Annotated in this window: 232 protein-coding genes, 1 tRNA gene, 3 pseudogenes, 5 riboswitches and 1 other annotated feature (1 of these 242 cut by a window edge); of the genes and pseudogenes, 203 read left to right on the top strand and 33 right to left on the bottom strand. The window is 38.9% G+C overall.

Annotated features, from left to right (window positions below; translation table 11 throughout):
- Nucleotides 1-16: 16 nt before the first annotated feature.
- The gene (locus I585_RS03235) at nucleotides 17-484 is read right to left on the bottom strand and encodes a TspO/MBR family protein (protein WP_010739602.1); all 468 of its coding nucleotides are present in this window, start codon (nucleotides 482-484) and stop codon (nucleotides 17-19) included.
- A 252-nt stretch (nucleotides 485-736) separates the two neighbouring features.
- On the opposite strand from I585_RS03235, the gene I585_RS03230 reads away from it, so the two are divergent.
- The 6 genes from I585_RS03230 to I585_RS03205 all read left to right on the top strand — a co-directional run bounded on the left by I585_RS03230 (nucleotide 737) and on the right by I585_RS03205 (nucleotide 4,719).
- The gene (locus I585_RS03230; RefSeq protein ID WP_010739601.1) at nucleotides 737-1,006 is read left to right on the top strand and encodes an IreB family regulatory phosphoprotein; all 270 of its coding nucleotides are present in this window, start codon (nucleotides 737-739) and stop codon (nucleotides 1,004-1,006) included.
- Nucleotides 1,003-1,431, top strand: a complete 429-nt coding sequence (ruvX, locus tag I585_RS03225; RefSeq protein WP_010739600.1) for a Holliday junction resolvase RuvX — start codon at nucleotides 1,003-1,005, stop codon at nucleotides 1,429-1,431. The genes I585_RS03230 and ruvX overlap by 4 nt, the downstream gene beginning before the upstream one ends.
- Before the next feature lie 16 nt (nucleotides 1,432-1,447).
- A complete protein-coding gene (locus I585_RS03220) occupies nucleotides 1,448-1,765 on the top strand; it encodes a DUF1292 domain-containing protein (protein WP_010739599.1) in 318 nt (105 codons plus the stop codon).
- Between the two features lie 170 nt (nucleotides 1,766-1,935).
- A complete protein-coding gene (locus I585_RS03215) occupies nucleotides 1,936-3,039 on the top strand; it encodes a lactate oxidase (RefSeq protein ID WP_010739598.1) in 1,104 nt (367 codons plus the stop codon).
- Nucleotides 3,040-3,223: 184 nt separating this feature from the next.
- Complete coding sequence (locus tag I585_RS03210) at nucleotides 3,224-4,060, top strand: transporter substrate-binding domain-containing protein (protein WP_034708622.1); 837 nt, start codon at nucleotides 3,224-3,226, stop codon at nucleotides 4,058-4,060.
- On the top strand, nucleotides 4,060-4,719 hold the full coding sequence (locus tag I585_RS03205; RefSeq protein ID WP_010739596.1) for an amino acid ABC transporter permease: 660 nt from the start codon (nucleotides 4,060-4,062) through the stop codon (nucleotides 4,717-4,719). Before I585_RS03210 ends, I585_RS03205 begins: the two co-directional genes overlap by 1 nt.
- 45 nt (nucleotides 4,720-4,764) lie before the next feature.
- Here I585_RS03205 and I585_RS03200 read toward each other — a convergent pair whose 3' ends face one another.
- Nucleotides 4,765-5,331 (bottom strand): TetR/AcrR family transcriptional regulator, encoded by a 567-nt coding sequence (locus tag I585_RS03200; RefSeq protein ID WP_010739595.1) that lies wholly within the window; start codon nucleotides 5,329-5,331, stop codon nucleotides 4,765-4,767.
- A 116-nt stretch (nucleotides 5,332-5,447) separates the two neighbouring features.
- On the opposite strand from I585_RS03200, the gene I585_RS03195 reads away from it, so the two are divergent.
- The 8 genes from I585_RS03195 to I585_RS03160 all read left to right on the top strand — a co-directional run bounded on the left by I585_RS03195 (nucleotide 5,448) and on the right by I585_RS03160 (nucleotide 14,630).
- Nucleotides 5,448-6,368, top strand: coding sequence for an SDR family oxidoreductase (locus tag I585_RS03195; protein ID WP_010739594.1), 921 nt, complete (start codon nucleotides 5,448-5,450; stop codon nucleotides 6,366-6,368).
- A gap of 132 nt (nucleotides 6,369-6,500) precedes the next feature.
- Nucleotides 6,501-7,178: a response regulator transcription factor gene (locus I585_RS03190; protein ID WP_010739593.1), complete on the top strand. Its 678-nt coding sequence runs from the start codon at nucleotides 6,501-6,503 to the stop codon at nucleotides 7,176-7,178.
- Between the two features lie 7 nt (nucleotides 7,179-7,185).
- Nucleotides 7,186-8,091: a sensor histidine kinase gene (locus tag I585_RS03185; protein WP_010739592.1), complete on the top strand. Its 906-nt coding sequence runs from the start codon at nucleotides 7,186-7,188 to the stop codon at nucleotides 8,089-8,091.
- Between the two features lie 80 nt (nucleotides 8,092-8,171).
- Nucleotides 8,172-8,864: an ABC transporter ATP-binding protein gene (locus tag I585_RS03180; RefSeq protein WP_010739591.1), complete on the top strand. Its 693-nt coding sequence runs from the start codon at nucleotides 8,172-8,174 to the stop codon at nucleotides 8,862-8,864.
- On the top strand, nucleotides 8,861-10,525 hold the full coding sequence (locus tag I585_RS03175) for an ABC transporter permease (protein ID WP_010739590.1): 1,665 nt from the start codon (nucleotides 8,861-8,863) through the stop codon (nucleotides 10,523-10,525). The genes I585_RS03180 and I585_RS03175 overlap by 4 nt, the downstream gene beginning before the upstream one ends.
- A 15-nt stretch (nucleotides 10,526-10,540) precedes the next feature.
- Nucleotides 10,541-11,335, top strand: a complete 795-nt coding sequence (locus I585_RS23600) for an ABC transporter permease (protein ID WP_010739589.1) — start codon at nucleotides 10,541-10,543, stop codon at nucleotides 11,333-11,335.
- Between the two features lie 531 nt (nucleotides 11,336-11,866).
- Nucleotides 11,867-13,324, top strand: a complete 1,458-nt coding sequence (locus tag I585_RS03165; RefSeq protein ID WP_081631758.1) for an amidase — start codon at nucleotides 11,867-11,869, stop codon at nucleotides 13,322-13,324.
- Between the two features lie 115 nt (nucleotides 13,325-13,439).
- Nucleotides 13,440-14,630 carry an amidohydrolase family protein gene (locus I585_RS03160; RefSeq protein WP_010739586.1) on the top strand — a complete coding sequence of 397 codons (1,191 nt, stop codon included), beginning with the start codon at nucleotides 13,440-13,442 and terminating at the stop codon, nucleotides 14,628-14,630.
- A 44-nt stretch (nucleotides 14,631-14,674) separates the two neighbouring features.
- On the opposite strand, the gene rnhC is transcribed toward I585_RS03160, so the two are convergent.
- The gene (rnhC, locus tag I585_RS03155; RefSeq protein WP_010739585.1) at nucleotides 14,675-15,577 is read right to left on the bottom strand and encodes a ribonuclease HIII; all 903 of its coding nucleotides are present in this window, start codon (nucleotides 15,575-15,577) and stop codon (nucleotides 14,675-14,677) included.
- A gap of 134 nt (nucleotides 15,578-15,711) precedes the next feature.
- Here rnhC and zapA point away from each other — a divergent pair, with 134 nt between their 5' ends.
- The 11 genes from zapA (at nucleotide 15,712) to I585_RS03100 (ending at nucleotide 26,975) form a co-directional block, all read left to right on the top strand.
- Complete coding sequence (gene zapA, locus I585_RS03150; protein WP_010739584.1) at nucleotides 15,712-16,146, top strand: cell division protein ZapA; 435 nt, start codon at nucleotides 15,712-15,714, stop codon at nucleotides 16,144-16,146.
- A 12-nt stretch (nucleotides 16,147-16,158) separates the two neighbouring features.
- Complete coding sequence (locus tag I585_RS03145; protein ID WP_010739583.1) at nucleotides 16,159-16,707, top strand: CvpA family protein; 549 nt, start codon at nucleotides 16,159-16,161, stop codon at nucleotides 16,705-16,707.
- A 62-nt stretch (nucleotides 16,708-16,769) separates the two neighbouring features.
- Nucleotides 16,770-19,130 carry an endonuclease MutS2 gene (locus I585_RS03140; RefSeq protein ID WP_010739582.1) on the top strand — a complete coding sequence of 787 codons (2,361 nt, stop codon included), beginning with the start codon at nucleotides 16,770-16,772 and terminating at the stop codon, nucleotides 19,128-19,130.
- A 113-nt stretch (nucleotides 19,131-19,243) separates the two neighbouring features.
- Nucleotides 19,244-19,558, top strand: a complete 315-nt coding sequence (trxA, locus tag I585_RS03135) for a thioredoxin (RefSeq protein WP_010739581.1) — start codon at nucleotides 19,244-19,246, stop codon at nucleotides 19,556-19,558.
- A gap of 120 nt (nucleotides 19,559-19,678) precedes the next feature.
- A complete protein-coding gene (gene uvrC, locus I585_RS03130) occupies nucleotides 19,679-21,454 on the top strand; it encodes an excinuclease ABC subunit UvrC (protein WP_034708310.1) in 1,776 nt (591 codons plus the stop codon).
- A gap of 86 nt (nucleotides 21,455-21,540) precedes the next feature.
- On the top strand, nucleotides 21,541-21,747 hold the full coding sequence (locus tag I585_RS03125) for a helix-turn-helix transcriptional regulator (protein ID WP_034708308.1): 207 nt from the start codon (nucleotides 21,541-21,543) through the stop codon (nucleotides 21,745-21,747).
- Nucleotides 21,747-22,211 carry a hypothetical protein gene (locus tag I585_RS03120; protein ID WP_010739578.1) on the top strand — a complete coding sequence of 155 codons (465 nt, stop codon included), beginning with the start codon at nucleotides 21,747-21,749 and terminating at the stop codon, nucleotides 22,209-22,211. The genes I585_RS03125 and I585_RS03120 overlap by 1 nt, the downstream gene beginning before the upstream one ends.
- An 11-nt stretch (nucleotides 22,212-22,222) precedes the next feature.
- Nucleotides 22,223-23,122: an ABC transporter ATP-binding protein gene (locus I585_RS03115; RefSeq protein WP_010739577.1), complete on the top strand. Its 900-nt coding sequence runs from the start codon at nucleotides 22,223-22,225 to the stop codon at nucleotides 23,120-23,122.
- Nucleotides 23,115-24,374, top strand: coding sequence for an ABC transporter permease (locus I585_RS03110; RefSeq protein WP_010739576.1), 1,260 nt, complete (start codon nucleotides 23,115-23,117; stop codon nucleotides 24,372-24,374). Before I585_RS03115 ends, I585_RS03110 begins: the two co-directional genes overlap by 8 nt.
- A 134-nt stretch (nucleotides 24,375-24,508) precedes the next feature.
- On the top strand, nucleotides 24,509-25,324 hold the full coding sequence (locus tag I585_RS03105) for an aldo/keto reductase (RefSeq protein WP_010739575.1): 816 nt from the start codon (nucleotides 24,509-24,511) through the stop codon (nucleotides 25,322-25,324).
- 202 nt (nucleotides 25,325-25,526) lie between these two features.
- A complete protein-coding gene (locus I585_RS03100) occupies nucleotides 25,527-26,975 on the top strand; it encodes an alanine/glycine:cation symporter family protein (protein ID WP_010739574.1) in 1,449 nt (482 codons plus the stop codon).
- Between the two features lie 61 nt (nucleotides 26,976-27,036).
- Here the strand turns inward: I585_RS03100 and I585_RS03095 are convergent, their stop codons facing one another.
- The 3 genes from I585_RS03095 to I585_RS03085 form a co-directional block, all read right to left on the bottom strand.
- Nucleotides 27,037-28,308: an ABC transporter permease gene (locus tag I585_RS03095; RefSeq protein WP_010739573.1), complete on the bottom strand. Its 1,272-nt coding sequence runs from the start codon at nucleotides 28,306-28,308 to the stop codon at nucleotides 27,037-27,039.
- 1 nt (nucleotide 28,309) lies between these two features.
- Nucleotides 28,310-28,987, bottom strand: a complete 678-nt coding sequence (locus tag I585_RS03090) for an ABC transporter ATP-binding protein (protein ID WP_010739572.1) — start codon at nucleotides 28,985-28,987, stop codon at nucleotides 28,310-28,312.
- A gap of 197 nt (nucleotides 28,988-29,184) precedes the next feature.
- On the bottom strand, nucleotides 29,185-29,910 hold the full coding sequence (locus I585_RS03085) for a gamma-glutamyl-gamma-aminobutyrate hydrolase family protein (RefSeq protein ID WP_010739571.1): 726 nt from the start codon (nucleotides 29,908-29,910) through the stop codon (nucleotides 29,185-29,187).
- A gap of 217 nt (nucleotides 29,911-30,127) precedes the next feature.
- Nucleotides 30,128-30,175: a sequence feature (sodium ion sensor (DUF1646 type); this cis-regulatory element may regulate processes involved in with the transportation of sodium ions), on the top strand.
- Nucleotides 30,176-30,223: 48 nt separating this feature from the next.
- On the opposite strand from I585_RS03085, the gene I585_RS03080 reads away from it, so the two are divergent.
- The 10 genes from I585_RS03080 (at nucleotide 30,224) to I585_RS03035 (ending at nucleotide 40,257) form a co-directional block, all read left to right on the top strand.
- Nucleotides 30,224-30,544 (top strand): hypothetical protein, encoded by a 321-nt coding sequence (locus I585_RS03080; RefSeq protein ID WP_010739570.1) that lies wholly within the window; start codon nucleotides 30,224-30,226, stop codon nucleotides 30,542-30,544.
- Nucleotides 30,534-32,495, top strand: a complete 1,962-nt coding sequence (locus I585_RS03075; protein ID WP_010739569.1) for a V-type ATP synthase subunit I — start codon at nucleotides 30,534-30,536, stop codon at nucleotides 32,493-32,495. The genes I585_RS03080 and I585_RS03075 overlap by 11 nt, the downstream gene beginning before the upstream one ends.
- A gap of 18 nt (nucleotides 32,496-32,513) precedes the next feature.
- Nucleotides 32,514-32,984, top strand: coding sequence for a V-type ATP synthase subunit K (locus I585_RS03070; RefSeq protein WP_010739568.1), 471 nt, complete (start codon nucleotides 32,514-32,516; stop codon nucleotides 32,982-32,984).
- An 11-nt stretch (nucleotides 32,985-32,995) separates the two neighbouring features.
- Nucleotides 32,996-33,580: a hypothetical protein gene (locus tag I585_RS03065; protein WP_010739567.1), complete on the top strand. Its 585-nt coding sequence runs from the start codon at nucleotides 32,996-32,998 to the stop codon at nucleotides 33,578-33,580.
- Nucleotides 33,581-33,767: 187 nt separating this feature from the next.
- Complete coding sequence (locus tag I585_RS03060) at nucleotides 33,768-34,763, top strand: V-type ATPase subunit (protein ID WP_010739566.1); 996 nt, start codon at nucleotides 33,768-33,770, stop codon at nucleotides 34,761-34,763.
- Nucleotides 34,753-35,064, top strand: coding sequence for a V-type ATP synthase subunit F (locus I585_RS03055; protein WP_010739565.1), 312 nt, complete (start codon nucleotides 34,753-34,755; stop codon nucleotides 35,062-35,064). The genes I585_RS03060 and I585_RS03055 overlap by 11 nt, the downstream gene beginning before the upstream one ends.
- Nucleotides 35,065-35,077: 13 nt before the next feature.
- Nucleotides 35,078-36,859, top strand: coding sequence for a V-type ATP synthase subunit A (locus I585_RS03050; RefSeq protein WP_010739564.1), 1,782 nt, complete (start codon nucleotides 35,078-35,080; stop codon nucleotides 36,857-36,859).
- Nucleotides 36,852-38,228: a V-type ATP synthase subunit B gene (locus I585_RS03045; protein ID WP_010739563.1), complete on the top strand. Its 1,377-nt coding sequence runs from the start codon at nucleotides 36,852-36,854 to the stop codon at nucleotides 38,226-38,228. The genes I585_RS03050 and I585_RS03045 overlap by 8 nt, the downstream gene beginning before the upstream one ends.
- Nucleotides 38,229-38,232: 4 nt before the next feature.
- Nucleotides 38,233-38,865 carry a V-type ATP synthase subunit D gene (locus tag I585_RS03040; protein ID WP_010739562.1) on the top strand — a complete coding sequence of 211 codons (633 nt, stop codon included), beginning with the start codon at nucleotides 38,233-38,235 and terminating at the stop codon, nucleotides 38,863-38,865.
- Between the two features lie 33 nt (nucleotides 38,866-38,898).
- Nucleotides 38,899-40,257, top strand: coding sequence for a TrkH family potassium uptake protein (locus I585_RS03035; protein ID WP_010739561.1), 1,359 nt, complete (start codon nucleotides 38,899-38,901; stop codon nucleotides 40,255-40,257).
- A 47-nt stretch (nucleotides 40,258-40,304) separates the two neighbouring features.
- On the opposite strand, the gene I585_RS03030 is transcribed toward I585_RS03035, so the two are convergent.
- Nucleotides 40,305-42,311: an oxidoreductase gene (locus I585_RS03030; protein WP_208855723.1), complete on the bottom strand. Its 2,007-nt coding sequence runs from the start codon at nucleotides 42,309-42,311 to the stop codon at nucleotides 40,305-40,307.
- 164 nt (nucleotides 42,312-42,475) lie between these two features.
- Here I585_RS03030 and I585_RS03025 point away from each other — a divergent pair, with 164 nt between their 5' ends.
- Nucleotides 42,476-43,432, top strand: coding sequence for a helix-turn-helix transcriptional regulator (locus I585_RS03025; RefSeq protein ID WP_010739559.1), 957 nt, complete (start codon nucleotides 42,476-42,478; stop codon nucleotides 43,430-43,432).
- A 34-nt stretch (nucleotides 43,433-43,466) separates the two neighbouring features.
- Here the strand turns inward: I585_RS03025 and gloA are convergent, their stop codons facing one another.
- Nucleotides 43,467-43,835 (bottom strand): lactoylglutathione lyase, encoded by a 369-nt coding sequence (gloA, locus tag I585_RS03020; protein ID WP_010739558.1) that lies wholly within the window; start codon nucleotides 43,833-43,835, stop codon nucleotides 43,467-43,469.
- A gap of 137 nt (nucleotides 43,836-43,972) precedes the next feature.
- On the opposite strand from gloA, the gene I585_RS03015 reads away from it, so the two are divergent.
- Nucleotides 43,973-44,416 carry an NUDIX hydrolase gene (locus I585_RS03015; protein WP_010739557.1) on the top strand — a complete coding sequence of 148 codons (444 nt, stop codon included), beginning with the start codon at nucleotides 43,973-43,975 and terminating at the stop codon, nucleotides 44,414-44,416.
- Between the two features lie 21 nt (nucleotides 44,417-44,437).
- Here I585_RS03015 and I585_RS03010 read toward each other — a convergent pair whose 3' ends face one another.
- Together I585_RS03010 and I585_RS03005 are read right to left on the bottom strand one after the other, a co-directional pair.
- Nucleotides 44,438-45,787 carry an HD domain-containing protein gene (locus tag I585_RS03010; RefSeq protein WP_010739556.1) on the bottom strand — a complete coding sequence of 450 codons (1,350 nt, stop codon included), beginning with the start codon at nucleotides 45,785-45,787 and terminating at the stop codon, nucleotides 44,438-44,440.
- The gene (locus I585_RS03005) at nucleotides 45,777-46,586 is read right to left on the bottom strand and encodes a lipoate--protein ligase family protein (RefSeq protein ID WP_010739555.1); all 810 of its coding nucleotides are present in this window, start codon (nucleotides 46,584-46,586) and stop codon (nucleotides 45,777-45,779) included. Before I585_RS03005 ends, I585_RS03010 begins: the two co-directional genes overlap by 11 nt.
- A gap of 143 nt (nucleotides 46,587-46,729) precedes the next feature.
- On the opposite strand from I585_RS03005, the gene I585_RS03000 reads away from it, so the two are divergent.
- The 3 genes from I585_RS03000 to I585_RS02990 all read left to right on the top strand — a co-directional run bounded on the left by I585_RS03000 (nucleotide 46,730) and on the right by I585_RS02990 (nucleotide 49,217).
- The gene (locus I585_RS03000; RefSeq protein WP_010739554.1) at nucleotides 46,730-47,164 is read left to right on the top strand and encodes a YwiB family protein; all 435 of its coding nucleotides are present in this window, start codon (nucleotides 46,730-46,732) and stop codon (nucleotides 47,162-47,164) included.
- Between the two features lie 73 nt (nucleotides 47,165-47,237).
- Nucleotides 47,238-47,849 carry a DNA-directed RNA polymerase subunit delta gene (gene rpoE, locus I585_RS02995; RefSeq protein WP_010739553.1) on the top strand — a complete coding sequence of 204 codons (612 nt, stop codon included), beginning with the start codon at nucleotides 47,238-47,240 and terminating at the stop codon, nucleotides 47,847-47,849.
- Between the two features lie 108 nt (nucleotides 47,850-47,957).
- Nucleotides 47,958-49,217: a cytochrome P450 gene (locus I585_RS02990; RefSeq protein WP_010739552.1), complete on the top strand. Its 1,260-nt coding sequence runs from the start codon at nucleotides 47,958-47,960 to the stop codon at nucleotides 49,215-49,217.
- Between the two features lie 231 nt (nucleotides 49,218-49,448).
- On the opposite strand, the gene I585_RS02985 is transcribed toward I585_RS02990, so the two are convergent.
- Nucleotides 49,449-49,520: transfer RNA gene (locus tag I585_RS02985), tRNA-Arg, on the bottom strand.
- A 52-nt stretch (nucleotides 49,521-49,572) separates the two neighbouring features.
- Here I585_RS02985 and rpoN point away from each other — a divergent pair.
- The 7 genes from rpoN to I585_RS02950 all read left to right on the top strand — a co-directional run bounded on the left by rpoN (nucleotide 49,573) and on the right by I585_RS02950 (nucleotide 57,717).
- Complete coding sequence (gene rpoN / locus I585_RS02980; RefSeq protein ID WP_010739551.1) at nucleotides 49,573-50,874, top strand: RNA polymerase factor sigma-54; 1,302 nt, start codon at nucleotides 49,573-49,575, stop codon at nucleotides 50,872-50,874.
- Nucleotides 50,875-51,050: 176 nt separating this feature from the next.
- Entirely contained in the window at nucleotides 51,051-52,094 is a 1,044-nt protein-coding gene (locus I585_RS02975) for a sugar-binding transcriptional regulator (RefSeq protein WP_010739550.1), read from the top strand.
- 36 nt (nucleotides 52,095-52,130) lie between these two features.
- Nucleotides 52,131-53,132, top strand: coding sequence for a type I glyceraldehyde-3-phosphate dehydrogenase (gene gap / locus I585_RS02970; RefSeq protein WP_010739549.1), 1,002 nt, complete (start codon nucleotides 52,131-52,133; stop codon nucleotides 53,130-53,132).
- Between the two features lie 149 nt (nucleotides 53,133-53,281).
- Entirely contained in the window at nucleotides 53,282-54,472 is a 1,191-nt protein-coding gene (locus I585_RS02965; protein WP_010739548.1) for a phosphoglycerate kinase, read from the top strand.
- A 56-nt stretch (nucleotides 54,473-54,528) separates the two neighbouring features.
- The gene (gene tpiA / locus I585_RS02960) at nucleotides 54,529-55,284 is read left to right on the top strand and encodes a triose-phosphate isomerase (RefSeq protein WP_010739547.1); all 756 of its coding nucleotides are present in this window, start codon (nucleotides 54,529-54,531) and stop codon (nucleotides 55,282-55,284) included.
- Between the two features lie 115 nt (nucleotides 55,285-55,399).
- Complete coding sequence (gene eno, locus I585_RS02955; protein WP_010739546.1) at nucleotides 55,400-56,713, top strand: phosphopyruvate hydratase; 1,314 nt, start codon at nucleotides 55,400-55,402, stop codon at nucleotides 56,711-56,713.
- Nucleotides 56,714-57,012: 299 nt separating this feature from the next.
- Nucleotides 57,013-57,717: a hypothetical protein gene (locus I585_RS02950; RefSeq protein WP_010739545.1), complete on the top strand. Its 705-nt coding sequence runs from the start codon at nucleotides 57,013-57,015 to the stop codon at nucleotides 57,715-57,717.
- A 65-nt stretch (nucleotides 57,718-57,782) separates the two neighbouring features.
- Here I585_RS02950 and I585_RS02945 read toward each other — a convergent pair whose 3' ends face one another.
- Entirely contained in the window at nucleotides 57,783-59,402 is a 1,620-nt protein-coding gene (locus tag I585_RS02945) for a SulP family inorganic anion transporter (protein WP_010739544.1), read from the bottom strand.
- Between the two features lie 230 nt (nucleotides 59,403-59,632).
- Here I585_RS02945 and I585_RS02940 point away from each other — a divergent pair, with 230 nt between their 5' ends.
- The 11 genes and pseudogenes from I585_RS02940 to I585_RS02890 all read left to right on the top strand — a co-directional run bounded on the left by I585_RS02940 (nucleotide 59,633) and on the right by I585_RS02890 (nucleotide 72,864).
- Nucleotides 59,633-60,082, top strand: a complete 450-nt coding sequence (locus I585_RS02940) for a YueI family protein (RefSeq protein WP_010739543.1) — start codon at nucleotides 59,633-59,635, stop codon at nucleotides 60,080-60,082.
- 190 nt (nucleotides 60,083-60,272) lie between these two features.
- On the top strand, nucleotides 60,273-61,883 hold the full coding sequence (locus tag I585_RS02935) for a CTP synthase (protein ID WP_010739542.1): 1,611 nt from the start codon (nucleotides 60,273-60,275) through the stop codon (nucleotides 61,881-61,883).
- 181 nt (nucleotides 61,884-62,064) lie between these two features.
- Nucleotides 62,065-62,934, top strand: coding sequence for a class II fructose-bisphosphate aldolase (locus I585_RS02930; RefSeq protein WP_010739541.1), 870 nt, complete (start codon nucleotides 62,065-62,067; stop codon nucleotides 62,932-62,934).
- Between the two features lie 312 nt (nucleotides 62,935-63,246).
- Nucleotides 63,247-64,518: a UDP-N-acetylglucosamine 1-carboxyvinyltransferase gene (locus I585_RS02925; RefSeq protein WP_010739540.1), complete on the top strand. Its 1,272-nt coding sequence runs from the start codon at nucleotides 63,247-63,249 to the stop codon at nucleotides 64,516-64,518.
- Entirely contained in the window at nucleotides 64,518-65,813 is a 1,296-nt protein-coding gene (gene rho, locus I585_RS02920; RefSeq protein WP_010739539.1) for a transcription termination factor Rho, read from the top strand. The genes I585_RS02925 and rho overlap by 1 nt, the downstream gene beginning before the upstream one ends.
- Before the next feature lie 99 nt (nucleotides 65,814-65,912).
- A complete protein-coding gene (locus I585_RS02915; protein WP_010739538.1) occupies nucleotides 65,913-66,176 on the top strand; it encodes a type B 50S ribosomal protein L31 in 264 nt (87 codons plus the stop codon).
- 170 nt (nucleotides 66,177-66,346) lie between these two features.
- Complete coding sequence (locus tag I585_RS02910; protein WP_010739537.1) at nucleotides 66,347-67,444, top strand: YncE family protein; 1,098 nt, start codon at nucleotides 66,347-66,349, stop codon at nucleotides 67,442-67,444.
- Between the two features lie 171 nt (nucleotides 67,445-67,615).
- On the top strand, nucleotides 67,616-69,229 hold the full coding sequence (locus I585_RS02905) for a PTS transporter subunit EIIC (RefSeq protein ID WP_034708303.1): 1,614 nt from the start codon (nucleotides 67,616-67,618) through the stop codon (nucleotides 69,227-69,229).
- A 1-nt stretch (nucleotide 69,230) separates the two neighbouring features.
- On the top strand, nucleotides 69,231-70,562 hold the full coding sequence (locus tag I585_RS02900; protein WP_010739535.1) for a 6-phospho-alpha-glucosidase: 1,332 nt from the start codon (nucleotides 69,231-69,233) through the stop codon (nucleotides 70,560-70,562).
- Between the two features lie 82 nt (nucleotides 70,563-70,644).
- A pseudogene (locus I585_RS02895) lies at nucleotides 70,645-71,491 on the top strand (NADP(+)-dependent, decarboxylating phosphogluconate dehydrogenase).
- On the top strand, nucleotides 71,488-72,864 hold the full coding sequence (locus I585_RS02890) for a gluconokinase (RefSeq protein ID WP_010739532.1): 1,377 nt from the start codon (nucleotides 71,488-71,490) through the stop codon (nucleotides 72,862-72,864). Before I585_RS02895 ends, I585_RS02890 begins: the two are co-directional and overlap by 4 nt.
- Here I585_RS02890 and I585_RS02885 read toward each other — a convergent pair whose 3' ends face one another.
- Nucleotides 72,865-73,587 (bottom strand): MurR/RpiR family transcriptional regulator, encoded by a 723-nt coding sequence (locus I585_RS02885; RefSeq protein ID WP_010739531.1) that lies wholly within the window; start codon nucleotides 73,585-73,587, stop codon nucleotides 72,865-72,867.
- A gap of 121 nt (nucleotides 73,588-73,708) precedes the next feature.
- Between I585_RS02885 and I585_RS02880 the strand changes: the two genes are divergently transcribed.
- From I585_RS02880 to I585_RS02855, 6 genes are all read left to right on the top strand, one after another.
- Entirely contained in the window at nucleotides 73,709-74,176 is a 468-nt protein-coding gene (locus I585_RS02880; RefSeq protein WP_010739530.1) for a PTS sugar transporter subunit IIA, read from the top strand.
- Nucleotides 74,177-74,333: 157 nt separating this feature from the next.
- Complete coding sequence (locus I585_RS02875; RefSeq protein WP_010739529.1) at nucleotides 74,334-74,669, top strand: hypothetical protein; 336 nt, start codon at nucleotides 74,334-74,336, stop codon at nucleotides 74,667-74,669.
- 154 nt (nucleotides 74,670-74,823) lie between these two features.
- Nucleotides 74,824-75,666 (top strand): sialate O-acetylesterase, encoded by an 843-nt coding sequence (locus I585_RS02870; RefSeq protein ID WP_010739528.1) that lies wholly within the window; start codon nucleotides 74,824-74,826, stop codon nucleotides 75,664-75,666.
- 17 nt (nucleotides 75,667-75,683) lie between these two features.
- Nucleotides 75,684-76,205 carry a PadR family transcriptional regulator gene (locus I585_RS02865; protein ID WP_010739527.1) on the top strand — a complete coding sequence of 174 codons (522 nt, stop codon included), beginning with the start codon at nucleotides 75,684-75,686 and terminating at the stop codon, nucleotides 76,203-76,205.
- Between the two features lie 124 nt (nucleotides 76,206-76,329).
- Nucleotides 76,330-77,703 carry a GNAT family N-acetyltransferase gene (locus I585_RS22835; protein WP_010739526.1) on the top strand — a complete coding sequence of 458 codons (1,374 nt, stop codon included), beginning with the start codon at nucleotides 76,330-76,332 and terminating at the stop codon, nucleotides 77,701-77,703.
- Nucleotides 77,696-78,631 (top strand): phosphotransferase family protein, encoded by a 936-nt coding sequence (locus I585_RS02855; protein ID WP_010739525.1) that lies wholly within the window; start codon nucleotides 77,696-77,698, stop codon nucleotides 78,629-78,631. Before I585_RS22835 ends, I585_RS02855 begins: the two co-directional genes overlap by 8 nt.
- 100 nt (nucleotides 78,632-78,731) lie before the next feature.
- On the opposite strand, the gene I585_RS02845 is transcribed toward I585_RS02855, so the two are convergent.
- Nucleotides 78,732-79,970, bottom strand: a complete 1,239-nt coding sequence (locus tag I585_RS02845; protein ID WP_010739524.1) for an MFS transporter — start codon at nucleotides 79,968-79,970, stop codon at nucleotides 78,732-78,734.
- A 94-nt stretch (nucleotides 79,971-80,064) separates the two neighbouring features.
- Between I585_RS02845 and I585_RS02840 the strand changes: the two genes are divergently transcribed.
- Entirely contained in the window at nucleotides 80,065-80,970 is a 906-nt protein-coding gene (locus tag I585_RS02840; protein ID WP_010739523.1) for a helix-turn-helix transcriptional regulator, read from the top strand.
- Nucleotides 80,971-81,029: 59 nt separating this feature from the next.
- Here I585_RS02840 and I585_RS02835 read toward each other — a convergent pair whose 3' ends face one another.
- Together I585_RS02835 and I585_RS02830 are read right to left on the bottom strand one after the other, a co-directional pair.
- Nucleotides 81,030-81,719 carry a DUF1003 domain-containing protein gene (locus I585_RS02835; RefSeq protein WP_010739522.1) on the bottom strand — a complete coding sequence of 230 codons (690 nt, stop codon included), beginning with the start codon at nucleotides 81,717-81,719 and terminating at the stop codon, nucleotides 81,030-81,032.
- Between the two features lie 117 nt (nucleotides 81,720-81,836).
- The gene (locus tag I585_RS02830; RefSeq protein ID WP_010739521.1) at nucleotides 81,837-82,538 is read right to left on the bottom strand and encodes an SDR family NAD(P)-dependent oxidoreductase; all 702 of its coding nucleotides are present in this window, start codon (nucleotides 82,536-82,538) and stop codon (nucleotides 81,837-81,839) included.
- Between the two features lie 151 nt (nucleotides 82,539-82,689).
- Here I585_RS02830 and I585_RS02825 point away from each other — a divergent pair, with 151 nt between their 5' ends.
- The 11 genes from I585_RS02825 (at nucleotide 82,690) to grdD (ending at nucleotide 92,444) form a co-directional block, all read left to right on the top strand.
- Nucleotides 82,690-83,100, top strand: coding sequence for a MarR family winged helix-turn-helix transcriptional regulator (locus tag I585_RS02825; RefSeq protein WP_010739520.1), 411 nt, complete (start codon nucleotides 82,690-82,692; stop codon nucleotides 83,098-83,100).
- A gap of 225 nt (nucleotides 83,101-83,325) precedes the next feature.
- Nucleotides 83,326-83,709, top strand: a complete 384-nt coding sequence (locus tag I585_RS02820) for a hypothetical protein (protein WP_010739519.1) — start codon at nucleotides 83,326-83,328, stop codon at nucleotides 83,707-83,709.
- A gap of 40 nt (nucleotides 83,710-83,749) precedes the next feature.
- Entirely contained in the window at nucleotides 83,750-84,280 is a 531-nt protein-coding gene (locus tag I585_RS02815) for a DUF2922 domain-containing protein (protein ID WP_010739518.1), read from the top strand.
- A gap of 267 nt (nucleotides 84,281-84,547) precedes the next feature.
- Nucleotides 84,548-84,653: riboswitch (glycine riboswitch) on the top strand.
- Nucleotides 84,654-84,825: 172 nt separating this feature from the next.
- Nucleotides 84,826-85,212 (top strand): GrdX family protein, encoded by a 387-nt coding sequence (locus I585_RS02810; protein ID WP_010739517.1) that lies wholly within the window; start codon nucleotides 84,826-84,828, stop codon nucleotides 85,210-85,212.
- 40 nt (nucleotides 85,213-85,252) lie between these two features.
- On the top strand, nucleotides 85,253-86,539 hold the full coding sequence (locus tag I585_RS02805) for a glycine/sarcosine/betaine reductase component B subunit (RefSeq protein WP_010739516.1): 1,287 nt from the start codon (nucleotides 85,253-85,255) through the stop codon (nucleotides 86,537-86,539).
- A 23-nt stretch (nucleotides 86,540-86,562) separates the two neighbouring features.
- Nucleotides 86,563-87,036: a glycine/sarcosine/betaine reductase complex selenoprotein A gene (gene grdA / locus I585_RS02795; RefSeq protein ID WP_081631749.1), complete on the top strand. Its 474-nt coding sequence runs from the start codon at nucleotides 86,563-86,565 to the stop codon at nucleotides 87,034-87,036.
- 18 nt (nucleotides 87,037-87,054) lie between these two features.
- Nucleotides 87,055-88,356, top strand: a complete 1,302-nt coding sequence (gene grdB, locus I585_RS02790; protein WP_081631748.1) for a glycine reductase complex selenoprotein B — start codon at nucleotides 87,055-87,057, stop codon at nucleotides 88,354-88,356.
- Between the two features lie 84 nt (nucleotides 88,357-88,440).
- Entirely contained in the window at nucleotides 88,441-89,409 is a 969-nt protein-coding gene (locus tag I585_RS02780) for an NAD(P)/FAD-dependent oxidoreductase (protein ID WP_010739511.1), read from the top strand.
- Nucleotides 89,406-89,729 carry a thioredoxin TrxA gene (gene trxA / locus I585_RS02775; RefSeq protein ID WP_010739510.1) on the top strand — a complete coding sequence of 108 codons (324 nt, stop codon included), beginning with the start codon at nucleotides 89,406-89,408 and terminating at the stop codon, nucleotides 89,727-89,729. Before I585_RS02780 ends, trxA (I585_RS02775) begins: the two co-directional genes overlap by 4 nt.
- An 11-nt stretch (nucleotides 89,730-89,740) precedes the next feature.
- On the top strand, nucleotides 89,741-91,276 hold the full coding sequence (grdC, locus tag I585_RS02770; RefSeq protein WP_010739509.1) for a glycine/sarcosine/betaine reductase complex component C subunit beta: 1,536 nt from the start codon (nucleotides 89,741-89,743) through the stop codon (nucleotides 91,274-91,276).
- Between the two features lie 10 nt (nucleotides 91,277-91,286).
- Nucleotides 91,287-92,444 (top strand): glycine/sarcosine/betaine reductase complex component C subunit alpha, encoded by a 1,158-nt coding sequence (gene grdD / locus I585_RS02765; protein ID WP_010739508.1) that lies wholly within the window; start codon nucleotides 91,287-91,289, stop codon nucleotides 92,442-92,444.
- 45 nt (nucleotides 92,445-92,489) lie between these two features.
- On the opposite strand, the gene I585_RS02760 is transcribed toward grdD, so the two are convergent.
- Complete coding sequence (locus I585_RS02760; RefSeq protein ID WP_010739507.1) at nucleotides 92,490-92,936, bottom strand: hypothetical protein; 447 nt, start codon at nucleotides 92,934-92,936, stop codon at nucleotides 92,490-92,492.
- 169 nt (nucleotides 92,937-93,105) lie between these two features.
- Here I585_RS02760 and I585_RS02755 point away from each other — a divergent pair, with 169 nt between their 5' ends.
- The 4 genes from I585_RS02755 to I585_RS02740 all read left to right on the top strand — a co-directional run bounded on the left by I585_RS02755 (nucleotide 93,106) and on the right by I585_RS02740 (nucleotide 97,097).
- Nucleotides 93,106-95,376: an ATP-binding cassette domain-containing protein gene (locus I585_RS02755; protein ID WP_010739506.1), complete on the top strand. Its 2,271-nt coding sequence runs from the start codon at nucleotides 93,106-93,108 to the stop codon at nucleotides 95,374-95,376.
- A gap of 215 nt (nucleotides 95,377-95,591) precedes the next feature.
- Nucleotides 95,592-95,867, top strand: coding sequence for a hypothetical protein (locus I585_RS02750; protein ID WP_010739505.1), 276 nt, complete (start codon nucleotides 95,592-95,594; stop codon nucleotides 95,865-95,867).
- Nucleotides 95,848-96,066, top strand: coding sequence for a hypothetical protein (locus I585_RS02745; protein WP_010739504.1), 219 nt, complete (start codon nucleotides 95,848-95,850; stop codon nucleotides 96,064-96,066). Before I585_RS02750 ends, I585_RS02745 begins: the two co-directional genes overlap by 20 nt.
- A gap of 164 nt (nucleotides 96,067-96,230) precedes the next feature.
- The gene (locus tag I585_RS02740; protein ID WP_010739503.1) at nucleotides 96,231-97,097 is read left to right on the top strand and encodes an arginase family protein; all 867 of its coding nucleotides are present in this window, start codon (nucleotides 96,231-96,233) and stop codon (nucleotides 97,095-97,097) included.
- A gap of 52 nt (nucleotides 97,098-97,149) precedes the next feature.
- On the opposite strand, the gene I585_RS02735 is transcribed toward I585_RS02740, so the two are convergent.
- On the bottom strand, nucleotides 97,150-97,911 hold the full coding sequence (locus tag I585_RS02735; RefSeq protein WP_010739502.1) for a DeoR/GlpR family DNA-binding transcription regulator: 762 nt from the start codon (nucleotides 97,909-97,911) through the stop codon (nucleotides 97,150-97,152).
- Between the two features lie 213 nt (nucleotides 97,912-98,124).
- Here I585_RS02735 and I585_RS02730 point away from each other — a divergent pair, with 213 nt between their 5' ends.
- The 8 genes from I585_RS02730 (at nucleotide 98,125) to I585_RS02695 (ending at nucleotide 106,532) form a co-directional block, all read left to right on the top strand.
- Entirely contained in the window at nucleotides 98,125-99,483 is a 1,359-nt protein-coding gene (locus tag I585_RS02730; protein WP_010739501.1) for a Na+/H+ antiporter NhaC family protein, read from the top strand.
- A gap of 25 nt (nucleotides 99,484-99,508) precedes the next feature.
- Nucleotides 99,509-100,489, top strand: a complete 981-nt coding sequence (locus tag I585_RS02725) for an NAD(P)-dependent oxidoreductase (RefSeq protein ID WP_010739500.1) — start codon at nucleotides 99,509-99,511, stop codon at nucleotides 100,487-100,489.
- On the top strand, nucleotides 100,486-101,949 hold the full coding sequence (locus I585_RS02720; protein WP_010739499.1) for an FGGY-family carbohydrate kinase: 1,464 nt from the start codon (nucleotides 100,486-100,488) through the stop codon (nucleotides 101,947-101,949). Before I585_RS02725 ends, I585_RS02720 begins: the two co-directional genes overlap by 4 nt.
- A gap of 2 nt (nucleotides 101,950-101,951) precedes the next feature.
- Nucleotides 101,952-102,605: an L-fuculose-phosphate aldolase gene (locus tag I585_RS02715; RefSeq protein ID WP_010739498.1), complete on the top strand. Its 654-nt coding sequence runs from the start codon at nucleotides 101,952-101,954 to the stop codon at nucleotides 102,603-102,605.
- Between the two features lie 105 nt (nucleotides 102,606-102,710).
- Nucleotides 102,711-103,880, top strand: a complete 1,170-nt coding sequence (locus I585_RS02710) for an iron-containing alcohol dehydrogenase (RefSeq protein WP_010739497.1) — start codon at nucleotides 102,711-102,713, stop codon at nucleotides 103,878-103,880.
- Nucleotides 103,881-103,902: 22 nt separating this feature from the next.
- Nucleotides 103,903-105,123 carry an S-methyl-5-thioribose kinase gene (mtnK, locus tag I585_RS02705; protein WP_010739496.1) on the top strand — a complete coding sequence of 407 codons (1,221 nt, stop codon included), beginning with the start codon at nucleotides 103,903-103,905 and terminating at the stop codon, nucleotides 105,121-105,123.
- Nucleotides 105,124-106,179, top strand: coding sequence for an S-methyl-5-thioribose-1-phosphate isomerase (locus I585_RS02700; protein WP_010739495.1), 1,056 nt, complete (start codon nucleotides 105,124-105,126; stop codon nucleotides 106,177-106,179). It begins immediately after the preceding gene.
- A gap of 14 nt (nucleotides 106,180-106,193) precedes the next feature.
- Nucleotides 106,194-106,532, top strand: coding sequence for a carboxymuconolactone decarboxylase family protein (locus I585_RS02695; RefSeq protein ID WP_010739494.1), 339 nt, complete (start codon nucleotides 106,194-106,196; stop codon nucleotides 106,530-106,532).
- A gap of 171 nt (nucleotides 106,533-106,703) precedes the next feature.
- Here I585_RS02695 and I585_RS02690 read toward each other — a convergent pair whose 3' ends face one another.
- Together I585_RS02690 and I585_RS02685 are read right to left on the bottom strand one after the other, a co-directional pair.
- The gene (locus tag I585_RS02690) at nucleotides 106,704-107,141 is read right to left on the bottom strand and encodes a VOC family protein (RefSeq protein WP_010739493.1); all 438 of its coding nucleotides are present in this window, start codon (nucleotides 107,139-107,141) and stop codon (nucleotides 106,704-106,706) included.
- A gap of 29 nt (nucleotides 107,142-107,170) precedes the next feature.
- Nucleotides 107,171-107,899, bottom strand: a complete 729-nt coding sequence (locus tag I585_RS02685) for a DUF2087 domain-containing protein (protein WP_010739492.1) — start codon at nucleotides 107,897-107,899, stop codon at nucleotides 107,171-107,173.
- A 154-nt stretch (nucleotides 107,900-108,053) separates the two neighbouring features.
- Between I585_RS02685 and I585_RS02680 the strand changes: the two genes are divergently transcribed.
- Nucleotides 108,054-108,965 (top strand): DUF2268 domain-containing putative Zn-dependent protease, encoded by a 912-nt coding sequence (locus tag I585_RS02680; protein ID WP_010739491.1) that lies wholly within the window; start codon nucleotides 108,054-108,056, stop codon nucleotides 108,963-108,965.
- Nucleotides 108,966-109,026: 61 nt separating this feature from the next.
- Nucleotides 109,027-109,118, top strand: a riboswitch (TPP riboswitch).
- Between the two features lie 159 nt (nucleotides 109,119-109,277).
- Nucleotides 109,278-109,934, top strand: a complete 657-nt coding sequence (gene tenA, locus I585_RS02675; RefSeq protein ID WP_010739490.1) for a thiaminase II — start codon at nucleotides 109,278-109,280, stop codon at nucleotides 109,932-109,934.
- A gap of 51 nt (nucleotides 109,935-109,985) precedes the next feature.
- Here tenA and I585_RS02670 read toward each other — a convergent pair whose 3' ends face one another.
- Nucleotides 109,986-110,945, bottom strand: coding sequence for an IS30 family transposase (locus I585_RS02670; protein ID WP_002330482.1), 960 nt, complete (start codon nucleotides 110,943-110,945; stop codon nucleotides 109,986-109,988).
- Between the two features lie 176 nt (nucleotides 110,946-111,121).
- Here I585_RS02670 and ilvB point away from each other — a divergent pair, with 176 nt between their 5' ends.
- From ilvB to I585_RS02655, 3 genes are read left to right on the top strand one after another with little or no spacing between them, the layout of a single operon-like run.
- Nucleotides 111,122-112,801, top strand: a complete 1,680-nt coding sequence (ilvB, locus tag I585_RS02665) for a biosynthetic-type acetolactate synthase large subunit (RefSeq protein ID WP_010739489.1) — start codon at nucleotides 111,122-111,124, stop codon at nucleotides 112,799-112,801.
- Entirely contained in the window at nucleotides 112,794-113,294 is a 501-nt protein-coding gene (gene ilvN / locus I585_RS02660) for an acetolactate synthase small subunit (protein WP_010739488.1), read from the top strand. The genes ilvB and ilvN overlap by 8 nt, the downstream gene beginning before the upstream one ends.
- A 10-nt stretch (nucleotides 113,295-113,304) precedes the next feature.
- On the top strand, nucleotides 113,305-113,889 hold the full coding sequence (locus tag I585_RS02655; protein ID WP_034708288.1) for a TetR/AcrR family transcriptional regulator: 585 nt from the start codon (nucleotides 113,305-113,307) through the stop codon (nucleotides 113,887-113,889).
- Between the two features lie 59 nt (nucleotides 113,890-113,948).
- On the opposite strand, the gene I585_RS02650 is transcribed toward I585_RS02655, so the two are convergent.
- Together I585_RS02650 and I585_RS02645 are read right to left on the bottom strand one after the other, a co-directional pair.
- A complete protein-coding gene (locus I585_RS02650) occupies nucleotides 113,949-114,401 on the bottom strand; it encodes a precorrin-2 dehydrogenase/sirohydrochlorin ferrochelatase family protein (protein ID WP_010739486.1) in 453 nt (150 codons plus the stop codon).
- A 30-nt stretch (nucleotides 114,402-114,431) separates the two neighbouring features.
- Nucleotides 114,432-115,943 (bottom strand): amino acid permease, encoded by a 1,512-nt coding sequence (locus I585_RS02645; RefSeq protein WP_010739485.1) that lies wholly within the window; start codon nucleotides 115,941-115,943, stop codon nucleotides 114,432-114,434.
- Between the two features lie 388 nt (nucleotides 115,944-116,331).
- A riboswitch (cobalamin riboswitch) is annotated at nucleotides 116,332-116,526 on the top strand.
- Between the two features lie 114 nt (nucleotides 116,527-116,640).
- Here I585_RS02645 and I585_RS02635 point away from each other — a divergent pair.
- The 34 genes from I585_RS02635 to I585_RS02470 all read left to right on the top strand — a co-directional run bounded on the left by I585_RS02635 (nucleotide 116,641) and on the right by I585_RS02470 (nucleotide 146,806).
- Nucleotides 116,641-117,141 (top strand): ECF transporter S component, encoded by a 501-nt coding sequence (locus I585_RS02635; RefSeq protein ID WP_034708286.1) that lies wholly within the window; start codon nucleotides 116,641-116,643, stop codon nucleotides 117,139-117,141.
- Between the two features lie 21 nt (nucleotides 117,142-117,162).
- Nucleotides 117,163-118,233: a threonine-phosphate decarboxylase CobD gene (gene cobD, locus I585_RS02630; RefSeq protein ID WP_010739482.1), complete on the top strand. Its 1,071-nt coding sequence runs from the start codon at nucleotides 117,163-117,165 to the stop codon at nucleotides 118,231-118,233.
- Complete coding sequence (locus tag I585_RS02625) at nucleotides 118,224-119,204, top strand: GHMP family kinase ATP-binding protein (protein ID WP_010739481.1); 981 nt, start codon at nucleotides 118,224-118,226, stop codon at nucleotides 119,202-119,204. The genes cobD and I585_RS02625 overlap by 10 nt, the downstream gene beginning before the upstream one ends.
- Nucleotides 119,095-120,450: a cobyrinic acid a,c-diamide synthase CobB gene (locus I585_RS02620; protein ID WP_034708284.1), complete on the top strand. Its 1,356-nt coding sequence runs from the start codon at nucleotides 119,095-119,097 to the stop codon at nucleotides 120,448-120,450. The genes I585_RS02625 and I585_RS02620 overlap by 110 nt, the downstream gene beginning before the upstream one ends.
- A complete protein-coding gene (gene cbiB, locus I585_RS02615; protein ID WP_010739479.1) occupies nucleotides 120,447-121,403 on the top strand; it encodes an adenosylcobinamide-phosphate synthase CbiB in 957 nt (318 codons plus the stop codon). The genes I585_RS02620 and cbiB overlap by 4 nt, the downstream gene beginning before the upstream one ends.
- Nucleotides 121,404-121,417: 14 nt before the next feature.
- On the top strand, nucleotides 121,418-122,068 hold the full coding sequence (locus I585_RS02610) for a cobalt-precorrin-8 methylmutase (RefSeq protein ID WP_010739478.1): 651 nt from the start codon (nucleotides 121,418-121,420) through the stop codon (nucleotides 122,066-122,068).
- A complete protein-coding gene (gene cbiD, locus I585_RS02605) occupies nucleotides 122,068-123,189 on the top strand; it encodes a cobalt-precorrin-5B (C(1))-methyltransferase CbiD (protein ID WP_010739477.1) in 1,122 nt (373 codons plus the stop codon). Before I585_RS02610 ends, cbiD begins: the two co-directional genes overlap by 1 nt.
- Nucleotides 123,186-123,797: a precorrin-6y C5,15-methyltransferase (decarboxylating) subunit CbiE gene (cbiE, locus tag I585_RS02600; RefSeq protein WP_010739476.1), complete on the top strand. Its 612-nt coding sequence runs from the start codon at nucleotides 123,186-123,188 to the stop codon at nucleotides 123,795-123,797. The genes cbiD and cbiE overlap by 4 nt, the downstream gene beginning before the upstream one ends.
- Nucleotides 123,787-124,341 carry a decarboxylating cobalt-precorrin-6B (C(15))-methyltransferase gene (locus I585_RS02595; protein WP_010739475.1) on the top strand — a complete coding sequence of 185 codons (555 nt, stop codon included), beginning with the start codon at nucleotides 123,787-123,789 and terminating at the stop codon, nucleotides 124,339-124,341. The genes cbiE and I585_RS02595 overlap by 11 nt, the downstream gene beginning before the upstream one ends.
- A 4-nt stretch (nucleotides 124,342-124,345) precedes the next feature.
- A complete protein-coding gene (locus I585_RS02590; protein WP_010739474.1) occupies nucleotides 124,346-125,113 on the top strand; it encodes a cobalt-precorrin-4 methyltransferase in 768 nt (255 codons plus the stop codon).
- Complete coding sequence (locus I585_RS02585) at nucleotides 125,106-126,158, top strand: cobalt-precorrin 5A hydrolase (protein ID WP_010739473.1); 1,053 nt, start codon at nucleotides 125,106-125,108, stop codon at nucleotides 126,156-126,158. The genes I585_RS02590 and I585_RS02585 overlap by 8 nt, the downstream gene beginning before the upstream one ends.
- Nucleotides 126,143-126,868, top strand: coding sequence for a precorrin-3B C(17)-methyltransferase (cobJ, locus tag I585_RS02580; RefSeq protein ID WP_010739472.1), 726 nt, complete (start codon nucleotides 126,143-126,145; stop codon nucleotides 126,866-126,868). The genes I585_RS02585 and cobJ overlap by 16 nt, the downstream gene beginning before the upstream one ends.
- Nucleotides 126,865-127,608 (top strand): precorrin-6A reductase, encoded by a 744-nt coding sequence (gene cobK / locus I585_RS02575; protein ID WP_010739471.1) that lies wholly within the window; start codon nucleotides 126,865-126,867, stop codon nucleotides 127,606-127,608. Before cobJ ends, cobK begins: the two co-directional genes overlap by 4 nt.
- A gap of 1 nt (nucleotide 127,609) precedes the next feature.
- Complete coding sequence (cobA, locus tag I585_RS02570) at nucleotides 127,610-129,040, top strand: uroporphyrinogen-III C-methyltransferase (protein WP_010739470.1); 1,431 nt, start codon at nucleotides 127,610-127,612, stop codon at nucleotides 129,038-129,040.
- Nucleotides 129,037-129,819, top strand: coding sequence for a sirohydrochlorin cobaltochelatase (locus tag I585_RS02565; protein ID WP_010739469.1), 783 nt, complete (start codon nucleotides 129,037-129,039; stop codon nucleotides 129,817-129,819). The genes cobA and I585_RS02565 overlap by 4 nt, the downstream gene beginning before the upstream one ends.
- Nucleotides 129,812-130,525: a cobalt-factor II C(20)-methyltransferase gene (locus tag I585_RS23495; protein WP_010739468.1), complete on the top strand. Its 714-nt coding sequence runs from the start codon at nucleotides 129,812-129,814 to the stop codon at nucleotides 130,523-130,525. Before I585_RS02565 ends, I585_RS23495 begins: the two co-directional genes overlap by 8 nt.
- A 3-nt stretch (nucleotides 130,526-130,528) precedes the next feature.
- Nucleotides 130,529-131,278 carry an energy-coupling factor ABC transporter permease gene (locus I585_RS23490; RefSeq protein WP_010739467.1) on the top strand — a complete coding sequence of 250 codons (750 nt, stop codon included), beginning with the start codon at nucleotides 130,529-130,531 and terminating at the stop codon, nucleotides 131,276-131,278.
- The gene (locus I585_RS02550) at nucleotides 131,265-131,564 is read left to right on the top strand and encodes an energy-coupling factor ABC transporter substrate-binding protein (protein WP_010739466.1); all 300 of its coding nucleotides are present in this window, start codon (nucleotides 131,265-131,267) and stop codon (nucleotides 131,562-131,564) included. The genes I585_RS23490 and I585_RS02550 overlap by 14 nt, the downstream gene beginning before the upstream one ends.
- Nucleotides 131,551-132,228 (top strand): cobalt ECF transporter T component CbiQ, encoded by a 678-nt coding sequence (gene cbiQ, locus I585_RS02545; protein ID WP_010739465.1) that lies wholly within the window; start codon nucleotides 131,551-131,553, stop codon nucleotides 132,226-132,228. The genes I585_RS02550 and cbiQ overlap by 14 nt, the downstream gene beginning before the upstream one ends.
- Before the next feature lie 25 nt (nucleotides 132,229-132,253).
- A complete protein-coding gene (locus tag I585_RS02540; protein WP_010739464.1) occupies nucleotides 132,254-133,057 on the top strand; it encodes an ATP-binding cassette domain-containing protein in 804 nt (267 codons plus the stop codon).
- A gap of 5 nt (nucleotides 133,058-133,062) precedes the next feature.
- On the top strand, nucleotides 133,063-134,547 hold the full coding sequence (locus I585_RS02535) for a cobyric acid synthase (RefSeq protein WP_034708278.1): 1,485 nt from the start codon (nucleotides 133,063-133,065) through the stop codon (nucleotides 134,545-134,547).
- Between the two features lie 15 nt (nucleotides 134,548-134,562).
- Nucleotides 134,563-135,129 (top strand): cob(I)yrinic acid a,c-diamide adenosyltransferase, encoded by a 567-nt coding sequence (locus I585_RS02530; RefSeq protein ID WP_010739462.1) that lies wholly within the window; start codon nucleotides 134,563-134,565, stop codon nucleotides 135,127-135,129.
- A gap of 38 nt (nucleotides 135,130-135,167) precedes the next feature.
- Complete coding sequence (hemC, locus tag I585_RS02525) at nucleotides 135,168-136,112, top strand: hydroxymethylbilane synthase (protein ID WP_010739461.1); 945 nt, start codon at nucleotides 135,168-135,170, stop codon at nucleotides 136,110-136,112.
- A gap of 10 nt (nucleotides 136,113-136,122) precedes the next feature.
- Nucleotides 136,123-136,815, top strand: a complete 693-nt coding sequence (locus tag I585_RS02520) for a uroporphyrinogen-III synthase (protein WP_010739460.1) — start codon at nucleotides 136,123-136,125, stop codon at nucleotides 136,813-136,815.
- Nucleotides 136,816-136,821: 6 nt separating this feature from the next.
- Complete coding sequence (locus tag I585_RS02515) at nucleotides 136,822-137,556, top strand: hypothetical protein (protein WP_010739459.1); 735 nt, start codon at nucleotides 136,822-136,824, stop codon at nucleotides 137,554-137,556.
- Between the two features lie 6 nt (nucleotides 137,557-137,562).
- On the top strand, nucleotides 137,563-138,150 hold the full coding sequence (cobU, locus tag I585_RS02510) for a bifunctional adenosylcobinamide kinase/adenosylcobinamide-phosphate guanylyltransferase (protein ID WP_010739458.1): 588 nt from the start codon (nucleotides 137,563-137,565) through the stop codon (nucleotides 138,148-138,150).
- Entirely contained in the window at nucleotides 138,147-138,908 is a 762-nt protein-coding gene (cobS, locus tag I585_RS02505) for an adenosylcobinamide-GDP ribazoletransferase (protein WP_010739457.1), read from the top strand. Before cobU ends, cobS begins: the two co-directional genes overlap by 4 nt.
- Nucleotides 138,905-139,477 (top strand): histidine phosphatase family protein, encoded by a 573-nt coding sequence (locus tag I585_RS02500; RefSeq protein ID WP_010739456.1) that lies wholly within the window; start codon nucleotides 138,905-138,907, stop codon nucleotides 139,475-139,477. The genes cobS and I585_RS02500 overlap by 4 nt, the downstream gene beginning before the upstream one ends.
- A gap of 178 nt (nucleotides 139,478-139,655) precedes the next feature.
- Nucleotides 139,656-140,804: a radical SAM family heme chaperone HemW gene (gene hemW / locus I585_RS02495; RefSeq protein ID WP_010739455.1), complete on the top strand. Its 1,149-nt coding sequence runs from the start codon at nucleotides 139,656-139,658 to the stop codon at nucleotides 140,802-140,804.
- A 121-nt stretch (nucleotides 140,805-140,925) separates the two neighbouring features.
- Nucleotides 140,926-141,966, top strand: a complete 1,041-nt coding sequence (gene hrcA, locus I585_RS02490) for a heat-inducible transcriptional repressor HrcA (protein WP_010739454.1) — start codon at nucleotides 140,926-140,928, stop codon at nucleotides 141,964-141,966.
- A gap of 33 nt (nucleotides 141,967-141,999) precedes the next feature.
- Nucleotides 142,000-142,536: a nucleotide exchange factor GrpE gene (gene grpE, locus I585_RS02485; protein ID WP_010739453.1), complete on the top strand. Its 537-nt coding sequence runs from the start codon at nucleotides 142,000-142,002 to the stop codon at nucleotides 142,534-142,536.
- Nucleotides 142,537-142,584: 48 nt separating this feature from the next.
- Complete coding sequence (gene dnaK, locus I585_RS02480; RefSeq protein WP_010739452.1) at nucleotides 142,585-144,414, top strand: molecular chaperone DnaK; 1,830 nt, start codon at nucleotides 142,585-142,587, stop codon at nucleotides 144,412-144,414.
- A gap of 149 nt (nucleotides 144,415-144,563) precedes the next feature.
- The gene (dnaJ, locus tag I585_RS02475) at nucleotides 144,564-145,727 is read left to right on the top strand and encodes a molecular chaperone DnaJ (protein ID WP_010739451.1); all 1,164 of its coding nucleotides are present in this window, start codon (nucleotides 144,564-144,566) and stop codon (nucleotides 145,725-145,727) included.
- Nucleotides 145,728-145,816: 89 nt separating this feature from the next.
- Nucleotides 145,817-146,806 carry a plasmid pRiA4b ORF-3 family protein gene (locus I585_RS02470; protein ID WP_010739450.1) on the top strand — a complete coding sequence of 330 codons (990 nt, stop codon included), beginning with the start codon at nucleotides 145,817-145,819 and terminating at the stop codon, nucleotides 146,804-146,806.
- A 72-nt stretch (nucleotides 146,807-146,878) separates the two neighbouring features.
- On the opposite strand, the gene I585_RS02465 is transcribed toward I585_RS02470, so the two are convergent.
- The 3 genes from I585_RS02465 to I585_RS02455 all read right to left on the bottom strand — a co-directional run bounded on the left by I585_RS02465 (nucleotide 146,879) and on the right by I585_RS02455 (nucleotide 151,286).
- Complete coding sequence (locus I585_RS02465; RefSeq protein WP_010739449.1) at nucleotides 146,879-147,619, bottom strand: hypothetical protein; 741 nt, start codon at nucleotides 147,617-147,619, stop codon at nucleotides 146,879-146,881.
- 360 nt (nucleotides 147,620-147,979) lie between these two features.
- On the bottom strand, nucleotides 147,980-150,559 hold the full coding sequence (mprF, locus tag I585_RS02460; RefSeq protein WP_010739448.1) for a bifunctional lysylphosphatidylglycerol flippase/synthetase MprF: 2,580 nt from the start codon (nucleotides 150,557-150,559) through the stop codon (nucleotides 147,980-147,982).
- Between the two features lie 4 nt (nucleotides 150,560-150,563).
- Nucleotides 150,564-151,286 carry an alpha/beta fold hydrolase gene (locus I585_RS02455; protein WP_010739447.1) on the bottom strand — a complete coding sequence of 241 codons (723 nt, stop codon included), beginning with the start codon at nucleotides 151,284-151,286 and terminating at the stop codon, nucleotides 150,564-150,566.
- A gap of 184 nt (nucleotides 151,287-151,470) precedes the next feature.
- Between I585_RS02455 and I585_RS02450 the strand changes: the two genes are divergently transcribed.
- The 12 genes from I585_RS02450 to I585_RS02395 all read left to right on the top strand — a co-directional run bounded on the left by I585_RS02450 (nucleotide 151,471) and on the right by I585_RS02395 (nucleotide 163,020).
- Nucleotides 151,471-152,106 carry a lysozyme family protein gene (locus I585_RS02450; RefSeq protein ID WP_010739446.1) on the top strand — a complete coding sequence of 212 codons (636 nt, stop codon included), beginning with the start codon at nucleotides 151,471-151,473 and terminating at the stop codon, nucleotides 152,104-152,106.
- A 148-nt stretch (nucleotides 152,107-152,254) separates the two neighbouring features.
- Entirely contained in the window at nucleotides 152,255-154,075 is a 1,821-nt protein-coding gene (dnaG, locus tag I585_RS02445; RefSeq protein ID WP_034708274.1) for a DNA primase, read from the top strand.
- Between the two features lie 22 nt (nucleotides 154,076-154,097).
- Nucleotides 154,098-155,207 (top strand): RNA polymerase sigma factor RpoD, encoded by a 1,110-nt coding sequence (gene rpoD / locus I585_RS02440; protein ID WP_010739444.1) that lies wholly within the window; start codon nucleotides 154,098-154,100, stop codon nucleotides 155,205-155,207.
- Nucleotides 155,208-155,399: 192 nt separating this feature from the next.
- Complete coding sequence (locus I585_RS02435) at nucleotides 155,400-157,085, top strand: cell division site-positioning protein MapZ family protein (protein ID WP_010739443.1); 1,686 nt, start codon at nucleotides 155,400-155,402, stop codon at nucleotides 157,083-157,085.
- 180 nt (nucleotides 157,086-157,265) lie between these two features.
- Entirely contained in the window at nucleotides 157,266-158,123 is an 858-nt protein-coding gene (locus tag I585_RS02430; protein ID WP_010739442.1) for a CvfB family protein, read from the top strand.
- Nucleotides 158,124-158,236: 113 nt separating this feature from the next.
- Nucleotides 158,237-158,692 (top strand): ferric iron uptake transcriptional regulator, encoded by a 456-nt coding sequence (fur, locus tag I585_RS02425; RefSeq protein ID WP_010739441.1) that lies wholly within the window; start codon nucleotides 158,237-158,239, stop codon nucleotides 158,690-158,692.
- A 112-nt stretch (nucleotides 158,693-158,804) separates the two neighbouring features.
- A complete protein-coding gene (gene xerD, locus I585_RS02420; RefSeq protein WP_010739440.1) occupies nucleotides 158,805-159,695 on the top strand; it encodes a site-specific tyrosine recombinase XerD in 891 nt (296 codons plus the stop codon).
- Between the two features lie 15 nt (nucleotides 159,696-159,710).
- On the top strand, nucleotides 159,711-160,076 hold the full coding sequence (locus tag I585_RS02415) for a GNAT family N-acetyltransferase (protein ID WP_010739439.1): 366 nt from the start codon (nucleotides 159,711-159,713) through the stop codon (nucleotides 160,074-160,076).
- A gap of 1 nt (nucleotide 160,077) precedes the next feature.
- Nucleotides 160,078-160,824 (top strand): segregation/condensation protein A, encoded by a 747-nt coding sequence (locus I585_RS02410; RefSeq protein ID WP_010739438.1) that lies wholly within the window; start codon nucleotides 160,078-160,080, stop codon nucleotides 160,822-160,824.
- Nucleotides 160,821-161,402 (top strand): SMC-Scp complex subunit ScpB, encoded by a 582-nt coding sequence (scpB, locus tag I585_RS02405; protein WP_010739437.1) that lies wholly within the window; start codon nucleotides 160,821-160,823, stop codon nucleotides 161,400-161,402. Before I585_RS02410 ends, scpB begins: the two co-directional genes overlap by 4 nt.
- Nucleotides 161,403-162,119 carry a pseudouridine synthase gene (locus tag I585_RS02400; protein WP_010739436.1) on the top strand — a complete coding sequence of 239 codons (717 nt, stop codon included), beginning with the start codon at nucleotides 161,403-161,405 and terminating at the stop codon, nucleotides 162,117-162,119.
- 68 nt (nucleotides 162,120-162,187) lie between these two features.
- Nucleotides 162,188-162,306: riboswitch (FMN riboswitch) on the top strand.
- Between the two features lie 120 nt (nucleotides 162,307-162,426).
- The gene (locus tag I585_RS02395) at nucleotides 162,427-163,020 is read left to right on the top strand and encodes an ECF transporter S component (RefSeq protein ID WP_010739435.1); all 594 of its coding nucleotides are present in this window, start codon (nucleotides 162,427-162,429) and stop codon (nucleotides 163,018-163,020) included.
- Between the two features lie 54 nt (nucleotides 163,021-163,074).
- Here the strand turns inward: I585_RS02395 and I585_RS02390 are convergent, their stop codons facing one another.
- A complete protein-coding gene (locus tag I585_RS02390) occupies nucleotides 163,075-163,287 on the bottom strand; it encodes a ferredoxin (RefSeq protein WP_010739434.1) in 213 nt (70 codons plus the stop codon).
- Between the two features lie 28 nt (nucleotides 163,288-163,315).
- Here I585_RS02390 and I585_RS02385 point away from each other — a divergent pair, with 28 nt between their 5' ends.
- The 11 genes from I585_RS02385 to I585_RS02335 all read left to right on the top strand — a co-directional run bounded on the left by I585_RS02385 (nucleotide 163,316) and on the right by I585_RS02335 (nucleotide 174,602).
- Nucleotides 163,316-164,302 carry a helix-turn-helix domain-containing protein gene (locus tag I585_RS02385; protein ID WP_010739433.1) on the top strand — a complete coding sequence of 329 codons (987 nt, stop codon included), beginning with the start codon at nucleotides 163,316-163,318 and terminating at the stop codon, nucleotides 164,300-164,302.
- Nucleotides 164,293-165,684, top strand: a complete 1,392-nt coding sequence (locus I585_RS02380) for a RecQ family ATP-dependent DNA helicase (RefSeq protein ID WP_010739432.1) — start codon at nucleotides 164,293-164,295, stop codon at nucleotides 165,682-165,684. Before I585_RS02385 ends, I585_RS02380 begins: the two co-directional genes overlap by 10 nt.
- A 68-nt stretch (nucleotides 165,685-165,752) precedes the next feature.
- The gene (locus I585_RS02375; protein WP_010739431.1) at nucleotides 165,753-166,391 is read left to right on the top strand and encodes a LysM peptidoglycan-binding domain-containing protein; all 639 of its coding nucleotides are present in this window, start codon (nucleotides 165,753-165,755) and stop codon (nucleotides 166,389-166,391) included.
- Nucleotides 166,392-166,452: 61 nt separating this feature from the next.
- The gene (gene cmk / locus I585_RS02370; RefSeq protein ID WP_010739430.1) at nucleotides 166,453-167,124 is read left to right on the top strand and encodes a (d)CMP kinase; all 672 of its coding nucleotides are present in this window, start codon (nucleotides 166,453-166,455) and stop codon (nucleotides 167,122-167,124) included.
- A gap of 146 nt (nucleotides 167,125-167,270) precedes the next feature.
- Entirely contained in the window at nucleotides 167,271-168,491 is a 1,221-nt protein-coding gene (gene rpsA, locus I585_RS02365; protein ID WP_010739429.1) for a 30S ribosomal protein S1, read from the top strand.
- 359 nt (nucleotides 168,492-168,850) lie between these two features.
- Entirely contained in the window at nucleotides 168,851-170,161 is a 1,311-nt protein-coding gene (der, locus tag I585_RS02360; protein ID WP_010739428.1) for a ribosome biogenesis GTPase Der, read from the top strand.
- A gap of 228 nt (nucleotides 170,162-170,389) precedes the next feature.
- Nucleotides 170,390-170,665: an HU family DNA-binding protein gene (locus tag I585_RS02355; protein WP_010739427.1), complete on the top strand. Its 276-nt coding sequence runs from the start codon at nucleotides 170,390-170,392 to the stop codon at nucleotides 170,663-170,665.
- Between the two features lie 202 nt (nucleotides 170,666-170,867).
- A complete protein-coding gene (locus I585_RS02350; RefSeq protein WP_010739426.1) occupies nucleotides 170,868-171,593 on the top strand; it encodes a hypothetical protein in 726 nt (241 codons plus the stop codon).
- A 149-nt stretch (nucleotides 171,594-171,742) separates the two neighbouring features.
- The gene (locus I585_RS02345) at nucleotides 171,743-172,795 is read left to right on the top strand and encodes a hypothetical protein (protein WP_010739425.1); all 1,053 of its coding nucleotides are present in this window, start codon (nucleotides 171,743-171,745) and stop codon (nucleotides 172,793-172,795) included.
- Nucleotides 172,796-174,043: a tetratricopeptide repeat protein gene (locus I585_RS02340; RefSeq protein WP_010739424.1), complete on the top strand. Its 1,248-nt coding sequence runs from the start codon at nucleotides 172,796-172,798 to the stop codon at nucleotides 174,041-174,043. It abuts the gene before it with no gap.
- 13 nt (nucleotides 174,044-174,056) lie between these two features.
- Entirely contained in the window at nucleotides 174,057-174,602 is a 546-nt protein-coding gene (locus I585_RS02335; RefSeq protein WP_010739423.1) for a YpiB family protein, read from the top strand.
- A 43-nt stretch (nucleotides 174,603-174,645) separates the two neighbouring features.
- On the opposite strand, the gene I585_RS02330 is transcribed toward I585_RS02335, so the two are convergent.
- Complete coding sequence (locus I585_RS02330; RefSeq protein ID WP_010739422.1) at nucleotides 174,646-175,536, bottom strand: YitT family protein; 891 nt, start codon at nucleotides 175,534-175,536, stop codon at nucleotides 174,646-174,648.
- Between the two features lie 233 nt (nucleotides 175,537-175,769).
- On the opposite strand from I585_RS02330, the gene I585_RS02325 reads away from it, so the two are divergent.
- The 14 genes from I585_RS02325 to I585_RS02260 all read left to right on the top strand — a co-directional run bounded on the left by I585_RS02325 (nucleotide 175,770) and on the right by I585_RS02260 (nucleotide 187,551).
- On the top strand, nucleotides 175,770-176,120 hold the full coding sequence (locus tag I585_RS02325) for a nucleotide pyrophosphohydrolase (protein ID WP_010739421.1): 351 nt from the start codon (nucleotides 175,770-175,772) through the stop codon (nucleotides 176,118-176,120).
- Nucleotides 176,117-177,334 (top strand): CCA tRNA nucleotidyltransferase, encoded by a 1,218-nt coding sequence (locus I585_RS02320; protein WP_010739420.1) that lies wholly within the window; start codon nucleotides 176,117-176,119, stop codon nucleotides 177,332-177,334. Before I585_RS02325 ends, I585_RS02320 begins: the two co-directional genes overlap by 4 nt.
- On the top strand, nucleotides 177,331-177,693 hold the full coding sequence (locus tag I585_RS02315; protein ID WP_010739419.1) for a thioesterase family protein: 363 nt from the start codon (nucleotides 177,331-177,333) through the stop codon (nucleotides 177,691-177,693). Before I585_RS02320 ends, I585_RS02315 begins: the two co-directional genes overlap by 4 nt.
- Nucleotides 177,694-177,765: 72 nt before the next feature.
- Nucleotides 177,766-178,218: an apurinic/apyrimidinic endonuclease family protein gene (locus I585_RS02310; protein ID WP_010739418.1), complete on the top strand. Its 453-nt coding sequence runs from the start codon at nucleotides 177,766-177,768 to the stop codon at nucleotides 178,216-178,218.
- Between the two features lie 181 nt (nucleotides 178,219-178,399).
- Nucleotides 178,400-178,981, top strand: coding sequence for a MarR family winged helix-turn-helix transcriptional regulator (locus tag I585_RS02305; protein WP_010739417.1), 582 nt, complete (start codon nucleotides 178,400-178,402; stop codon nucleotides 178,979-178,981).
- Nucleotides 178,982-179,061: 80 nt separating this feature from the next.
- Nucleotides 179,062-180,936 carry an ABC-F family ATP-binding cassette domain-containing protein gene (locus I585_RS02300; RefSeq protein WP_010739416.1) on the top strand — a complete coding sequence of 625 codons (1,875 nt, stop codon included), beginning with the start codon at nucleotides 179,062-179,064 and terminating at the stop codon, nucleotides 180,934-180,936.
- 86 nt (nucleotides 180,937-181,022) lie between these two features.
- Nucleotides 181,023-181,517, top strand: a complete 495-nt coding sequence (locus I585_RS02295; protein ID WP_010739415.1) for a dihydrofolate reductase — start codon at nucleotides 181,023-181,025, stop codon at nucleotides 181,515-181,517.
- Between the two features lie 110 nt (nucleotides 181,518-181,627).
- Complete coding sequence (locus tag I585_RS02290; RefSeq protein ID WP_010739414.1) at nucleotides 181,628-182,467, top strand: DegV family protein; 840 nt, start codon at nucleotides 181,628-181,630, stop codon at nucleotides 182,465-182,467.
- A 50-nt stretch (nucleotides 182,468-182,517) separates the two neighbouring features.
- Nucleotides 182,518-183,369 (top strand): SGNH/GDSL hydrolase family protein, encoded by an 852-nt coding sequence (locus I585_RS02285; RefSeq protein WP_010739413.1) that lies wholly within the window; start codon nucleotides 182,518-182,520, stop codon nucleotides 183,367-183,369.
- Entirely contained in the window at nucleotides 183,369-184,034 is a 666-nt protein-coding gene (locus I585_RS02280) for a YpmS family protein (RefSeq protein WP_010739412.1), read from the top strand. The genes I585_RS02285 and I585_RS02280 overlap by 1 nt, the downstream gene beginning before the upstream one ends.
- Before the next feature lie 35 nt (nucleotides 184,035-184,069).
- The gene (locus I585_RS02275) at nucleotides 184,070-184,291 is read left to right on the top strand and encodes a YozE family protein (RefSeq protein ID WP_034708599.1); all 222 of its coding nucleotides are present in this window, start codon (nucleotides 184,070-184,072) and stop codon (nucleotides 184,289-184,291) included.
- Between the two features lie 82 nt (nucleotides 184,292-184,373).
- Entirely contained in the window at nucleotides 184,374-185,795 is a 1,422-nt protein-coding gene (locus I585_RS02270) for a S41 family peptidase (protein ID WP_010739410.1), read from the top strand.
- Nucleotides 185,796-185,837: 42 nt separating this feature from the next.
- Nucleotides 185,838-186,386 carry a signal peptidase I gene (lepB, locus tag I585_RS02265; RefSeq protein WP_010739409.1) on the top strand — a complete coding sequence of 183 codons (549 nt, stop codon included), beginning with the start codon at nucleotides 185,838-185,840 and terminating at the stop codon, nucleotides 186,384-186,386.
- A 151-nt stretch (nucleotides 186,387-186,537) separates the two neighbouring features.
- Nucleotides 186,538-187,551, top strand: a complete 1,014-nt coding sequence (locus I585_RS02260; protein WP_010739408.1) for a C45 family autoproteolytic acyltransferase/hydrolase — start codon at nucleotides 186,538-186,540, stop codon at nucleotides 187,549-187,551.
- A 786-nt stretch (nucleotides 187,552-188,337) separates the two neighbouring features.
- On the opposite strand, the gene I585_RS02255 is transcribed toward I585_RS02260, so the two are convergent.
- Nucleotides 188,338-189,528, bottom strand: a complete 1,191-nt coding sequence (locus I585_RS02255) for an IS256 family transposase (RefSeq protein WP_010739124.1) — start codon at nucleotides 189,526-189,528, stop codon at nucleotides 188,338-188,340.
- Nucleotides 189,529-189,783: 255 nt separating this feature from the next.
- Nucleotides 189,784-190,773: an IS30 family transposase gene (locus I585_RS02250; protein ID WP_002287934.1), complete on the bottom strand. Its 990-nt coding sequence runs from the start codon at nucleotides 190,771-190,773 to the stop codon at nucleotides 189,784-189,786.
- 334 nt (nucleotides 190,774-191,107) lie between these two features.
- On the opposite strand from I585_RS02250, the gene fss3 reads away from it, so the two are divergent.
- The 26 genes from fss3 to I585_RS02125 all read left to right on the top strand — a co-directional run bounded on the left by fss3 (nucleotide 191,108) and on the right by I585_RS02125 (nucleotide 217,404).
- Complete coding sequence (gene fss3, locus I585_RS02245) at nucleotides 191,108-194,326, top strand: fibrinogen-binding MSCRAMM adhesin Fss3 (RefSeq protein ID WP_010739407.1); 3,219 nt, start codon at nucleotides 191,108-191,110, stop codon at nucleotides 194,324-194,326.
- Between the two features lie 112 nt (nucleotides 194,327-194,438).
- Nucleotides 194,439-194,753 carry a YdcP family protein gene (locus tag I585_RS02240; RefSeq protein ID WP_010739406.1) on the top strand — a complete coding sequence of 105 codons (315 nt, stop codon included), beginning with the start codon at nucleotides 194,439-194,441 and terminating at the stop codon, nucleotides 194,751-194,753.
- Between the two features lie 12 nt (nucleotides 194,754-194,765).
- Nucleotides 194,766-195,140: a YdcP family protein gene (locus I585_RS02235; RefSeq protein ID WP_010739405.1), complete on the top strand. Its 375-nt coding sequence runs from the start codon at nucleotides 194,766-194,768 to the stop codon at nucleotides 195,138-195,140.
- Nucleotides 195,141-195,494: a damage-inducible protein J gene (locus I585_RS02230; RefSeq protein ID WP_099050632.1), complete on the top strand. Its 354-nt coding sequence runs from the start codon at nucleotides 195,141-195,143 to the stop codon at nucleotides 195,492-195,494.
- 69 nt (nucleotides 195,495-195,563) lie between these two features.
- A complete protein-coding gene (locus I585_RS02225) occupies nucleotides 195,564-196,916 on the top strand; it encodes an FtsK/SpoIIIE domain-containing protein (RefSeq protein ID WP_034708597.1) in 1,353 nt (450 codons plus the stop codon).
- Between the two features lie 237 nt (nucleotides 196,917-197,153).
- On the top strand, nucleotides 197,154-197,801 hold the full coding sequence (locus I585_RS02220) for an ArsR/SmtB family transcription factor (RefSeq protein WP_010718217.1): 648 nt from the start codon (nucleotides 197,154-197,156) through the stop codon (nucleotides 197,799-197,801).
- Nucleotides 197,802-198,031: 230 nt separating this feature from the next.
- On the top strand, nucleotides 198,032-198,958 hold the full coding sequence (gene trxB, locus I585_RS02215; RefSeq protein WP_025480321.1) for a thioredoxin-disulfide reductase: 927 nt from the start codon (nucleotides 198,032-198,034) through the stop codon (nucleotides 198,956-198,958).
- Nucleotides 198,959-198,971: 13 nt separating this feature from the next.
- Nucleotides 198,972-199,280 carry a thioredoxin gene (gene trxA, locus I585_RS02210; RefSeq protein WP_010718215.1) on the top strand — a complete coding sequence of 103 codons (309 nt, stop codon included), beginning with the start codon at nucleotides 198,972-198,974 and terminating at the stop codon, nucleotides 199,278-199,280.
- A gap of 112 nt (nucleotides 199,281-199,392) precedes the next feature.
- The gene (dcm, locus tag I585_RS02205; RefSeq protein ID WP_010739402.1) at nucleotides 199,393-200,535 is read left to right on the top strand and encodes a DNA (cytosine-5-)-methyltransferase; all 1,143 of its coding nucleotides are present in this window, start codon (nucleotides 199,393-199,395) and stop codon (nucleotides 200,533-200,535) included.
- Entirely contained in the window at nucleotides 200,525-200,815 is a 291-nt protein-coding gene (locus I585_RS02200) for a hypothetical protein (protein ID WP_010739401.1), read from the top strand. The genes dcm and I585_RS02200 overlap by 11 nt, the downstream gene beginning before the upstream one ends.
- 258 nt (nucleotides 200,816-201,073) lie before the next feature.
- Nucleotides 201,074-202,258 (top strand): MobT family relaxase, encoded by a 1,185-nt coding sequence (gene mobT / locus I585_RS02195; protein WP_010739400.1) that lies wholly within the window; start codon nucleotides 201,074-201,076, stop codon nucleotides 202,256-202,258.
- Between the two features lie 14 nt (nucleotides 202,259-202,272).
- Nucleotides 202,273-202,392 (top strand): DUF3789 domain-containing protein, encoded by a 120-nt coding sequence (locus I585_RS22825; protein WP_010739399.1) that lies wholly within the window; start codon nucleotides 202,273-202,275, stop codon nucleotides 202,390-202,392.
- 4 nt (nucleotides 202,393-202,396) lie between these two features.
- Nucleotides 202,397-202,618, top strand: a complete 222-nt coding sequence (locus I585_RS02190) for a hypothetical protein (RefSeq protein ID WP_002298822.1) — start codon at nucleotides 202,397-202,399, stop codon at nucleotides 202,616-202,618.
- An 11-nt stretch (nucleotides 202,619-202,629) separates the two neighbouring features.
- The gene (locus I585_RS02185; RefSeq protein ID WP_010739398.1) at nucleotides 202,630-203,133 is read left to right on the top strand and encodes an antirestriction protein ArdA; all 504 of its coding nucleotides are present in this window, start codon (nucleotides 202,630-202,632) and stop codon (nucleotides 203,131-203,133) included.
- Between the two features lie 85 nt (nucleotides 203,134-203,218).
- Nucleotides 203,219-204,175, top strand: a complete 957-nt coding sequence (locus tag I585_RS23485; RefSeq protein ID WP_010739397.1) for a hypothetical protein — start codon at nucleotides 203,219-203,221, stop codon at nucleotides 204,173-204,175.
- Complete coding sequence (locus I585_RS02175) at nucleotides 204,172-204,639, top strand: ABC-three component system middle component 2 (RefSeq protein WP_010739396.1); 468 nt, start codon at nucleotides 204,172-204,174, stop codon at nucleotides 204,637-204,639. Before I585_RS23485 ends, I585_RS02175 begins: the two co-directional genes overlap by 4 nt.
- Complete coding sequence (locus I585_RS22815; protein ID WP_010739395.1) at nucleotides 204,636-206,522, top strand: hypothetical protein; 1,887 nt, start codon at nucleotides 204,636-204,638, stop codon at nucleotides 206,520-206,522. Before I585_RS02175 ends, I585_RS22815 begins: the two co-directional genes overlap by 4 nt.
- A gap of 57 nt (nucleotides 206,523-206,579) precedes the next feature.
- A complete protein-coding gene (locus I585_RS02165) occupies nucleotides 206,580-206,969 on the top strand; it encodes a conjugal transfer protein (protein ID WP_010739394.1) in 390 nt (129 codons plus the stop codon).
- Nucleotides 206,956-209,403 (top strand): conjugal transfer ATPase TcpF, encoded by a 2,448-nt coding sequence (gene tcpF, locus I585_RS02160; protein WP_010739393.1) that lies wholly within the window; start codon nucleotides 206,956-206,958, stop codon nucleotides 209,401-209,403. Before I585_RS02165 ends, tcpF begins: the two co-directional genes overlap by 14 nt.
- Before the next feature lie 4 nt (nucleotides 209,404-209,407).
- Entirely contained in the window at nucleotides 209,408-211,531 is a 2,124-nt protein-coding gene (locus I585_RS02155) for a CD3337/EF1877 family mobilome membrane protein (RefSeq protein ID WP_010739392.1), read from the top strand.
- On the top strand, nucleotides 211,528-212,532 hold the full coding sequence (locus I585_RS02150) for a bifunctional lytic transglycosylase/C40 family peptidase (RefSeq protein ID WP_010739391.1): 1,005 nt from the start codon (nucleotides 211,528-211,530) through the stop codon (nucleotides 212,530-212,532). The genes I585_RS02155 and I585_RS02150 overlap by 4 nt, the downstream gene beginning before the upstream one ends.
- 18 nt (nucleotides 212,533-212,550) lie before the next feature.
- Nucleotides 212,551-213,462, top strand: a complete 912-nt coding sequence (locus tag I585_RS02145) for a conjugal transfer protein (protein WP_010739390.1) — start codon at nucleotides 212,551-212,553, stop codon at nucleotides 213,460-213,462.
- Nucleotides 213,463-213,804: 342 nt separating this feature from the next.
- A complete protein-coding gene (istA, locus tag I585_RS02140; protein WP_010739389.1) occupies nucleotides 213,805-215,043 on the top strand; it encodes an IS21 family transposase in 1,239 nt (412 codons plus the stop codon).
- A complete protein-coding gene (gene istB / locus I585_RS02135) occupies nucleotides 215,033-215,773 on the top strand; it encodes an IS21-like element helper ATPase IstB (RefSeq protein WP_010739388.1) in 741 nt (246 codons plus the stop codon). The genes istA and istB overlap by 11 nt, the downstream gene beginning before the upstream one ends.
- Before the next feature lie 361 nt (nucleotides 215,774-216,134).
- Nucleotides 216,135-217,172: an alpha/beta hydrolase gene (locus tag I585_RS02130; RefSeq protein WP_010739387.1), complete on the top strand. Its 1,038-nt coding sequence runs from the start codon at nucleotides 216,135-216,137 to the stop codon at nucleotides 217,170-217,172.
- 16 nt (nucleotides 217,173-217,188) lie between these two features.
- Nucleotides 217,189-217,404 carry a hypothetical protein gene (locus I585_RS02125; RefSeq protein ID WP_010739386.1) on the top strand — a complete coding sequence of 72 codons (216 nt, stop codon included), beginning with the start codon at nucleotides 217,189-217,191 and terminating at the stop codon, nucleotides 217,402-217,404.
- 22 nt (nucleotides 217,405-217,426) lie between these two features.
- On the opposite strand, the gene I585_RS02120 is transcribed toward I585_RS02125, so the two are convergent.
- Nucleotides 217,427-218,107, bottom strand: coding sequence for an IS6 family transposase (locus tag I585_RS02120; RefSeq protein WP_010739385.1), 681 nt, complete (start codon nucleotides 218,105-218,107; stop codon nucleotides 217,427-217,429).
- Nucleotides 218,108-218,182: 75 nt separating this feature from the next.
- Here I585_RS02120 and I585_RS22810 point away from each other — a divergent pair.
- The 4 genes and pseudogenes from I585_RS22810 to I585_RS02105 form a co-directional block, all read left to right on the top strand.
- Nucleotides 218,183-218,416: pseudogene (locus I585_RS22810) on the top strand (NAD(P)/FAD-dependent oxidoreductase); the annotation flags it as partial.
- A gap of 15 nt (nucleotides 218,417-218,431) precedes the next feature.
- Entirely contained in the window at nucleotides 218,432-218,740 is a 309-nt protein-coding gene (gene trxA / locus I585_RS02115; RefSeq protein WP_002341372.1) for a thioredoxin, read from the top strand.
- 329 nt (nucleotides 218,741-219,069) lie between these two features.
- A complete protein-coding gene (locus I585_RS02110; RefSeq protein ID WP_002341373.1) occupies nucleotides 219,070-219,492 on the top strand; it encodes a cupin domain-containing protein in 423 nt (140 codons plus the stop codon).
- Between the two features lie 431 nt (nucleotides 219,493-219,923).
- Complete coding sequence (locus tag I585_RS02105; protein ID WP_016249933.1) at nucleotides 219,924-220,604, top strand: IS6-like element IS1216 family transposase; 681 nt, start codon at nucleotides 219,924-219,926, stop codon at nucleotides 220,602-220,604.
- Between the two features lie 100 nt (nucleotides 220,605-220,704).
- Here the strand turns inward: I585_RS02105 and I585_RS02100 are convergent, their stop codons facing one another.
- On the bottom strand, nucleotides 220,705-221,265 hold the full coding sequence (locus I585_RS02100) for a TetR/AcrR family transcriptional regulator (protein WP_010739382.1): 561 nt from the start codon (nucleotides 221,263-221,265) through the stop codon (nucleotides 220,705-220,707).
- Nucleotides 221,266-221,449: 184 nt separating this feature from the next.
- On the opposite strand from I585_RS02100, the gene I585_RS02095 reads away from it, so the two are divergent.
- The 5 genes from I585_RS02095 to I585_RS23170 all read left to right on the top strand — a co-directional run bounded on the left by I585_RS02095 (nucleotide 221,450) and on the right by I585_RS23170 (nucleotide 228,009).
- A complete protein-coding gene (locus tag I585_RS02095; protein WP_010739381.1) occupies nucleotides 221,450-222,388 on the top strand; it encodes an ABC transporter ATP-binding protein in 939 nt (312 codons plus the stop codon).
- Nucleotides 222,375-223,268, top strand: a complete 894-nt coding sequence (locus I585_RS02090; RefSeq protein ID WP_010739380.1) for an ABC transporter ATP-binding protein — start codon at nucleotides 222,375-222,377, stop codon at nucleotides 223,266-223,268. The genes I585_RS02095 and I585_RS02090 overlap by 14 nt, the downstream gene beginning before the upstream one ends.
- Nucleotides 223,269-224,738: an ABC transporter permease subunit gene (locus tag I585_RS02085; protein WP_010739379.1), complete on the top strand. Its 1,470-nt coding sequence runs from the start codon at nucleotides 223,269-223,271 to the stop codon at nucleotides 224,736-224,738.
- A 666-nt stretch (nucleotides 224,739-225,404) separates the two neighbouring features.
- Nucleotides 225,405-225,513: riboswitch (NiCo riboswitch) on the top strand.
- Between the two features lie 130 nt (nucleotides 225,514-225,643).
- The gene (locus I585_RS02080; RefSeq protein ID WP_010739378.1) at nucleotides 225,644-227,503 is read left to right on the top strand and encodes a heavy metal translocating P-type ATPase; all 1,860 of its coding nucleotides are present in this window, start codon (nucleotides 225,644-225,646) and stop codon (nucleotides 227,501-227,503) included.
- Between the two features lie 368 nt (nucleotides 227,504-227,871).
- On the top strand, nucleotides 227,872-228,009 hold the full coding sequence (locus I585_RS23170; RefSeq protein ID WP_010739377.1) for a hypothetical protein: 138 nt from the start codon (nucleotides 227,872-227,874) through the stop codon (nucleotides 228,007-228,009).
- Between the two features lie 33 nt (nucleotides 228,010-228,042).
- On the opposite strand, the gene I585_RS02075 is transcribed toward I585_RS23170, so the two are convergent.
- Complete coding sequence (locus I585_RS02075; protein WP_010739385.1) at nucleotides 228,043-228,723, bottom strand: IS6 family transposase; 681 nt, start codon at nucleotides 228,721-228,723, stop codon at nucleotides 228,043-228,045.
- Between the two features lie 64 nt (nucleotides 228,724-228,787).
- Between I585_RS02075 and I585_RS23965 the strand changes: the two are divergent.
- The 4 genes and pseudogenes from I585_RS23965 to I585_RS23960 all read left to right on the top strand — a co-directional run.
- Nucleotides 228,788-229,179: pseudogene (locus tag I585_RS23965) on the top strand (MFS transporter); the annotation flags it as partial.
- Nucleotides 229,180-229,735: 556 nt separating this feature from the next.
- A complete protein-coding gene (locus tag I585_RS02065) occupies nucleotides 229,736-230,164 on the top strand; it encodes an RNA polymerase sigma factor (protein WP_010723147.1) in 429 nt (142 codons plus the stop codon).
- Nucleotides 230,151-230,393: a helix-turn-helix domain-containing protein gene (locus I585_RS02060; protein WP_002335627.1), complete on the top strand. Its 243-nt coding sequence runs from the start codon at nucleotides 230,151-230,153 to the stop codon at nucleotides 230,391-230,393. The genes I585_RS02065 and I585_RS02060 overlap by 14 nt, the downstream gene beginning before the upstream one ends.
- 259 nt (nucleotides 230,394-230,652) lie before the next feature.
- Nucleotides 230,653-230,686, top strand: the 5' portion of a protein-coding gene (locus I585_RS23960) for a hypothetical protein (RefSeq protein ID WP_010739374.1). It continues 329 nt past the right edge of the window; 34 of the gene's 363 nt are visible here — the first part of the coding sequence; it begins with the start codon at nucleotides 230,653-230,655; its stop codon lies beyond the right edge, outside the window.

Genomic DNA, 230,686 nt, shown 5'->3' with positions numbered 1-230,686 from the left:
GATGTCTTTAAATTTTCTAATTTAAAAAGGCCAAACCAAATGAAAGATAAGTGGCATAAATAATCCAAATTAGATATGGGACAAAACAAATTACTGCTCCCATCGATATGTTGCGGAATTCTCGAACGCTGAAAATGATACTAATCAATAGTAACAAGCTGATAAATGAAGCAATCCAAAAGTGAGACCCACCAAAGAAAATAATACTCCAAATAAAGTTAAGGATCAGTTGGATAGCAAAGAGAAGATAGGCCCGCGTTTTATTTCGAGCTTCCTTGCTGTCGAGAACTAAAAATAGTGCTAGACCAATCAACGCATATAGCACTATCCAGATAGGACCTACAATATTCCCTGGGGGTGCTAAGAAGGGCTTATTTAACTGAGCGTAGATAGTGGGAATATCGCCAGCAAAAAATCCGGAGATGGAACCGATTAGTTCTACACCAATAATACACGCGAGTAACTTCAAAAATTTATTTAACATATTACGACCTCCTTTGTTTTTTATAGGTTAGAATTTCATTCTGAAGTACCTGTTACTTATTAAGTATAACGAGCATTATCCTTAAAAGAAAAAAAGATGCTTGAGAAAAGCAACATATTCTTAGTGAAAGCATGTTATAATAATTCGGAAGATTTTCTAAAGCCAAGAGATTGGCAACTTGCAAAATTTGTAAGTTTTGTCTTCTTTTAGTAAAATGTAATTGTTGATAATTTCAAGGAGAGGTGTGAGAAAATGGGATACACAGATGAAACAGTCCGTTTTGATTTTGATGACAATCGTAAGAAAGAGATTAGCGAAACACTGACGATTGTCTATAATGCTTTAGCTGAAAAAGGCTATAACCCGATTAACCAAATCGTCGGCTATTTATTATCAGGCGATCCTGCGTATATTCCTCGTTATCAAGATGCCCGAAACTTGATTCGTCGTCACGAACGCGATGAAGTCATGGAAGTTTTGGTAAAATACTATTTGAAAGATCATGGTATTGATATTCGATGAGAGTAATGGGACTAGATGTCGGCTCAAAAACTGTTGGGATCGCTGTAAGTGATCCATTTGGTTGGACAGCGCAAGGCGTCGAGATTATCCGAATCGACGAAGAACAAGGGGAGTTTGGCTTTGAACGCTTAGGAGAGCTTGTCAAAGAGTACCAAGTTACTAAGTTTGTAGTGGGACTTCCTAAAAATATGAATAATTCGATCGGACCACGGGCGGAAGCATCTATGGCTTATGGCGAAAAAATCAAAGCACTTTTTGATTTGCCAGTCGATTTTCAAGATGAACGGTTAACCACCGTACAGGCTGAACGAATGTTAGTAGAGCAAGCGGACGTATCACGTTCGAAAAGAAAAAAAGTTATCGATAAACTTGCAGCAGTCATGATCTTACAAAATTATCTTGACCGCACCAGCAACAAACTTTAGAAAAGAGGAATAAATTATGGCACATGAACACACACATGACCACGATCACGAGCATGATCATGAGGAACACGAAGTGATTACTTTAGTAGATGACGAAGGAAATGAAACGCTATACGAAATTCTTTTGACAATTGATGGTCAAGAAGAATTTAAACGCAACTATGTACTGCTTTATCCAGCAGGTGCACCTGAAGATGAGGACGTTGAATTACAGGCCTATGCATACGTTGAAAATGAAGACGGCAGCGAAGGCGAATTGCAACAAATCGAAACAGATGCTGAATGGGATATGATTGAAGAAGTCTTCAACACCTTTATGACTGAAGAAGAATAGAAATTTTTAAAAGCGGGGCCTTGTAATTAAGGTTCCGTTTTTTTTCGGAATTATGCTAAATATTTATGATTTATCATTAAAAATACCGTGCAAACAAATCGTTTGTCACCTGTCGACAGTAAGCGTAACATTATTTTTGTAAACGTTATCAAATTAAAGGTGGGATTTAGATGGAAATGATTTATCAGGCGAGTACAGCGGAAGGTGCCATCGATTTTATTAATATGTACGATTTAGAGGAAGCTGCAAAGGAGGTCATCCCAAAAGGCGGGTATGGTTATATCAGCAGCGGTGCGGGAGATATCTTTACGTATCGAGAAAATGAAAAGGCTTTTAATCATAAACTGATCATTCCTCATGTTTTGCGAGATGTAGAATTGCCAGACACAACAACAAAATTTGCAGGAGAACAGTTGAGTGCGCCGATCATTATGGCACCGGTGGCCGCTCATGGGTTAGCGAACGTAGCTGCCGAGAGAGCATCAGCAAAAGGAGTTGCACGTTTCGGAACAATTTACACGGCCAGTTCGTATGCCTCATGCACACTAGAGGAAATTCGCGAGGCCGGAGGAGCGAACACTCCACAATGGTTTCAATTCTATATGAGTAAGGATAATGGAATTAATCGTGATATTTTAGATATGGCCAAACGAAACGGCGCAGAGGCAATTGTCCTAACAGCTGATGCAACGGTTGGGGGTAATCGTGAGACGGATCGTCGGAATAATTTTACTTTTCCGCTGGCAATGCCGATCGTTCAAGCATATCAATCTGGTATCGGACAAACAATGGATACTGTTTATGGCTCATCGAAACAAAAATTGAGTCCAAAGGATGTTGAATTCATTGCCAGTTATTCAGATTTACCTGTTTATGTAAAAGGGGTCCAGTCGGAAGAGGATGTAGAGAGAGCTTTGGGGTCTGGCGCTTCAGGATTATGGGTTTCAAATCATGGAGGTCGTCAATTAGATGGAGGCCCAGCTTCTTTTGATTCGCTGGAATATGTTGCGGAAGCTGCGGCAGGAAGAGCTCCGATTGTTTTTGATAGCGGTGTGCGCCGTGGCCAGCATATTTTCAAAGCTCTCGCTTCTGGTGCAGATCTTGTCGCGATTGGGCGTCCAGCAATTTATGGATTGGCATTAGGCGGCGCTACAGGTGTTCAACAAGTCTTTGATTTTTTCAAAAAAGAATTGGAAATGGTGATGCAGTTGGCGGGGGCACAGACAGTAAATGATATTAAGAAAATTACTTTACGAGAAAACAGATATTTATAATTCTTTTATAGAAACTTTCCCACAAAATATCTATCGTTATTTTACTGTTGTTCTAACACACATTTATCTTTGATGAAATCTGTAATAATAACTGTTTTTCATAGGCAAGTTTTTACGCGTTGATGTTCTTTTATGGTATAAATAAATCGATGTTTATAAATCATATTGAATGGAGACGATAGTGTTGAAAAAATGGTTGGTAGGTTTAGCACTTGTTACAGCAGGAGTTATTTTGACAGCTTGTGGAAGCGGTCAATCCAGTGAGGATGATAGCTGGACAAAAGTAAAAGATCAAAAAGAGTTAACGGTGGCAACGTCAGGAACACTTTTTCCTTCATCTTATTATAATGATGAGAATAAGTTGGTTGGTTATGATGTGGATGTTGCAAAAGCAGTCGCTAAAAAATTAGATTTGAAGATCAATTTTAAAGAATATAATGTCGATGGACAAGTAACTGCGGTCAATCGTGGCGAGGCGGATTTTGCGGCAAATGATTTTGGAATGACTAAAGAGCGCGGTAAGAAATTTTCATTGTCCTCACCAATCAAACACTCTTTTGACAGTATGATCGTAAGAAAAAGCGATGACTCAGGAATTCATTCCTTGAAAGATTTGAAAGGTAAGAAGGCAGCAGGTGAGCCGAATACCAGCTATATGAAATTAGCCGAAAAGTACGGAGCAAAAGCTGTGACTTATGATAATGCTACAAACGATCAATACTTGACCGATGTAGCAAATGGACGTACAGATGTAATTCTTAATGATTATTATTTACAAAAGATGTCCATAGGTGCTTTACCAGATATTCCTGTTAAAATTTTGGAAGATGTTTATTTCAATGCGAACTCTACTGGCTTCCTGTTCGCTAAAAAGAATCAAGCCTTAAAAGCTAAAATCGATGATGCTTTGACTACGTTAAAAAAAGATGGGACGCTCAAGAAAATCTCAAATCAATACTTTGGTACGGATGTTTCGGTAAAACCAAAACAAGAAGTAACTGAGAAAGTTTCAGCGGAGTAATGTTTATTCCAACGATTGATTTGCCATTAATGGTGGAGTCGATTCCTTTTCTCTTGAGCGGATTGGGCTATACATTAGGAATCAGTCTGGCTGCATTTTTCTTTGGCAATTTGCTCGGAATAGTCATGACAGTGCTGGGATTTATTCCATGGCTGCCCGTTAAAATTTTCGTTCGTTTCTATTTATCTTTTTTGCGTGGAACCCCAGCGCTAGTACTATTGTTTCTGCTATATTTTGGATTACCTATTCAACTGAATGCGGTAGTAGCGGCGATCATTTGTTTTAGTTTGACTAGTAGCGCTTTTATTGGAGAGATATACCGCGGGTCAATTGCAGGGGTTGATGCGGGACAATGGGATGCGGCGTACGCTTTAGGCAACCGGTTCTTTCCAACGATGCGAACAATCATTTTGCCGCAAGCAATCCGTATCTCAATCCCAGCGCTGAGCAATGTAGCGATGGATCTTCTCAAGGGAACTTCCTTAGCGGCAATGATCACGGTGCCAGATATTTTTCAAAAAGCGAAAATCATTGGTGGACGAACCTTTGATTATTTATCGATGTACATCTTAGTCGCATTAATTTACTGGCTGCTTTGTATCGGCATTGGGCATATTCAACATCGTCTAGAAAAATCCTTTCAAAAAAAATACGTGTAAAAAAGCCAAGGGGTTACGATTATTGTCGTGAATCCTTGGCTTTTTTTAGTTTTTAATCGCATCTAGAACTAACTGCGCAATCAATTCGTAAGGATATTCCTTTTCATCGTAGAGACCTTCTTTGATATTCAATCCATGGCGGTGCATCACATTAAAAACTGTAGCCATTAGTAAATTGACTGGTAATTTTTTTAAATATCCGACCTCAATCGCTTCGTTCAATAGGTCAGTAACGATCGTATTATTATCATAAAGATGATCTCCCGAAATATTCAACATCTTGATTTGTTCAATTAGGGTCAAACCATCTGGATGTTGAATCGAGTAGTCAAAGACTGAATGAACATAATTGTCGATCCTTGTTTTGATTGGAATACTCTGGTCATTTAAGGATTCTATATCTCCCATTGATTTTATCTGATCAAGTTCTCGCTGATAGGCGCTCAAAAGTAAGTCATTTTTATTTTTGAAATATAGATAGACATTGGATTGCGCGATGCCTACGATTTTCGCTACCTTCACTGTGGAAACGGCAGCCGCACCTTCATTCAGGATAATTTTGACAGTAGCATCTAATATTTTTACGATTTTTGTATTATCTTTCTTTTTCATAACAATAGTATAAAACGAATTTTACAGTATTTCAAGATTGACAAAGATAATTCTATCTTTTATAATTCTTTTAAAGATATGTCTATCTTTTTTAAAACAGAAAGAAGGAACGATTTATGAAAATCGCAATGCTAGGTTCACTTGGAAATATTAACAGTTATGTCATTCCTGAATTGATCAAATTAGGCCATGAGGTTACTGTGGTCACCTCGACAGATAAACGAGTCTCCCAAATTGAAGCATTGGGGGCAATACCAGCAGTCGGAACAATGACGGATATCACATTTTTAACTGAGATATTCACTGGAATGGACGTCGTTTATTTAATGATTTCTGGCGCGGGTGCTGGGGTTGATTTAAATCGAGAGATGCAGAGACAAGCAATAATATTCAGAGAAGCAATTACCGATGCAAATGTTCATAAGATTGTTCAATTAAGCAGTGTAGGGGCTGACGCCGGTCCCGAGGCGGGTTCGTTACATGCCTACCATTATTTGGAAGACGAACTCAAAAAAATGACTAACGTTGACATTGCATTTGTCAGACCGGTTGGATTTTACAACAATCTATACAGCAACCTAAATAGTATTAAGAATGAACATGCGATTTATTCCAATATACCAGCAGATGTTAAGCAAAAGTATGTCGCTCCAAGTGATATTGCAACAGTTGTTTTGCCTTTAATCTTGGATACGCCAAAAGGAGTCAGCGTTCGATTTGCTGTCAGTGATACATTTTCGCTGAAAGATTTCATCGATGAACTAGCTAGAGTCACGAAGATTTCAGATTTGCATTTTATCGAAATTACAGATGAACAGATGAAACAGGGAATGTTAGCCAACCATGTACCCGAAGCCATCGTTGAGGCGTTTGTAAAAACTAGTAAATATCAAAAAAGTTCTGCGGACATTTATGCTGCCCTCAATGAAGACAACACAACTGTTGGCACAGTAAAGCTTGCAGATTTTGTTCAACAATACGCACAAGCGATTGAAAATACTCAAGAGAATCATCGGTCATCGATGATTGTTGACTAATAACAACTGTTCGAAGGCAAGATCCTAAATGGGTCTTGCCTTTTTGTTCATCATGAAACCGATCGAACATTGATAAATGGCTTAAGAAACAGGATAATAAAAGCTATAAACAAAAAAGGCGAGGACTATAGGATGAAAAAGAAAATCATTTTGATCGAAGATGACGAAAATCTTCGCAGAGGAATTTCCTTTTACTTGGAACAGGAAGGCTATCAAGTTTTGATAAACAGTCGTGTATCAGGAGCAATTGAGTTGATCAAAGATACATCACCAGATTTGATTATTTTAGATGTGACTCTTCCTGACGGTAACGGTTTTGAACTTTGTAAAAAAATTCGGACATTTTCTACTGCTCCAATCTTTTTCTTGACGGCGCATGATTTAGAGTCTGATATTCTGACTGGATTGTCGATTGGTGGAGATGATTATTTGACCAAGCCATTTTCTTTGGCAATTTTGAAAGCAAAGGTCGCATTAATAGTTAAAAAGCAAATTGATCGCGCGAAAACAATTGAACTGCTTCCTTTTGTTTTAAATTTGGATACGCATCGATTGTTTAAAAATGATCAGGAAATCCCAATGAGTTCGACAGAATTTCGTTTGATTAATTATTTAATGAAGAATGCAGGAGTTGTATTAGAAAAAGAGCTGCTGCTGGAAACGTTATGGGATGATCAAGGGAAGTTTGTTGATGAAAACGCGTTATCGGTAAATATTCGCAGAATCCGCTTGAAGATCGAAGATGATCCAAAAAATCCGCAATACATCGAGACTGTTCGAGGTGTAGGATATACCTGGAAAAAGGAGTGAATGTAGAATGTTTTTATATGCTCTCACCATTCTATTCTTTTTAGTGATACTGATTTTATTTTTATTTCAAATGCGAAAGCAGCACGAGGAAGAATTATCCAATATCGAAGAAGTTTTGGACGCTGTTTTGAAAGGCGATCATCCAGAAAATGCAACAATTTATCAAGAGGGGCAAGAAAGTAAATTGATCTTTAAAACGCTAAGGATCGCAGAAATAAATCAACAGTACCAAGAAACAGCGAAACGTGAAAAGAATCGAGTGCAGGAATTGATGGTTGATGCTGCACATCAAATGCGAACACCGATTACCAGTATGGTCATGTTTGCGGAACTATTACAAAGTGATCAGCTAACTGCAAGTGAATCGCAAGAGTTTCTAGCTCGCTTGTCCTTCGACTCCAATCGTTTAAACTGGCTGGTAGAAGAATTTTTGCATATGTCAAAGTTTGAAACGGAATCGATGCAATTAACTATAGTAAATCAAAAAATCAATGAGACGATTCAACAGGCAATTCATCAAAACAGTGAAAAAGAGTATCAAAAAAAACGTTTCATCGTTAACGAAAATGATTATGAGCTTCCTCACGATGTCAAATGGACTCGTGAGGCAATCAGCAATGTACTAGAAAATGCATTGAAATACGCTTATGAAGATTCAAAAATTGAGCTATCGATTGATCGTTTGATTTCATATACTAGAATATCCATCAAAAATCGAGGCAAAACGATCTCTAGAGAAGAGTTGCCCAATCTTTTTTCAAAATATTATCGCGGATCGCAGTATCGGAATACAATAGAAGGATTTGGTATTGGACTGTATCTGACAAAATTGATTTGTGAAGCGCAGGGAGGATATGTATTGGCTGATTCACAGTCCGAAGTGACTACGATCTCGCTATTCTTACAGAATTGACAGATTTATTGTCGAAGACTGACATTCTGCTGTAAGAGTCCCTTGCTATATTGAGAGTATGAAGAAGGGAGGTTGTTGGTATGAACGTAGTAAAAACGAGTCATCTAACAAAAACTTATGGTGAAGGGGAAAACCAAGTTCATGCAGTTGATAATGTCAATTTGGTGATCGAGGACAAAGAGTTTGTAACGATTGTTGGTACCTCGGGATCAGGAAAGAGTACATTGTTGAATCTATTGGGAGGCTTGGATCGACCAACGACAGGGAAAATTGAAGTTTCAGGAAAGCAATTAGAAAATTTAAGCGAAGAGGAACTGACGATTTTTAGAAGAAGAAATGTCGGATTTGTTTTCCAACAGTATAATCTAGTACCGATTTTAAGTGTGTACGAGAACATCGTTTTGCCGATTCAATTAGATGGGAATACAGTCGATGAAGAGTTTGTCGAAGAAGTCATTGGAACGTTAGGGTTAAAAGGAAGAGAAAACAGCTTGCCCGCAATGCTCTCAGGCGGACAACAGCAGCGGGTTGCGATTGCCAGAGCATTGGCTGCAAAACCGGCAATCATACTTGCAGATGAACCCACAGGAAATTTAGATAGTAAAAGCAGCCAAGATGTTCTGGGTTTGTTAAAGCAATCGGCAAAAAAGTTTAATCAAACAGTCATAATGATTACTCATAATGATCAGATTGCACAATTGGCCGATCGAGTTATTCGTATTGAAGATGGAAAATTATTTGATATACGTGTAACAGGCGGTGATTGGTCATGAAAGAACAACGGCAGGCGATTCACAATTTATGGATAAACAGTTTTAGGAATAATCGGAGACGAAATCTTTTTGTTATCTTAGCACTTGCATTGACCACCTTGTTGATTACATCGGTCATTGGATTAGGGATGAGTTTTATTGAAGCTAGTAATAAGCAAACCGTCCAAAGAGTGGGAACAGTAGCTGATGCAAATCTCAATGATCTGACAAAAAGGCAGGTTCAACTTTTAAAAAAAGATCCTTCTATCGAAATAATCGGAACACAGCAGACGGTTGGTGCGGTTGATAGTCAGCGATTAAAGAATAAAAAAGTTCAAATGGCATTACATTGGTATAGCAAGGACGAATGGAACGGACTTAGAAAAGAAGCCATCAATAATTTTACTGGCAAGTTCCCAGAGAAGGATAACGAGCTGATGGCACCGCTGGCTGCGTTAAAAGAGCTGGGAATAACGCAACCGAAAATTGGTCAAAAAATTTCTTTGCCGTGTCAGATAGATGGCAAAATGTATCAAAAGGAATTTGTTTTATCAGGATATTATAAAGAATATGTGATTGCGCGTGTAGTTGATTTTAGTTATGTTTTAGTTTCAAAGTCGTTTGCCGACAAGTATGGGACAGCAGTCAACAGCAAAACCTATTCGATTAAATATAAAGACAGCAACAATCTTGGAAAACAAAACAAGGCTCTCGCAAAAAAATTAAAGCTGACCGAAATGCAAGAAATAAAAACGACGTTGAGAGAATCCTCGCAAAGTGCAACGTCAGTTATTATCGGAGTAGGGATGTTTTTGGCGATCATTCTAATCTCTGGAGGTTTGCTGATCTATAATGTTCTGTACATTTCAATTGCCAATGATATTCGTTTTTATGGATTATTAAAGGCCTTGGGTACCACAAAGAAACAGCTCAGGAAAATTATCTTTAATCAATCATTGCTTTTATCTGCTGTTGGTATTCCTTCTGGATTAATTATTGGATTTGCTATTTCGCACGTTTTGATTCCTGTAGTCATGAAGGCAACGAATTTTTCAGAAGCCGTAGTGGTTTCGACACGACCACTGATTTATCTGGGTGCGGGATTATTCGCATTGTTAGTGATGCTCTTAAGCTCGATTAAACCAGCAAATTACGCAGCCAGGGTCTCACCAGTATCAGCCATCAATTTTACAGAGTCAAAAGTGAGAAAAGGTGATGTTCGCTCACGCAATGGCGGTAAATTATATTTAATGGCTTGGAGAAACATCTTTCGTGATAGAAAACGTGCATTAGTAGTTATCATTTCCATGACATTAGGGATTACTTCTTTTGTAGCGGTCAATTCAATTGTTAAGAGTATGGATTTTGAGAAATTCGTACTAAGCGAAATGGATTATGATATTGTGATCAGCCCAAGCTACACTCAATTCGAGAAAGACTCATCTGAATCAAAAATGTTGGAAAAGCAGCATGTAAGTCAACGTTTAGCCCAGCTGGCAAAGGAAAACGATAATATTACCTCAGCAAAATTATATTTTTCAGCGCCTGTTTCGGTCACTTATGACAAGCAAAAATTTTCGAATTATATTCGGTCCTATAATCAATTTTTCAAGTATTCCAAGATTAACGAGAAGCAGATTGATCCGAATAATTTTAACGGTGAAGTAATCAGCATTGATTAAGATGAATTAGAAAAGTTGCTCACAAAAAAAGACCAAAAATCGTTTGATAAACCAGCATTTGAGAACGGAAAGATTGCTTTTGTGCAATCTGATCAACCAAAAGATTTTGCAAATGTTTCGGATTTACAATTTACTACTAGCGACAAGCAGAAGCATCAAATCAAAATCGGTGGTTTTATCCCCAATGACTATTTGGAATTTCAGACTCGCGGAGCACCACCGATGTTTGTATCAAAGCAGTATCTAGACAAAATTGCACCGGATGCAGGAATTTGGAATGCTTATTTCAATTTGAAAGATAAGAATGCTGATCGAGTCTCTGAACAGTTCCAACAATTTATTGATGAACAATCGGTCTATAAAATAATGACAAAATTAGAAATGAAAAAACGAGCGGTTGAAGAAATCAGTACCATGAGAATGCTAGGGAATACTTTGGCTCTAATTTTGGCATTGATCGGGTTATTAAATTTCGTCAATATTATCACCACGAGTATTTTAGCCAGAAAACAAGAATTGGCGACCTTAGAAAGCATCGGTATGACTCGCAAGCAAACGAATAAGGTGTTGATGTTTGAGGGTGGGTATTATGCACTGATTGTTAGCGGGTTAGTAATGACTTTTGGATTAGGTGTCACGTACATTCTATTTTCAATCGTTAAAAAGTCAGCAACTTATGCTAGTTTTAATTTTCCCATAGTAGAAATCGGAATATCCTTAATATTAATGCTCGCAATCTGTCTTTTAACACCTTATCTGGTAATGAGATCATCTAGTAAACACAGTTTAGCTGAGCGAATCAAAGAATAATTCTTTTTTCTTGATTTCCAGTTAGTTTTAGGTAAAATATGAAATTAACTCAGCTGAGTTGTTAAACTATAAGTAAGAATAAAAGATTGGATGTGTAATCTATGGGACATTTGCCACCTTTAAAATTTTCTTTGAACGATAGTGTACAATTTAGAATTGCGAATGATATTTTGACTGGCGTAATTGAGTTTGCAGATTTTGCTCATTCTCCTAGAAGAGCGTACCATTCTTACAGTATTTTTGTTGAGGAGCGCGGTTGTTCTTTTGCTCATGTCCCAGAGTATGACGTTTTGGAAAAAAATTAATATAAGAGTAGTAGAGCCTGATGAAGGGATCGTTGAGATCTGATTCATCGGGTTTTTTATTCTTTTTAGATGTATCTAATATAACCTCTTAATCTGTATAAAACAGAATAATTTATTGACGATAATTATCATTGTGTTAGAGTTCTTTTTTATAATTGGAGTCAGTTGCTAGTATTCTCAAAGGGAATTTGTGATAATGAATAAAAATATGGAAGAGGTGTTGATGTTGAAAGACGGGGTTTATTGGGCTGAGAAATTACGAAATAAAGAAATAAGTTTTCAAGAATTACTGGAAGCTTTTGAAGAAAAGGCACGAAAACAAAATCCAATGTTAAATGCTTTCGTTACTATGATGGATCAAGATGCACTCGCAGAATATCAAAAACAAGAAGATTTATTGAACCGTCCTTTCGCGGGTCTGCCGATCCCGTTAAAAATGTTAGGACAAGAAAAAAAGAATTGGTTGAGTACTTCGGGGTCTAAATTATTTTTGGAGCACCGTGCCAGTCGTAACAGTAACTTTACTAATCGACTAATAACAAACGGTTTGATTCCATTCGCTCAAACCAATGCACCAGAATTTGGATTTAAAAATGTTACGGATGCACAAATATATGGTCCGGCAAAAAATCCTTGGAACCTTGATTATTTTTCCGGCGGATCTAGTGGTGGTGCTGCCAGCGCTGTAGCTTCAGGAATTGTTCCAATAGCGGGAGCAAGCGATGGCGGCGGCTCAATTCGAATTCCAGCATCGTTTTGCGGACTAATCGGTTTGAAACCGACTCGGGGAGCAATGCCTGTAGGGCCGAGCGGTTGGCGGGGCTGGCAAGGAGCGGCGATTGATTTTGCCTTGACCGTCTCAATGCGTGATACGGAGAGACTCTTTTATGGGATGCGAGGCATTGATAGTGCGGCACCGTATCAGGCCCCAAAAACAGAATGGCAGCATACTAAGGCCGCTCAACAAGAGAAATTGAAAATAGCAGTAATCATTGATTCTCCAATTAATTCAAAAGTTACTCCGGAAGCAATCAAGGCAGTGGAGAAGGCGTGCGACTTTTTATCAGAGCAGGGACATCAAGTAGAATTGATTTCTTATCCAGTTGATGGAAAAGCACTGATAGCTAGTTACTATTTAATGAATGGTGCGGAAACTGCTGCGATGTTTGCGGGAATAGAACAGGGACTAAACAGACCTGTAGAAAAGAACGATATGGAGTTAATGACATGGGGAATCTATCAATATGGTAAAAAAGTTCCAGCCAGCCATTTTGTCAACGCATTAAATCTCTGGGATCAAGCAGCTTTTAAAATGGAAACCTTGCTTACAGAGTATGATTTGTTGCTGACGCCAACCGCAGCAGCAACTGCTCCTAAGATAAATGATGATTTACAAAGTGATGAAATCCGTGATGCTTTGGAAGCTTCCGCATTATTATCAGAAAACGAACTGCTTCATTTGATTGATCAAATGTTTGAACGAAGTTTGCAGATTACGCCATACACGCAGTTGGCTAATTTGACGGGCCAGCCAGCCATTAGCTTACCAACATATCTTGCAAAGACAGGTCTGCCGCTAGGAATTCAGTTTACAGCGGCACGTGGAAGAGAAGACTTGCTCCTGCAAATAGGAAAATTATTTGAAAAAAGTTATGGGTTCAAACTGCCAGAGTATTATCAATAAAATATGAATAATCTTTACTAAAAGAACCATAAAAATTGACTATCAATTTTTATGGTTCTTTTGGTACACTTGAAGGAGTAAATGAAAACGTTTCGATAAGAGGGAGAGTAGGAAAATGATTTTATTGAGGGCACAGAGAGTAATCCTTGGTGACGGAAAAACCATCATTGAGAATGGTGGGGTCGTATACGCTAAGGACACGATTTTAGCTGTAGGAAATGCGGAGGAACTATTTAAGGAGTTCCCACAGGCAGAGATTCGTGATTATGGTGATGGAACAATTTTGCCGGGGTTAATGGATGCCCATATCCATCTGGGCTATTATTGGACACAACCCGATTTACATCGGTACAACGATTTTATGATTGCATATTACGCACAAAAACAGGCGGAAACATGTCTTGCAAAAGGAGTGACAACGATTCGTGATTGCTGCGGACCTCGATTTCTTTTGGAAACGCTGCGGCTAGCTGCAGAAAAAGGGTTTGTTAGGGCACCGAGAATTCTGCATACGGATCGCGGCATCTGTATTACTGGGGGGCATGGTCATGAGGATGGAATTGAAGAAGTTGATGGTGTAGAAAATATACGTCACACAGTTCGTCGACAAAAGAAAGACGGTGCTGATTGGATCAAACTATTAACGACTAATCGCGATGATATTTGTGAGTTCACTCAAGAGGAGTTGAACGCAGGCGTAGAGGAGACTCATCGTCTCGGAATGAAGTGTGTTGTACATTCGGGAACTCAACCAGGGATTCAAATGTGCATCGATGCTGGTTTTGATACAATTGAGCATGGTAACTTCTTAACAGTAGAACAAGGAGAACAAATGGCGAAAAATCATCAATCTTGGACGCCGACGATGTTTGCGTATCATTTCCTAGCTGAATACAATCAAAAAGTTCAAGAAGTTGGAATAGATCATTCCAATCAATCTACCGAAACCTATTCCCATCATTTAGATTTCTTTGAAAGTTCTGTTGAAGCTTATTCGCAAAACTTCAAAGCAATTTATGATAAAGGTGTAACTATTTTGGCGGGAACAGACATGGTTATGCTAGAAGCACCAAGTGTACCAATAGTGGAAGAATTAGAATTGATGGTGCGTTATGGACTAACACCAGTTGAAGCAATCCAAACTGCGACACAAAATCCTGCTAAGGTCTTTGAGTTATCGGAAGTTACTGGGGAGTTAAAAGCGGGATTGCAAGCGGATATTTTGATTGTCGAGGGTGACGCGACTAAAAATATTGAAGCATTGCGTGATGTTAAGCAGGTTTTCTTAGCCGGCGTGGAAATATAGACAAACTCCCCACCATGATGACCATTTTGGTGGGGAGTTATTGGTTAAACCATTTTTTGTGCTTTCTCAGTATTAGCAAAGTGTAGTTTGACATATTTCTTTAATAAGTCGATTCCACCTTGACGGAGTAATTTTGCTGCAAGCTCATCAGAGGGTTTGCCTGCACCAGAAGGAACTTTCCTCCCTAGTTCCAGAGAAGCTTTATCCAGTTCTTCAAGAAAACTTGCTCGACTGATAATTGAAGCTGCTGCAACAGAAAGATGGTATTGTTCTCCTTTGGTAACGAAATAAATTTTCTCTTCAACCCATTGCGGTTCTTGTTTAACATACTTCATGTAATTAGCTTCTGAAGTGAATTGATCGATCAAAATCGCATCTGGTTTCGTTGGAGCAATTTGTTCTAACAATAAACGGATCGCTTGGTTATGCAGAGCGACTTTCATGCGAACAGCATTATACTTCGGCTGAATCTCATTGTACTTCTCTGGGTTAACAACCAGCAACCGATAAGGAATTAGTTCTTTGATCGTGATTGACATTTTACGGATTTGATCGTCTGTCAGCATCTTCGAATCCTTTACACCAAGCTGTTTTAACACGGCAAGCTGTTCTTTGTCCGCATAGGCCGCGCAGACACATAGCGGACCAAAGTAGCTGCCATTACCAACTTCATCGCTACCGAGAACGGAAAGCGAGGCAAAGTTTTTGGGTAAATTGCTGCTTTTTTTTGCGGGCGAACCAGTTGCATTTCCCCAGCGAGCGGCTTCTTGTTCCGCATTGTTTCCCTGAAACAAAACCTTGCCTGAAGTATAGGCCGTTATGCTTATGCCATTTTTTTTGGCGGAAAAATCACTGTAAGGAACCTTTTTGTTTAATAAATAATCTGTATAGTAGGTTTTCAGTTTTTGAATCTCGCTTTTGGATAGTTTTAATACAGCTGAACTCATAATTTTTTCTCTTTTCTTTAAGTTAATTCGCGATAATTGATGAAAGTTGTACATATGATGGGTTTTAGCATATAATATATTAGTATTTTTGTTACCAGAACATTAAAAAAATCGATTTAGGAAGGTTGATCAGTATGGCGCAAAATCGCTATAAGGCAATCGTTGCCGGTCAGACTTATACTATCATTGGACAAGAATCCAAGCAACATATGGATATGGTTACTGCTTTAGTCAATGAACAGTTAAATGAAATTATGTCTTTATCGCCTGGAATCACACAAGAAAAGGCTGCGATGTTGTTGGCAATTAATGCAGTCTCAGATCAATTAAAAAGACAAGAGGCGCTAATGCAGTTAGAAAAAAAGCAATTCACACTTGATGGGCAGGCTGCTCACAATTTAGAATTAGAGAATCGCATAAAGAAAATTGAAGCAATTGAAGCCGAAGCAAAAGAAATCATGCGAAAAAACGGAAAAGAAAATGTTCCGATTCGGAATCATGTAGAAGCGCAACAAATCGTCAACGAAAACCGTAAACGTGAGATTCAAAAAAGAGCGGCAAATAAATAAGTGAGGGATACTATGTTGACATTGGTAATTTTATTTGCACTATTGCTATCTTTTTATGTGGGTTATCGACGTGGTGCGGCCTATCAGATAGTATTTTCGATCGGGTATCTAGTATCATTTATCGTTGCGAGAATGTTTTATCAAAGATTGGGCTCGCAATTAGATTTATTTGTACCATACCCATCCGTTACAAGCGAGTCTAAAATGGTCTACTACTCTGTTGAGCAAGCTTTTAATCTGGACAAGGCTTTTTATGCAGGCGTAGCTTTTGTTATGATCTTAGTAGTTGGCTGGCTGGCAACACACATCATCGCAATATTTTTCAAAGATTTACTATTTAAAGTAATAATTCCGCAATATGATGGGATTGTCGCTGGTATTTTACAATTAATCATATGTTATGTTGTCATCTTTTTGCTTTTAAAACTGGTTAGCTTTGTACCCATGGCAGTGGTTCAAAATCAGTTGAGCAATAGTTGGCCTGCACGTTTTGTGATTGAGCATTCTCTATTTTTAAGTTCTCAGTTTAACAATTTATGGGTTACAAAAATTATTGGATAAAGTAAAAAAACCGGGACGCTGTTTGACAGGTTTCGGTTTATTTATGTATAGAAGGTGAAAAAATGAATGAACGCATTCTAAAAACTTTAGAGTTTGAAGAAGTAAAAAAAATGATTTATCAATATTTAACAACCGAACAGGGGGAAGAAGAGCTTCGCCAATTGGTTCCTTCTAGCGATCGGAAAACCGTTCAGTCATGGCTTGAGGAAACCGAGGATGGGATGAAGGTTCAGCGTCTGCGCGGCGGCTTGCCAATCCCCAAATTAAATAATATTAAGGCGCATATGAAACGAATTGAAATTGGCGCAAATTTGAATGGTTTAGAACTTGCAGAAGTTTCTAGAGTGCTTTCGACGACTAGTGAGTTAGTCCGCTTTATTGATGATTTAAAAGATAGTGAGTTGGATTTTCTGCGAATCTATTTTTGGGAAGACCAGTTAACAACACTGCCCGAGTTAAGCGGAAAATTACGTAGATCGGTGGAGGAAGATGGTCGTATACGCGATGAAGCTTCTTTAGAATTACGCACAATTCGTAGTCAAATTCGACGAAGCGAGCAAACGATTCGTGAACAATTGGATGGTTTGATACGAGGCAAGAATGCAAAATATCTAAGTGATACATTAATTACGATGCGAAATGATCGCTACGTAATTCCTGTGAAACAAGAATATCGCGGTGTCTTTGGCGGAGTAGTGCATGATCAAAGCGCTTCTGGACAAACCTTATTTATGGAGCCGAAACAAATCGTTGAACTAAATAATCGGCTGCGTCAACAGCAGATTGCTGAACGAACGGAGATTGAGCGGATTTTAGCAGAATTATCAGCTGAACTGGTGGCTCCTCGCAAAGATATTTTACACAACGCTTATGTATTGGGGCGTTTTGATTTAATGAATGCAAAAGCACGCTTTTCAAAAGCCTTGAAAGCAATTGTGCCAGTGATCAATCAGGAAAATCATGTGTACTTCAAGCAGGCTCGCCATCCATTATTGGATCAAGAAAAAGCGGTAGCAAATGATCTTATGATTGGTCAAGATTTTCAGGCGGTTGTTATTACCGGACCGAATACTGGTGGTAAAACTATTTCCTTGAAAACACTAGGGCTTTTACAATTGATGGGACAAGCAGGCCTACCGCTGCCTGTCGCTGAAGAGAGCGAAATGGGAATCTTTGATGAGGTTTTCGCAGATATCGGGGATGAGCAGTCTATCGAACAAAGCTTATCAACATTCTCTTCTCATATGACTAATATTGTCTCAATCTTAGATAAAATCGATGAGCACAGTCTAGTTCTATTTGATGAACTTGGTGCTGGGACCGATCCGCAAGAGGGTGCGGCACTAGCGATTGCGATTTTGGATGCAGTTGGGGCGAAGTCTTCATATGTCATGGCAACAACCCATTATCCTGAATTAAAGATATACGGTTATAATCGGTCTAATACGATTAATGCCAGCATGGAATTTGATGTAGATACGTTAAGTCCAACCTATCGTTTATTAATCGGGGTTCCAGGACGCAGTAATGCTTTTGAAATCTCTCGACGACTCGGTCTGGATTCAATGGTGATAGAAAATGCTAAGCAGATCATCGATGAAGAAAGTCAAGATTTGAATGAAATGATTTCCGATCTGGAAAATCAACGAAAGGCAACAGAGACAGAGTATTTAGAGATACGCCATTATGTGGCTGAATCAGAAAAACTGTATCGCGATTTAAAAAATGCCTATAGTTACTTTTTCGATGAACGGGAAAATGAAATTGAAAAAGCTCGTAAAGAAGCCAACAAAATTGTTGGCGAGGCGGAAGAAAATGCCGAAAAAATCATCAAAGAAATCCGTCAAATGCAACTAGATGGACAGGGAAATGTGAAGGAACATCAATTAATTGATGCGAAAACACAATTAGCTGATTTAAAACAAGACGAACATCTGAAGAAAAACAAGGTATTGCAAAAAGCAAAGGCTAAAAAGGTATTTAAGCAAAATGATGAAGTCATCGTAGAAACGTATGGTCAACGTGGGACTTTAATTCAAAAAGTTGGCGACAACGAATGGCAAGTTCAATTAGGTATATTGAAGATGACCGTTTCGGAAGAGGATATGACACTGACTACACCAATTGAAGAGCCAAAACAACGAGTGATCACTGGTGTACAGCGAGGAGCTAGCGCTCGTGTGAAACCAGAACTAGACTTACGTGGCAAACGTTATGAAGAGGCGCTTGCTGAAGTTGACCAATATATCGATGCAGCGTTACTCGCAAACTTTGCACAAGTTCGAATTATTCATGGTAAAGGGACAGGCGCATTGCGCAAAGGTATCACTGATTATTTGAAAAATAATCGCAATGTCAAAAGTTTTGAATTTGCTCCTGCAAATCAAGGCGGTAGCGGTGCAACAGTGGTAACTTTTAAATAGTTTACAAGTGTAAGCAGAAGAGTGGCGTAGAGAAAGCGACCGTGATATACTACTTTTAGTAAGAAAAAAGGATGTTTAATTCAAAGCATCCGAGTTATATAGGAGGAATTCAAATGTCACAAGTAGTTACTGATAAAACTTTTAATGATGAAACAGATAACGGTCTTGTTTTGATCGACTTTTGGGCAACTTGGTGTGGTCCTTGTCGGATGCAAGCTCCGATCTTAGAACAACTATCCGAGGAGTATGACGAAGATGAATTCAGAGTCGTAAAAATGGATGTGGATGAAAATCCAGAAACGCCAGCATCTTTCGGTATCATGAGCATTCCAACACTCGTTTTGAAAAAAGACGGACAAGTTGTTGATAAAGTTATTGGTGTTCATACTAAAGACCAATTAAACGAGCTTATCCAAGCTCACATGTAAGATCTTGAGCTGGACTTTATGTCCAGCTTTTTTGTCAGTTTAACTTTATTTGTTCTAGCTAGGAAGATAATTATTGATTTTAAAGTTAGCTGTGATTTCAAGTTTGAAGGGAAACAACTTATGAACGAGCGAATCAAAAACAAATTAGCACTTTTACCAGATCAACCGGGCTGTTACCTAATGAAGGATAAAAATGGCACGATTATTTATGTTGGTAAAGCCAAAATTTTAAAAAATAGGGTACGATCTTACTTTACTGGGAGTCATAATACGAAGACAGAGCGATTAGTCAGTGAAATCGTGGATTTTGAATATATCGTGACGGAATCCAACATTGAAGCATTGCTGCTTGAGATAAACTTGATCAAAAAAAATGATCCTAAGTATAATATCATGTTGAAGGATGACAAGACCTATCCATTTCTTAAGATTACGAATGAAAAGTATCCACGCTTAATGATTACAAGAAAAGTTTTAAAAGATAAAGCTCATTACTTTGGGCCATATCCTGATGTGAACGCTGCTAATGAAACCAAAAAACTGCTGGATCGATTGTTTCCGTTGCGGAAGTGCAAACCATCACAAAAAACGCCGTGTCTTTATTATCATTTAGGACAATGTCTATGTCCTTATGCTTTTCATGTTGATCCACAGGTCTATAAAGACATGGTGGAAGAGATCAAGCGATTTTTAAATGGTGGGCATACCGAGATTCAAAGACAGCTGAAAGAAAAAATGAATCAGGCCGCCGCAGATATGGAATTTGAAAAGGCGGCGGAGTATCGTGATCAAATCAAGGCGATTGAAACAGTCATGACAAAACAGAAGATGACTAACACTGATTTGATCGATCGCGATATTTTTGGTTATGCGACAGATAAAGGTTGGATGTGTGTCCAAGTCTTTTTTGTACGTCAAGGAAAGTTGATTGAACGAGATGTGTCGATGTTTCCATTCTATAATGATGCGCAAGAAGATTTTTTGACCTATATTGGACAGTTTTACCAAGAAAATGAACATTTTATCCCTAAAGAAGTTTTGATTCCTGATAATATTGATAAGCCTAGTGTCGAAGCGATGTTAGAAACAAAAGTTCTACAGCCGCAACGTGGTGAAAAGAAAAAGCTTGTTAAATTAGCTGGAAAAAATGCCCATGTTGCTTTAAATGAGAAATTTGATTTAATAGGTCGTAGTGAAGCGCGAACGATTGGTGCGGTAGAAAAGTTAGGGGATGCTATGAATATCCCTGCACCGATTCGGATCGAAGCATTTGATAATTCTAATATTATGGGAACTGACCCAGTATCTGCGATGGTTGTATTCATTGATGGAAAGCCGGCGAAGAAGGAATACCGTAAATATAAAATAAAGACTGTCAAAGGTCCGGACGACTATGCTTCAATGCGTGAAGTTATTTATCGCCGATATTCTCGGGTATTAAAGGAAGGATTGCCCTTCCCAGATTTGATTGTGATCGATGGTGGGAAAGGTCAAGTCGATGTTGCAAGGGACGTATTAGCGAATCAACTTGGAATCGATATTCCGATAGCCGGTTTGGCGAAGGATGATAAACATAAAACGAGCGAGTTACTTTATGGACCTGAGTTAAATGTTGTTCCGTTAGAACGCAATTCACAAGAATTTTTCTTGTTGCAGCGGATTCAAGATGAGGTCCATCGTTTTGCGATTACATTTCATCGTCAGTTACGGAGTAAAAATAGTTTTGCTTCGAAGTTGGATAATATTGAGGGCTTAGGACCAAAACGTAAAAAAATGTTGCTGAAGGAATTTAAGTCATTGAAGAATATTCAAGCAGCATCGATTGAAGAATTGCAAAAAGTTGGATTGCCAAAAACGGTGGCAGAAAGCACACATAATCAGTTGAAGAAAAAATAATGTATAGCACCCTTTACATAAATTGTAAAGGGTGCTATACTTTTTTTGTAAATGTAAAGGGCACTATACATAAAAGAGGTGATCGTTTGCAAAATCGAATTCAAAAATTACGTAAAGAACGTAAGCTGACCCAAAGCGAATTGGCAAATGACTTGGAAGTGACACGTCAAACAATTATTTCATTGGAGAGTGGACGCTACAATGCTTCGTTGATCCTCGCTCACAAAATTGCTCGTCTTTTTGATTTGACGATTGAGGATATTTTTATTTTTGATGATGAGGAGGAAGAGTGATGGAGAAACTTTCGAAAGCGGATCGCGATTATCGTGAGAAGTTGAAAAAAAAGAATAGAAACTGTTTAGTATCAATAGTATTTTTGCTCATATGTGCAGGAATTCTTTTCGTTGGTACAAATTGGTATGATTTAAAAATAGATGACCATGCGTTAGGTTTCTTGACAGGATTCTTCAGCTCAATTTGTTTAGCATTTATTGTTGTCGTTTTTAGGAATCATCGTATTATGAATAATCCAAAATTATTAAAGGCTCAACGAATCGCTCGAATGGATGAACGCAATCTGGAAATTGCAAGTAAGACGATACAATTTTCCGCTTATATGATGGTTATTGTATTGGTGATTTTAAGTACCGTCGGTAGTTTTATTTCAAGAATTCTGATGCTAACCGCAACTGGTTTGCTTTATGTATTTCTAATTAGTTTTTTAATTAGTTATTTATATTACAAAAGGAAATTATAAGGAGTGAGAAGATGTTACAGGTTGAAAAATTAAGTAAGAGTTTCGGTTCGTACAAAGCCTTGGATGATATGACTTTTACGATTGAAGATGGGAAAATTTTAGGGTTGATTGGTCAAAATGGTGCAGGTAAAACGACAACGTTTCGATTAATCTTAGACTTCTTATCGAAAGATTCAGGCAGTGTCTTATGGGATGGACATACACTCTCAGGTAAGGACTATAATACGATTGGCTATCTACCGGAAGAAAGAGGGTTGTATCCGAAGGTAACAATCGAGAATCAATTGCTTTTCTTTGCTTCTTTACGAGGAAAGAGTAAACAAGAAATCGCACCGAAAATCGATGAGTGGATGGAGAAATTCCAAGTCAAAGGAAAGAAAACAGATAAAGTGAAATCACTTTCTAAAGGGAATCAACAAAAGGTTCAATTAATATCTACATTGATTCACGAACCGAAGCTGGTTATTTTGGATGAACCATTCAGTGGGTTAGATCCGGTCAATGCGGAGTTGTTAAAAAACGGAATTATTGAGTTAAAGGAGAAAGGGTCGTGTGTCATTTTTTCTAGCCACAACATGGATAATGTTGAGAAGATCTGCGATCATTTAATAATGTTGCGAAATGGCGAAACGGTTTTGAATGGCAAGGTCCACGAAATTCGTGAATCATTTGGCCGCAGTAAATTGTATTTAGATTCGCATTTGACGAAACAAGAATTAGAAGCCTTTGCTGGTGTCCATACAGTGACTCAAAAAGAGGACGGCAGCTTCGATATCACCTTGGAAGATCCAGCTGCAGGACAAGAAATATTTGTTCAAGCTACCAAAGATGGCTACATTCCGATGTTCAATCAACAACCGCCAACACTAGAAGAAATCTTCAAATGGAAAGCAGGTGCTGTAAATGAGTAAAATGGGTATTATTATTAAGGATGTATATAAAAAGAATGTAAAATCTACAGCATTTTTGATCATGATTTTAGCACCATTTTTACTTATGGGGATTTTCTACTTGTCACAACATTTCTTCGGTGATGCAAATGATATCAATAAAATTGGTATTGTAAGTGATCAACCAGCAGTAGCAGAACAGTTAGCTAAAACTAAAAATAAGGACTATAGCTTTAAAGTGGTCGCTAGTGATAAGAAGGCCCAAAAGCAGTTAGAAGATAAAAAGATTGATGCCTATTTGGATTTAAAAATGGGTGAAGAACAAGTTTCAGGTAAATTATATAGTAAAGCCTCTTTAGGAACTTCAACGGAAACTCAATTACAGCAAATTCTGAGTTCAATGCAAGCAACTATTCGTGCTAATCAGTTGAATCTAACTCCAGCACAAGTTCAAAAAGTCATGGAGCCGGCAAAATTTGAATCAACTAAAGTAACCTTTGAGAAGGGAAAAATGGAGAGTGACGACGGAGATTCGGGCACTCAGTTTATTCTAAGCTTTTTGACAACAATAATCATGTTTGTATTTATTATCAGCTACTCTTCAATCATCGCACAAGAGATTGCGTCGGAAAAAGGAACGCGAATCATGGAAGTATTGCTTTCAAGTATGAAAGCTAAGACTCATTATTATGGGAAATTATTGGGTGTCTTGCTAGTGGCACTGACTCAATTATTGATTTATGGAGTTGCATTGGTCTTCGGTTATCGACAATTCAAAGATATGCCGATGGTAAAAGACCTCATTAATAATGTATCGATTAAGACTTTATTAGGTAGTAGTGCACTGGTTATTATCGCTTTCATGTTAGTGGGATTATTTTTATATGCAGTACTTTCAGCATTGTGCGGCTCTTTGGTCAGCAAACCGGAAGATACAGCTAAAGCGATTCAGCCAGTAATGTACTTGTCTATGATTGGATACATGTTGGGCTTAATTTTAGGAACTTCTGATCCGACAAATGTGATTATCAAAGTCACTTCGTACATCCCTTTCTTATCGTCATATAGTATGCCATTGCGTCTAGCGTCAAATACGGCAGCACTTTCTAGTGCATTCGTATCATTAGGAATTCTAGTACTGTTTACGATTTTATTAACAGTTTTCTCAGCTCAACTATATAAATCCAATGTTTTGGTATATAGCGAAGGCGGAACCTTCAGTGCCTTAAAACAATCGATTTCTATTATGCAAAATGATCGTAAAAAGAAATAAATAAATCAGTTGTTCTCGAAATCAAGATCTCCTATAACGAAATTGTCGGATATACTGTCAAGATATTCGATGATTTAGTAGAATTAGTATATAGTTGAAGAACTAGGATCACTATTATACGAGGAGGAACGTTGATGGAGAAGAATAAGCGACTTGCAAATGGTATTGAGATGCCTCGATTAGGATTGGGTGTTTGGCGTGTAGAAGAAGTAGATGCGACCAATTCTGTTCGTTGGGCCATCGAAAACGATTATCATTTGATTGATACCGCGTCGGTCTACAAGAATGAAAAGGGTGTAGGTGAAGGGATCCGTCAATCTGGTGTCGAACGAGAAGAATTATTCGTAACGACAAAACTTTGGAATGCGGATCAAGGTTATGATTCTACTCATCAAGCTTTTAATGAAAGTCTTAAACGCTTAGGTTTGGATTATGTCGATCTTTACTTGATTCATTGGCCAGTTGCAGGCAAGTTCAGTGACTCTTGGCGAGCGATGGAGGAAATTTATGAGAGCGGCCGCGCAAAAGCGATCGGCGTTTCGAATTTCCAACAGCATCATATTGAAGAATTAATGAACGCAGCCAAGATTAAACCAATGGTTAATCAGATTGAATTGCATCCTACGTTGACTCAAGTTGATTTACGTACCTACTTGGCTAGTGAGGGCATTGCAGTTGAAGCATGGTCACCTCTGGGGCAAGGAAAAATCCTACAAAATCCGACACTCGTTGAAATAGGCAAGAGTCACAAAAAATCCGCAGCGCAAGTAATCATTCGCTGGCATTTACAAAGTGATATCATCGTGATTCCGAAATCTGTTCATGAAGAACGGATCAAAGAAAATATTAATGTATTTGATTTTGAATTAAGTGTTGAAGAAATGGAAAAAATTAATCGTTTAAATATCAATGAACGATTAGGTGCTGATCCGGATAATTTTGATTTTTAACTAATTGTTAGCTATTTAAACATTATAACTAAAACACATGAGACCCATCTTTTGTTGGTTTTTCATGTGTTTTTTTGTATTTCACAATGTTGAAATGATCACTTTTCCAGTAGGCAAAAACAATATGTAGATTTTTTTTTATTTGAAAGGAAGTTTGTGAAAACGTTTTATGGTAAAATAGCAAGAAAATGGGAGGGTTTTGATGGGTGATTATTTAACGAAAATTAATTCTATGATTTGGGGCGCCCCAATGATTGTCTTAATTCTAGGAATTGGCATTATTTTAACTGTTGGCTGTCGGATGATTCAAATTCGTCGCTTACCTCTAGCACTTAAGTATATGGTGAAAAATGAAGAGGGCGGACAAGGGGATGTCACAAGCTTTCAAGCGTTGTGTACGGCCTTATCAGCGACCATTGGTACTGGAAATATTGTCGGGGTTGCAACAGCAATTGTTGCTGGGGGACCAGGTGCATTATTTTGGTTGGAACTTGCAGGATTATTGGGGATGGCAACAAAATATGCTGAAGGGTTATTGGCAGTCAAATATCGTACATTTGATGACCATGGCAAAGCTCTAGGCGGACCATTCTATTACATTGAAAACGGGTTAGGACATAAATGGAAATGGTTGGCGAAAATGTTTGCTTTCTTTGGAGCCATTGCTGGTCTAATTGGAATTGGTACAATCGCGCAGATCAATGGGATTACATCGGCAGCAGAAACCTTTTTTGATCCGGAAAAAGTAAACACAATTACTCTCTTTGGAAACGAATATTCTTGGGCAGTCATTATTACGGGAGTTGTGGTCACGATTCTTGTAGCAATTGTTCTAATTGGCGGGGTACAGCGAATAGCTCGCGTATCTGAAATTATCGTGCCGTTAATGATCGTTATCTATGTAGGCTTATGCTTGTTCATGATCATAATTAATATTTCAAAATTGCCAAGTGTAATTGTAGAAATCGTGCAAAGTGCTTTTGGTTTGCGTGCTGTTTCAGGCGGAGCAATGGGGGCGATGATGATTGCCATGCAAAAAGGAGTGGCTCGAGGGATTTTCTCAAATGAATCCGGATTGGGTAGTGCTCCGATTGCAGCCGCTGCTGCGCAATCGAAAGAACCAGTGCGTCAGGGTTTAGTATCTATGACAGGTACTTTTATTGATACTTTAGTCGTTTGTAATATGACAGGAATGGCAATTATTTTAACTAGGGCTTGGAAAACAGGACTGGAAGGTTCTGCCGTTACGATCTATGCATTTTCGGAAGCTTTACCTCTTTCTCAAACAGTCGCTTCGCTTCTACTAATGATTTGTTTAGCGTTCTTTGCTTTTACAACAATTTTAGGATGGAACTATTATTCAGAGCGCTGCTTAAGTTATTTGACTGGTGGAAATACAAAATTTTCATCTGCCTTCCGTTTCGTTTATATTTTTGCCGTTTTTATCGGGCCTTACCTAACTGTTTCGGCTGTTTGGACGATTGCTGACATTTTTAATGGTCTGATGGCATTTCCTAATATTATTGCTTTAATCTTATTGAGTCCGGTTGTTATCAAAGAAACAAAATCTTATTTCGCTCGATTATCAGCGAGTGAAACAGATGATTTGTCCTCAGTTCCACTGGCAGATACATCTTTTGATGATGAATAAAATGAACATCTAAATTGAAAAGAGCCGCTGCAAAAGGATAAACTTTGCAGCGGCTCTTTTTCTATTCATAACGTAATGCGTCAATTGGATCCAATCGAGCAGCACGATTTGCTGGGAAAGTCCCCGCCAGAAATGCGATTAGCATGATAACAACTAAAATGATCAGCATTGATGGCCAAGAGAACTGCAATAAGGTTAGCCCAGTTAAGCCATCTAGAAATGAAGTCATAGCAAAATCATTTAGAAAATGACCAGCAACGATTGCTCCAGCTATCCCTGTCACACCGCCCCAGAAACCAATCAATAGGGCCTCGACACTAAAGGTTAGAAAGACCTTGAACCGTCCCATTCCCATCGCCTTCATTAGGCCGATTTCTCGAGTACGATCTTGAACGGACATGTATAAGGTGTTGATAATTCCAAAACTCGCAGCCAATAATGCAATTGCACCGAATAGAGTTAGGACTCCTGTGATGGCATTGATTACTTGGCGAATCATACCTATTTCATCTTCGACCGTCATAGCGCTGAATCCGTTCTTAGTCAAACGTTCTTTCAGTTGATCAATTTGTTTATCTGATAAGTTTTTATCCATCGTAGCAAAAAGGGTTCCATATTTATTTTTCATATTTTCAGGCATTCCTTTTTCATTCACGCTGACAATTTTATCAGATAAAGCCTTACTCATAATGGACTGTCCTTGTTGAATGAGACTGACATTACGAACACCTACGATTGTTGCCTCCACGATTTCTTGTTCGCCGGTCGCTTGGCTGCTTATAGAAACGTTTATTTTTTTGTTAAGAGCAGACTTAGCGTTTTTAAAACCTAAAGCTTTCATATATTCCGGTGCTATGTTGATTTCATAGTTCTCGCCAGAGTTGCTAACTTCCCGTCCTGCTTCTAAATCAATCGAAATATCGCTAACACTAACTGCAGACAACAAATATTTTTCTCCATCATTTCGTTGGACATAATCTGTTGCTAAGAAATGGAAAGGTTCAACTTTGGTTATTCCTTTCGTATCCTTGATTTTATCAAGGTCTTTTGCAGTTAAATAGTCTGCATCTGCCCCAGATGCTTTATCAGGATCATACTTCTGCGGTTCATCACTACCAGACCTCATTTGAGATTCAGGAAAAACCATCAATTGATCTTCACCACCGACACCATTAATTTGCCGATCGATATAGTCATTAACGCCATTATTGACTCCAGTTGTCAAAGAAATTGTAAAGGCTCCGATAAAAATAGCAATTACGGTCAGAACTGTCCGCCCTTTGTTGCGCCACAGATTCGAACTTGCAGATTTTATGATATCAAATAATTTCATATTAAATGCCCTCCAATAGAAGACCATCTTTTATATGAATCTGCCGATCGCATCGAGCTGCCAATTCCGGGTCATGCGTTACGATAATCAAAGTAATGCCTTTTTTATGATTCAAGTTGAACAATAATTTTTCGATTTTCTCCCCAGTTGCAGAGTCTAAATTTCCTGTCGGTTCATCTGCGAAGATAATTTCTGGTTGATTAACGATTGCTCGTGCAATACAAACTCTTTGTTTTTGTCCACCAGATAAATCATTTGCTTTATTGTTCGCTTTATCGCTCAGTTCGACGGCCTCCAAAGCTTCTAAGGCCATTTGCTTTCTTTGTCTGTTAGTAATACCAGCAATTTTTAAAGGTAATAAGACATTTGATAAAACAGTATCTTTCGGATTGATGAAGAATTGCTGGAATACAAATCCAAATGTTTCATTCCGCATTTTGTTTAACGCACTATTTTTAATTTGTCGTGTATCTTGATTCAGTAAGGCTATTTTTCCAGAACTTGGTCGGTCTAATAGCGCCAAAATATGCATCAAAGTTGATTTGCCAGATCCACTTTTTCCAATGATCGCGATAGATTCACCTTTCTTAATCGTAAAACTAACCCCTTTTAATGCTTCAAAGGTCGCTTGGCCGGAGCCATAAACCTTTTTCACATCTTTTACTTCAATTGCATTCATTATTTTCCTCCTTTTAGCGAAAAGCTATGGATTGATTTTCCCATAACTAGAAAATAATGAAATGGTACTAAAGTAGGATTTATAGTTAAAAAACATATTTTGTTTTGTGTATTTTGACCTAAAAATATTCAGAACTAGAAAAAGACCATCTCGATTTTTGAGTTTGGTCTTTACACTGTTTTCTATTTTGGTTAAAACTACTCGAATTCATTCACGAAATAATCAAATAGACTTTGTTCTTTTGGATCATTTTTACGGGTTAATTCAGGATGCCATTGCACACCGAGAATTTTTGTATTTGTTTCGCGGCTTTCGATAGCTTCAATGATGCCATCATGCGCCCATGCGATAGGTACGAGACTCTCAGCTAACTCTTTGATGGCTTGATGGTGATAGGAATTCACTTGTTCACGTTCACCAAACAGCGGAGCTAATGAAGAATCTGCTTTGACAGTAATCGAATGCAAACCAAAGTCCGGAACGGTAGGGAACATGTCATGTTTTACTTCCCAATCGGGATATTGGGATAAATCTTGATACAAAGTACCACCTAAAGTAACATTCAACAGCTGTGTGCCACGGCAAATTGTAAAGATCGGCTTGCCTTGCTTGATAGCCTCTTTAATTAATGCCATCTCAAAAGAGTCGCGAGCAATGCTTGTCGGACCCAATTTTGGATGAGGTTCTTCTCCATAAAGAAAAGGTGTAACATCCTGACCGCCGGCTAACAATAATTTATCGATTGATGCAATGTAATCACTAGCAAGTTCAGGATCACTAATGGGTAATAAAATAGGAACTCCTCCCGCTTGGTGAACGCCATCAATAAATCCTTGAGGACTGTAAGTAAATTGTTGATCAAAAAAATCTTGATTATTCTGATAGTGTTGGTTTGCTGCAATGCCAATAATATTTTTTTTCATGTTCGACCACTCCTTATATCTTTTGATACCATAGTCAAAACTTAAAAAGCAAGTAATTCGTTCTTTAAATTTTCTTATATTATTTTTTGTGAGAACCTACTATAATAAGGGATCATTTTAATCTATAAGGATAGGAATTTTTTGTGCTTTTTATTGAAAAATAGTTACGGGTATTCCTTTTTTTGATATACTGTAGTTGTTGAATAAATACAAAAAAGGTTGGGCGTAAGCTTCAAGGATCGTGTTCTTCAAGGGGTGAGAAGAACGACCTTAGGAGTTTTGCGCTCTTTTTGTATTGTAAAGGAGGGTTTGTGTGCTAGAAGCTTTAGAGAAAATAAAATCTGCTGAGGAACAAATTGAAAGAGTCAAAGAACGACTCGTGGCCGAATTGGCTGCATATGAGGCAGAAAAAAAACAATTGCTGCAAGCAAAAAGAGAGAAATTGAAAATAGATTTCTCTAATAAGTTATCTGAAAGAGAGCGAGTTTTGGCTCGTGAGTTAGAAGATGATGAACGTGATTTAACTACAAGTGCAGAAGATGCGATTAGAAAAATGGAAGAAAATTACCAAGGAAAAAAAGAACAGACGATTGAACAAATTATTGAAAGGGTGATCTCAGAATATGGCAGTTAGTAAAATGAGCAAGCTGACGCTGATCGCCCAGCAAGGACATAGCGAACAAATTCTATCTGCGATCCAAGGATTTCAAGGAGTCGAAATTCGAGATCTTTTCCAACAAACAGTCAGCAATGAATGGGTGGAGAAATATTTTAATGAAGTCGATCCTTTACCCAGTCAAGATACACTTGCAAAAATTGATCAACAGTTAGAGCAAATAACTCATGCTATTCGATTTGTCGAGCATCATGGAAGTAGTCGAGAGAAGGGGCTTCATCTCAAACGACAACATGCAACCCTTAGATCATTAGAGGGAAATTTTGACGAAGCAGCTTTACTGTCAGAACTAGAAAGCATTCAAGAATTGGAGCGACTTTTTTCAGAAGCAAATGCGAAACAACAAGAACTGCAGACTCAAGAAAGCCTTCTACAAAAATGGCAAGCGTTAGATTTTTTACCAAAAGAGTATTCATTACATTCAACGAAATGTTTTCTAGGAACGGCGGATGCAAGTATTTGGGACTCATTTGAGCAGCAACTAAAGAATGAACAGATTCATTATGAAATTATTTATAGCGATGATCATATTGTCAATTTTGTTCTGTTATATTTACGTGCTGTACAGGGAACTGTTCAAGAACTAGTTCGACAATTTAGTATAGTCGCATTTATTTATAACCGAGTTCAACTACCTAAAGCAGAATTGACAAGGATTCAACGAGAGAATCTTGAACTAGTTGAGGAACAAAAAAGATTAGCTCAACTGATTGGTCAGAAAAAAATTGTGATTGAGGAGTTGGAAACGGCCGAAGAGGTATTGCTAGCACGCAAAAATCGTTGGCTGATTCACAATCATTTTATTAAAGATGATAAAGTCTTTTTGATCCAAGGTTGGCTAGAAACTGAAACCTACAATGACTTTGAATCATTTATGGGTAATTTGATTGGTAAAGAGAATCTTTATTTGGAAATTGAAGAACCCACAGATATTGAAATTAATGAAGAAATTCCAACAAAATTAAAGAATAATGCGATAGTCAAGCCTTTTGAGATGTTGACGGAAATGTATAGTTTGCCGAAGTATCATGAGGTTGATCCGACACCTTGGTTTATGCCTTTTTACTTTGTCTTTTTCGGGATGATGGTGGCAGATGCGGGTTATGGTGCATTGATGCTGATAGCGACTACAATTGCTTTACGTTCAATATTGCCGCGAGGAATGGAACGGTTTATGCATTTTTTCCAAATTTTAGCGGTACCTACCATTTTGTGGGGATTGATTTACAATTCGTTCTTTGGCTTTTCGCTGGGGTACAAACCAATTCTTTCAACTAGCGAAGATGTGATCAGTATTCTGATATTATCAATCATCTTTGGGGTAATTCAGATTTTTATCGGGTTGGGATTAGCAGCCAAAGAAAACATCAAAGCCAAAAATTATTTAGGGGCTATCTCAGATGGATTTGCTTGGCAAGGAATTATGGTTGGAGCGATTGTAGGCGGATTAGGAAAAATGATTCTAAATAGTCAGCCGTTATTTCTAATTGGTGTAACTTTGGCAGTAGTAAGTGCGCTAATGATCGTCTTCACACCAATGCTTCAAGCAAAATCAAAAATCAAAGGATTAGCCACGGGTGCTTACAATCTATACGGAATCACTAGCTATATTGGCGATTTAGTTAGTTACACACGTCTGATGGCATTAGGAATCTCTGGAGGTAGTATTGCGGCAGCGTTCAATATGTTAGTGGGCTACATGCCTCCAATTGCACGTTTTAGTGTCGGAATATTATTGATGGTAGCTTTACATGGATTAAACATCTTTTTATCACTATTATCGGCCTATGTTCATGGCGCTCGGTTACAGTATGTAGAGTTTTTCGGTAAATTTTATGAAGGTGGCGGACGTGCGTTTCGTCCTTTAAAGACAGAAGAAAAATATGTAAATATTAAACAAGAAAAATAATTGGAGGGATTTTAGACAATGATGGAGTATTTGATTAACAATAGCGGTGGTATTATTTTTGCGATTTTGGGAATGGCAACAGCAACTATTTTTTCTGGGATTGGTTCCTCAAAAGGTGTAGGTATGACTGGTGAGGCAGCGGCCGCACTGACGACAAGTCAACCTGAAAAATTTGGTCAGGCTTTGATTTTGCAGTTATTACCAGGTACACAAGGGTTGTATGGTTTCGTTATTGCATTCTTGATCTTCACTAATCTGACTAATGATTTGACTGTAGTTCAAGGATTGGGTTACTTGGGAGCTTCATTACCAATTGCCTTTACAGGATTGTTTTCAGGGATTGCCCAAGGTAAAGTAGCAGCGGCCGGTATTCAAATTTTGGCGAAAAAACCAGAGCATTCAACAAAGGGAATCATTTATGCTGCCATGGTTGAAACTTATGCAATCTTAGGTTTCGTTATCTCATTCTTGTTAGTAGGACAAGTGTAAGGAGTTTTTTGATGGAAGCAATCGAAAAGATAGTCGAGCAGTTAAACCAGCAAGCCGATCTGGAGCAGCATCAGCTAAAAGAAAAAGAAACGGCACGAATTGACCAAGAATTCCAAGCAGAAATAGTGGAAATAGATGCTGAACACCAAAAGCGTTTGGAGAAAAATTTACAGAATTTAGAGAATAACTATAAGCAGGCGACTAATCGACAACATGTTGCCCAAAAACAGATGATCTTAAATCAAAAGCAAGCTATTCTAGAGCGTGTTTTTGTTGAAGCGGTAGCTCAGATGGAAAGTTGGTCTGTGAAAGAGCAACAAAAGTTTGCTCATAATGCATTGGCGAAAATGGACCTGCAAGGTGAGTTAGTTTTTATTTCTGGAGAAAAGTCAAAGTCGATATTTACTGATGAATGGCTGATTGAGCAGAATCAACGGCTTGCTTATCGACTAGTTATGGGAAAAAATTCTGTTGCTGATCAAGCTGGCTTCGTTTTGGACAAAGATGGCGTACAGTATAACTTTCTTTATCAAAGCTTGGTGAGAGAAATTCAGCAAAGAGATAGTTTCCAAGTCGCTCAAACACTTTTTGAGTAAATTTTAATTGGAAATAGTCTGTTGCTAATAGAATAATGCGGATTGGAATGTCAATCCTGCTTTTCTTGTCATTTAAGGACAGAAAAGTCTTTTAGCCAAGAGATATCTAACGAAACGATAAACACAGTAAGAATCAAACTATTTTATTGAAAAATTAGCCTATTAACTACGAATTAGGAGGCATTGAATGAAACAATCTAGTTATCATGAATTGAATCCGCTGGTTCGTTTGAAAGAATTGGAACTGTTAACGCCCGATCTACTGGAACGAATGCTGAAGGCTGAAGATTTGGCAGATGTTGAAACTTTGTTTAGAGGCACAATTTATGGCGAGTATTTGACAGAGGAGTTTTCTGAGAGTTTTGAAGAGGCTTTAGGTCATGCGCAAGAGGATTTACTGAAGGAGTTAGTAGAGATCGTTCCTGATCCGAAGGTGGTCTGGATCTACACAATGCGTTTTACTTTCCATAATCTTAAAGCCCTGATTAAAGCTGAGTTATTAGACCAAAATTTTGATGAGCTCTTCATTTACGATGGTTTTTATTCATTAGAACAAATCAAAACGGCCATTCGAACGGGCCAGGCAAGTGGATTACCAAGTTTTTTACTTGAAAGTATCCAAGAAGTTCGTGAACATTTTGAAGAATCCAACAGTTTACAAGGAATTGATATTATCTTGGATCGGAAGTACTTGTACAGCCAACGGAAAATTGCGGATTCGATTGATGAATCAGAGTTGACCAAAGAAGTCGTCAGCTTTATCGATTTTACAAATATTTTAATGGTAGCACGAGGAATCAAGCAAAAGAGAAGTCGAAATTTCATGTCGACGGCGTTGTCTAGTCATGGCAGCATTCTTAAAGAAGAGCTGCTGGATTGTGTAGAGGGCGACCTTGAGCAATTTACGAATTACTTGAAAATGACCTCGTACGGTGAAATGATGGAAACAATTATTCAAAATAATGTAATTAATTTGAGCCAGTTAGAACGTCTTTGTGATGATTATTTGACTAGCTTTTACGAAACGGCTCAAACACAGGCGTTCGGACCGTTACCAGTATTGGCTTTGTTAAATGCGAAGGCCATTGAAATAAAGAATCTACGGTTAATTATCACAGGTAAGAGAGTCGGCTTGTCGGAGGAACAAATAAAAGAGAGGATGCGTGAGACTTATGGCACATAAAATCGGTGCGATTGGTGATAAAGACTCAGTCTTACCATTTAAACTTTTTGACTTCGATACTCGAATAACAAAGGATAAACAAATCATTCGGCAACAAATTGATGAGATGGCGAAGAATGAGTACGGCATCATTTATATTACTGAAGAGTTTGCTCAGCTTGTTCCCGACACTATCAAACGCTATGAAGAAAAGATGATTCCGGCGATTGTGCTGATTCCTAATCATGAGGGAACATTAGGGATCGGCAAGTCCATGATCCAAGGACAAGTCGAACGAGCGGTCGGACAGAATATTTTATAAAGGAGCTAATGACTTGCAAGAAGGTAGAATAATAAAAGTTTCTGGTCCACTAGTGCTGGCAGAAAAAATGGAGCAAGCAGCCATTCAAGATATTTGTTATGTAGGTGACCTTGGGGTTATCGGCGAAATCATTGAAATGCGTGGTGACGTAGCATCCATTCAAGTATATGAAGAAACTGCGGGAATTGGACCAGGCGAACCAGTAAAAACAACCGGAGAAGCACTTTCCGTAGAATTAGGACCGGGAATCGTCTCTCAAATGTTTGATGGTATCCAACGTCCGTTAAATACATTCAAAGAACAAACCAATAGCAATTTTTTGAGTCGCGGGGTACAAATACCTGCTTTAGATCATGAAAAGAAATGGTGGTTCGAAGCGGCTATCGAAGAAGGCACTGCTGTATCAGCAGGCGATGTAGTTGGTACTGTTCAAGAAACAAAGATCATTACACATAAAATCATGGTACCAAATGGGATTAGGGGCACATTAAGAAAAATCTCATCAGGTGAATTTACGATCGATGAGCCCGTATATGTGATTGAGACATCAAGCGGTCCTCAAGAATTTTCGATGTTACAAAAATGGCCTGTTCGTCGAGGACGTCCAGTGTCAGAAAAACTGAATCCAGAAGCTCCAATGATTACTGGACAGCGGGTAATTGATACCTTTTTCCCAGTAGTAAAGGGTGGAGCCGCCGCAGTACCGGGGCCGTTCGGGGCTGGAAAAACCGTTGTTCAGCATCAAATTGCTAAATGGGCCGATGTTGACTTAGTTGTCTACGTTGGTTGTGGAGAACGCGGCAACGAAATGACGGATGTTCTGAATGAATTTCCAGAACTAATTGATCCGAAAACAGGCGAATCATTAATGAATCGGACAATTTTAATTGCCAATACATCAAATATGCCGGTAGCAGCTCGTGAAGCGTCGATTTATACGGGGATCACGATTGCAGAATATTTCCGCGATATGGGATATAACATCGCTATCATGGCTGACTCAACTTCGCGTTGGGCGGAAGCACTACGGGAAATGAGCGGACGTTTGGAAGAAATGCCTGGAGATGAAGGTTATCCAGCATATCTTGGAAGCCGTTTGGCAGAGTACTATGAACGTGCTGGTCGGGTCATTGCCTTAGGAAGTGATCGCAGAGAAGGATCAATCACGGCTATCAGTGCGGTTTCACCTTCTGGAGGAGACAATTCCGAACCCGTTACACAAAATACACTGCGTGTAGTAAAAGTATTCTGGGGATTGAGTGCCACTTTGGCACAACAACGCCATTTCCCTTCGATTGACTGGTTACAAAGCTATTCGTTGTATTCTTCGGAGGTCGGCAAGTATTTAGATAATGACTTGCAGGCGGACTGGTCAAAAATGGTCGCAGAAGGTATGCGTATGCTGCAAAAGGAATCTGAGCTTAATGAAATTGTGCGTTTAGTAGGGATTGATTCTTTATCAGAAAAGGATCGTCTTACGCTAGAGGTTTCTAAATCAATGCGAGAGGACTATCTACAACAAAATGCATTTGATGATGTTGATACGTTCAGCTCAAGAGAAAAACAATTTAAGATGATGCAAAATATTTTGACTTTCAATACTGAAGGTCAAAGAGCATTAGAGTTAGGTACGTACTTGAAAGAAATCATGGATGGAACGGTTGCCTTACGTGACCAAATCGCTCGCAGCAAGTATATACCGGAAACACAATTAGAAAAATTAGATCAAATCAATGCAGATATTGTTGCACAGATCCAATTGATTATTGCTGAAGGAGGGATGACCGATGATTAAGGAATATCGTACGATCAATGAAGTGGTCGGCCCTTTGATGGCGATCGATAAAGTTGAAGGAATCAAATATGAGGAACTGCTTGAGATTCGTTTGAACAACGGCGAACTTCGTCGTGGTCAAGTATTAGAAGTGCATGAAGACAAAGCGCTGGTTCAGATTTTTGAAGGAACCAGCGGGATCAATTTAAAAGAATCGACTGCTCGTTTTCTCGGACATCCTTTAGAACTTGGCGTTTCTGAAGATATGGTTGGTCGTGTATTTGATGGGCTTGGTCGTCCTAAAGATGGTGGTCCAGAAATCTTGGCAGAAAAAAATGTTGATATTAACGGGGAAGTAATCAATCCTGTTTCTCGAGATTATCCGGATGAGTTTATTCAAACGGGTATTTCCGCGATTGATCATTTAAATACTTTGGTTCGGGGACAAAAATTACCAGTGTTCTCAGGTTTTGGCTTGCCACATAAAGAGTTGGCGGCACAGATTGCTCGTCAAGCGACAGTGCTAAACAAGGATGATGATTTCGCAGTAGTTTTTGCTGGAATCGGGATTACCTTTGAAGAAGCAGAGTTCTTCATGGAAGACTTCCGCCAGACAGGTGCGATCGATCGCTCTGTTGTCTTTATGAACTTGGCGAATGATCCAGCGATTGAACGGATTGCAACACCTCGAATGGCTTTGACAGCGGCTGAATATTTGGCTTATGAAAAAGGTATGCACGTGCTGGTCATTATGACGGACATGACGAACTATTGTGAAGCTTTACGTGAAATATCGGCAGCTCGTCGTGAAGTGCCTGGACGTCGAGGATATCCCGGCTATCTATACACCAATTTGGCAACTTTATATGAGCGTGCAGGTCGGATCCGCGGCTTGAAAGGTTCGGTAACACAGATTCCGATTCTTACGATGCCCGAGGATGATAAGACTCATCCAATTCCCGATTTGACAGGTTATATTACGGAAGGGCAGATTATTTTATCTCGAGAATTAGATAAAAACGGCATTCAGCCGCCAATCGATGTTTTGCCTTCGTTATCCCGTTTAAAAGATAAAGGGACTGGTGAAGGGAAGACTCGAAAAGACCATGCGCCAACGATGAATCAATTGTTTGCGGCTTATGCACAAGGAAAACAGGCCAAAGAATTAGCAGTGGTGTTAGGCGATTCTGCGTTATCCGATGTTGATAAAATTTATGCACAATTCGCGGAGCGATTTGAAGAAGAATATGTCAATCAAGGATTTTATGAAAATCGTTCTATCGAAGAAACCTTAGATCTCGGTTGGGAGCTCTTAGCGATGCTGCCGCGGACTGAGTTAAAACGGATCAAAGATGATATGTTGGATGAATATTTAACAGAGGGAGTTTGATCCTATGGTGAAATTAAATGTGAACCCTACGCGGATGGAACTAACTCGTCTAAAAAAACAATTAACAACAGCAAGTAGGGGACACAAGCTATTAAAAGATAAGCAAGATGAGTTAATGCGTCGTTTCATTTTGTTAGTAAAAAAGAATAATGTGATGCGCGCCGAGGTAGAGGAAGAATTGCAGCAGGCGATGAAGAATTTCTCGGTGGCGGATGCGCTCTTAAATGATAAGTATATTGAGGAATTATTAGCTGTTCCTAAAGAACGAGTAACACTTGATGTGATTGAAAAGGACGTCATGAGTGTAAAAGTACCTGTCATGAATTTTCAACATGGAAAAGATTTAGCTGATGGACCGTTGGAATATGGTTTTCTAAATTCTAATGACGAACTAGATCAAAGTATTCAAAAGTTTACCAAAGTTTTGCCAAAACTTTTGGAACTAACTGAGATCGAAAAGACCTGTCAGCTGATGGCAAAAGAAATCGAAAAGACACGGCGTCGGGTTAACGCGTTGGAATATATGACGATTCCACAGCTGGAAGAGACAATTTACTTCATCCAAATGAAGCTGGAAGAAAATGAACGTGCGGAAGTAACACGCATGATTAAAGTTAAAAATATGGGTACTACTTGAGAAAGTAGTACCTTTTTTTGAAGGTAGGAAAAGATGACTAAAAAGAAACGCTGGCCGTTTAGAATTTATCCAATTCAATTTATCGCGTTAGGTTTTGGCGGAATTATTTTGCTGGGAGGTTTGCTGCTTACTTTGCCTGTGTTTACACGAACTGGCGAGGGAACTCCATTTATCGATGCATTATTTACGGCAACGTCGGCGACCTGTGTAACAGGCTTAACGACATTGACGACAAGTGAGCACTGGAACATAGGTGGTCAGTTGATTATTTTAGTTTTGATTGAAGTCGGCGGGCTGGGATTTATGATGATGCCGTTCATATTTTTTGCAATTATGAAGAAAAAGGTGGGACTGCTGACACGCATTATTTTGCAGGAGTCTTTAAATCTTGATAGTTTGTCAGGTGTTATGCGGCTCATGTATTATATTTTTCGTTTTGCATTAGGGTTTCAATTATTGGGAGCAGTTCTGCTTGCTTTTGATTTTATTCCGACTTACGGTGTTGTAAAAGGTCTTTGGTATTCGATTTTCCATTCGATCTCGGCTTTTTGCAATGCTGGTTTTGATTTGTTTGGTGATAGCCTGGTTGGCTTTCAAGACAATGCCTATGTACTGTTGGTAATTTCAAGTCTGATTATTGCCGGAGGGTTAGGTTTTATTGTTTGGCAGGATCTGATGAATTATAAGAAGACGAGAAAACTGAGTTTGCATAGTAAGCTGGCTTTGACCGTCTCTCTTAGCTTATTGGTTGTCGGGACGCTTGTTTTTTATGTATCCGAATCTGGCGGGCGCTATATTGTAGCGGGCTCGTCGCCAATAGATCGTTTTGCAAATATGCTTTTTATGTCGGTAACGGCGCGAACGGCTGGATATTTTTCTGTTGATTACGGAAATGTTAGTCAAGCCGGGATTCTTTTTACGATTGTGCTAATGTTTATTGGCGGAACGCCGGGCTCGACTGCTGGTGGACTAAAAACGACCACATTTGGTGTTTTACTAGTCCAAACAATTTCTATGTTGAAGGGAAGAGAACATGCTGAGGCTTTTCGGAGGACGATTCGTCCATCGGTAGTATCTCGGGCGCTCACTTTGTTCTTTATTACTTTGAGTTTATGTATTGGTGTGACGATGTTAATGTCTGTAACTGAGATCTTGCCGCGTTTTCGTGGAATAGAATACCTTTTATTTGAGACATTCTCAGCCTTTGGTACTGTCGGGCTGACGATGGGATTGACTCCAAGTTTGAGTATTATGGGAAAACTATTGATCATTGGCTTAATGTATATTGGCAGAGTTGGTATCCTGACTGTTGGATTCTCGCTAACAATGCGTTTGACCAAAGGAAATAGTGGTCACTATAAACTTCCTGAAGAAAGTGTCATGATCGGATAAACTAAATAGGCGCTCGTTGGAAAAATTCCAATGAGCGCCATTTTTATTTAAATTGTTCGCGCAACCTCAAAGCCATCCCAAATAGCCGCTCGAATATTTCGCACTTTGGCGCTATCACCTAGCCGATAGACGTAAGGGGACTCATAACGAAGCTCTTCAAAAAGCGTACCTTTTGCACGATAACCGACAGCAATAATGATATTATCAGCGGCGATCGTTTGTTCATTTTCGCCTACAGTGATTTTCAGACCATCTGAAGTAATTTCTTTCGCCTGTGTATTTGTAAGAATCTCTACATTATGGAAAGCTAATAGATCTCGTAACATCCATTCGTTCATAGGAGGTAGTGGGCTGCCTGATTTAAGAATGTCAGGTAAGGCCTCAACGATAGATACTTTTTTGCCTTGTAATGCTAAATGCAGAGCTAATTCACAACCAACCAAGCCGCCGCCAATGATGGTGCATTGCTGACCTAGAGAAACTTGATTCTTCAAAACCTCATCTGCCAAATGAACGGGTTTATTTTCACTGCCAGAAAGTTTTAGTTGAATCGGTGTCGAACCTTCGGCTACAAAAATCGCGTCAGGTTTCAAATCACGAATTTTTTCTTTTGTTGCTTCCTCATTTAAATGTACGTCAACATTCAGTTTCTGCATTTGATGTTTGTACCATTCGACTAAATCTAAATCATCATGCTTAAAGGCAGGGATTCCTCCTACCAACAAAGATCCGCCAACACTCTCTCTTGCTTCAAATAGAGTGACTTGATGCCCGCGAAGAGCACTTACTCTGGCCGCCTCCAGGCCTGCCGGGCCGCCACCAACGACCAGAATATTTTTCTGTTTGACCGCTGGTTCGATTCTGACAAAGTTTTCTCGACCACATTGCGGATTTACTGCACAGGAACCGCGGCCTCCCTCAAGTAATCGACCAAAGCAGCCGTCATGACAACCTAAGCAGGGACGAATGTCTGCCAAATCGTCAATCATTACTTTGTTGACGTACTCAGGGTCAGTCAACAATTGCCGACCAATTCCTACAGCATCGATTTTTCCATTCTGCAAAGCTTCAACTGCCATGTCAGGATTTTCCATCCGACCTGCAACAACGACGGGCACATTTGTTACCTTTTTTAATCGCTCTGAAAGCGGCAAGTACATGCCCTTTTCAAAATACATAGGCGGATGTGCCCAATACCAGGCATCGTAGGTTCCTGCGTCAGCATCGAAACCATCATAGCCAGCTTCTTGTAAGATTTTTGCGGCCTCCAATGATTCTTCGACATCGCGACCTAATTCTGTAAATTCTTCACCGGGAACGGCCCCTTGTCTTAACTGTTTAATGTAACTCTTGATGCTGAAACGTAAAATGACCGGAAAATCCTTGCCGCAACGCTGTTTAATAGCCTTTAAGATTTCGATTGGAAAGGTCAAACGGCCGCGCAGATCACCGCCGTATTTATCTTCCCGCTGATTGAATAAAGTCATGGTGAAGCAATCCAATAAGTATCCTTCGTGCATGGCATGGATTTCAACACCATCGAAGCCGACTTTTTGAGCGATGTGGGCCGATTCTGCAAATCCACGAACGATTGCCTCGACTTCTTCCGTTGTTAATGCTCGGCATTCTTCATCAATCCAGCGGTTCATGACTTTTGAAGGAGCGACAAAATCCGTATCTTTTAATGCTGTCGGCAGGGCGCTCCTTCCTAGACCAGCCGTTAGTTGCATAAAAATTTTAGTACCATAGGGATGAACTTTATCTGTGATTTCTTTACCGATTTTTTCATAAACACTTTCATTTGTCACGGGACTTGGGAAAAAGGCATCATTGTGTTTTTCGATCGCACTTTCTACCCAATTGGCACCAGTTATAATTAAGCCTACACCGCCGCGAGCCCGCTCTTCAAAGTAATCAACTGCGTCGGGTGTGTAGCTATTGGTTTCATCCGTCTGTGCTAAAGTTCCCATAGGTGCCATACAGAATTTGTTCTTAATCTCGACATGACCAATGTTGAATGGTTCAAATAATGGTTTATACTTTTGCTTCATCATGTTTCTCCCTTCATTGATTGATAAGCCTGCGTCTATTTGTTACACTAATCACAAAAGGATATTGACTAATGCCTATATTCTTATTCTAAGTATTTTCTTGGTTGCTGAATTGAATAATTACGCAGACTCTTTGTTGTTTTTACGAATGATTTGGAGGTTTCTAGATGAGAAAGTCATTATCGTTAGAATTCACCGATCCGCAAGAGTATATTGAGAACTTAGATCACGTCAATTTTAGTTATTCGCTTTTTTCTGAAGAAGAAGTTGCTATGCACTATTCTAGAATTCATGTTGTAAATGATTTAGTCATGACGTTTAGCGATCATGAGGAGTCCACCGGTTTCTTTACAAATGAACGTCGTGATCAAAAATATTTTGGGTTAAGATTTATTCGTTCCGGGCAAGAATGTCATTCTTTTAACTACCAAAGTATTTTCCTGGATAAGGACGAATGTTTGTTTTTTGATTTATCAGGCAAGGGTGGGTATCAGCGCTTATCTCGTGTTGAAGGGATCAATTTATTATTTCCATATAAAATGTTGGCAGCGAAACTTCCCAACATGGAAGATTTCTGTATGAAATTAAATTGCCGCCAGGGATTAGGCAAGATTATGTTTGATTACACGTTTTCGATTGAAGAACAATTGAGCGGACTTTCAGAAGACGATCGTGTACTGATTATTGACAATTATTTAGAGGTGCTTTGTCAATGGTTAATTCAAAGTGAAGACAAGTTTCCTAATCGGCATAATACAAAGGTATTTGCTCAAATTCAAGATTATATCAGCCACCATCTGTCCAACGAAACACTGAATTTATCCTTAGTCGCCACTGAATTTAATCTTTCTCAACGAAGCATTCAAAAATTGTTTGAGGAGCAAGGATTGACCTTCAGCAAGTATCTTACCAATGAACGATTACGCCATGCGGCTCAAGATTTAGTAAATAGTCATTTAACAGTTACAGAAATAGCGTTAAAATGGGCATTTTGCGATACGTCATATTTCTGCCGGAAATTTAAAATAAAATTCGGTCGAACGCCATCAATCTATATGAAAGAGTATCGAAGCAGCTTATGCGGCGAGAGCATACAGCGAATCTCCTGCCCATTAAAGAAATAAAAAGGAGTCAGCCCACGATTGGGCTGACTCTTTTTTAGCGAATCACTTCGATTTTATAACCATCTGGATCAGTGATGAAATAGTACGAAGGATCAGTGCCTGGCAGGCCCTTCATATCTGTAACATTGAACCCTTTTGCTTTTTGATCCTCATGAAGTTTTTCAATATCTTCTGAACGAATCGCGATATGCCCGTAGCCATCACCTAAATCATAAGCAGCATGATCATAGTTGTAAGTTAATTCCAACTCATAATCATCACCGGGTAAAGTTAAGTAGACTAAAGTAAATTTTGAATCTGGAAAATCACGACGACGTGATTCTTCAAAACCGAATGCTTCCTGATAAAATTTTACTGATGCCGCTAGATCTTTTACGCGAACGCAAGTGTGTGCCATTTTCATAAATTAGTATCCTCCTATTAACTGATAAAAATATCATAACATAAATCATGAATTTGCCAGCAATTATGCTCAACGGTTGTTTATGAGTTTTTTTTAATGTAAACTAACCAGTAAATACATTTTGCAGGAGGGCACCAATGATCCCAGTGTTTGGCGTAAAAGAGGCCGAAAATAATTATCAAGCACGTTATGCAGCTTACGCAATTTTAATGAATGAAGAAGGAAAAATTGCACTTGTACAAGCTCCTAATGGCGCTTTCTTTTTACCTGGTGGAGAAATCGAAGGGAATGAAACGAAAGAAGAGGCGATAGAGCGCGAAATGCTTGAAGAATTAGGCTTTGAAGTAGTCTTGTCAGATTATTTAGGACAAGCAGATGAATACTTCTATTCACGTCATCGAGCAACTTTCTTTTACAATCCAGGCTATTTTTATTCTACGAAAAGCTGGAAAAAAATATCTGCACCGTTGGAAGAGGGAAACAGCAGCAGCTGGGAATCACCAACCAAGGCAATTGAATTATTGAAACGCGGCAGTCATAAATGGGCAGTAGAAGAATGGCTAAATAAAAAAACTTTCTGAGCGATCAGAAAGTTTTTTTATTTATTCAACGAGAGCGCCGTTGTGAATATGTTTAGCGAAAGCCTGATAATAATCATCGAAAAGATCCGAATTTTTGCTATCCTGTTGCGTCATTTCCTTAGGATAGTAAAAGCGAACATCACCTTGTCCTTGACCAGTCAGGGCAGAGACTAATTGGCTGGCTTTCGATAGTTCAATCAATGAACCATCTTTTTGCATCAGCTCGATTTGTGTTCGGTGACTGCCTTTCTCTGGATGATAAAGATCATACGGCAAATCGTAGCTAGAATTGATTGCTGTATAGTAACGTGGATTAAAACCTGCTTTTTCAACTAATGATTTCAATTCAATCAACAGCGGATTCTCACTAGAATCGACTGTGATGGATTTTAAAGGTTTTCGATTTAAAAAGCGGTAAGCTAAATCACTTAGGATCAAATCTTTTTCCTCAATCCACTGAGCGAAATAGGTGTTTAGTACACCGTCATCCAATTTTAAATAATCCTCTAATGAAAAGTCCTCATTTAAAAAAGGAATCAAAAATTGTGAATGCAGGGTAAAAATGTCTGCATTCTCTTGATACAATTCATGGGCACGATCCAATAAATGCTCCAATAGTACTTCCATTGCACGAGAAACCTGGTGGAAATAAACTTGGACATACATTTGATAGCGGCTAACGATGTAATCTTCTACGGCGTGCATTCCGTTCATGGAAAAAGCAATTCCACCTTCGTAAGGACGAATGACCCGCAGGATACGTGTTAAATCAAAAGTGCCGTATTCAGTACCAGTATAATAGGCGTCGCGTAACAAGTAATCCATTCGGTCAGCATCGATTTGGCTGGAGATCATTTGGACAACCTGCGGATTTTCATAAGTTTTTGTGATGACACTAGCGACTTTTTCAGGAAATCCTTCTTCAACATTGTTGAGAATTTGAAAGACCTCAGTTTCCGGTGAAGTGATGATTGCCACAGTCAAAGCTTCGTGATCCGTGTGGAAAATATGCTCAAATGTATGTGAATAAGGACCGTGACCAACATCATGCAATAAAGCAGCACATAAAGCGACTAAGCGATGTGAGTCATCCCAACCGTCTTTTCCGTATTTTTCTTGTGAGTAATTCCGTTGAAAAATATCACAGATTCGGCGAGTAATATCATAAACACCCAGTGAATGAGAAAAACGGCTATGTTCTGCTCCGTGAAAGGTATATGAAGTAGTACCGAGTTGTTTGATTCGGCGCAAACGTTGAACTTCTTTTGAATTAATCAGATCCAAAATCACCTGATGTTGAACATGGATATAATTATGAACTGGATCGCGAAAAACTTTTTCCAGCGGTAGCATTTGATATTTATAGGTCATTGAGTACCTCCTGAATAATCGAGTTGCGTTGCTGCATGTTTTTGATACGTTGTTGATATTCTTCTAGTTGGTAGAAGTTTGATAGAAAGGCTGTCTGATCATTATGCGGCATTACTTGTAATAACTCTTTTTTGACGGAATCGATTGATACATCAAATGAAGTGACAGCATCCAACGTTGTCATACTAGCCGGATTGACAGGCGGATAATCGACGCCAAATTGATCTCGCAGCCCGCTTTGATAATAAGCACGAACGATCTTTCCACGTAAATTTTGATCACCATTGACGCTAAGATACATCATAATTGCCACGCCGTCTTTAACACGTCGTTGAGCAATACCGGCAATTTTTTTCCCATTGATCGAAAGGTCATATTTTCCTGGACAATAGGAATCGGCAACTTCTCCGACTTCGAGCCCCATTTTACCAAAACGAGTTTGCTCCAGCCAATCCACCATGGCTTGATAGCCGTCATCAATCGACAACGCAGAAATCGTTTGTTTAGGGAGAATCAGAGAAATATTTAAAACGCCAGCATCGCTGATTACACCTAAACCACCAGCGTTACGTAAAAGCAGACGATAATCTTCTTTTTGAACTGTTTTTAGCGCATCACCAAAATAGGTGACACGGCTATCTTTCATTCCCAAAATCAATGTCTTCGGCAACTGCCAAAAATGAATGATTGGCTGATCTTGTTCGCCGCTGAATTCTGTCAATACATCCGTCAAAGCAAAGGGATTGTACAAATCATTATCCGGTAGCTGGCCTTGATCAAAAAGCATTGATTTTTTCATCGAATCTTCCTCTCGTTCCTTGTTTTCTTTCCTATTATAAACAAAAAAACGGAAAGTAAGTAATTAAGTCGCTCAAAAAGCAGAAGTAGTTGACAAAAAAAATAAAACCGATAAAAATAAATAATGGAAGGAGTGGAAGTTCTGTGGATATAAAAGAAGGCATTCCCGCAAAAATTAACGTTCAAACGAAAGTCACTCAAAATAATGAGACAGAAGACTTCGTATTTGATCTCCCAGGTCAGGTAATCAAGATGGGAGATACGCTGTACATTCGCTACAAAGAAATTCAACCTGATGGTCAAGAGGTACCGGTTACCGTAAAGGTTACATCTGATTCTCAAGTTCAATTGATTCGTTCAGGTGAGGCGCGTATGCGAATGCGTTTTGCTTATCGTGAGAAGATGGAAACGAGCTATAAGACACCGTTTGGCATGTTCATTATTACCACCTATGCGAAAAATATGCATATTAGTTTAAAAGACCGCCCATTTTCAGGTATCATTACGATCGATTATTCCTTGCATATGAAAGACGAAAAAGTCGGCGAATATCAGATGGTCTTAGAATTTACTACCTAAGGACAAGAAAGGTTTGCTTTTTGGCTTTTGATTTTGTATGATAAGGAGTAGACTTTGAAAGGACGTGTCATACTTGGAACTTAGTATTTTTGATGGTTTTAACAAAGATGAATTGTCAATGATTGAAGTGGCACACGCAATTCTGGAAGAACGCGCAGAGGTAATGGATTTTTCGGATTTAGTCAATCAAATCCAAAACTATCTTGGCAAATCAGACAGTGAGATTCGTGATGCATTAGCACAATTTTATACCGATTTGAATATTGATGGAAGTTTTATTTCTCTAGGCGATAATCGCTGGGGATTACGTTCATGGTACGCGATTGATTCAATCGATGAAGAAGTGAACCATGGCTTAGAAGATGATGAAGAAGACAAACCGCGTCGTAAGAAACGCAAGAAAGTTAATGCCTTCATTAATGGTGATGACGATGCAATCGACTATAACGACGATGATCCTGAAGATACAGACTTGTTAGCTGACGATGAAGAAGATGAAATCGATGACGATGACGACGATGATGATGACGAAATCGCAGCATACAACTCTGACTTACAAGAGATCGGCGCTGATGCCAATGAGGACGATGAGGAAGATGTCCCAGGCGGAATCGAAGATGATCTAAGCGTGATCGATGATGACGACGATGAATTTGATGATGATGACGAAGAAGAAGAAAAATAGATCAATTGGATCTATTTTTTTTTGCCTTTTTTCACAAGCGCTTCATTTTGTTCTTTTTCAAAAAACACGATAGTATAAATTTAACAGATAAATAGAAAGGGGATTACTATGAAAAAGGTACCAGAAATAAAAATTAAATTAACCGATGTTACGGAACGCTTGGATGAAGGTTATCTATTGCTTTCCGAATTACGCAAAGAGGCGGATGCGCCAGTAGTAAAAGCACGTTTGTTAAACAAAGAGGTAATTGCCGTTTATGGAGAAGAGGCGGCCAAGAAATTTTATGATCCGAGAAATTTTAAACGAGAGGGTGCCATGCCGAAAATCGTTTTGAAAACATTGTTTGGAGAAGATGGTGTTCAAACCTTGGATGGCAAAGCACATGAATATAGAAAAACTATTTTTATGGATCTGATGACTCCAAAAAGGATGGAAGAGTATCATCGTATTTTGGATAATAACTTGTCGCATAAACTGAATCAGCAACAAGGCGAGTTCGAATTATTCGATTTGGCTAAAGATGTTTTGTTCCGTTCGATTTGTGAATGGGCAGGCATTGATCTATCCAAAATGACCCGAGCGGAGATCGACCGCGTAGCCGAATACCAAATCTCTATGATCAGTTCAGCCGTAACAAATCCTGCGACACACATTAAAGGAATCGAAAATCGCAAGAAATCAGAAAAATGGGCCCAAAAGCTGATCGAAGATGCTCGAACAAATCCGGTTGCCGGCAAAGAGGATGTTGCTCTTTACGCTTTTGCCAATGCAACAGACGATCAAGGCGAACTGCTTCCAATTGATGTTGCCGCAGTTGAATTACTGAATGTGATTCGTCCGACTGTTGCATTGACTGTTTGGATTGCTTTAATGGGACATGCTTTATTCAGCCGTCCCGATATTTATCAACGGCTGCGCGCAGAGTTTGATAAGCTGCAGGATTCATTTATCCAAGAAATGCGCCGTTATTATCCATTCTTCCCAATGTTGCCGGCCTTTGCAAAACAAGATGTGGAAATTGATGGTTATATGATCCCTAAAGATAGCTGGGTAGTTTTAGATCTATATGGAACCAATCACGATGAACGAACGATCGAATCACCAGAAATTTTCCGAATCACTCGTTTTATAGGTAAGGAAAAACATATTTCTTATGATGAAGAATATGAAATGATCGCCCAAGGCGGTGGAAAGTTTAAAGCAATGCATCGCTGTGCTGGTGAATGGATCACGTTGCACACCTTACGTGTTTTTTCTGATCAATTAGTTAATAAGTATGAGTTTTCAATTCCTGAACAAGATTGGGCGATTCCAATGAATCAATTTCCAACATTTCCAAAGGACAAGGCTGTACTCTACAAAAAATAATTAATAGTAACTTTATCAAATCAATTAACCTCTCTAAGCGGGACATAAGTCCAATTTAGAGAGGTTAATAGTTATTATTATTGAGTTATATCGTTCTTCACGATTGAATCAAAATTGATAAGTGTCCTTTAAAAAAGTATAATGAACCTCATAGGGATCAAATTTATTTGATACTTTTTCAAGTTAACAAAAAAACACTTCTCAAAAAAAGAGAAGTGTCGTAAAAAAATATGCGCCCTGAGGGAATCGAACCCCCGTCTCAAGAACCGGAATCTTACGTGATATCCACTACACTAAGGGCGCGAGCACGTTTATTAGTTTAGCATATAATTTTAAAAAAACAAGGGGAAAGTATATGAAGTTTCAACAAGGTTATTCGCAAAAGCAGCAGCAAACCCAAAAACTGGCGATGACGCAAGAATTGCAGCAGGCTATTCAAATCTTACAATTTAATACTGAAGAGCTGCAGGACTACGTTGAAACGGTCTCTTTAGAGAATCCGCTGTTTGAAGTGATAGCGCCAAAAATTCAAAGTGATTTGATGCAGATGCATAGCGGAACGGTCAAAGAGGAATCGTTTATCCAAATCGCAGATCATCCGGTCTCTTTATTTGAGCATTTAATCAATCAGATTCATTTGAATTATCGAGATACCTTCATTCGAGAAATCATGCTGGTTTTAGTGGAGTATGTCGATGTAAATGGCTATCTAAAGGTCGACGAAGAAAAAATCAAAGAAGAACTAAAGGCAACGGATATTCAATACTTGGATGCATTAACGCTTTTACAACAATTAGACCCTCCAGGTGTTGCGGCAAGAGATCTGCAAGAATGTTTGATGTTGCAGACCGAACAGGATGATTACGCTCCAGAACTGGCTTATCTTCTATTAGAAGAATCATTTGAGGCAATCGCGAAAAGAAAATTTGAACAGATCGCAAAAAATTATCAAATTAGTCTGGCGCAAGTTCAGCAGATTCTAGATTATATTCGTACATTGAATCCATTTCCAGGCGCGAGCTTTGGTGGACAGGATTCGAATTTCATCATCCCAGATCTCACACTAGTGAGACGAGAAGGGGAGTTAGTTGTGCTGTCGAATAAGCGCGGACAACTACGGCTGAATTTCCAAGAGAACTACTTCAATCGACTGAAAAAGCAGGCGGATGAAGAAACAAAAGTTTATCTAAAGGAAAAACTGCAGCAATTTGAATGGTTGAGCAAAACACTTGGTCAACGAAAAGATACCATTTTAGAAGTTGGAAAAATCATTGTTCAAGAGCAAGCGGCATTCTTTGAAGAAAAAAAGGGTGCTCTAAAACCACTGATGTTAAAAGATATCGCGAAACAATTAGAAGTCCACGAATCAACCATTAGTCGGGCAGTCAATGGGAAATATATTGAAACTGACTTTGGTGTTTTCGAACTACGCGGCTTTTTCGTTAATAAGGTCAATGATGAAGACACCTCTGCCGATGAAGTCAAACAATTGATTGCTTCATTAGTTGAAGAAGAAGATAAACGCAAACCGTTATCGGATCAAAAAATTGTTGAACTGCTTGCAGAAAAAGAACAAAAAATATCTCGACGGACTGTTGCGAAGTATCGCGATGCACTAAATATTCCCAGTTCATCGAAAAGAAAACGTTTCGATTAAGCCAAGTAAAAATTCTTGGCTTTTTCCTTGCGTAGCAGGCTTAAAACTGTTACACTTTGTCATGTAAGAAATCTGCAAATTTCAAATGATTGATTTGGCTTTCTTGCATTTTTTTTAAAATTCATGGGTCGCTAAAAGTCTATGAGGGACTACTTAAGTCCAACGGAGGAATTCCTTTGTTAAGTGAACTAAGAGTACTTGAAGCAATCGCCCCTGATGTGTTAGAGGTTGTCAAAAAGAGATATCGCATAATGCAAAATATCTTCTGGATGCAGCCGATTGGTCGAAGAAACTTAGCTGATTCATTGGGTCTTACAGAACGTGTTTTACGTGGTGAGACGGATTATCTTAGAGATCAGCGTTTGATTGACGCAACAAAGAGTGGGATGTTATTAACTGAAAAAGGCGAAGGGCTCTTGCAACATCTGGAACTTTTGATGGAGCAGTTCACTGGCATGGATCAGTTGGAGAAACAACTTGCTTCACTTTTTGAAATCGAACGTTGTTTGATCGTTTCTGGTAACAGTGACGAGCAGGAAAAAGTAATCGGTGAGTTTGGCGAGTTAGTTGATGAGGCTTTACAACGGCAACTACCAGAGGGTCGAAATATTATTGCAGTCATGGGCGGTACGACGATGGCGGAAGTCGCAAGACACGTCAGCCCGTTGGAAACAACAAAACGTCATAACCTTTTTGTTCCTGCAAGAGGCGGAATTGGTGAAGCAGTATCCATTCAAGCGAATTCGGTAAGTGCTTTGATGGCCGCCAATGCTCATGGAGAACACCGAGCATTATATGTTCCGGAACAATTAAGTGAAGAAGCCTACCACACGTTACTGAAAGAACCTTCAATCAGAACTGTGTTGGCGATGATCAAAGAGGCCAATTGTGTTGTTCACAGTATTGGTCGAGCTGTCCATATGGCAGCCAGACGAAAAATGTCGGAAGATGAGATTGTTCGTTTGAAACAAAAAAATGCAGTTGCAGAATCCTTTGGTTACTTTTTCGACGAACATGGAGCAATCGTTCATAAAGTGCCACGCATCGGATTATCTTTAGAAGATATCCAAAAGATGCCAACGGTTCTAGCAGTCGCGGGTGGCAAGAGCAAAGTCAAAGCCATTACCGCGTATATGAAAAATGCTCCAAAACAAACGTGGCTCATCACTGATGAAGCCGCCGCAAATGAGATTTTAAAAGGGAAATCCCCTTTAAAATAAATATATTTTTTTGATTCCATAAGGAGGAAATCTTAAATGACAGTAAAAGTTGGAATTAACGGATTTGGACGTATCGGACGCTTAGCATTCCGCCGTATCCAGGATGTAGCAGGATTGGAAGTTGTGGCAATCAACGACTTAACAGACGCTAAAATGTTGGCTCACTTGTTAAAATATGATACAACTCAAGGTCGCTTTAACGGAACTGTTGAAGTTCATGAAGGTTCATTCAACGTAAACGGCAAAGAAGTTAAAGTTCTTGCTAACCGCAACCCTGAAGAATTACCATGGGGAGAACTAGGAGTAGATATCGTATTAGAATGTACTGGATTCTTCACTTCAAAATCTGCTGCTGAAAAACATTTAACAGCTGGTGCTAAACGTGTTGTTATCTCAGCTCCTGGTGGTAACGATGTTCCAACAATCGTTTACAACACTAACCACGAAACTTTAACTGGTGACGAAACAGTTATCTCTGGTGCTTCTTGTACTACTAACTGTTTAGCTCCTATGGCTAAAACTTTAAATGACGAATTTGGTGTTGTTGAAGGATTAATGACAACTATCCATGCTTACACAGGTGACCAAATGACTCTTGATGGACCTCATCCTAAAGGTGACTTCCGTCGTGCGCGTGCTGCTGCAGCAAACATCGTGCCTAACTCAACTGGTGCTGCTAAAGCTATCGGTTTAGTTATCCCTGATTTGAACGGTAAATTAGACGGAGCTGCTCAACGTGTTCCTGTTGCAACTGGTTCATTAACTGAATTAGTTACTGTTCTTAACAAAAAAGTTACTGTTGATGAAGTAAATGCAGCTATGAAAGCAGCAGAAACTGAATCATTCGGTTACAACACTGACGAAATCGTTTCTTCAGATATCGTAGGCATGACTTACGGTTCATTATTTGACGAAACTCAAACTAAAGTAATGACAGTTGGCGAACAACAATTAGTTAAAACTGTTGCTTGGTATGATAACGAAATGTCATACACAGCTCAATTAGTTCGTACTTTAGAATACTTCGCTAAACTTTAAGATTTAGTTTAAACGAAAATGACATTGTCTGAACAAGGCGGGGAAGCAACGCGCTTCTCCGTTTTTTTCGTAAGTTTATCATTCGCTCTTTTTGCGAAAAGAGTTGTATAATAAAGGAATACAAAAAAATTATTTGGAGGTTTTCTTTCATGGCAAAAATGACAGTTAAGGATCTTGACTTGAAAGACAAGAAAGTTTTAGTTCGTGTGGACTTCAACGTTCCTGTTAAAGATGGCGTGATTACTGATGACACTCGTATTAAAGCGGCGTTACCAACAATCAACTACATTTTAGAACAAGGCGGCAAAGCAATTTTGTTCTCTCACCTAGGACGTGTGAAAACAGAAGAAGACAAAGCAGGCAAATCATTAAAACCTGTTGCTGAACGTTTAAGCGAATTATTAGGTAAGAACGTAACGTTTGTACCTGAAACTCGTGGTTCTGAATTAGAAGCAGCAATCGCAGACATGAAAGACGGCGACGTAGTTGTATTTGAAAACACTCGTTATGAAGATATCGACGGTAAAAAAGAAAGCGGCAATGACGCTGAACTTGGTAAATACTGGGCTTCATTAGGCGATGTATTCGTCAATGACGCTTTTGGTACTGCTCACCGTGCTCACGCTTCTAACGTAGGTATTGCTTCTACTGGAATTCCAACTGTAGCTGGATTCTTGATGGAAAAAGAAATCAAATTCATCGGCGAAGCTGTTGAAGAACCTAAACGTCCTATGATCGCGATCTTAGGCGGCGCGAAAGTTTCTGACAAAATCGGCGTAATTAAAAACTTAATTCCTAAAGCGGACAAAATCTTGATCGGCGGCGGAATGACTTATACATTCTACAAAGCTAAAGGCATGGAAATCGGCAATTCATTAGTAGAAGCTGATAAAGTGGAATTAGCGAAAGAATTAATCGAAGCAGCAGGCGACAAATTAGTCTTACCAGTTGATTCAATCACAGCGGCTGAATTTTCAAATGACGTTCCAACGGAAGAACATACTGGTGATGTTCCTACAGGACAAATGGGTCTTGATATTGGACCAGAATCAATCGCTTTGTTTGCTCAAACATTAGAAGGCGCAAAAACAGTTGTATGGAACGGACCTATGGGTGTGTTCGAAATGAGTAACTTTGCTCGTGGAACAATTGGTGTTTGTGAAGCAATCGCAAACTTGAAAGATGCTACAACAATCATCGGTGGCGGTGATTCTGCAGCAGCAGCTGAACAACTTGGCTTCGCTGACAAGTTCACTCACATTTCAACAGGCGGCGGCGCAAGTCTTGAATTACTTGAAGGCAAAGAATTACCTGGTCTTGCAGCAATCAACGATAAATAATTCGAAAAGTGTCGCACTTGTGACACTAGACAGATAATGAAAAGGAGTTTTTTTAAATGCGTAAACCAATTATTGCTGGTAACTGGAAAATGAATTTAACTGCTTCAGAAGCTAAAGACTTTGCAGAAGCAGTAAAAAACAACATTCCTGCAAACGATAAAGTAGATTCAGTAATCGGATCACCTGCTTTATTCTTACAAGAATTAGTTGAAGCAGCAAAAGGCACTGACTTAAAAATCTCTGCTCAAAACTGTTATTGGGAAAATGCTGGAGCATTCACTGGTGAAACTTCACCTGCTGCTTTAGCTGATCTTGGTGTGGACTATGTAATCATCGGCCATTCAGAACGCCGTGAATACTTCCACGAAACAGACGAAGAAATCAACAAAAAAGCTAAAGCAATCTTTGCTAACGGCATGTTGCCAATTCTTTGCTGTGGTGAATCTTTAGAAACCTATGAAGCTGGTAAAACATCTGAATGGATCGAAGGACAAATCAAAGCTGGTTTAGCTGATCTTTCTGCTGAACAAGTTTCAAGCATGGTTATTGCTTATGAACCAATCTGGGCAATCGGTACTGGTAAATCTGCTGATGCACAAATCGCTGATGAAATTTGCGGCGTTGTTCGTTCAACAGTTGAAGGTATCTATGGCAAAGAAGTTTCTGAAGCTGTTCGTATCCAATACGGTGGTTCTGTTAAACCAGAAAACATCACTGAATACATGGCTAAAGAAAACGTTGACGGTGCTTTAGTCGGCGGAGCTAGTCTAGAAGCTGATTCATTCTTAGCTTTATTAGAAGGCGCAAAATAATTTTTTTAAGAAAATTGCAGCTTTTGTTTGCAACTGCTCGTGATTTTCACTAATATTGGTTATAAGGGTTTTTAACCCCTATTTACAAAAACAAAACTTAAAGGAGAGACAAAACATGTCAATTATCTCAGACGTTTACGCACGCGAAGTCCTAGACTCACGTGGTAACCCAACAATCGAAGTAGAAGTTTATACAGAAGACGGCGCATTCGGCCGCGGTATGGTTCCTTCAGGTGCTTCAACTGGTGAATACGAAGCCGTTGAATTACGTGATGGCGACAAAGCTCGTTACGGCGGTAAAGGTGTTACTAAAGCAGTTGATAATGTAAACAACATCATCGCTGAAGCTATCATTGGCTACGATGTACGTGACCAAGCTGCAATCGATGCTGCTATGATCGAATTAGATGGCACTCCTAACAAAGGTAAATTAGGTGCGAACGCTATTCTTGGTGTTTCTATTGCCGTTGCTCGTGCAGCTGCTGACTTCTTAGAAATCCCATTGTACAACTACCTTGGCGGATTCAATACAAAAGTTTTGCCTACTCCTATGATGAATATCATCAACGGTGGATCACATGCTGATAACTCTATCGACTTCCAAGAATTTATGATCATGCCTGTTGGCGCTCCTACATTCAAAGAAGCTTTACGTTATGGAGCAGAAGTATTCCACGCTTTAGCTTCAATCTTAAAAGCTAAAGGTTTAGCAACTTCAGTTGGTGACGAAGGCGGATTCGCTCCTAACCTTGGTTCTAACGAAGAAGGTTTCGAAGTAATCATCGAAGCTATCGAAAAAGCAGGCTATGTACCTGGTAAAGACATCGTTCTTGCTATGGATGCTGCTTCTTCAGAATTCTACGATAAAGAAAAAGGTGTTTACGTTTTAGCTGACTCAGGCGAAGGCGAAAAAACAACTGAAGAAATGATCGCATTCTACGAATCATTAGTTGCTAAATACCCAATCATCTCAATCGAAGACGGCCTAGACGAAAACGACTGGGAAGGTACTAAGAAATTAACTGAAGCTTTAGGCGATAAAGTTCAATTAGTTGGTGACGATTTATTCGTTACAAACACTGAAAAATTAGCTAAAGCAATTGATATGGGCGTTGCTAACTCAATCCTTATCAAAGTTAACCAAATCGGTACTTTAACTGAAACATTCAATGCTATCGAAATGGCTAAAGAAGCTGGCTACACTGCAGTTGTATCTCACCGTTCAGGTGAAACAGAAGATTCAACAATCTCTGATATCGCTGTTGCAACAAATGCTGGTCAAATCAAAACTGGTTCTCTTTCACGTACTGACCGTATTGCTAAATACAATCAATTATTACGTATCGAAGACCAATTGGGTGATGTTGCAGAATACAAAGGAATCAAATCTTTCTACAACTTAAAAAACAACCCATTCATCGCTAAATAATTAGCTTTGAACAACGGATAAACGATTAAGGCTGTGGTGCTTTTGCACCACAGCTTTTTTATATATATTTATGATAAAAAAATTAAGCGAGGAAATACGCATAAAGGGACAAACTCCTTTGGTTTATTCTCTTTCTTAGTTTTTCTCTACTGATCAATCTCGTTAAGAATATATTTCTTAACGAGATTTCTTTTGTTATAATTGAATTATTAAGAATAATTTGGATAATACAAATAATCTATTAGCTGATGTGAAAAGAGATAGGGTATCTATTTTTATACTAAATTTTGGAGGGATTTATGAAAAAGATTGTTGGATTAGCGGTTGTTACAGCGAGTATTTTTTTGTTGGCGGGGTGTAATACAGATAAAGAGCAAAAGAGAGAGTCTAGTATTTCAGAGTCCTCTTCTGAAGAAAAAAAGAAACTTGAAATTATTAGTTTCAAAACGTTTGAAACCGATGAACTAGGCAAAGCAATTATCACTGGTACGACTGATCCAAATGCGACAGTTTCTGTGGATGATAAAAAAGAAACCGCGGATGAGCATGGTCTGTTTCGCATCGAGTACCAATTGACCGAACCAAAAACCAAAGAACTGACATTGACTTCGAAAGTGAACGGCGAAGAGGCGGAAAAGAAGATTAAGATAGAACCGTCTAAGAGTTATTTGCGTACCGAAGAATCCTCAACATCCAGTGAAGTGGCGGTACCACAACCGTATAGTGAAACGAATCAGTCGGCAGCGCCGGCAACTCCGGAGGCATCAGCTGAACAGCCTCAAAAGGATGATCAGGTTGGTAAGGTGTTGGTAAGTCCTAGTGGAGCAGCTGTCACGGTTCTTCGCGTCTTGCCAAACGGTGAACGAGTGATCAGCGAAGAAACTTCTCAAGCGGATCTGAATAACGATGGAATCTTGACTTTTGAAGAGTTGTCTCAGGCTGAAAATGATTTAAATAAGCAAACAGAAGAAATGAGACGTAAACAGCTAGAAGAAATGGAATAGTGACGGATTAAATTATTCAGAAATAAAGAGCTGCGAGAAAATTTCTTGCAGCTCTTTTGAACGTTTTAGTATGCTTGATGCAATGCATGAAGTGCATGTGCAACAGTGGGGTGCTGGATGGGACAATGAGCTTGCTTATCCCATAATTGCTGGAATTGTTTTTCAACCTCAGGCTGCATCGAAGTGAAAATCAATTTTTGATTGTTTAACGCAGCAACTGAGAAATAATCGGCAAAGGTGTCTCGCGCAGTTAAATCGATACTTGGAACACCGCGCAGTGAAAAGATGATGCCTTCTTTGTCGATGGCCAGATCAAGTTCCCTTTTCAACTGATTCGCCGACATGAAGAACAACGGACCGGTGATGTAGATGACTGCCCAATCAGAGCCAGCCTCAGAATGCGGCAGATCCATTCTTGTCCAATCAATCTCTTCGGTGATAATAGAAATACGGGCGCTTTTTGCGATAAAGAAAATACAGCCGCAGATGACACCGATCACGATTGCGATGCTCAAATCGAAAATGATCGTGCTCAGCATGGTTACAACGAATAGAAGAATCGCTGTACGATTTTTCTGCTTAATCATCGTTTTAATAGTCGTCCATTCGTGCATTCGCCAGCTTGTAATAAGCAGAACGCTGGCAAGAGCGGCCATTGGGATCTGTGACATGATTGGTGCAAAAATAATCATCGATAGAAATAGGAAGAGTGCATGGAAAATTCCGGCCAACCGTGTTTGCGCACCCGATTTTATTGCCACACTGGTTCTTGCGATCGCGGCTGTTGCCGGGATACCGCCAAAGAAGGGCAGAATCATATTTCCGATTCCTTGAGCGATCAATTCTTGATTGCTGTCGAGATCTTTTCCGGTCATGCGTCCGGCAGAAGCTCCGCAGAGTAAGCTTTCTATCATACCCAGCATTGCGATGCTAACCGCAGGTAAGAATAATTGCTTTACTAACGAGAGATTAAGGGTTGCTAGATGAAGACGTTCGCTAGTTAGTAGTGATGTTGGAATTTTGCCAACTTTTGCGACTGGCAGATTAAATATAATAGAAGCAAAAGTTGCTAGAATAATAGCGACCAGTGAAGCAGGTAAGATCTGATTCCATTTTTTTGGATAAAAGATCAGCAATAGTAAAACGATTATACCTAAAATCAAGGTAGGCAGATCTGGTGAAAAACCGGATCGGTAGCTGATCAGTTTTGCTAAAGCACTATCACCGCTTGATGATGTACCGAAAAAGTTGTCGATCTGTCCTAAAGCAATGATGATGGCGATACCGGAAGTAAACCCGGTAATAACCGGTGACGGGATGAAGGAAGTGAGACTTCCAAGCTTAAATAATCCGGCTATCAGTAAAATGATACCTGCGATGAAGGTGGCGACTAAAACACCTGCTAACCCTTGCGAGGCGATAATCCCAGTTAAGATGGCAGCCATTGCACCAGTCGGACCAGAAATCTGATAAAATCCGCCTGAAAGAGTGCCAATAACGAGACCTGCAATAATAGCCGTAATCATTCCGGCCGCAGCGTCGGCTCCGCTGGAAACACCAAAAGCCAAAGCTAAGGGCAGTGCTACCGCAGCAACAGTCAGACCTGACAATAAATCCTTTTGGAGTTTTCCCTTAGAGTAATGGCGAAACTCCTGTTGTAACAAATTCATATAACGCTTGATCACAAAACACTCCTTTTTGAAAATACGACAAAAGCCCGTAAGTAAACGGGCTTTTGCCAAACATTTTAAAACCATCTTTAACTATAAAAGAGTAACGATAAAAGTACAATGGTTTTCTTATGTTTTCTAGTCAACATTTAGTTTTTGATTACTTTTAGCAGAGATTCAGCATTTTTCTGACGATTTTGATATACTGGAGCCAAAGGAAATTTATTTATGGGGAAGTGAGAGAGATGGTAAAAGATGAATTGCAGCAACATTTAGATAAGGGACGTTTTGGCGCGGCACGGATTAATCCCGATGAACAGCGTAAATATTTAGGCACGTTTCGCGAACGTTGTTTTGTGAGTATGACGGTAAGAGAAATGAAGAATCAACAGGATCGCGACCATTTGATTACGGAGATTCAAAAATATCCAGAAGGCAAATTATTGATCAATGGTGCTGTCGATGAAAAGGTGCAGAAAGACTTTATTGCACTAGCTTCTAAAAATTCCGCCGATTTTACCATCGTGAATGACGCGACGGTCGATTCAGAAGATAGTATTGGCGTATTATTGGTGACGGACCATGCGGTGAATGAAGAGATCATTGATATAGAAGAGAAATATCCGCCGACAGCTTCGAAGGATGAAGAAGGCTCGAAGAAAAAGAAAAGCCTGTTTGGCAGATTATTTGATTAAAAGAAAATTAAGTAACTAATAATTACAGTTGACATTTTTCTCAAGTGTCGGTATTATACTGCTTGGGCACCCTTTTAGTAAGGGTCAAGTGTTTAGTGAATTCATAGCTCCCTATTCAAATTGGATAGGGAGCTTTCTTTGTTTTTTCTAGACGTTTCCTGCAAATTAGTATGAAGGAGTTTTTTCATTTATGACAAAGTATATTTTTGTAACTGGCGGCGTAGTTTCATCAATCGGCAAGGGGATCGTGGCAGCATCATTAGGTCGTTTGCTTAAAAATAGAGGATTAAAAGTAACTATTCAAAAATTTGATCCTTACATCAATGTCGATCCAGGTACGATGAGTCCTTACCAACACGGAGAAGTTTTTGTAACGGATGATGGTGCTGAAACGGACTTGGACTTGGGTCACTATGAACGTTTTATCGACATCAACTTGAATCAATACTCCAACGTAACGACAGGAAAAATCTATTCAGAAGTTATTCGCAAAGAACGTAAAGGCGAATACTTAGGTGCGACAGTCCAAGTTATCCCGCACATCACAAATGAGATCAAATCAAAAATCATGCGTGCTGCGAAGATGACGGATTCAGATGTTATCATCACTGAAGTTGGCGGAACAGTTGGGGATATTGAATCATTGCCATTCCTAGAAGCTTTGCGTCAAATGAAAGCGGAAGTTGGCGCGGATAATGTGATGTACATTCATACCACATTGATTCCATTCTTGAAAGCTGCCGGCGAAATGAAAACTAAACCAACACAACACAGTGTAAAAGAACTACGCGGTTTAGGGATCCAACCAAATATTTTAGTCGTTCGTACGGAACAACCCGTATCACAAGGAACGAAAAATAAATTGGCGCAATTCTGTGACGTTGCACCAGAAGCAGTAATTGAATCTCGCGACGTTGAAACCCTTTATTCCATTCCGTTAGCGTTACAAGCACAAGGGATGGATCAAATTGTTTGTGATCATTTGAAATTGGATGTACCGGTTGCCGACATGACTGAATGGCGTGCGCTTGAAGAAAAAGTCTTGAACCTTAAGAAGAAAGTAAAAATCGCTTTAGTTGGGAAATATGTAGAGTTGCCAGATGCATACATCTCTGTTGTGGAAGCATTGAAACATTCTGGTTTCGCATTTGATTCAGATATTGAAATAGAGTGGATTCAATCACAAGATGTGACTCGTGAAAATGTAGCAGAAGTATTAAGCGATGCAGACGGTATCCTTGTTCCTGGCGGTTTCGGTGATCGTGGGATCGAAGGGAAAATCGAAGCAATCCGCTATGCGCGTGAAAACGATGTACCATTTTTAGGAATCTGCTTAGGTATGCAAATGGCCTGCGTGGAGTTTGCCCGTAATGTGGCTGGCCTTGAAGATGCGAATTCAGCAGAAACAGTGCCAGATACAGCAAACAACATTATCGACTTGATGGCTGATCAAGAAAATGTTGAAAACTTAGGCGGAACATTGCGTCTTGGTTTATATCCATGTAAATTGAAAAAAGGCAGCAAAACGGCTGCGGCTTATGGCAATGAAGAGGTGATCCAAGAACGTCACCGTCATCGTTATGAATTCAATAACCAATACCGTCAATTATTTGAAGATCAAGGACTAGTTTTCTCAGGAATTTCGCCTGATAACCGTCTAGTTGAAATCGTGGAGATTCCAGAAAATAAATTCTTTGTTGGCTGCCAATTCCATCCAGAATTAATTTCTCGTCCAAATCGTCCGCAACCGTTGATCAAGGCTTTTGTTGGTGCGTCATTGGAAAGTAAAGAAGCAAAATAGTAAATTTGACTGAAAGGTGTTCGCGCCTTTCAGTTTTTTTTACAAAAAAAGCAAAAAAGTTGAAATGTAAAGGTTTTATTGAAAGGTTGGGAGTAGCAAAGATGTAAAAACTTTGATAGAATTAACTCGTTAGTTAAGCACAGCTTAACCAAATAGTAAAAAACCTTAGGAGGAATTTTTTATGCCAGTAGTATCAGGAGCAGAATTCTTATCAGCAGCACGTAAAGGCGGATATGCAGTTGGTGGATTCAACACAAACAACTTAGAATGGACGCAAGCGATTTTAAAAGCTGCAGAAGCTAAAAAAGCACCAGTTCTTATCCAAACTTCAATGGGCGCTGCAAAATACATGGGCGGATACAAAGTTGCTAAAGACATCATCACTGATTTAGTTGACTCAATGGGTATCACTGTACCAGTTGCTATCCACTTAGACCATGGTGATTATGAAGCTGCTTTAGAATGTATCGAAGTTGGCTACACTTCAATCATGTTTGATGGTTCTCATCTTCCATTTGAAGAAAACTTGAAATTGGCTAAAGACGTTGTTGAAAAAGCTCACGCTAAAGGTATCTCTGTAGAATGTGAAGTTGGTTCAATCGGCGGCGAAGAAGACGGAATCATCGGTGCTGGCGAATTAGCTGACATTGACGAATGTGTCCAAATGGTTGCTACAGGTATTGATTACCTAGCATGCGGAATCGGTAACATTCACGGCGTATACCCTGAAAACTGGAAAGGTCTAGCATTCGACCACTTACAAGCTATCGCTGATGCTGTAGGTTCTGATGTTCCTTTAGTATTACACGGTGGATCAGGTATTCCTCAAGAACAAATCCAAAAAGCTATCACAATGGGTGTTTCTAAAGTTAACGTTAACACTGAATTCCAATTATCATTTGCTAAAGCAACTCGTGAATATATCGAAGCTGGCAAAGATAAAGAAGGAAAAGGCTTTGACCCTCGTAAATTGTTAGCACCAGGTGTTGCTGCAATCGTTAAAGATGCTGAAGAACATATTGACTGGTTCGGTTCAGCAAACAAAGCTTAATTTGTTTTTCTAGTCTCGGAGCATTTGCTTCGAGGCTTTTTTTTCTTTAAAAAGGGAGATTTTACAAAATCCTTTTGAAAATTTGGCCGATCACTTTTACAGGTAGAGGACTCTTTGAAATGCCGAAAATGACGCTGAAACGAAGAAAAAGGAACCGAATAACCGCTGCGCTATAAACAAAACTTACTTGATCTTGAAAGACCTATTTATTTTCTATTGAGTTTTAGGAATGCTTCCTTTTTATGCAAGCAATAATATGCTAGAATGGATATTGGTCTATAAACTTAAAAATAATTAATTAGGTGAAAATAAATGAAAAAAATCGAAATTCATGGTGGAAAACCATTATCAGGTAATATTACAATTAGCGGCGCGAAAAACAGCGCGGTCGCATTGATCCCAGCAGCAATCATGGCAGACTCGCCGGTAACATTAGAAGGCGTTCCAGATATTCAAGATGTTCATTCATTGATCGAGATTTTAGAAATCATGGGTGCGGAAGTTTCTTTTGCGGATAATCGGATGGTCATTGATCCAAGCAACATTGTGTCGATCCCAATGCCAAGTGGAAAAATCAATTCATTACGCGCTTCGTACTATTTTATGGGCGCATTAGTTGGAAAATTCGGTGAAGCAGTCGTTGGTTTGCCAGGAGGATGTTTCTTAGGCCCTCGTCCGATTGATCTTCATATCAAAGGTTTCGAGAGCCTAGGCGCAGAGGTTTCAAACGAACATGGAGTCATTTATTTACGTACAGAGGAAGAAGGTCTGAAAGGCGATCGCATCTTTATGGATGTGGTTTCTATTGGTGCGACCATTAATGTTATGCTGGCGGCCGTTAAAGCTAAAGGCAAGACAATCATTGAAAACGCAGCAAGAGAGCCTGAGATCATTGATGTTGCTACGCTATTAAACAATATGGGCGCAAAAATCCGTGGTGCTGGTACAGATGAAATTCGTATCGAAGGTGTAGAAGAATTACATGGCTGTGTCCATTCAATCATTCCAGACCGGATCGAAGCTGGTACTTATTTAGCATTGGCTGCGGCGATGGGCGAAGGTGTGACAGTTCATAATGTTATTTACGAACACATTGAGAGCTTTATCGCGAAGCTGGAAGAAATCGGTGTAGAAATGAACATTTCAGAAGACAGCATCGAAGTATTACCCTCTAAAAATCTGAAAGCGGTGGATGTGACAACATCACCTTATCCAGGCTTTGCGACTGATTTGCAGCAGCCGTTAACGCCTTTATTGCTGAAAGCGGAAGGCACAGCTGAAATCATCGATACGATTTATTCAAAACGAGTGAATCATATCCCAGAATTAGTGCGAATGGGGGCAGCAGCTCGCGTGGAAGGGAATTTGATCGTATTAAACGGGTCAAATCATTTACACGGTGCCGAAGTAGTCGCTTCTGATTTGCGTGCAGGGGCTTGTTTAGTTATTGCTGGATTAATGGCAGAAGGCAAAACAACGATTTTTAATGTGGAATACATTTTACGCGGTTACGATCATATTATTGAGAAACTAACGGCTCTTGGTGCTACTATCGAAATGATCGACGAGGAAGAGGCGGAATAATGAGCGATTATTTAACAATGGCGGAACTCGAAAATAAGACGCTGAAAGAGATTTATGCATATGCGAAGGATTTCAAGATCCCTTATTATAGTCAAATGAACAAAAAAGAATTATCTTTAGCTGTCATTCGAGCACAGGCAGAAAAACAAGGCTTCTTTTACATGGAAGGAGTCTTGGATATTGTGGGACAAGACGGCTACGGCTTCTTGCGCCCAATTAATTATGGATCAAGTGCGGAAGATATCTATATCTCTTCTTCACAGATCCGCCGTTTCGGTTTGCGAAATGGGGACAAGGTGGCTGGGAAGGCCCGTCCGCCAAAAGAATCAGAACGTTACTATGGCTTGATGCATGTGGAAAGTGTCAATGGTAAAGATCCGGAAGAGGCCAAAGAACGCCCGCATTTTCCAGCATTAACAGCTCTATATCCAGATAAACAGCTCGTTCTGGAAACAACATCTGGTCGTTTGTCTACGCGAATGATCGATATCTTCTCACCAGTCGGATTTGGTCAACGTGGCTTGATCGTTGCTCCTCCTAAGGCTGGTAAAACCACCATCCTTAAGGAAATCGCCAATGGTATCACTGACAATTATCCCGATGTCGAACTGATCGTATTATTAATCGATGAACGCCCTGAAGAAGTCACTGACTTAGAGCGCAGTGTTAAAGGTGACGTTGTTTATTCGACATTTGATCAGCAACCGCAAAATCACACACGTGTATCAGAGCTGGTACTAGAGCGTGCAATGCGTTTAGTCGAGGACAAACGCGATGTGGTCATTTTAATGGACAGTATCACACGGTTGGCTCGGGCCTACAATCTGGTTGTACCGCCAAGTGGTCGAACATTAAGCGGCGGGATCGATCCTGCAGCACTTTATAAACCTAAGAAATTCTTCGGTGCGGCTCGTAATATTGAAGAAGGTGGCAGTCTGACGATTTTGGCGACGGCTCTAGTTGACACTGGTAGTCGGATGGATGATGTAATCTATGAAGAATTCAAGGGAACAGGGAACTTAGAATTACAATTGTCTCGTGAATTATCAGAACGTCGGGTATTCCCAGCAATCGACATCAAGAAATCTGGGACTCGTAAAGAAGAATTACTGATGTCCCCAACACGTCTTGAAGAAATCTTCAAACTCCGGAATAATATGACAGGAGACTCGTTGGAGTATACTTCACAATTTGTGAATTTCCTGAAAAAGACAAAGAATAACGATGATGTTTTCAAAGCTTTCAAGGATGTTTCCTTCGGCGGAAAAACACCGCGCAGAAATCAAAAAAGATAATTGCATTGTCGAATCATTCATGATAGTATATTCATGTTGCAAATTGCAAAAATAACTCTGAACCAGCAAATGATTCAGGGCAAAGGAGCGAAAAAAACTATGAAACAAGGAATTCATCCAGAATATCATCCAGTAGTATTTATGGACTCAACAACAGGTTTCAAATTCTTGTCAGGTTCTACAAAATCTTCACAAGAAACTGTTGAATGGGAAGACGGAAATACTTACCCAGTAATCCGTGTCGAAGTTACTTCAGACTCTCATCCATTCTACACTGGACGTCAAAAATTCACGCAAGCAGATGGACGTGTGGACCGTTTCAACAAAAAATACGGTATCAAAGACACAAACGCTGCGGAATAATCAAAATTCTGTTCAAACAGACTTTAACGAGTTTCCTATTATGGGAGGCTCGTTTTTTGTTAGCCATTATAAGGTCGCTTTAATTGTCGTTCTTAGAGATTTCTGCTATGGTTTTGTTAGTAAAATAAAGTGGAAGAAATAAAAAAATCTGATAGCTGGGAGTTCTGGCAATGTACAAGAAAAGATATGGACTAGTCTTTTTACTGACTTTTTTTTTCATTTTTCCGTTACAGGCAAAGGCGGATAATCAGGGGCTGACGGTCGATCAGCAGCAGAAGAAACTGGAGCCGTATGGTCATTTTTATCGAGCGGCTTTTTCGGATAAGTCTGAAGAGGATGATCTTGGAATGTACAAAATTCCGGGCCTGTACGAAGCGCAGACACTTAGTTTGAAAACGAATGATGTTTCAGATAGTCGAACGATGACGCCGCAGGGAATTGCGTTGACGGAGAAATATATTTTGATTTCGGCATACAGTCACGATCACGCGCATCATTCGGTAATCTACATGCTGGATCGTCAAACACATCAGTTTATAAAGACAGTCGTGTTGCCAGGACATCCGCATCTTGGTGGAATCACGTATGATCCGGACCATAAGCGTGTGTGGGTAACAACAGGAGAGCTTGTTGCGGGTCTTTCATCGATTGATTTGAAGGAAATGGAAGCCTATCAGATGGGAAATCAGCGGATCATTTCTTATCATCAGCAGATTTCTTTAAAAGAGGTTTCTCATGCATCCGCATTGACCTATACATCTGGTGTCTTGGTCGTCGGGTATTTTACGCTGAATGAATACGGACGGATGGCGACCTATCGCCTAAATGATCAAGGGGAACTATCGATCGCTTCACAGGAAAAAGTTTCTAGCTTTGACCAAGGCAAGCAGAAAAAAGCTGGATTAACGCCGGTTCCATCTTCGCAATTTGCCCGTTCACTGGGGTCATGGAAAACCTTGGATATGATTCAAGGAGTAACCTTTTACAAGGATTATTTACTGATGTCGCAATCATGGGGGCCGGATCGTCCCGGCAAAATTTACTTTTTCGATCTTGATAAAGTCGATCATTTTTTCTCGATAAAGGATGCCGCATTTGAGATTGATACTCCGCCGTATATCGAACAAATTTCGGTGGATAACAACCAGCTATTTGCCGTTTTTGAGGGCGGCGCATGGCCTTATCGATCAAGAAATCCAGTATTAGTGGACCATGTCATTCAACTAAGTATTGATGACTTACTTTCAGATAAGGATCAATCAAAATAAAAGGAATATACTATAACGGGTTTTCTACTGACTATAGGAAGCTCGTTTTTTTGTCTTATTGATGAAACGTGTTTCAGATCGTGAAACGAGTTGAGTTGTAAGCGGTATCTATATATTTTTGGAAATGCGCCCCGTATACTGAACACATCATAAAAAGAAGGAGATAAAATGATGAAAGCGAAAATCATGGATAGCATGCAAAAATTTTCGAAGGCAATGTTTGTTCCTGTGCTGATCTTGCCAATAGCCGGTATTTTGATCGCGATTGGAAACGTTTTTACCAATCCGCGGCTGATCGAGACGTTCGGCTTTTTAGATAATCCGATCACGATGGGTTTTGGTAGTATTTTGTCTGCGGCACTGCTGCCGGTCTTAACAAATCTAGGCGTCATTTTCTGTGTCGGAATTGCTTTAGGTTTGGCAAATAAGAAAAAGGCTGAAGCGGCGTTTACCGCTTTACTAGGATATTTAGTTTTCTTATATGCGATGAATAAATTTATGGAGCTAAGAGACATGCTGGTGGCTCCGGATCAGTTACAAGGTTCGGGTCAAGCATTGGTCTTGGGTGTTCAAGTATTGGACATGGGTGTTTTTCTAGGAATTATTCTTGGTGTTGTTGTGGCACTGATTCATAATCGGTTCATTGATACGACATTCAACAATGCTTTTCAAGTCTACGGCGGTGCGCGCTTTGTCTTTATCGTTTTGATCCCTGTACTAGTGCTGGCAGCCATCGCGCTTTCATTTATCTGGCCGGTTATTCAACAAGGGATAGACGGTTTAGGCGGTGTTATACAGAAGACCGGAAATTTTGGAATCTTCCTTTATGGTTCATTGGAACGGTTGCTGATTCCAACTGGATTACATCATTTGATCTATACACCGTTTCTATATACCTCACTTGGTGGAGTGGCGGAAGTTGGCGGACAAGTATTTGAAGGTGCACGAAATATTTACTTCGCGGAAATCGCCGATCCTGCTGTAAAGGTCCTATCACAAAGTGTGATCTGGGACGCACGAGGAATCTCAAAAATGTTTGGTTTAATCGGTGCCTGTTTAGCGATGTATCAAACCGCTAAACCAGAAAACAAATTCAAAGTAAAAGCGATCTTGATCCCAGCGGTAGTGACTTCCTTTGTGGCTGGCGTGACTGAACCGATCGAATTTTCATTTATGTTTGTGGCACCGGCATTATTTGTCATTCATTCTGCCTTAAGCGGATTGAGTATGGTGGCATTGAACATTCTTGGTTCGCGAGCGATCGGTCCTAATGGCTTTATCGACTTTCTGCTCTATAACATTCCATTAGGGACAGAGAAAACACGTTGGCCGATTTACCTTTTAGTCGGAATTGCCTTCTTCTTTATCTATTACTTTATTTTCCGGTTCTTGATCGTCAAATTTAACTTCAAGACAGTTGGACGAGAAGATAGTGATCAAGAAACGAAGCTGTATTCGAAAAAAGAGTATAACGAGAAAAAAGATTCTGTACCAGATGGTGGTATACTGACTGCCTCAACGTCAGAGGATGAAGTATCAGGCAGAATCGTCGAGGGTCTAGGTGGCGCCGAAAATATCAAAACGATCGATAATTGCTATACGCGTTTACGTTTGAAGCTGGCAGATCCAGCTTTAGTGGATGAAGGGCTGCTGAAAAACCAGACTCAAGCAAAAGGTGTTATCAGCAATGGAGAAAATGTGCATGTGGTCTATGGATTGACCGTACCGCAAGTGCGGGAGAAACTTGAAAAATATTTAGGTAGAGATAGTGGAGGAGACGAATAGTATGAAGAAATTTTCAGTAGTAATTGCCGGCGGCGGGAGTACGTTTACTCCAGGGATCGTCATGATGATGTTGGATAATTTGGAACGTTTTCCATTAAAAACATTGAAATTATACGATAACGATGGTGATCGTCAAGGAATTTTAGGGGAAGCCTTAGAGATTCTATTAAAGGAACAGGCACCGGAGATCGACTTTTCATATACGACTGATCCAGCGGCTGCATTTACGGATGTTGATTTTTGTATGGCCCATATTCGTGTCGGAAAGTATGCGATGCGTGAAAAGGATGAAAAAGTTCCGTTACGTCACGGGGTCTTCGGTCAAGAAACCTGCGGACCGGGCGGAATCGCCTATGGCATGCGCAGTATTACAGGTATGCTGGAGATCATCGATTACATGGAAAAATATTCACCTGAATGTTGGATGTTGAATTATTCGAATCCAGCAGCGATCGTGGCTGAGGCTTGCCGTGTCTTGCGTCCAGATTCTAAAGTGTTAAATATTTGCGATATGCCTGTTGGTACATTGCGTCGGATGTCACAGATCGTAGGGAAAAAACCAGAAGAATTAGAGGTGCGTTACTTCGGCTTGAATCATTTCGGCTGGTGGACCAGCGTCAAAGACAAAGAAGGTCATGAATATATCAATCAAATTCGCGACTATGTTTCTGAACATGGCTACTTGACTCAAATCGAAGTAGATACTCAGCATACAGATCCAAGCTGGCAGGAGACACATAAGAAGGCGAAAGATATTCTAGCGGTAACCCCCGAATACTTGCCTAACACTTACTTGAAGTATTACTTATATCCTGATTATGTCTTCGAACACATGAAGGATCATCCTGAATTTACACGAGCAAATGAAGTGATGCAGGGGCGGGAGAAAAACGTCTTTGATCATGCCCGTCAAATTATCGCGAATGGCTCAGCGGAGGGGATCGCTTTTGACATTGATGCCCACGCGACCTTTATTGTAGATTTAGCACGCGCTATTGCTTTCAATACCCATGAACGCATGGTAATGATCGTTGAAAATAATGGTGCGATCGCTAATTTTCCTGATGATGCGATGGTTGAAGTTCCATGTATCGTCGGAACGGATGGGCCAGAAGCTTTGACTCAAGGTCAAATACCCGCCTTCCAACAAGCCTTGATGTTCCAGCAGGTCACTGTCGAGAAATTAGTTGTTGAAGCGTATGTAGAAAACAGTTATCAAAAGATGTGGCAAGCATTGACCTTATCTAAAACAGTTCCAAGTGCGCAGGTCGCCAAGGAGCTCTTAGATGATCTAATTGCTGAAAATGGTGATACTTGGCCAGAATTACATTAAATTTTAAGGGATGTAACCGCAGTGATTCATTAGAATCATTGTCGTTACAATCCCTTTTTCTAAAAAATCAGGAGGAATAATGATGGAGATCGCAATGATCGGCTTAGGAAAAATGGGAATGGGGATCGCTGAAAATCTATTGAGGCATCAGCATCAGGTAAAAGGATTTGATATTAATCCCGAGACTGGGAAAACTTTCTCAAAAATGGGTGGGACTTTTTATACCGATATCAAGAGTCTCTTAACGAACAACAATACGCAGCAGATCGTTTGGCTAATGTTGCCGGCAGGGATTTTGACGAATAAGATGGTAGTTGAGGTCGCCAATCATTTGAGTGCGGGGGATATAGTGATTGAAGCGGGGCATTCATTTTATCGATGTCGGGACATCTGGTGGTGTTGCAGGAGCGAAAAATGGCGCGTGTATGATGGTCGGGGGTGAACAAATTATTTTTGAAAAATTAAAGCCGTTGTTTACTGATTTATGCGTTGATAAAGGATGTATTTACAGCGGATCGGCAGGAAGCGGACATTATCTTAAGATGGTTCATAATGGAATCGAATACGGCATGATGCAGGCAATCGGTGAAGGCTTCAATTTACTGCATCATAGTCCATATGATTATCAGCTGGAGGAAGTCGCTCAGGTTTTTAATCATGGATCAGTGATTCGTTCGTGGTTGATGGAACTGACTGAAAAAGTATATCAAGAACGTCTGGATATGACAGAAATCGCTGGAGTGATTCCGTCATCTGGGGAAGGAAAATGGACGGTAGAGGAAGCGTTGCGGCTGAAAGTTAATCTGCCGGTGATCACTCAGTCACTTATGACGCGCTTTGCTTCAGAGGATTGTGATAAGATAAGTGAGAAACTTGTCGCATTATTGCGCAATCAGTTTGGCGGACACGCCTTTGTAAAGGATGAATGATTTTGTCAGTTTTTTTAGGAATCGATATTGGAACAACCGCGATTAAGCTGGGGGTAATTGAAGAAAATGAGCTGCTTTATACAAGTGAGCTGCCGCTTCAAACTTATGGCGATGAGCGGATTAAGTATCAAGACGGAAATGAACTTTTGACCATTTTACAGGCGGGTATTTTGGCTATTCCGGCAGGTCTGCGAAAAAAAATCATGAGGCTTAGTTTTAGTACGGCGATGCATAGTTTGATGCCGGATAATGAAACGAAGCAAATTTTCCTGTGGTCGGATCTGCAAGCGGCAGAGGTCATTGAACCATTTAAGCAAACCAGCTTAGCTGCTCACTTTTATGAAGTCTCTGGAACACCGATTCATGCCATGTCTCCATTTGCGAAGCTGCTCTATTTCCAAGAGATAAAACGCTATCCAGAGGAAACAAAATGGTACGGACTTAAAGAATTGGTGATGAGCTTTTTTACAGGGACATCAACGATTGATTACGCCACGGCATCGGCTACGGGATTGTTTGATTTACGGAAAAAACAATGGAGTAATGAAATCCTAGACTATCTTGGGATTAGCGTAGAACAGTTAGCTACGGCAGTTGATACCGACCAATCTTTTGAGATGCTGCCGGCTATCCGCAGATTATTTGGTTTTTCTTCGGATATTCAAGTGACTATTGGAGCGAGTGATGGGACTTTGGCTGCTTATGCCAGCTACTATTCTACGGGCAGAACCGCCAGTCTGACAATCGGGACGAGTGCGGCGGTTCGTCAAATCACGAAAACTGCTCAGCTGGATCAGGAAAAACAAAACTTTTGTTACTATTTAAAAGAGGATTTGCTGGTGAGCGGAGCTCCTTCGAATAATGGCGGAGTCATTTTAGCCTGGGCGGCCAATCATTTGGCTGAACATCCAGCGGAATTCTACTCGATGCTGCCTGATTTATTGGCACAAACAGAGGCGGGAGCGAAGGGGCTGCGGTTTTGGCCGTACTTAAATGGAGAACGCGCGCCTTACTGGAGCAATGAGATCAAAGGCGGTTTCTATGATCTGACCTTGGAGCATACGCGAATGGATATGATCCGCAGTGTGATCGAGGGCGTTTTGTTAAATGTTCGTCAACTGGTAAAACTTGTCGCAAGCGATCAGGAGTTGTCGGTCAGCGGCGGTTTCTTTCAAACACCAGCATTAGGGCAGCTAGCCGCCGATGTCTTTGGGAATGCTTGCTACTATGCACCGCAAAATGAACCGATTTTTGGTTTGTACTATCTATTAGAACAACCTGAAATGATGGCGGAAGAAATTCAGCAGGCGTATCTCCCAAATTTAAATCAACAAGAGGCGTATAAGCAGATCGCTAATCATTATTTTGAGTAATCAGCTCTGGGTAAATTCTTGCACGATATATTCCATCAACAGCATCAATTTTCCGAAGAAGCTGTTGTATTTGATATTTTGACTATCTAAGGGACGTTCATCAGCCACTTCGAAGATGATCGTCGCAGCTTCAGTGGCCCTTGACTGGCTGTTACCAGTAAATAAAATCGTTGGAATCTGTCGTTCTTGGGAAAAGTGCATTTTTTCAATAACCTTTTGCGTCTCGCCGGATTTAGAAATGACGATCAGCATACTGATATTATCGGCATTGTTATTAATGATGCCTGAAGAATCAGCGGCGTTAACGAAAAGCGTTTTGATCCCATTGACTAGCAGTTTTTTGTACAAATATTCAGCGACAATACTTGAAAAGCCGGTAGCGTAGATAGTAATGAATTTGCCTTGATTTTCTTGATAAATCTTTTTCATATTTAGAATCGAAGGGGCAATCTTTTCAGTCGGAATAGAAATATCTACGGTTGCTTCCACGAGTTGGTTGTGGGGCTGGTATTGGTTTTTCAAAAAGTAGAACAGCTCTAAGTAACCAGAAAAATCTAGTTTTTGTGCCAATCGAACAATCGTCGCAGGCGAAGTATACAATGTTGCCGCAATCTTTCTCAGCGAAACTCCGTCTAACTCATTTACGTGAGCGGCTAGATACGTTAAGATTGTGCGGTCGTTATCTGATAATTGTTTCCCTTTAGTCACTAATTCTAGATCCATTTCTACACCCCTAAGCAAAATAATAAAACCCTTACTTTTGTATTATACACTAACAGTAATGAAAAAAAGTCAGCGGTATATTGAGTAGTCATTTTAAACAATCTAGAAGGGAGTCTAACAAATGTTTGGTTTATTTAAGAACAAAAGCAGCGAGATCCATACACCAGTAAATGGAGTAGTAGTAGATTTAAAAGAGGTAAATGATCCAGTTTTTAGAGACAAGATGATGGGGGAAGGCTTTGCGGTTAAACCATCGGATGGCAAGATCTGCGCCCCAATTAAAGGGACGATCAAATCCATCTTTCCGTCATTACACGCATTGACACTGGAAGCGGAGGACGGATTGGATATCTTGATCCATATTGGATTGGACACGGTAGAATTGAACGGTGATGGTTTTAGTTCAACGATCCATGAGGGACAAAAAGTAAAAGCAGGGGATCCATTAGTCCAAGTTGATTTAGCTTTTTTGGCAGAAAATAAAAAGGATAGTATCGTAATCGTAGTTTTTCCTGAAATGCAGAACAAAGAAGTGGTCATCAATCCTGGGGAAAAACAGATTGGAGAAATCGCGGCGGTTTTAAAGTAAAATCATCAATTTTGAGAACTTCCAAATTTATGGAAGTTTTTTTGAGCATACTATCCTTTTAAGGAGTGGAAATAATAAGAGTCACGCCTGCTTCACTAGTTGTATTTGTGTTAAGATTTAAGAAATCAATTTCTAGTAAGGAGGAAAAAATGACACTATGTTCTATTATCTTTGTGCAATTTTTACACTAATTAGTGCCGGTGTAAGTTTAGGTTTTTCGATTGAAGCATTTCTAAAGGCTAAACAACAACTTAGTGAAGCGATTATCACTGCTAAATATGCAGTATCAAGAAGTTTATCTTTGTTTTTGACGGCGATCGGACTTTTAATTATTCATTCAAATCCATATTTGATAGCTGTCTCAATCATTATGATTGGTGTCCAACTTTTTGACGGAATTATCGGAATAAAAATAAGCACCTTTAAAATGATCGGACCGCTATTGACGGCTTTAGGAAATAGCATGGTATTGGTTCTTTTTTTACTAAACTAATAGCATGTACCGAAATTAATTTAATCAAAATACGACATAAAAATCTTTTTTAACAAGTCTTTCAATCTAGAAAGGCTTTTTTTAATTTAAAAAAATTGACACTATAGTCTAATTGGACTATAGTTTAGCAAGCAAAGAAATTGAGGTGCAGAAAATGAAATCACTACTATTAATTGGACAATCTAATATGGCTGGACGCGGTTATTTAAGCGACGTTCCAGCAATTTATAACGAAAATATTGAAATGCTGCGAAACGGACGCTGGCAAATGATGGCCGAACCGATCCATTTTGACCGTGAAGTTGCGGGTGTTGGACCAGCGGCATCATTTGCGGCGGCTTGGGCACAAGATCATCCAGAAGAAAAACTTGGATTGATTCCCTGTGCGGAAGGCGGCAGCTCGATTGACGAATGGGGCGCAGATCAAATGCTGGCGCGCCACGCGATCGCCGAGGCTAAATTTGCGATGGAGACAAGTGAACTAATCGGCATTTTATGGCATCAAGGAGAAAATGACAGTTTAAATGGAAAGCATTCGGTGTATGCTGAAAAATTGAAAGCTGTATTTGATTTTTTTCGGAACGAATTAGGCTTGCCGGATGTGCCGATCATTGTTGGAGAATTGCCGGACTTTTTAGGTAAAAGCGGTTTTGGCTTGAGCGCGACAGAATTTAAAGAAATCAATCGTGAAATGGCTAAAGTAGTCGCGGAAGAAGAAAATTGTTATCTAGTCAGCGCAGAAAACCTATCCTCGAACCCGGATGGCATCCATATCAATGCTGAATCACAACGCCAGTTTGGTATCCGTTATTACGAGGCTTTTACAAAGAAAGCAAATATCTCTCATGCATTAGGCGATGAAGACGAAAGATTAAGCAAAATTTATGGCAGAGAAACGACCAAAAATGAAAGAATTTATTTATTGAGTCGTGATTTCGCCCTTGGAAAGATTGATTATCAGACGTTCATGGAAAAATTTGCAGAGATCGCTAAGTAAATGATTGAGGTGAAAAAATGATCCCACTCTTAATTTTAGGTTTGCTGAAAGAGAAGCCCGCTTCCTATGGCTATGAGTTGCTTTCTGATATGGAAGCTAATTATTTTCAATATTTTGTGAAATTTACCAAAGGGTCATTCTATTACAATCTGCAGCAGCTAGAAGAAAAGGGAATGATTCAGAAAATATTGATCGAACAGGGACTCGTCGAAAAGGAAAAAAATCGCTATACACTTACCGAGCTAGGAGAAAAGGAGTTTGAACGGCGATTCGTGCAATATGGCAGTAAGAACGAACCAATCACTTTTCCCTTTTATACTCCAATGCTTTTTGTTGATCAAGTGAGCACTGAAGAAATGGAACAATTGCTGAAGAAACAAATCCAGCAAACGCAAGAAAAAATTCATCTAATCGAACTGGCATTAACGTCTCCTGATCAACTGCGGCCGAATTTTGTCAAAATGATGGAAAATTCAAAGCGGCATCATGAGGTCAATCTCGAATGGTTTCAGGAGCAATTAACTGATTACAAACAATAACTCGCGAGAATTTCTCGTGAGTTTTTTTAAATTGTTTCTGCATTTTCTATTTTTGCAGTAGTCGTGAGTTGTGTTTTCCTGTATGGTTGATTCATGAGAAGTTGATAAGAAAGGCGGGCCAAAAATGAAAAAAGAGAGAAGCTTCCATGTCTATGCCATCATTACAATTATCTGTTGGTCCTTAGCATTTGTTTTATCGCGATTAGTGATGCAGGAATTATCTTCAGAAGCCCTAGGTTTTCTACGCTATTTGATCGCCTCCCTCGTTTTGATTTGCCTCATACCATTACTAAAGCTGCGCAAGGTTGAGAGCAAAGATCTGGGTCTGATCGTTTTGACGGGAGCGACCGGTTTTTTTCTTTACATGATCGCGTTTAATAAGGGTGTCAAAGAGGTGAATGCGGCGACCAGCAGTGTAATCGTCGCAACAGTTCCGATGATTACCGCTTTGCTTTCACGTTTTGTCTATAAAGAAAAAATAACGACAAAACAATGGATTGCCACAGGCGTTTCTTTTCTAGGGGTTATGATCATCACAATAGTGAATAAAGGATTTACGATCAGTAATGGATTAAATTGGCTTTTCTTGGCTGCGATTTTGTTAGCTGCCTACAATTTACTACAAAAAAAACTGGTTCAAAAATATTCTGCGATTCAAAGTACGATGATGAGTATTTTTGCGGGCACGATCATGCTGGCGATTTTTCTACCGCGAACCATCAATGAGGTGCAGGGGATCTCGATGCAGATAATTATTCTTGTTTTAATTATGGGGATTTTTTCCAGTGCGATTGCTTACGTTTCTTGGACGAAAGCTTTTGAGGTAGCGGAGAATGTGGCATCCGTCAGCAACTATATGTATGTGACGCCATTACTTACGACGGTTTTAGGCTTGGTGATTGCCAAGGAGTTTCCCGAAGTATCAACGATCGTCGGCGGAATAATTATTTTAGCAGGACTGATCCTATTCAATAGTGATCAGCTGTTTTCCAAAAAAGTACGGATAAAACGGATCGGAAATGCTGAGTTAGCAACGGCTGCGCAGGTTATTCGAGAAAGCTTTGCCACGGTGGCGAATGACTTTGACCTGACGCTGGATAATTGTCCGACGAACGGTGCTTTTACACAAGCAAAACATTTAAAAATCGATTTGGACAAGGGACAGCAGCTTTTCGGTGTGTACCTTGGTAAGAAGATGATCGGATTTTTTGAGCTGGTTTATCATGATGGGTATCAGGCAACCTTGGAAAAAGTAGCTGTGGTTCCAAGTGAGCGAGGTAACCAATACGGAGAATTCATTTTGGACAAGGCACGGAAGATCGCAGCTGAAGATCGAATAGAACAGATTGATATCGGAATCATTAAAGAGAATCGACGATTAAAAAAATGGTATCAGAAAAATGGCTATGAGATTGTCTGCTCCAAACAGTTTGACCATTTACCTTTCGAAGTATTGTATTTGCAATTAGACTTAAAAGACGAGGTGACCAATGAATAAGTTAGAAGCTCAAGCAGCAATCGAAAAAGTTTATCCTGATTTAGTGATCGAAAATTTTGAATTTCTAGGCTCGGGGTTCGATAGTGACGCATTTTTACTCAATCAGTCCTATGTTTTCAAATTTCCCCGACATACCCGAGCGGCTAGAAACTTGTATAAAGAAGCGGTGGTTTTACGAGAAATAAAAGACCAAGTCCCATTGAAGGTTCCTGAAATTTGCTTTGTGGGTGAGTCCAATAGAAAGCATCAATTAGAATTTGTTGGTCATGAAAAAATCAACGGTGTCCCGTTAACCGCTGATATTTTACAATCACTAACAACTGAAGAAAAAGAGAACTTGAACAAAGAACTGGCTGCTTTTTTCAAGACGCTACATGGGATAAAATTGCCGGAATCAATCGAAGGTCTCGAAGTAGATAAAAAAACTAAGGCAGCATATGAGTACAAAGTGATTAAGCAAGCGGCTTATCCGCTACTTCCTAAATCTGTCCAACTAGAAATTGATGAGGTATATCGGAGAATATTACAACAGGATTTTCACTACCAAAAATGTTTGATTCACAATGATTTTGGTGCGAGTAATGTGTATTACGATCAAGCAACCAATCAAATTTGCGGACTGATCGATTTTGGCGATGTGGCGATTTATGATCGTGATATGGAATTCGTCTGTCTCATGTTTGATTACGAGGAAGGGTTCGATCAAGAATTTGTCCAAAAGCTTATGATCGCTTGTGAGATTGATCCAAGCGAAATACAAAAGAAATTGGGATTTGTTGATTTTTATAATCAGCTTGAAAATATTTATTTAGGCCAAGAGTTTGGTATGACGGAACTGTTCGAAGATAGTGTCGCCGAGATTCAACAAGGGTTGAAGGGCTATGAAGAGAATATTCTGTTGGAAGACAAAACGATTGATTACCTTTAAAAGACTAACGTACGTTTTCGTAACAGGAGACGTTCGTTAGTCTTTTTATTATCTAGCAAAAATGAATCGTAAGAAATTAAAGGGAATACTCTTTATGATTTTAAGTTCTTATTTTTGATAGAATTTTTTTCGCGTAAAATGAAACGAAGACATTCATCAAGATAGTCGCGAAGAAGATAAACGCCGCGTAATTGGAATAAGCCTCAAAAAGATAACCATAGATTAGTTGGCCAACCGGCCGCGCACAAGTCGTTAATGCATAAACGTAGGAGATAATTTTACCCATTAAGTGATGTGGTGTGATCGACTGAATAAAACTGATCATCATAATACTAAAAATCGTGCTGGATATCATAAAAAGAAAGCAGCAAAGACAGATGACAGCGGCTATGGAAATAGCTGGAAGCTTCAAAAGCATCACGATCGGAATCGGCAAGAGAAATAGCAAGGTACTTGCGAAAAACCAATAACTGCGAGCTATTTGAAATCGATCAATAAAAATCGTTAGGATCAGGCCGCCTGCAAGCGCGCCAAGTGATTGGGCGGCTTGTGTCAGACCGTAAAAGGTACTATCTAAATGCAGCAGATTTAAAATAATCTGAGGGATGCCAATGAGTAACATTGATTCAAAAAATAAATTGAAGGTTGTTACCAGCAAAGAAATCTCTAAAAGAATTCTTTTATGTTTAAAAAAGTCAAAACAGGCGAGCATATCTTCTTTGATTGTACGAAACAATGAATTGCCTTTTTTTATTCCCAACTTGGGAATTTGCATAAAGCATTCAACCAGTGCTGAAACAGCAAAACTGATAATTGCCAGCACAATAATGGATTGAATTCCAAAAGAATGAAATAGAATGCCGCCTAAGGTTGGTCCAATGATATTCGCTAGAGACTGTACTTGATTGACTAGCGCGTTGGCTTTACCGACTGCCCTTTTAGGAATCAAAAGCGGAATACTAGATAAAACGGTTGGCTGATAGATTGCTTGAATAATTGAGAGCAATAGAGTAATTATTGTAAAAAGAAAAAAAGGCTGAGCGCTTTTTAAAACGAAAAGTCCAGATAATGCAATCAACGAAGTCGTTAAATCTAATAGAATCATCGTGTTTCGTTTAGGAAATAAATCAGCAATTAAACCATTAATCGGACTAAGAAAAACAATCGGTAAAACGGAAATAGCAAGATTTAGACTGAAAGCAATGGTTGAACCGCTGCTAGACAATAAATACAAAGGAATCGAAAATCGCAGAATAGCATTTCCAAAAAGTGAGATGATCTGTCCTAAAATTAAAATCAAAAAATCTTTTGAATAAAAATTGTTTGTCTGATGCTTCATAACAGCCTCCTTGAATAATGTATACTTAACTATAGAAAAGAAATGGTGACAGCTAGCTGTCACTAATAAGTATTTATTTGAAGGAGGTCTTTAGGTGCAGGTAGAACGTTTATTGAAAATGATTTTTTTATTGATCCGTAGAGAAAAAATAACGACGCAGGAGTTGGCGGATTATTTCGCGGTGTCAAAACGAACGATTATTAGAGACATCGATACACTTTCAATGGCGAATATTCCGATTTTTACATTGAAGGGCAGAAAAGGCGGAGTGGGGATCATGGAGCAGTACACGATCAACAAAACAGTCTTCTCGCAGGAAGAGCAGGAAAAAATTCTTCACGGATTACAACTGCTAAAAGCGACCAAAATCCCCAATACAGAGATGCTGCTGGATAAAGTGGATGTTCTTTTTAGTTCCAATGAACGTTTTGATTGGTTGGAGATTGATTTTTCTTCTTTTGGCAGTCAAGAGAAAGAAAAAGAGAAATTTTCTCAGCTGCAATACGCAATTATCAATAAAAATGTTGCGACCTTCGACTATTTTACTTCAGAACTTAAGCAGAATAAACGAACCGTTGAACCTGTTCGCCTGATCTTTAAAAATAACGCTTGGTACGTTCAAGCTTACTGTCAGTATATACTGGATTTTCGTTTATTCCGTGCATCCCGCATAAAGAATTTAACATTGCTGGACGAAAAATTTGTACGCGCGGCGCCCAAAGATACAACAATAAAGACCAATTATGAAGATCACTATCAGATGATTCCCTTTGTGCTGAAATTTTCTCCGGAAATTTCTTATCGCTTATTTGATGAATATGATGAGTCGTGCATGACTGTGGACCAAGAAGGCTATTTTCACGTGACTTACGAATACGCGGATAATGATTGGCTAGTCAGGCATTTACTGTCTTTTGGCAAGCATGTTGAAATTCTTGAACCAGAATATATGAAGGTGAGAATGCGTAAGGAAATCGAAAAGGTTTTGGAAAATTATTGATCCATTTGATAGTTAAAAAACTGCTAAACACTCTCTTTAATGGGTGTTTAGCAGTTTTTCTACTCTTCTTGTGTCTGTTTAGCATGTTGTTGTTCTGCTGTCAGTTCTTGCAAAAGTTCAATTTGGAGCTGTTGCAGCTCGATCAAGTGCTGCCATTTTGTATCCATCAGATAGTTGATTTTTTCATGGAGCAGGTGAATCTCGACTTCGGATTTCAAATTTATTTCGTAGTCATTATCTGCCTCAACACGGTCACGATCAGCCTGACGATTTTGACTCATCAAGATAATGGGTGCTTGAATCGCAGCCAAACAAGAGAGTGCTAAGTTCAATAAGATATAAGGGAATTTGTCGAAAGGCTCGAAAAATAACGGTAGGGTATTTAGAATGATCCAGGCAATTAGCACTAAAATAAACAAAATAATAAAAGTCCAGCTTCCGCCAAATTTTGCGATGCCGTCGGCGACTCTTTGACCAACTGTTTCTTTTGATTTCAGAGCGTCGTTCACATTTTGGGTATGGGCATGTTCGGTTCGAATCTTATGTTTCAGTTCATGATCAAATTGTTTTGAAGCGGTATCTTCTTTTTTTAACTGTTGGCTGAGGTATTGAATCCGAAAATTCAAAAGACTTGTGTAAGAGATCAGCGACTGTTGACTTAATTGCCCATCTGATTTCAAGATAAAGGTTTGAAGCGCCTTATCAAGCTGCGAAATCTTACAAAGTTTTTCTGAGCGATCTTCTGTCAAAGGAATCACCTGCTTTTTTTATTAATCATAGCATGTGTTTGAAGCATTGATGATTTAGATGCTTGTAAATTCAAAACAAAAAAGATGGTCTCAATTGAGATCATTTTTATTGAATTATTACCAAGGAATGACGCCTTCGCGATTGAAGAAGCCGCCTGTGGGGCCATTTTCATCGATGGTTGCTAATTTTACGATCGCATCAGAACCTTCTTCCAAAGTCTGCATACCATTGCTGAAGTTGTCGCCGGTTTTGGTAGGACCAGGGTCAACGGCGTTAATTTTTATATTGGGTAGTCCTTTTGCATATTGAACAGTTAACATAGAAACGGCAGCTTTCGAAGAACTGTAGGCTAAAGAATTAACTTTAGATTCGATTTTATCAGGATTTTGAACTTGACCGAAGGAACCTAGACCGCTGCTGACATTCACAATAACGGGAAAATCTGATTGACTCAATAGGTCTATGAAGTAATGGGTAACAGAAACTAAACCAAAAACATTTGTTTCAAACACATGCCGCATTGTTTCTGCGTCGATATCTGCAGGAGCTGCATAACCGCCGGGAATTCCAGCATTGTTAATCAGTATATCGAGACGACCTTCTTTGGCATTGATAGCTTCAGCGGCCGCAATTACTGAGGCCTCATCAGTAACATCTAATGCGATATAAGAAACACCAATCTCAGCGGCTGCTTTTGCCGCCTTTTCTTCATTGCGAGAAGAAATATAGACGTGATAACCCAATTTTTTTAGCCGATTTGCTGCAGTATGGCCTAATCCGGTACTTCCGCCTGTAACTAAAACGATTCGTTCTTTCATTTGTTTTCCAACTTTCTATAGCAAATTAAAACTTGTAGTTACAACTTTATCTGCATCATACGCCTTGAAGTGATATTTGTCAATAAAACTGTTGTATATAAAAGTAATGATGCTCGATTTATGTTATGATAGGCAAGAAGGGGTGTTGGCAGTGAAGACAAACGCAGATAATTTATCGGAGAATCTTTATCAAGCAGGGCTTATGCAGCAAAAGTATATCGAAACAAGGTTGAAGGAGATTGGGCTAACTACGCATCAGGCAAGGACCCTTAATTTTATTGCGAATTCATCAGGAACGATTCAAAAAAAATTGGCTGTATATTTAGGTAAGCAAGATGCGACAGTCACAAATATTTTGAAGACACTGGAAAAACAGGCATACATTTATCGCGAAATTCCTGCGGATAATGAGCGGCAGAAAAAGCTATATTTGACGGAAAAGGGACAGGATTTGATTAAGGAAATTCAACAAATTTTCCGTGACTTGGAAAATCAAATCACGAGTTCTCTTGAAGAAGAAGAACAGCAGCAGCTGAAGCAATTACTCAAGAAAATTCAATAAAGTGTGAAGTTCTGGTACGAGATATAGTGCCGGAATTTTTTTATTTTTAAAGATAAAAGCAAAAAAAGAAAAAGTATAGTTAATTTATGTCTGTAAGTATTGTATTACCAAGGCTTGCTCATTTGTGAATGTTACTTTTAATGATTAAACTCGTTTGACAATGGTTATTTTCGAGGATTATAGTCAAAGCATATTCACAAGTAAATTCAAGAAAGGAAGAATGAAATGAGCAATCAACCCTTTACACCGCAACAGCTATTCTCGCTAAAAAGAGCTACGTTGGAAAAAAGAATGATGAACTATTATGAAGAAACCCGTGATGAAAATTCAACAATTAAAATTTTGATAGCGCTTCAAGTGCGTGATGAATTAAGTGAAGATGATTTCTCATTCTTCCGCAAGGATTTAGTAAGACATCTATTTTTAAAAACAAAATCAACGCGTGCTTTACGCCGTTACTATATATATTTTAAAGAGTACTTTGCTGAAAAAGAATGGCGGCTGTTAACAGCGCGTCTATTTACAACGCTCTCTTTCGTAGTAGAAAAACTAGAAAAGTTATTTACGCAGTTTATTAAGGAACCACTAGCTAGTCTGGCAGGTTCATGACAGATAGAAAAGCAAATTTGAAATGGAAGGAGGGAATACTATGTTGAGTCTCGCCGCAACTTTTAAAAATAGTGCTGATAAGAAGCATCGTTGGCGCATGAAGAATGCTGACCCGAATAGATCGCCTGAGGAAATCAAAACCTCGTTAGAAAAGCTCTCGGCGATCAACCTATTCGAAAAGGACGGTGTTGGCTTATTTCAAGATGTTGTCAGCGCAAAATTTGTCGAAAGAACGGTAACACCAATATTTGATAAATCAAAAGAGCCGTCATTGCCCGATACCGGAACAGAATCAGAGCGATCAACCTCGCAAATAACGGACTCCGAAGCGAATTCGGCAGAACTTCTTCGTGAAATAACGGTAGAAGAGAGAATCATCCAGTCAGGTATTATAGAACAAAGATTTGAATTACCTGCGGGGATAGATCCTAATGAGATAAATGAGGAACAGACACTATCACTAGTATTGGCGGTTATGCCAGAAGGTGGAACGCTTGAAGATATTTATTTTGATGAAGCCGTCGATCCTGCAAAGATAGTAATGGTAGTGAAAGTTAACACTGATCAATAATTATTACTAGGAATCTATTGAGGAAAATAACGAGTTAGGTAAATTTTGAGGAGAACAGAAGCGGAGGAATTGTCCGGTCTATTTACTTTGCCATGAGTTGTTTACCCGAAATCTATCAATAATTTAAAAATAACAGTTCGAATTTAATTGTTTCTGTTGTCGAACCAAAAAGCTTTACCCCATTTTATCGAAAATAAGAAGAAAATCGGGTTGTATTTTTCAAGCGAACTTGTTACTATCAATTTGTAGAAAGCGTTTTCAAATAAAGTGAAGATTGCGGGAGAGTGCAGATGAATCTGCCACCGAAGGTATAAGCTGTGAGACATGCTGATTTTACAGTGAACATCTCAGGTAAATGGACCGTAATTGGATTGAACTCTGAAGAGCAGAAATGCGCCGAAGAAGCAAACTCTAGAAATAGAGCGAATCTTTCAGGCTAGTGACAGAGGACAGCGGCACAGTGTGCTGTTGTCCTCTTTTTTGTGAATCAGAGGTTTAATTGATAAACGCCATGTGAAATAAAACACAATACAGGCGGTGAGCAGATGATTATTATAACAAACAATCCAATGGTTAAAGAAAAGATCAATCAAGCCAGTCTTCTCAGCTTTATTGACGGCTCTTACGGTGAAGTGCTGGTTGAGGTAAAGCAGCAAATTATCGAAAAGCATGTTGTTTTGCTCTCTCATCCTTTAAGCGGCAGCATCAAACCAAATGAAACCTATTACAAAACAATTTTTGTCACAGAGACCACTTCTCAATACATCGATATTGAGAGTTTAGAATATATTGAATCAGCGATAGCGGTCTACGAAAAATTTATCAAAAATAAACAACGCCCTAATTGGTCCTTAGCGGTGTTGAAGGATTTTGCCTTCGTAGATTTTTATATCGCGCAAAGCACGTTGGACAGAATGGAGGTGCTGAGGTAGCGTTCAACGATTTGCAACCAATCAGAACTGAGGTGAATAAATGAAACTCGAAATTGGAAACATCGAAATCAAGGAAGTTGTCTTAGGCGAAGAAGAAAAGATTGAGGGGGGCACGCTTTATCTTGATCCAGCGAAAATCAAAGAATTAGTTTTAACCGATGATCGTCTGGCAGATTGCGTGATCGAAATCGCCAAACCGGGGGATAGCGTTCGCATTACACCAGTCAAAGATGTAATCGAACCAAGGTGTAAAGTTGATTCAACAACAGGTATTTTTCCCGGGGTAATCAATAAAGTGGATATTGTTGGCAGCGGCCGGACGCATGTATTGAAGGGCTGTGCCGTCATGACGGTTGGAAAAATTGTCGGATTTCAAGAAGGTATTGTGGATATGCAGGGTCCGGGTTCTGAACTGACCCCATTTTCACAATTGCTGGAAATCTGTTTAGTTTTAAAACCGCAAGAAGGACTTGATCCGCATCTTTACGAAGAAGCGGCTCGCTTTGCGGGCTTAAAAACGGCTGATTATATCGGCAAATTTGGGGAAGCGGTTGTGCCGGATCAGATTGAAACATTTGAGACACTGCCGCTTTTACAACAGATTCAGCAATATCCGGATCTGCCTAAAATAGGGTATGTCTACATGCTCCAAACACAAGGGCTGCTTCATGACACGTATGTGTATGGAACAGATGCAAAGCACATTGTGCCAACGATATTGTACCCAACAGAGGTGATGGATGGGGCAATCATCAGCGGAAACTGTGTGTCTGCCTGTGATAAGAATACGACTTATCACCATTTGAATAATCCGGTAATCGCAGACTTGTACAAGCAACATGGCAAAGAAATCAATTTCTTAGGTGTGATTGTTACGAACGAAACGGTTTATTTGAAAGACAAACATCGTTCAAGTGACTTTGTTGCGAAATTAACTGAGTATTTAGGCTTAGATGGAGTGATCATTTCTCAAGAAGGATTCGGAAATCCGGATACGGACTTGATCATGAACTGTAAGAAGGTCGAAGAAAAAGGCATCAAAACAGTGATTGTAACAGATGAATATGCTGGAAGAGACGGGGCTAGTCAGTCGTTGGCGGATGCGGATAAATTAGCAACTGCTGTAGTAACTGGCGGAAATGCCAATGAAACGATCCGATTACCAAAAATGGATCGCTTGATCGGACAATTAGATTATTTCGATGTGATCGCAGGCGGCTTTGATGGCAGCTTGAAAGACGATGGCACGATTGAAGTTGAAATCCAGGCAATTACCGGTGCAACCAATGAACTAGGTTTTAACAAAATGTCTGCAAAAGGCGTTTAAAATTAAATAGGGAGGAAATACTAATGACTTTAGATTTTAAAAATAAAAAAGTCTTAGTGATCGGCGACCGTGACGGTATTCCAGGACAAGCAATTGAAGCTTGTATCGAGGGTACTGGTTCAGAAGTAATATTCTCATCCACAGAATGTTTCGTCTGAACGGCCGCTGGGGCAATGGACTTAGAAAATCAACGTAGAGTAAAAGAAGCAGCAGAAAACTTCGGAGCAGAGAATGTTATTGTTCTGATCGGTGCTGCCGAAGGAGAAGCAGCTGGTTTAGCTGCTGAAACTGTAACGAACGGAGACCCTACGTATGCCGGTCCATTAACCAATGAACAGCTAGGTTTAGCTGTATATCACGCTGTAGAGCCAGAATTTAAAGAAGTTGTCGACCCAGATGTTTTTGAAGAGCAAATCGGCATGATGGAAATGGTTTTAGATGTTGATGACATCATTGAAGAGGTGTCGGAAATGAGGAATCAATACTCCAAATATTAATTAGTAAAGGAGCGTCTTATGACTAAGTTTAAAGTTGTTCACTACATCAACCAGTTTTATGCTGGAATCGGTGGTGAAGAAAAGGCGGATATCCAACCATTTTCAGAAGCCAAAGTAGTAGGACCAGGTCTTGCTTACATGAATTCATTTGGCGATGAAGCAGAAATCATCGGCACCGTTGTGTGCGGCGATAGTTTCTTTAATGAGAACTTGGATAGTGCCAAAAAGGATGTATTAGATCGTATCAAACAATTTGAACCAGATATTGTTGTTGCAGGCCCCGCGTTTAATGCCGGCCGTTATGGAATCGCTTGTGGCGAAGTAGCTCAAGCGGTCATGACTGAGCTTGGCATTCCGGCTGTGACCGGGATGTACGAAGAAAACCCTGGAGTAGAAATGTACAAAAAGGGTGCCTATATCGTGCCGACTAGAAATAGCGCGGCAGGTATGAGAAAAGCAGTGCCTGTGATTGCAAATCTCGCGTTGAAATTGTTGAGAAAGGAACAGGTTTCACCAGAAGCAGATAACTACTTTGTTCGTTATCGGAAAAATTTTCAGGATGAAAAACGCGGTTCAGCACGAGCCGTGGAGATGCTGGTTAAGAAAGTGAATGACCAAGAATTTACGACCGAATTTCCTATGCCTGAATTTGATAACGTCGCGCCAGCCACAGCGATAAGTGATCTATCTAAAGCGAGAATTGCGCTTGTGACTTCTGGTGGAATTGTTCCTAAAGGCAATCCAGATCGTATCGAATCCAGCAGTGCTTCAAAGTATGGAACGTATTCAATCGAGAATATTGATACTTTGTCTGCGGATTCTTATGAAACGGCTCACGGTGGGTATGACCCTGTTTATGCAAACCAAGATCCAAACCGAGTATTGCCATTAGATATAGTGAGAGAGATGGAACAAGAAGGGCTGATCGGCAGCCTGCACAATTATTTCTACACAACAGTCGGAAATGGAACGGCTGTTGCGAATGCCAAGAAATACGCGGCCGAAATCGCTCAAAAATTACTAGCAGATGGTGTCGATGCTGTCATTTTGACATCCACCTGAGGAACCTGTACTCGTTGCGGTGCAACGATGGTAAAAGAAATTGAGAAAACCGGTCTACCTGTAGTTCATATCTGTACAGTAGTTCCAATTTCGCAAACAGTTGGAGCCAATCGAATCGTCCCAGCTATTGCGATTCCTCATCCACTAGGAAATCCAAACCTAAGCTTGAAGGAAGAGAAAAAACTTCGTCGCGGGATTGTTGAAAATGCGTTGAAGGCAATGACGACTCCAGTGGACGAACAAACCGTATTTGAATAATTGATGGTTGCCTGAGTGAGTGTTCATTCAGGCAACTTAGAACGGAAAAAAGTATTTTCTTATTTATGGGAGGAGCTTAAGGATATGTACGATGTGATTATTATCGGCGGCGGGCCAGCCGGCTTAACGGCAGCTCTATACAATGCAAGAGCACGGTTGAAGGTGTTGCTCTTAGAAAAAACAAAATTAGGCGGACAAATTGTTTCCACACATGAAATCGCTAATTTTCCAGGATCGATCAAGATGAGCGAAGAAGAAACCTCTGGTCCGGAATTGATCAAACGAATGGCGGATCAGGCCCAGCAGTTTGGTGCGGAGATTCAATTACGTAAAGAAGTTACCGATTTGGAATTAGAAGGAACGGTCAAAAAAATAACGTGTAAAGATGGTAGCGTTTTCGAATCCCATGCGGTGATTTGTGCCAATGGTGCATTTCCAAGAGAGATCGGTTGTACTGGGGAACGTGAGCTGGCAGGAAAAGGTGTTTCTTATTGTGCGACATGCGACGGTGCCTTTTTTGAAGATATGGAAGTATTTGTAATCGGCGGCGGAAATTCAGCGGTCGAGGAAGCGATGTTCATTACGACCTTTGCACGTAAAGTAACGATCATTCAAAACTTGAGCGATCTGACCGCTGATGCGATTGCGGTTGAGCAAGCGAAAGCCAATGACAAGATCGAGTATATTTTTGATTCAGTCGTGGAAAGTATCGAAGGCGACGGCATGGTAGAGGCGATGACTATCCGTAATACAGAGACAGATGAATTAACCCGTTTTGAAGCGGATGAAGACGATGGGCTATTTGGGATCTTTGTCTTTATCGGCAATGTACCGAGTACGCAACTTTACCAAGGAAAAATTCCATTGAATGATTACGGCTATATAATTACTGATGAAGCGATGTGCACGCAAATTCCCGGTGTTTTTGCGGCAGGAGATATGCGGCCAAAAGTGCTGCGTCAGGTCGTTACAGCTACTGGTGACGGGGCAATTGCCGCGTTCTCAGCACAAAAATATGTGGAGAAAATCAAAAGGGAGGTACCAACAACATGATTGAATTAACTGTTGATAATTTTGCTGCCGAAGTTACAGAGCAAGCCAAACCAGTCTTAGTAGACTGGTGGGGAGAAACCTGTGAAAATTGTTTGGCTTTGATGCCTGATGTGGAAGAACTATATGCACAATATGGCGATAAAATCCGTTTTACGAAGTTCAACACATCACAGAAAAAAGTACGCCGCTTCTGTATTCAGCATAAAATACTAGGATTACCGGTTATCTCAATTTACCAAAATGGTGAAAAAGTTGACGAAGTAGCGAAAGATGACTGTACCAAAGAATCCATTGAAGAAATGATTCAGAAATACATTTAGGGAGAATGCCCATGAACTATTCGACTTTACGCGGGGCGAGCTATGTTTTAGTTCATACACCAGATATGATCGAACATAATGGCACGACCCAAACAACTGAAAAGATCACGACACCAGATAGTCCATATTTGGCGAATCTGTACGATAACCTGCGCAGCTTTGAGGAAGTAGTCAATTATGCGCCTAATCAGACTTTTATTGGAAACATGGACTATCATGAATTAAAAGAAATTCCACAACCGTGGGTCAATCAATCAATCGAAGGTAAACGTGAAGGCAAATTCGGCGAGATCATGCCGGAATTGGAATTTTACGGTTTGTTGCAGATTGTTGATGTGTTTGAACTGGTTCATCTGGAAGAAAGTTTTGCGGCAAAAGTTCGCGAGGCGTTAAGCAACCATCCTTTGTTCAAGGATGACGTGGAAAAAATCAAAGCGGGCAAACCGTTAGCCTGGATCGAAAAGGATCTGGCCGAAAATCATGCAGAAGGTCTGTATTATGACCGCCAGCTAGTTGGCGGTGTGAGCCCAGCACATCAAATCGACGTGAATTTGAATGCGCATGTGATGCTGGAAAATCTAGTGGTGAAGGCTAGCGGAGTCTTAGCGTTACGGCAATTAATCGCTAAACACCAGCTTGACCCAAAAGAGATTGATTACGTAATTGAATGCAGTGAGGAAGCTTGCGGAGATATGAATCAGCGGGGCGGCGGAAATTTTGCCAAGTCCATCGCTGAATTATGCGGATGCGAACACGCGACTGGTTCAGACATTCGCAGTTTCTGTGCCGGACCGACTCATGCGTTGATCACTGCGGCTTCATTAGTAGCAGCAGGTACTCACAAAAATGTCGTACTTGTAGCAGGCGGGGCAACCGCTAAATTAGGTATGAACGGTAAATCCCATGTCGGTAAGGGGTTGCCGATTTTAGAAGATGTTTTGGGCGGTTTTGCGGCCTTGATCAGTGAAAATGATGGAGTAAGTCCAATTTTACGCCATGATTTGACTGGTAAACATGAAGTTGGCAGCGGATCGAGCCCGCAAGCAGTCACCACTGCGTTGATCGGAAGTATTTTAGAAAAAGCCCAATTAACGATCAAAGATGTGGATGTCTATTCTGTCGAAATGCAAAATCCCGATATCACTAAACCAGCTGGTGCCGGCGATGTACCGTTGGCCAATCTGAAAATGATCGGGGCGATCGGAGTATTACGTAAGGATATCGAGAAAAAAGATCTGATGGCTTTTGTTAATGAAAAGGCGCTTGTCGGTTGGGCACCAACCCAGGGTCATATTCCGAGCGGCATTCCGTATTTAGGTTTTGCGGCAGAAGACTTAGTCAGCGGCGACAAAAATCGCGCGATGATCGTTGGGAAAGGTTCACTTTTCTTAGGGCGGATGACCAACTTGTTTGATGGTGTGTCGATTTTGATGGAGCGCAACAACGGCAAGGTTGCAGATGAGAATCAGCAAGATTTAGAAGAGCTGGTGAAGCGAGAAGTTGCGCAGGCATTGAGAAGTTTCGCTGCCAATCTTTCAGCAGAATAGAGGTGGAGCTATGTCTGATCAAGTAAAACAAACGGTAAAAAAGGTTTTTGAAGATTTGGCGACTAGTTTAGAAACGGGACGAATGGAATCAAGAATCAAGATCGGTTTGACCATTGACGGCAGTGAATTAGGCACAGAAGTCATGAAACAAGCAGCCTATGCAATTAAACAAAAGAACCTATTTGATTTGGTTTTAATTGGAAAGGACGTCGACTGGGTAACCGATTTTGATCATTATTCAACGACTGATTGTCAGAAGGATTCTGCTGAGCTGATGGAAGAGCTGTTGGACAGCGGCGAACTGCAAGGCTGTGTGACGCTGCATTATAACTTCCCGATCGGCGTTTCCACGGTTGGCAAGGTAGTGACACCTGCATTGGGACGTGAGCTTTTTATTGCAACTACAACTGGGACAACTAGCGGTATTCGAAATGAAGCGATGGTGCTGAATGCTATTAATGGTATCGCTGCTGCGAAGGCCTGCGGTATCCAGCAACCGACAATCGGTATTTTGAATATTGAAGGTGCAAAAACGGTTGAACGTTCGTTGACTACTTTGCAAGAAAACGGGTATGAGCTTGTTTTTGGTGAAAGTCAACGGGAGGACGGCGGCAAAGTTCTACGCGGCAACGATTTACCTTTAGGCAGCGTCGATGTCGTGGTCTGTGATAGTCTAACAGGCAATCTTTTGATGAAGCTTTTCTCAGCCTATTCGAGCGGCGGAAATTATGAGACTGTCGGTGCGGGCTATGGGCCAGGGCTCGGTCGGAATTATGAACGCAACATCTGCATTATTTCTCGTGCTAGTGGTGCACCAGTGATTACTAATGCGTTGGAATATGCGTATGAACTCGCGAAGGGGAAACTTGGAAAAATCAGTCAGACTGAATATCAAAAAGCAGATCAAGCGGGTTTGAAGCCAATTTGTCTGGAGTTGAGCGCAGTGCCAACGACAGAAGTCAAAGAGATCGAGCCGCCACCAAAGGAAATTGTCACTAGCGAGATTGCTGGAATCGAGATCATGGAGCTGGAGGATGCGGTCAAAGTTTTGTGGGAAGCAGATATTTATGCTGAAAGCGGAATGGGCTGTACAGGACCGATTGTATTAGTCAATGAGAAGAATTTAGCAGCTGCACAAGCAGAATTGAAAACAGCCAAATATTTATAAAAAGAAACCGGCTTATCCAATGGGCCGGTTTCTTTGTGCGAAAAATTAAAATAAAAAATTGCTGGCGGTTATTGTGATATGAGTCAATGCAAAAAGTGCCACGAAAGAAAGTGCAAAGGGATTTCGCAGTTTCCAAGCAGTCAGCAGGAAAAAGATCGAGGGGAAAACCGCCAAACCAACCAGCATCAGACCATTAGAAATTCCGGCAAAATAAAAGCCCCAAAGCACAAAATAAAGGATTAATGAACCCAATGCACTCATAGTCAAAACGCTATTCTTCCGTGCAGGTGTTCGATTCAAAATAAAGCAAAGTGAGCCCATCATTCCGAAACGACCAACGTTTTCCAATAGGTTCCAGAGCCAGAAACTCGATTCATTTTGACTCAAAACATTGTTTGGAGGCGTAATAAAAAGAAACAAAAGATTTGGAAGCATGACTAAGCAGACGGTCAATAACCCGATGGGAGAAAATCCGATGCGATAATTTTTCATAGACGACCTTTCTATATGTAACAGGTTTTAATTAATTATAGTAGGAAAAAGCAAAAAAGCCATCCAACTTAGGGACCATTCTATAAAAAAAGAATTAAAAAGAGGCAGAATTCTCCTTGACTCTCCAGTTGCGGAAGACTTTAGACTGGATAGGTAAGGGGGAATTTAGATGAAACCACTAAGATTAATCGGTCTCACACAAAACAATCTGCAGCATCTCTCATTAGAGATCGAAAAGAACCAGCTGATTGTGTTTACAGGCGTGTCAGGTTCAGGAAAGTCCAGTTTGGTCTTTGACACGATCGCGGCGGAAGCGCAGCGGCAAATGAATGCGAACTACTCCGCATTCGTAAGGAATCGGATGCCTAAGTTCCTCAAACCGAAAGCGGAACGGATTGAAAATTTGAATCCGGCAATTGTGATCGATCAAACTCCGCTAGGCGGAAATCAACGTTCAACTGTCGGAACGATCACCGAAACCTATTCTTTATTACGGTTATTATACTCACGCGTAGGTCAGCCTCAGATTGGGTCAGCCGGTCAATTTTCTTTCAACAATCCTCAAGGAATGTGTCAAAAGTGTTCTGGTTTAGGTCGGGTCAATCAAATTAATGTAGACAAATTGATCGACCGCGAAAAATCTTGGAATCAAGGAGCTGTGTTAGACACGCGCTATGCCGTTGGAAATTGGTATTGGAAACAGTACGCAGCGGCGGACTTCTTTGATAATGATCAACCGCTTAAAGAATTGACCACTTCCCAATGGAATCAATTAGTATATGGACATCCAGAACAAGCACTTACACCAGTCAACCCGAAGCTTGAAGGGATTTGTCGGAACTACGAACGGATTATTTTGAAGCGCGACTTGTCTGGTCACAGTAAAATGTATGAAGAAAAATTAAAAGAATTATTGTTTGAAGCACCGTGTCCAGATTGTGAAGGGCGCCGTTTGAACAAAGAAGCGCTGTCGGTAAAAATCGACGGTCGTTCGATTGCGGATTGTGTGGAAATGGATATGAACGAACTGCTTCAGTTTCTAAATGATTTAGATTATCCGGAAGTGAACGAGGTGATCAGTGAAATCAAGCGACAAGTTCAGCGCTTGATCGATATTGGGCTCGATTACCTGCAGCTAGATCGGCAGACTCCCACCTTGTCAGGTGGTGAGGCCCAGCGAGTAAAATTAGTGAAATATATGGGCAGTGCCTTGAATGGAATGTTTTATATTTTTGATGAACCTAGTACCGGGATGCATGCGCGCGATGTTTCTCGAATCAATCGACTGCTGCAAGATTTACGAGACAAAGAAAATACTGTTTTTGTTGTGGAACATGATCCAGATGTGATTGCGGTGGCGGATGAAGTGATCGACATTGGTCCGTTAGCGGGCAAACAAGGCGGAGAGATCATCTTTCGCGGAGATTATCCTTCCTTGCTGCGGTCAGACAGCTTAACAGGAAAAGAAATTTGTCAGACATTGCCAATCAATACTCATCCCCGTAGTTGGCAAGAAAAAATGACGATCAATGAAGCGAACTTGCACAATTTGAAAAATGTGACGGTGGACATTCCCAAACATGTCTTAACAGTAGTTACCGGCGTGGCCGGTTCAGGAAAATCGACTTTAATCACAAAAATCCTGCCAGAACAGTACCCCAACGAGATTTCCATCATCAATCAAGCACCAATCAAGGCAACGAATCGAGCAACTCCAGCGACTTATCTGGGGATCTATGACGAAATTCGACGTACCTTCGGCAAAGCAAATCAAGTTCCGGTCGGCATGTTCAGTTTCAACTCAACAGGAGCCTGTCCAGTTTGTCATGGAAAAGGGGAGACCGTTGTCGAGCTGGTCTTCATGGACCCGATCGTGAATGAGTGTGAGGCATGCGGCGGCACACGCTTCTCTGATGAAGCGCTCAGCTACAAGCTGAAAGGATGTACAATTTTAGAGGTATTGGCGAAAACTCCTAAAGAGCTGCAGGAATTCTATCATGGGATCGGCAGTAAAAAAATGATTGAGAAACTGCAGGCGATGATCGATACGGGTCTAACTTATTTACCGATCGGCCGCACATTGACGACTCTTTCGGGCGGTGAACGTCAGCGCTTGAAGCTGACTAAAGCGATCACACAGAATGAATCCGTGTTTGTTTTGGACGAGCCAACCACCGGACTGCATCTGTCAGATATCAAGAAGCTGAACGCGTTGTTCCAACGAATGGTAGAAAAAGGGAATACCTTGATTATCATCGAACACCACAGCGAAATCATCAAGCAAGCTGATTGGGTCATTGATATTGGACCAGATGGCGGTGTGAAGGGCGGCGAAGTTGTATTTAGCGGCGTTCCCGAGGATTTGTTGAAGAGTGGAACGATTACTGGTGAATATTTGAAAAAAAGTAGTGAATTAATCGAACATTCCATCTCCTGCTGATTCAGCAGGAGATTTTTTTGGCGTAGTCAGTTCAGATTTGAATTCAGCACAAAATATTAATAAAAAGAATAGTTTAGATTTATTATTATTTAAAAGCTGAAAGCTCAACGGAGAGTAAGCTCCATGTGTTTTCTTTTATTTTTTAAAAGTTGTTGAAGCAATAATGGCAATAAATGGGTGTTGTTTTTTGTTATACTTAAAAGGGGATGATCGTGATGGATCGATTGAAAAACATCTGTTGCTACGCACCCATGATGGTGTATGCAACACCAGACGTTGAAGCAGAAGTAGATAAATTGTGTTTAGAAATGGTTACGCTTGCGGCGAAAGGCTGGAGTGTGGACCAGTTATATTATCATGCCTTGAGATACGGTAATGAAATCAAAGGCGCTGATATGGTATTATCAGCGGACACCAAAGGGCTAGTCATCATCTTTCGGTCTGAGCAGGAAAGACAGGAGGTGGAAGAATATGCCAGTGAATACTTTTAATCTCAACATCATTCATCAAAAGATGTGTGATGAGTTCATCGCAGATATCTGGATTTTCGCCATCCAAAAATGCATGGACTTGCAGGAGGCCTTCGTTGCAGCTAGAAAAGAAGAGCAGCTTAACTACTTTTATAACTTGATAGACGAAAACGAAGAGATGTTTTTATATGTACATGAAGAATTAGGACTAGATTGCTAGTCCTTTTTTTGCCGTTTACGGATCTATACGTATGAGATCAAATATCTCCTCAAGAACGATTGCCTCGGCCGATTGAAAATTAGTATACTTAAGCTAATTAGTGGTGTATCGGTTTGAAATTTTTTCAATGTCCCAATGGAGTTAGCATGAAGGAGGAACGTTCTATGAGCAAAACACTCAGATTGGTATTTCCCCAATGGCAAGGAGGAAACAATCCAAACTATGTTTTTGGCTCCGAGCTATTGAGTCATATCGTGCCGCAAAGCAATAAGGCCGAAACAATTCGAGTTACAGTTGAGAAAGATTTTTCGCAAGAATTGCCGCTGGAAAATGGCGTGATCGGTGAAAGCGGACTGTTAGAACAATTGGCAGAAGCTGAGCGGATTTTAGCAGAAAAGGCACCAGAGAAAGTGATTACTTTAGGAGGGGATTGCTCCATATCCCAGGCGCCTTTTGATTATTTACACGGAAGGTATCCTGAATCATTGGGTATCCTTTGGCTAGATGCCCACTCGGATATGTCAACGATCAAGGATAGTACGCGAGGCCATATGATGGTGTTAGGTAATTTGTTAGGACATGGAGCACCGCAGTTTTCGGAAAAAGTTCAACATCCATTCAAAGTCGAGCAGATTATGCTGGCGGGACTCAAATACGAGGAGCTCCGCCCATGTGATCATCAGGTCGATGATTTGAAAATGAAATATCTAACACCGGCCGAACTTGCTGAAGATAGTCAATTACTTATCGAGTGGATCAATCAGAATCAGTTCAAACAGTTGGCGATTCATTTTGATTTGGATGTTTTATCGCCGCAGGATTTCCGCTCGATCAATCCGGGCAAGCCTTACTTAGACCTAGAAAAATTCCCAGCGCCGATCGGAACGATGACACTGGATCAAATCGGACGAATCATTCAGGATGTTTCCGAAAAAACTGAGATTGTCGGTTTCAGCATTGGCGAACATTTACCGTGGGATGCGATAAATCTGCGGAGAACGTTAGAGAGCGTAGAAATATTTAGTGAATAGAAAAAAGTCAGCGAGTGCTGACTTTTTTTGTTACGAAATGATTCGAATTTATTTAGCACAATAACTCAATGTTTCTTTCTGCCAGAAACTCTTGCCATTCTTGTGAAGCTTTTTGATCGGTAATGATGTAATCAATTGAATCAAAATCAGAGATTAAATAGACCGTTCTGAAATCAAACTTTGTGTTATCAGCCAAAAGAAAGTTCTTTTCGGAGGCGAGAAAAAGATTTTCTCTAATTTTTGCTTCTTGTTCATTTGTATCAGAGGGTCCGGCTGGCATAGAAAGTCCTGAACAGCTGACAAATGCCTTGTTAATGACATACTTTTTAATCGACTCATTAGTAATATTCCCAACTAAAGAATTCGATTTTCCTCGTAAGGTCCCACCTAAAATGATTAAATTCACATTTTTAACATTCATCAAAACGGATCCTATGGTAATTGAATTGGTAATGACCGTAACCGATAACTCAGCCTCTTTGATTAATTTGGCAAGACTGATGGCTGTGGTTGAAGAGTCAATGGCGATTGTGTCACCAGGATTGATGTATTCCAAACAAATTTGGGCAATTTTATTTTTTTCGTCTAGGAGCATTTCAGTTCGAATAGTGATCGGGACTTCATTATCCACTGTTTCGATTAAAAAGGCACCACCGCGAACCCGTTTGATCTTATTTGCATTTTGTAATTCGACCAAATCATTTCTTACCGTTTCTTCTGTTACATCAAACATCTTACTTAATTCAGAAGTGGAAACACTTCCATTTTCATTTAGGAGATTTTCAATAATACGTAAACGCTCGAATTTTAGCACTTTAAGAACCTCACTTCACTATTTATCTATTTAATAATAGCAAGCTTGAAATTGAAAATCAATAAGAGTCTTTTCGCCTTTTTTCGTTTAGTTTTGGAAAATTCGTCTTATTTTGGTTTATTTTTAAAATATCTTGACTTTATTTGGGGAAATTTGTATATTAAGTATAAGGAAAGCGCTTACCAAAAATAAACCAAATAAAGGAGAAACAAGATGGAAAAAGGCAATTTTAAAGGAATGCTCCCCTTAGTCATTTTTTTAGCACTTTACATGTTTACTGGATTATCAACAGGTAGCTTTGAAAACATGCCGTTAATGGTTGGGATTACAATTGCTTGTGCAATTGCTCTCATGATGAACAAAAAGGATGAGAAAATTAGTTTCGATGAAAAAGTGACAATTTTTTGTAAGGGCGCAGGCGATCACACGTTGATTCTAATGGTTATCATCTTTATGTTGGCTGGAGCCTTTTATGGCGTTGCCAATGCGATGCACGCGGTTGATTCTGTTTCAAATCTTGGGCTGAGTATTTTACCAGCTAATATGATTTTACCGGGAATTTTTCTGATTGCTTGTTTGTTAAGTTTTGCGATGGGTACTTCAATGGGTACGGTTGCGGCACTAGCTCCAATAGCCATTGATATCGCAACGAAAACAGGTTCAAACGTCGCTCTTCTTTGTGGGATTGTTGTTGGGGGCGCGATGTTTGGTGATAACCTTTCATTCATTTCTGATACAACAATCGCGGCAACTAGAACGCAGGAAGTATCAATGAAATCAAAATTCAAGGCCAATATTTTGATCGTTTTACCAGCCGTTCTAATCAATGCAATTCTGCTGGCCATTCAGCCAATTGATACCAGTGGAATTACTGGAGGAACCTATAGTTATAATTTGGTTAATATTCTTCCCTATGTGTTAGTAATTATTTTGTCATTAGTAGGTATGAATGTAATCAACGTAATGGCTTTGGGTGTGTTATCTGGTCTAGTAATTGGACTGATACATGGTGATTTCGGGCTAACAGGTTTTATGAAAACCATCCATGAAGGCATGATGAGTATGCAGGATATGGCGATCATTGCCATATTAGTAGGTGGTTTAGTGGCCGTGATGAAGCACCTTGGCGGAATTGATTGGCTGCTGCATAACCTGACTAAGGGAGTGAAGACACGCCGAGGAGCAGAATTTTCGATTGCGGCATTAGTCAGTTTGATCGATATTGCCACTACGAATAATACGATCTCAATTATTGCAGCAGGACCTCTAGCAAGAGATATCGCTGATCGCTTTGATATTTCTCGTTCACGAACGGCAAGCATCCTCGATCTATTTTCTTCTGCTTTCAATGGGTTGTTGCCATATGCCGGACAGTTATTAGTAGTTGGCGGTTTGGCTGGTGTATCCCCGGTGAGTATTATGCCGTACAACTGGTATTCAATGTTGATGATCGCCGCAGGATGCTTATCGATCATTTTGCAAGTTCCTAAAGTAAAAGACGTTTTGGATGTTAAGCAGTCGAATCCTTCTGATGTTGAAACAGAAGAAGTGAAAGAGGTAGACGTTGTTTAGTTCATGCATTCGTGGAGGAAAATGAATGAAGAAATTATTGGTAAGAGCACCGATTAATGAAGAAAACCTGATTAAATTGGAAAAACTCTTTGATGAAGTGATTTATATGCCTTGGACGGATACTGGCGAACGCTTCTATGAGGAAGAAATGATTGATTGTTTGTTAAGGGAACGGCCAGATGCCTTAATTACTGAGTTAGATGTTATTAATGAAACCGTTTTAAAGGAATACTCGGATTTGGTATTTATTGGGGATTGTCGTGCTTCTCCGGAAAACATTGATGTAAAGGCTTGTGAAAAATACGATATACCGATTTTGTGTACACCAGCCCGAAACGCCAATGCGGTTGCAGAAATGTGGATCAGTACTCTGATTGCTTTTGAACGAAATTTAGTTGATGCTGTCAATTGGACAAAGGAAAAGCAATGGCAGATTGGAACGACACCGTACCATCTTTGGAAAGGCAATGAAATCTATAAATCAAAGATTGGATTTGTCGGTTTTGGTGCTGTGGCTCGAAATATTGCCAAATTACTTAAAGGATTTGATGTGGAGATTGCTTTTTATGATCCTTTTGTTAACCAGCTAGAAGAGTATAAGAAAGTCGAATTAGAAGAAATTTTTCTAGAGTCCGATTACATTACGATTCATTTACCAGTAAATGATGCAACGAAGCAGATGATCAATCAAGATTTATTGACTCTAATGAAGAAAGACAGTATCTTCATTAATTCATCGCGCAGTGCGGTGGTTGATAATAGGGTTTTGTATGAACTAGTGGAAAATAAAAAAATTCGAGGAGCCATTCTGGATGTCCTAGATACTGAACCGCCAACAGCTGAAGATGATCCGGTAATTGCTTGTTCAAATGTTTTATTGACGCCTCATATCTATGGCGCTTCTTATCAAGTGGTGGATCATCAATCAGAGATTATGACACAAAATATTCTCAGCTTTTTGGATCGAGAGCATTTGATCGAACCGGCAATAGGTAAGCTACCATGAAACAGGATGCGGCCTTAATTATTGATATAGGAACAGGAAGCACCAGAGTCGCAGTCATTTCAAGTGAGGGAAAAATAGTCGGGATCAAAGGTTTCAAAAATACCTACTATGTAGACAGTGAGTATAGCGATGCGAAATACTTTCTTCCAAACGAATTGAAGCAAAATATTTTCTCGCGAATAGAAGATTTACTAAGCGAGCTTAAGGACTATAAAATAAAATATTTGAGTTCGTCCTCTGCAAGAGAATCCTTTATTTTACTCGACAAAGCCGGGCATGACTTTTATGGATTGCCTAATATCGATAATCGTGGAAAAGAATGGTTGAGAGAGATAACACAACGAGAATATATTGAAAAGGTCACGGGACGTCCTCTGACTGAAGATTTTGGAGCGATGAAATTATACGGATTAAAACAAAAAAAGAACTCGTTCTTCGAATCAATCACTCAAATCATAAGTTTGAGTGATTGGGTGGGCTACTTGTTTACTGGGAGAATTGAAATGGAATACTCGCAAGCCAGTGAGACACAGCTTTTCAATATTTATACCAAAGACTGGGATCAGAAAGTTTGTGAGGCCTTTGAAATCGATCGTTCAATTCTTCCAACCATTACTAAAACAGGTACGGCTCATGAAATTTTATCTAAAATGAAAACGAATTTTGATCTCGACTCAGAGTGCCTCTATGTGGTGGGCGGCGCGGATACACAACTGGCCGCGAAAGGAATGGCCCTTAGTTCGGATGACATCGGATTAATTTCAGGAACATCCTCTCCCGTTGTTAAGTACAAAGAGGCGATTCCAAATTATGAAGAGAATAAAGAATTCAATTTTTGGAGCAGCTGCAATTTAGCGGGTGAAGGATACCAGATAGAAACAAATCCTGGCGTGACAGGACTAAACCTGCAGCTGGCAAAAGAAAAATTATTGCCAGAGGTCACATATGAGTCCATCAATCAGCATATTAATGATCACTATGAGGCCTTGAAATGTGTGGCTAGTTTCACCAGCCAGTCCCCATATAAAAATATTTCGTTTCCTAATGGCGGCTTCATGATGACGGTTCCGTTTAATCAGGAATTGGAAAAGATAGATTTGCTTCATGCAGTAGTGGCGGATATTGCCTTTTCAATCGTTTTTAAAATCCGTCAAAATGAAGTTTTGAGTCAAACAACATCGCCTTATATTGTTGGTGCCGGCGGTGGCTTGCGGATGGAAAGTTTATGTCAGATGATTGCTGATTTGACTGGGAAAAAGCTCGTTTTAAAAGAAAATTTTGATGAAGCATCGCTTATTGGTGCGGCAAGAATTTGTTTTTCAAAAGAAATTCAATTGAGTGATATTCCGATCGTAATGGAATTTGAACCCAAGGAGAGCAAGTATTTACGAGAAAAATTGGAAAATTGGTTGTTGTATCGGGAAAAAATAAATAGTAAAAAAGAGATTGGAGCATTTTAAAGATGAAGTATATGGCGCAAAGACAACAGATTGTAGAGTTTGGGAAAAAATTAATTACTGAAAAATTAACGACTGGTACCGGTGGGAATATCTCGATCTTTATTCGTGAAGACAATGTGATGCTGATTAGTCCAAGTGGGATTCCCTACAATGAAACAGAGCCGGAGGATATCGTTGTTTTAGATTTAGATGGGAATGTGGTGGAGGGAACACGGAAACCTTCCAGCGAATACCATATGCATTGTATCTTCTATCAAAAAACAGATCATGTAAATTCGGTCGTGCACACTCATTCTGACTATGCAACCGCGGTAGCTTGTTTATTACAAGAGATTGAACCGCTGCATTATATTATCGGCTCTGTCGGTGATAAGGTTCGTTGCTGTGATTATAAAACATTTGGAACGCAAGAATTAGCGGATGAAGCGTACCGCGTAATGGGTGAAAATAATGGAATCTTACTAGGAAATCATGGCGTACTGGCCGTTGGTTCAAACTGTGCGGACGCTTTTTCGGTTGCAAAGGATATTGAATTTTTAGCGAAATTAAAAATACGAGCAGAAGCGATCGGCAAGCCAGTATTATTGAATCAAGAACAAATGGACGTGGTCGTTGAGAAATTTGGAACGTACGGTCAAGTAGCTGAAAAAGTCTAAGCAGCTAGAACAGTTATTCAGTTAAACAGACTCGAAAAATACAAAGCCGATCAGTGATAAAAGAACTCATCGGTTTTGTATTATCCAATTTTAGGAGGAAAAGACATGCTGAATTTTAATTATCATAATCCCGCTAATATCTATTTTGGCAAAAACGAAGAACAGCGAGTTGGCGAATTAATCAATAAATGGAGTAAAACGAAAAGAGTCCTAATTCTTTTTAGTGGCGATTATTATGAAAAATTGGAGATTGCTAAGACGATTCGAGAAGCACTAGCAAAATTTGAGATTCAATATTTTGAGAATGGTCAGGTCGTTCCGAATCCTGCGTTGTCATTAATCAATGAACTAAGTGATTTTGTAAAAGAAAAGCAAATCGATTTTATTCTAGCAGTTGGTGGAGGCAGCGTTATTGATACTGCTAAAGCTACCGCCTTGGGAAGTCTATATGAAGGAAATACATGGGATTTCTTTACCGGGAAAAAAGAAGTAAGTGAAGCTTTGCCGATCGGTGCAATCTCAACTGTTGCTTCTTCAGGCTCAGAAATGTCTCCTGCAACAATCGTGTCTAACAACGAGTATAAGTTAGGTGTAGAAAGTGAAATTATTATTCCAAAATTTTCTATTGTGAATCCAGAATTCACAGTAAAATTGCCTAAATATTATACAGGTGTCGGTACAGCAGATATTTTGTCACATTTACTAGAACGTTATTTCAGTAAAATTGAGCATACAGATATTACCGATTTTCTCTTAGAAGGAGCGATTAAATCAACGCTCATCAATGGAGGCAAATTGATCAATGACTTAGAAAATTATGATCTGCGAGCAGAGATGTCGTTAACTGCCATCATTGCCCATAACAATAGCTTGGAGCTAGGCAGAGAACCAGATTGGGGCTCCCATCGGATTGAGCATGAATTGAGCGGACAATATGGTGTTGTTCATGGAGAGGGAATGGTCGTCATAACTTTGGCATGGATGAAGTATGTCAGTCGCTTTTGCCCTAAACAATTTGTGAAGTACGGTATTCGTATTTTTGGTATCGATCCTCTCATTTATTCCGATTCAGAAATTATTGAACTAGCGATTGATAAGACAAAAGACTTTTTTGTCAATCTAGGAATGAAGACGACATTGAATGAACTGACGATTGACGCAACTCACTTTGAAGAGATGGCTGATCGAGCAACCAAAAATAATACACAAACAATAGGCCATCTTAAACCGTTGAACAGTACCGATATTGTCAAAATTTTGCAACTAGCATTATAAATAAATGATTGAGGTAGAAAAAATGATGAATAAGACAGTTCGCTATGATGAACATTTTTTAATGGAGGAGAAAGAGATCAAAGATTATGTTGCTGATCATTTAGATTCGTTTGATCATAAAGACCGATTAGTCGTTTCTGAAATTGGCGATGGCAATATCAACTACGTTCACCAAGTGCTAGACTCGATGACGGGCAAAACAGTCATTGTAAAGCAAGCAGATAAGTATTTACGTTCATCCGGGCGTTTACTTGACCTTTCTCGTAATCGAATTGAAGCTGAAATTTTAAAGATTCAAAGGGATCTGGCACCGGAATATATTCCAGAAGTCTATGATTATGATGAAACGATGGCTGCCCTGACAATGGAAAATATCTCTGATTACAAAAATATGCGCTATGAGCTGATTGATAAACAAATTTTTCCAAATTTCAGCGAAGAGATTTCTGATTTTCTCGCAAAGGTTCTAATTCCTACCACGGATCTGGTTTTGGGCAGTGCCGAAAAGAAAAATCGGGTAAAAGCTTTCACTAATAATGATATGTGCGATATTAGTGAAAATCTTGTACTGACAGAGCCTTATGATGACTACCGAAAACAAAATATTGTTACTCCGGGCAATGAAAAATTTGTCGAAACAAATTTGTATAACGATAAAAAGCTTCATGCAGAAGTGGCGGACCTTAGAAATAACTACATGAATAATGCTCAGGCACTGATACATGGAGATCTGCATACAGGATCTATTTTTATTAATCAGTCAGGCGTCAAAATTATTGATCCAGAATTTGCCTATTATGGTCCGATGGGGTACGACATCGGAAATGTTTTAGCACATTTATACTTCCCGCTAGTATTAAATCTTACAGCTGAATCGGCAGATGAAAAATTTACAGAATGGCTTCTGACAAGTATCAAAGAGACGTATGACAAGGTTCTAGAGAAACTATCTAACGTTTATGATGAGACTGTAAGTGTTGGTTTGTATCAAAATAAACTGTTCAAACAAAAATACCTTGCGGATGTAATGGCCGATACTGTGGGATACACCGGGACTGAAATTATTCGCCGCGTAGTAGGAGATTCTAAGGTAAAAGAGCTCGCGTTGATTCCTGAAGAAAAGAAAATTGAGGCCGAACGAATTTTAATCACTTCTGGCATTCAATTGATCAAAGAACGCGAAGCAATGACAGATGGACAATCTTTGATTGACGCTTTTATCAAATGTAAAGAAGGAATTTAGATGGAACGACAAGATTATACGATGCCCACATTGTTAAAATATGAAAATGTCGCCTGGTATGAAGACGGTAGCGTTCGAATCTTAGACCGCAGAATTTATCCAAGAGAAACAAGCTTTGTTGAATGTCATACGTATCAAGAGGTAGCTCAAGCGATTACCGATATGGTCACACAGAGTGCAGGCCCTTATACCGCGGCGGGAATGGGGATGGCTTTAGCTAGTTTTCAGAGTAGGAAATTGACTTTCAAAGATCGAATAGCCTATTTAGAAAAGGCAAGTGAAAAAATAGCGACGGCTCGACCAACTACCGCAAATCGCATGCGCTTGATTACAGAAAAATGTGTCGTTATTGGAAAAAAGGCCTTAGCAGAAGGAAACGATCCGACTGAAGCAATCAAACAAAATGCAATCGATTCGCTAAATCGTCGATATTTTAAAATGAATGTGGTTGCGAAATTTTTAATTGATAAAATCCCAGACAATGGCACAGTCTTAACACAATGTTTTGGTGAGACTATCATTGGCATGCTATTGAGAGAGGCGATCGAACAAAAGAAAACAATTAAATTCTTCTGCGCAGAAACACGGCCATATTTACAAGGCGCGAGATTAACAGCTAGTTGCTGTGCGGAAATGGGATTTGAAACGACGGTGATTTCTGACAATATGGTTGCTTATCTGCTAAGTTCACAACAAATTGATTTGTTTACTTCAGCAGCTGACACTATTGCTCAAGACGGACACATCGCCAACAAAGTCGGAACCTATCAAATCGCTTTATTGGCTAATCATTTTGGCGTACCTTATTTTGTCACAGGTATTCCTGACGCGGATAAGAAAGATAAAGCCAGCATAAAAATTGAAATGCGAGACCCAGAACAAGTCATGGAGCTGAATGGGATTAAGCATACCTTAGAAGGTGTGGATGCCATCTATCCTTCATTTGATGTTACGCCGCCGGAATTAATCGGAGCCATCGTGACGGATCAGGGCTTTTATTCACCCTATGATTTAGAAAGTTATTTCAAGAAAAATAAAACAAATAATTTCTATTAAAGGGAAGGAAACTGATGAGTAAACTTAAAGAAAGTTTTGTGATGCGGGACGAAGAAAATCAATTACTAGATAACACTTGTCTAGAAGTGATGGACGCTTTTGGGAAAGTTCATGGAGCAGTGATGAAGGACGGTGTTCTCTCAAGAAAGAATAAGTCTTTAATGGCTTTGGGGATCGCTATATGTGTCCGCTGCGACGGATGTATGTTTTCTCATGTTGAGTCGGCTGTTCTGTTAGGCGCTTCGATGAATGAGATTGCCGAAACAGTGGAAGTGGCCATTTTAATGGGCGGAGGTCCTTCTACTGTTTTTGGGCGGAGAGCACTCAAGGCAGCAGAAGAACTTTTATCATAGATAATCGTTCGAGCTCTCTTTTTAAACGGAATTAGCTGTTGTCCAAAAATGAACAAAGACCATTTTTTAACTATAGGACAGGAAATGAAGTTTTCTTATTCAAACATAAAAGTACCTAAACCATTTTCTCAATTAGAAAATAGGGCTAGGTACTTTTATTGATATTGGGTTTCAATAATGATCATCATTATTCACAATCTCATATTTAATTCCGTCTGGATCATTGAAAAAAACGGCATAGTAGTTTGGACCATGCTGAGGGAAAATCTGTGGTTCATCCAAAATTTCAGCGCCGAGCTCAAGAACTTTTTGATAGATACGATCAACTTCGGTTCTAGAGGAGGCTCTAAAGGCGATATGATGGATCGCTCCAGGTTTTCTTCGATGTACAGTGTCGTTTTCAAAAGGTTTCAGCGCGGAACAGATGCCGAAATCATAGGAGCCGTCGAGGTATTCGATAACATTCATATCCAATTCTGCTAAATAAACTTTGATTTTTTTCTTCAAATCAAAACCTAAAGCTTCCATCAGTCCATCGTAAAATGACTCAACTTCATTAATATCCTTCACTGTAACTTGCATATGATCGATCTTCATCGGTAATACCATTCCTAATCCGCCTTTCTAAAAAAATCCTATTATATTTTCCAATAGGTCGTTCCATCAACGGTTCGACCCAAGATTCCATATTCGATGAGATAACGTCTGATCGTCACATAATCTGTGAACATTTCAGAAATGATTGCATTGATTTCCTTTTCTGTATAGTGCCTTTCAGGAACAAAATTTTCGGCCAATTTTTGAATCAGAATAATCCGCTTCTTTTCCTTTTTTGGAATTTGTGTGGCTCTTCCTTGATCGTCAAGAAAAACATTGAAGACTTTTTCTCTTTCCTTTTTAGTGGATACAAATCGTTCATCGGAATCAATTAAGGAGTTCGCGGCAAAATTACTCTGTTCCTTTTCATCGATCGACTCTAGCAGGGCCAATAAAATTTTTGCCTGACGCTTCTTCTCCTTAAATTTAAAGCGGTGATTTCTTACAGCGGAAGTTGTGATGTTCAACTGCTCCGCGATTTCTTGATCATCGATCCCTTTAGAAAATAAGTTCAAAAAGTTCTTTTGCGTATCGCTTAAACCCGTTTGATTTTTATCGAGGTTCAGCAGCGCGTTAAATGAACCGTCATGCTCATGTTTTAAATGATAGATCATCGCGCCTTCAGCTCGCGCCATCTGACTGTTTGAGCCATTAATTGGATACACGAAACGGTCATCAAACGTTTGATCGCAATACAAACATTGAAAAAGAAAATCGCCTTTTTTTGAATAGCCCTTTTTAATCTCTTCAATCATCAATTCATTTTCCATAATATTCCCTCCGTTAATTCTATACTAACATATTACGTTATCGTTAGCAAATTAGGTTGCATAATCCATTTTTAGTTTAATTGATTTTGTTTTTCTTTTCCTTGACCTTCACGCGGCGTCAACCCTTATGATGAAGGACAAGGAGGAGATGACTATGAACGAATTTAAGGTAACGCTCGTTGATTCGTTGGCGTTTTATCAAAAATGTCTTCGCGAATCTGTCGACGAGAATGTGTTTCGTTATGAAATGATGCAGCCGCTGGAAGGAATGTGGCAGTATTTAAATGCACCGCTTTTTCCGAAAACACCAGGGGGATACGATGTGGTGATGGCGTCAGAAATGATGGGAATTTGGACACCGCGCAAAAGTATTGATTTGATTGAGTCAAAAATTGAACCATTAAGAAGAACCAATATATTTTCTGAGTATCAGCAAGTGTTCAAAGAAAGTGCGCAACGTTTTAGTGAGATCGGCTATCAGATTCCAGTCGATGAGTTTATCGCGAACATTTTATTAGGTGATCCGGAAAACGGTGTATTGATGGCAAGTGAAGGGTATAGCGGATTTGGCGGGATACCGGGATATATTATGCTGCTGGTCGTCCCGAATGACTTTAATCAAACAAGATTGAAATCAGCCTTGGCTCATGAGTTCAATCATAATGTTCGTTTTACCTATGAACCTTTCAATCATGGAGATGTCAGCGTGGAGGATTATTTAGTTATTGAAGGGTTAGCCGAAGTTTTTGCGGAAGATTTATATGGAGTTGATCAGCGCGGTCCGTGGGTGCAGGAATACGATGCGGAGGAACTGGCATATACGATCGAAGTAATGAAAGATGGACGTGAGGCCAGAGGATTTGATCAGGTATCGGCTTATATGTATGGCGATGAAGTCGCGAAAGAGCAGGGATATTCACCAGTCGGTCTTTCAAGAAATGCCGGCTATACGATCGGCTATCATGTGGTAAAAGCGTATCTTAAAAATACTGGCAAAACAATCGCAGAAGCAACTGTGACTCCTAGTAAAACAATCGTAAAAGAATCAAGAATATTTGATGAATGATCGGCGACCGGTTAAATAGCAGTCGTTTTTTATAAATAGGTATGCTATACTTTTATCAATTGAATGACACTAGGGGTGCTTTTGAAGCTGAGATTATACCCATTGAACCTGAAACAGTTAGGACTGGCGCAGGGAATGTGTAATGTTAAGAAATTTGTACCCGACCGCTTATTTGTGGCCGGGTTTTCTTATTGTCTGTCTATTTTAGGCATAGAGCCTCCTGCTCATTCTACTAAGAATCAAGGAGGTTTTTTATGTTGCATTAAAAAGTAGTTGTTTGTTTTTGATAGGTTTTAAGAAGGGAGAATAGGCATGACATTTACAGAATTGGCAAGAAAAGAAGCGGCATATTATTGGGAGGCGAGTTTTGAGCATCCCTTTGTTCAATCACTAGCGACGGGAGATTTAGCACCGGAGATTTTCCGCTATTATTTGCTGCAAGATCGTTATTACCTTGAACATTTTAGCAAGCTTTATAGCTATATCGCAGAACAGACGAAGGACGAAGAGGTTCAGGCACAATTGCGAGAAAATGCGGAACATCTTAAGTTAGGCGAGATGGCCATCCGGGAAGAATTCTTTTCAGAATTAGCGATTGACGAAAAAGAAATTCAGGAAACACCAATTGCGCCAACGGCTTATCACTATGTTTCTCATATGTATCGGCAACTGATCGACGGCACGGCAAATACGGCTTTTGCGGGAATGCTGCCGTGTGCGTGGCTTTATCAAGAGATTGGTGTTCGCCTGATTGAGTCAGGTTCACCGCACCCTCTGTATCAGCGATGGATCGAAACCTATGCTGGTGAAGACGCTGCCGAAGGGATCAAAAAGGAACGTGCTCTCTTAGATCGTTTATACGAGGAAAGTCCAAAAGAGGAGCAGCAAAAAATGATCGACGCCTTTGTGATCAGCAGTAAAATGGAATACGCATTTTGGGAAATGGCTGCGAAGTTAGAAAAATGGTAGATCGAAGAAGATCGTTCGAATAAGAACGGTCTTTTTTCTTTTTCTTAATTGTCAAATTAAGTTAGACAAATCATCAATACTTACGTAACTCAAAAATACTTCCAAAGGTGTTCGATAATCCAGTGATTTTCTAGGAATATTATTTCGTTTAGATGTGACAGATTGAATAAAAGATTCATCTACTGAATTGAAATCCATAGATTTCAATAAACCATCTCTACGTAACAATCCGTTAGAATTCTCGTTTAGGCCTCTTTGAGACGGCGTTCCTGGATCAGCGAAATAAATGGCAATATCATTGGCATTACTGATTTGTTTCCAATTTGAAAATTCCTTTCCACAATCAAAAGTGATGGATTTGAATAGATTTTTCGGTACAGATTCAAACCAATGATTTAATTTTTTTTCAATATCAATCGCTTGTCTACCACACGGTTTCAATGTGATGATAACTTTTGATAATCGTTCAACTAAGGTAATTACAGCACTTTTATGTTTCAGACCTACGATAGTGTCACCTTCAAGGTGACCAAACTCATTTGAGAATTGGCTATAATCTTTTTCACGTTCATGAATAGAGCGGCGGAAAGCTTGTTTTCCACGCCTTTCTTGATGTCCATTCGGTTTACGCTTGCCTTTCATCGGTAAGTCAGAAGGATTAAATAGCCCCTTTTTGAACATACGATAAATGGTACGAGCAGAACAACGAATAGGAAACGCTGCACGACCAACAATCACATCGGGTGTCCATCCTTGAACAACCTTTCTTTGAATATATTCTGATTGTTCCTCGGGTAAAACAAGCGGGCGTCTACCACAGTTTGATTTGTTTTTCTTATACTGTTGATAGTATTCTAAGGCTGATTTTCCTTGCTTGAAGAATAGGTATACTTTATGGATCGTTTGTCTTGAACGATTCAAGCAATGCGCAGTTTTCGCAACAGATTGATTTATTTTGAAATAAGACTCTATCATTACAAGTTCATCCGTTGTAAGATGGGTATAGGTCATTTGTACTCACTCCTTATAATTCTTTGGTCAGAACTATTTTGAGTGTAGCACAAATGGCTTTTTTAGTTGTCTAGCTTAATTTTACAATCGGCGTTTTATAAAAAGTAATTGACAGAGAATGATAGTCCTATGATAGAATGCAAGTAATCACTTGCATTTATTAGGAGGCGTGTAAAATGATTTCGGGAGCTGAATTGGTTGTTAAGGCATTAGTAAATGAGAAGGTTGAAGTTTGTTTTGCTTATCCAGGTGGACAGGCGATTGATTTGTTTGATGCACTTTATCAGCGGGAAGAATTTCGAGTAGTATTGCCAAGGCATGAGCTGGGACTGATCCATGCCGCTGATGGTTATGCCCGTTCAACAGGAAAAGTCGGCGTTTGTATGGTCACAAGTGGACCGGGGGCGACTAACTTAATCACAGGAATTGCGACAGCCGGGTATGATTCTTCACCTTTGGTTTGTATTACCGGACAGGTTTCGACACATCTGATTGGGAAGGACGCTTTTCAAGAGGTCGATATGGTTGGAATCAGCCGGTCAATAGCCAAATATGCGGTTACTGTCAAAAAAAGAGAGGAACTTGGCACAATTCTGAAAAAGGCCTTTGTGATCGCACAATCAGGAAAACCAGGAGTCGTTGTGGTAGATATCCCTAAAAACGTTCAACAAGAGCTTGGTTCAGAAGAATATCCAGAAACGGTCACGATTCGCGGCGGCCAGAAAATACAGGAAATCCCGACCAGTGAAATCAAATCTGTTGTCGGACTATTAAACAATGCAAAAAAGCCAGTCCTGCTCGTTGGAGGCGGTGTGCATCGTGGAAAGGCCCACAAAGAATTAATGGATTTTGTTGAAAAAAGCGGAATCCCCGTTGTTACTACGATCATGGGAAAAGGTGCGCTGCCTAGTAACCATCCAAGTTACATTGGCAACGTAGGAATTCATGGAAGCTATGCCGCAAATCAAGCAATCATAAATAGTGATGTCCTCTTTGCTCTTGGCACGCGTTTGAACGACCGTGTGACAGGAAATCCAGCGAACTTCTGTCGTTCAACTAAGCTGATTCATCTGGATATTGATCCTGCGATCATAGACAAAAACGTGGATGCTTCAATCAGAATGGTCGGCAATATAAAAACTGTTTTACCAAAGATCACCGAATCGCTGAATGTTAAGGATCACAATTGCTGGCTGCAAGAAGTAAAAAAAATGGACGGATCCGTTCCAGTTCACATGAAAGAAAAAGGATTGACACCAGAAATCATTATCAAGAAAATCAATCAACATTTTACAAACGCCATCGTTGTAACCGATGTAGGGCAGAATCAACTTTGGACGACGCAATTTCTTGAAGTGACTAAAGATAGACAATTATTGACTTCAGGCGGGTTAGGGACAATGGGATTCGGTTTTCCCGCTTCCATCGGAGCAAAATTAGGAAATCCAGGAATGGATGTTCTAACGATCACTGGCGATGGCGGATTTCAAATGAATCTGCAAGAACTTGCCACGACAATGCTGGAAAAAATCCCAATCATTGTTTGTATTTTCAACAATGGTTGCTTGGGCAATGTCAGACAATGGCAGGAGATGTTCTATGATAAACGCTATTCTTATACCATGCTAAAAGAGGAGACGTCACAGTATGTTCCTGATTTCGTTGCGTTAGCCCACAGTTATGGCGCTGAAGGTCATAAAATAACCAGAATAGAAGCAATTGATGAAGCCTTCAATCAAGCGAAAGCGGTCAAGGAGAAAACAGTGGTTTTGGAATTCATGCTGGAGACAGAGCAAAAAGTTCTGCCGATTGTTGCACCGGGTCAAAGTTTAAAGGAAATGATTATTTATGAGTAAAACTGAACAGAGATGGTTGAGTGTGTATGTTGAAAATGAAATAGGGGTATTGGCAAGGGTTTCTGGATTATTTTCGGGAAAATTGTATAATTTAAATAGCTTAACTGTCGGAGAAACCGAATCTGCGGATACCTCTCGCATGACGATTAGCCTCTACAGCGATGATCGAACCTTTAAACAGGTTAAACACCAGCTTCGTAATATGATCGAAGTGATTCAGGTGATCGATTATACAGCTATCCCGATTCATGCCAAAGAAGTCATGTATCTAAAGCTTAATTATTCCGAGAAAATAAAAAAGAAACTGGCTTTAATACAAAAAGATCGCAACTTTTCGATGATTGATCAATCTGACGAGGAACTCCTGATTGAGAGTATCGTTAGTGAGAAAGAAAATAATGAGTTGATCGACTGTATTCACGATTTTGTCTCAAAGGAATTTGAAGTAATTCGCGGCGGGAGTGTGGCAATTTCTAGTCTTACAAAGGAGTAAAAATAGTTGTATGAAAAATACTCGGACCAATATTATGGCCGCGACAAAGAAACTGATCGTGGAAAAAGGCTACAGCGATATGACGACGAAGGATATCGCAAAAGAAGCTAATGTCAATGAAGCCACGCTGTTTCGCCAATTTGGCAGTAAAAAAGAATTATTGCTGGCGACATTACGAGAAGCAGATTGGATTCCTTCAGTAAGCAGTGATATTTCTGACCAGTTTCAATGGGATTTAGCGAAGGATTTGCGTGTAATTATGGCGGACTATTTTGAACAGGTAACACCAGAAATTGTTCGATTCTCATTAGGGCTTCGCGCACAGGATATTTATCAGGAAACAATGCCTTATGTGGACAAAATTCCAACGGCCTTTGTTCAACTGTTAGAAGATTATTTACGTGCGATGGAAGAAAGAGAAAAACTTCAGATCAGTGATGCTAAAGCGTCTGCTGAGGTTATTTTCTCCAGTATGATCGGTTTTGCCTTTTTACATGCTTACTCCAATAAGAAACAGTACCAAATAGAAGCAGAGCACTTTATTTCTCAGGCTGTTTCCCAATTTGTTGAAGGCTTAAATGAACAAAACGTTTGAGTATCACTTCTCCGATCAATGGAAAAGCGTATATTCAAACGTTTTTTTGCTATAATAAGTTAATCCAAAGAAATATTTTTTAAAAGAGCACGAATTTTTTGTTTCAACAGTTTCGTCCTGGTTGGATTTTCGCCTGCTGTCGTTAGAGCGATTCCGAAGTCTTTTTCTTTTATAAATGCCATATTAAAAAAATTGCTGTTTTGTTGCTTCGTTGTATCATTCACCAGCTGCCGAGGAGTAGTTTCATTTAAAATAACTCGATTCACCGCTTGATTATCTGTACAAATAAAAATAACTTGAAAACCAGCTGTATCGCCATATTGAAAGGACCGTTCTCGTAAAATGACAGAACCGTTCCTTTTAGCATTCAACAATGTCTCCGAAAATTTCGGCGCTATTACAGTTGGTTTTGCACCTGCCTCAATCAATCCGCAAGCTTTTCGGGTGGCAATTTTTCCGCCGCCAATCACTAGGACCGAAAACTGCTTGATATCGATCAAAATGGGGTACATGTTTTCCCTCCTTTACCAATCAAGATCCAATCACCGATTGTCTCCATTCTGTTTTGAAAGTAGCATCAACGCTTTCTTTTGTTCAAATCGAAAATAGATAAAATGTGAAAGGATACCAAAGAATACTGGTCCTAAAAGCAATGTAGAAAAATTCAGGTAATTTCCTAATTTCAAAGGCTCGTAAATTTGAAAGGCAATTGCGACAAAGATACAAACACATACACTGATAGACAGGCTGTAGTTCAAATAGTTATTTTTGATAATTAACGAGGATGGTTGGATAACTCTTTTTTTGATAGAAAAAGGAAAACTGGCAGCAACAATAAAGTATGGGATTGCTCTTGAAACATTGGTCATATAAGTTAATTGATTAAACAATTCAGACAAAAAGGTATTGCTGAAAGAAAGCAGACCAATAAATACTGAGATGAGAATTGCTTGAATCCAAAGAGCATTTTCGGGCATTTGATTGCTATTTAGTGCCGAGAATTTTGGCCAAAATACTTTAGGCGTACTTTTGATCAAACTCTTTAATGGACCATAACTAATAGAACTAAGTAGGCTGATATAGGCCAGTCCCATCGTCAAGGCAGTATAGCGAATAAAAATTTGCGATAACAGATAGGTATGTTTAGCAGATAGATTGAAACTAACGGCTAACGTTTTTGCCAACTGGTCCATGACACCGTACATTAAATTTCCGAGGTGAAGAGAAGTAGTATTTCGCAAGCCTTCAATATTATTCGCACAGCTCCAAATGATGATACCGCTAACATATAATAATAACACGACAAACGAACTGATGATTACCGCTCGCGGAAATCTGGTTCGGCTTTTTTTTGTTTTGTCAGCAAGACTTGCGATAGTATCCAAACCACCAAAGGCAGTAATTGAAAAAATGAAAAAGGGCAGTTGAGACAATAATCGGTTGGAAGACTCTTGGAAAAAGCTTGGAATGGAGACACTGTGATGGATATTTATCCATACTTGAGCGGGATCTCTTACGATCAAGATCAGATTTCCTGCTAATGAAAGCACCAGCAAACCAACCATCGCATAGCCGCTGATATGCAAAAATCTAAAAATTACTTGAAACCCGCGTTTGTTCATCCAAGTGATAAAAAGCACTGCCAGAACTGAAAGCAGCGCCAACCAAAATTGCGGAGAAAATCCCAACCAGTCAATTGTTGCCGTTCTATCTTTTCCGAAAATAAGAATGGAGAGGGGAATCAGAATCTTCATGAATAAGCTGATCATCCAAATAAAATAACTACTATACCACAAAAAAACAGTTGTAAAAGCCGCTTTTGGAGAAAGCGATTCTTTCAGCCAATCATAGATTGCTCCTGAACGATGCGCGTATTTTTTTGTGTACTGGGCGACGATCAGAGCATAAGGAATAAAGTAAAAAAGCGCACTAATAAAAAACCAAATCAGTGATTGGCTTCCCAGCATAAAAAAGGCTGATATCATACTGGAAAATGAATATACGGTGTTTGTTATGATCAAGATCAAATTTTGCGAAGGGCCCTTTTTAGTCATTGTCCGCTCCTCGTAGTCGTTTTCTCCATCTTATTTTCTTTCAAAAAAAAAGACAAGAGTGTTTGTGAACAAAATGTGTTGATTTCTATAAAGAGGAGATCAGTTAAGTGAACGAAGAAGATTGATATATCAATGATTTTAAGATCGTAAAAGAAATTGATAACAATATCTTGCTTTGTTTTCTCCCAAAATAACAAAATTTGGCTATCCTTCATCAACACTTCCAACAATTTTTCTTTACCTGTTCAATTTTGATTGACTACTTGTTTATGAGCTATTTCAGATCAAGTCAAAAAGGTGATTTTAAGCCTGTTCTCTTTAAAAAATAGTAAAATTTTGTCCTCTCACTTTCAAAAATAGCACAATGTGGCTGTGTTGCCGCCGAAGGTCAAGTCTCACTGTAAACGTTTGCTATAATGATGAAAAGCGAATAACTAATAACTGTTCAAGGGAATTGAGGTGAGAATCCTCAACAGCCCCTTTCTACTGTATATGCGGATGAACTCTCAGAAAGCCACTTTTTAGGGAAGGCGAGAAAGTAAGTTGATGCAAAGTCAGGATACCTTGTTCAGGGATTAAAAATAATTGGATTGGGAAGATTATTTTGCTGACGCTTTATTTGTATCTTTGAACAAATAAAAAAACGCAGCGAGCCCATCTTTTGGACTCGCTGCGTTTATTTTTTTAAGGAGGAATGATGATGAAGCATTCAACAAAGAAATTGGCGACCTTGGCGATACTGCTAGCCCTCTGTGTGATTGGCGCGAACATCAAAATTTTAGGGTCAATTGCACTAGATTCATTTCCGGCATTTATTGGAGCCATTATTCTCGGACCATTTGCCGGGGCATTTTTAGGTTTCTTCGGACACATGATCTCTGCTTTACTGTCCGGCTTCCCAAATACTTTGCCTATTCATTTGATCATTGCTGTTTTGATGGGAGCATGCATGTTCTTCTACAGTTGGACACGCAGGAAATTGGCTAAAAACAAAATTGTCGCATCGGTAGTTTCTATGCTTGTCGGTTATATGATTAATGTCCCGTTAGATTTACTGCTGCTTTATCCATTAATGGGACCAGTTGTATTTATGCTTTTTGTCCCATTAACTGTCGCGACAGTCGTAAATTTGGGCTTATCTGAGGTTGTAATATTTGGAATTCCCCAAAAATATAAGGAAGCGATTTTCTTAAAATAATCAAGAATCGGAGTCGTTGTTATGGTAGTCAAGCATGGAGGAAATATTCAAGAAATCAGTGAAACTTATCAAAAGGATAAAAATAGCTTGATTGATTTTAGTGCAAATATTAATCCTTTAGGTATTCCCAAGGGGGTTAAAAAGGTTTTGAGCAAAGGAATAGAGGAGCTGATCCATTATCCTGATATTCGTTATCGTGCGTTAACTCAAGCGATCGCAAGCTTTCACGAGGTTTCGGAAGATTTTGTTTACCCAGCGAATGGTGCGGCTGAAGCGATATTTATGTTGGGAAAAACATTGAAGCTGGATAGATTACTTTTGCTTGCACCGACCTTTATGGAGTACGAAGCAGCTTTTGGACAGCAAAAGACAGAATTCTGCTATTTCAATTTGGAACAACATGATTTTCGATTGTCGCTTTCAGCGTTGCACCAATCTGCACAGCAGCAAAAGGTAAATGGAATTTGTCTTTGCAATCCTAATAATCCAACGGGGCAGTTGATAAAACAGTCTGAACTAGACGAACTACTAATATTTTGCCAAGAAAATGAACTGGTTCTGATCATTGATGAGGCATTTGTTGATTTCACGAAGGAAGAACATTCTCTTGTTTCGAAAATCAAAGACTATCCGAACTTATTTATTTTTCGTTCATTGACAAAAATGTTTGCGATTCCAGGATTGCGGCTAGGTTACTTACTGACTAGTGATTTATCGGTTTTAGCAGCGATCGAGGAGAAAACCGTTCCATGGCATATCAATACATTTGCCGATTTGGCAGGACAGCAAGCGTTGCAAGAAGATCAGTTTATTAAGGATAGCCAACAGTACATCACACAAGAACGGCAATTTTTAGTAAACGGTCTATCCAATTTTAAAGAGCTGGAAGTATTTCCCAGCCAGACGAATTTTCTGTTCTTTCTTTACCATGGTGCGGATTGCCTGCAAGCAGAAATGATTAAAAAAAATATTTTGATCAGAAATTGCAATAGCTTCAATGGATTAGACCATAAGTATTACCGAATAGCCGTTAAATCACGAACGGAGAACCAAATTTTACTTGATGCACTGGAGGCGATTTTATGCGAGTGACAGCTTCCTGCCCAGGATCATGCGGAGAGATCATTCAAGGTTGGCTCGGTGATTCTCAAAAACTAGTTAGTTATGGGATTGACTGCTTTTCGCGAGTAACGATTGATAATAAAGAACCTTTTGAGTCAGTCAAATCTAAGGCTCAAGAAGCAGTACAGCGAACTATGCTGCAATTGGATCTTCCAATCGAAAGAGTTTCGCTTACGATTGACTCGGACTTGCCAACTGCTAAAGGAATGGCCAGTAGTACGGCAGATATCGCTGCAACTTGCCAAGCAACGGCGGCCCATTTTGGAAAACAACTCTCGAGAGATGAAATTATAGCTATTTGTTTAGCGATTGAACGAACCGACAGTATCCTTTTTCCAACACTCACACTATTTGAGCAGAAGGATGGCACTGTAAGAGAGGCCAGCGGATGGGCACCGCATTTTTATGTAGTAGTTTTAGAGCCGGAAGAAACACTCGCCACAGAAACATTTCATTCAATGGAGAATGATCGATTATTTTACCAGCAGCGAGCCTGTTTTGCAGAAGTCTATCAACACTATTTGTTAGCAGTAAAAGAGAGATCACTGCAAAGATTAGGTGAGGCGGCCATGCAAAGTGCTTTATTGAATCAGAAAATTTTACCTAAACCGTATTTTTCAGAGCTGATAAAACTCCAGCAGCATTATCAATGGTTAGGGATAAACGTCGCTCACAGCGGTTCCGTTGTCGGGATAATGATTGAAACTTTAGAAGAAATTCCCGCCGTTTTAAAGACGATTAAACAGTCCAGCCTCAGCAGCTGGTATTCGAAAGTAAGTGTTCATCAAAGCTGCTACCAAGGCGTACAGCTGATAGAAGCGAGGGAAATCAATGAAAAAGCTGATGATTGCCGCAGTCTCCAGCGGCTCAGGAAAAACAACGATAACACTTGGTTTGATGAAGCTTCTGCAAAATCAAGGGTATCAAATTCAGCCTTATAAAGTTGGGCCCGATTATGTTGATACCGAATACCATACTCGGATTACTGGAACGCCCTCACGAAATTTGGATATGTTTTTGATTCAGGATAGCACTCGCTTGCAATCACTATTTGCAAAAGAGGCACAACATGCTGATATTTGTGTGATTGAAGGGGTGATGGGTCTTTTTGATGGATTGGGTGTAGACAAAGATTTTTGTTCTAGTGCCGGAATTGCCAAGCAGTTGAATTGTCCAGTCTTACTAGTGGTCAATGGTCAATCAGCATCGACATCGGTGGCAGCCGTTGTAAAGGGGTTCGCTGAGTTTGATCGAGCAGTAATGATTAGCGGGGTGATCATCAATAAGGTTGCCTCAGAAACGCATTATCAATTGATCAAAAAAGCTATAGAAACTTATACAGATGTTCCAGTTTTCGGTTACTTGAAGCGAGCAGAGGGTGTGGAATTGCCCTCAAGACAGCTAGGGTTGGTACCAGACAGAGAGATCAACGATGTAACAGAAAAGATTCAACAAGTAGCAGAATCCTTAGAGGAAACAGTTGATTTAAATAGTTTATTAGAAAAATTGCCAGACGAAAAAGTATTCTATCAGTCACCAAAATTTCCACAGTTCACTGGTCTCAAAGTGGCCTACGCATTAGATGAAGCATTTCATTTTTATTATCAGGACAACCTTGAGTTATTAACAGCATATGGTGTGGAGCTGATCCCTTTCAGTCCGCTGAGAGACCATCAACTACCGGAAGCTGATCTCTATTATTTTGGAGGCGGCTATCCTGAAGAATTCGCTCAACACCTTGCTGAGAATCACGAGATGCGAAAAAGCATCAAGGAAAAGCATGAACAAGGAGCGTTTATCCTGGCTGAGTGCGGAGGTCTGATGTATTTAGGCGATGGATTTAAAGATGCTGAACAGTTGTATCCAATGGTAGGGATTTTCGAAGGTGTCAGTGAGATGACTTCGAGACTTCAACGATTTGGATACTGTTATGGCGAGCTTGAACAAGATCTGTTAATCGGTAAAAAAGGCACAACTGTGGTTGGACATGAATTTCATCATTCGAGATTTGATAGTTTAGAGCCGACAATGTTGAAAATGACAAAAAAGCGCGATGGTGAGGTGGTAAAAAAATGGACGGGCGGCTATCAGAAAAAAAATACGTTTGGTAGCTATCTACATTTTCATTTTTATCAAAGTGAGAACTTTTTACAGAATCTACTAGAACAAGTGAGGAACGGACTATGATTCATTTGATTATTGCTGCGTTCTTACTGGATTTATTAATCGGGGATCCCTATAGTTGGCCGCATCCGATAAAAATTATCGGCAACTTTATCGCTTGGTTCCAGCAGAAGTTTACTAAAATGAAAAGCGAGCAGGAGAAATATCGATTGGGTATTGTTTTGTGGCTGATCACAGTGTTGGGATCAGGATTAGCAACCTACTGCCTTTTAAGGGTGAGTTTTCTAATGCATCCTTTTGTGGGAACACTTTGTTACATCTATTTAGCGTACACCACGTTGGCTGCCAAAAGTTTGTCATTGGAAGGGAAAAAGGTTTATCAAAAGCTGAAATATGACAGCTTAACCGATGCTCGAAAGCAGGTTGCAATGATCGTTGGAAGGGATACCGATGAATTAACGAAAGAAGAAATAACAAAAGCGACGATTGAAACTGTTGCAGAAAATACAAGCGATGGGGTGATTGCTCCCTTAATGTGCCTGTTTTTAGGAGGGCCTACTTTGGCGATGATGTACAAATCTGTCAATACGCTAGATTCAATGGTTGGGTATGTGACACCAAAATATAAAGCAATCGGCTGGTTCTCTGCAAAAATGGACGACTTATGGAATTTCATTCCTGCTCGTCTCACTTGGCTATATTTATTAGCAGCTACCAAACTGTTGCAGCTAAACACCACGAATGCTTGGCAAGTAGGGAAAACGGATTGCCGTAACCACAAAAGTCCAAATAGCGGCTATCCAGAAGCGGTTGTAGCAGGAGCATTAGGAATTCAATTAGGCGGAACGCATCTTTACCATGGAGTCGAAATATATAAACCGACTATTGGCGTACCTCTGCGTTCAGCAGAACCGGAGGATATCTTAACCGCCAATGCTTTATTATATACCACGGCCATTTTAAGTTTGATTGTATTCAGTATCATTGCCTTTATCAGCAACTATTACTTTTTTTGAGAAGAGGGGAACGTGTGGATTATATAAGAAATCCTCAATTGATTGAAACGGAAAGCTTCACAATTATTCAAGAAATTATTGATCAAGAATTTCCTAATTATGTTTTTTCATGTCCCAATGAGGAAAAAATCGTTAAGCGTGTCATCCATACGAGTGCCGATTTTGACTATTTGAAAAATCTTGTCTTTACGAATGATGTCATTTTACGGCTGGAAGAATTTTTTGCGGCAGGTCAAGGCACAATTTTTACAGATACGACCATGGCTCTTAGTGGCATTAATAAAGGTATTTTAGATCAATTAGGTATTCAATACGAATGCTATATCGCTGATCCAGAAGTTGCAGAACAAGCAAAAAGAAAAGGGATGACTCGTTCAATGGCTGGGATCGAACGCGCGGCTAAGATTGCTGGACCAAAGCTTTTTGTTATCGGAAATGCTCCAACAGCAATTTTCAAATTGCTAGAAATGGTTGGAAAAGGAGACTTGGATGCGGCAGCAGTTATTGGGGTTCCCGTTGGTTTTGTCGGTGCCGCGGAATCGAAAGAAGCTCTATTTGAAGGCGATGTTCCGGCAATTGTGGCTAGAGGACGCAAAGGCGGGAGTAACGTGGCGGCTGCAATCATCAATGCGATGCTCTATCAACTGGTAGAAAGGGAAAGCTGATGGAGGAGTTCGTTTTCTATAATGGTAAAAAATTACGTAAGGGTTACACAACAGGTTCTTGTGCGACCGCGGCTGCAATTGCGGCTGCTGCTCTTCTCTTTGAAGGGGAAACTCATGAAACAGTCCAAATCCAGTTGCCAAATAAAGAAAAATTGCTGATTCCTATCGACTCGATTGAAAGAATAAATGATAGTTGTAAAGCTTTTGTTATTAAAGACGGCGGAGATGATGTTGATGCGACTGATGGGATGCTGATCGGCGCAGAGGTCACTCAGAATACTGAGAAACAGATTGTTATTGATGGGGGAACTGGGATTGGACGAGTGACCGAAGTGGGATTACAGATCCCCGTTGGACAAGCAGCTATTAATCCTGTTCCAAGAAAAATGATTGAAGAATCAGTTAGAAGAGTGATTGGTCCAAACCGAGGAGCAAAAATAACGATTTCTGCTCCAGAAGGAACAACTATAGCCAAACAAACGATGAATCGACGCTTGGGCGTTTTAGGCGGGATTTCAATTCTTGGGACGACGGGGATTGTTACTCCAATGTCTGAGGAAGGGTGGAAAAGGTCCATTTCTTTAGAACTCGAAATGAAGAAGAGTCAAGGGCATTCCGCTGTGATTCTTTGTCCAGGCAACTATGGAGAAGATTTTGCCCAAAATACACTGGAACTTGATGGAGAAATGATCGTCTCTATGAGTAATTTTGTGGGCTATGTTCTAAAAGAGGTTCAGCGTTTAGAGTTTGAAAAGGTGCTGATGGTCGGGCATTTAGGCAAGTTGATCAAAGTTTCCGCGGGCATTTTTTCGACTCATAGCAAAGATGCTGATGCACGGACGGAAATTTTGATTGCAAATTTAGCATTGCTGGGGATGCCTGCGGATCAGTTAAAAGGAATCCAAAAATGTTTGACGACTGAGGCGGCAGGAGAAATTATTGCTAGAACAGGGTATGAAGAGGTTTATCAGGTTATCGCAGAAAAAGTCAAAAGGCGTTCTGAAGATTTATTAAAATATCGAAAACATGAACCCAGCATCGAGGCCGTTCTGTTTTCCTCTCAAAGAGGCTATTTAGCATCTACCATACCGTTGGATGTTTTGAAGGAGGAGTGGCGATGATTACCGTTGTGGGGATAGGGCCAGGAGGCACGGAAGATTATTTATTTGATAAAGCTCAAGCAGCAATCGCCGCCGCCGACTTGATTATCGGAAGTGAACGGCAATTGGAAATCATTCCTGCAAATAAGCAGCATAGCTGCAAACGACCTCCACGCAAATTAGATGACCTGGCTGTGTATTTAAACGACCATATAGAAGATGAAATAGTTCTTTTAGCTTCTGGCGATCCATTAACTTATGGAATTGGGAATTGGTTGATTAAGCGATTTTCATCGAATGAATTATTGATTTTACCAGGAATCAGCTCTCTACATTATTTGTTTAATCGCCTAAATCTACCGATGGAAGACTGTTTTATTACCAGCTCCCATGGTAAAAAGCCTGATTTTACCTTAATTTTCAAATTACCAAAGGTCGGAATCGTTACGGATAAAGTGATAGGACCTTATCAGTTGGCACAAGCAGCAATTATGCAAGGTGAGAATCCGACTTTTTATATAGGGGAAAATCTCAGCTATCCAAACGAAAATATTCGCTGTTATTCAGCTCCAGAAGTTCCCGATGAAGACTATCAAATGAATGCGGTGGTGATAATCAATGAGAGATGATTGTTTTATTCGCGGCAATGTTCCTATGACGAAAGAAGAGGTTCGCAACGTTAGCTTGGCAAAGCTTGACTTAAGAGAAGCAAAGAAGTTTTTAGACATTGGAACAGGAACGGGAAGCATTGCAATTGAAGCGGCCTATCTTTATCCAACGTTACAGGTGACCACAATTGATTCGAACCAAACCGCTTTGGATGTATTGAAGCAGAATCAGAAAAAGTTTCAACTGAAAAATATTCATAGTCTATTAGGAAAGGCTCCCGTAGAGCTGAACGATTACTTTGATGCGATCTTTGTTGGCGGAACGGGAGGAAATATGAACGAAATACTTAGCTGGAGTTTTCAGCGATTAAACGTCGGCGGTCGTTTAGTAATAAATTTTATTTTATTGGAAAATGCCTTTGAAGCTATTGAGTGGTTGGAGAGTAATCACTATAAATTTCAAGCGATTCAACTACAGGCAGGTCAATACACTAAGTTAGGCCAAGGTCATTATTTCAAACCGCAAAACCCAGTGATTATTATTGAGACGAGAAAAGAGGAATAAGTGTATGGCGAAGGTACATTTTGTTGGAGCGGGTCCGGGCGATCCCGAATTGATTACTTTTAAGGGCTATCAGCTGTTGAAATCAGCCGATGTGGTCATTTACGCGGGTTCATTAGTGAATCCAGAGCTTCTAAACTACTGTTCGAAAGACTGTAAGATTTTCAACAGTGCTTCCATGGATCTGATTGAAATTATAGACGAAATGGAGCGCGGGGTCCGGGCAAATAAAGAGGTTATTCGATTACAAACCGGAGATTTTTCTATCTATGGATCCATTCGCGAACAAATTGAAGAATTAAAAAAACGTGAAATAGAATTTACCTGTACACCGGGTGTTAGTTCATTTTTAGGTGCAGCGTCTAGTTTAGGAGTGGAATACACCGTTCCGGAAGTATCTCAAAGTGTGATTATCACTCGGATGGCTGGGAGAACGCCAGTACCTGAAAAAGAAAGCTTGCGTTCCTTTGCTCAACATCAAACCTCGATGGTGATCTTTCTTTCTGTACAAGAAATCAAACGAATAGTTGAAGAATTGCTGACAGGTGGTTACCCGCCATCAACACCAGTGGCAGTCATTTATAAAGCTACCTGGCCAGAAGAAAAGAAGGTGGTTAGTACATTAGAAAAGATTGCTGATCAAATTGAGGCGGCAGATATTACCAAAACGGCCTTAATCATGGTTGGAGAATTTCTAGGTGACGAGTTCCATTATTCTAAATTATATGATGCATCATTTAAGCATGAGTACCGAGATGTGAAAAGCGATGACTAAAATTGCGATTTTAGCACTGACTCCAACTGGGATTGAGTTGGCCAAAAAGCTGCGAATGACTTGGGATGATGACATACCTATCTTTGTTTCTGAAGATAAGGTAGAGGAAGACTTATTCGTTTTTCCGACAGGTAGATTCAACACGGGAATTCAAGCACTTTTCAAGCAATACGATGCTTTGGTTTGTATTATGGCGACCGGAATAGTAGTTCGTAGTATTGCTGAAGTATTGGCAGATAAGCGAAATGATCCGGCGGTTATAGTGATTGATGAAAAAGGGCAGCATACGATCAGTCTCTTGTCCGGTCACATCGGCGGCGGAAATCAGTTGACATTGGAAATCGCCAGATTATTGAACAGCAGTCCAGTAATTACTACCGCAACGGATGTACAAAATGTTACTGCTCTTGATTTATTAAGTAAAGACATTAATGGCTGGTATGCCGATTTTAAAGAAACAACCAAGAGAGTCAATCGACTTTTGGCAAATCATCAAAAAGTAGGGTTAATTCAGCAAAAAGAATGGGTAAAGGATTTGCGAGGTCTAACGTTGCTTGAAGAAAGTGATTCTTATGATTCCTTCGAAGCAATTTTATTCATTTCTGACAAGAATTTAGAGCAACGATCTGACAAGATTATTCAAGTTGTTCCGAAGCGCTATGTCTTAGGTATTGGGGCAAAAAAGAACACTGATTACTCGATTATTAAAGAAGAATACTTGAATTTTTGCCGATCGGTGGATATTCATTTCCAAAGTATAAAAAGAATTGTCAGCATTGATTTAAAAAAAAAGGAATCTGGAATTTGTCAACTGGCAGAATGGCTTGAGGTTCCATTCGAAACATATACATCAAAGGAATTATCAAAAGTATCAGCGAAATATCCGCAATCAGAGTTTGTAAAGCAGATAACGGGCGTAGGAAGTGTAAGTCTGGCTGCAGCTGATCTAGCGAGTAATGGTCAAGTGGTGACAGAGCGTTATGCTAATCAAGGAGTCACCTTTGCATTGGGAAAGGATGAAGGCGACACATGTTGTACGTTGTAGGATTGGGGCCAGGCGAGAAGGAAAAAATGTCGCTTGAGGCCATTGAGACTATCAAAAAAGTGGAAGTAATCGTGGGTTATACGACTTATGTTCGCCTAATTAAGGAATTAGTTGGCGAGAAGGAAATAGTCAGTACCGGAATGAAGCAAGAAATTGATCGCTGTAGAAAAGCTATTGAGCTCGCTCAAAAAGGAAAGACTGTTGCAGTAATTTCTAGCGGAGATGCGGGAGTTTATGGCATGGCGGGACTGATTTTAGAACTTATCAGTCAAATGAACGAAGAACTTGCAGTTAAAGTTATTCCAGGAATTACTGCTAGTATCGCTGGAGCTGCACTATTAGGGGCTCCTCTAATGAATGATTTTTGTCATATCAGCTTGAGTGATTTGATGACACCGTGGGAAATAATCGAAAAACGACTTCACGCAGCAGCAAGTGCTGACTTTGTCATTTGCTTATACAATCCGCGCAGTAAAGGCAGACCCAAACATCTAGAAAAGGCACTAGCAATCATTCAACAATATAAATCAGAAGATACGATTATTGGATTAGCCAAGGATGTTGGACGAGAAAAGGAACAAGCAATTATCACGACGATAGCAGATTTGGATGAAACAGTGGTAGACATGACGACGGTCGTATTAATTGGCAATAAAGAAACATATACAGAGGATAATCAGATGATTACACCCAGAGGTTATCGACTATGATTTTGCTGCTTGGAGGAACTTCTGATAGTTTGAAAATTGCTGAGGCATTAAATGAAAACGATTTATATTTTTATTTGTCCGTTGTTTCAGATTACGGAGAAAAATTAGCGGCAAAACTGGCAAAACAAGTCATTAAAGGACGCCTGACTGTTGCAAAAATGATCGATTTTATCGAAAATCAGGAAATTACGCTTTTGATTGATGCGACACACCCATATGCTGTAGAAGTTTCGAAGAATGCCATGGCTGCATGCAAACAGACTGAAATTGACTATTTTCGTTTTGAAAGACCATCACTCATTGCTGAAGAAATGCTGATTGCTGACTCAGTAAAAGCGGCCAGCATTAAGGCGCGGGAATACGAAGGCAACATCTATTTAACAACGGGGAGTAAAACCCTAGAAGAATTTCTAAAATATCTCCCCAAAGAGCGTGTCATAGTTAGAGTATTGCCTACGGTTGAAGTGTTGACCGCAATTGATAAATTGGGACTAACAACTGATCAAATTGAAGCTGTAAAAGGTCCATTTTCAAAGGCACTGAACCGAGAGTTACTGATTCATAATCACGCTGGAGTGATGATCACAAAAGAAAGTGGTCAAGCGGGTGGTTTCCTAGAAAAAATTAACGCCTGTAAAGAACTAGATATTCCGTGCGTGGTGCTTACACGTGAACAAGTAGATTATCCCGAAAAGTTTTCTTCTATTCAAAATCTCATTGATCGAATAAAGGAGCGATAAAATGATTGGACAAATTTCTTTAGTCGGTGCCGGTCTGGGCGATCCAGAACTACTAACCGTCAAGGGGTTAAGAAAAATCGAGCAAGCAGACGTGATTGTGTATGATCGATTAATCAATCCTGCGATTCTTAATGCTTGCAAGGCTGGATGTGAGCAAATTTATGTAGGCAAACGGCCCAACTATCATCCTGTCCCACAAGAAAAGATTCAAGAAATCATGATTCAAAAAGCCCAGCAAGGATTAAACGTGGTTCGTTTAAAAAGCGGAGATCCCTATGTTTTCGGTCGAGGCGGTGAGGAAGGGGCTTCACTAAGAGAAGCTGGAATCTCTTTTGAAGTTATTCCAGGGATCACTTCTTCGATTGGCGGATTAGCTTATGCGGGAATTCCAATCACTCACAGAAATTTGGAAGCAAGCTTCCATGTCTACACAGGACACTTAAACAGTTCAGAACAGGAAATCGATTGGTTAACAGCTGCCAAAGTCGAGGGAACTTTAGTCTTTTTGATGGGAATGTCGAGTTTAAAAGAGATTACGGAACAGTTGATCAAGCATGGCAAAGACAAAAATACACCAGCAGCGATCATTCAATGGGCTAGCCGCAAGCAGCAAAAAACAGTAGAAGGAACACTGGAAACAATTTTCGAAAAAGCTCATGCAGCAGGGTTACAACCCCCTTGTTTAATTGTTATTGGAGAAACGGTCACCCGCAGATCAGATCTAAATTTCTTTGAAGAACGGCCGCTATTTTCAATTAGTATCGCTATTCCTTTTACAAAAAAGAAAAAAATTGCTAGTCGCTTAACCGATTTAGGTGCAGAAATCATAGAGCTGCCACCGAGCAGTCAACAGATTTTTGATGGGAAAATTAATTTTACCAACCCGCGTCAAGTAATCTTCACGGATCGACTGAGCGTTGAGATGTTTATCAGAACAATGAAAATGCACAAAACTGATTGGAGAAAATTAGCTAATTGGCAATTTATCACAGTTGGACATCACACTAGAACCGGGTTGGAAGAAGCTGGAATTCAAATGGACGCGGACTTTACTGATCTAGCGGATTACTTACAAGAGATGCCCATCACCTCAGATACCTTATTTTTGGGCGATTCATTAATGAAGGACACATTGGAATCCCAAAATATTGCAGGTGAGATGTTGCTTAGCCACGATGAGAAAATAATCATCGAAATACCTGGCTTATGGCAAACGGCTGATTTTATGTATTTTCCCAATTCAAAAGCTGCTCGGCTCTTCTTAACCGCTTTGAACGAAGAAGAGGTAACGATTGCCGAGCAGAAAAAGATTATTGTTATGGGGCAGAAAACAAAAGAGGTTTTTGACCAGTATCAGATTCCAGTGATCCAGACAGCAGAACCTAGTTATGAGAGTGTCGTAGAAAAATTGAAAGAGGAGATGAAGCGATGAAACCTGCGTTAGTAGCTGTCAGCTTTGGTACGAGTTACCCAGAAACTAGACAAAAGACGATTGAGGCAGTTGAGAAGAGACTATCAGAAACTTTTTCAGATTTTGATGTTTTTCGAGCATTTACTTCGAATAAAGTAATCAAAAAAATCGAAGAGCAGGAAAACCTGACAATTTTAACAGTGGATCAGCAAATGCAAAAATTGATTGCTGAAGGTTATGAAGAAATTTACGTTCAACCGCTGCACATTATTAGTGGAAGTGAATACTCTAAGGCATTGCACCAAGCGATGAGGTATAAAAATCAATTAAAGACGATCAAAGTTGGCAAACCTCTACTTAGCAGTATCGAGGATTATCAAAATGTTATCGCTTGGTTAGACACTTTGGCAGGTCAACTAGCCGAAGATGAAGCTCTCGTATTGATGGGTCATGGCAGTCAGCATTCTGCGTTTACCGTATATGCCTGCTTAGATCATATGCTTATGAAGAAACCAATCTTTGTTTGTGCGGTTGAAAGTTATCCGGAGATTTCATTGCTAATTGAACGGCTTAAAAAAAGCAGGTATAAAAAAATCAAATTGTATCCATTAATGCTAGTAGCCGGTGATCACGCCACAAATGATATGGCATCAAATGAAGAAAATTCTTGGAAATCACAATTAGAAAGAGCAGGATTTATTGTTGAGGCGGTTCTTAAGGGGATGGGAGAAGCCCCGGAAATTCAGCAGCAATTTATAGAACATGCAGCGGTGATGATGGAAGGAACGAGAAATGGCTAAATTTTATGGAGTAGGAACTGGACCAGGGGCTTCAGACTTATTGACGATCCGTGGAAAAAAGATTATTGAAACAGTTGACTGTCTTTATACACCAGAACCGAAAAAGGGTGGAAAAAGCCTTGCATTACAAATTGTCAGCCCGTATTTAAAGGAGGGACTAACTATCAAGCAGCGTCATTTTCCAATGGTAAATGATTGGGACGAGAAACGAAATGCTTGGAATGAAATCGCAGAAGAAATAATTAGTGATGTGAAGAAAGGTCTGAATGTTGCTTTTGTGACATTAGGGGATCCAATGGTTTATAGCACATACAGCTATTTATTGGAGCGAATGATCGACCAGATTGAAACGGAAACAGTTCCAGGAATATCTTCTTTCTGTCAAATCTCAAATAATTTGCAAATCCCATTAGTCATAGATGAGGAGAGTTATGCGGTGCTGCCAGCAACGGCGAATGAAGAGATTATTCGCACAGCATTGGAGCAACTATCTACAGTGATTTTAATGAAAGTTTCCATCGCGTTGCCTAAAGTATTAAAGCTTCTAACAGAATTAAACCTATTAGAGCAAACGATCTTAGTAAGTGATTCATCAATGGCTTCAGAGAAAATAATGATTGGACTCAACGAGTTAAGCGAGCAAGATCATCTATCGTATTTCAGTACCATGATTGTTTATAAGAATAGAACATTGAAAGGAAGTTAAAAGATGAAAACCAAAGTGAAAACGGTACAAAAAATCTTCTTTGCACTGCTTCTTTTGATTCTAGTAACACCGCAAAAAGCGCACGCGATGCATATTATGGAAGGATTTTTACCTCTTGGGTGGTGTTTGTTTTGGTATGCGGCATTTATTCCCTTTTTTATTTATGGTTTGTACAGTATCAGAAAAGCAGTTGCTGATAATCCGCAAAACAAAGTTCTATTGGCCTTTAGCGGCGCGTTTATCTTTATTCTATCCGCGTTGAAAATTCCATCAGTAACTGGTTCTACTTCTCACCCGACTGGTGTAGGAATTGGAACGGCTCTTTTTGGTCCAGGAGTAATTAGTGTTTTAGGTACCATTTGTTTATTGTTTCAGGCTTTGCTTCTTGCTCATGGTGGGATAACGACTTTGGGGGCAAATGCATTTTCTATGGCGGTAATTGGTCCGTTTGTCGGATATGGCGTATATCTTCTTTTAAAAAAAATAAATGTTTCCAGTTCAATTTGTTTATTCTTGTGCGCCTTTATTGCTGACCTTGCGACTTACTTTACCACTTCTCTGCAGCTAGGACTTGTTTTCCCAGATCCGTCATCCGGTGTTTTTGGAGCAATCGCTAAATTCGCAGGTGTGTTCATGTTAACTCAAATTCCGATCGCTATTGCGGAAGGTCTTCTGACCGTTGTTGCATATAACTTGATTTCGGCTAATTTTCCTTTTCAAGAAGGAGGCGTTTTGAATAATGGAAAAAAATAAATCAAAAACTAGTTTGAACATCATTCTTTTACTGGCCGTAGTAGTCTTGATGATTGGTGCTTTGTTAATCAATCAGAAGGGCGAATTTGGCGGATCGGATGGTGAGGCAGAAACGGTTATTACGGAAATTAATCCAAATTATACACCTTGGTTTGATTCATTGTTGGAACCTAAAAGCGGCGAAATTGAAAGTTTGTTGTTTACACTTCAAGGAAGTCTAGGTGTTGGAATTATCACTTATATCTTGGGGTATTACAAAGGAAAGAAGAAAAATGCTATTAATTGATAAGATCGCCTATGAAAATCGATTGATCGAACTTTCTCCGGGAGTCAAAAGTATTTTTTATCTATGCCTATTAGCTCTTTGTTTTTTAGCGGCACCAATAATTCAGGTCGTGATTAGTGTAATCGTTGGTGCTGTAACGGTGTATGTCGCGAAGGTAAAAGTCAAAAGATATCTCAAATGGCTTTTGGTTCCAGCACCATTTTTGGTAATAAGTATTCTAACGATTTTGTTTTCAATTAGTTCAAATTCCAATGGGTTCATTTTTGATATTTCAGTCTTTCATCATTTCATAGGTATAACAGAATCTTCACTGCATTTAGGAGTGCGTCTTTTCTTTCGGTCAGCCAGTTGTGTGATTTGTACGTATTTCTTTATCCTGACTGTTCCCTTTCATCAATTGCTATTGGTAATGAAAAAGGCCCATTTACCAGCATTGTTGATTGAATTAACGATGTTGATGTATCGTTTCATTTTCATTTTTGCCGAAGAATTCTTAATTATCAAACGAGCACAGGATATGCGTTTTGGCTTCAAAGGAATTAGAAATAGCTATCAGTCTCTAGGCGTTTTGATCAAAATTCTGTTTTTTCAAACGTTTGATCGTTTTAATAAAATGATCCTTTCGCTTGAAATGAAGTTCTTTGAAGGAGATTTTCCGCTTTAAAAATCGAACGAAAGAGGGAGCTAAAATGTTTAGGGTAACAGATTTATGTGTCAGTTATGAAAATCAAGCAGATGTACTTCATCATCTTTCCTTAGATTTTAGTGATCATAAAGCCGTAGGAGTATTAGGCGCCAATGGTTCAGGTAAATCGACATTGTTTGCTGCGATTGTTGGTTTATTACGACCTACTCAAGGAGAAATTATCTATGAAAATATACCTTTAGACTATAAGAAGAGCGTCCTCTATCAATACCGACAAGAAGTGGGAATCGTTTTTCAGGAACCAGAACATCAGATTTTTTATTCGATCGTGGAAGATGATGTTGCATTTGCTTTAAAAAATTTGGGTATAGATCCTTCTCAGATAAAAGAAAGAATGGATGAAGTTTTTACTTTATTGAAGATAGAGCAGTTAAAAAATAAACCCGTTCAATATTTAAGTTATGGGCAAAAGAAAAAAGTAGCGATCGCTAGTGTACTAATGCTAAAAACAAAATGGCTGCTGTTAGATGAACCAACTTCAGGATTAGACCCCGCCGGTAAACAGCAGATGATTGAAATCATTACTCGATTAATCCAACAAGGAACAAAAATTATTCTATCCAGTCATGATATGGACTTGATGTATGAGATTTGCGACTACTTGTATGTCATCGATAAGGGAAGGATGATTAAAGAAGGTGACCCAGAGCAGGTGTTTTTGGATGAAGAGGTATTGAAAACTGCAGGATTAGAACAGCCTTGGTTAGTCAAGGTTCATCAGAAGCTGGGATTTCCGTTAGTCAAAAATGAACAAGAATTTATGGACACAAAGTTGAGAGTGAAGTGAGCGGAATGGGAAAAAGTTTAATGATCCAAGGAACAGCATCGGACTCGGGAAAGAGTATCTTGGTTGCTGGTCTATGTCGTATATTTCATCAAGACGGGCTGAAAGTAATGCCTTTTAAATCACAAAACATGGCATTGAACTCCTATATTACTATGCAAGGAAAAGAAATGGGACGAGCTCAGGTTTTTCAAGCTGAGGCTGCCGGAATTGAACCAGATGCACGCATGAATCCTGTTTTATTAAAGCCGACTTCTGATCGCAAGTCACAAGTTATTTTTAACGGCAAGGTTCTTTGTGATATGGATGCAGTGGAATACCATGAATTCAAACCACAATTGATCGAGAGAATTTCAGATTTGTACCAAGAGTTGTTGAAGGAAAATGATGTGATAGTTCTTGAAGGAGCAGGGAGTCCTGCGGAAATCAATTTGAATAGTCGGGACATTGCCAACATGGGAATGGCGAAAATTGCCGATGCACCCGTCCTTTTAGTAGCAGATATTGACAAAGGTGGAGTATTCGCCTCTATCTACGGGACAATTCATTTGCTGAAACCAGCGGAGAGAGAACGAATCAAAGGAATCATTATCAATAAATTTCGCGGGGATATCGCATTATTAGATCCGGGGTTGAAAATGATTGAGGATTTGACCAATGTACCCGTCGTGGGTGTTATTCCTTATGCACAGCTGAATATTGAAGATGAAGATAGTGTCGCCTTATCGAAGGTAAGCCGTTTGTACAATACGCAAAAAGAATTAGATGTTGCAGTAATCGGACTATCTAAAATGTCGAATTTCACCGATTTCAAGAGCTTGGAAAGTGAACCTGATGTTTCTATCCGCTATGTTTTTCCTGGCGATCAGCTAGGCAGTCCAGACATTCTTATTTTGCCCGGCAGTAAAAATACCTTAGAGGATTGCCTATATCTGAAAAACTCAGGGTTAGCAAAAGAAATTCTTCGCGTTCGAAATGAGGGGAAGATGATTATTGGTATTTGCGGCGGGTTTCAATTGCTTGGAAAAATGTTGCATGATCCTAATCAAATAGAGTCCAATCATGGTAGCCTTCAGGGGTTGAGGCTGCTAAATATTGAGACTTATTTTGAAAGAGAAAAAACCACTACAAGAGTAGAAGCAAAAGTTGGAGAAGAAACGATTAGCGGATATGAGATTCATATGGGCAGGTCAGAAAATCATGAGCAGCATTATTTTGCTCAGATTATCTCTGCCAATGGAAAAGCTGTATCAAGAAATGATGGGGCTGTCAGCTTGGATAAGAGAGTTCTTGGAACTTATCTTCATGGTGTTTTTGATAACAGTACGTGGAGGCGAAAGTTGTTGAATCAAGTTCGAGAATCCAAAGGACTTTCGCCGATTGAAAACGTTACTATGCCCTATTCGGAATATAAAAATCAAGAATACGATAAGCTGGCAGATTTGATTCGAGAAAATATTGATTTAGAAAAGATTTATCAAATTATGAATTAAAAAGGGGACAAATCTATGAATGTCTACACGCGCTATGGAGACCAAGGTTTCACCAGATTAGTTGGCGGTGAAAGAGTTAAAAAGAATGTTCCCCGTGTACAAGCGTATGGATCGATTGATACGCTCAATGCTCAGGTAGGATTCACCGTCGCTTCATTAGGTCAAGAATCCGCCTTATATACTGAACTAGTTCAAGTTCAACAATGGATCTTTGACTGTGGCAGTGATTTTGCCACACCAGAAGAGAAACGGCCCTATAAGGTTGAACCGCAAATGATTGAATGGTTAGAAGAAAAAATTGATTTCTATTGGGAGGAATCACCAAAAATTGATCGTTTTGTTTTACCTGGAGGAACAATTATTGCAGCAAGTTTACATCTTTGCCGCTGTTTTACTCGTGAGGCAGAACGAAATGCAATAGATTTAGTAGAACAGCAAGAAGCTGTTAATGAAGAGGCACTGAAATTTTTGAATCGTTTATCAGACTACTTTTTTGCTTTGGCTCGCTGGGTCAACGGGCAAGCTGAACAACCAGAAATATTATATGAAAACAGTGTCTCCGTTTTTAATAGGAAGAAATGATCTAGAAAAAGAGCTGTTCAAGTGAAAGAAGGAAGAAAATGAAAAAGCTGAAAGTTGGAACACGCGGCAGTAAACTCGCTACGACACAAACAAGACAAGCTTTAGATGTCTTTCAAAGTTATTTTCCTGACGTAGAGGTTGAACTCGTAAAAATTAAAACCAAGGGAGATCATTTAGCTACGCACAATCTGCAATCAATTGGGGGACAAGGCTGTTTTGTAAGAGAATTAGAGTATCAGCTTCGTGCGGGGAACATTGATTTTGCGATACACAGCTTGAAGGATATTCCAACTGATATTCATGATGAGTTGACACTCGCTTGTGTGATGAAGCGGCATTCACCAACAGATGCATTGTTGATTAAAGAGGCTGGTGTCAGATTAGAAACATTGCCAAAAAATGCTGTCGTTGGTACTAGCAGTCTTCGAAGAAAGGCGCAACTTTTACATGTTCGACCGGATTTCGATATTCAGCCGATCAGAGGAAATATTGATACCAGAATTCGTAAGATGAATGAAGGTCAATATGACGCGATCGTTTTGGCCTTGGCTGGTTTGGAACGTTTAGGGTTGGATCAAACGGTTTACCATCAAGAACTCCCACCGCAAGTTATGTTACCCGCGATAGGGCAAGGTGCTTTGGCCTTGGAGTGTCGAAAAGATAATACCGAAGTGCTTAGCATGATTAAAAAAATGGAACATGCACCAACGGAAATTGCAGTAACTGCTGAACGTGCTTTTCTAGGTAGTTTGGATGGTAGTTGTACTTTTCCGGTGGGAGCATATTGTCAGTCGAAGGGAAACACATTTGAGCTTACAGGGATGATCGGTAGTGAAAACGGGCAAATTATTTTGAAAGAAACGATGAAAGGAAATGACCCTATAGTTTTAGGAAAAACTGTCGCTGCAAAAATGGTTAAACAAGGTGCAATTACGCTGATTGAGGAGTGCAAGAACGATCAAAAAGAAACTTTTATATACTAGAGAGGCAACGATGCCGAATGATATTTATCAAAGTTTCATAGAAAATGATGTTGAAATTATTACTATTCCATTAAATCGGACAGTCTTTCAACCCTATCAAAGCTTAGAACAGGAATATGACTGGATTTTTTTTACTAGTGTTAATGCTGTGAAGTACTTTGATTTTGCCCAGTTAAACAATCAGGCAAGTATATTGGCTATAGGCAATCAAACAGCGTTGACTCTACGAGATTTGGGATTAAATGTAGATTTTCAACCAAAAGAAGGCTTTTCTGAAGGATTAGTAAGGGAATGGTCAAGTTTTGTAAATCATAAGCAGCGTGTTTTCTGGCCGCATTCACATCAAGCTCGTCGTGTGATATACAACGCTTTGACTCGTCAAGGACACACTGTGTTGGAGCAAGTGATTTATAGAAATGAATTCTATCAAGAAGATCAAGAAAAATTGAGAAAACTAATACTCAATGCTCCCATAGATTATGTGCTTTTTGCTAGTCCCTCATCTTGGGAATCTTTTTTTCAAACAGTTGAGAAGTTCCAACAACTTCCTGCTGACTTTTGGTCACGGTTGAAAATCGCGGCTATTGGGCCAGTTACTGCAAGGGCAATCCAAAAGACCCAAAGTGTAGTAATTCAGCCGGAAGTCTATGACATGCCCCATCTCTATGAATGTTTATTACAAGAAATCAAACGGGAGGAATAGTACGCTGTGAATTTAACAAAAAGATATCGTGATCTCTCAATTTTATCTGGTTTCAGTGATAAAGATTTGGTGATTGCTTGTGACTCTAGTGCGGGCATCGGTGAAAAGGAGTTAGACGCTGTTCAAGTCAATCCAGCAGTGACAGCGGCTTTCTGTTTGCGTGTCCCATTAATGGAATTACTTTGTTATGGAGCAGAACCGATTGCTGTTGTTGATCTAATCGGCAATGAACATGATCCAACTGGAAAAAACATGTTGAAAGGGATAAGAGAAGAATTAATCAAAGCCGAACTGTCTCATCTTTCTCTCAATGGTAGTACAGAAGAGAATATGCCCACCAAGACGAGCAGTATCGGAATCACGGTTATTGCTGAGACCAAAGTAAAAGAATGCTTCAAAATGCAAGAAGCGTGCAGCTTGCTGAAGTTGGGAACGCCATATGTTGGCGAAAAAGTTATAAAAAACCAACAAAAAATTTTTTCTTATCCACTCGTGAGATCTTTAAGAAAAGAGTCAGGAGTTTTAGATATGCTGCCTGTTGGCTCGAAAGGAATTCGTTATGAGACACAATTAATGACGGAAGGGTCGAATTTCTATGCAGATTTTTTTTCAGAGGAGGAACTTGATTGTTCGGGAGGACCGGCAACGGTTATTTTGGTGGCAGTGAACTTAAAGGAGGAATCAAGAATTTTGACTCAGTATTCGGAGTTGAAAAAAATAGGAGAATTCAAAAAGAGGTGATAGGTTTTGGGAGAAATAATTTTAATAACTGGCGGGGCGCGCAGTGGCAAATCATCTTTTGCGGAAAGTTTACTTAATACGGAAGAAAAAATTAGTTATATCGCAACAAATTGCAGTGCTCAAGACGATGAAATGAAAAAACGTGTGTCGCTGCATCAAGAAAGACGTTCTAAAAATTGGCAAACGAAGGAAATATTCTTAGGTGTAGCTGATTTGATTGAACAATCACAACTATCAATACATTTACTGGATTGTGCTACAATGCTGACCACAAATTATTTTTTTCATTTGATGAAAAAAAAGTTTGGTGAAGATTTTAAAGTGATCGACGAGAAAATTGCAGGACTTTCTGAAAATGAAAAACAAGTAATTGAAGCAGAAATATTGAACGAATGGCAATCAATCCTCACTGCGGTAAAAAATAATTCTCGTCAGCTAGTTATTGTAACCAATGAGGTTGGTTTGGGGATTGTTCCTGAAAATGATTTCTCTCGCTGGTTTAGGGATGTTTTAGGACGTGTCAACCAAATGATAGGAAAGGAAGCGGATGCTGCATTTCTAGTGGTAGCAGGTATCCCAATGAAGATAAAATGATCGATAGTATAATTCTTTATTTTCAATTTTTTACTCGAATACCGATACCTGTAGAAATTGACGAACCAGAAAAAAAGATGCGTTCTGGCGTTCGCTTTTTTTCGTTGTTTGGATTAATGATTGGGTTTATCGAGGCCGTTGTATATTGGCCGCTACAGCATTTGTTTGGGCCTAGTATTGCATGGATCTTTATTTTGCTGTTTGATGTGATGTTAACAGGCGGGTTTCATCTGGATGCGCTATCCGATATGGCGGATGGGCTTTTTTCGTCACGCAAAAAGGAACGAATGTTAGAGATCATGAAAGATAGCAGAGTAGGCAGTAATGGGGTATTAGCAATTGTCTTCTATTATGTATTTCTAATTTTCAGTTTTTCTGCATTGCTTTCACATATTAATAATACGTCTCAAGCAATTATTGTTTTGCTATTGAATCTTGTTGGAAAAAACGGAATCAGTTTATTGTTTTATCAAATGCAATATGCTGGCAGCAACACTAAAGGGTTAGGAACAGCCTTTCTAAATGTGAAGAGTCAAGATATAGGTTTTTGTCAGCTTGTTTCTTTCTTTGTTCTGCTACTTTTTTTGAGAGATGTCGGAATCGTTTGCTTTATTGTTAACGTAGTGATCGTCTTTCTTTATCGAAAATTAGTCATTAGCAAAGTAGAGGGATTTAATGGAGATACTTTAGGTGCGTGTTCTCCTATTTCCCAAGTCGTGTTTCTATTAACTCTAGTTATTATGCGAGGTTCTCTATGAAAATATATTTGATTCGACACGGGGAAACTGAATTTAATCGGCGCCATTTATTTTATGGCACAACTGATGTGTCATTAAATGAGACAGGGATCCAACAAGCTTATTTACTGAGAGAAAAATTTAAAAAATTAGCACTTCAGGCACCTGTCTATACTAGCGAGCTAAAAAGAGCGATTGAAACTGCTGAATATATTTTTCCAACTCAAACAAGCATTTCATTAGAAGAATTAAATGAAAAGAACTTTGGTTTGTGGGAAGGATTGAGTGCAGATCAAATTAATGAAAAATTTCCGGAAGAATGGGAATGGTGGTTAGAATCCCCTTTTGAGATCACGCCAACGAATGCTGAAAAATATACAGATTTTCAAAATCGTATTTGGAGTTGTTTTAAAAAATTACTCAGAAAAAATCAGGATTTTGTAATTGTAGGACACCTAGGTGTGCTGCGAGTCATTCTGAAAAGCTGTTTTCCTGAGTTTGACTTTTGGAACATAATTGTAGAACAAGGAAACTATACGATGATGGAGGCTGAAAAAGACGTTTTTAAAATTATCGCATGGAATAAGTAAGTGGGGCCATTTAGTGTGAAGGCTCTTTTTTTGGTTAGTGAAAGTGAATAGTCCGAAGTTAATAAGAGTGATGAACCACTCTTATTTTTTTGTTTAGTCAGTTAGCCTAGTTCTGTGATTGTTGAAAACTGTGTTAGAATACCTTTTGTTACTACTAGGTAGAAGAAAGAGGAGTAAAATGAAACAATCAACTTCAGCTTATGTTCATATTCCTTTCTGTGAACACATTTGCTATTACTGTGATTTTAATAAGGTTTTCCTTGAAGGACAACCTGTGGATGAATACATAGAAGCGCTTTTGAAGGAAGCGCGTTTGTCTTTAATTAAGAATCCTGTCAAAAACATGGAGACTCTTTATGTCGGGGGCGGAACTCCGACATCGTTAAATGCGTCACAGCTGGATCGTTTGTTGAGCGGACTGCGAGAAATACTTCCATATAATGAGGGAGAATTTACAGTCGAAGCTAATCCTGGAGATCTTTCAGGTGAAAAATTAGATGTCATGAAAAACTATGGTGTTAACCGTCTATCGATGGGGGTTCAAACCTTCGATGATCGTTTGTTGAAGAAAATCGGGCGTAAGCACACAGCAAAAGATGTGTATGATACGGTTCGTCTACTGGAAGAAAAAGATTTTAGTAATGTAACTATTGACTTGATTTATGCATTACCTGGTCAAAGTTTAGAAAGTTTTCGTGATACAGTTGAACGTGCACTGGCCTTAGATTTACCTCATTATGCATTGTATTCGCTGATTTTGGAAAATCAAACAATGTTCATGAACTGGGTTCGTCGCGGAAAAATGCAACTGCCAGAGCAAGAATTGGAAGCACAAATGTACGCTGAAACGATAGAAGCAATGGAAAAAGCAGGGCGGATGCAATATGAGATCAGTAATTTTGCCAAACCTGGATTTGAAAGTCAGCACAATCTTGTTTACTGGAACAATCAGAATTATTTTGGACTCGGAGCAGGAGCCAGTGGCTATCTCGAAAATCGACGTTACAAAAATCGCGGGCCAATTCAACATTATATGAGGGCATTAACCGACAATCAGTTACCGATACTTGAAGAAGAACGTTTATCTCAAAAAGAGCAGATCGAAGAGGAAATGTTTCTTGGCTTAAGAAAAATTTCAGGTGTTGATAAAACTGTTTTCGAATCTCGTTTCGATCAAAAGTTAACCGATGTTTATGGTGATGTGATTGAGAAATTAAAGCAACAGAAGTTGATAGCTGAAACGGATTCGAGGGTTCGTTTGACTAAGACAGGTTTGTTTCGAGGAAATGATGTTTTTGAAAAATTTTTACTTGATAAGGAAAATTAGCACTCTCTAACGGAGAGTGCTAATTTTTTGCATTTATCCCTTGACATCTATAGGAGATGTGGTATATTAATAATCGAGTTAGCACTTAAAAAGAAAGAGTGCTAACTAAAGGATGAGAAGAATGTTAACAGAACGACAAAAACTGATTCTCAGCTTGATCATCCAAGACTTTACTAACACGGGGCAACCGGTTGGGTCAAAAAGTTTAATGGAAGAAGGCGTAAAAGCAAGTTCCGCAACTATCCGTAATGATATGAAAGCTTTAGAAGAATTAGGCTTATTAGAGAAGACTCATTCTTCATCTGGTCGAATTCCTTCGGCTTTAGGCTATCGCTATTACGTGGATTATCTACTAACGCCATCAAAGGTGAGTAATCAAGAAGTAGCACAGATTCGCAGATCGTTGAAAAATGATATTCATGAAATTGATGATATCATCCAGCAGTCGGCAAAAATGCTTTCACAAGTTACTAGCTATACGGCGTTTTCGCTTGGTCCTGAAATGAAAGATCGGACGCTGACAGGATTTCGAATTGTTCCATTGAATGATCGGCAGATTTTGGCCATTATTGTCACTGATAAGGGAAATGTTGAGAGCCAAGTTTTTCGCATACCCGAAAATGTTGACAGTCAAGACTTGGAGAAAATGGTTCGAATCATCAATGATCGCTTAGTAGGGCAGCCCTTGGTGAGTGTTTATCAAAAATTAAGAACCGAGATTCCGATGATCTTACATCGCTATTTTCAGACGACCGAAGGAATCAGTCATTTGTTTGATGTTATTTTGAATGATGCCTTTGAGGATAAAGTGTTTGTAAGCGGACGGATGAACATTTTGAATTTCAACCCGGATCAAGACTTTAATCATGTGAAGTCAATGTACTCATTGATGCAAAATTCCGATGAGCTGACGCAATTATTGCTGCCAGCTGATAATAATATCCACGTTCGAATTGGAACAGAGATGGGTAATGACCTATTTGATCACTTGAGTATGATTCAGGCAAATTACGAAATTCGTGGGCATGGTCGAGGAACAATCGCATTGTTGGGTCCGACCTCAATGCCATATTCGAAAATCTTTGGGTTATTGGAAGTCTTTCGATATGAGTTAACCAGTGCATTGGATGATTATTATCGTTCATTGGACTTATATCACTAGAAACGATTCCTAAAAAGAAAGGAAGTACGCGTAGTGGCAGAAGAAAAGAAAAACGAAGTCGAAGAAGAATTAGAAGAAACGACGGACAATGCAACAGAAGAAATTGATATTCCGGAAGTTTCTGAAGTTGAGGAACTGACAAGCAAGTTCAATGAAATGGAAGACAAGTTTTTGCGAGCTCGCGCTGAGATTGCAAATATGTCCAACCGTAATAAAAATGAACGTGAACAGTTGGTTCGCTATCGTTCGCAAGATCTTGGTAAGAAATTATTACCAGCGATCGATAACTTAGAGAGAGCCTTAGCAACTGAAGTTAATGATGATCAAGGAACCAGCCTGAAAAAAGGTGTAGAGATGGTACTTGAAAGTCTGACTGTTGCTTTAAAAGAAGAAGGTATTACAGAGATCAAAGCCGAAGGTGAAGCCTTTGACCCAAATCTGCATCAAGCAGTGCAAACTGTAGCCGCAGAGGACGATGTAAAACCTGAAACGGTCGTTAATGTGTTGCAAAAAGGTTATCAACTACATGATCGTGTACTACGCCCAGCAATGGTGATCGTGGCTCAATAATAAGTAAACTATTAAACTAACTATACATGGAAAAGGAGATTTTCAACTATGAGTAAAATTATTGGTATTGACTTAGGTACAACAAATTCAGCAGTCGCTGTTTTAGAAGGCGGAGAAGCTAAAATCATCACGAATCCAGAAGGAAATCGTACAACGCCATCTGTTGTTTCATTTAAAAATGGCGAGATTCAAGTTGGTGAAGTAGCAAAACGTCAAGCGGTAACTAACCCTAATACAATTTCATCAATCAAACGTCACATGGGTGAAGCTGGATTTAAAGTTGAAGCAGATGGAAAAACGTATACACCACAAGAAATTTCTGCAATGGTATTACAATACATCAAAGGTTTTGCAGAAGACTACTTAGGTGAAAAAGTTGAAAAAGCTGTTATTACAGTTCCTGCTTATTTCAATGATTCACAACGTCAAGCAACTAAAGATGCTGGTAAAATTGCTGGACTAGAAGTAGAACGTATCGTTAACGAACCAACTGCTGCAGCATTAGCTTACGGTTTAGATAAAACAGACAAAGACGAAAAAATCTTAGTATTTGACCTTGGTGGTGGTACTTTTGACGTATCTATCCTTGAATTAGGTGATGGAGTATTCGACGTATTATCTACTGCGGGTGATAACAGTCTAGGTGGAGATGACTTTGATAACAAAATCATCGATTACTTAGTTGCCGATTTCAAACAAGCAAACGGTATTGACTTGTCTAAAGATAAAATGGCTATGCAACGTTTGAAAGATGCTGCTGAAAAAGCGAAAAAAGACTTATCTGGTGTTAGTTCAACTCAAATCAGCTTACCATTTATTACTGCTGGTGATGCTGGTCCATTGCATTTAGAAACAACATTATCTCGTGCGAAATTCGACGAAATCACTTCTGACTTAGTAGAGCGTACAAAAGCACCTGTTCGCCAAGCGCTAAAAGACGCTGGCTTGTCTCAATCAGAAGTTGACGAAGTAATCCTAGTTGGTGGTTCTACACGTATTCCAGCAGTTGTTGAAGCTGTACGTAAAGAAACTGGGAAAGAACCAAACAAATCAGTTAACCCGGATGAAGTAGTAGCTATGGGTGCTGCAATCCAAGGTGGCGTTATCACTGGTGATGTGAAGGATGTCGTATTATTAGACGTTACTCCATTATCATTGGGTATCGAAACAATGGGTGGCGTGTTCACCAAATTAATCGATCGCAACACTACGATCCCAACAAGTAAATCACAAGTATTCTCAACTGCTGCTGACAATCAACCTGCTGTAGACATCCATGTCTTGCAAGGTGAACGTCCAATGGCTGCTGATAACAAAACATTAGGCCGTTTCCAATTAACAGATATTCCAGCTGCACCGCGTGGAATTCCTCAAATCGAAGTATCATTCGATATTGATAAAAATGGTATCGTAAATGTTTCTGCGAAAGATTTGGGAACACAAAAAGAACAAAAAATTACGATCAAATCTTCATCAGGTTTATCAGACGACGAAATCGAACGTATGGTAAAAGATGCTGAAGCAAATGCGGATGCAGATAAAGCTCGTAAAGAAGAAGTTGATCTTCGTAACGACGTTGATGCTTTGCTATTCTCTGTTGACAAAACATTGAAAGAGTTAGAAGGCAAGGTAGATGCTGACGAAGTTAAAAAAGCTGAAGATGCTCGCGATGAATTGAAGGCTGCTGTTGAAGCAAACGACGTTGAACAAATGAAAGAAAAACGTGATGCACTGAACGAAATCGTTCAAAACTTAACAGTTAAACTTTACGAACAAGCAGCACAACAACAATCAGAGGCTGATCCAAATGCGGCTCAAGGCGGCGCGGATGATGTCGTAGATGCTGATTTTGAAGAAGTTAACGATGACGATAAATAATTGATTCGTTGGTAAAGGCCAAAGTCATCACTTTGGCCTTTTTTCTTTCAAGATTGGTCAAACCTTTAGAAAAATACTAAGAAAAGTATCGTATCGATTTTGATTGTGATACAATACTAACGATTCTATGAAATTATGGAGGGAAGCCAATGGCTACAAAACGGGATTATTACGAAGTCCTTGGGGTGCAAAAAGGTGCTTCGGATGATGAAATAAAAAAGGCATACCGCAAGCTTTCCAAACAATACCATCCAGATATTAATAAAGAAGCTGACGCTGAGGAAAAATTCAAAGAAATTTCTGAGGCTTATGAAATCTTAAGTGATCCGCAAAAACGTGCTGCTTATGACCAATATGGTCATGCAGGAACTGATCCGAACTTTGGTGCTGGCGGAGCAGGCGGCTTCGGAGGTGCTGGTGGATTTGGCGGCGGAGCAGGCGGTTTTGGATTTGAAGATATATTCGAGTCCTTCTTCGGCGGTGGTGGTTCGCGTCAAGCGGATCCGAAAGCTCCAAGACAGGGTGCAGATCTACAATACTCAATCAATTTGGAGTTTGAAGAAGCTATTTTTGGTGTGGAAAAAGACATTAAATACAATCGTGAAGAAACTTGCCACACGTGTAACGGAAATGGTGCAAAACCTGGAACACAACCAGAAGTATGTCATAAATGTCACGGCTCCGGATCAATCAATGTGGAACACCAAACACCACTTGGCCGTGTTATGAGTCGTCAAACTTGTGATGTTTGTCATGGTACCGGTAAAGAAATTAAAGATCCATGTCCAACTTGTCACGGTTCAGGTCACGAAAAACGTCCACACACAGTGAAGGTTAAAGTACCTGCTGGGGTTGAGGATGGTCAACAAATGCGTTTGGCTGATCAAGGAGAAGCTGGGGTTAATAGCGGACCTTACGGCGATTTATATGTTGTCTTTAAAGTAAAGCAAAGCGATATATTTGATCGTGATGGTGCAGAGATTTATTACACCTTGCCGTTAAGCTTTGTGCAAGCCGCATTAGGTGATGAAATAAACGTACCGACTGTTCATGGTGATGTAAAATTAAAAGTGCCAGCTGGAACGCAAACAGGTGCTAAATTTAGACTTCGCGGTAAAGGGGCACCAAGACTACGTGGAAATACCAATGGTGATCAACAAGTAACCGTGAAGATTATTACGCCAAAGAACTTAAACGAAAAGCAGCGTGAAGCTTTGTATGCTTTCGCTGAGGCTGGCGGGCAAACTGTTACTGAACAAAAAGAAGAAGGCTTCTTTGGAAAAATGAAAGATGCTTTTGGCGGCAAAAAATAAAATTTGAGGTTCAATCAATTCTCTATTGATTGAGCCTCTTTTTTCTTTTACTATTATTAAGAAGAGAATAAGTGTTGAAGGAGGTTCGTATGGATAAACTAGATAAGTTGTTTGACCGAATGACTAGAGACATGATGCATTATTTTATTGCTGGAGGACTCGCCGAACCGGATGGACTTATTCGCACAGTTGAATTTTTTTTAAGTTTTGTCGATAAAGGAAAGCTTAGTAATAAATTATTGGATGAAAAAATTGTAAGAGATGCATTGATTCATCACATGCCGAAGCATATGCCGCTGTTTATTGACGAAAGTTTTTATGCCTATCAAATTTTATTAGACCTCTATAGTGCGCTTTATCATGAGGGAATCATTACAGAAAAAGATTGCAAAAATATGCAATATTTTATCTATCTTAACAAAACGACCTTTCTGACACGTATGAGCAGTCCAAATTTTTGGTCAAAAACAAAATTAGGAATTATGGACGAATGGCGTGAAGGGAATTTTGAAGTTGAAGACTCCTATACGGACGGTCATCATGATTATGAACTTGAGGAAGTTCCCCAAAAAAGCAACCTTAATAATATTTTGAAGTTTCCTAAGAAAAAACATACGGAGAATCAGGAGAAGAGCTATTTAATACGTGTTGATCTAAAAGGATATAAACCGCCAATTTGGCGTAGGCTCCAAATCCCAGCTGACATTACGTATGGACGTTTGCATCGCATTTTACAGGTTGCTTTTGATTGGGAGGATAGTCATCTGCATAGTTTCTTTGTCGATCGTACAAAAATGATCGGGCCGAGCGAATTAGAGATGTCACGATTTTCTGAAGAAGAACAGGTGATTGACGAGGACTTTCGTGAAGGCGTCAAAATCGAATATATTTATGATTTCGGGTGTGACTGGGATCATCGGATCTTAGTCGAAAAAATTATCATTAATGAGGAAATGCACGATGACCATGCGATTTGCGTCAAGGCAAAGGGAGATACACCAATGGAAGATTCACGTGGTAATGAGCTTTGGAAGCCATTTGATTTGGCAACAATAAATAAAAAATTAGAACGAGAGTAATTTCAAGTTAATTCAAAACAGTATTCTTTGTTTATTAAAGTCTAGGACACCTTGTCCTAGACTTTTTATGTTTTAGTAATTTTTCTTGACCTTTAGTGAAAGTGCCGTTCTATGATTTTTTTTAGTCGTATTCGAGGAATCACCAAGTTTTATCCAACTAGCAGATTGATTGGATATGGCTAGTGAATTAAATAAATTTTCTTGGTTTAATTGATGACCAACAATACGAGCCATTCTACGTAGTTCATGTCGGCACTCGTGATCTTGTGAGATTCCTAATCTGAGCAATAGAGCCTGGCATTCGGATAATTCATCATCAGATAAGTTTTCGATCAAAGATGTATCAATCATGATTCCATCTGTTTTTGTAATTACTGATTGTAAAGATTTAGCCTCAAGATTGATTAAACATGCTTTTCTTTGGGTACAAACAGTTAGTTGAGCGCTCAAAGTAGTCGGTATTTGAATCAATGAAAGGCCACCAAGATAAGTTGCTGAAATATAGCCACTTAACTGGCAGAGTGCGTCATCCCCTAGACCAATGACACCATCAGATGAGGAGAACTTTTGCCTTGTCAGAAATTCATAGACAAAACTCGCAGTGTTAGTGGTATATAGTGATTCATTTAATAGTAAAGTTTGTACGTCAAATCCAAAAATAGTCAAGTATTGAAGTATCTTTGTTCCGTACGTGTTGAAATTATTCTGATCACTAATTAAGACTACTTTTCGTTTTGTCCATAAAGAAGTTGCGTAACTACCGATTGCGGCAAGACCATCTGGTTTAATCATAATTTTAGGTACAGTGTTCATAGATATTCCTCCAATTTTTTTTATTGCCGCATAATCGCCAAAGAAAAAAGCTCATCATAGATTCGAAAATCTACAATGAGCTTTAATAATACAAACATAAAGCCACAATAGATTTTCATCTACGTGGCGAAAAGTCAGCGTGAAAAGCCTTAGCCATCATAGATACAAACTTGAACGTCTGTATCCACGAAGCATGAATACAAACCTATCTAAAATAGCTAAAGTAAAAATTATTCAGTTGTAAAGAGATTAATTGAGTCATAATAAGCGCTCCAAACTGATTTCATTTATATTGTTGTTAATACTAGACGGATACCTTGGGCTTGTCAAGACAAAAAAGCAACTTCGAAAACGAAGCTGCTAATCTCTAAAGATAAAACGTTTAAAGCCACGGTATTTTTTATCACCTTGAATCGGCGCATTATCGGTAATCAATAGTGCAATCATAACGTAGCCGATCCAACTATCACGAGAATACAAAACATATTCTGGAAGCCACTCATTCGCATATTTATCCTTATACTCTTTCAACCCGCCAAACGAGTAGAAACGAGAACCAAAGTTGTAAACCAAATAAGCGACTCGTTCTTGAGTAAAACTTTTTCGAGATGTTCCAACATTGGCTAAAGGGGCCATTCCCAAATCAAAATATTCGATGCCCATTTCATCGCGCATATATTGGAAAAGATTGATAAAAAGAAAATCCATGGTTCCATTAGGTGCTTTTTCAGGACTGTGACGCATTAAATCGATTGTGCCAATTTCGTTTGTATAGGTTGGCATAAAATTCGCGAAGGCAACAATTTCACCATCGCTGTCTTTTATCACAGCGATAGGTGCTCGTTGTAAGTAATCCTCCGAAAAGAAACCGAGCGAGAAGCCCTTCTCTTTGCGGCTGCCTAGCCACTCATCAGAAATTGTTTTCAATGACTTCATAGTTTCAACCGAGAAAGGTGGTTTGAGAACTTCAAATTGATAGCCTTCTTTAAGTACCTTATTGAAGCTGGCGCGCTGACCCTTCATTTTCTTTCCGCTCAAGGTAAAATCACGAAGGTGTACATGGGCCCGTTCACCGAACTTGATAAAGTCATAGCCAAACTCGTGGAGGATCATGACCATTTCTTCACTATTTTCGTAAAAGACAGGTAAGTAATTATAGCGATCCACCTCATTGATTAGAGCCTCTGTTGCCGCTTCAAAGTCGCTTGATTTCCCAGAAGGGTCACCCATTACTAAAATTTTATTATTAAAGGTAGCCAATTGGAAAAACACCGTATCTTCTTCACCGTCATTATAATAGAAAACTTTTTTATCCTTTAAAAATACTAGCTGGCTGTCCGGATTACCGCCATAAGTTTCTAAAATATGTTGAACTCGCTCTTCATCGAGTGTCTCGCCTACCTGAATGCGTTTGTTCTTCAAAAAGCGAATTAATAGCAAGATTATGAAAGAGACAATCAAGATTGCGACAAAGCCAACAATCCAAATTTGTTCACTTGGGAATAGGAAAAATTCCGGTAAATGATGACGATGATGAGTTTTCGGACTGTTGTACACACCAATAATAATATACAGAATAGTCAAACCGCCCATAATAATTCCATCAATCGTTACCCATTCGGCAGAGTAGACAAGTTGCTCCCTAAATAACTCATTCTTCGAAAAAATAACAAATAGTAACAAGAGTGCGAGGAAGATCCCGGTTGAAATACGAAAACCTGCAAGTAAGGAATACAGGAAAGTAAACGTCACAATAATAATCGTTGGGATATAAGTTCGTTTGACACGCGCAGAAATTGCACGACCAGAAACAATCAATAAGAAACCCAGCAGGATGGCTGGAAAGACAACGATTACCCTAGAATGAATCGGATTTAGACGCTGTAAGAATGGCAAGCGAATAAATGCCTCAGGTATAGTTGCAGATAAAACGAGCATTATCCCTGTAAAATAGAGTAGAAAGCTTTCGAGTTTGTGCGCTAATTCTTTAGACAAACTGACTGGAATTCCTTTGTAGCGTGTATTGATTGTCGTACCAAGGTTTTTGAAAAAAAGAATTAAACCGATGGCAAAAGGAATAAAATAGTAAAAAAGTCGGAATAATAAAAGCCATGCTACTACGGTCTCGCGAGGAGTCCCAAGGGCAGATAATCCAAAAATCATCATCAGGTCGAAACTTCCAAGTTCGCCTGGGATCATTGACACGATTCCGATGACTGTTGCTGCGATAAATAACGGTACAACATCACGAATGCTGACGTTGACACCCATTAAAAGTCCAGTAGAAATGAAACTGATCAACACACCTGTCCATTCAAGAAAAGAGGTAGCGATCAATTCAAGTCTGTGAGAGCTCTTCAAATCGCCAAGATATTCACCTTTACCGAAAAGGCTCAGACAGAAGATGATTGGAAAATAGAGTCCGCCGCCAATCAGCCAAATCCAGTATTGACGTAAATAGGCATTATGATCGTCAAACATTACCAGAAAAAAAGAAAGCAAAGCGTAAATAGACAATCCTGACATAGTGAAAACAAGGATTTTTGATAAAGCCTGTACAACTTTTTTCCCAGAAGTTTGCTTTCCGTAAAACTCTGAACGCAATCCCGCACTTACGAATCCGCCAAATCCAGCAATGTTATTTAAAGTATTGACTAACCAGCTGGTTTCAAAGATATATAATTTCTTGGGCTTTTGTTCCAAAATGCTGTTTAATGTGAAATCGTAACCGATCATAGGTATCACAGAAATCAGCCCAATCAGCCCCATTAATAAAATATTCCAAATACTGATCTCGCTAAAAATAGTTGAAAGTTGGCTGAAAGAAATCTTTTTCGCGATATTAGATAATTCAAATAATACAATGATGATAACTGAAATCAAAAAAATCATTTTAAGCTTGCTTAGATGTGCTTTGAACCATTCAATTAACTTTTCCACCAAATTACTCCTCCTCGATTAGAAATTGTAAGACTTCCTGATTGAAGCGCTTTGGGTTTCTTCGTGCGAACATGTGACCTTGCCCTGAAACAATCGCAAAACTTGCATTAGGAATTGATCGTGCGATATACATGGAATGTTGAGTTTTAATCGAATCATGTTTCCCTACGATGACCAACGTTGGTGCTTGAATCTGACTCAAATCTTCTGCGGTCAAACCGATATCTCGGAAAAGCAAGCGTAAAATTGGAAGAAAGTTCCTCATTCCTGTATCGACGAAAGCTCCCACCCGGACAATCGCGTATTGTACATAGCTTAACAAATGCGGAATTGTGCGAACACCGCTGGGTACAGTATTGCCGGCATTCAAAATTAAGTGATCTACTTTCTTGGGATAAAGACGTGCAAAAACCATCGCTAAGTTGGCCCCGTCACTGAAACCTAAAAGATCCGCATGATCAAGTTTTTCTTGATCCATAATCGTAGCGAGATCGTTGGCCATTAATTGGAAGCTCGTCTCTTTTTGCGTATTGGTTGAACGGCCATGACCACGGCTGTCAACGACATAAACGTTGAAATGTTTGCTGAAACTATTTAATTGTTTTGAAAAATATCGACCGCTGCCGCCGTTACCATGAAGCAAAAAGAGCGCTGGTCCTTGACCGTATTTTTCATAATAGATTTCTGAGCCATCGCTCATTTGAGCAATTTTTTTTTCATTTTTCACAACATCACCTACCAGTCATAAGTATACCGATTTTTTTAAATCTTGCACATTAATTTAATTCCCAGACAAAATGAAAACTTTAGAATGATTAATTAAATATAAAGCTATCATTTTTTGCTTTTAAAAGTTCAACCGATTCTTGTAGTATGAATAAAGAAAAAAGAAGATAGTTGGGCAGATTTTTATGTTGAAATTAATTGGAAATTTTTTGAAAATAATTATTGCTTTTGCAATTATTTCCGTCCTGATAATCGGCGGAATTTTTACAGTTCGAACCTACAAGAATACAAACACGGTAAACAGTTACCGCAGTGATGTGCAAACCTTGGCAGATCAGGCAGGAATTGGCAACTATACTGATGTTATTTTAGGGATTATGTACACGGAATCAAAAGGGAAGGGAACGGACCTAATGCAAAGTTCCGAAAGTGTTTACGGCAGTCGCGGGAAAATTGCCAGCCAACAGGAAAGTATCGAGAATGGCGTTAAACATTTTGCGGAAAGTTACAAGCAGGCAAAAGCTGCTGGTTGCGATCTTAATACCGCGATTCAGGCGTATAATTTTGGGACTAAATATATTCAGTACGTACAAGAACGCGGGGGTAAAAATAGTGTTGAGTTAGCGGAAGAGTACTCAAGGGATGTTTTATCACCAGGGTATGGAAACGATCAGCAACACACATATCGGTATATGCAGATGCAGTCAGTGTTATACAATGGCGGTTATTTGTATCAAAACGGTGGTAACATGTTTTATGCCGAAATCGTCCAAATGAACAAGCGATTCATTGACTTATTTCAAAGGTTTCAAAATAGTTAAAATAATGAGCGGAAAGCTTGTAATAATAAAGAAATATGCTAAAATGATAGTCGTATAAGTTTGTCTAAAAAAATCGCGCTGTTCGAAAGATGAATTGGGGCGATTTTTTACGGCTGTTATCATATTTTTGGGAATTGGGGTGAGGTTTTTGGTGCAAAGAATTCCCCAACAGGTTATTGATGAGGTTCGTGAAAAAACAAATATTGTCGAAGTTATTGGTCAGTATGTTCAACTTAAGAAATCCGGCAAGAATTATTTGGGGCTTTGTCCATTTCACGAAGAAAAGACTCCGTCATTTTCAGTTGCTGAGGACAAGCAGATATTTCATTGTTTTGGATGTGGCAAAGGCGGCAATGTTTATACTTTTTTACAAGAATTAGAAGGGATTAGTTTTCCCGAAGCAGTAAAAAAGGTTGCCGACATGGAACAAATTCCTTTAGATATTGAGATTTCTAGCGAACCGATCAATCAAACATCAACAGGACAGCAGCAATTGATCGCTTTACATGAACGGACTCGGGATTTGTATCATCACTTATTGATGAATACGAAAGCCGGGGAGGATGCTTTGACTTATCTTCACGAACGTGGATTAAGCGACGAACTGATCAGCGAATTTAAGATCGGTTTTGCGCCAAGTCAACGTGATTTTTTAGTTCAAGTCGCCCAACAGGATAAAGTAAATGCTGATTTGATGGAACGAAGTGGATTGTTTATTCGGCGCGATGATGGAAGCTTTAGTGATCGTTTTTATCAGCGAGTGATGTTCCCTTTGAATGATTTTCGGGGAAAGCCGATTGGTTTTTCCGGGAGGATGCTAAAAACAGAAGAATTTCCTGGGAATGATCAACCAAAATATTTAAACTCGCCTGAAACTGAATTGTTTAACAAACGACAAGTATTGTTCAACTTCGACAAAGCGCGAAACGAAATACGCAAGCAAGGCGAAGCGGTTTTATTTGAAGGCTTTATGGATGTATTAGCTGCCTGGCAGGCGGACATCAAAATCGGCTTAGCCTCAATGGGTACCAGCTTGACTGAGCAGCAAATAGCTGCGATAGAGCGAATTACTGGTCAAGTAGTAATAGCTTACGATGGTGATGACCCGGGGCAAGCGGCTACAGATCGTGCACTGGCTATTCTAGATGCGCATAGTCGATTAACTCTCGCAACGGTTACTGTACCAGAAAAGCTTGATCCAGATGAGTATTTGCGAAAATATGGTGTAGCTGAGTTACAAAATTTATTGAAACATGGTCGACAGACACCCTTTGCATTTAAGATGCAGTATCACAAGAAGGGGTTAAATCTTGATAATGAGTCTGATCGATTAAAATATCTTGAGTTCGTAATGCAAGATTTGGCGAAGGTCCAGTCTCCGGTTGAACAAGATTTGTATTTGGGACAGTTGGCAGTCGAATTTCATTTGACACGAGAAAGTTTAAAGCAACAGCTGCAAATGGTTCGCCAAACGTTACGTACGGAACGTCGTCAACAACAGACAGTCGCTTCTCCTGCACCGGTTCAGCCAGTAAGAAAAGTGTTAACAAAAGAAGAAAAGGCTGAGCAAATGTTATTGTATCGTTGCATGAATGAAAGTTCGATTCGTGAACAATTGGTTCAAACGGATTTTCAATTTATCCACGATCAGTATCAAGAATTGCTTCTTTACTTAGATAGTTATATGATGGTTCATGGAAATTTTATTTTAGCAGATTTTTTGAACTATCTAAAAGAAGATGAGATGAGGCAACTAGTCATCAATATCTCGATGATATCCATGTCAGAAGATAGTAACGAACGAGAAATCTATGATTTGATGCGGGTTATTTCCCAATCTGGCATTGCTGAAGAAATCAAACAACGACAAAAAGAGCAGCTTGAGGCCAGAAAAAACGGGAACCAGCAACGTGAATTAGAGTTGACTGTTCAAATTATCGAATTGACGAAACGCTTGAAACAAGCCTAGAAGTGAAAGGGGCATTTATTTTATGGCAGATGTAAAAAACAAAAAAGAGTACGAAAAAGCTTTAGCGGCCTTGATTAAGGAAAAGAAACCTATGGGACAGGTGGTTTACGATGAGTTAACAAATCGATTAGCCACGCCATTCGAATTAGGCGCAGAAGCAATGGATCAATTGATCCAAAAAGTCGAAGATGCTGGTGTCAGTGTCGTTGATGAAAATGGTGAACCTTCTAAGGCTAGTTTAAAACAAAATGAAAAAACTGCGAAAGCCGCGCAAAAAGAAGATTTATCGGCCCCAACTGGTGTCAAAATCAACGACCCAGTTCGTATGTATTTGAAGGAAATCGGACGCGTTTCGCTGTTGACCGCTGAAGAAGAAGTTGAATTGGCATTGTTGATCGAACAAGGAGATCAAGAGGCAAAGCAACGTCTAGCGGAAGCAAACCTACGTTTAGTTGTAAGTATTGCCAAACGTTACGTTGGTCGTGGTATGCAATTTCTTGATTTAATTCAAGAAGGAAATATGGGCTTGATGAAAGCTGTTGAGAAGTTTGATTACCGTAAAGGATTCAAATTCTCAACTTATGCAACTTGGTGGATTCGTCAGGCAATCACGAGAGCGATTGCTGACCAAGCGAGAACAATTCGTATCCCTGTGCATATGGTCGAGACCATTAATAAGTTAATTCGTGTGCAACGTCAATTATTACAAGATTTAGGTCGGGAACCAACACCAGAGGAAATCGGTGCTGAAATGGACTTGCCAACTGAAAAAGTTCGTGAGATTCTGAAAATTGCTCAAGAACCGGTATCTTTGGAAACGCCAATCGGCGAAGAAGATGATTCACATTTAGGCGATTTTATTGAGGATCAAGAAGCAACAAGTCCTGCTGAACATGCGGCTTCTGAAATGTTGAAAGAGCAATTGGAAGATGTTTTAGATACATTGACTGATCGTGAGGAAAATGTTTTACGTCTGCGCTTTGGTTTGGACGATGGCAGAACTCGAACGTTAGAAGAGGTTGGACGTGTGTTCGGGGTTACTCGTGAACGTATTCGTCAAATTGAGGCGAAAGCACTACGGAAATTACGTCACCCATCTCGTTCAAAACAATTGAAAGACTTTTTGGAATAAATATTTCGAACTCCTCGGGAACTTCTCGAGGAGTTTTTTTGTAGGATTATTGGAGTAAAATCGCGCTAATACGCATTCTTCAAAATGCGAATGGAATTTATTATTTTTGATTAATTCATTCGAAAATTGCTTGGAACATCCCTAAACATATGATAGATTAAAACATATGATTAAAAAAAGGAGCCGATTTCATTGCAAAAATGCCCTAACTGTGGTTTTGAACCAGTCGAAGGATGCACGACTTGTCCGAAGTGTGGCTTTTCATTACAGTTAAATGATTCAGAAAATTCCAATGACATTAATGATAAAAATGATACGATAGAATGGTCCGAACTTGCCGATATGCCAATTGAATCTGTGCAAAAAATGTTTAAGGATAACGAGGATAAGATGAAAGAAGAAAATTCAAAAGAATTAAAAGAAGAGACTCCCGAAATGAATCCTATTTTGGCAGAATACATTCGTGAGCACAAAGATGAGCAAGGAAAACCGGAAAAGGAAGATGCCGAGAAAACGCTTGAAGCAGAGTCAACTCAGCTAGATGAATCTGCATTATCAGAAGAAACCCCAGATACGGAAATCAAAGAACCACTTTCTGACATCATTGAAAGTAAAAATGAGGACAATGATGAAATAGAGACAACTGATGAAAAAAATTCGAAGTTACCAGAGGTGTCTACGGACAAAGAAGTTGATCTTCTTGAAGATGAGGGTCCTGCAGTAACAGAGACTGAAAAACAAGAAGCAAATGCGGAGAAGGTAAAAGAGGAATTTGATGATGGGAATTTACCTCCAGAGCAACCTGGCTCTTCTGAAGAAAAATCTAAAAAAAGCCGAAAGAGACTCTATATTACTTTAGCTGCTATCGCAGTTTTGGGTGCAAGTGGAGGATATTATTATCACCACGAAAAAGAAGTTGAAGCCCAACGCATTGCAACTGTTAAAAAGGAAAATAAGGCGCTTGATTCAATCGAAGAAAGTTTAGCGAGTTATTATACTGATGATAAGCAAGTGTTTCTTGCTGCAGATAAGGTTAATCTTAATGCTGGTAAAATTGATGAAGAACTATCCCGCTACAAAGATAGTAAGCGCTATGCAGAATTAAAGAAGGGGTACGATGAGTTAACGGATAAACAAAAGGCCGAACAGTCCGTTAATCAATTGTTTACAGCTGCTGCAATCAGCGGAAATAAACTGGCGGATAAACCATTATTGAAAGCTGCTTCTCCTGTTGATCTATCTATTAATACAGGGGATAAAGATTTTGATAACTTAATGAATCAAGCAATTAATAACGCAAAAGATCAATATACTAAAATTGAGGCTGCAAAAAAAGCCGCTGACGGTCTATTGAAAGACGGAAATGTTATCGATTCAGTCAATAGAGACCAATATAATGTTGCAAATGACGCTGTTAAGGCAGTCACTAATCAAGAATTGATCCAACCTCAAAAAGAAGAATTAGCGAAGGTCGAACAGACCTTAAAAGATAAAGAGAAAAAGGCGGCTGATGAAAAAGCGGCGGCAGAAAAGGCAGCACAGGAAAAGGCCGAACAAGAAAAAGCTGATCAAGAAGCACAAAACAGGAAAACAACTAATAGCACTAACCAAGTTGGAGATACTAGCAGCGATGCCTATGCCTGGGCGCCTGGAGTTAAAGAAAAGGTTATACAAACTTGTATCTCGCGAGGCTACATAGTGGAAGGCGGGTATAGTCTTGAGCCGGTAAAAGTTGAAAATGGGGAAGGTTTTTATAATCTTTATGCCACTTCCAACCAGGCATCATTAACGAAAGGTTATTCAAATTCCGATCTGCCTATGTATTTAGTCACAATCAACTGTAAAACAGGTTGGTTTAAGGGCGATGGTCCCAATTAATTAATATGAACATTAAGGCTGGGGAGAACGTTCTTCCCAGCTTTAATAATGAGCTATAATATTTATTGAAAATGACGGCTCATCTTTAGATGAAACAATAAGACATAATCTGTGAATTTTGACAGAATGATCTGTACTATGAAGATGAACAGATATTAATATAAATGGGGAGTAATGATTATGAATGAATTATTAGGTCAAGTATTTACCGGGTTAATCATCGATGAAAATGAAAGCATGTATTTAGTACAAAAAAATGGTGTGACATTCCGTCTGTTGAAGGAGGAGGATGTCTCGCATAAAATTGGTGAATCAGTTGAAGGTTTCGGCTACGTCAATCAAAAGAAAGAAGCCGTTTTTACGACAAAGATTCCGCAAGTTCGAATTGGTCATTATGCTTTTGGAGAAGTAACAGATGTTCGTAGAGATCTTGGCGTTTTTGTGAATATTGGACTGCCTGATAAAGACATGGTCGTTTCTTTGGACGAAATGCCTAGTATGAAAGAGCTATGGCCCAAAAAAGGCGATCAATTAATGATCAGCATGCGGGTTGATGAAAAAGACCGGATGTGGGGTACATTAGCAGATGAGGCAATCTTTCACTCATTGAGTCGTGCTGGCTCTGGTGAAATGCAAAACGAAAATAAAAAAGGCACGATCTATCGCTTAAAAGTTATCGGCTCTTATTTGATTACGGAAGATTTCTATCTTGGTTTCGTTCATCCTTCAGAACGCTATCAAGAACCGCGTTTAGGTGAAATAGTCGAGGCGCGTGTAATCGGGGTTCGACCAGACGGCGTTCTAAATATGTCTTTGAAACCTCGTAGTTATGAGATGATCAACGATGATGCAGCGATGATTTTGACGTTACTGCAAAGAAATGCCAATCATGTATTGCCTTATTGGGACAAATCAGCTCCAGAAGAGATAAAAGAAGCCTTTGGAATTAGCAAAGGACAATTCAAACGTGCAATCGGTCATTTATTGAAAGAAAAATTAATCGAGCAAAAAGACGGAGAAATCCGCCTAAAAAGCTAATTGAGAATGTCCTTGCATAAATAAAGCCGATAAACTATAATAATTCTAAGAAAACTTGCAGTGATTTGAATTCTTATTTAGAATTATTATAAAATAGATGGAGGAGGGTTCTCTTGAACGCTATCTTAGCCCTACAAAAAACCAAAAAGCAACTTCATGATTCTGGATTCAAGTTGACACCTCAGCGTGAAGCCACCGTTCTCGTTTTATTGGAAAATGAGAAAGACCATTTATCGGCAGAAGAAATATATTTTTTAGTCAAAAAGAAAAGCCCTGAGATCGGCTTAGCAACAGTTTATCGTACATTGGAGATTTTAACTGAGCTGCATATCGTCAATAAAATAAGTTTTGATGATGGCCTAGCACGTTACGATTTGCGCAAGGAAGGGGCAGAGCATTTTCATCATCATTTACTTTGTCTTGAATGTGGAAATATTGAGGAAATCGAGGAAGATCTATTGGGTGAGGTTGAGCACGTTGTTGAATCGAGATATCATTTTCTAGTGAAGGATCATCGCTTGACTTTCCACGGTATTTGCCAAAGCTGCCAAGAAAAAAAAGATGCTTAACTTTCCTTGGCAAATTGGATTAAGTTATAATTAAATTATATAGTCCCTTGTAAAGATACGTGCTATCATTTCAAGGGACTTTTTGTTATGATAAAGCGAAAGTGGTGAAAACATGGAAGAACAAATAACGGAATATTTGCATTATTTATCGATCGAGCGCGGTCTTTCCGAAAATACACGAATTAGTTACCAAAGAGACTTACAACAATATTTGTCATTTTTGGCTGGCCAGAATGTCAATGAATGGCAGGCAGTTGATCGCTATATGGTTGTGGCTTTTTTGGCGAGTCTGACCGAAGCTGGTAAAGCATCTACTACGATTACGCGAATGATTTCTAGCTTACGTCGCTTTCATCAGTTTTTACGTCAAGAGCGTTATACAGATCATGATCCAATGCAGCATATCGATAGCCCTAAAAAGGCTCAAAAATTACCTCAAACACTTTCACTTGCAGAGGTGGAACGTTTAATTGCTGCGCCAGATACGACAACAGATTTAGGGATTCGGGATCGTGCGATTTTGGAGGTGATGTATGCAACTGGCTTACGAGTTAGCGAACTGATCGGGTTAAGGCTGGGTGATATTCATCTAGAGATGGGATTATTGCAAACTGTCGGGAAAGGTGATAAAGAGCGAATAGTTCCACTTGGGGATTATGCGATTCATTGGGTAGAACGTTATCTTGGGGAAGTTCGTCCCTTATTAACGAAAAAAACACCTAATGAAACTCATTTATTTGTTAACAACCATGGACATGGCTTGAGCCGCCAAGGAATTTGGAAGAACCTGAAGCAGCATGTAATTAAGGCAGAAATCACTAAAGATGTTACGCCCCACACGCTACGGCACAGTTTTGCAACCCATCTGTTGGAAAATGGAGCAGACTTACGGACTGTACAAGAGCTTTTAGGTCATGCGGATATATCTACTACACAAATTTATACTCATATAACTAAACGAAGAATGACCGAAGTATACAAAGAATTTTTCCCGCGCGCTTAATTAGGAGGAGAAAAAATGCTTACTCAATATCGAAAGAATCAACGAAAAATCGCGATGGGCCTTTTAGGTTTTCATGAAACCTTGAGAGATCAACAACATTTACTGAAAGAAATAGATACATATGAAAGTGATGATCATTACCAGCTTTTTTGTTATTACAATGAAAATTCTGATAATGTGCAAGGTGTAATTGGCATCAGCAAATTAGAAGATCAAGAAATCGTACTTCATGACATCAGTTTAAATCCTTCGTATCGCGGCGAGGGTATTAGTATTGTAATGATGGATGAATTACAGGCGCTGTATCCAGATCAAAAAATTATTGGTACACCTGCGACTTCTGCTTTTTTGGCAAAATGGCAGGAACATAAGCGAGGGTAATATGGAAGCAATCAGTTTGAAATTAGATGTTTTTGAAGGGCCGCTGGATTTGTTACTTCACCTTATCCAACAGTTAGAGATCGATATTTATGATATTCCTATTGCGGAAGTTACGGAACAGTACATGAATTTTATTCATACTATGAAGACACTGGAGCTGGAAGTGGCGGGAGAGTATTTGGTAATGGCGGCAACACTGATGTCGATTAAAAGTCAAATGCTTTTGCCGAAACCGGAGCTGGAGTTTGATTATGATGATGAAGAAGGCGAAGATCCGCGTGAAGCTTTGGTTCAGCAACTTTTAGAATATCGAAAATATAAGTATGCGGCGACTGTTTTGTCAGAAAAGGAACAAGAGCGTAGTTTGTTTTATACGAAAGCGCCAATGGATCTGACTGATTATGAAGAAGAAATTCTGCCGCTGCCCAAAAATCAATTGAATACGATTGACCTTTTTTTGGCGTTACATGATGTTTTACAACGTAAGAAACGAAACCAGACGATTGAGACGACGGTTTCTGCTGAAACGATTACTGTCGATCAAAAGGTAAATGAAATTAGTCAACGATTAGTAAGATTATCTGAGAATGAAGGCTTGTCATTGGAGTCTTTTTTTGTGGATTATACGAAGGACGAAATGATTACAACCTTCATGGCATTGTTAGAATTAATGAAAAAAGGTCAAGCTTTGGCAATTCAGAAAGAGACCTGTGCACCAATCTTGATTTTTAAAGGAGTCATTATATGAATCAATTGAGTCAAATCGAGGCTATGCTTTTTGTGGTAGGTGAAGAAGGGATTAGTTTGGAAGAATTATCCTTTACGCTGAGACGCCCAATGCCGGAGATTTATCAGAGTATTAATAATTTAAAGGAATCTTATGAGAAGGATGAAAATTCAGCATTGACTCTTTTAGAAGTAGGAAACCATTTTGTTTTGAGTACTAAAAAGGAGTTTGCCCCCTTACTAAAGGAATTTGCTCGTTCTCCTATGGCTAACCGTTTAAGTCAGGCAGCACTTGAAACGCTCTCTATCATAGCTTACAAACAGCCTGTGACGCGATCTGAGATTGATGAATTACGAGGAGTTCAATCAAGTGGAGCTGTTCAGACATTAGTGGCTCGACAATTAATTGAGGAAAAGGGGCGCGTTGATGGTCCGGGCCGTGCAATTTTGTATGGAACTAGTAATTATTTTATGGATTACTTTGGACTGAAGGATTTAGAAGAGTTGCCAGATGTTCAAAAAATGGAAGAAGATTTAGCGGATGAAGACGAATCATTAGATTTGTTTTACGATCGATTTAAAGAAGAGGATGGTCAATAAATGGAGAGATTACAAAAAGTTATCGCGCAAGCGGGAATCGCGTCGCGACGCAAATCCGAAGAGTATATCACTGGTGGAAGAGTAAAAGTGAATGGTGAACTCGTAAAAGAGTTAGGGACAAAAGTTGGCAAGAAAGATATCGTAGAAGTTGATGGTGTCCCCATCTATCAAGAAGAACCTGTGCACTATCTCTTTTATAAACCACGCGGTGTGATCTCAGCAGTTTCTGATGACAAAAATCGTAAAGTTGTGACAGATTATTTTACGGCGGTTTCTGAACGAATTTATCCAGTAGGGAGATTGGATTATGATACGTCCGGTATTCTGATTTTGACAAATGATGGTGATTTTTCACAACGATTAGCCCATCCGAAACATCAAATCGACAAGGTTTATGTTGCAAAAGTTAAAGGTTATGCGGAAAAAAGAAATCTTTTACCCTTAACAAGAGGAATTAGAATTGAGGGTAAAAAGACTGCGCCCGCGCGGTTTGAAATTCTTTCGACGGACAAGAAGGCTGAGACAAGTATTGTTGAGTTAACTATTCACGAAGGCCGCAATCATCAAGTGAAAAACATGTTGGCGGCGGTTGGACTGCCTGTTCAAAAATTGAAGCGAGAACGTTACGGGGATTTGACTTTACAAGGTCTGCGTCCAGGTGAATACCGACGTCTGAACTCAAAAGAGATCAACGGTTTGCTAAATCAATCTAGGTAGCAAAATCATTTACTTGTTTTTTGATAGTAAAATTGTTATAGTAGTTTTACAATAAAAAATAATTTAAGGTTCGTCTTCAGGGGCAGGGTGAGAATCCCGACCGGCGGTGATAGTCCGCGAACTGCGTAAGCAGCCGAATCGGTGTAATTCCGATACCGACAGTACAGTCTGGATAAAGAAGATAGAGCTTATTTGAGTGAGACTATATTCAAGTAACTCTATGCTTTTTCTGAAGCATAGAGTTTTTTTGTGGAAAAGTTTAATTCAAATAGTTCGATGAAGATGATTCCGAAACGGAGGATTTCAGATGAAGAACTTACGATTACAAAAAATGACAGCAGTAGCAGTGGCCGCGGCAATGGGATTGATTTTACAATTTATCGCTTTTCCGATTGTCCCAATGTTTCCCTTTTTAAAATTGGATTTTAGCGATATTCCAGTTCTGATCAACATGTTTATCTTTGGACCGTTGACAGGAGTAGCAACTGCTTTTATACGTTCATTGTTACATCTAACTATGAGCGGCTTTTCTCTAGATAATATGATCGGAGATTTTGCCAGCTTTTTTGCCTCAACTTTATATACCCTGCCAATTTTTCTACTATTTAGAAAAAGGACGGCTTCAAAACGAGTCTTGGGCCTTGGGTTAGGCATTTTGGCAATGACACTATTTATGAGTGTGGCGAATTACTTTGTTATCACACCTCTTTATTTGAAGGCTTTTGGTCTTTCGGCCGGACAAATGTTAGGTATGGGATTAGGACGTTACATTTTGGTTGGAATTGTACCTTTTAATATTCTTAAAGGAATAATAGTTAGTGTTGTTTTCTTAGTTTTACATGCTAAGTTGCTACCGTGGTTATCGAAAAAGACAATGACCTCTCAGCATCATTCAATTTAATAATCAAAAAATCTCAGACAAAACGTCTGAGATTTTTTTTGTTCATGTATGTTATTATGAGTTTTGAAACAATATAGCATGAGAGGGGCACCGTTTTGCCGCCTGGATAACTTCCGGCTGCTGTTCTATGGGAATAAATTCATGAATTGCATCTGGTTCTCCCACGAAAAGAACAAGCCCATCATCTGTATAATCAAAAATTTCTGGCGCAATCGTTTGGCATAAACCACAAGCGATACAACGTTCAGGAATGATTTCGCATTTCATTTTTTCACCTACCACAGGAGATTTTACTATGACTTTTTTTATTTTAACGTTATTTCAGACTGGCTACAAGTTAAGAACCTCAACTTTATATCATTTATTAGTAGGAAAAAGAACCAGTTCGGTCTTACTTCATGGTTTCTTTTTTAAAAATTTGGCTTATTTGGGTTCGCTACCTAATCTGAAAGAAGATACCTTCCAAAAGGAGCTGCAACGATTAGTTAACAATCAACTAATTGCGGTTGAAGACGGTTTTGGTGAATTAACCACAAGAGGTAAAGAATTACTGGAAGAAGATTCTTTCGACTTGAGTGGTTTAAATAATTTGCGCTTCGGTCGAACGCGAGAAGACTCTTGGCAAATGATTCTTTTTGCTGTACAAGTCGTTAGTTATCTTTCATTTGGTGAGAAAAACTATCTTCCTATTGAGAATCGTCCCTACTCTTTACAACAAGTTAAAAAGTGGCTTGCACAGGCAGAGTCAGATTTAGTAGTGCGATTTCAACACGAATTAACGACTATTCTTCAGCGATTACCGGATGAAACGGCTGATTTTTTAGCTAATCAATTTTCCGGTCTTGGTTTTCAAGGAAAAATCACTTTTCAATTATTGCCAGAAAAATGGCAGACAGAGCCGTGGAACATACTTTATCGACAAAACGCGATTGATCTGTTTTTAGCGCAAGTTGAAGGTGAGCAATTGTCAGAGTTATTGTTTGCCTTAGATCAACAAAATATCAATCAAAGTATGCTAAAGACAAAAGAATTCTTTTTAGCTGGTAAAACTGTGAGCGAAATTATGAACTTACGTCATTTAAAACAAGGGACAATCAATGATCATTTTATCGAGTGGGCACTAATGGATAAAACTTTTCCATTTACAAGATTTGACCCAATCGATTTTGATGATCTTGATGAAAATCAAGTAGTCAATGCACACTATCAGGATTACGAGACCCCTTATTTAAATTTTCGGCTGTCACAAATCTATTATTTGAGGAAAAAGCAATGGAATTAACAGAGTTGTTAAAAACAAAATTTAATTATGATCGCTTCCGTCCCGGACAACAAGAGATTATTGAGACTCTTTTATCTGGTAAATCTGTACTTGGAATGCTTCCGACAGGAACTGGCAAGTCTTTGTGTTATCAATTACCAGGATATCTGCTTGAGGGAACGGTAATCGTGATTTCCCCTCTGATTTCATTGATGGAAGACCAAGTAACGCAATTGCAGCGTCTCGGAGAAAAACGTGCTGTCGCCTTAAATAGCTTACTTTCATCTTGGGAAAAACAATGGATTTTGAGTGAAGCACATAAATACAAATTTATTTTTATGAGTCCAGAAATGTTCTTAGCACCTCACGTTCAAAAAACGCTACAGGCGATGAGGGTTTCTTTGGTTGTGGTTGATGAGGCCCATTGTATTTCACAATGGGGAATTGATTTTAGACCAGAATACCTGAAACTTGCTGATGGAATAAAATCCATAGGAGATTCATTGGTGTTGGCATTGACAGCAACGGCTACTAAAACGGTTCGGGAAGATATTCAGCGATTGCTCTTTGATCATGCAGTACCGGAGGTGATCTATTCTGTTGACCGACCGAATATAAGTTTTTTTGTTTATCAAGAAGATAAATACAAGAGATTACAGAAATTACTCGGCTCCTTGGACGGCTCGGGAATTATTTATTGTGCCACCAGAAAAAAAGTCGAAGAGCTCTATGAGGCACTTAAGCAAAATTATGCAATCGCGTATTATCATGGCGGACTTAGCGGGCAAGAAAGACGAATGTTGCAGCAACAGTTTTTATCAGGAGATTTACAGTTGCTAATTGCAACGAATGCTTTTGGAATGGGGATAAATAAAGAAAATATTCGTTTCGTCATCCACTACGATCTACCAGACTCACCAGAAAACTATTTGCAAGAAGTTGGACGTGCTGGAAGAGACGGAAATCCAAGCCAGGCAATTTTACTCTACGAAGAGGGCGACGAACATATTCATCATTTTTTGCAAGAACAAACCAATCAATCGAAGAAATTATTTGAAATTAAGCAAAAAATTGACGGTCTCGTTTTTGAAGATCCATTAATCAAAAAATGGGAACAGTTTTTTCCTAATGATGAATCACACTTGTTAGACTTGTTAAGTCAGCGAGGAACGACAAAAAAGGTTCAGTTGCAAAAAATGCTTGACTATATAACTACATCACAATGTCGACGTAAATTTCTGGTCGCCTATTTTGGTGAAACCTTACCTGAAAAGAATCCAAACTGTTGTGATAATGACGGGGCTATTTTGCCAGAAAAAAAAGGTGAGCGAGAAATTGTCACAGATGTTTTACCGTGGGAAAAAATAATTCAAAAAATTTTTAAAAATGTAGAGAAAGATTGAAAATCGACACCACATTTTCAAGAGCTATGGTATAATACATGGCGATAGCATTTAGGAGGTTAGAGAAATTGAGTAGAAAAGATCGCTATAACGATACGAACAATGAACCGTGGGATCAACATATTTACGAATCTGATGGTGAAGAAGAGTCTTATTCACGCAGCCAGTCTCGCCGTAGTGGTGGTGGAAATAAAGGCGGCGGAAATACGAAATTCTTGACGATTCTAGTCGCGTTATTGTTAGCCCTTATTTTGATTCCGGCTGGTGCTTTTTTCTGGATCACTCGTGGAAATGATAAGCCAGCAGCCTCTCCTGAGAGTACAACGCAGGTATCAAAGGTATCCTCAACAGAAAAAACAAGTACCAAAGAAAGCAGTACTGAAGAAAGTACGACTTCTACAGAATCAGAAGCCAATCAGCAATCGCAACAACAAGCTCAGCAGGCTGCGCAAGAACAACAACAGCAAGCTGATCAGCAGGCAGCAGCGCAACAACAGCAACAGCAGCAGGCACAACAAGAACAGCAGCAAAATCAAAATAATACACAAAGTGATGCAAATGCTCAGTATGGTACAGTTCAATCAGGTGAGGGTCCACAGCAAATAGCTGGACGCTACGGTTTGAGTGTAGATGAATTTTTAAAACTAAATGGTATGGATAGAAGTAATTTCTATTTTGATCCAGGTCAACAAGTACGTGTTAAATAAATTGAATACTCTGCCGTAATCGTTTAGCGATTACGGCTTATTTATTGAAAAGAGGCAGGATATGGATAAAATTTCAATTGCAATCGATGGCCCCGCATCATCTGGGAAGAGCACAGTGGCTAAAATTTTGGCAAACAGTTTCAACTTTGTCTACGTCGATACAGGTGCGATGTATCGTGCCATTACTTTTTTAGCAATTAAGCATCAAGTAGCTTTCTCAGATGAGGAGGCATTAGCTGAATTAACAAAAAGATATCCCATCAATTTCCAGCAGTCTGTACATGGACAACTAGTATTTGCGGATGGTGAAGATATCACCCAAGCGATTCGTCAACCCGATGTGACAGCAGCAGTTTCTGAAGTTTCCGCTCATCGAAAGGTTCGTGAAGAGCTGGTAGAAGCCCAACGTCAGTTAGCGCAACTTGGTGGAATCGTAATGGATGGTCGTGATATTGGAACGACTGTTTTACCACAAGCGGAGGTTAAGATCTTTTTGGTTGCAAGCGTAGAGGAGCGAGCGCAGCGACGCTACAAAGAGAACCAAGAAAAAGGGATTGAAATGGATTATGAAATGATCAAGGAAGCCATTGCGAAACGTGATTACTTGGATTCACATCGAGAAGTTTCGCCGCTTGTTCAAGCAGCAGATGCCGAATTGGTCGACACGACTGGAATGACGATTGAACAGGTAGTAACGAAGATTAAAGAGGTCATCAGCTCAAAAGGTTTCTGATTTTTAGACAAAAACGATAAATAAAGCGAATTTCTTCCGAATTTTTAGAAAAAAAGAAGAAATCGCTTTATTTTTCATGTGGATTATTCTAAAATAGAACATGTAGTGTATTTTACGCAGAATTGTTGGTAAGGAGGACAAACGACATGACAGATTTAGAACAAAATTCGATGGACAACGAAAATGTTTCCATGGAAGCAGCAATGGAAAGTGTGCATGAAGTTCAAGTTGGCGATATTGTTAAAGGTGAGGTGCTCGCCTTAGAAGATAAACAAGTTATCGTTGGTATTGAAGGTGCGGGAGTAGAAGGTGTAGTGCCTGCGAAAGAACTTTCAACATTACCTGTTGAAGATATCAATGAAGAAGTCAAGGTTGGCGATATTCTTGATTTAGTCGTTATCTCTTCTATCGGAAAAGACAAAGAAAATGGTAGTTATCTCCTTTCTAAACGTCGCTTAGATGCGAAAAAAGTTTGGGAAGATATCGAAAAAGAATTCCATGACGGAAAAATTATCGAAGCACCTGTAACTAGCAGCGTCAAAGGTGGTTTAGTTGTTGATGTCGGTGTACGTGGCTTTGTACCAGCTTCAATGATTGATGATCGTTTCGTTGATGATTTTTCAACTTATACTGGAAAAACATTAAAATTCAAGATTATTGAAATTGAACCTTCTGAGAATCGTTTAATTTTATCTCATAAGGCAGTTGTCGAGGCTGAAAAAGCCGAGAAGAAGAAAGAAATTTTGGCGGACCTATATGAAGGCCAAGTAATCAAAGGCCAAGTGGCTCGCTTGACTGATTTTGGAGCTTTTATTGATCTAGGCGGCATTGATGGTTTGGTCCATGTGTCAGAGATTTCTCATAGTCACGTAGCAAAACCGTCTGACGTATTAAACGTTGGCGATGAAGTAGAAGTTCAAGTTCTTTCGGTTGATCCAGAAAAAGAACGTATTTCGTTATCGATCAAAGCAAACTTGCCTGGACCATGGACAGATATTGAAGAAAAAGCAGCGCCGGGTTCAGTACTTGAGGGAACGGTGAAACGTTTGACCAGTTTTGGTGCATTTGTTGAAATCTTCCCGGGTGTAGAAGGCTTAGTGCATATTTCTCAAATCTCTCACAAACATATCGCAACGCCTCATGAAGTTTTACATGAAGGTGATCAAGTTCAAGTGAAAGTTTTAGAAGTACACCCTGAAGATCATCGTGTTGCTCTTTCAATCAAAGCGTTGGAAGAGAAACCTGAGGAAGCTAAAGCAGAGCCTGTTGAAGAAGAATCCTATGAATTACCAGAAGAAAACACTGGATTCACTATGGGCGATATCTTAGGTGATGCTTTGAGTGATGATTCAGAAGATAAAGAATAGTAGGGAATCTTAAAGGCGTGCTATTTGCACGCCTTTTCTTAATTTAATAGATGAAAATGGCTCCTTCTCTTGCAAGAAGGAGCTTTCTTCGTTAAACTAAGGAGAATTTGAAAAAAAGCTAGCTGTTAGTTCCATTTTTCACTTTAATAGGATGAATGGAATAGTATATAATCGAATCTGAAAATAAGTTTTATAGAAATTTATTACATTAATTTGAGAGTGTCCAACTGTATTTACTCAACATTATTTCAAAGTCAGTTGATTCGTAATATTTAGTTGGATGTTATACGCTGTGAGCACAAATTTATTTTTTCTTTTGGGATAAAGTAAATATATTAAAAGGAACGAGGAATTAAGATATGTCAAATCCTACAATTGCAATTGTCGGACGTCCAAATGTTGGTAAATCAACACTGTTTAATCGAATCGCTGGAGAACGTATTTCGATCGTTGAAGATACCCCCGGTGTCACTCGTGATCGGATCTATGCGAAAGGTGAATGGTTAGATCATGAATTTTCAATAATTGATACCGGCGGAATCGATATTGGTGATGAGCCATTTATGGAACAGATTAAACAACAAGCACAAATAGCTATTGATGAGGCTGATGTCATTCTATTAGTGGCAAGTGGAAAAGAAGGTGTCACTGATGCCGATGAAGCCGTTGCAAAAATATTATACAGAAGTAAAAAGCCAATTATTCTGATGGTCAACAAAGTAGATAATCCTGAGATGCGTAACGATATTTATGAATTCTATTCATTAGGATTAGGAGAACCTTACCCTGTTTCAGGCAGCCATGGACTTGGCTTGGGAGATGTGCTAGATGAGGCTGTCAAACATTTTCCAGAAGATAGTGAAGAGGAGGAAGATCCGTCAATCAAATTTAGTTTGATCGGACGTCCAAATGTTGGAAAGTCTTCTTTAATCAATGCTATTTTAGGTGAAGATCGAGTAATTGTTTCTGATATTGAAGGGACGACTCGTGATGCAATTGATACAAAATTTGTTGGTCAAAATGGGCAAGAGTTTACTATGATCGATACAGCTGGTATGCGTAAACGGGGAAAAGTTTATGAGAACACTGAGAAGTATTCCGTAATGCGCGCTATGCGGGCGATTGATCGTTCAGATGTTGTTTTAGTTGTCTTAAATGGTGAGGAAGGCATTCGCGAGCAAGATAAACGCATTGCTGGATATGCTCATGAAGCAGGTCGTGGTGTAATCATTGTGGTTAATAAATGGGATCTAGTAAAAAAAGATACCAATACCATGAAAGAATTTGAACAGGAGATTCGTGAGGAGTTTGCTTATTTAGATTATGCTCCAATCATTTTTGTTTCAGCAATGACTAAACAACGGTTAAATAAAGTTCCATTGATTATTGAAGAAGTCAGCATGAATCAGAATCTGCGTATTCCGTCATCTGTCTTAAATGATATCATCATGGATGCGGTAGCAATCAATCCAACGCCAACTGATAAGGGCAAACGTTTGAAGATTTTCTATGCGACTCAAGTTGCGGTGAAGCCGCCAACGTTTGTTGTATTTGTTAACGAAGAAGAATTAATGCATTTTTCATATGCACGATTCTTAGAAAATCAAATTAGAAAAGCATTCGAGTTTGAGGGAACTCCGATAAAAATAATCGCTCGAAGAAGAAAATAAGGTATTTTATCATACTTTTATTTTGGTGACAACAGATTTCACTGATTGATAAAACAACCATGAATTTTATGCCATTAATCGCTAAAAACCTTGCTAACATAAGGTTCTTATGCTATCGTTATAACAGAATATTGACCAAATCAATATTTCTTAGCTGATGACTGGACCACTCAGTTATCAGTCGATGTTTACACATCACTACTCATTTCTCAGGAGGTGAATTCATTCATGGCAAACAAAGCAGAATTGATCGAAAAGGTTGCAGCAGCTACTGACTTAACTAAGAAAGACGCTACAGCTGCTGTCGATGCTGTATTTTCAACCATCCAAGGCGCATTAGCTGACGGTGAAAAAGTTCAGTTGATCGGCTTCGGTAACTTTGAAGTACGTGAACGTGCGGCCCGCAAAGGACGTAACCCACAAACTGGTGAAGAAATCGAAATTCCAGCAAGCAAAGTACCTGCGTTTAAACCAGGTAAAGCGCTAAAAGATGCAGTTAAATAATTTTTGCTGCTAAAACCGTTGTGACTTTAAAGTCGCAACGGTTTTTTGTTGAAAAATGAGTGTAAAAATTGCCTGTTCATTGTCTAGTATTCCTTGACTGTTATTTCATTCAATTTATAACTTATTTTTTATTTTACGAAAGGCTTTACATACGATAGAATAAAGTAGAGAACTTCATGAAGAATAGAAAGAGAGTGGAACGATGTCAAAGGAAAAATTATTTTATGTAAAAAGAAATGATTCTTGGCATTCATATGAATTTCTTGCTCAAAGACAAAATGATCCTAATTGGAGACAGGCATTTTTGGAAGCTGAGGCATTGCAAGAGCAAGAAGACAAGAAAAGAAAACGTCGTAATTTTTTAATATTAATAATATCAGTCCCGGTTCTTTTGATTGCAGTTTTAGTGGGGCTATATTTTTATGGTTCTTCTGGAGAGGAAACAGTACCAAAACGAGATGTGAGTTTGAATGACTCTTTGTCTAGTTCCACAGAAGAGACCGAGGTATCTCAGACCGTTGATACTTCCAGTGTTGGTCAAGTATTAACTACGCCTTGGGGTGAACAGGTAACTGTTCTACGTGTGCTGCCAAATGGGGAGCGTGTAATCAAAGAGGGTCCCTCACAATCGGATTTGAATAATGATGGTGTTCTGACTTTTGAAGAGCTATCACAGGTAGAAGAGGAAATGAATCGAGCAAATCAACAGCAATATCAGCAACAACAGACACCACAGCAGGGACAGAACAACCAACAGCAACAGCAAACGCCGCAACAAGGACAAAATAATCAACAGCAACAGCAGACGCCGCAACAAGAGCAGAACAATCAACAACAGCAAACACCGCAACAAGGGCAGAATGATCAACAAGGTGGATCAACTCAAAATGAGGGAAATACACCCCAAAGCCAAGGACAAAATTATTAATCGTGAGGCTTCGTTGAATCAAAAATTTGGAAATTTGAATATATTTTGATTTTTTTCTTTTTACCTAATAAAATAGTCTATTTACCTTTCGCTGTTTTGTTGCGAGAGGTTTTTTTGTAGTATAAAATAAAGAAAATGGGGTGAGTGAAATGGAAGTAACATATCGAAATAAACAAAAGGAGACACTAATTACGTATGGTGAAACCGTTAGCTCCATGATGCGCAAAAAAGATTTGGCGGATAAACAGATCCTTTTTTGCGGAAATCAACGTTATTATGATTTATATGCAGAAAAGCTACGCCAGTTCATCCCAAAAACGAGTTCACATGAGTGGTTCATTACTCCGAATAATCGTTATTGCAATACGATGGAGACGTTCCAAGAGCTGATCCGATTTTTGGATCGTTTCGGCCGACAAAAGGAGACGATTTTTATTGGGATCGGCAATGAAGGAGTTATTGAACTTTTAGGCTTCACTCATCATGTCACAAATTTTCAGGCGGAGTTGTGCTTTCTGCCCGTTTCATTACGCTCATTTGCTCAAAGTCTATCTTTTGCAGATCAAATCGTTTCTGATAAAACACTAATGACAGTTATGGAGATCGAGGAAGCTCCACAGAGTATTCTTTTCGATCATACATTAGCTGATCAGCAAACGACTGGTAAAATGGTGGATCTGCTAACCTTGATTCGTTGTGGAATCATTTGCGATTATCCATTTCTACAAAGTTTATACGGAAACTTTCCAACCCGCGAGGCACTTTTGCAGCAATCATTTTCAGCCTTTAGCGAAACTCTGATCAACTATTATCAGTTGTACAGTGAGGAACTTCGTGATTTTGGGAAACCATTTGAGAAAGCTTTTTTTCAAACAGAGAATGGTTCTTTGCTATCAAACAGCATGAAGACGATGTTCGGATTATTGTTTGAATTAGCTTGGAATGTATCTGCAAACAACCTTCATTTCAATTTTAAAAATTTTGTGATATGGTTGGTGCGATTAGGATTTCCAATTGTTATGCCAGAGGGAATTTCCATGGCTGATTATGGACAGCAAGTTATTGCTTTAGCACAGGAAAAACCGTTGGCCGAGTTGATTCAAATCGGTGAGGTCGGAATGAAAAAAGTTCCAACTCAAAAGGAATTACTTCAAACATTTGAAGTGTATCAAAAAATCGTAACAGAGATCAGGGGAGAATAGATGCCAAGTTATAGTGAAAAAATGCTAACAGCATTAAAAAATGAAGAGTTAACACAAGCGAACCTAATGTTTGAAGAGGCACTGAAAAAAGATGATCCGGAAATGTTAGCAAGTTTAGCAGAAGAACTGCAAGGATTAGGCTTTTTGGAAGAAACAAAGCGGGTCTTACAAAAATTATTAGCAGATTTTCCTGAAGAAGATGTTTTTAATCTTTCACTTGCAGAAATTGCCATAGAGAACGATGATATTGATGGTGCTTTCGAGTACTTGGAAAAAATCAAACCGGATAGCGATAATTATTTAGAGAGTTTATTAGTGACTGCTGATTTATATCAGGTTCTAGGGATTCCCGAGGTTAGTGAAGCTAAATTATTGCAAGCCAAGACGATTGCACCAGAAGAGCCATTGATTACATTTGCTTTAGCCGAGTTACATTTTTCTGCTAATCAATTAGGAGAAGCAATCAACGATTATGGGCAACTGCAGAAGCAGGGCGTTGATGAAATTGCTAATATTTCGATTGATGAAAGGATTGGATCGGCTTATAGTATGATGGGCGGCTTTGAAGAAGCGATTCCGTTTTTAGAAAGAGCGTTGGAAAATGATCGTACTTCAGATCGATTATTTCAAATAGGTTTTACTTATTATCAGTTACATGATCATCAAAAGGCAATCAATTATTTGCAAGAGTTAATTGCTCTAGATCCACAATATCAAAGCGGTTATTATTACCTTGCTGACAGTCTGAAAGAGGAAGAACTATTAGAAGAAGCGTTACTTGCCGCTGAAGAGGGTATCAAAGAAAATCCATACCAAGTAGAGTTGTTGCATTTAGCCTCCGAAATTGCTTATCGCTTACGTGATAGTAAGAAGGCGGAAGAATTGTTGCTGCAGGCGTTGGAAACAGGTGAAAAAGCCGACGAAACGCTTTTAACATTGAGTAATCTTTATCTTAATGAGGAACAGCCAGATAAAACGATTGAAATGATCAGCCAGATGGATGAGGAAGATAATCCATATGCTGCATGGAACTTGGCACTGGCGTATAATGAATTGGAAGATTTTGGTGCGGCACGGACGTATTACAAGCAAGCATTTGAAAATCTATCTCATGAGCCAGATTTCTTAAAAGCATATGGACTCTTTTTACGCGAAGACGGTCAATTGGAAACCGCAAGAGAGGTTTTAACAAACTATTTGCAGCTTGAACCAGGAGATCTAGAAGTACAGTCATTACTAGAAGATTAGAGAGGTGAGAAAAATGATCGATGTTGGTGAAAAACGTGAGTTTCTCGTTTGGTTGATCAATAATGTGAGCTTTCAACGACGAGAAGTGATTTGGATCTTAAACTATCTAATTAATCATGAAGCAATTTTACGGAATGTTCATATTGTGGAACAGGCCATGGCAACGAATCGAGGTTTGGTCTTTCGGGATATCTCGCAACGTGAAGATCCGATGATGTTTTCGGTAGAGGGGCATCAGTTTTCCAATAGTGATCAGATTTTTCATGAGATTCGTCTACATTGGCAGCAGCCTTTATATTTAGAATGCGTCTTTCCTAATTCTTGGCAGAATGCACAGTATCTATCGGTTTTAGAAGACAACCCTGCGCTTTCTTGGAATGATAATGTCAGTGAAGAGATCGTTTCTGAAGTTGAAAACTTCTTAAAACACCAAGAACAAGAAGCACAAGTTGATTTATTAAAAAAACAAATTGATATGGCTTTGGAGGATGGCGACAAAGAAGCTTTTCTGATTTTGTCTGATGAATTGAATCGGCTAAAATTGACTTTACACGAATAAAAAACTAGCACAGACGTGGATTACACGGTCTGTGCTAGTTTTTTTATTCACCTCGTTTTAAGGTGAATCTACGTCGTTGCGGTTTTAAATAGGTAAAGCCTTCGCCTTCTACGTCGTGAACATTGCTGATTAATATGAATGCTTTTTCATCAACAGAATGAATGATCTTTTTCACTTCATTAATTTCTTGTTGTGAAACTACGATATAAACGATCCGTTTTAATTCTGAAGAGAAACCACCTTCGCCGTGGAGATATGTGACACCGCGTTCCAAATGGGCCATTAATAACTCGGCGATCACATTGCTTTCATTGGAAATAATCATCACGCCTTTGGCGGCATAACCACCAGATGAAAGGACATCGACCACTTTGCTGAAAACAAAGGATACGATCAGGGTGTACATCATCCGCTTTAAATCAAGATAAGTCAGTGAACAAATCAAAACAATAATATCAAAAACCAATAGTGATTTTCCCATCGTGAAGCCAAATCTTTGCTCCAGAATCCGCGCAATAACGTCTGCCCCACCAGTCGTTCCACCATTCCGATAAACTAATCCGCTACCAAATCCAGCGAATAGTCCCGCTAAAATAGAGACGATAAACAAGTCGTGATCTAAATTGATCTGTAAGGGAATTCTTTGCCAAATCCATAAAAAGACTGACAAACAAACAGTCCCTAAAATTGTATAGTAGAAGGAACGTTTTCCTAGAATTTTTCCACCGATTAAAATCAATGGAATATTAATAATCAAAGTGGTATATGCAGGATCAATCCCAACAAGTGCTCGAATAATCAAAGTGATACCAGTGACGCCGCCTTCTGCCAAATGATTTGCAATATTCAAGTAGACTAGACCAAATGCATAAATAGCAGTTCCCACCACAATAAAAATAATTTCTTTGATCCGTGTAGTCATAGTCGTTTCCATACGACACCTCCTAATTTGATTGAATGTATTTCCATGAAAAAATTGACTGATTTGAATGCTGAATGTCATTCAAACAAGCCATTCATTTTCTTTTATGCCGAACTGTAAAAATAAAAAGTTGAAATAGTATCTCAAAATTCGTCCTCAATCAACATAGCATGAAAATCAGATTGTTACAACAACATGATAGGAAACAAATCTGTTTTTTGATAAGATAGGTTTGAGGTGGTTTGATGAATGAAAAGACAATGAAAATCATGCAACAAGAAGTTGATGATTATATCCAGCAATTCAAAACGGGTTATTTTTCACCATTAGGACAAATGGCTCGATTAACAGAAGAAGTTGGGGAGTTGGCACGAGAGGTCAACCATCATTATGGTGAAAAAGCAAAAAAAGATTCGGAACAACCGAAAACGGTACAAGAAGAGTTAGGCGATGTCCTATTTGTTACAATTATCATGGCAAATTCTCTCGATATTGATTTAACAGAAGCATTTAATCGTAATATGGAAAAATTCAATCAACGAGATCGTTTTCGATTTGAACGTAAAGACGGTATGACAGAAGGTGATATTCAATGAGATTAGAAGCGTTTCCTTTAGAATTTCAAGGGGCCATGCCTATTTTGCGGAAATTGCAAACAGCTGGATATGAGGCGTATTATGTTGGCGGGAGTGTCCGTGATATTTTACTGAACAAGCCAATTCATGATGTGGATATCGCAACGAGTGCTTTTCCAGCGGAAGTGAAAGAATTATTTCATCGCACAATAGATGTTGGCATTGATCATGGCACGGTGATGGTGATCACTAAAGAGGCTACTTATGAAGTAACTACTTTTCGGACAGAATCAACATATCAAGATTATCGTCGCCCTGATCATGTAGAATTTGTGCGCTCGTTGAAGGAAGATCTAAAACGTCGGGATTTTACAATTAATGCATTAGCTGTTGGAATCGACGGTACCGTGATAGACCTTTTTGATGGATTAGAAGATTTGCGAAATAAAGTTTTACGTGCTGTAGGAAATCCGCATGAAAGATTCCATGAAGATGCATTGCGTATGATGCGTGCATTGCGATTTGTTAGTCACCTAGGGTTTACTTTGGAACCGAATACTTTTGAAGCAATTCAAGAATACCATTCTCTATTGGCCAAAATTTCGGTGGAGCGAATTAATGTGGAATTTGTAAAACTGATGATGGGGTCTTTTCGTGAGGCTGGATTGCGTTCTTTTGTGGAATCAGAGTGTTATATTTATTGCCCTGGTTTACGAAACTATGGAGAAGCATTATTAAATTTCTCGGAACTTCGTGGGCCTGCCATTCCGACTGAACGTCAAGCTTGGACATTATTGATGGTTATGCTTGATATGAATATTACGAATATTCGTCATTTCATGAAAGAGTGGAAATGCTCAAATCAATTAATTCGAGAAGTCACTCAAATGGTACCGGCGCTGCAATTTCGTTTAAAATATGAATGGGATAACTGGACCCTGTATCAGCTAGGTCGTGAGTTGGCGCTGTCTGTTGAATACTTATTGTATTATTTTGATCGTGAACCAAATTTGGCTAAAATTCGTTTGTTGTATCAGTACTTACCAATCTATTCACTAAAGGACCTTGCTTTGAAAGGTAATGAGGTGATGGAACACTTTGATTACCCACGTGGTCCATGGATTAGTATGACGCTAAACGTTTTAGAGCAAGAAGTAGTAGAAGGTAAATTGGATAATAATAAAGAAGAACTTTTAGTTTTTGCTGAAGAATTTTTAAAAAAGGAGATGTCATGAAAAAAATTACGAAGCAGTATAAAGTCAGTGAGGATCAAACAGCTTTAGCGATGGGTTCTGGTGATTTGGATGTTTTGGCAACACCAGCTTTGGTGGCAATGATGGAAAATTGTGCCAAAATTCTATTAGCACCTGAACTTAGCTCTGTTCAAACCAGCGTTGGCTACAAAATGGATCTAAAGCATCTAGTTCCGACGGCTGTTGGTTCGACAGTAAAGGTTGATGCAGAGATACTCGAGGTTGATGGTAAAAAAATTTCTTATTCCATAAAAGCCTTTGATGATGATCAAGTGATCGGCGAAGCAGTTCATCAACGAGTAATTGTTGAAACAGCAGCTTTTCTGAAAAAATTGAAGTAGAAGCACAACATGTGACCGTTTACTCAAGGTGTGCTACACTTAATTTTAGATCAGTAGTGAGGAGAATGTAGAATGGCAAGAGAAATGACAGCACTAAAATTCTATTTTCGTAATGGCGAAACCTGGACAATCGATCGTCGTTACATTGGCGATTTGTGGATTAAGCAAATTACAACAAGTTTTGGAAGAATTCATGGCAGCGAGTTTGTAGAGATTCACCCTTGTGCCGGATTTAAAATCGAGATTTATCAAGAGGGCGATCATGTTCAAACGACAGATATTAATTTAGGCGGTTTAGAGTTAGGAATGTTTGAACGGGCACGCAAATTTGAAGATATTGAACGGATGGAAATTATTTTCCGTGCAGGACATCCAGATTCTGTTTATTTCCCTTATAAAGATAAAGACAACGAAGGCTTGGACAATATTTATCAATCAACGAAGGTTTCTGAAAAGACAAAAAGTTTATATATCGTGATTGATCCAACGAAAAATGTCGATGATGTGTACGGTGATCAATTTTAGTCAACGATTTAACAGGTATCCAATAGGATGCCTGTTTTTTTGTAATAAATATTTTGAAGGAGGCAATTATTTAAAGAAAATCTTAAGGTACCTGATTAAAACGACTGCTCCTCTTGATTAATTCTTCAGGTACCTGTATTATAAGTGTGTAAGGTACCTGAATAAAAAGGAGAAATGATCTATGGAAAATCAAATGAATGAACAATTTATGAAGCTTCAACATGACTTACGTCGTTACTATCATCGTCAAATGGCAAAAAATCAAGGGTTTGGTCCACATCGTGGGCAAGGGCGTGTTCTGGCATTGCTAAAAATGAATCCTGAGATAAGCCAAAAAGATTTAACCTTTGTCTTGGGAATGCGGCCACAATCTGTTGGAGAATTATTACAAAAACTTGAAGATAAGGAAATGATTACCCGTGAAGCTTCAGAAGCAGATCGTCGGATTATGATTATTCGCTTAACGGAACTTGGTGAAAAGGAAGCAGAAAAAATATCTGACACACCAGATTTTGGCGAAGAATTATTTGCTGATTTCACAGATGATGAAAAGGCTGAATGGTCACGTCTAGTTGAAAAAATTAGTGAAACGCTGAAAAATCAATTAGGAGAAGATGACTCTGAAGAATTTTTCGGTGGCGGTAGAGGCTTTGGTGGACCTCGACCTCCTCATGATCATAAAGGTCATGGTTTCAAAGGACATCATGGAATGGAGCCTGGGTACTCACACCACTATGGAGAATTCAATAGATTTAACTGGTAATTTAAAAGCCGTAAAGGAAAAATTTCCTTTACGGCTTTTTTTTGATACAATGACGTAGAGAAATTTGAGGATGGTTCAAGATGAAAGAATTGAAAGTTACAGAACTTTATAAAACATTTGGTGATAAAACATTATTTGATCGTATTTCCTTTTTAATTCATGAAAAGGATCGGATTGGCTTGATTGGGGTCAATGGTACTGGGAAATCTAGCTTGCTTACTATTTTAGCTGGTCAAGATAGCGGTGATGGAGATGTTTCTGCAATTGAGAAAGCTAGTGATTATCGAATTGGCTATTTGGCACAAGAACAGATTTTCTCTGCAGATTTATTGGTTTTGGACGCAGTATTTCAAGGAGATAATCCATTAATGCAGACAGTACGTAACTACGAGAAGGCCTTATTAGAGTTGTCGAATGATAATAATGCAGAATCACAACGGCGGTTTACGGTAGCTGAGGAAGCGATGAATAAACAAGACGCCTGGACGGCTGATAGCGAGGCTAAGGCAATTTTAAATAAATTAGGAATCGATACGCTGGATAAAAGAATCGATGAGCTTTCCGGTGGACAAATTAAGCGTGTGGCATTAGCACAAGTATTGATTGATGCACCAGATTTATTATTATTGGATGAACCAACGAACCATTTGGATTACGATGCAATTCAATGGTTAGAAAGCTATTTGAAAAGTTATACAGGCTCACTATTAATGGTCACTCATGATCGCTATTTTTTGGATCGAGTAACCAATCGTATTTTTGAACTTTCTTTTGGAAAATTATATGAATATCAAGGAAATTATGAAGCCTATTTAGTTGAAAAAGCTGAGCGAGATCGTATTGCTGGCGAGCAAGAGGGGAAAAGAAAACAACTCTATAAACAAGAGTTGGCCTGGATGCGAGCTGGAGCTAAGGCTCGAACGACTAAACAACAAGCACGAATCAATCGTTTTGAGGATTTAAAAGATAATCTTCACCAAGTCAAAACGGATGGTCAGTTGGAGATGAACATTGCTACAACTCGTCTAGGGAAAAAGGTTTTGGAGCTTAAGCAAGCCAGCTACGCGATTGCAGGAAAAACTATTTTAGAAAATTTTGATCTTCTAGTTCAGTCAAAAGAACGTTTAGGAATCACTGGAAAAAACGGTGCAGGAAAATCAACTTTATTGAACATTTTAGCCGGTCGACTTCCATTAGATAATGGAGTGATCGAAATGGGCGAAACAGTTCGCTTAGCTTATTATACTCAACAAAACGAAACCTTAGATCCTAACAAACGGATGATTGCATATTTGCAAGAAGCTGCCGAGGAAGTGAAGCAACGAGACGGTTCACAAATAAGTGTCGCTGAAATACTAGAACGTTTCTTGTTTCCACGCTTTATGCATGGTAGTTTGATCGGGAAATTATCTGGTGGAGAGAAGAGACGCCTTTATTTATTAAAATTACTGATTCAACAGCCTAATGTTCTTCTATTGGATGAGCCGACAAACGATTTAGACATTGCTACGTTGACAGTCTTAGAGGATTATTTACAAGAGTTTTCTGGAGCTGTGATTACCGTTTCTCATGATCGTTATTTCTTAGATAAAGTAGCGGAAAAATTATTGATTTTTGAAGGAAATGGCATGATTACTTCCTATTTTGGTTCTATCGTGGATTTCTTGGAACAACAGGCTCCAGTAAAAGAAGAAAAAGTTAGTAAAGTGAAGCCGCAGCCAAAGGAACGAAAGAAAAAACTTTCATATAAAGAACAAAAAGAGTGGGAAACTATTGAGGATGATATTGCCTTGTTAGAGAAGAACATCGATGAGCTGACAGAAGCGATGAACCATCAAGGAGACGATTTTACGAAACTGCAAGATTTGCAAAAAGAAATTGATCAAACTGAACAATCATTAGAAGAAAAAATGTCTCGTTGGGAATATTTAAGCGAGCTTATTGAGGATAATTAATTTAGACTATTATTTGACAAGTATAGAAAACATTATTCTTTTGTTGATTGAAAACAAGTGAATGAATATGAACGAGGAGGAATGGCATGCTTATAGCGATTTGGGCGCAAGACAAAAATGGTTTAATTGGTAAAAACAATCGACTGCCTTGGCATTTACCAAATGATTTACGCTTTTTTAAAGAGGCAACGACCAATCATACTTTAGTGATGGGAAGAAAAACATTTGAAGGAATGGGCGGGCGTCCATTACCGAACCGTCAAACGATTGTATTAACCCGAGACTCAGGATATCAAGCGTCGAATGTCTTAGTTATGCATTCTTTAGAAGAAGTGATTGATTACGATAAGAATAATGGCGGAGAGACTTTCATTGCTGGAGGGGCCGCAATTTATACGGAGTTTTTGCCATACTGTGAAAAAATATATCGAACGTTTATTGAGGCCAGTTTTGAAGGGGATGCCTATTTTCCTTTGATGCTTTGGAATAAGTGGCAGTTAACTGAGCGAAAACAGGGTCAGAGAGATGAAAAAAATCCTTATCGTTATTATTTTGAAACATATGAAAGAGCCGGGTCCTAGTGACACGGTTTTTTCAAGATTTATAAAGAAATAGTTTCAAGAATGATTTATTTCATCAGTTTTGATATACTGAAATTAATTTGAAACTAGGTATGGAAAGAAGGATCAGAATGCCAAATGTTAAAATTGTAACCGACTCTTCCTGTACGATTGAAAAATCAGTGCGAGATGAATTAAATATTACGGTTATCCCATTATCTGTGATGATCGATGATGTTGTTTATCCTGATGATGATGAGTTGACCGGAGAGAGATTTATGGAGATGATGGCACAGGCCAAAAATCTACCAAAAACGAGCCAACCGCCAATAGGATATTTTGCAGAGCTTTATGATGAGCTAGGAAAAGATGGAAGTCCAATTGTTTCGATCCACATGTCTCATACATTAAGTGGTACAGCAGAAGCCGCTCGGCAAGCTACGTTTTTAAGCAGCAGTGATGTAACAGTAATTGACTGCGGATTTATTGATCAATCGCAAGCCTTTCAAGTCATTGAAGCTGCAAAATTGGCTCAATCAGGAGCTACTCTTGATGAAGTATTATTAGGTGTAGAGCGAGTAAAAGATCACAGCAAATTGTTTATCGGGATCTCTTCACTTGATAATTTGGCTAAAGGTGGACGCATTAGTAGAGTAGCAGGAGTAATTTCCAGTGTACTTAATATGCGTGTAGTAATGGAACTCGAAAATGGAGAGCTTTTGCCAATCACTAAAGGTCGTGGAAAGAAAACTTTCAGTAAATGGTTTTCTTCATTCATAGATGAGGTATCAAAGGTTAATGTGAAGCAAATAGGAATTTCTTACGCTGGTAAGCTGGATTTTATTGATGAAGCGAAACAAGCGTTGCAGGAAATGTTTCCCGATATGCACATTCCGGTTTTGCATACTAACCCAATCGTTGCCACACATACGGGACCTGGAGCTTTTGCGATTATGTATTACACAGATTAGTTGAACCTGCCTCTAGCAATAGAGGCCTTTTTTTACAAAGGAGTAAATGAATGAAACGATTTTCAACGATATTGATTCCACTAGCTGCGGCTGTAGCAACATTACTAATCCTTTTTCTGACAATCCCTAAAGCTGATTCACGTATTCACGTTGTTAGAGATGATAGTCAGAATTACAAGAAATCCGTTCACTTTGTAGCAGTGGGAGATTCATTGACTGAAGGGGTCGGTGATGAGACGAAACGTGGCGGATATGTGCCATTAGTCGCTGACGCTTTACAACAAAAATACGAGCTGACTTCTGTTGAGAAAGATAATTACGGTGTTTCTGGTGAACGCAGTGATCAAATTTTAAAACGGGTGAAAAAGGATTCCGACCTGAGAAATAGTTTAGCCAGTGCTGATATTATTACTATGACGGTTGGAGGCAACGATCTTTTTCAAGCGTTTCAAAAAAATCTGACTGCGAAGACTGCGAAACAATTTGATCGTTCGATTAAAAAATATGGAAAGCAAGTTCAGGATATTTTATCTGAGATGCGGGAATTGAACTCGAAAGCACCGATTTATATTGTCGGTATCTATAATCCGTATTATTTGAATTTTCCAGACATCAAAGCGATGCAGACTGTTGTTGATAATTGGAATGATGAGACAAAAGGTTTAGCCAAAGAAACGAAAAATTGCTTTTTTGTTCCAGTAAATGATTTATTATATAAAGGCATCGCAACGAAGGATAGTCAAAAAACAGGCGAAAGCTCAAGCGCTGAAGTGAAGAACAACGCGTTATATGACGAAGATAATTTTCATCCGAATAACTTAGGTTATCAATTGATGGCTACGGCGATTCAAGAAAAAATTGTGGATACAAAGGATTTATGGTTAACAAAGGAGAACAATTAATGGCAGAAAAGGAAGAAAACAAAGAAACAAAAAAAGAAGAATCTAGCAGAACGAACAAAGTGAAGAAGAAAGTCAATGGTTGGAAAATTGCTTTTCTGGTTTTGATAGGCATAATTTTAGGTGGAGTCATCTTTTCAACGGTACGAATTTTTACGGCTCGTGAAACGAATCTTCCGCCAAGTAGTGAAACAACGGTACCAAAAGGTTCTCCTGTGCTCTCAATGAATACAAATAAGAAAAAATTGAACACTGTGATGGCATACTTTTTGAATGACTTACAAAAAGGATCGGATGTTAAATATGAATTCTATTTAGAAAACCAAGCGATGCTTAAAGGTGAGTTCAAAATTTTAGGTGCCAAGGTCGATTTTTATCTTTACTTTGATCCGTATGTTATGGATAATGGCAATGTTCAATTAAAAGCTCGTGATTTGTCAATTGGTTCGTTAAACTTGCCTGTAAGTCAAGTCATGGCGACCGTTAAACGTGGTTATAAGTTTCCTAAATGGGTAGCCATTGATCCAGAAGAACAAACAATTGTTTTGAAGTTGAATGAGTTCAAATTGAATAACGGAATGTTTATCAAAGCAAATCACATCGATCTTGTCGGTGATGATATCCAATTTAGTTTATATCTACCAAAAGAAAAGAAGGCGGATGATTGATCAAAAGAAACAATGGTAATCATCGAGGTGAAAAAATGAGAAGAAGTTTTTATCATTATATTTTGACACAGCGTGGTCATAATCCCCATGATCCTGTTGAAGCATTTGCTGGATCAGTCGCAAAAGACATCATGTTTCCTAAACAATCGGAGGATTATCATGAGATTACGGATTACTTAGAATTGAGTGTCGACTATTTAGACTCGATGGATCTTTTTGATCAAGTTTGGGATAAATATTTAGAAAACAATAAATAATTAAAAAGGAAAAGTCGTGGAAAGCTTTTCCTTTTTTTTCTAGCGTGCTATCATGAAAAAAAGGGTGAAAGGAAAATGCGCCTTGCAAAAAAAAACGTTACCAGTATCGATTTTTTTAATATCGATCGTATGTACTGTCGTGATTACCGCGGTAGTAACTCATTTTATTGAACAAAAGCAAGCGATGGATAATGATTCGGTTGTTAAAATTACAAGGAACGATCTAGATGATGTCCAAGATTTGTATGATTTAATCAGCACAAATTACGTGGATAAAGTTGATAAGGAACAGTTGATTCAAGGTGCTTTAAAGGGAATGACTGAATCTCTTCAAGATCCTGAATCTGAATTTCTAACAGCAAAAGAAACCAAAGATCTAAATGCAAAAGTGGCTGGAAGTTTTGAGGGGATTGGAGCAAATCTTCAACTCGAAAATCGCTTACCAGTGATTGATCGTGTTCCTGTCAAAAATTCTCCGGCCGAAAAAGCTAAATTGAAGGCCAAGGATATTATCTTAGAAGTGGATGGTCAAAAAACACAAGATAAGTCGATTGATCAAGTGGCAAATATGATACGCGGAAAAAAAGGGACACAAGTCAAATTATTGATTCAAAGGGACAACGAGCAATTTGAAGTTTCAATTGAGCGAGATGTCGTTCCGGAGGACACCGTTAAGGGAGCTCTTGATTCGAAAGATAAGTCAATTGGTTCAATCCAAATTGACAATTTCCGTGAGACGACAGCACTAGAGTTTCGAACGATTATCGAGCAATTACGTAAAGAGGGCGCTAAATCATTTGTAATTGATTTACGTCAAAATTCGGGTGGTTTGATGGCTGAGGCGGAACGAGTTGCTAGTTATTTTCTAGAAAATGGAGATACGATTGCGCAATTTTCAAATAACAAAAAAGTCATCTCAATTGATAAAGCCGGGAAAAAAATTGACCAAGGCTTTAAGGTTAAGGAACCCACAGTATTTTTAGTGGATCAAGAGAGCTCTTATGGGGCAGAACTTTTGGCAGCAGCAGTCAAAAATAAGAACTACCCAATCATTGGTGTTAATACCTTTGGTAAAGGCAGCGTTCAGAGTATTAGTCCGATTGGAAAAGATAATTATATCCAGTTAACGATTATGAAATGGTTTGCTCCAGATGGCTCATCAGTCGAGGGCAAGGGCGTTACGCCGACGATTGAAGCTGATTATCCTGAGTATGCTAAATTGCCTCCTATCTCAAAACAGTCTAACTGGCGTATTGGTGATTCTGGAGATGCAATCAAGAATATTAATACGATGCTAAAGGCACTGGGATATCCAACCGAAGGAAGTTTATTCAATGAAGCGACTAGAGATGCCGTAACTGAGATTCAGACAGAGAATAATTTATCAGCAACAGGTGCGTTAGACGTTAAAACAGTAGATGTTTTACAAGAAAAAGTGTTTAAACTGGTCAAAACAAATGATGTCGCATATGCTAAAGCTATTGAGACATTGAAAAATAAGTAGTAGAGTTGAGCTCCGTTTTCTTGATAGCGAGGAGGGAAGTCATTGAAAAACTTGCTGACAAAGGGTCATTTATGGTTAGGTGTTAAATATTTGTTGATTTCCCTCTTTGTTGGTGTGGTCATCCGGGGCTTTTTATTGATCCCTGTACCCGTAACTGGAAATTCAATGGACCAAACCCTAACGCAAGGGGATATGATCTTGATGGAAAAATTTAGCAAGGTCAAACGTTTTGATGTTATCGTTTTCCAACAACCTGATGGCACGATCTATATCAAACGCGTAATAGGACTACCGGGTGATGAAATCCGTTATGAAAAGGATCAATTGTATATTAATGGTGATAAGCTTACAGAGTCCTTTCTCACGAATAATCGAAGTCATGATCATCAAGTTTCTCCATACACAACTGATTTTCAATTAAACGAATTGATCGGCGAAGGACGGTTACCTAAAAATGAGTATTTTGTTTTAGGGGATAATCGACGAATATCAAAGGATAGCCGTTCTTTCGGTACTGTTCAGAGTAAGGACATCTTAGGTAAAGCACAAGCGGTTTACTATCCGTTAACACATATAAAAATTATTTCATAAAAGGATGGGATTCCCATCCTTTTTCTTTGTTCAAAATAAAAGAAAAAAAATTGAGAAAAGTTCTCATTTTATTCAATTGCAGTTAAATTTTTATTACGGTACTCTTGAGGTAGGAAGTCGACTCCTAATCAATTATGAAGGAGAAAAAGATATGTATCATGCGCGATTTAATGGCACTCACTACGAAATAGGCAAGAGATGGGGAGAACTAATAAAAAAGAATGGTAAATGTCTGCTTGACAATATCCCTTTTGAAATAACCCAGGAGATGAGGGATTTTTCCAAAGCCTGTTTACCTTACTATGAAGATTTTTTTCCGGAAGTTATCGATGAGATAAATGGTATTGCGGATGGTCAAAAAGTTGACTCAGAATCTCTATATACCATTCTTTTTCCAATGTATGCACTTGTCAGAGTCACAAATTGTTCAAGTTTCATTGTAAAAAATGAACGAGCCTTTTTACTCGGACGAAATAGTGACTTTTTGACGGCTATCGAAAAATTATATATGAATTGTCTATATTCATTCAAAGCAACTGAATCTTACGCTTTTTCAGGAAATACGACGGCATTTGTGGAAATGGAAGATGGGATTAACCAATGGGGGTTTGCTATTGCTCTTACCTCCGTTTTCCCTGATTCGATAAAACCCGGAATGAATGTTGGTCTAATACTGAGAATGTTGCTAGAAAAATGCCGAACTGTAGCAGAAGCGATCGATTTACTTGGAAAAATTCCACGTTGTTCGGCCGGTACATTAGTAATGGCTGATTCTTCGGGGGCAGCTTATTTGGTTGAATTCACGAATGAAAAATTGGTGTATTCTTCTTTAAATGGAGATGGCTATCTATGTGCCACAAACAGCTTTCATTTACCGAAAGTGAATTCTCATAAGATATCATTGGAGGATGATTGGTTTGCGGAAGAACGTTATGAAACACTGGACAGTTATTTGAATGCTCATTCTCAGTCTATGGGCGTGTCAGAGGCGAAACAATTATTGGGTGGCGAGTTTGGTTTTATATGTCAATATGACCGTAAGACGGGAAAAGACACTGTTTGGTCCGCAATTTATGATTTGAAAAATGATCAAGCCTATCGTTGTGAAGGAAATCCCTCACGAAAGAAGTATAAGAAAGATACTAGATTTATCTTTAATCAATAGTAAAAATGAATACGGAAGCAATCACAGAATTCAGGGAAAAAATTTGTGATTGCTTTTTTTATATGTTAAAGAAAACTGAGTCAAGTTTATAAAAAAACGTTTCGCAGAGTGGTACACACAAAAGTTAATTATGATACAATAACGTGTGGAAAAGGAATAATAAGGTACTAGAAGTAAAAGATAGTTTAGAATACCAAATAAGTGTTGATTAAATTTCGTTATTTTACAAGGTCATTGACTGATGATGTCCATTTTGTAAAACGAACTTTTACTAGTTAACCCATAAAAGCACTTTTTTCTTTAAGGAGGAAATACATATATGACTATTCAATGGTTTCCTTCTGACAAAAAGTAGTTTACTAAATTTTAGATATTGATTTATAAAATATATGTAATATTTCTTTCTCCCATCATTGTGATAACAGTGAAAACGTATATTTTTTGTGTTATTTATAATGAATGATAAAATTAATATTTTTTTAAAGTTGGAAATCATATTGTTCATAGTTTTATATGAATGTCCCAAACTGTCCCATATTTTGTCCCATGCAATTAGCGTTTACTATTAACAGCATGGATGGACACGCTAAATCCTGTTTGAGTATATATTAAGTAAGTTTCTTTATAAGAATGTAACGTAGTTCGAATTTCATTTAATAACGAATAAGTAATTTCTAAGACATCACAAGTTGATGTCTTTTTTATTTGCTTTTTAAGCATACAAGGTGAGTACAGGGGAGCGTCAATAATTTTGTGTAAATGGTTCTTCCCTACTGTAGATTGTTTCTAATTCTCCATCGGTTGACTCAGCATTTGTTCGAGCTCGCCTTCGGCCTGTTGGAAACCTTTATGACTGCGACCTAGGAATTTTTGGTTGTGAGTATCAAAAGACGAGACTAAGAAACGTTCCATCGACTCTTCATTTTGGAACTGTTCCTTGCGGTGGCTGTATTTCTTGATTTGCTTATTAAAGGATTCAATCAAGTTCGTAGAGTAAATAGTCTTGCGTATGGCTAATGGGAAATCATAGAAAGTGAGCAGGTAATCGTTCGAAAGGATCGATTCCACCATTTTTGGATAGCTGGTTTTCCATTTTTCCGCAAAAGCACCACGTGCTTCCAATGCCGCCTTTTTAGATGACGCTTGATACACCATTTTAAAATCATCACAGACTTCCTTACGATCATCGACACGCACTTTGTGACTGATATTACGGGAAACGTGCACACAGCAATGTTGAAAACGGGCTTTGGGGTAGAACCGCTGCACGGCCCCTGCCATCCCCTTTAAGCCATCCGTGATGAAAAGGAGGACGTTTTTCACGCCACGTTCCTGGAGGTCTATTAAAATCTCTTCCCAAATCGTGATAGATTCAGTTGGTGCAATCGCATAGCTCAACACTTCCTTTGAACCGTCCGGGCGAATGCCAACTGCGATATGAATGGCTTCCTTGGCGACGGTTTTCCGCTTTAAAGGGATATAGGTTGCGTCCATATAAATAGCGGCATAACGGTCATGAAGCTCACGTTCCTTAAATGAAGTGACTTCTTCCGTAAATGATTTAGTCATATTGGACATGGTTTGGGGCGTGTAGTGATGCCCATACATTTTCTCAATCAAGTCTGCGATTTCCGACATGGTAATACCTTTTCGGAAGAGGTGAATGACGGTCTCCTCTAAGGTATCATTCGTCCGTCTATAAGCAGGAACAGTCTGTTGCTTGAACTCGCCGTTGCGGTCGCGCGGAATCTGGAGATGAAGTTCCCCGTACTCGGTCTTGACCGTACGGTCATAGGAGCCGTTACGAGAATTACCCGTGTTAAAACCAATGCGATCGTACTTTTCGTAATCGAGGAAAGCCGTTAACTCCGTTTTGAGAAGCGTATTGACAGCTTTTTCCAAATGGACACGGAATAATTCATTCAAATCGCCTTTGTTCGCTAGAGTCTTTAGAATTTCTGTAGTAAAATCGTTCATATGGAAGCCCTCTTTTCTGTGAATGTGTTGTGGTAACTCTATTCTACAGAAGGGACTTCCTTTTTTCTATTTACACAAAATATTTTACACTCTCGAGTACAGAATCGGCGAATGTTAAGATTAAGTGCAACTATTCACTGTTATTAGATAAACATCGTTCGTCTTTCGCTTAGCTTTATAATTATATAAAATTCAAAAAATTGTAATCGTTCGTAAAAACATTTTTATAACAAATGAAATATCCTCTTGAAAATATCATGTAATTCTCGCGTATTCTAGTTTAAACTTTTGAGCTGGTGTTTTCCACTTTAGAATTTTTCTTGGTCGAGTATTTAAGCTTTCTACAGCGTCATCGACGATGCGCTGCGAGACAGTCTTAAAATTAAACGGTTTAGGGAAATATTCTCTAAGTAATCCATTATGATTTTCGTTAGAACCACGTTCATGAGGTGCATACGGATTTGCATAGTAAATGTTGCACCCGAAGGTGTCTTCAATAAGCCCGACTTGAAATTGATTTACAAATTCAGTTCCTCGATCACAAGTAATAGATTTTACCCCTTGAGGATACATTTCTATTAGTTTTTTAATTGCTGCCATCATAGCGTGACCTGTTTTATTAGGGAGTTTAATCGCTACGTATTGTCGTGTCTTTCTTTCGATAAAAGTTGCTAGACAGGTTGATATGCCACGTTTTGAAACTACTGTATCAGCTTCCCAATGACCAAATTCTGTACGAAGCTGAACAGCTTCTGGGCGCAAATCAATGGTTCTATTTTCAAAGAAAGCTCGATCAATGCGAATCTTCGATCCAGATGACTTTACTTTATATCTTTTTCCATGTCTCCTAAGCTTTTTGATGTTGAAATCAATGGTTTTTGAGTAAATCCAGTTATAGATCGTGGATGTACATACCTTTACGCTTTTAACGGAATGTGCAATTTGTTCTGGAGAATATTTTAGATTCAGATATTTTAAAATAGTTTTTATATTGTGAATCGTGGCTTTTTTAGTAACTCCACAGTTCTTTTTCCGCAATTTAGCAATATTTTGTGCACTTGAAGCTTGATAAGGCAACCGTGCGATACTGTTGGCTTTTCTAGCTTCAGTCCCCCGTTGAATCTCCCGAGTGATTGTTGAACGATGGCGATCTAATCTACGTGCTATTTCAGCTGGTCGTAATCCTTCGTCAAGATAGGCTTCAATTTTCCCGCGCTCTTCAGCGGTTAAATGCTTATATACCATGTATCAAACTAGCTCCCTTGCTCTATTAATTACTACGGCAACGAATGATTTGACAATGAACCTTCACAGATATGAGATCCGCTTCCAACTAGGAGCTAACTTAAGACAAGTCAGCTCAGCCGATACAAGGCTATCATATCTGTGTTCATAATCAAATCGTATTACCTACCGTATGCAGGCACATCGTATCATATTAAATAACGAGCATCAATATAAGTTTGTGGAGGTTTGTTGCGCTTTATTTTGCTATCCAGGTCGAGTACAGAATCAATTTAGAAAGATATGCAGAAAAAAGCAACAACAAAAAAATATCTTTATGAAAGGAAAATACACTATGAAAACATCAAAGTTCAAAAATTGGCGATTATTTGCGACTTTAGCTCTGTTGGGTCAAACAATTGGCGGAGCGATTGGTCCTACGATTGCTCTGGCCGATGAGATTACTCATCCACAAACAGTGACTGTGCACTGCGATTTATCACATTTATACGCAGTTGAAGGTACGTTCAGCGATGGTCGAACATTATCTGAGGTAACTGTTCCTCACTATGCTATCTATAATGGGGAGAAACAAGATATTTTCTGTATCGAACCGGGAGTGCCAATTTACAATGAGTTCACGCCAGGTTATGAGAAAAATCCATTGCCTGATATGTCGGAGAAAGCCAAATTAGTTTCAGTGTTATGGAAAAACGCCGGTACAGATATTGATACACAAATGGTTGCTCAAAAGATGATTTGGCAAGAAGTTAATGGTTATACTCTTCACTCTATGAAGCATCCAGATGGTAGTTCCGTAAATATCGCAGTCATTGAAGCGAAAATTAATCAAGCAATCGCAAACTATCAGAAGAAACCAAGCTTCCATAATTCCACAGTCAAAACAGTTTTAGGACAATCGACAACCGTAACGGATACGAATAATTTGAATTTGTCAGAGTTCGATGAAGTTGTGGAAAATACCGCAAACATTGATTATCGCGTGAATGGCAATCAATTGGTCATCACACCGAATGCCAATTCAAAAGAAAGTGGGGTGTTGACGCTTAAAAAATCTGCTGGTACCGGAACACCGGTCGCTTATAAGATGGCTGGACAACAGACCTTGATGGCCGGGGCGATTGATAAACCGAACACTTACACGATCAAAATTGATGTGGAAACTGAGGGTGCTTTAAAAATCAAAAAAGTCGATAAAGAAACTGGTGAAGTTGTACCAGGGACGGTTTTCCATTTAGATTTTGGAAAAGTGTTACCCGCAAAAGATGTAACTACTGATAAAGAAGGCATTGCGATATTGGATGGGATTCCTCATGGTACGAAGGTAACCATTACTGAAAAATCAGTGCCGGCGCCTTATACGATTGATACCACAACCCTGACTGCCACAATTAAAGCAGGTGAAACCATTTCTGTGACTTCAAAAAATACGCGAGAAAAAGGTCAAATCATTCTGGATAAAACCGGAGTTGAAACAGGAAGTGATCTTTGGAATGACAACTATTCTTTAGCTGGAAACACGTTTGCGATTCGCAAAGATAGCCCAACTGGTGAAATCGTTCAAGAAATAACCACGGATGAAAAAGGCCATGCAGAAACACCAAAAGAGAGTGCCGATGCGTTGGAGTTGGGAACTTACTACGTGATAGAAACCAAAGCTAGTAATGGATTTGTAAATACCTTTAAACCCGTAAAAGTCGAATTGAAGTATGCCAATCAAACTGTAGCCCTTGTGACCAGTAACGTAAAAGGGCAGAACCAAGAAATCACTGGTGAAACCACTTTGACAAAAGAAGACAAAGATACCGGTAATGAAACTCAAGGGAAAGCTGAGTTTAAAGGAGCTGAATATACTCTCTTTACTGCAAAAGATGGTCAAGCTGTTAAATGGAATGAAGCTTTTAAACCAGAATTAGTTAAGGGAACGAAAGCTTCTGATGAAACGGTGACTTTGACTTTAGATGAAAAAAATCAAGTTGCCGTTAAACACCTGGCGATTAACGAGTATTACTGGCAAGAAACCAAAGCACCTGAAGGATATACTTTGGATGAAACGAAGTATCCTGTATCCATCAAAAAGGTGGATGATAACGAAAAAAATGCCGTGATTATCCGAGATGTTACGGCAAAGGAACAAGTCATTCGCTTTGGATTTGATTTCTTTAAATTTGCTGGATCAGCTGCGGGGACTACTGAAACTGGCTTCAACGATCTGACCTTTAAAGTATCGCCATTGGAAGGAACCAATGAAATCACAGGTGCTGAAGATGAAGCGACCACAGCTTATAACGAGCAATTAGGTTTTGATGGCTATGGCAAGTTTGAAAATCTTCCTTATGGGGATTATTTACTTGAAGAAATAGAAGCGCCAGAAGGATTTCAAAAGATTACGCCTTTAGAAATCCGTTCTACTTTTAAGGAAAACAAGGAAGACTTTGTGAAGAGTGAATATGTCTTTACCATTACTGAAAAAGGACAAAAACAACCGATTAAAACGGTGACCGTTCCTTACGAGAAACTGACGAACAACGCATTTTCCGTTAGTTTGAATCGTTTGATGCTCTATGATTTACCTGAGGAAGAAGATAGTTTAACTTCCCTTGCGACTTGGAAGGACGGAAACAAAGAATTAACTTCTCTGGATTCTACCGAGCTAGTTGATAAATTGAGTTACAATCTCCATGAAATCAAAGAAGACTGGTATGTGGTAGCGCAAGCCATTGATGTGGAAGCGACAAAAGCTGTTCAAGAAAAAGATGAAAAGGCCAAACCAGTGGTAATTGCTGAAACGACTGCAACTTTGGCGAACAAAGAGAAAACAGGAACTTGGGAAATTCTGCATAAACTAACGGCTGAACAAGTTTTGGATAAAACCATTGTCTTGTTTAATTATGTTTATGAAAACAAGGAAGCCTTTGAAGTGGGCGATGAGCCAGTAGCAAAGGATGCTAGTTTGAATAACCAAGCCCAAACTGTTAATTGTACGGTGGAACGCCATGTTTCCATTCAAACGAAAGCGCACTTAGAAGACGGTTCGCAAGCTTTCACTCATGGTGACGTGGTAGATATGTTTGATGATATATCCATTACCCATGGTGTACTGGATGGCTCAAAAGAGGCTTTTGAAACAGTTCTATATGCGTTACTACCAGATGGTACGACTAAAGAAATTTGGAAATCTGGCAAAATTGATTACGAAGTGAATGATAAAGAATTTACCAAAACCGTGCTTGCGGAAAAAGTGGATACAAGTAAATATCCAGAAGGTACAAGTTTTACCTTTAAAGAAATTAACTATGATAAAGATGGAAATATCAATGGAAAACACAATGAAGATTTGAAAGAAAAATCCCAAACCTTAACTCCAAAAAAAGTTCCGACCACACCAAGCACACCAGAACAACCGGAAATACCAAGTGACTCTCAAGAATCTAGTCCTACAGTGAAGACGTTCCCACAAACTGGGGAGAAAACTTCTAATGTGTTACTGTTTGTTGGCTTTACTTTGATCTTTGCGACAGCTGGCTATTATTTCTGGAATCGCCGGAACTAAGGTGATGAGATGATACAAGTAAATTATAAGAAACAACGTGCGCGACCGCCTCCTAAAAAAGTGGTCGCGCTATTTTTGTATCCAAAACTAACAATGAAAAGAGGAAAAAAATATGGAATTGAAATTTGTTGTGCCAGATATGGCCGAAACATTTGGAAAGATAAGTTATGCCGGTGAAGGTGAAGTTTTAACAGAAGGATATGGTCGGAATACCACAGTGATTGGTCGCAGTTATCATTTATATTCCAGTAAACAACGGGCTGATGATATTGAAGTGGTGGTAGCTGCGGAAGCTGGAGAAAAGGATTTTGACCAAGACCAACCGCTAAAAGTCGTGAATCCTCACTTGGTTGCCAAAGGCTATGAGATTGAAAACCGCGGTTTTACCGATTATGTGTTGTATGTCGATGATTTAGTGAAAGCATAGGAGGAAAAGAAGATGAGATTAACAGAAGGCATTGTCGTAGATTCAGGATTAACCTTTGGCAAGTTGCGGTTTTCCGCATTACGCCGAGAAGTACGGAAACAAAATGAGGATGGGACGGTTAGTAATGAGGTGAAAGAACGGACCTATAATTTGAAATCTTCTGCGCAAGGTCGAATGATTCAAGTTAGTATCCCAGCAAATGTGCCCTTACGCGAGTTTGCCTATGATGCAGAGGTAGAGCTGGTCAATCCAATCGTGGATACGGTCGCCAATTATGTTTTTCGGGAAGGAACCACCGTTAATTGGTTCATTAAGGCCGATGATTTAGTCTTGAAACGACAACCGACTCAAGGAAATCCCACGAACCAAAATGAAGGTAAGAAATAGGTGAAGCGTATGGAAATTAATGTCGAACATATTTTAGATTGTCTCGATCAATATGGAAAAGGCGAGCTAACGGAGGAACAACTCACGAAAGCATTAACCTATGATGAAAAAATGTTTCTGATTATGCATCAAGGGTTACTGGATGTAGGTAACGATGCCAAAGAAGACTTTGATGTACTGGATTGGTTAGGGGAGGAAGAGTCCTTCTTTATGGTTGTCGAAGTAAATGAAAACTTATGTCGGCAGGCGGAATCTGTTTTGGAAGAAATCGGTGTGGAGATGACGGATGCCATTGAAAGCTTTTTAAAACAATTGGTTGAAGCGAAACAACTTCCCATCGCAGGAAATGACTAGCATAACTTCTTGAAATTTCCCAATAAAATCCTATTGGGAAATTTTTGAATGGAGGTGAAAACCATCAAAATGTACAAAGGGCATCGCATACGCACAGGAGATCGGCACTTGGTGTATCACTTTGTTCTTGGCTGGATCATTGCTTTGTTCATCGGTTGGATGAGCGTCTTTTATTTTCATGAGCTTAGACAATTTGATCTTTCTAAGCCATCACTTTCTACTATTGAAATCGTTTGGTCTATAAAAGATTTAGCGTGTCTGGTTGGAAGTCTCGCTCTTTCAGGAGTTATGATGTTGCTTTATATTCACTTTTTTCAGGACCATTGGCGAAGTTTGTGGCATCGACAAAAGTTGGCTCGGATGATTCTAGAAAACCATTGGTATGAAGTGAAACAAACTCAAAGTGAAGGCTTTTTCAAAGATTTGAATAGTAGTCGGACCAAAGAGAGTATCAGTTACTTTCCCAAAATTTATTATCGAATGAAGGATGGCTTACTTTCTATTCGCGTTCAAATTTCACTAGGAAAATATCAAGATCAGTTATTGAAGTTGGAAAAGAAGCTCGAAAGTGGGCTGTATTGTGAGTTAGTAGAAAAGGAACTCAAAGACTCCTATGTGGAATACACCTTGTTATACAATATGATTGCCAATCGAATTGGAATTGAAGAAGTAGTGGCAGAAAACGGGGTTTTGCGATTGATGAAAAATCAAGTATGGGCATATGATTCTTTACCCCATATGTTAATCGCTGGTGGCACAGGTGGAGGGAAGACCTATTTCTTACTCACCATTATCGAGGCTTTGCTGAAATCTGATGCAGAAATATTTGTTCTTGACCCAAAAAATGCGGACTTAGCCGATTTAAGCACGGTAATGACTCACGTATACTCCCAAAAAGATGAAATTTCTACTTGTGTGGAGGATTTCTATGAACGCATGATGGCTCGTAGTAGGACAATGAAAGAAATGCCTAACTACAAAACAGGAGAGAACTATGCGTATCTTGGACTTCCGCCCAACTTTTTAATCTTTGATGAATACGTGGCTTATATGGAGATGTTAACAACGAAGGAAAGTGCGGTGATTTTGAATAAGCTCAAGCAAATCGTGATGTTAGGTCGTCAATCTGGTTTCTTTCTGATTTTAGCTTGTCAAAGACCGGATGCGAAATATTTAGGAGATGGGATTCGGGATCAATTTAACTTCCGTGTGGCCTTGGGAAGGATGAGTGAACTCGGGTATTCCATGATGTTTGGTGAGGTTGAAAAAAACTTCTTTATGAAACGCATCAAAGGACGAGGTTATGTGGATACAGGCGGGAGTGTGATTAGTGAGTTTTATACTCCTTTAGTTCCAAAGAGTTATAACTTTTTAGATGCCATTCAGGACATAATACAAGTAAATCTTAAATCTAAAGAATAACGCTAAAATACAAACCGACATTTAATCTGTTTTATTTTCTTAATCTATTTTTAGAGATAAGGTAAATATCATGAATTTCTAGAAAACAAGATATAAATTTATGTCAAACAGGAGAACAGTATTGAAAGTAAAAAACTCAAAGCAATTGACAATACGTGATTAAATGGATACTATTCAACTTATTAATTGAACTATTTTAGTAGAAGAGATTGAAAATCTTAAAGGAGAAAAATTGAGATGAATCACACTAATAAAGAGTTATTTGAACAATATTCTTTGATGGGGAAAGCTTTAGCTAATTCAAATCGTTTGGAAATCATGAGCCTTCTTATGCAATCTCCAAAAACAGTTGAGAATATTGCAAAAGATACTGATTTATCTGTTGCGAATGTCTCCAAACATTTACAGACCCTTTTGAAAGCTCACTTAGTTAAAAATCAAAAATATAAAAATTATATTTATTATCAAGTTTTTGATGTGAACATTGAGAATATGTTGACGCTCTTTTTTGAAACCGCCCAAGATCAGCTTGTTAAGCGAAATGTGATTAAGCAAAATTTTGAAAATCCTAAAGAAGACGATTACATTTTGACGATTGAAGATTTAGAAGAAAAGATTCAGGCAAAAGAGGTTGTACTGATTGATGTAAGACCTTCAGAGGAATACTTAACTGCCCATATTCCTGGTGCTATTTCGATGCCTGTGCAAGAGTTGGAAAGTATGATTAATCACTTACCGAAAGATAAAGAAATCGTTGCTTACTGCCGTGGGCCGCATTGCTTGATGGCAAAAGAGGCAATTGCGATTTTAGAAAAACATGGTCGACAGGCTGTTCGACTTAGCGAAAGTGTAAATGATTGGAATTTACATCATATCTCTCATTGATAGAAAGAAATTGAAACTGCCTATTAATTAGGCGGTTTTTTTCTTGATACAAATATTTTGCCAGAGAAATATATTTATGTTAGTATTCAACTCGTTAGTTGAATAGGTTTTGAATTAGAAATTGTGGAGGAATGTAAATGGAATTAGATGTAATCGTGATAACGTAGGAACAAAAAATCATGATTAAATTAGAATCTAAAGTGATAAATTTTTAAAGGAGGTTACCTATGATCTATGATGTAGTAATAATTGGGGCAGGACCCGGAGGTATGACCGCTGCTTTATATGCAGCACGTTCAAATCTTTCAGTGTTGATGTTAGAAAAGGGGCTTCCTGGAGGACAAATGAACAATACTGCAGAGATTGAGAACTATCCAGGATTTGAATCTATTCTAGGACCAGATTTATCCATGAAGATGCTTGCTGGTACAGAAAAATTTGGTGTCGAGTTAAAGCATGATACTGTTGAGAAAATTGAGAATGGTGGCAGTATAAAAATTATTAATGGCTTAAATGAAATGTATCAAGCCAGAACGATAATCATTGCCACAGGCGCAGTTCATAAAATGCTTGGAGTAAAAGGTGAAGATTCTTATTCAGGAATGGGTGTATCGTATTGTGCGGTATGTGACGGCGCGTTCTTTAGAAATAAAGAACTATTAGTAGTTGGTGGTGGAGACTCTGCGGTGGAGGAAGCTATTTACCTAACACAATTTGCCTCTAAGGTAACAATTGTCCATCGAAGAGATACCTTAAGGGCACAAAAAATACTTCAAGAACGTGCTTTTAATAACGAAAAAATTTCTTTTGAATGGAATGCTGTAATTGAGGAAATTAAGGGAAACCAAATGAAAGTGACCTCAGTTCAGTTAAAAAATCCAAAAAACGATCAGTCGAAAGAAATTACTGCTGACGGAGTATTTATTTATGTCGGTTTAGATCCTATTACCCAACCATTTACAAGCTTAGGAATTGTAAATGATAATGGATGGATCAGAACGGATGAGAGAATGCGGACTACCATTCCTGGTATTTATGCTATTGGAGATGTGAGGGAAAAAGTATTACGTCAAGTTACAACAGCTGTAGGTGATGGAAGTATTGCAGGTCAAGAGGCATATAAATATATTGAAGAAAACTCAAAAATAAATGTATAGAATAGGTGAAGAAATGAAAAAAATTAATGATCAACAATTTAAAGAAGAAACAAGTCAGGGATTAGCATTAATCGATTTTTGGGCTCCATGGTGTGGTCCATGTAAAATGCAGGCTCCTATTTTGGATGAATTAGAAGCTGAGATGGGTGATAAGGTATCAATTTTTAAATTGAATGTGGATGATAATCCAGTTACGGCTAGTGAATTTGGTGTGATGAGTATTCCAACATTAATGATAAAAAAAGACGGTCGGGTTGTTGACAAGCTTGTTGGCGTACATGACAAAGAAACTTTAGCAAAAATATTGAATGAGTTTGCTTAATTAGCAAAAAAATTAATTATATTTGGATAGAAAATGTGACAAAGTGAATAGCCTAGTAGCCAAGAGCAAAAAATGTTCTTGGCTTTTTTCTTTGCAATGAATGAGGTGATTTATGACATTTTTAGATTTATTTGCCGGGATTGGTGGTTTTCGCTTAGGTATGGAACAAGCGGGCCATCACTGTATCGGCTTTTGTGAAATTGATGAATTTGCTAGGCGTAGTTATAAGGCAATTCATGATACTAGAGAGGAGGTGGAAATGCATGACATCACAAGTATATCAGATGAGTTTATTCAATCCCTCGGACCAGTGGACATCCTTTGCGGCGGATTTCCGTGCCAAGCTTTTTCAATTGCGGGAAAGCGGCAAGGATTTTCCGATACTCGAGGTACTTTATTCTTTGAAATCGCTCGGTTCGCCGCTCTTCTCCAACCTAAGTTTCTATTCCTTGAGAACGTCCGAGGGTTGCTCAATCACGAAGGAGGGGCTACGTTCGAGACGATCCTCCGAACGCTGGATGGATTGGGGTATGATGTGGAATGGCAGGTGTTTAACTCAAAGGCCTACGTTCCCCAAAGTCGCGAGCGGGTCTTCCTTATCGGACATTCTCGAGACGCATGTACCGAACAGGTATTTCCTATCATTGGATCGTCTCCAACATCTGATCAAAACATCAGAAACTTAGTAAATATCAATCCTTCCAATCGTGGAATGGGGGGCCAAGTCTATGGTTCAGATGGTGTAGCACCAACCTTAACAGGCGATGAAGGAATCAAAATCGCATTGCCGGTAAATGAGGGGATTTCAGTAGCCGGTATGTTGCCGGGAAATTTTGAACAAGGTAATCGGGTTTACGAGGTGACCGGAACAGCTCCCACTTTGTCAACGAAACAAGGTGGAACGAAGATCATGATTCGAAAAAATAAAACAGAATATCAAGAGGTGAAGCCAGGGGACAGTGTGAACCTGGCTTTTCCTAATTCCACAAGTCGCCGAGGACGTCTGGGAAAACAAAGTGTGCATACCTTATTAACAGGAGACCAACAAGCAGTCGTCACAAATCAGTATCAGATTCGGAAGCTAACACCTAGAGAGTGCTGGCGGCTTCAGGGCTTTCCAGACTGTGCTTTTGATCGGGCAGCTCAAGTCAATTCAGATAGTCAATTGTACAAACAGGCCGGAAACTCTGTGACAGTTCCGGTCATTTTTGATATTGGCAGAAGATTAAAGGAGGTGGATAGGCATGATTTATGATGAGTTGATTGGAGAAATCTACTGGGTGATTGGTAAGATTCAGTCAGATTCAGAACTAGAAGAAGAATTACGCCGGCTCAATTTTGATATTTGCAAAAATGGGGTGAAAGTCCCTGGTGATTCATATGTAATGGACGAGGAAACCGATGCTCGAATTGAGCTGAATCAAGTCATCAGTGAATTGGAACGGATTGCGGATCATGCAAAAGAATCGAATATCCGTCAAGACTTGTTTGAGATTAAGGCAGAGTTGGAAATTGGGGGCATTGCCGAGGAGTAACCGCCAAATAAACCAACTGATAGGCGCTGACCGCGGAGGATTTGCGAAGCAGAAATCCTCCGTGGTGCTGTGCCTGTTCATGGACGGCGCCAGCCGGCCATGATGTCTCACCCCCCGTATCTAACAGGGGGGTACAAAAACACAAAAAATAAGCAAGTAGCTATTAATAATTACTGGTGTAGCAAGGGAAATTAACGATTTGATTCAGTGTGAAGTATTCGTCAATTACTTCACACTTTTGCTTTAGGAGGTGATTATTTGGCGAAAAGAAATTTAAGCAAGGAACTGCTAAAAGAAAAGCGTAAGGATTATAAGGTTTCGCAGAACAAATTAGCTGTCGCATGTAATTTGACTCGAGAGTATATCAACAAGATTGAATCAGGTCTACTTACACCATCAGAAAAGACCATGAGAAAAATTTTTGACCAACTGGAAAGTTTCAATCCCGATTTGCCTTTGACGTTACTGTTTGACTATGTAAGGATTCGTTTCCCCACAACGGATGTACGGAAAATTATTCAAGAAATTCTCCATTTGAAATTTGAGTATATGCTTCATGAAGATTACGCCTTTTACTCCTATCAAGAACAATACGTCATGGGCGATATTGTGGTGATGTTGTCTCATGAAGAAGATAAGGGCGTTCTTTTGGAATTAAAAGGGCGAGGTTGTCGGCAGTTTGAAACTTTTTTACTCGCACAAAAGCGTAGCTGGTACGACTTTTTCGAAGATTGTCTAAAAGCTGGTGGCGTGATGAAACGCTTAGACTTGGCAATCAATGATCGAGTTGGTTTGTTAGATATTCCTGATTTAACGAAAAAATGTCAGAAGGAAGAATGTATCTCCTTGTTTCGTACCTTTAAAAGTTACCGTTCCGGGGAACTGTTGAAAGCTGATGAAAAGGATGGCATGGGCAATACTTTATATATCGGTAGCCTCAAGAGTGAGGTTTATTTCTGTTTGTACGAAAAAGATTATGAACAATATATCAAGTTAGGAATTCCATTAGATCAGACCAAAACGAAAAATCGTTTCGAGATTCGACTGAAAAATGACCGAGCCTATCATGCGATTCAAGATTTGTTAAAAGGTCGTAGTATTGAAAGTACCACATTTTCCATTATCAATCGTTATTTGCGATTTGCGGATAAAGTAGATGGAAAACGGAGAACCAATTGGCCCTTAAATGAACAATGGGGTCGTTTTATTGGACGGAACCGGAAAGAGATTCAATTAACTTCTGAACCGAAACCGTATACCATTGAACGAACCTTGAATTGGCTAGGTAGACAAGTTGCCCCTACGTGGAAAATGGCTAAGGAGTTGGATCGTTTGAATCAGACAACCTATATACAGGATATGGTACAGAATGCCCGCTTATCAGACCGGCACAAAAAGATTTTGGAGCAACAAAGTATGGTAATTGAAAATTTGATTATATGAAATGAGGAATTTTGATGGGAGTTGTAAAAGATATTTTACTGGTATTTGGTGGCAGTATGCTTGGTGTTACTGTGATGTGCTTGATGAATGCAAGTGCAGCGGTGGACCGAGCAATGGAAAAGAAAGGAAAGTGACAAGATGAATTTCGGACAAAATTTATATCAATGGTTTTTAACCAATGCCCAATCCTTAGTCTTACTGGCAATTGTGGTCATTGGTTTGTTTTTAGGATTTAAGCGAGAGTTTTCCAAACTGATTGGCTTCTTGGTGATCGCTTTGATTGCGGTAGGGTTGGTCTTTAATGCTTCTGGAGTGAAGGATGTCTTACTCAATTTGTTTAACCGAATTGTCGGGGCTTAAGGAGGATCTATATGGAACAGATGCGTGTTTATATTGCGAATCTCGGGAAATATAACGAAGGTGAGTTGGTGGGTGCGTGGTTTACCCCACCTGTCAATTTTGATGAAGTGAAAGAACGAATTGGAATAAATGACGAATATGAGGAATATGCAATTCATGATTATGAGTTGCCCTTTGAGATTGATGAGTATACACCAATTGAGGAAATTAATCGTTTGTGTGGCTTAGCGGAGGAGCTTGAAGGAACGCCGATTGGTGAAGTTGCTTCTGAGATTCAACATGCTTTCTTCAATTCTTTTGAAGAAATGGTAGAGCATGTGGATGATATTGTCTATTATCCAGATTGCGATGATATGAGTGATGTAGCATATTTCTTGATTGTAGAAAATGGTGATTTTGGAGAAGTACCAGAACACTTGAAGACGTATATTGATTTTGATGCGTGTGGTCGAGACTTGGAGATTGGAGGCAACTATTTGGTTACGAGTCGAGGTGTTTTTGAGTATCCTAATTAAGAAGAAAAACATCTGTTAAGTACGTGTTATCTTTGTTATCATAATGTATGTAATGATTTCTATAATCAGATAACGAGGGATAAATATGGAACGTGGATTTGAATACTTAGTTGATGTTCATGGAGAACCTGGAGCAAGAGATATCTTTGAGAGAATTTGTACTAATTTATTTCAATCGATGTATGGTCCGACTACAAAATCAGTAGAAGTTTCAAGAGGTGATGGGGGTATAGATGTTTTAGTAGGAGATTTACCAAAGCCTCAGAAAGTGTATCAATGTAAATTTTTCTTAAACGGATTAGGATCTTCTCAACGCCAACAGATAAAAGAATCATTTAAGACTGTCACAACAAATTATGAAATCACAGATTGGAGACTTTGTTTGCCATGCATACTAACTCAACAAGATTTGCTGTGGTGGTCAAAATGGAAACACGAGCAAAGTGAGTTAACTGGTATACAAATTGAACTATGTGATGGATCCTATCTTATTCACCAACTAAAATCATATGATATCTATGAACGTGAATTTGATGAGGATATTAGGAATCAGTTGAAAATAATTTCGAGTGAATTAGCCCTTCAAAAACAGCGAGTCATTGATGAAATAATATATGATGATTTAGATGGAATTGAAGATGAATATAATGATTTCATTTTTGTGAAGATGTTAGAAAGTGCAGGTATTTTTGATACTAACGAATATAAAATAGATTTTTTTAATGCAGAAATATCAAGGCAAGAAAGTATAAGCAAAGATGAAGTTGAAGGATTGAGAATATATAGTAATTTGAAGATAAAAATCTTATCTCTGTGGAGAACACAATTTAATATATTTAAATCACCTGATAATGGTCAAAACTTATTGCTTCAAACTTATTTAAGGATAGAAGATTTAGATTCAACAACTCTCCTCTCAAATCCTGAATATAACTTACTAGCTAAAAAGGGTATATTACATCAGCTTGCCAATGAGAAAAAAATAGGATGGGTAACTAATTATCTTGAAAAATTATCTGAATATGTAGGTGAGGAAATATGAATGAAATAGTTGAGGGTGTGACTTATAAGGAGTATCTTCTTACTCTAATAAGAATTATTACATTTTTAGATTGCCTAGGGGAAAATCATAAAAAAAATACTACAATGGAAAGAATTGTTTGTTATGACTTTTTTTTAAAATACCCCGAATTTCTTGATAGTAAGAAAAGTGAAGATTTTGATACTAAATTCTCTTATTTTCATTGGAAGCCTAACTATAAGTTATATGATTCCGTTCTTGCAGATGCTCAAGCGCGTTGCTTAATTAAACTAAAACCTGAATCATCTAATTATATTTCTACAGAACTAGGTACTGAATTTATAAGCGGAATGTCGAACAGCTATATTGAAAATTTAACTGAGTCATCTAAGTATATTGAAAAAAATATATGTAAATTATCTAATAAAGCTATCAATGAGAAGATAAGTGTTCTTCTTACGACTAGTAGGGGGGTAGAGTTGTGAATCTTTTTTTGAAAACATTTAGGTTAATTGGAATTGATAAGAATTATGAAATAAAATTTATCAAGGGCCTTAACGTGATTTCGGGTCCTACATCAACTGGTAAAACAACAATTTTTGAGCTTATTGACTATGCTTTTGGATCTAAGTCACATAAATCATATATAGAAGTAGGATCAAAGTGTACTGATGTTGAGCTAGAATTTGAAATAAAAGGGAAACTATACAGAATTAAGAGAACTTTATTTAAATTTGATTTACCAATATTAGTAGAGGTATTTAATGAGGGTGAAGGTAAGTTTGATATCCTTGGAACGTATTTCGAACGTAGTAAAGATTATAATAAAACTTTATCGGCATTTTTATTATCTAAATTGGGTTTAGATGGTATTAAAGTTGCTAATCAAAATTTTAGTTTTCGAGATTTGTTTAAGTTCTCGTATCTGAAACAGACAGAGATAGATAACGAAGATATTTTATCTGAAAAAAATTGGGCGGTGAATAATAAGCAGAAGGCAGCTTTTGAAATTATCTTTAATTTCTATGATAAGCTAATTGGGGAATTAAAGAGTCAATTGAGTATCAAACAAGATGAATATAAGAATGAGACGATTAAAGTAAACGGGATTCAAGAATTTTTGAAACAATCTGATATTGAAAATTACGATACAGTTGAAAAAAGGAAAAAAGAGCTTGATTTACAAATTAAAGAGCTCACAAAATTGCTAAACGAAAATAAAGAAAAAATAAAGCTGGATTCTTCAAACTCTATGACAGATGAGCTTGAAGAAAATGTTATAAAGAAAAAAAAGGATAGAAATTTAATACTTGCAGAAATTGCTGATCAAAAACAGTATATTCAAAAATTAATCACATTATCTAATCAATATTCGAATGATCTTGAAAAAATTGATGCTGCAATTATGGGAGTACGTGAAATCAACAAGTACGATTTTAAGCTTTGCCCTAATTGCCTGCAACCGTTATCTATGCATAAAAATTCTTTGAATTGTATGCTTTGTGATAATTCAATGGAAAATCTGGCAGAGCAAGTTATTGAACTCAAAAATGAAAAAAGAAATATAAATAAAAAAAAGAATGAACTTGAAAAGCATATAAATCATTCTATGTCTGTAAGAGAAGAATTAGTAAAGAAAAACGAGTTACTTACTAAGCAAATAAATCAAGACGAGCGAGTTCTTTCAGATTTGACAGACGCCTATGTTAATCCTTATCTTCAAGAAATAAGCCTTATAAATTTATCGCTTGGTAAATTATATAGTGAAAATGATGAACTAGATAATAGCCTCCGATTTATTAAAGAACTTAACAGACTTCTGTTGGTTTTAAAGCAAAAGCAAGATGAGCTTGAGGATTTGAAGACTCAAATTGAAGAGCAAAAAGAAATGAATGACAAAAGTGATATAATTTCGAAATTAAATATCAAGTTTAATGAGATTCTAGAAGCATTTCATTTTCCAAAACTTTCAAATGCTTACATTGATCCAAAAAACTATCTTCCATATATTAGGGGAAGAAGGTACAATGATTTAGGTAGTTTAGGAGCTGTAACTTTATTAACGGTTGCATATTATCTATCAATTTTGGAAAAAGCATCAAGCAGAGAAATAAATTCAAATCATTTAAATCTGTTGATGATTGATACACCTAGTAAGAATTTAGGTGTTTCTTCAAAAACAGCTGAATTTCAAGATGAAGAAATTTTCAAGTCAATGATAGCTTATTTTGTAGAATTGGATAGCAAGATGTCCGATGAAATTCAGTTAATTGTTATCAATAACGGATATCCAGATACATTACCAGCTAAAAATATAATAAAAGAATTCTCATCAGATGGTAACTCTGGATTAATTGATGATATTTAATAGTTTAATATTGAAGGTTGTTCCTATTTGGAACAGCCTTTTTTGAAAGGAGAAACCGTGAAGAAAATAAAAAGCTATACCAGTATCTGGGCAGTTGAAAAGGTCATTTATGCAATTAATGACTTTCAACTGCCTTTTCCTGTGACCTTTAATCAGATGGCTTGGTTTGTTTTATCCTTGCTGTTTGTCATTGTATTTGCTCATGTGCCTCCACTATCCATGATAGAGGGGGCATTTCTAAAATACTTGGGCATACCGGTGGCGGTTACTTGGTTTATGTCGCAAAAGACGTTTGACGGCAAGAAACCATTGGGATTTTTACGATCCTTTATCAGTTATCACTTGCGATTTAAGGTCACTTTTGCAGGAAAGAAAGTCAAAGAACAGAAGAAACGATGGGACGAATCCATTACTCTTGTAAGGAGTGTGAACTATGTACCCGATTAAGTATATCGAAAACAATCTTGTGTTTAACCAAGAAGGCGAGTGTTTTGCCTACTATGAATTAGTGCCTTACAACTACTCCTTTTTGTCACCGGAACAAAAATATCAAGTACATGATAACTTTCGCCAATTGATTGCGCAAAACCGTGAAGGTAAGATTCATGCCTTACAAATTGCCACAGAAAGTAGTATACGCGCTACACAAGAACGATCGAAAAAGGAAATTACCGGTAGACTCAAAGAAGTCGCGAAACAACGAATTGATTTACAGACAGAGGCATTAGTATCCATGATTGGCGATAGTCAGATTGATTATCGTTTTTTTATTGGCTTCAAACTGATTGCGACAGATGAAGAGGTCAATCTAAAGAATCTCAAGAAATCTTTCTTCTCCGGCTTTCAAGAATTTGTCTATGGAGTGAATCATCATTTGATGGGCGATTTTGTTTCCTTATCCAATGAAGAAATTCGCCGATATACCAAGATTGAAAAACTAATGGAAAGTAAATTGGCTCGAAGATTTAAAGTCAGACGAGTCACACCGAGTGATCTGACGTATTTGATTGAACATATCTATGGCAAAAAGGGTACACCATTTGAAGAATATGAATTTCAGCTACCAAAGAAAAAGCTGAAGTCGGAAACTTTGGTGAAACGTTACGACTTATTACGTCCCAGTCGTTGTTTGATTGAAGAAAAGCCCCGTTACTTACGTATGGAACATGAGAATCATGAATCATATGTAGCGTACTTAACAATTAATACAATTGTGGGGGAAATGGAGTTTCCCTCCTCAGAACTTTTCTATTACCAGCAACAACAATTCACTTTTCCGATTGATACTTCAATGAATGTAGAGATTGTCACCAATAAAAAGGCACTTGCTACCGTTCGCAATAAGAAAAAAGAACTGAAAGATTTAGACAACCATGCCTATCAATCTGATAATGAAACGAATTCCAATGTTTTAGATGCGTTGGATTCCGTAGATGAATTGGAAACCACCTTGGATCAGTCCAAAGAATCTATGTACAAACTGAGCTATGTGGTTCGAGTGAGTGCCGAATCAGTAGATGAACTAAAGCGCCGCTGTGATGAAGTGTTCGATTTTTATGATGATACCAATGTAAAATTAGTCCGTCCTTTTGGCGACATGATGGGGCTACATGAAGAATTCTTACCCTCAAGTAAACGATATATGAACGACTATATTCAGTATGTTACGTCTGACTTTCTGGCGGGGCTTGGTTTTGGAGCTACACAGATGTTAGGAGAGTTGGAAGGCATTTACTTTGGCTACAATGTGGATACAGGGCGTAACGTTTATCTGAAACCGGCATTGGCTTCACAAGGGGTAAAGGGTTCAGTTACCAATGCTTTGGCAGCTGCTTTCCTTGGTTCACTTGGTGGTGGAAAATCCTTTAGCAACAATCTCTTAGTCTATTATGCAGTGCTGTTTGGTGGGCAAGCTGTAATTGTCGATCCAAAAGGTGAACGAGGTGGCTGGAAAGAAACCTTGCCAGAAATTACGGATGAAATCAATATTCTCAACTTAACCAGTAAGCCAGAAAATCAAGGCTTACTTGATCCTTATGTGATTATGAAGAAAAAGAAAGACTCAGAAAGTCTAGCGATTGATATTCTGACCTTTTTAACAGGAATTTCAAGTCGAGATGGGGAGAAGTTTCCCGTTTTACGCAAGGCTATTCGAACCGTTACCCAAAGTGAGCAACGAGGATTGCTACAAGTCATTAATGAGCTTCGAAAAGAGGGCTCGCCAGTTGCGGAAAATATTGCCGATCATATTGAATCGTTTACCGATTATGATTTTGCCCATTTGCTTTTCTCAGACGGTTCAATTACCCAGTCGATTAGCTTAGACAAGCAGTTGAATATCATTCAAGTGGCGGATTTGGTTTTACCGGATGCGGAAACGACTTTTGAAGAATACACCACCATGGAATTACTAAGTGTTTCCATGCTAATCGTCATTTCGACTTTTGCCTTGGACTTTATCCATAGTAATCGAGAAATTTTCAAGATTGTGGATTTGGATGAGGCGTGGAGTTTTCTTCAAGTGGCTCAAGGAAAGACCTTATCCAATAAGCTCGTTCGTGCAGGTCGGGCCATGAATGCCGGGGTTTATTTCGTCACGCAAAACAGTGACGATTTACTGGATGAACGCTTGAAGAATAATATCGGGTTGAAATTTGCGTTTCGCAGTACCGATATTCATGAAATCAAGAAAACCTTGGAATTCTTTGGGTTGGATCAGGAGGATGAAAGCAATCAAAAACGTCTGCGAGATTTGGAAAACGGTCAGTGTTTAATGCAAGATTTGTATGGTCGAGTAGGCGTCGTCCAAGTTCATCCAGTCTTTGAAGAACTCTTCCATGCCTTTGATACCCGTCCACCGGTTCAAGAGAGAATGGAGTGAGGAGATGAAAAAGAAACTTTTTCGGATTATGGGAATTCTCGCAATCAGTCTCTGCATCATTTTACTTCTTCTCAGTCTGATTGGAACGGTGGCCGAGGCAACTGGATTAGTTGATGATACGGTGAAAGCCGGAAACCTTTATTCCAAATATTCTCTGAACAATTATCAACTAGATTTCTTTGTGGATAGCTCTTGGGACTGGCTGCCTTGGAATTGGGGGGATGGCCTAGGGAAGAGCGTGATGTATGGCCTTTATGCCATCACTAATTTTATTTGGACCGTAAGTCTGTATTTATCGAACGCCACAGGCTATGTAGTTCAAGAAGCTTATAAATTGGATTTCATTTCGGATACAGCTGAAAGTATTGGGAAGAATATCCAAACCTTAGCCGGCATTACCGAAAATGGACTCCAGACCTCGGGTTTCTACTTCGGTTTCTTATTATTAATGATTTTGGCTCTAGGAGTTTATGTGGCGTATACCGGATTATTAAAACGAGAAACTACCAAAGCAGTCCGGGCTGTCATTAATTTTGTGATGATCTTTCTACTTTCGGGTTCGTTCATTGCTTATGCGCCTACCTATATCACAAAAATCAATGACTTTAGCTCAGATGTTAGTGAAGCGGCTCTTAGCCTTGGGACCGAGATCGTTGTACCGAATTCTGAAAGCCAAGGGAAAGATAGTGTCGATTTGATTCGGGATAGCTTATTTTCCATTCAAGTCCAACAACCTTGGTTACTCTTGCAATTTGATGATTCCAATATAGAAGAAATTGGCGAAGACCGAGTCGATAAAATCTTATCCGTGAGTCCAGATGAAAATAAAGGCAAAGATCGGGAAGAAGCGGTCAAGGCCGAGATTGAAGACAATGACAATGCGAATTTAAGTATTACCAAGACCATGAACCGCTTAGGGACCGTGGTCTTTTTGGTGTTGTTCAATATTGGGATTTCCTTCTTTGTTTTCCTCCTAACCGGGATTATGTTATTCTCCCAAATTCTCTTCATTATCTTTGCGATGTTTTTGCCGATTAGTTTTTTATTGTCCATGTTGCCGACTTATGAGAGTTTGGGAAAGAAGGCGATTATTCGTTTATTCAATACGATTATGATGCGAGCGGGAGTGACCTTGGTGATTACAACTGCTTTTAGTATCTCCACGATGTTTTACAATATTTCGGCGACCTATCCCTTCTTTATGGTAGCTTTTCTACAAATTGTGACCTTTGCCGGTATCTATTTCAAATTGGGTGACATTATGAGTATGTTCAACCTCCAGAGTAATGACAGTCAGTCAATGGGCAGACGGGTGATGCGAAGACCGCAAATGTTAATGAATCGTAAATTACGGCAACTCAATCGAAATGTGGGCCGAACTCTGGCCTTTGGTGGAGGTGCAGTAGTTGGAAATAAGTTGTCAAAGGATCAACAAAAGTCCAGATTGTATTCTTCTGGTTTTTCTCCACGAAAGAATCCGTCGCTACCTAACAATAACGAGGCATCACCTGACCCGACTAAGGAAAATCCAATCTCAAAAAATAAGAAACAGTCTAGAATGAATTTAGCTGGGAGAAAAATCGGCAAAGTTTTGGATACCCAAGCTTTGGTGAAAGATAAGTCCAAACAAGTAAAGGATCAAGTACGAAGCACACCGACCAACTTGAAATACAACCTCCATAAAGGAATTGAAAAAACGAAAAAAGCACCAGAAGAATTTAAGCGCGGACTGGTCCAAGAAAAAGCAAATCGAGCGGAGTTGCTAGAAAAACAACGACAATGTAGAGATGAAAAAATGGCTGAAAAGCGCAAAGTATTGAACGAAACAGGGAATCGTCATGGAAAAAGACGGGGAAATGTTCCGATAAAAACAGAGCTCCAACCTCAAAAAGATAGAGCGCCGAAAAGAGAAGCACCAAAGCGGATTGTGAGAGCAAATCCGAATCCCGAAATCAAACGAAAACTAACTAGTCAGGAAAATGTTTCAAAAAGAATAAGTCAACCATCAAGTAAGAAAAATTCTTTCCAACAAGTGAAACAGAGGTCTACACTGCCCAAGCAAACCAATCAAAAAGTACAAAAAAGAATGAACTCTCGTCCAAAATCAAGGTCGGGTGAGAAAAAATGAACTTAAAGAAATTAAGTATCATTTCGTTAACCCTCCTGACAATCTCCTTTATGGGTATCTTGATGTGTGTGGGCTTGTTGTTTGGTGAAGACAGTGAAGGAAGTAATAGTTCAGGTGCTTCTCTTGGGGGAAGTAATGTCTCAGAAGAAGTTTTGAAACATCGTGCAATGGTAGAAAAATATGCCAAGGAATCAAGCATCTCAGAATATGTCCTGATTCTTTTAGCGATTATTCAAGTGGAATCTGGTGGCACAATGGAAGATGTCATGCAGAGTTCTGAATCGGCAGGCTTACCACCAAATTCGTTAAGTACCGAGGCATCCATCAAACAAGGATGTCTCTATTTTGCGTCTTTGGTTAAGCGTTCCAACGAACTGGGATGCGATCAGGATAGTATTATTCAAGCTTATAACTATGGTGGCGGGTATCTAGATTATGTCGCGAAAAACGGGAAGAAGCATAGTTTTGCTTTAGCTGAATCTTTTTCAAAGGAAAAATCGGGCGGTCAAAAAGTCGATTACCCTAATCCCATCGCGATTAAGGAAAATGGTGGATGGCGCTATAGCTATGGCAATATGTTTTATTGCTTATTGGTGAAACAATACCTAACTACAACACAGTTTGATGATAAAACAGTCCAAGGAATTTTTGACGAGGCCTTTAAGTATGAAGGAACGGCCTATGTATTTGGTGGCTCAAGTCCAGAAACGGGTTTTGATTGTAGTGGTTTGACCCAATGGTGTTATGCCAAAGTTGGTCTGAAACTTCCTCGGGTGGCTCAAGATCAGTATGATGCCATGACCCATATTGACCTAAAAGATGCCAAACCAGGTGATTTGGTTTTCTTTCATTCGACTTATAATGCCGGTACTTATGTGACTCATGTGGGCATTTACGCAGGGGAGAATCGCATGTTTCATGCAGGAGATCCAGTGGGCTGGACAAATCTAACGGAAAGCTATTGGCAGCAGCATCTTATCGGTGCTGGACGGTACAAATAAGAGAAAAGAGGAAAAATAATGAAGATAAAAATTGAACGGAATCAAAAGGAAAAGAGCCCAAAAAAGAAAAAAGAACGAGTTGTATCCGTGGGTAAGCATCGAAAAATGGTGCTTGCCCTTTGGCTTTTATTGTCTTGTAGTCTTGCTTTTGGCGTTTATAAAAATTTCACCGCCATTGATCAATATACAACTCATGAAAAAGTGGTTATAAAAGAGAAGGTAGTGAATACTTCTGGCGTTGAAAGTTTTACAGAGGATTTTGTGAAAGAATATTTTTCATGGAAAAATAACAAAGAAGCAATTGAAAAGAGAATGAGTACTCTTGGACAATATCTTACAGAAGAAGGTCTCACCTTGAGCCAAGATATGGTTCGGGCAGATATTCCCACTAGTTCCGAAGTTCAGTCTGTAAAAATTCTAGATGTTGAAAAAAGGTCAGATAATTTTGTCGTTTCATTTCTAGTGGATCAAAAGATTACAGAAGGAAAGAAGTCACAACAGGTTTCTTCTGCTTATCGAGTGACAATCTTTGAAGATGAAAACAGGAATCATATAGTAACGAGTTTACCTACCCTGATTGGAAAACCGGAAAAGGCTCAATATGAAGCAAAGAAAGTAGAAAATAGTTCAGAAATTGATGGTAAAATAACGGAAGAAATTACAGAGTTTTTAGAAATGTTTTTCAGAATTTACCCAACTGCTTCTGAAAAGGAGCTTGAGTATTATGTTGAAGATGACACAATGAGTCCAATCAATACGAACTTAAAACTTGTGGAATTAGTGGATCCAATTTATACACAAAATGGAAAAAATATTCAAGTGAAAGTTGATGTAAAGTATCTTGGTGATTTATCAAAAACAACTAATTACTTTCAGTATGAATTGGAATTACAGAAAGATGGAAACTGGAAAATTATTGACTCTGAATAAAAACAAATTAAAACAACAGATGAATTATTTATTTTTGATAGAGTGAATCCGTCGAGTACTTTTTTCATTCCCTATTATTTGTTACATCTTTCCGAAAAAATAAAATATATACTATTATTATGATCCGTAATCCTATATTTATTTGGGATTGCGGATCTATTTTATATTGGAGAAATAACTATGTTTAAAAGAGAAATCAGCACTATTTAGTGCCAGTTATCAAAGAAGTAGTGTTTATTGTCAACGGCACCTTTAAAATGTAGGAAAACGGCAATTTAAAATTGTTGGTTTTCCTACATTTTTGTATGCTCTTCTTATCCCAAATGAAATGGAGGCTCAGGGATGAGAAAAGACATACGCGAAGGAGTGATGATCTACATGATCAATGAAATCAAACCCAATTATGCTGCACTGGCAAAACAATACGACTGCGACTACCGAACAGTTAAGCGTGCTTACGAAGAAGCTCAAGATAAAGAATCAAAACCTCCAGAACGTAAGAAGCGCCCGAGTAAGTTAGGTCCCTACAGAGAAATCATCCAAGATAAAATTAAAGACCAATGCAGTGCTTACAGTATTTTTAAGTTTATTGAGCGCAAAGGATTTGGAGGAAGCTACAGTTTAGTAAAGACCTATTGTCGTCAGCTTAAGCAGGCGAAAGTACACAAGGCAACCGTCCGAGTCGAACATAGTCCCGGGCTTTCTGCTCAGGTTGACTGGAAGGAAGATATGCGACTAATCAGTAATCATGGCGAAATTTTTGAATTCAATATCTTTTTGTACGTCTTGCCATATTCCAAGAAAAAATATGTCACACTAACTTTCGACCGGAAACAAGACACACTCTTTGAGTGCTTAGATGACGCGTTTTATCAAACCGGTGGCGTTCCCAAAGAAATCTGGTTCGATAATATGAAGACAGTCGTTGACCATTCTCGTAGTCAGTTTTCCAAACCGCATTTCAATGAACGTTTTTATGCCTTCAGTAAGGATGCCGGCTTCACGCCCATTGCCTGTCGGGCATTTCGCCCGCAAACAAAGGGCTGTGTCGAAGCTTTAGCCAGGACTGTTGACCGCCTACGGGTCTATAATCATGAATTTTATGATGCCGTTGAGCTGTGCCATTTAGTGAATGACCTTTGTGTTGAGCTAAATAACGAGGTTTCTCAATCAACTGACCAAACACCAGATGATCGTTGGCAGACAAACGAAAAAGAGCACCTGCATCCATACCCAAAAAACCTTTTGAATCCCTATTTTGAAGACTTTATTCGCCGTAAAGTCACCAAGGAAGCAATGGTCATTTTCCGTAAATGCAGGTACTCTGTGGCGCCTCGCTATATCGGTAAAGAAGTCGAGATCGAACTCTCCGATAAAGAAGACCAAGTACAGATTTATTATAACGGAGAACTGATTCGGTCGCATCCATTAACGACAAAACAACTGAACTACCACGAGGAAGACTATTTCCAAATCTTGAAATCCGATGTCATGAGTCACAAAGAAGACGATGAAATCAGAGCGTATACTCGTGAAAGTCTCAAGCAATATGATCTGGTGGAGGTTGCTGATGAAGAATAGCCATTACCAAGAACTGATGACCAACTTAGAGACTCTTGGTTTGAATCATATGCGGGAATATGTTCCTAACTACATCGAAGTGGCCAATCGAGAGGAGCTTTCTTTAACGGAAGCCCTTCTTGAGCTGACACGCAGAGAAGTGGATCATCAAAATAAGCAAAAAATGAATCGTGTGGTGGCACGCGCCCGCTTTCCTAAGAGAACCAGCCTGGAAGAGTTTGATTTTGCCTTCCAGCCAAGTATCAATAAGCGTGAAGTACTAGACTTAAAGCACATGGGTTTTGTGGAAAAACATGAGAACTTAGTCTTTATCGGCAGTCCTGGTGTGGGCAAGACGCATCTGACGATTGCATTGGGAATTGAAGCATGCCGTCAAGGCTATCGGACACTATTCATCACCTGTCATGAGCTACTTTTGCGTCTGCGAACAGCCTATGAAAAAGGTACCCTAGAACGTGTCCTCAACCGATACGCTCGCTATGACGTCTTGATTATTGATGAAATTGGCTATCTTCCGATTCATAAACAAGAAGCTGATTTATTCTTTCAGCTTCTTGCCATGCGCTATGAACACCGCTCTACGATCATTACGACGAACATTGTCTTATCTCGTTGGGGCGAGTTGTTCCAAAGTCCTGAGATCGCAGCTGCCATCCTTGACCGTTTAGTACATCACGTCAAAGTGTTCAAGATTACAGGCAAGTCTTATCGTATGAGAGACAAGATCTAAAGTGTCGATTGCCGACAATTATTACTGCCGAAAACCTACATTTTTATCCTGCCGAAAACCTACAATTTTAAGCTGCCCTTGACATTTATTGAGGTTCAGTTATTTTTGGAGCATTATAATAATGTTGTTCAACAGTTAACTTCAAGCTAATAAGAGAAGCGTTGAAAATACAGATTGCAAAACATGAACAGCTATGATTCGTTTTGGTGCTAAGTGTGATGACTATGCTCCATTAAAAAGGTTCATTCTCCTTGCTCTGGAGTTAACTTTAGGGATTAAAATAAATATAATAGGTTATCGAAATTTGATTTTATTCAGTGACGAAAAAGTAGTTTAATAATTTCTCGAAAGGGTGAGTAAAATGAACAGATCTATAAAAAGAGCATTGGTGTTGCTTGGTCTACTACTTTTTCTGGCCTCAGCTTGTAGCAGAAATCCGGGTGGAACGGACAGTTTCACAACCGAAAGTAAGAGGTCAATTATCACTGAAGAAAAAGGAAGCGAACAAGCAACGATGCAGAAATTTACGTTAAATTCTACAGTAGGAGAGGTGCTGGCAGATCCTGCTTTTGAAAATTTTGGTCATCTGCTATTTCCTGTAGACAGAAGTGTGACGGAAAATATGAGTTTGGCCGATGTTAGCACTAGCCGGGTATTTGTTTGGTACAACAATCTCCAACCAGAAAAAACGGTAGAAATTATCAATCACTTAAAAAGTCGGGCGCTGGAGGGCCAGCGGATTTTCTATCCTATTTATGAGGAGAAGGAAATAGCGGCTGACTCCGCCAAAGCGAATACGGGATTGTTTCACTTTGGCGGAGAGGCGGGTAAACCCTTTGCAATCATGAATGCCGGGGGCGGTTTTTCCTATGTGGGAGCGATGCATGATAGCTTTCCCCATGCGCTAGCGGTTACCGACCATGGTTATAACGGCTTTGCCTTAATCTATCGTCCAAATGATGCCTATGCGGACCTTGCTAAGGCCATTGAATACCTTTATGACCATGCCGAAGAACTCAATCTGAGTGGCGAAAACTATTCCTTGTGGGGGGGCTCGGCTGGAGCGCGCATGGCGGCTACCTTGGGCAATGCAGCTTCCTTGTTCCAACTGACTGGGCGCAAGGATATTCCCCAGGCAGCTGCTGTGGTGATGCAATACACGGGATACAGTGTTTATTCTCCTGCCGATGCGCCCACTTATGCAAATGTGGGAACAAATGACGGTATTGCATCTTGGCAAACCATGGAAAGTAGACTTCAGCGCCTGGAGAGTCTAGGGATTACTACGGAGTTTCATGTGTACGATGGACTACTCCACGGCTTTGGTCTGGGGACCGGCACGGTGGCGGAGGGGTGGTTTGATGATGCGGTTGCGTTTTGGGCGTCACAGATGAAGTAGACAAGGAGGAGGTGAGATGGAAAAAATATTATTTACGGGAATGTTGCTATTGTCAGCTTTAACCATATTAGCATGCCATCAAGGGAATCAACAATCAAATACTTCAGATACTAGTAGCACGCAAATTTCTGGCGGAAAAATGGACATTAGTCAGATTAATGCTTCACAAGTTGGTTTATCAGATGATGAATGGAACAATTGGTTCTGTTGCAAAGTTTTAAATAAAGAATAAAATCCCTTACGGTATCTATGATTTAAGCTGGGATTCCCAATAATACCTTGATTTCAGTACAGACCGAAAACCCGAAGAGAGTGCCTTCTTTTCGGGTTTTCTTATATAATCCTCGGATGGCTTCCATGCCTTTAATCGTGGTAGAGGCAGTGCGTAAACTTCGATAGAATTTATTGCGTCTCTTTACTGGACGATGGTCTTGTTCAATCAAATTATTCAGGTATTTAATGGTACGATGTTCTGTCCCTTGATAAAAGCCGTATTCTTTTAGTTTCTTAAAGGCACTTGTAATAGAGGGGGCTTTATCTGTGACTACAACCTTCGGTTCATCAAACTGCTTCACTAACAGCTTAAGAAAAGCATAGGCTGCTTGTGTGTCCCGTTTTTTACGTAACCAAATATCCAAGGTTAAACCATCTGCATCGATTGCTCGATAAAGATAGTGCCATTTCCCTTTGATTTTAATATAGGTCTCATCCATCTTCCACGAATAGAAGGATTGTTTATTTTTCTTTTTCCAAATAGTGTAAAGTAGTTTTCCATATTCCTGTACCCAGCGGTAGATGGTGGTGTGAGAAACGTTAATGCCACGGTCATATAGGATTTCTTGGACGTCACGATAGCTAAGATTATACCGAAGGTAGTAGCCTACGGCGACAATAATCACATCTTTCTGAAATTGCTTGCCTTTAAAATGATCCATCTTGATTCCTCCAAGCTATCTTTTCCATTCATTTTACCTTAAAATCAGTTTATCAGAAAACTTTGCAACAGAACCATCTATGTTGGTTTGGATCCAATTACGCAACCATTTGTAAGTTTAGGAATTGTAAATGATAAAGGATGGATAGAAACAGACGAGAGAATGCAAACTACCATACCTGGAATTTTTGCCATTGGAGATGTTCGGGAAAAGGAATTACGTCAGATTACAACAGCTGTAGGCGATGGGAGTATTGCAGGTCAAGAAGTATATAAATATATTGAAAAAAATTCGAAAATAAATGCATAGAATAGGTGAAAAAAAATGAAAACAACTAACGATAAACAATTTAAAGAAGAAACGAATCAAGGATTAGTTTTAATCGACTTTTGGGCTCCATGGTGTGGTCCCTGCAGAATGCAAGCACCTATCTTAGAATCATTAGAGGCTGAAATGGGAGACAAAGTATCAATTTTCAAGTTGAATGTGGACGAGAATCCAGTTACAGCTGGTGAGTTGGGCATAATGAGTATTCCAACGCTATTAATTAAAAAAGATGGTCGTGTTATGGACAAGTTAATAGGAGTACACGATAAAGATACCTTAGTGAAAACATTAAATGAATTTGCATAATTACTAACTAGATGAAGTAAGTTAGAGTAGTGAATAGGAGTAACAAGCTTATCTCAGAAGCCAAGAGCAAAATGCTCTTGGCTTTTTTCTATAGGTTCATTAATAAGATTCTACAAGATCATGATAAATTCACGTCTTTTGTTAACGCCAATAATCACTATGAGGCTATTAGGGATATGATTTAAGTTAAATAAGCTATTGGAATTTGGAATTGATTATCATTGTCATATAAGCCTGTTTGGTAATTGATTTAATATGTGTCATGTTATAGTATTGATAGGATGAAGAGAAAAAATTTTCACCCTACAATAAAAAAGGAGGGTTTTGAAATGAGTTTAGATTATTCAGATCGAGGGAAACAACCTGTTGTAGAAAATATTGAGGCGATGACTGTCGAAAATGAAAATTTTCGAACAACTATTTGGACTGGTGAAAAGTTACAAGTGACGGTTATGTCAATTGAACCTGGTGATGATATTGGCTTAGAGATTCATGAAGGAATTGACCAATTTTTGCGTATAGAATCAGGTAGTGGAGTTTGCAAGATGGGACCAAAAGAAGATGATCTTTCATTTGAAAAGCCAGTAAAAGATGATGATGCAATTTTTGTTCCTGCTGATACTTGGCATAATGTGGAAAATACGGGAGACGTTCCTTTGAAACTGTATACTATTTATGCGGGGCCAGATCATGTAAAAGGAACCGTTCACCCTACTCATGAAGATGCTAGAAACGATCCGAATGAAGATTAGAAATTAATAAATGACTAGATAATAAGCAACCCCTACTATTTGCCGGTAATTTTTCGGTAAGTAGTAGGGGATATTTTTTTCTAAAAACCGAATTTGCAAAGTGTGTAAAATTTGCTAACTATTATTCGAAAATGTCCACCATTCATAAACAAAAATTTGTTTCATAAGCGGTTGACAAATGAATGGTCGTTCATATATGGTTGTCTTAACATATGATTCTTGGTTCATATGAATGAATTTAATGGTTGAGGAGATGAAGTTAGGATGGATAATTCTAAAATGAATAATTTCGAACAACATAGTCATACACATAGCAATGTTGGTGAGCATACACACGAACATACGCATGATCATAGCGGTTCTGTTGCAAAGTTTTAAATCTACTATCAAATAAGGTAGAATAATAGAAAAAGATAGCAGGAGGAATGACGATGAATCATTTTAAAGGAAAGCAATTTCAGCAGGATGTGATTATTGTAGCCGTGGGCTACTATCTTCGTTATAACCTTAGCTATCGTGAAGTTCAAGAAATCTTATATGATCGTGGCATTAACGTTTCTCATACGACGATTTATCATTGGGTGCAAGAATATGGCAAACTACTCTATCAAATTTGGAAAAAGAAAAATAAAAAATCCTTTTATTCATGGAAAATGGATGAAACGTACATCAAAATTAAAGGAAAATGGCATTATTTGTATCGAGCCATCGATGCAGATGGTTTAACCTTGGATATTTGGTTACGTAAAAAACGGGACACACAAGCAGCCTATGCTTTTCTTAAGCGGTTAGTGAAGCAGTTTGATGAACCGAAGGTTGTAGTCACAGATAAAGCCCCCTCTATTACAAGTGCCTTTAAGAAACTAAAAGAATACGGCTTTTATCAAGGGACAGAACATCGTACCATTAAATACCTGAATAATTTGATTGAACAAGACCATCGTCCAGTAAAGAGACGCAATAAATTCTATCGAAGTTTACGCACTGCCTCTACCACGATTAAAGGCATGGAAGCCATTCGAGGATTATATAAGAAAACCCGAAAAGAAGGCACTCTCTTCGGGTTTTCGGTCTGTACTGAAATCAAGGTATTATTGGGAATCCCAGCTTAAATCATAGATACCGTAAGGGATTTTATTCTTTATTTAAAACTTTGCAACAGAACCCTTTTTTTAAAATGTTCTTGACATAGAATCCATTTCAATTCTTCGATTAGCTAAATTTTTCTAAAGTCTGTGTATATAGTTCAATAATTTCTTCACGACTAATTTGATTTCTTTTCTCCTTATACCAAAAGACGGATTGAATCGTGATCCCCATAATGATCTGTCCTTTATAACTAAGCTCTATGGGTAATTCTTCGTCACTAGCTCCTTTTTTTATGCGGTTACCTAGCATGCTCTTCCCGTACTCGCGCACACTTTCAAGTTCAAAAATGATATTAGCATTCATTTGAATACTGAAAATGAGATATAAGAGATTATCAAATTGATCCAATAGTTGTTCAAAAACAATAATAAAAAAGTTGTCTTTTTCTTCATTTGAGTTTTTGATAGCAAAATCAAATATTTCATTCATTTTATGTTTAATAAAAAAGGTTATAAAATCATATTTATCCAAGAAATGTTTGTAGAAAGTTGGTCGTCGAACCATAGCAGCATCACATATTTCTGTTACTGAAATATTTTCAAATTCTTTTTCATGTAATAAGTTTTCAAATGCTTCTATAAGTGCCTTATGAGTTTTTTGAACCCTTAAATCTAATTGTTGCATATAGGGCCTCCTTTTTAGAGAAAGTATCAATTATCGAAAAAATGTAAATTATTTATCAGATCCTGAAAATATGTCTCTTGTCCCCCTTTGTGAGACTAGTATAATAAATAGTATAACATTTGTAAATAAAGAGACGATTGTTAATTATCTTATAATCGATATTTAAAAGAAAGGTAGGAATATGATGTCAGTTATTGAAGTGAAACATGTGACCAAGGACTATGGACATGGACGTGGAATATTTGATGTTTCTTTTGAGATAAATGAGGGAGAAGCTTTTGGATTCTTGGGACCGAATGGTGCTGGAAAGTCGACAACTATTCGCCACTTAATGGGCTTTTCTAAAGCTGATGAGGGAGAACTTTCTATTAATGGAAAAGATAGTTGGAAATCAGCAGCCAATATTAAACAAGATGTTGGTTATTTACCTGGAGAGTTGGCTTTTCCAAAAGGAATGACAGGAGACCAATTTATTGAGTTCATGGCAAATGCAAGAAAAATTACTGATATGACAAGGACAGAGCAGCTTAAAGAGCTCTTTAAAGTAGATACTTCTAAAGAGATTAAAGAAATGAGTCTTGGGACCAAAAGAAAGCTAGCGGTCGTTACTGCTTTTATGCATAATCCAAAAATATTGATATTAGATGAACCTACTTCAGGATTAGATCCTGTTATGCAAGAACGCTTCATTCAATTTATCTTAAAAGAAAAATCAGAAGGGAAAACAATTCTCCTATCTAGTCACATCTTTACTGAAGTGGATGCAACATGTGATCGCATTGCCATCATTAAGAATGGGGTAGTGGTTTCAACAGTTGAATCCAATGAATTGAAGCAGAGTACGAATAAATCATTCAAAATTGAGTTTGCTAGTTTTGAGGATTATCAGAAGTTTATAGAAAATACCGAATTTACTATTCCAACTAAAAGACCTGAACAAAATCAAGTTAAACTAAGCTTAACGGATCAGAAGATGCAAGAATTTTTTACAGAATTAAGTAAGGTAAAGGTAAATTTTATTTCAGAAATTAAATTTACTTTGGAAGATTACTTTATGGACTTTTATGATCGTAAGAAAACAGTGGCTGCTGGAGAGGAGAATTTGCGATATGGCTTACATTGATATTAAACATTTGACTAAGGATTATGGAAATGGACGCGGAATATTCGATGTATCTTTAGAAATTGAAAAAGGAGAAAACTATGGCTTAGTAGGTATCAATGGTGCAGGGAAAACGACTACTATCCGGCACTTGATGGGTTTCCTGAAACCTGATGAAGGAAGCGTCACTATTAATGGACTTGATGCCACCAAAAGTAGTGCAGAAGTCAAACGTTATGTATCTTATATTCCTGGTGAGATCAATTTTCCAGGAAACAAAACCGGTGAAGAGTTTTTAAAAGATCAAATCTATTTATCTGGACGCGGAAGTTGGGAACGTGCTAAAGAGTTAAGTAATCTTCTTCAATTAGATGTGACGGCCAATGTGCGTTCCATGAGTAAAGGGATGAAACAAAAAACAGCTATTGTTTCAGCATTTGCATCTAATGCAGATATCTTAATTATGGATGAACCAACTACAGGTTTAGATCCTCTAATGCGTGACATCTTCCTTGATCTTTTAAAACAAGAAAAGAAACAAGGAAAAACGATTCTTATGTCTAGCAATATCTTCCAAGAAGTGGAAGATGTCAGTGACCGAGTCGCAGTCATCCGAGAGGGCAAAATTATTGATACCACAGACATGGCAGACATTCGTTATAACGAGAATAAAAGTTATCGAATGGAATTTAAATCACTTGCCGATTTCGAACGTTTCTTAAATTTAGGATACCAATTGACTATGGTAAAAGCGGAAGATTTACAAGTTGTCGTTCAAATTCATGATAAAAATATTAATTATCTCATTCAAGATTTAAAAGATTTTGACTTGGTCTATTTTAAAGAAATTAAGTTCTCATTTGAAGATTATATTACTGAGATATTTAAGGAGGAAGTATAAATGTTTTCAAAACCAATATTTAAGCAAAGTATCAAAACCAATTGGAAACTATGGGCAATTATCACAATCGTCGCTTCAGTCATTTTATCTGGTTTCATCATAGGTTATGATGCGGAAGGATATGCATCGATTGCCGCTGCAGCGAAAGGAACCGCTTTTTCCAGTCTTCTCTCATCAATGGACAGTCTCTTAGGAAACTTAGAAAATTTCTATAAACTGATTGGTCTTATTCTTGGAATTGTTTATGTTGTATTTACAGCAAATACTCTTGTAGTGAGCGAGGTAGACTCTGGATCTATGGCTTATACTTTATCAACACCCATAAAACGTTCAAGTGTCATTTTTACCAAATCGCTTTACCTCATCTTATCGGTTATTTTAATGTATGTCATTGTTTCATTAGCCGGTTTAGGTGCCTCTCAATTAAAGTACAACAACGTGACGGGCTATCCGATCACAGAGGATATAGAAAAAGCATCAGAAATATTAGATAAAAGTGAAGGTTATCTATCTGAACATTTATATTTAATTAAAGATAATGAACAAGCTATGCGAGATGCTGCTGAAGCTCGCGATATGGATCTGGACGCCTATTCAATATACTTAGGAGAGGTCATCAAGGATCACTCCTATGAAGAGGCTGCAAAAATTATCACCGATGAACGTCGGGATATCTATGAAGATGATGATGACATGGAAGATGATGATATTGAAATCACAACTGAGGAATTGATCAAAAACCCGGCGATGATATTAGCAAGTAATGACGCATTGAAGGCTGGTGCAAGTGTACAAGGAATTTCTGTTAATGAGTACCGTCAATTTCTAGCAGATGAAATAACTGCACTTAAAGCTGAAAAGAATGAAGAAAATAAAGGAAAATCTCAGCCAACTGTCATGATTACGAAAGCCAATCGCGAACTCTTATTACAGGCTGTTATTGACTCTTCTGCAAAGGCCTTAAATATGAATAGTGCCCAAGTGAAAGATAATTTGACTTTAATTAAAGATCCTACCGCTTTAGAGGCGTCTATGAAAGCAACTGATTTAAATAAAAAACAAATCATTACGATGGCAAACCATGCCATGGTATCATCTGCAAGATCTGTCGATGCTGCTCTGGAATTTGATACAGAAACTTATTTTTGGTTAAGTCTTGGTCTACTCATCTTAATCCTAGCCATAAGCTCTGTTTCATTCTTCGCATCAACTCTATTTAACCGCTCAGGATTAGCTTTAGCTATCGGTGGGGGGATACCATTTGCTTTCTTCCTACTTACTATGGTTCAGCAACTGATGGACGATGCTCCAGTTATACTCGAGTATCTAACGATAACAACTCTATTTGATACAGATGCGATATTAGCTAGTGGCGAGTTTGGTTGGGGATTAGTTGCTTTAGGAACCATTGCTTTCGTTCTATATGCAGCGTCAAATGTTATCTTTACAAAGAAAGATTTACCACTTTAATATTGAAAGAACTATCAGTAAATTCCTTAGCAGCTACCGATAAATGAAGAGAATATAATGTGAGAAAGAGAATGAGACGGGCAAGATGATCTGATAACAGTTAACCTGGCAACTAATAAGTATTGGAGATGGTGCGAAGTAAGATTGATAAAAAATGGATAAAGGATTAGATTTAATACAATGTCTTATCACGATTCTAATGATTTGATGAGGTAGGAAAATAGTATAAAGAGTAAATAATTATATGAATACTTTCAAACAATCGTATAACGGAATAGGGTAAAATAAGAATATTAACTTTAAAGTATTATGAATATTCAAAACAACAGAGGGAGAACAGGAGTGAACACATGGGTGATTTATTAAAAAAAAAGAATTGATGCAATTATTAGAAATTTACCAAAAAATGGGAGAAGAATATCAAAAATTATTTAAAAAAGTGGAAATAAAACTTTATGAACTAACTAAGGAAGCATACATTTCCTAGACTTCGATCCGCCACAAAGCTTATGGCTGCGATTGCTATTCTACCCTGTTCAAATAATGGAAAAGCGATTTGAAATTCAAAAAAAATTTGTTATAATAGTCACATGAGAATCAATGAAGCATATTAAAACTAAATAATGAAAGCTTTGGAATATAACAGATTTTGTTTGTTGGTTATATTCATTGTGATCCGAACAGGCGGTGGACATATAAAAGGTCCATGCAGCCGGGCTGCAATTTTTGCGGCAGCAGAGTATGTAAATAATAAGGGCATACCTGTGGGACAGTTAATTCTGTTCTATAGGTGTGCCCTTTTTTATATATATATTTCTAAATAAAGGGGAGTGAAAAGATGAGATGAAATGGATTTGTAATAATTGGTAAGCAAAAAAACAAAAAATAAGAAAGAGGTTTTAGAAATGGTTGAGTATCTAACAAAAAGTAGGCAAGGACAATTTTTAGTTGTCGGTGTTTTATTTACAATCTTAGGGTTTATCTTTATCCCACTAAATGATGCATACAGTTCCATACTATTTTATATTTCAATTTTCTTTTTAGGCTTCTATGCGGCAAAACATGCTGTTGTTGAAACGATTAAAGATCGCTCACCAAATGTCGACCTATTAATGGTTTTGGCAGCAGTTGGTGCAGTAATCATTGATTTTGAGTCTGAAGGAGCGGCGTTGCTATTGATTTTTGCTGCTGCAGAAGTTTTGGAAGATTATGCAACGAACAAATCCACCAGCGCGATTTCAGAATTAATGGCGCAAGTACCCGACACAGCCCAAGTGCTAAAAGAAAATGGGGATGTAGTGGTTACCCCTACGAAAGAGTTAGTTATTGGGGACATTGTCGTGGTATCGAAAGGTGGTCAAATCCCTATTGATGGCTTGATCGACCGAAATGCAATCGTGAATGAAGCGGCTTTAACGGGTGAGTCTGTCCCAGTAGAAAAAGAGTTAAAGGAGGAAGTTTTTGCCGGAACGATTAATGAAGGAAATGTTTTTCATATAGAAGTAAACAAGACACTGAATCAAACCATGTTTTCCAATATTATCCGGATGGTTGAAGAAGCACAAAACAAACCTTCTCGAATCGCAAAGTTTATAGACCGTATTGAAAGTAAGTACGTGATTGGCGTTTTAATTATCGTACCTATTTTCATCTTCTTTCTATATTATTTCCTAAGCCTACCATTAGAAGAAGCATTTTATCGTGGAATGGTACTTTTAACAGTGGCTAGTCCATGTGCATTGGTGGCATCAGCTACACCGGCTACGTTAAGCGCGATAAGTAATGGAGCCAAAAACGGTATCTTATTTAAAGGTGGAGCCGCAATGGAAGCGTTAAGTACAATGAATATTTTGTATACAGATAAGACCGGAACATTGACGTATGGCGACTTCCAAGTGGTCGATTATCATTTGGACCAAGAGCTGTTAAAAGAAGTCATTTATATGGAGCAACAATCCAGTCACCCAATCGGAAGAGCAATTGTTTCTGCCTTTAAAGAGATTAACTTAGCACAAGTGAATCAAGCGGAATCGATTGAAGAAATTGCTGGTTCGGGAATTAAAAAAGGGGCAATCCTAGTTGGAAAACCGGATGCATTTAAGCAATATGATAAATTTGATCAGTTTGAAAAGCTACTGGAAAAAGGCGATACGACCATATTTGTAGCGAAGGGAAATGAAGTCGTCGGTTACTTCTCACTCCGGGATCGAATTCGTCCGCAGACAGCGAGTACGGTTGCGGATTTCCAAAAAGAGGGCATCAAGGTTTATCTTTTAACGGGAGATAACGAAAAGGTTGCGGCACAGGTTGCAAAGGAAGTAAAGGTAGATGACTATATTTCTTCCATGTTACCGGAAGATAAAATAGATTTTGTCTTAAAAAGCCAAGGAAAAGAAGAAGTTGTTGGGATGATTGGCGATGGGATCAATGATGCGCCCGCGCTAGCGAATGCAGATATCGGAATTGCGATGGGAAGTGGCTCGTCAGTCGCAATGGAATCCTCTGATGTCGTTGTAGTGAAGAATGATTTGTCTAAATTGTTTTATAGCTATCAGCTAAGCAAGAAATTAAATAAAATCATTATTCAAAATGTCATTTTCTCCATCGCTGTTATTGTCAGCTTGATTACTTTAAATATGTTCGGCGTTCTGGGACTTCCTTTAGCAGTACTATTCCATGAGGGCTCCACAATCCTCGTCATCTTAAACGGCTTGCGGTTGTTAGGGTCCGAAAAAACAAAAGCGGAATTAAGTGGTGCTTATTAGACTGCATCATGATATTAGCTGAAAGGGTGAGCGAATATCTACAGCTTTTTAAATTTGTATCTGTAGGGAATGAAGCTTACCCTTGGCGAAAGCCTAAATCGTCAAAAAAGCTGATAATTTCTGAACAGAAATTATCAGCTTTATCTATTTTAAATACATGCTAAAAATCGTTTATTCAAACTTGATTGTCATCAATTATTAAAAACAATAAAGGAGCTATCATAGAGTTATACGAAAGAGTAAAACAAAAAAGACCGCGCAGTGAAAAACTATTTTCGAAGGAAAACCACTTCTTGATGAGGATCAATTCTTAATCTGATTCAATCCAGTAGACTTACATTACAAACAACAAACAGGAGGAAAAAATCATGCAAAGGTGTATTTTAGGAAAGAAAAATCAAATCACCGTCATCAGTGGCATATTAATCGTAATAATTTCCTTCGTTATCGATGGTCTCGATTTGGATGGCAACGGACTTATTTTTGGTTCTGTTGCAAAGTTTTAAATAAAGAATAAAATCCCTTACGGTATCTATGATTTAAGCTGGGATTCCCAATAATACCTTGATTTCAGTACAGACCGAAAACCCGAAGAGAGTGCCTTCTTTTCGGGTTTTCTTATATAATCCTCGGATGGCTTCCATGCCTTTAATCGTGGTAGAGGCAGTGCGTAAACTTCGATAGAATTTATTGCGTCTCTTTACTGGACGATGGTCTTGTTCAATCAAATTATTCAGGTATTTAATGGTACGATGTTCTGTCCCTTGATAAAAGCCGTATTCTTTTAGTTTCTTAAAGGCACTTGTAATAGAGGGGGCTTTATCTGTGACTACAACCTTCGGTTCATCAAACTGCTTCACTAACAGCTTAAGAAAAGCATAGGCTGCTTGTGTGTCCCGTTTTTTACGTAACCAAATATCCAAGGTTAAACCATCTGCATCGATTGCTCGATAAAGATAGTGCCATTTCCCTTTGATTTTAATATAGGTCTCATCCATCTTCCACGAATAGAAGGATTGTTTATTTTTCTTTTTCCAAATAGTGTAAAGTAGTTTTCCATATTCCTGTACCCAGCGGTAGATGGTGGTGTGAGAAACGTTAATGCCACGGTCATATAGGATTTCTTGGACGTCACGATAGCTAAGATTATACCGAAGGTAGTAGCCTACGGCGACAATAATCACATCTTTCTGAAATTGCTTGCCTTTAAAATGATCTATCTTGATTCCTCCAAGCTATCTTTTCCATTCATTTTACCTTAAAATCAGTTTATCAGAAAACTTTGCAACAGAACCGCCGAAGCTAACTGGAAAATTTGGGAACAATAAGGTGTTGCTATCCGGTGAAATAATATTAGCTATAGGGTTATTTCTACTTGCCATCTCAAATCCGGCCAATGGCTATTGGCAAACCATCTTTGTTCCAATGGTCATTCTAGGGTTAGGTAAGGGTTAATCTTGGCCCCTGTGACCTCAGCAGGCGTTTATGAAGCACCTGATGAATTGGCCGGTATTGCTAGTGGTGTAACAAATACAATGCATCAAATTGGAGGTCCCATTGGATTGTCGTTAATCGTTGCAACGACAACTAATTTTCAAATCCAAGTCTGGATGATGATAGCATTCACAGTAATTTCGATGTTAATAGTAGCTGTTTTTGTCAATAATAAGAAATAGCATTTTCTTCAATTCACTATTTTTAGCAGGAAAATAGTACTAAGAATTACTTAAAAATCGAAATTTTAGTACTTATAACTCTCTAAATCAGAGCAAGTATTGGGTGTTCTGTGGAGAATAGATATGAGAATTTCTGCTTTCTAATGGTAATTGTAGAAAACATTTATTACAGTACACTACAAAAATCTATCTATAAATATATATAACGATTGATTCATAAGGTGTATATGGAAACATCTCTCGTTTGTCGTGGTTGGAGGCTCAACTATTGGCAAATAAGTTACCTTTGGCAGAAAAATCTATTGTAAAGCTACTAGGTAGTAAAGAAGATTAATTCTTTATCTTGTTAAAGGTCAACCTGGCTAATAAGCTAAGCTTCAATCATTATATCCGTTCAGAACGCTTGCGAGGTGTATAGACAGTTTTTGTCTGTATGCCTTTTTTATTTTAAAAAAATTTGTCTTTTTTCGAAAAATGCTCACTCCCAGATTGTAGTAATAATGGAAAGGGATAGAAGTAAAACGAGTTGAATGAATTTTTTGAGGAGGAGAATTTTATGGGCGACTCAGAAGAAACCCACATTCGACATGCATTTGACAGTTTTTGTAAGAAAGTAGTCCGCAATGAGGCATTAAATATTCAAAAGAAGTACGCTAGATTTCGCCAACGCCAAATCTCAATGGAAATATTAGAGCGTGAAGGCTTAGGAACAGAGTTTTATTATTCGGAACCAAATTTAAATAGTAATGGAAGTTTTACTGTCCTAGGTATGAAAATCTTTATTTCTAATGAGGAGCTGGCAAATGCGATTGTAGCATTACCTAGTCTAAGACAAGAAATCATTTTGATGTCCTTCTTCATCGGTCTCAATGATCGGGAAATTGGCATTATTATTGGAAAAAGTCTTGGTAGTGTTTGGTACCAAAGACAAGTGGCATTGGAAGAGTTAGGAAAGTATTTGGGTGGAATTTATGAAGCAAAATAAACGATATATACCGTTTATACCAGTAGCTACTATTGAAGCCGCAGTCTCTGGTGATTCAATCGCCATGTCCATCGTTCTGTCAAAATATCAAAATTATATTTCACGATTAGCTATGAAACCTGTCTATGAAGAAGAAAAAGGAATGGTTATGTACGTAGATGAATATATGCGTAGACAACTGGAAACGAAATTGATTGAGAAGATACTTGAATTTGACACAACTCGTTAAAGTATTTTTTCCCTTTCCTTTTCATTCTATGGAAGTTTTTTATCAGTTTAAAATAAAGGATTTCCATAGGCTGAAAATAGCCTAACGCTCTTTGACAAGTGAATAGTAAATCTATCAGTACAAGTAGATTACGATTTTCTAGTTACGCCATGACAAGGTTATCCTTTGAGCGACAAGTTTAATATGAAAATCATGACTACAATAATGAGACTTCCGTAATCAAATTGGCCCGCCATTACTGGGGGGAGGTGAAATTCCTATGTGCTTTGGCAGAGCAGCTGATAGATTAGAAT

The sequence above is a fragment of the Enterococcus malodoratus ATCC 43197 genome, assembly GCF_000407185.1.
Lineage (GTDB): Bacteria > Bacillota > Bacilli > Lactobacillales > Enterococcaceae > Enterococcus_A > Enterococcus_A malodoratus.
Note: the sequence above shows the minus strand (reverse complement) of the source record. Positions and strands in the feature narration are given on the sequence as shown.

Coding starts and splice junctions, on each gene's coding strand:
- I585_RS02520 (WP_010739460.1), top strand. CDS start 136,123: ATGCCGAATGATATTTATCAAAGTTTCATAGAAAATGATGTTGAAATT.
- I585_RS02465 (WP_010739449.1), bottom strand. CDS start 147,619: ATGAACACTGTACCTAAAATTATGATTAAACCAGATGGTCTTGCCGCA.
- I585_RS03205 (WP_010739596.1), top strand. CDS start 4,060: ATGTTTATTCCAACGATTGATTTGCCATTAATGGTGGAGTCGATTCCT.
- I585_RS02430 (WP_010739442.1), top strand. CDS start 157,266: ATGAATGAATTATTAGGTCAAGTATTTACCGGGTTAATCATCGATGAA.
- eno (WP_010739546.1), top strand. CDS start 55,400: ATGTCAATTATCTCAGACGTTTACGCACGCGAAGTCCTAGACTCACGT.
- I585_RS02110 (WP_002341373.1), top strand. CDS start 219,070: ATGAGTTTAGATTATTCAGATCGAGGGAAACAACCTGTTGTAGAAAAT.
- mtnK (WP_010739496.1), top strand. CDS start 103,903: ATGATGAATAAGACAGTTCGCTATGATGAACATTTTTTAATGGAGGAG.
- istA (WP_010739389.1), top strand. CDS start 213,805: ATGAGAAAAGACATACGCGAAGGAGTGATGATCTACATGATCAATGAA.
- I585_RS03015 (WP_010739557.1), top strand. CDS start 43,973: ATGATCCCAGTGTTTGGCGTAAAAGAGGCCGAAAATAATTATCAAGCA.
- I585_RS02155 (WP_010739392.1), top strand. CDS start 209,408: ATGAAAAAGAAACTTTTTCGGATTATGGGAATTCTCGCAATCAGTCTC.
- I585_RS02910 (WP_010739537.1), top strand. CDS start 66,347: ATGTACAAGAAAAGATATGGACTAGTCTTTTTACTGACTTTTTTTTTC.
- I585_RS02695 (WP_010739494.1), top strand. CDS start 106,194: ATGAGTAAACTTAAAGAAAGTTTTGTGATGCGGGACGAAGAAAATCAA.
- I585_RS02635 (WP_034708286.1), top strand. CDS start 116,641: ATGATGAAGCATTCAACAAAGAAATTGGCGACCTTGGCGATACTGCTA.
- I585_RS03120 (WP_010739578.1), top strand. CDS start 21,747: ATGGAGAAACTTTCGAAAGCGGATCGCGATTATCGTGAGAAGTTGAAA.
- I585_RS02240 (WP_010739406.1), top strand. CDS start 194,439: ATGGAATTGAAATTTGTTGTGCCAGATATGGCCGAAACATTTGGAAAG.
- I585_RS02500 (WP_010739456.1), top strand. CDS start 138,905: ATGAAAATATATTTGATTCGACACGGGGAAACTGAATTTAATCGGCGC.
- I585_RS02340 (WP_010739424.1), top strand. CDS start 172,796: ATGCCAAGTTATAGTGAAAAAATGCTAACAGCATTAAAAAATGAAGAG.
- gloA (WP_010739558.1), bottom strand. CDS start 43,835: ATGAAAATGGCACACACTTGCGTTCGCGTAAAAGATCTAGCGGCATCA.
- xerD (WP_010739440.1), top strand. CDS start 158,805: ATGGAAGAACAAATAACGGAATATTTGCATTATTTATCGATCGAGCGC.
- I585_RS02275 (WP_034708599.1), top strand. CDS start 184,070: ATGAGAAGAAGTTTTTATCATTATATTTTGACACAGCGTGGTCATAAT.
- I585_RS02690 (WP_010739493.1), bottom strand. CDS start 107,141: ATGGTATTACCGATGAAGATCGATCATATGCAAGTTACAGTGAAGGAT.
- I585_RS03105 (WP_010739575.1), top strand. CDS start 24,509: ATGGAGAAGAATAAGCGACTTGCAAATGGTATTGAGATGCCTCGATTA.
- I585_RS02645 (WP_010739485.1), bottom strand. CDS start 115,943: ATGACTAAAAAGGGCCCTTCGCAAAATTTGATCTTGATCATAACAAAC.
- I585_RS02295 (WP_010739415.1), top strand. CDS start 181,023: ATGCTTATAGCGATTTGGGCGCAAGACAAAAATGGTTTAATTGGTAAA.
- gap (WP_010739549.1), top strand. CDS start 52,131: ATGACAGTAAAAGTTGGAATTAACGGATTTGGACGTATCGGACGCTTA.
- I585_RS02355 (WP_010739427.1), top strand. CDS start 170,390: ATGGCAAACAAAGCAGAATTGATCGAAAAGGTTGCAGCAGCTACTGAC.
- I585_RS02820 (WP_010739519.1), top strand. CDS start 83,326: ATGAGCAATCAACCCTTTACACCGCAACAGCTATTCTCGCTAAAAAGA.
- I585_RS02060 (WP_002335627.1), top strand. CDS start 230,151: ATGAAGCAAAATAAACGATATATACCGTTTATACCAGTAGCTACTATT.
- I585_RS02930 (WP_010739541.1), top strand. CDS start 62,065: ATGCCAGTAGTATCAGGAGCAGAATTCTTATCAGCAGCACGTAAAGGC.
- I585_RS03005 (WP_010739555.1), bottom strand. CDS start 46,586: ATGAAAAAATCAATGCTTTTTGATCAAGGCCAGCTACCGGATAATGAT.
- trxA (WP_010739581.1), top strand. CDS start 19,244: ATGTCACAAGTAGTTACTGATAAAACTTTTAATGATGAAACAGATAAC.
- I585_RS03110 (WP_010739576.1), top strand. CDS start 23,115: ATGAGTAAAATGGGTATTATTATTAAGGATGTATATAAAAAGAATGTA.
- rpsA (WP_010739429.1), top strand. CDS start 167,271: ATGACAGATTTAGAACAAAATTCGATGGACAACGAAAATGTTTCCATG.
- cobA (WP_010739470.1), top strand. CDS start 127,610: ATGATTGGACAAATTTCTTTAGTCGGTGCCGGTCTGGGCGATCCAGAA.
- I585_RS02725 (WP_010739500.1), top strand. CDS start 99,509: ATGAAGAAATTATTGGTAAGAGCACCGATTAATGAAGAAAACCTGATT.
- dnaJ (WP_010739451.1), top strand. CDS start 144,564: ATGGCTACAAAACGGGATTATTACGAAGTCCTTGGGGTGCAAAAAGGT.
- scpB (WP_010739437.1), top strand. CDS start 160,821: ATGAATCAATTGAGTCAAATCGAGGCTATGCTTTTTGTGGTAGGTGAA.
- I585_RS03035 (WP_010739561.1), top strand. CDS start 38,899: ATGACTAAAAAGAAACGCTGGCCGTTTAGAATTTATCCAATTCAATTT.
- I585_RS03065 (WP_010739567.1), top strand. CDS start 32,996: ATGGAAGCAATCGAAAAGATAGTCGAGCAGTTAAACCAGCAAGCCGAT.
- I585_RS02710 (WP_010739497.1), top strand. CDS start 102,711: ATGCTGAATTTTAATTATCATAATCCCGCTAATATCTATTTTGGCAAA.
- ilvB (WP_010739489.1), top strand. CDS start 111,122: ATGATTTCGGGAGCTGAATTGGTTGTTAAGGCATTAGTAAATGAGAAG.
- I585_RS23485 (WP_010739397.1), top strand. CDS start 203,219: ATGGAACGTGGATTTGAATACTTAGTTGATGTTCATGGAGAACCTGGA.
- I585_RS02750 (WP_010739505.1), top strand. CDS start 95,592: ATGGATCGATTGAAAAACATCTGTTGCTACGCACCCATGATGGTGTAT.
- I585_RS02235 (WP_010739405.1), top strand. CDS start 194,766: ATGAGATTAACAGAAGGCATTGTCGTAGATTCAGGATTAACCTTTGGC.
- hrcA (WP_010739454.1), top strand. CDS start 140,926: ATGTTAACAGAACGACAAAAACTGATTCTCAGCTTGATCATCCAAGAC.
- grdD (WP_010739508.1), top strand. CDS start 91,287: ATGTCTGATCAAGTAAAACAAACGGTAAAAAAGGTTTTTGAAGATTTG.
- tpiA (WP_010739547.1), top strand. CDS start 54,529: ATGCGTAAACCAATTATTGCTGGTAACTGGAAAATGAATTTAACTGCT.
- I585_RS02730 (WP_010739501.1), top strand. CDS start 98,125: ATGGAAAAAGGCAATTTTAAAGGAATGCTCCCCTTAGTCATTTTTTTA.
- ruvX (WP_010739600.1), top strand. CDS start 1,003: ATGAGAGTAATGGGACTAGATGTCGGCTCAAAAACTGTTGGGATCGCT.
- I585_RS03235 (WP_010739602.1), bottom strand. CDS start 484: ATGTTAAATAAATTTTTGAAGTTACTCGCGTGTATTATTGGTGTAGAA.
- I585_RS02925 (WP_010739540.1), top strand. CDS start 63,247: ATGAAAAAAATCGAAATTCATGGTGGAAAACCATTATCAGGTAATATT.
- I585_RS02715 (WP_010739498.1), top strand. CDS start 101,952: ATGAAGTATATGGCGCAAAGACAACAGATTGTAGAGTTTGGGAAAAAA.
- I585_RS02565 (WP_010739469.1), top strand. CDS start 129,037: ATGAAACCTGCGTTAGTAGCTGTCAGCTTTGGTACGAGTTACCCAGAA.
- I585_RS02080 (WP_010739378.1), top strand. CDS start 225,644: ATGGTTGAGTATCTAACAAAAAGTAGGCAAGGACAATTTTTAGTTGTC.
- I585_RS02700 (WP_010739495.1), top strand. CDS start 105,124: ATGGAACGACAAGATTATACGATGCCCACATTGTTAAAATATGAAAAT.
- I585_RS03185 (WP_010739592.1), top strand. CDS start 7,186: ATGTTTTTATATGCTCTCACCATTCTATTCTTTTTAGTGATACTGATT.
- I585_RS02670 (WP_002330482.1), bottom strand. CDS start 110,945: ATGACCTATACCCATCTTACAACGGATGAACTTGTAATGATAGAGTCT.
- ilvN (WP_010739488.1), top strand. CDS start 112,794: ATGAGTAAAACTGAACAGAGATGGTTGAGTGTGTATGTTGAAAATGAA.
- rpoD (WP_010739444.1), top strand. CDS start 154,098: ATGGCAGATGTAAAAAACAAAAAAGAGTACGAAAAAGCTTTAGCGGCC.
- I585_RS03010 (WP_010739556.1), bottom strand. CDS start 45,787: ATGACCTATAAATATCAAATGCTACCGCTGGAAAAAGTTTTTCGCGAT.
- tenA (WP_010739490.1), top strand. CDS start 109,278: ATGACATTTACAGAATTGGCAAGAAAAGAAGCGGCATATTATTGGGAG.
- I585_RS03070 (WP_010739568.1), top strand. CDS start 32,514: ATGATGGAGTATTTGATTAACAATAGCGGTGGTATTATTTTTGCGATT.
- I585_RS02885 (WP_010739531.1), bottom strand. CDS start 73,587: ATGGATCTAGAATTAGTGACTAAAGGGAAACAATTATCAGATAACGAC.
- I585_RS02145 (WP_010739390.1), top strand. CDS start 212,551: ATGAAGATAAAAATTGAACGGAATCAAAAGGAAAAGAGCCCAAAAAAG.
- I585_RS02680 (WP_010739491.1), top strand. CDS start 108,054: ATGAACGAATTTAAGGTAACGCTCGTTGATTCGTTGGCGTTTTATCAA.
- I585_RS03160 (WP_010739586.1), top strand. CDS start 13,440: ATGATTTTATTGAGGGCACAGAGAGTAATCCTTGGTGACGGAAAAACC.
- I585_RS02950 (WP_010739545.1), top strand. CDS start 57,013: ATGAAAAAGATTGTTGGATTAGCGGTTGTTACAGCGAGTATTTTTTTG.
- zapA (WP_010739584.1), top strand. CDS start 15,712: ATGGCGCAAAATCGCTATAAGGCAATCGTTGCCGGTCAGACTTATACT.
- cbiE (WP_010739476.1), top strand. CDS start 123,186: ATGATTACCGTTGTGGGGATAGGGCCAGGAGGCACGGAAGATTATTTA.
- I585_RS02120 (WP_010739385.1), bottom strand. CDS start 218,107: ATGGATCATTTTAAAGGCAAGCAATTTCAGAAAGATGTGATTATTGTC.
- I585_RS02890 (WP_010739532.1), top strand. CDS start 71,488: ATGATTTTGTCAGTTTTTTTAGGAATCGATATTGGAACAACCGCGATT.
- I585_RS03030 (WP_208855723.1), bottom strand. CDS start 42,311: ATGATGAAGCAAAAGTATAAACCATTATTTGAACCATTCAACATTGGT.
- cobJ (WP_010739472.1), top strand. CDS start 126,143: ATGTTGTACGTTGTAGGATTGGGGCCAGGCGAGAAGGAAAAAATGTCG.
- I585_RS03180 (WP_010739591.1), top strand. CDS start 8,172: ATGAACGTAGTAAAAACGAGTCATCTAACAAAAACTTATGGTGAAGGG.
- cobK (WP_010739471.1), top strand. CDS start 126,865: ATGATTTTGCTGCTTGGAGGAACTTCTGATAGTTTGAAAATTGCTGAG.
- I585_RS02150 (WP_010739391.1), top strand. CDS start 211,528: ATGAACTTAAAGAAATTAAGTATCATTTCGTTAACCCTCCTGACAATC.
- I585_RS02225 (WP_034708597.1), top strand. CDS start 195,564: ATGTACAAAGGGCATCGCATACGCACAGGAGATCGGCACTTGGTGTAT.
- I585_RS03200 (WP_010739595.1), bottom strand. CDS start 5,331: ATGAAAAAGAAAGATAATACAAAAATCGTAAAAATATTAGATGCTACT.
- cobS (WP_010739457.1), top strand. CDS start 138,147: ATGATCGATAGTATAATTCTTTATTTTCAATTTTTTACTCGAATACCG.
- I585_RS02935 (WP_010739542.1), top strand. CDS start 60,273: ATGACAAAGTATATTTTTGTAACTGGCGGCGTAGTTTCATCAATCGGC.
- trxA (WP_002341372.1), top strand. CDS start 218,432: ATGAAAACAACTAACGATAAACAATTTAAAGAAGAAACGAATCAAGGA.
- I585_RS02335 (WP_010739423.1), top strand. CDS start 174,057: ATGATCGATGTTGGTGAAAAACGTGAGTTTCTCGTTTGGTTGATCAAT.
- I585_RS03045 (WP_010739563.1), top strand. CDS start 36,852: ATGATTAAGGAATATCGTACGATCAATGAAGTGGTCGGCCCTTTGATG.
- I585_RS02965 (WP_010739548.1), top strand. CDS start 53,282: ATGGCAAAAATGACAGTTAAGGATCTTGACTTGAAAGACAAGAAAGTT.
- I585_RS02830 (WP_010739521.1), bottom strand. CDS start 82,538: ATGAAAGAACGAATCGTTTTAGTTACAGGCGGAAGTACCGGATTAGGC.
- I585_RS03095 (WP_010739573.1), bottom strand. CDS start 28,308: ATGAAATTATTTGATATCATAAAATCTGCAAGTTCGAATCTGTGGCGC.
- I585_RS02065 (WP_010723147.1), top strand. CDS start 229,736: ATGGGCGACTCAGAAGAAACCCACATTCGACATGCATTTGACAGTTTT.
- I585_RS02390 (WP_010739434.1), bottom strand. CDS start 163,287: ATGAAATGCGAAATCATTCCTGAACGTTGTATCGCTTGTGGTTTATGC.
- I585_RS22835 (WP_010739526.1), top strand. CDS start 76,330: ATGAAAAAAGAGAGAAGCTTCCATGTCTATGCCATCATTACAATTATC.
- I585_RS02415 (WP_010739439.1), top strand. CDS start 159,711: ATGCTTACTCAATATCGAAAGAATCAACGAAAAATCGCGATGGGCCTT.
- I585_RS02815 (WP_010739518.1), top strand. CDS start 83,750: ATGTTGAGTCTCGCCGCAACTTTTAAAAATAGTGCTGATAAGAAGCAT.
- I585_RS02220 (WP_010718217.1), top strand. CDS start 197,154: ATGAATCACACTAATAAAGAGTTATTTGAACAATATTCTTTGATGGGG.
- I585_RS02290 (WP_010739414.1), top strand. CDS start 181,628: ATGCCAAATGTTAAAATTGTAACCGACTCTTCCTGTACGATTGAAAAA.
- I585_RS03060 (WP_010739566.1), top strand. CDS start 33,768: ATGAAACAATCTAGTTATCATGAATTGAATCCGCTGGTTCGTTTGAAA.
- I585_RS02720 (WP_010739499.1), top strand. CDS start 100,486: ATGAAACAGGATGCGGCCTTAATTATTGATATAGGAACAGGAAGCACC.
- istB (WP_010739388.1), top strand. CDS start 215,033: ATGAAGAATAGCCATTACCAAGAACTGATGACCAACTTAGAGACTCTT.
- I585_RS23170 (WP_010739377.1), top strand. CDS start 227,872: ATGCAAAGGTGTATTTTAGGAAAGAAAAATCAAATCACCGTCATCAGT.
- I585_RS02385 (WP_010739433.1), top strand. CDS start 163,316: ATGACTTTTTTTATTTTAACGTTATTTCAGACTGGCTACAAGTTAAGA.
- cobD (WP_010739482.1), top strand. CDS start 117,163: ATGGTAGTCAAGCATGGAGGAAATATTCAAGAAATCAGTGAAACTTAT.
- rho (WP_010739539.1), top strand. CDS start 64,518: ATGAGCGATTATTTAACAATGGCGGAACTCGAAAATAAGACGCTGAAA.
- I585_RS02100 (WP_010739382.1), bottom strand. CDS start 221,265: ATGCAACAATTAGATTTAAGGGTTCAAAAAACTCATAAGGCACTTATA.
- I585_RS02990 (WP_010739552.1), top strand. CDS start 47,958: ATGAAAAAGGTACCAGAAATAAAAATTAAATTAACCGATGTTACGGAA.
- I585_RS23495 (WP_010739468.1), top strand. CDS start 129,812: ATGGCTAAATTTTATGGAGTAGGAACTGGACCAGGGGCTTCAGACTTA.
- I585_RS02915 (WP_010739538.1), top strand. CDS start 65,913: ATGAAACAAGGAATTCATCCAGAATATCATCCAGTAGTATTTATGGAC.
- trxA (WP_010718215.1), top strand. CDS start 198,972: ATGAAAAAAATTAATGATCAACAATTTAAAGAAGAAACAAGTCAGGGA.
- I585_RS03100 (WP_010739574.1), top strand. CDS start 25,527: ATGGGTGATTATTTAACGAAAATTAATTCTATGATTTGGGGCGCCCCA.
- I585_RS03055 (WP_010739565.1), top strand. CDS start 34,753: ATGGCACATAAAATCGGTGCGATTGGTGATAAAGACTCAGTCTTACCA.
- I585_RS02755 (WP_010739506.1), top strand. CDS start 93,106: ATGAAACCACTAAGATTAATCGGTCTCACACAAAACAATCTGCAGCAT.
- I585_RS02620 (WP_034708284.1), top strand. CDS start 119,095: ATGAAAAAGCTGATGATTGCCGCAGTCTCCAGCGGCTCAGGAAAAACA.
- I585_RS03090 (WP_010739572.1), bottom strand. CDS start 28,987: ATGAATGCAATTGAAGTAAAAGATGTGAAAAAGGTTTATGGCTCCGGC.
- I585_RS02535 (WP_034708278.1), top strand. CDS start 133,063: ATGGGAAAAAGTTTAATGATCCAAGGAACAGCATCGGACTCGGGAAAG.
- I585_RS02095 (WP_010739381.1), top strand. CDS start 221,450: ATGTCAGTTATTGAAGTGAAACATGTGACCAAGGACTATGGACATGGA.
- I585_RS02450 (WP_010739446.1), top strand. CDS start 151,471: ATGTTGAAATTAATTGGAAATTTTTTGAAAATAATTATTGCTTTTGCA.
- cbiD (WP_010739477.1), top strand. CDS start 122,068: ATGGAGGAGTTCGTTTTCTATAATGGTAAAAAATTACGTAAGGGTTAC.
- I585_RS03145 (WP_010739583.1), top strand. CDS start 16,159: ATGTTGACATTGGTAATTTTATTTGCACTATTGCTATCTTTTTATGTG.
- trxA (WP_010739510.1), top strand. CDS start 89,406: ATGATTGAATTAACTGTTGATAATTTTGCTGCCGAAGTTACAGAGCAA.
- I585_RS03115 (WP_010739577.1), top strand. CDS start 22,223: ATGTTACAGGTTGAAAAATTAAGTAAGAGTTTCGGTTCGTACAAAGCC.
- cmk (WP_010739430.1), top strand. CDS start 166,453: ATGGATAAAATTTCAATTGCAATCGATGGCCCCGCATCATCTGGGAAG.
- I585_RS02320 (WP_010739420.1), top strand. CDS start 176,117: ATGAGATTAGAAGCGTTTCCTTTAGAATTTCAAGGGGCCATGCCTATT.
- I585_RS02470 (WP_010739450.1), top strand. CDS start 145,817: ATGGATAAACTAGATAAGTTGTTTGACCGAATGACTAGAGACATGATG.
- I585_RS02105 (WP_016249933.1), top strand. CDS start 219,924: ATGAATCATTTTAAAGGAAAGCAATTTCAGCAGGATGTGATTATTGTA.
- I585_RS02810 (WP_010739517.1), top strand. CDS start 84,826: ATGATTATTATAACAAACAATCCAATGGTTAAAGAAAAGATCAATCAA.
- I585_RS02805 (WP_010739516.1), top strand. CDS start 85,253: ATGAAACTCGAAATTGGAAACATCGAAATCAAGGAAGTTGTCTTAGGC.
- I585_RS03025 (WP_010739559.1), top strand. CDS start 42,476: ATGAGAAAGTCATTATCGTTAGAATTCACCGATCCGCAAGAGTATATT.
- cbiB (WP_010739479.1), top strand. CDS start 120,447: ATGATTCATTTGATTATTGCTGCGTTCTTACTGGATTTATTAATCGGG.
- I585_RS03075 (WP_010739569.1), top strand. CDS start 30,534: ATGGCAGTTAGTAAAATGAGCAAGCTGACGCTGATCGCCCAGCAAGGA.
- I585_RS02585 (WP_010739473.1), top strand. CDS start 125,106: ATGACTAAAATTGCGATTTTAGCACTGACTCCAACTGGGATTGAGTTG.
- I585_RS22825 (WP_010739399.1), top strand. CDS start 202,273: ATGGGAGTTGTAAAAGATATTTTACTGGTATTTGGTGGCAGTATGCTT.
- I585_RS02255 (WP_010739124.1), bottom strand. CDS start 189,528: ATGAACGATTTTACTACAGAAATTCTAAAGACTCTAGCGAACAAAGGC.
- I585_RS02315 (WP_010739419.1), top strand. CDS start 177,331: ATGAAAAAAATTACGAAGCAGTATAAAGTCAGTGAGGATCAAACAGCT.
- I585_RS02175 (WP_010739396.1), top strand. CDS start 204,172: ATGAATGAAATAGTTGAGGGTGTGACTTATAAGGAGTATCTTCTTACT.
- I585_RS03220 (WP_010739599.1), top strand. CDS start 1,448: ATGGCACATGAACACACACATGACCACGATCACGAGCATGATCATGAG.
- der (WP_010739428.1), top strand. CDS start 168,851: ATGTCAAATCCTACAATTGCAATTGTCGGACGTCCAAATGTTGGTAAA.
- I585_RS02900 (WP_010739535.1), top strand. CDS start 69,231: ATGAAGAAATTTTCAGTAGTAATTGCCGGCGGCGGGAGTACGTTTACT.
- I585_RS03175 (WP_010739590.1), top strand. CDS start 8,861: ATGAAAGAACAACGGCAGGCGATTCACAATTTATGGATAAACAGTTTT.
- I585_RS02260 (WP_010739408.1), top strand. CDS start 186,538: ATGTATCATGCGCGATTTAATGGCACTCACTACGAAATAGGCAAGAGA.
- I585_RS02530 (WP_010739462.1), top strand. CDS start 134,563: ATGAATGTCTACACGCGCTATGGAGACCAAGGTTTCACCAGATTAGTT.
- I585_RS02130 (WP_010739387.1), top strand. CDS start 216,135: ATGAACAGATCTATAAAAAGAGCATTGGTGTTGCTTGGTCTACTACTT.
- I585_RS02760 (WP_010739507.1), bottom strand. CDS start 92,936: ATGAAAAATTATCGCATCGGATTTTCTCCCATCGGGTTATTGACCGTC.
- I585_RS02250 (WP_002287934.1), bottom strand. CDS start 190,773: ATGGTATATAAGCATTTAACCGCTGAAGAGCGCGGGAAAATTGAAGCC.
- I585_RS03190 (WP_010739593.1), top strand. CDS start 6,501: ATGAAAAAGAAAATCATTTTGATCGAAGATGACGAAAATCTTCGCAGA.
- I585_RS02325 (WP_010739421.1), top strand. CDS start 175,770: ATGAATGAAAAGACAATGAAAATCATGCAACAAGAAGTTGATGATTAT.
- I585_RS02685 (WP_010739492.1), bottom strand. CDS start 107,899: ATGGAAAATGAATTGATGATTGAAGAGATTAAAAAGGGCTATTCAAAA.
- I585_RS02845 (WP_010739524.1), bottom strand. CDS start 79,970: ATGAAGCATCAGACAAACAATTTTTATTCAAAAGATTTTTTGATTTTA.
- I585_RS03140 (WP_010739582.1), top strand. CDS start 16,770: ATGAATGAACGCATTCTAAAAACTTTAGAGTTTGAAGAAGTAAAAAAA.
- uvrC (WP_034708310.1), top strand. CDS start 19,679: ATGAACGAGCGAATCAAAAACAAATTAGCACTTTTACCAGATCAACCG.
- rnhC (WP_010739585.1), bottom strand. CDS start 15,577: ATGAGTTCAGCTGTATTAAAACTATCCAAAAGCGAGATTCAAAAACTG.
- I585_RS02880 (WP_010739530.1), top strand. CDS start 73,709: ATGTTTGGTTTATTTAAGAACAAAAGCAGCGAGATCCATACACCAGTA.
- I585_RS03195 (WP_010739594.1), top strand. CDS start 5,448: ATGAAAATCGCAATGCTAGGTTCACTTGGAAATATTAACAGTTATGTC.
- I585_RS02395 (WP_010739435.1), top strand. CDS start 162,427: ATGAAGAACTTACGATTACAAAAAATGACAGCAGTAGCAGTGGCCGCG.
- I585_RS02855 (WP_010739525.1), top strand. CDS start 77,696: ATGAATAAGTTAGAAGCTCAAGCAGCAATCGAAAAAGTTTATCCTGAT.
- I585_RS03215 (WP_010739598.1), top strand. CDS start 1,936: ATGGAAATGATTTATCAGGCGAGTACAGCGGAAGGTGCCATCGATTTT.
- I585_RS02345 (WP_010739425.1), top strand. CDS start 171,743: ATGGAAGTAACATATCGAAATAAACAAAAGGAGACACTAATTACGTAT.
- I585_RS02310 (WP_010739418.1), top strand. CDS start 177,766: ATGGCAAGAGAAATGACAGCACTAAAATTCTATTTTCGTAATGGCGAA.
- I585_RS02085 (WP_010739379.1), top strand. CDS start 223,269: ATGTTTTCAAAACCAATATTTAAGCAAAGTATCAAAACCAATTGGAAA.
- I585_RS03085 (WP_010739571.1), bottom strand. CDS start 29,910: ATGAAAAAAAATATTATTGGCATTGCAGCAAACCAACACTATCAGAAT.
- rpoN (WP_010739551.1), top strand. CDS start 49,573: ATGAAGTTTCAACAAGGTTATTCGCAAAAGCAGCAGCAAACCCAAAAA.
- I585_RS02780 (WP_010739511.1), top strand. CDS start 88,441: ATGTACGATGTGATTATTATCGGCGGCGGGCCAGCCGGCTTAACGGCA.
- I585_RS02865 (WP_010739527.1), top strand. CDS start 75,684: ATGATCCCACTCTTAATTTTAGGTTTGCTGAAAGAGAAGCCCGCTTCC.
- hemW (WP_010739455.1), top strand. CDS start 139,656: ATGAAACAATCAACTTCAGCTTATGTTCATATTCCTTTCTGTGAACAC.
- I585_RS02125 (WP_010739386.1), top strand. CDS start 217,189: ATGGAAAAAATATTATTTACGGGAATGTTGCTATTGTCAGCTTTAACC.
- I585_RS02280 (WP_010739412.1), top strand. CDS start 183,369: ATGGCAGAAAAGGAAGAAAACAAAGAAACAAAAAAAGAAGAATCTAGC.
- dcm (WP_010739402.1), top strand. CDS start 199,393: ATGACATTTTTAGATTTATTTGCCGGGATTGGTGGTTTTCGCTTAGGT.
- I585_RS02305 (WP_010739417.1), top strand. CDS start 178,400: ATGGAAAATCAAATGAATGAACAATTTATGAAGCTTCAACATGACTTA.
- dnaK (WP_010739452.1), top strand. CDS start 142,585: ATGAGTAAAATTATTGGTATTGACTTAGGTACAACAAATTCAGCAGTC.
- I585_RS02595 (WP_010739475.1), top strand. CDS start 123,787: ATGAGAGATGATTGTTTTATTCGCGGCAATGTTCCTATGACGAAAGAA.
- I585_RS02190 (WP_002298822.1), top strand. CDS start 202,397: ATGAATTTCGGACAAAATTTATATCAATGGTTTTTAACCAATGCCCAA.
- I585_RS02200 (WP_010739401.1), top strand. CDS start 200,525: ATGATTTATGATGAGTTGATTGGAGAAATCTACTGGGTGATTGGTAAG.
- I585_RS02655 (WP_034708288.1), top strand. CDS start 113,305: ATGAAAAATACTCGGACCAATATTATGGCCGCGACAAAGAAACTGATC.
- I585_RS02905 (WP_034708303.1), top strand. CDS start 67,616: ATGAAAGCGAAAATCATGGATAGCATGCAAAAATTTTCGAAGGCAATG.
- I585_RS02740 (WP_010739503.1), top strand. CDS start 96,231: ATGAGCAAAACACTCAGATTGGTATTTCCCCAATGGCAAGGAGGAAAC.
- I585_RS02285 (WP_010739413.1), top strand. CDS start 182,518: ATGAAACGATTTTCAACGATATTGATTCCACTAGCTGCGGCTGTAGCA.
- I585_RS02185 (WP_010739398.1), top strand. CDS start 202,630: ATGGAACAGATGCGTGTTTATATTGCGAATCTCGGGAAATATAACGAA.
- I585_RS02540 (WP_010739464.1), top strand. CDS start 132,254: ATGTTTAGGGTAACAGATTTATGTGTCAGTTATGAAAATCAAGCAGAT.
- I585_RS02870 (WP_010739528.1), top strand. CDS start 74,824: ATGAAATCACTACTATTAATTGGACAATCTAATATGGCTGGACGCGGT.
- I585_RS02410 (WP_010739438.1), top strand. CDS start 160,078: ATGGAAGCAATCAGTTTGAAATTAGATGTTTTTGAAGGGCCGCTGGAT.
- I585_RS02090 (WP_010739380.1), top strand. CDS start 222,375: ATGGCTTACATTGATATTAAACATTTGACTAAGGATTATGGAAATGGA.
- I585_RS02300 (WP_010739416.1), top strand. CDS start 179,062: ATGAAAGAATTGAAAGTTACAGAACTTTATAAAACATTTGGTGATAAA.
- I585_RS02875 (WP_010739529.1), top strand. CDS start 74,334: ATGTTCTATTATCTTTGTGCAATTTTTACACTAATTAGTGCCGGTGTA.
- I585_RS02650 (WP_010739486.1), bottom strand. CDS start 114,401: ATGTACCCCATTTTGATCGATATCAAGCAGTTTTCGGTCCTAGTGATT.
- I585_RS02550 (WP_010739466.1), top strand. CDS start 131,265: ATGGAAAAAAATAAATCAAAAACTAGTTTGAACATCATTCTTTTACTG.
- I585_RS02330 (WP_010739422.1), bottom strand. CDS start 175,536: ATGGAAACGACTATGACTACACGGATCAAAGAAATTATTTTTATTGTG.
- I585_RS02590 (WP_010739474.1), top strand. CDS start 124,346: ATGGCGAAGGTACATTTTGTTGGAGCGGGTCCGGGCGATCCCGAATTG.
- I585_RS02625 (WP_010739481.1), top strand. CDS start 118,224: ATGCGAGTGACAGCTTCCTGCCCAGGATCATGCGGAGAGATCATTCAA.
- cbiQ (WP_010739465.1), top strand. CDS start 131,551: ATGCTATTAATTGATAAGATCGCCTATGAAAATCGATTGATCGAACTT.
- grdC (WP_010739509.1), top strand. CDS start 89,741: ATGAACTATTCGACTTTACGCGGGGCGAGCTATGTTTTAGTTCATACA.
- I585_RS02745 (WP_010739504.1), top strand. CDS start 95,848: ATGCCAGTGAATACTTTTAATCTCAACATCATTCATCAAAAGATGTGT.
- I585_RS03040 (WP_010739562.1), top strand. CDS start 38,233: ATGGTGAAATTAAATGTGAACCCTACGCGGATGGAACTAACTCGTCTA.
- hemC (WP_010739461.1), top strand. CDS start 135,168: ATGAAAAAGCTGAAAGTTGGAACACGCGGCAGTAAACTCGCTACGACA.
- fss3 (WP_010739407.1), top strand. CDS start 191,108: ATGAAAACATCAAAGTTCAAAAATTGGCGATTATTTGCGACTTTAGCT.
- tcpF (WP_010739393.1), top strand. CDS start 206,956: ATGTACCCGATTAAGTATATCGAAAACAATCTTGTGTTTAACCAAGAA.
- I585_RS02380 (WP_010739432.1), top strand. CDS start 164,293: ATGGAATTAACAGAGTTGTTAAAAACAAAATTTAATTATGATCGCTTC.
- I585_RS23490 (WP_010739467.1), top strand. CDS start 130,529: ATGAAAACCAAAGTGAAAACGGTACAAAAAATCTTCTTTGCACTGCTT.
- I585_RS02940 (WP_010739543.1), top strand. CDS start 59,633: ATGGTAAAAGATGAATTGCAGCAACATTTAGATAAGGGACGTTTTGGC.
- I585_RS02400 (WP_010739436.1), top strand. CDS start 161,403: ATGGAGAGATTACAAAAAGTTATCGCGCAAGCGGGAATCGCGTCGCGA.
- I585_RS03230 (WP_010739601.1), top strand. CDS start 737: ATGGGATACACAGATGAAACAGTCCGTTTTGATTTTGATGACAATCGT.
- I585_RS02350 (WP_010739426.1), top strand. CDS start 170,868: ATGTCAAAGGAAAAATTATTTTATGTAAAAAGAAATGATTCTTGGCAT.